The organism is Acinetobacter brisouioides, assembly GCF_004331075.1.
Lineage (GTDB): Bacteria > Pseudomonadota > Gammaproteobacteria > Pseudomonadales > Moraxellaceae > Acinetobacter.
On the sequence record NZ_SJNX01000002.1, the window covers coordinates 57,672 to 288,357 of the forward strand.

Consider the following 230,686-nt stretch of genomic DNA (forward strand, 5'->3'; position numbering starts at 1 on the left):
AAGTGCATATGTGTTTGAAGAGCATGCTCAAAAAATTGTGGCTGACTTAGTCTTGAGCGTAGAAAAAACCCGCGAAGCCGCAGGTTTTGCTGCCAAAGTATTGCGCTTGGGCTCACTGTACTCTCTCACGGTCAAAACCATTCCCTCACTGATCAGTGGTTTAAAACTACGGCGCAGTGAACTGGATATCCAGCTTTTACTGAGTTCCAATCAGGATTTAGTGACCAAGCTGAAACAGACTGAAATTGATGCGATTATTGTGGCGTTAAATGAAACGACAGCCAGCAATGATTTTGAAATTTTGCCGATGTTTCAGGATGATATTTTTCTGGCAGTCCCTACAGATTCTAAATATGCGCAGCTCAGTGAAATTGATCTCAGCTTACTCAAAGCAGAAACTTTTATTACTTTAAATAAGGGCTTTGCAACACATAGTGACAGTGAAGTGGTGTTTCAAAAAGCAGGTTTTGAACCGACAGTAGCTTTGCAGGTCAGTGATATTTTTACTTTAATTAGTATGGTCAGCTCAGGAGTCGGTTTTGCTTTGCTACCAGGGCGAATTTCGGCAGTCTATGAAAGTTCGGTCAAGTTAATTCCGCTACAAGCAAATTTTCGTATTCAGCAACATATTGGTTTGGTGTTCTTAAAAAGCAAAGAACGCGATCCAAATTTGCTCGCGTTAATTGCAGAATGTCGCATGTTTGCCAACAAATTTCAAAGTCATTCAACATCTGGGCAATAGTGTTATTGCCCAAAATGATGACCTCATGATTTAGCTGCCGACCAGCATTTTCACGATTAGAAATAATATCGATGGTCCCATCAAGCAACCCAAACCTGTGTGGAATGTTGCGGTCAATGCACCATACGGAACAAGACGACGATCTGTTGCTGCCAATCCCGCAGAAACTCCGCTCACTGTCCCTGCCAATCCACCAAAAATCATGGCTGAACGCGGGTTATCCAAGCCCATGAATTTGGCTGTCATCGGGGTTGTCACCATCACACAAATCGCTTTAACCAAACCTGTCGCAATCGACAATGCCATGACATCTGAAGATGCACCAATTGCAGCGCCTGTCACAGGCCCTACAATATAAGTCACTGCGCCTGCACCAATCGTGGTGATGCTGACTGCATCGCGATAACCAAAAATCCATGCAAAGCTGCAACCAACGATAAATGGCAAAACCGTGCCCAATAACAGCGAAAATGCACCAATAAACCCGGCTTTTTTCGCTTCGGTTGCTTGGACTTCAAATGCAGTTGCGACAATGCTAAAGTCACGCAACATTGCGCCGCCCATTAAGCCAACACCAGAAAACAGTGCAATATCAGTCAGCCCTTTTTCTCCGCCTGTCATGGTTCCACCGACCCATGCCAAGATTAAGCCAATCACAATTGCAATTGCAGAGCCATGTACACGACCTTTGGTCAAATATTTCGAGATTTTGGTAGACAGCCACATTACGAGGGCAACCAGTGCAAATGCTGTAATCAGCCCCAAATGTGTCAAATCTTTGAATAATAAATCAGCCATGTGCTTTACCTCCGATGCTAGTCAATGTCGCCTCTTGTTCATTTTCCTTTGGAAGAGGTTCGCCTTTTTTATAACGGCTCAGTGCCGCAATGGTGAAAGTACAGATCACAACTGATCCGACTGCGGCAAATAATGCCAAATGACCACTCGACAATGCAGATACCACATTTTGCTGTGCCGCCATTGCAACCACCACAGGAATATACATTGTTCCCCAAAAGGTCACGCCTTTTTCTGTTTCAGGAATCATTAAGCCACGTTTATGCATCCATAAACGAATGAAAATCAAAAGAATCATGGCAATACCAACACCACCAACATTTGATTTAACACCTAATAAAATACCCAAGAGGTCACCGAATACTGTACCGACCAGTGTGCAAAGTGCGAGTATTCCAACTCCATAAATAATCATTGTATTTTCCTCATATCCTTGGAAATTAATGTGTTTCGCGATCCAGATTTGTTATACACAATCCTTCTGCTGCTGCATTGCAATCATAATGTTGTCCATGCGCGTTCCTTGAAACGCCATGACCAACCCTTCTTTAAATATACGTCGGGCAAGCCCTGTCAATACCGTGCCAGGCAACAATTCCAGTTGTAACCGAACACCACGCTCCCACGCCGCTTGCAGGGTACTTTCCCATTCCACGACACATGCCATATTGCGAGCCAAATCTTGACGAATCTGTACGGCACTCAGCATCAAACGCGCGGTACTACTACTCAAATAACGAATTTTTGCTGTTTTGAACTCAACCTCTTGCATCGCTTGCGCCAGCGTGTGCGCTTGCTGTTCCAATAATTCACAGTGTGATGGCACACTGACCTGTAAGCGCTTTGCCATGACGCCTTGTTGTTGTGCCAGTGTGGCAACTTGCTGCATGGCGCTATCTGCCCCCGAAATTACAATCTGATTTGCCGCATTAATATTGGCAACATACACTTGACCTAGCTGCTGTTGTACTTCAGCAACCCAATGTTCTACCTGTGTCCGACTTGTTCCAATAATCGCAGTCATGCCATAACCTGTCGGATAAGCATTTTGCATCAGCTCACCACGCAGTGCCACCAGCCTGAGCGCATCTTCAAAACTCAACACCTCAGCAACTACAGCGGCTGCCCATGCACCAATCGACAGTCCCGCCACATAATCAGGTTTAAGCTGCTTCTGTAACAATTGCTGTGAACTCGCCACACCTGCAATCAATAAACACAGCTGTACTGCACGAGTTGATTGCAATGCTTCTGGTGTATCCAAAGTTAAAACATCCTGTCCCAATACAGCAGAGGCGCGTGCTAAATAATGTTGCACCACATCATCTTGCGGTAAGTCATGCAACATATTGGGCTTCTGTACGCCCTGTCCCGGATACACCCACAATGAACTCATGCGCCAACCTCCTGCATTGCCCACGGGTTATCGACCAACACCGCACCTTCTGCACGTTTCAAGAGCATCTGATGTCGGGCATTTGCCCAGTCTGCCAATGCCACACCACCGTATGGGGTTTGCAATTGCACATCGACTCGTACAGGTGACTGTCGCAAAGCCGCCAACAATACTTTTGCATCTGCTTTGGCTAACTCATTTGGCATACGAATCAGCACATCCAAATCACTGTTGGCATGCGTCACCTGTATGCCTGTTGCCAACTCAAAACCTGTACTACCCGTAATACCCCACGTCCAGCCTGTGGCCTGTAACACTTGATCAATCAGCTGGATTTTTTCCGCAATGATTGGAAATTGTTCAGCATTGACTTCAATCAACTGTTCAGGTTTCACAATACGTTGAATTGCAGCTTTCGGCATCATACACGCCAAGCGTTGCCAACGTTGTACACCACGAATACCCACTGCCACCTGATCAGGATCGGTCACAGCACGACGCACCACGACAGGTTGACCTGCTGCAATTGCCTGCCATGCCCAATCAGGAACTTGCTCAGGAAGCGCGCTGAGCGGCATTCCCCAAAGCAAATCGTGGGCTTGTGGTGCGCTGATCATACAGATTGCTCGCGTGACCATTGTTCACGCAGTAAAGCACGAACTTTTTGCGATGCCTGACGGTTTTCACCGTGAAAACGTGACGACAAACTTCGGTCTTGGCTTTGCAAAATATCCTGTAACGCGGCTGATACATGCTGCTGAATCAATAGCACATCTTCAGCTTGCGGATGCACAATATCCTGTACCTGTAAAATCTCGGCCAGCAATCCTAAGCTGTGGTAACTCTGAATGTCATACGCCATTGGTGCGACTTTTGCAGCTAACTGCTCCAGTTCTTCAACACTACGCAAAGTCACACGTGCAGCAGATTCCTTACCCATCGCATGTACCATAACGCCTGCATCATCCAGTGCGATTAAGCGATTGGCTTGGTAACCATGTGCCAGAAATGCACCCGACATTGCTTTACCCACCAACAGGCTGATCACTGGATGCCCTGCCAAACGTGCCGTAATATAACGATCTGCCGCCGCGGCCAATGCCTGATGAATACCCAAGACTTCTTCACGGCGACCATAAGCCTGACTTGGCACATCGACCACACATAAAATTGCACGTTTCTGTGACTGGCTGGCATCTGCCTGAATCGCTTGATCAACTGCTCTAGCAAGCGACCAGCCTTCAAGTAAACCCACTTCGCCTTGCTGCGCACGTGGAAACTGATTGTTGGCATCTACCACAACAGCAATCACCCGCACGGGATAACCGTTTAACTCACCATCAGCAACGCGTAATGATGCAGGAAAATCGGCGACGTTTTGAAAACTTGATTCTGCGGTCAAAGCATTGAACCAATTTAAGCCTCTAGCGGTGACACGCGTTGCATTAACATCCATATTCATGCCGATTCTCCTTGATATAACTGCTGTACCGCACTTGGACTGATCTGTTCACGGGTATCTACCTGTGCCATTTTTTCCAAGAACCAGGCATAACGTGAGCTGCGTGGCTGAGCTGGGCACCCTGCACTCAAGAACTGCTGCACTTGCTGGTGAATCTGCTCGATATCATCTTCAACAAAAGCATCGACCAAACCCGATGCAAAGCGTTGTGCGCCGCCTGTAATGCTCCAGATAAATGGGCGATCTTTGGCATCGTATTCTTGTACACCTGCTTCCTGCTCAATCACTTGCGGGCCATTCAACCCCAAACGCCCTTCTTGAGTCAAAATCAGATAACTACACAATCCAGCGGCAATCGACATACCACCGAAACAGCCCACACTCCCCGCAACAATTCCAATCACAGGCTGATACTGACGTAATTCCACAATCGCCGCATGAATCTCGGCAATCGCTGCCAAGCCCAAATTGGCTTCCTGTAACCGCACACCACCCGTTTCTAGCAATAACACTGCGGCGGTTGGAATGCCTTTAAGGTTATCTTCAATCGCCAGCTCTAAAGCTCCTGCAATTTTTGCACCGCCAACTTCACCAAGGCTTCCGCCCTGAAATGCACCTTCAATGGCAATCACCACGACAGGCTGCTTTTGTATAGTTCCTTTAATGACCACTACGCCATCATCGGCTTGCGGCACAATATTTTGCTTAGGCAACCACGGCGACGTGATCCGATCAAATGGATCAACCAGTTCACGGTAACGTAAATCAAGCAGGCTTTGTGCACGCTGACGTGCCGAGAGTTCAATAAAACTGCTGCGCTGTAATAAGTCTTGAATATCAGTCATGTTGTGCTTCCTCCAAAGCTTGCTCTAAACGTAAGCGCACCACGCCCGGGGTTGCACCAAAGTCATTAATTTCAATGTTGACTGCTGGTAATTCCTGCATAGCAAACACGCGTTCAAACAAATTTTTCCAGCGCACTTGGCTGCCATCGACTGATGTAGTCACCTGAATGCTTAAAGTGTCACCCTCTTTAGGTTCAACCAAAATTTCCAAATCGCCTGAACCGACACAACCGACCAGCGCACGTTGTTTAGCAACACGCTGGGCAGCAAATTTAAAATTCAATATTTCCATGTTCTTTATCCTTATGAGTTATTCGCCTTGAAAACGCTCTACCCGATCGACAAATAAAGTCGCTGCCAATAAATCCGCCGCACCGCCAGGTGAAGCATTCAGACGCAATAAATCAATTTCCAGCAAATACAGTTCACGACGTGCTGCCAGACTGGCATAACCACCGAGTGCCAAAACTTGTCCTGCACCTTGCTGCATGCGCTTTAAGCCATTTAATCCCGCCCGATACAGCACACAGGTATCATCCAGATGCTGCATAATCGCCAGCAAGGCATCTAAACGGGCAAATTCCTCACGCATCGAACGCTGTCGGGTGTGGCGAAGCTGTGGCAAGGCGTGCTGACAAATCGCAGGAAAACCTTGTTGTGCTTGCTGTTTTGCCCCTTGCTTGCCATGTTTGTGCAATACCATTTGCCCATGACTTAAGGTAGCTTTCGCTGTTACAGCTCGGTCTTCAAGTTGTGCGATTTGCCCTGCACAAAGACACACTTCCTCCGCAGATGTTCCCTGTGGCAACAACGTCGCAGCTGTCACCAGTAAACCGAGTGCCCAAATCGCCCCGCGATGGGTATTCACGCCGCCCGTCACCGCCAACATGGCTTGCTCACCTTCACGCCCAAGCTGTCCGATTTGTTCGCGTAATGCCCGTGAAACTTCGCCATGTTGTGTTGCTGCCAAACTCATGGCAGCAAACATATGTCTTAAACTTTCAGCCGACTGTTCCATCAAGTTCAGGGTCAAATCCTGATGTGCGCCTGAACTACGTGCATCGACCAGTGCAGGTTTGGGTGACAAACGCACTTCATCGAGTAGAGCTTGTACCGCAAAATCTGCGAAGGTATCGGCCAGATAGTGCTGCGGTTTGAGTTGAAAAAATGCATTCATTTACCAACTCCGAAATTTTGCAGGCGGTTCGTACAGACCATCTGACCATGTCACCAAGTCTGCAATATTTTTAGCCGCAAGCAGCTCACGGGTTGCATCGGTACGGCGAATGCCTAAATCTTCGGGAAATGCCACCAAACCTGCTTGGCGTAGACGTTCAGTATTTTTCGGGTCATGACGCAAACCAATATCGGTCACACCAGCCACTGCCGCGATCATTTCTTCACGTTGTTGCTGACTGTCGGCTTTATATAAATACGCAATGCCTTCTTCGGTAAGCAGATGAGTCACGTCATCGCCATAAATCATGATTGGCGCCAGTGGCATACCTGATTTTTTCGCAACATCGACTGCATCAAGTTGATCGACAAAAGTTGGCTTTCCACCTTCTTGGAAGGTTTCCACCATCTGTACCACCAGTTTTTTACCACGTGCCAGATAAGTGTCGGTATCATTCAACCCTTGAGGACGCATATCCAGCCATGCAGGCGTGCTATGTCGGCGACCACGTGGGTCATGTCCCATATTTGGCGCACCGCCAAAACCTGCCAAACGTCCTTTGGTGACGGTTGAAGAATGGCCTTGACCGTCAACCTGTAAAGTTGCGCCAATAAACAGATCCACCGCATATTGCCCTGCCAACTGACACATCATGCGGTTGGAACGCAGCGAACCATCACGCCCTGTAAAAAATACATCGGGGCGTGCCGCTACATATTTTTCCATGCCCAGTTCAGTTCCAAAGCAATGCACGCTTTCCACCCAACCCGATTCAATCGCAGGAATCAAAGTCGGATGCGGATTTAATGTCCAGTTACGGCAAATCTTGCCTTTTAAGCCAAGTGATTCGCCATAGGTTGGCAAGATCAATTCAATCGCTGCGGTATTAAAACCAATACCGTGATTGAGCGATTGCACCTGATGCTTTTCATAGATGCCGCGAATCGCCATCATTGCCATGAGGACATGTACAGGTTTGATGTGTTTCGGGTCACGAGTAAACAGCGGCTCAATATAAAATGGACGATCTGCTACCACCACAAAGTCCACCCAAGAGGCAGGAATATCGACACGTGGCAAATCGGTTACGTCATCAACTAATTTGTTGACCTGTACAATCACAATGCCATCGCTAAATGCTGCAGGTTCAATCAAGGCTGGCGAATCTTCGGTACTTGCACCTGTATAAATATTGCCGTGACGGTCTGCCATAAAGCCTGCGGACAACACGACATTCGGAATCAAGTCGACCAGTAAGCGCGAATACAGTTCGATGTAGGTATGAATCGCACCAATTTCCAGTAAGCCATCTTCAAGCAACTGGCTAATGCGTAGGCTTTGCGTGCCTGCAAAAGAAAAATCAAGTTTACGCGCAATGCCTTTTTCAAATAAATCCAGATGCTCTGGACGCCCAACACTTGGCATGATCATGTGCAGATCATGCAATACATCGGGGCTGGTCTGTGCCAATGCACGTGAAAGAAAATCGGCTTGTTTTTGGTTATTACCCTCAAGGATGACTTTATCGCCTGGGGTAATTAAGGTTTCGAGCGCCTGAACAATATTTTGGGTGGGAATCACTACACCGTCGGCAAACTTGCGTGCCAAGTCCAATTTAATCTGCTTGGCATAACGGCGTTTATTCCAAATTCGATCTTTATGCTGTACCGAGCCTTCCATGCGATGTCCTGTTCTGCAGTTCATGTTTTCATCTATAAAACCCTGTTCAGGGTTTTTGATCAATAAACTCGAAATGCAGAACATTAACCTGAAGTTAATAAACTCGGATTAAATCGCGGAAGAAGCACTCCGCTGTAACCGATTGACCGCATCATCCACACTTTGTGCCGCGTAGGTGGATTGGGGCAATAACGGACTGTTTACATACAATAAAGTTTCCGCCACGGAGCGGCGTACCCTCGCCAGTTGTAAATCAATCTGCTTGTCTTGTAACTGGGTGGCTAACTGTAGGAGTTCTTCGACACTGGTACTGTCAAGACTTGGGCATTCTTCCAGATTCAAAATTACATGTTGATAATTTTGCTCAGAAAGTTTGTGAATAATCGCATTAGAAATTTTTTCAGCATTGGCAAAAAACATGGGGTGATCAGGCCGTGCAATTAAAATACCATCAAGCGCCACGGCTTCAGGAAAGCGGTCAATATCGACAAAATCATGCCCGCCATCCATACGCCCAAGCCATGCAATTCGAGGAACCGAATAGCTTTTAAGCATCATCAAAATACTGACAATAATCGCAATGACTAAGCCGTTGAGCACCCCAAAAACAATCACTGCCCAAATCGCAACAATCGACAACAACCGATCTTTACGCCAAATAAAATACTGCTTAAACGGCGCAAAACGAATATGCCCACTCACCGCATACATCACAATGCTTGCCAGAATTGGCTCAGGAATATTGGCAATATACTGACGAAAACACAGCAGAAAAATCACCACTGCCAGTGCCGCCACCCATGCCGATTTTTTACTTTTTGCCCCTGCGGCTTCGTTGGCTGAAGTCGCCGAATAGCCTGCACCAACAGCCATGCCTTTTAGTAATCCTGAGCAGATATTCCCCATACCCAATGCAATCAGGTCACGGTTGGGTTCGCTTGGATCATTGTATTTCAGGGCAAAGGTACGAATCGAGGTATAAGATTCAGCATAAATAATCAGGGCAACCGCCAGCGAAATTTCCACCAGTTGTAGCCAGCTATTCATATTCAAATGAAGTAAGCTGGCACTCGGCAAAACAAACTCAAAATGTCCAACTGAACGAATTCCCCATTCTTGGGTATACCCCATCACATTTAGGCCAATGCCTAAAATAATCAGCAACAAAGCAACTGGAATGGTTTTATAGCGTTGGGTCAACTGTAAAGTTAAAAAGGCACTGAGTCCCATACTCAAAGCATGCCAGTTCCAGCTCGAATAGGCTTGCAGCATTTCCCACAATTGACGAAAAAAATCGCTATGTGCAGGATGCACCTGTAACACTGCGGGTAGCTGTTTGACCACAATGCTCAGTGCCAAGCCAAAGGAAAAGCCCTTCAGTACAGGTTTAGCAATAAAATGCGTGACCTCTCCGAGCTTAAACAGCCCCGCAATCACCAGCAAAATTCCCGACAAAAATACCAGTGCATACGCCAGACTTGCCCGCTCTGGCGAGGAAAACACCACAATGGTTGCCAAACCTGAACTCATGACTGCGGCAGAAGATGACGTCGAAGATACAATCGCAAAACGGCTATGCCCGATCAGACCATAAAGCACCAAACCGAGCACCAGCGCCACCAAACCACTTTGCGGTGATAGTCCTGCAATATTGGAATATGCCACTGCTTCAGGTAATAACAAGCCTGCGATGGACAAACCCGCAATCAGATCAAAAATCGGGACTTTTTTAGCCGTAGTCATAGACTCGCCAAATCTTGTGCAGTGAGTGAAACAATCTGGCAAGGAATCAAGGCATCTTCATCATGCAGATAGACTGCACATAAACGATGATAACCATCGGCAATAATCAAATGCCGCTGTCCCAAATCACGTACCAATAGCAAGGGAGAAAGTGCTTTTTCTTGTTCAATCTTGCTTAAATCCTTTGCCACGTGAAAATTGTGTTCATCCAGCAAAGGCAGTTGTGCTGCCCGAAAAATGTCTTTGGCTTTAAACTGGCTCACGTCTTCCGCTTGTAAACGGCTGACCAATTTTTCAACTTGTGAAGGGTGCAACAATAAACATAAATAAGAACTTGCCGCAGGATAATCATGCGCTTCGGGTTTATCGAGCCAGGCAATTGAATGTTTAGGTTTTTTATTATTGCTATCCATGATTTAAGACTCCTTATTATTGCTATAAATCATCTGACAGCATAACAAATCCGTTAGGTAAAAGTCTGCAAAAAAAAGCGAGCACATGGCTCGCTTTTTTGATCAGTATCAGGCTGGGTTAAAACTGGACTTGACCTGGTACCCAGTTGGTTCCTGCCAATGGCACACGTGCCATCGCTGCCGCTTCAACTGTCAGCGCCACCAAATCCTCTGGATCAAGGTTATGCAAGTGTGATTTACCACAAGCACGTGCCATAGTTTGAGCTTCAAGCACTAAAACGCGCAAGTAATTTGCCAAATGACGCCCCCCTTCAATCGGGTCAAGATTTTTTGACAATTCAGGGTTTTGAGTCGTGATTCCCGCAGGGTCTTGACCATTTTGCCAGTCATCGTAATAACCTGAGGCAGAACCGATTTTTTTCAATTCATCGTTTAGGCGCGGGTGATTATCGCCCAGTGCAATCAATGCTGCTGTGCCAATTGCGACAGCATCTGCACCGAGTGCCATGGCTTTTGCAACGTCCGCACCTGTACGAATCCCGCCTGAAACGATCAATTGAACCTTGCGGTGCATGCCCATTTCCTGAAGTGCCTGAATCGCTTGAGGAATGGCAGGTAAAATTGGAATCCCGACATGTTCAATAAACACTTCCTGAGTTGCCGCAGTACCGCCTTGCATCCCATCAAGCACAATCACATCTGCACCTGCTTTTACCGCAAGTTTAACGTCGTAGTATGGGCGGCTTGCCCCGATTTTCACATAAATCGGTTTTTCCCAGTCGGTGATTTCACGGATTTCAGCAATTTTAATCGCGAGGTCATCTGGGCCTGTCCAGTCTGGGTGACGACAGGCACTGCGTTGATCCACACCCACTGGTAATGTACGCATGCCTGCTACACGTTCAGTGACTTTCATGCCCAGTAACATACCGCCGCCGCCTGGTTTTGCGCCTTGACCGAGTACAATTTCAATCGCATCGGCTTTACGCAAGTCATCTGGGTTCATGCCATAGCGTGAAGGTAGGTATTGATATACCAAAGTTTGTGAGTGTCCACGTTCTTCAGGCGTCATACCACCGTCACCTGTTGTGGTTGATGTACCCACCATGGTTGCGCCACGCCCTAATGCTTCTTTGGCGTTGGCAGACAATGCACCAAAACTCATTCCCGCAATGGTCACAGGCACTTTCAGGTGAATCGGTTTTTTGGCAAACCGTGTACCAAGGACCACATCCGTTCCACATTTTTCACGGTAACCTTCGAGCGGATAACGCGACATGCTCGCACCGAGCAATAACAAATCATCGAAGTGTGGCAATTTGCGTTTTGTTCCACCACCACGGATACCATAAATCCCTGTAGAGGCAGCACGTTGAATTTCCTGAATCGTTAAACGGTCAAACGTCGCAGATTCACGTAATACTGGTTCAAATTGAGTAGTAGATTGAGTCATGATTAAAATCTCCGAGCCACGTTGGGTTTAGTAAGCAGATGCGTTGTCGACTTTAAAGTTGTACAGTTGGCGCGCCGAGCCATAGCGTTTAAATGTAGTTGGATCTTCATCAAATCCAGCCTGCTCTAACAGCTCTGCCAACTCGGCAATGTGTTCTGGACGCATTTCTTTTTCAATACAGTCTGAACCCAAAGATTTCACTGTGCCTTTGACATAAATACGCACTTCATAAAGTGAGTCGCCCAATGCATCACCTGCATCGCCACACACCACCAAACGTCCCGCTTGTCCCATAAAGCAGCTCATGTGTCCGATGCTGCCACCCACCACAATATCCACACCTTTCATTGAGATACCACAGCGTGCACCTGCATCACCATCGATCACTAATAAACCACCGTGTGCGGTTGCCCCTGCTGCTTGTGATGCATTGCCTTTGATGCGGACTGAACCCGACATCATGTTTTCAGCCACGCCAACACCAACATTTCCGTTCACGATCACATCGGCTTCTTGGTTCATGCCTGCACAGTAATAACCTGCGTGCCCGTCAATGGTGACTTGTACAGGAGCTTTCATACCCACTGCGATATTGTGCTGACCTGCTGGGTTCTGCACAGTCCATGCAGGAATCGCAGCAACTAATTCAGGGGTATGTAATGCCTGATTCAGTTCGCGAATGCTGTCCACGCTCAGGTCAAAAGTGTCTTTTAATTCGATTTTGTCTGCCAATACTGTGCTATTCATCGTGTTTGTTCCTCTAATTGTTTTAGTCTTTATGCTGCTTCGCCAGTATTGGCGGTTGAGCGTTCCCAGACATATAAAGTCGCTGGTTCTGGTTCCCAGACTCTGGCTTTGTCGATGTTTGGTAATGAAGCCAATGCCTGATATTCAGATGCCATTGCCACATAATCATCGGTTTCTGCCAAAACCGCAGGTTTGCAGGCAATCGGATCACGAATCACCGCAAAACCGTCACGTGTACCAATCGCAAAGGTAAAGAAACCGTCCAAGTCATCCAGTGCATGATTCAATGCTTGTGCTAGGTTGTCACCTTCTTGTAAGCGCCAAGTCAGGTAGCCCGCAGCCACTTCAGTGTCGTTATCGGTTTCAAAATGAATGCCTTGACGTTTCAGTTCCTGACGTAAACGCGCATGGTTGGACAATGAACCGTTGTGTACCAAACACAAATCCGCACCTGTTGAGAATGGGTGACTGCCTTCCATGGTCACCGCACTTTCGGTTGCCATACGGGTATGCCCGATAATGTGACTACCTTTCATATTCGCTAAGCCAAAGCGTTCAGAAATTTCGACAGGCAAGCCCATGCCTTTTAAAATTTCGATGCTTTGTCCGACACTCATGATTTTCAGTTCAGGCGCAAGTTCAGTGATTGCTGCACGAACAGTTGTTTCATCTGCTTCGACTTTAAGCACGGCCGCAGTTGCATTTTGGAACCATTCAAACCCTGTACCGAGTTTCGCTTCTAGTTTTTCTGCGAATGCTTGCCAGTTAAAGTTTTCGTCAGTAGTTTGCAAGGTCAGTTTGACCCAACCGTCTTGCACTTCATCGCCATAGATCGCAAAGCCTGCGCTGTCTGGGCCACGTCCAGTCATCGCTTCAAGCATCGGTTCAAACAGTTTTCCCAATTGAGATTCGAGGGCTGGATTTTTTAAGTAAAGTCCGACAATGCCACACATAATGCTTACTCCAATAGATTCAATTTTGTTGATTTATCTTTAATTTAGAAAAATTCGGTATAACGCTGGATTTCCCAATCAGACACATGTCGACTGTATTCCACCCATTCCATACTTTTTTGATTGATAAATTCATCCACGATTTCTGCACCCATTTTTTCTCTAAACAATAGATCGGCTTTGAGTGCTTCAACGGCTTCTTTAAGTGACTGTGGCAAAGTTTCGATACCACGTGCGGCAATCTCTTCCAGTCCGAGGCTGTACAGGTTTTCATTGCATGCCGCAGGTGGAGTCAGTTCGCGTTCAATGCCATCTAAGCCCGCAGCAATAATCGCGGCTGACACCAAATACGGATTGCAACCTGCATCCGGAAGGCGCAGCTCTATACGACCATAAGGAATACGCACCATGGCTGAACGGTTGTTGGAACCATAAGCAATAAACGCAGGTGCCCATGTCGAACCAGACAATGAACGACCCACCACAAGGCGTTTATAGGAGTTCACGGTTGGCGCACAGAAAGCACACAGTGCTGGGCCGTGTTCAAGCAACCCTGCGATAAAGTGATATGCCATTTTTGACAAGCCCATACCGCTTGGGTCACTTGGGTCATGGAACAGGTTGCTGGATTCTTCACTGCCAATCGACAAGTGAAAGTGCATGCCGTTACCCGCACGTTTTGGATCAGGTTTTGGCATAAACGAACAGATCATGCCCAAATCGTTGGCAATTTCACCTGCCGCCATACGGAAGAAAGTAAACATGTCTGCCGAATTCATGGCATCGCTGTAGGTATAGTTAATTTCAAACTGACCGTTAGCATCTTCATGGTCAATCTGGTAAATGTCGAAACCGACAGGAATCAAGGCTTCAGTTAAGCGCTCTAAAAATTCGCGTGAACGCGATAAGCCTTTATAGTCATAGCAAGGTTTGTCGAGGTTGTCGGAATCATCCACCATTTTCAGTGAACCGTTTTCCCCACGGCGAAACAGGCTAAACTCTGGCTCCAAACCTGTATTCAATGTCCAGCCTTTGGCACTTAAACGCTCGACTTGTTTACGGAGCACATAGCGTGAATCATAAGGGTGTGGCTGACCGTTGACATGACCTTCACAGACCACACGACCATAACCAGGTTGCCAAGGCACTGGCGTTAAGCTCGACAAATCGCCTTTGACCATGAAATCTGGACCATGAGGCTGCATCCCCATACCTGATATGGCAAAACCTGCGAAACCAACGCCATCTTTTTCAATTGCCTTTAGACCAGAAATGGGTACAGATTTGGTTTTTGCAGCACCATGAATATCGACAAACTGTGCCAATACATATTTTAATTGGTACTGATCAATCACCTGTTGAACCTCTGGACGATACATCGGTTTTTTGGTGAGTTGATGTTGATCAAACATCTCCGTTACGGCTTGCTGCAACATGATTGACATACTCCCATATGACAAAAACTAAATGTGGTGCAGAAAATGCATCTTTCTGTGCTTACATGGTTTTAAAAATTCCATTCAAGAAATTTTCTTTCCTAATAAGAAAGCAAATCCCTTGCCAACTTTGTGGTCATTAAAAAAAATTGTGATTTATGGGCAGAAATCGACTATATTTCCAACAAGAATATATATTTCGTAATAGGAATTTTATGTTTTGACAAAGTTCGTTTGTGCTTTGCAGTAAACTACAAGGCAATATCGGTATCGAAATAGTGCGGGATGAACCAGAATGAGACAAACTAAAAATAGTTTAAAACTTGAACAATATATTGGTATTCAAATCAAACGCCATCGTCAAGAACAAGGTTTGAAATTGTCTGAAGTGGCACAAATCGCAGGAATCAGTCAGGGCATGCTCAGCAAGATTGAAAATGCTCAAGTATCGACCAGTCTGGAAACTTTAAGCCGCCTGTGTGAAGTGCTTGGCATTCCCATGTCGACTTTATTTAGCCAGTACGACCAGCAAGAAAGTCACGCTATGCTAGTCAAGTCGGGCGATGGTATGGAAGTCGTTCGCCGTGGCACAGAAAAAGGTCATACCTATCGTTTAATCACCCATTCACGTGGTCCACGTAAAAACTTTGAGGCGTATCTGGTCAGTATGGATGATGCCAGCGAGGAATTCCCGACTTTTGCCCATCCAGGTACGGAAATGTTGTATTTAGTAGAAGGTGAATTGTTGTATCGTCATGGGCATGAAGTATTTCATATGCAGCCAGGCGACTGTCTGACCCTTGAAGGTGAAATTCCACATGGGCCAGAAAAACTGATTCAGGTGCCAATTCGCTTGCTGTCTGTGATGAACTACGCACAGCCACAAGAATAATTTTGAGATCACAGACAGGCATGATGTCTCTCCCAAATGCCTGTCTATAGACTTCTTTGATCAGTCCTTTGTTTTTCTCCCTATGGGATGAGGGTATTTATATTGTCATTTTTGTTAAAAAAATGACTTATGAAACAAGCCTAACGATCCCCTTTTATTAATCTTATTCCACACCGACAACATCCTCCCGCTCAGCAAACGCCTCGATCACTCCCGTCGCTTTAAGCTGTCGTAATTCGCTTTCACTGCGATATTGTTGGAGCACAGACCAAGTATGCTCCCCTAAACGAGGCGGTGCTTGACGGTATTCAACAGGTGTTTCGGACAATTTAATCGGCGATGCAATCATTTTAAAATCCGAATTTTGCGGATGCGGCACATTTACCAACATGTTGCGAGCCTGTATTTGCGGTTCTTGCAAAGCTTCCTCGATGGAATTAATCATGCCTACAGGCACTTGTTTTGCATGAATACAGTCCACCCAAAACTGGGCAGTTTGAGTTAAAAAGTGCTGCTGCAATTGCTGAATCAAGGCATGCCGATGTTTAACCCGATCCTGATTTGAACGAAAGTTAGTATGCTCCCAAAGGTCTGGTCGCTGAATCGCCATACACAGATCTTTAAACTGTTTATCGTTGCCACAGGCGATAATAAAGTCTTTGTCTTTTGCCTTAAATGTTTGATACGGCACAATATTGGGATGGGTATTGCCCATGCGTACAGGGGATTTTTCAGTCAGCAGATAGTTCATGCCCTGATTTGCCAGACCTGCAACCTGAACATCGAGCAGTGACAGATCAATATGCTGCCCTTTGCCTGTACTTAAGCGCGACCATAGCGCTGCCTGTATTGCAATCGTGGCATAAAGCCCCGTTTGCAAATCGGTCACTGCAACCCCGACTTTTTGCGGCACGTTTTCTGGCTCACCCGTAATACTCATCAACCCTGCCATGCCCTGAATAATAAAGTCATAACCGGGTTCTGCGGCACGCGGCCCTGTCTGTCCAAAACCAGTAATCGAACAATACACCAGTCTTGGGTTAATTTTACTCAGGCTGGCATAATCCAAACCATATTTGGTTAACGAGCCTGCCTTATAGTTTTCAATCAGCACATCAGCATTTTTAACCATGTCCTGAATCAGCAATTGTCCTTCATGTGATGCAATATCGACCGCCACCGAATATTTATTACGGTTTGCCGACTGATAATAACCCGCTTCTCGGGTGGCATCCCCCTGTTCATCTGGCATCCACGGCGGCCCCCACATACGGGTATCATCCCCAACTTTAGGACGTTCGATCTTGATCACCTCTGCACCTAAATCTGCCAGAATCTGACCACACCAAGGGCCAGCCAGCACCCGACTCAAATCCAGCACACGTAACCCTGTTAATGCACCCATACACTTATCCTTTTAATAATAAAGATGGCATCAGGTTTTTGAGCCATCTTTGACAGTTCTTATGATTTTTGCGGATCGTACTGACGATCACGAATAAACAGTCCTGGCAAAACACCTGCAATAAAATACGCTGCTCCCATCACCATAAACGCGTTGGCAAACGTTCCACCCGATGCCAAAAAGCCGATGGTTGCAGGTGCGATAGCTGCGCCGACACGCCCAATATTGTAAGCACCGCCAATTGCCGTTCCGCGCACATCAGTCGAGAAAGACTCCGCCATATAAGTTGCGTTGACTCCATATGGAATGCCATACAGAAAACCAAAGGTAATCAGCAAATATAAAATGTTATCTGGTGTATTAAAGAAGATAATCACAGGCAGAAAAATGGCACTGGCTAACGTTCCAAAGACAAACACTGCACGGCGATTGAACTTATCGGCAAGATAACCTGCCAGAATTTTGCCCAGAATCATGGCGGTATATGAACCGACCATATAACTGGTCAAGGATTTAAAGTTCATATGCAATTCGGTTTCCAGATAACTTGGCATCCAGTTGTTGATGCCGTAATAACCGAACTGTAGAAAAAAAGCGGTGGTCATCCAGAACAAAAACATTTTGCGGTGTTTTAAATTGCTAAAAATCTGCTGATAAATACTGCGATTATTGGCTTGCGGCATCTCTATTTGTGTGGCTGTTTTTTCTGTACTTAGCGACTGGATTTTGGTCAGTTGCCATGACTTCGGTTCAGGAACAAAACGTCGCAGAAAAATATTGATTGCAGCAGGAATAACCGTAATGAAAAACAGGGCGCGCCAACCATGTTCAGGAATAATCGCGCCTGCCAAAATCGTCGCAACGATATATCCTACTGTTTGTCCAGTCTGTAAAGTGCCCAGTACGGTTGTGCGGTAACTGGTTGGAACATATTCTGCCATTAGGGTATTACAGGCCATATATAGCGCTCCAATCCCCAATGCACCAATAAATCTGAGCGCCATAAACTGCTCAAAAGTTTGGGTAAAGCCCAGTAAACAGGTCGCCAACGAAAAAAACGTCACTGAATGAGCAATCGTTCTGACCCGACCAAATTTATCGCATGACCACCCACCCAAAATACCGCCAATGCCCATTCCTGCCAAAGACGCACTGCCGAGCGCACCTGCCTGAAGGGTCGATAAGCCAAATGCGGTTTTTAGACTGGTTAAACTATAGGACAGCAACATGATATCGACACCGTCCACCACCATGGCAAAATAGGCAAATAGCAACGCCCACTTCCATGTATTCGGGGTAATCCGTTCATATGTTCCGACATTTGTCGGTAACGAACGGGGTAAATCTGCAACAACCGCTTGAACATCATTGTTCATCTTGACACCTCATTTTCCCAAATGAGCCTCGGTCATTCATCTGCGAGTCATCAAAAAATCACTGTGCCTGTTTTTGTTGTATCCCTGTTGCTTTGGCAAAGCGCCTTTCTGCATGCTGCCTATCCATGATGAATCCCTGACTATGGTTTGCTTAGTTTTTTCAATCAAAGTTAGACCAAAGACGCTCATGACGAGCATCTTGGTTATATCAATAAAAATGTGGATGAAATGATTTTATTTAGTTGGCAAATGCAGCGATGCCTGTTTGTGCACGCCCCAAAATCAAGGCATGAATGTCATGTGTGCCTTCATAGGTATTTACCACTTCCAGATTGACCAAATGACGGGCAATCCCAAACTCATCGCTAATGCCATTGCCACCCAGCATGTCGCGGGCTAAACGTGCGATTTCTAATGCTTTACCGCAGTTGTTGCGTTTAATTAAAGATGTGCCTTCGACTGCGGCAAGACCTTCATCTTTCATACGCCCAAAACGCAAGGCAATCTGTAAACCGAGTGCAATTTCAGTTTGCATATCTGCCAGTTTTTTCTGAATCAGCTGATTGGCTGCCAAAGGACGACCAAATTGTTGACGGTCTAAAGTGTACTGACGCGCAGTATGCCAACAAAACTCCGCCGCACCCATCGCCCCCCATGCAATGCCGTAACGCGCACTATTTAAACAGGTAAATGGACCTTTTAAGCCACGCACTTCAGGAAAGGCATTTTCTTCAGGGACAAATACACCATCCATGACAATTTCGCCCGTAATGGAAGCACGCAAACCAACCTTGCCGTGAATTGCAGGAGCTGATAATCCCTCCCAACCTTTTTCCAGAATAAACCCGCGAATATCACCAACATGACCTTCTGTAGACACTTCCTTTGCCCAAACTACAAATACATCGGCAATCGGGCTATTGGTAATCCACATTTTTGTGCCTGTAAGGCGATAACCACCTGCCACTTTTTTGGCACGCGCCAACATACCTGCAGGGTCTGAACCATGGTCAGGTTCGGTTAAGCCAAAACAGCCAATGTATTCGCCTGTCGCCAGTTTTGGCAGATATTTTTGTTTTTGCTGCTCTGTACCAAATTCATTAATCGGTACCATCACCAATGAACTTTGTACGCTTGCCATAGAACGATAACCTGAATCGACACGCTCGATTTCACGGGCAACCAAGCCATAACTGACATAATTTAGGCCTGCACCGCCATATTGTTCAGGAATCGTTGGCCCAAGCAAACCCAGCTCACCCATTTCGCGAAAAATGCTGGGGTCGGTAGTTTCATGGCGGAATTGTTCAAGTACGCGTGGCATGAGTCTGTCTTGGCAATACGCCGCTGCTGCATCGCGAATCATGCGTTCTTCTTGTGTCAATTGTTGCTCAAGTAAAAAAGGGTCTTCCCAGTTAAATTGAACACGTGCAGATTTTTTTGTTGTTTCGACCATTTGATTCATCGCTTCCCTAGCCTTGTCTGGTTTGTCTTTTCCTTTATGCTACGACCAGTCAGCTTAGGTAGCAAACGATTATTTCTCATGCAGCCATGTGGTTTACGCATATCTTATTTAACCTGAGTTCGATCAAAACTCTTACTCAAAATATTGAATGTTATGACGAGGCCTTACAGTTTTGACTCATATTTCAGGTTGAACCAAAGGTGCATCTGCAAAATTTACCAAAAGCCATATCTTATAAAAAATATATCAAAAACATAATTTTAAAAATATTTTAATGACTCAAACAGTTACAAATGACATTTTTGTGTATCCATTTTTTGAGAACCATTCATCGAACTCAGATTATTCAAATCCAGTTACTTTTAAATTTTTATAAAGTAAAAATTTTATTTTTAACGCTAATCTATGTTATTTCTAAATATCTTAATCTAAAAATCCACCGATATGACAAGGATCGTGATATGCGTCGGATGATTCCCTCTTTACAATCACTGATTTGCTTTGAATCTGCTGCCAAACATAAAAGTTATACTTACGCGGCGCAAGAACTGTGCATTACCCAAAGTGCTGTTTCCAGACAAATCCAGCAATTAGAAGAATTTTTAAACCTCGCCTTGTTTCATCGTACCCGTCACGGCGTTGAATTAACCCTTGCAGGCGAGCAATATTTTAAAAGTATCAAGTCTTCTTTATTAGGAATTGAACAAAGCACCATCGACCTGATGTCGCATAAAGGGCTGGGAGGCACGCTCAAACTCGGCGTTGTTCCTACCTTTGCAACGCGTTGGCTACTCCCTCGGCTTTATCGTTTCAATGAGGTCTATCCTGAAATTACCATTCATCTGGAAACCAGCACCAAACCTTTTTTGTTTAGTGAGCATATTTTCGATGCGGCAATTTATGCAGGCACATCTGCTCAGGTCGAAAATTGGGCAGGTGCAAAAGTTCAATTTCTCATGCAAGAAGATGTGGTTCCCGTGTGTTCTGCACAGCTCATTCAAAAATATTGTCCAGAAATCCAGCTTGAATCGATCAAACAGCTAGACTTAAGTGCCGAACAGCTCAGCCGACTGCCACTTTTGCAGCAAACAACCCGACCTTATATTTGGAAAGAATGGTTCCATGCCGCAGGTTATGATCACCCTTATGCGACAGATGGTCAGCGGCACGAACTGTTTTCCATGTTGGCAGTTGCAGCCACCCATCACATGGGCGTTGCGCTGATTCCACAAATGCTGCTTGAAAAAGAATTGAATAATGGAGACTTGGTTATTGCCTCCAAGTTGAAACTCAAAGGTTCTCGTTCTTATTATTTTGTTTATTCGGAACAGCAAAACAGTGCGCTAATTTTAAAATTTATTGAATGGTTAGAGTATGAAATAAAAATTTATCAGAATAAAAATATAGCGCGTGCTGCCTCATCCCATATAGCAGAAACAGAGATATAAATAGAAGTACCTTATCTTTTTTCTCAATAAAAAAAGCCCTTAGATTCAATCTAAGGGCTTTTTTAAATTTTGGAGCGGGAAACGAGACTCGAACTCGCGACCCCAACCTTGGCAAGGTTATGCTCTACCAACTGAGCTATTCCCGCAATATGGACGCATTATAGAGTGTTTCAAAAAGCTGTCAACTCTTTCAGCATCCAACTGCCTAATTAATCAGCACGGCGCCAAACAGTACCTTGACGAGTATCTTCTAGTACAACCCCCTGATCGAGCAAGGAATGGCGGATTTCATCAGCTTTGGCGAAGTCTTTGGCTTTTTTAGCATCTTGACGTTGCTGAATCAAATCTTCGATTTGTTCTTCAGATAAACCTAAAGCATCCTGACCAATATCTGACTTTAAGAAGTCTTCAACATTATGCTGTACCAAACCTAAAATATTGGTCAAATGACGAAGTGTTGAATAATACACTGCCGCTTGCTCGGCGTTTTCTTCTTTCACCGCGCGATTCAACTCTTTATTGACTTCAAACAAAACTGCAATTGCTTCGGCAGTATTGAAGTCATCACGCATTGCACTATTGAAGCGTTCAACCAGTTCTTGATCTAAAGTTTCAACCGTTTTTTCACCATACACTTGTTGATAAGCTTTAAATGAATGATAGAAACGGCTTAACGTCGTTTTAGCTTCTTTTAGCGCGACGTCTGAGAAGTTCACTGGGCTACGGTAATGTGAAGACACGATAAAGTAACGGATCACTTCGGGATGGAATTTGTCCATCACATCACGAATAGTAAAGAAGTTGCCTAAAGATTTAGACATTTTCTCACCATCAACATTAATAAAGCCGACATGCATCCAGTAGTTGACATACTGTTCGCCTGTTGAAGCTTCGCTTTGTGCAATTTCATTTTCATGGTGCGGGAACATCAAGTCCGAACCACCACCATGAATGTCAAAATGGTTGCCCAAACAGCAGGTTGACATCGCTGAACATTCAATATGCCAGCCTGGACGACCCTGTCCCCAAGGTGAAGCCCAAGCAGGTTCATTGGCTTTGGCATGTTTCCAAAGTACAAAGTCAAACGGGTGTTTTTTCTCAACTTCGACATCGACACGGTCTGAAGCACCCGCTTGCATGTCATCCAGTTTACGACCCGACAAGCGACCATATTTGGCAAATTTTTCAACTTGGAAATATACGTCACCATTGCTTGCAGGATACGCTGCGCCTTTTTCAACCAAGTTGCCAATCATGTTTTGCATCTGGTCGATATACTCAGTCGCACGCGGTGCTTCGTCTGGGTGTAAACAACCCAAGTTTTCAGCATCTTCATTCATGGCCTGAATAAAACGGTCGGTCAATGCGGTGATGCTTTCACCATTCTCATTGGCACGTTTAATAATCTTGTCGTCAATATCGGTGATATTGCGCACGTATTTGACATTCCAACCCTGACTACGTAAAAAACGAATGATGTAATCAAATGCAACCATGACTCGAGCATGCCCAATATGACAATAATCATAGACGGTCATACCGCAAACATACATGTCGATATGCCCTGCTTTACGGGGTACAAATTCAACTTTTTTACGTTGCTCAGAGTTATATAAAACAAAGGGTTGCATATAAAGTCTTCAAATGTTCAAACTAAAGATGCCTCATCATAACTGATGCACAATATTTCACAAAGTTTTATCCCTAAAAAATATAAGATAAGCATCGACATGAGTAAGCTGAATTTGCAGTTAGATTAGGGCACTCAACAATGGGGTCTCCATTGCCTTCATTTCAGGTCTTGTTTAAGTCGTTTTCGCCAAAAATGCAGGCCATAGATGAAATGTCAACAGACCCTATTTATGTTAGAATCACGTCTATTGTTGAATCAAATCCTAAATATATTTTCCAACTGTATTTTGGTAAGGTAGCTAATATTGAACTCCCCACACATCATGAATCCTATTGATTTTAAAAAAGTCGCTCTAGAAACTTTAAAGATTGAACAGCAAGCGCTAGATGTTTTAGCCGCACAGATTGATGAGCATTTCGTCAAAGCTTGTGAAATTATTTTGCAATGCAAAGGTCGTGTAGTCGTTACAGGCATGGGGAAATCTGGACACATCGGACGCAAAATGGCAGCAACATTTGCCTCTACAGGTACTCCGTCTTTCTTCATGCATCCAGGCGAAGCAGGTCATGGCGATTTGGGTATGCTGGTCAAAGGTGATGTGCTGATTGCCATTTCCTACTCAGGAAAAAGTGATGAAATCATGATGCTGATGCCTCTGATTAAGCATGTTGGTGTACCTCTGATTACCATTAGTGGCAATAACAAAGGCCCAATGCCAAAAAATGCCGATGTTGCCTTGACATTAGGCGACATTCAGGAAGCGTGTCCTCTTGGTCTTGCACCAACTTCAAGTACCACAGCAACGCTCGCTTTAGGCGATGCCTTGGCTGTCGCTTTACTTGAAGCACGTGGTTTTACTTCTGATGATTTTGCCCGTTCACATCCTGCAGGTGCATTAGGCAAGCGTCTGCTCTTGCATGTCAAACACCTCATGCACACAGGCGAAGAACTACCTAAAGTTTCTCCAGATACCCCAATGAACCGCGTTTTGTATGAAATTTCAGACAAACGTTTAGGTTTAACCACCGTTGTTGATCAAAACGATACTTTACTGGGTATTTTTACTGACGGAGACTTGCGTCGTTTGATCGATAAACAGCAAGGCTTCGATGTAAACCTCCCTGTCGAAAATGTGATGATTAAAAAGCCTGCTACCATTTCTTCGGAAACTCGTGCAGTAGATGCGCTAGAGCAATTACGTGATCGAAAAATTAATCAATTTGTTGTCGTGGATGATCAAAATAAAGTGATTGGTGTAATTAGTATGCATGACCTGATTCAAGCTGGAGTAGCGTAACACATGGCATCTTATGTATTGTTAGAACAAGCCAGCCATATCAAAGCTTTGGTTTTAGATGTCGATGGTATTTTAAGTGATGGCTTTGTGACATTTACCAACACAGGTGATGAAATCAAATCTTTCGATATCCGTGATGGTTTGGGTATGAAACTGGCTCAGCAAGCTGGTTTAAAAGTGATTGTCATCACAGGGCGCAAAAGCCATATTGTTGAAAAACGCATGTCTGACCTGAAAGTCGACTTGGTTTTCCAAGGTCGTGAAGATAAAGGCGTTGCCCTACGTGAAGCTTGTGCGCAATTCAATCTGTTACCAGAAGATTGCTTATATATGGGCGATGACTGGCCTGATCTGTCAGCATTTGCGATTGCAGGTATGAAAGTGACTGTGCCAAATGGACATGTTGAAGTACGTCGCCGTGCAGATTTAGTGACCCAAGCCATGGGTGGACGTGGCGCTGTACGTGAAGTGTGCGATATGCTGTTACAGGCAAAAGGGGTTTATGAGGAATTACTTGAAAAATTCACTGCTGTCCCGCATTAACTGATAATTGTTTGATAAACTACGCTTATGGATACTAAAACTTTATATATCGCAGCGATTGTAATTGGAACCATAAGCGGTGGTTACTATTACTTTAGTGGCAAAAGTAAAAAACTGGACATCAATGCGGTACGCAATATGACCTATTCTGCCAAAGATGTTAAAATCACCCAAACTGATCAACAGGGGTATGTGTCTGCACGTGCTTCAGTTGACGAAATGGCACAAAACAAACAAAACAATACATCTCAGTTATATAACTTCAATGCGACAACATATAGTCATGGTAAAATTGATGCAACCTATACTGCATCTCGTGCCGATGGCTACGATGATAATCAGAAAGTAATATTATCTGGTAACGTGGTTGCCCACAAAAATACCGCTCACGGCGTGATGACGCTACGGACTGATCAATTGACTGGCTATCCAAAAAAACGACAGCTTGAAACCACACATATGGTGACTGTCGATTCTGCACAGAGTCAGTTTATAAGTCATGGCTTAAAAGCCGACTTAAACTCAGGACAATACGAGTTTTTCAATATTAGAGGAAACTATGCTCCTAAATCCTAAACATTCACATGTTAAAACGGTCTTCAATGTTGTCATTTTAGGAGCCCTGTCTTGCACGGCAATGTCAGCCTTTGCACTACCCACTGACCGTAACCAGCCCATTTCTCTTGTTGCCGATCGTGCAACTTATAATGATAAAACTGGTTATACTACCTATTCAGGTAATGTGGTCATTGAACAAGGCTCTATGAAGTTACAAGCCGATTCAGTCACAGCACAGTTCAACAAAAATCGTCAAATCAGCACAGTAACGGCCAATGGACACCCTGCTCGCTTCCAGCAAAAAACCGATCCAAACAAAGGCTTTTCTCGTGGTGAAGGACAAAAGATTATCTATAATGCAGACACAGGAATTTTAACCTTAAATGGTAATGCCTATGTCAATCAGGATGGTGCAAGTGTACGTGGTGCAACCCTACGTTACAGCATGAACAAAGGCGATATTGAAGCTGTAGGCAGTTCATCAGGTGGTGCTGCGACTTCAACTAGCCCAGGTCAAAATAAAGGTCGTGTTCAGATTGTGATTCCACCAAATTCTTCACAGTCTGCTCCAGGAGCAAAAAGTAAATGAGTGATGTCCTCATCAATCAGCCACAAATGCTCCGCATCCGTCACCTTGCCAAAAACTATAGTAAACGCTGGGTAGTCAAAGACGTTTCTTTTGAAATGCACAGTGGTCAGATTGTGGGATTACTTGGCCCAAACGGTGCAGGTAAAACCACCAGTTTTTATATGGTGGTCGGTTTGGTGCGTATGGATAAAGGCGAAATTTATCTGGATGACCAAGATCTGTCCCACTTTGCCATGCATGAACGTGCCTGTAAAGGCATTGGCTACTTGCCACAGGAAGCTTCGATTTTCAGAAAATTGACCATCGCTGAAAATATCATGGCGATTTTGGAAACGCGCAAGGATTTAAATAAAGCCCAGCGCGAACAACGCCTAAAAGAATTGCTGGAAGACTTTAAAATCAGCCATATTAAAGATTCTTTAGGCATGAGCGTGTCGGGTGGCGAACGTCGCCGTGCAGAAATTGCCCGTGCTTTGGCCGCCAATCCTAAATTCATGTTGCTCGATGAACCGTTTGCAGGGGTTGATCCGATTTCGGTAGGTGACATTAAAGAGATTATTCAGAACTTAAAAGATCGTGGCATCGGCGTGTTGATTACCGATCATAACGTGCGTGAAACGCTGGCGATTTGCGAAAAGGCTTATATTGTCAGTGAAGGTTCTGTGATTGCCGAAGGTACAGCACAAGAAATTCTGGAAAATGCTACAGTGCGTGAAGTTTATTTGGGTGAAGATTTTACCGTGTAAATTTTAGTTTGCTCAGCATTTTCAAAGCTGTATATTGCAAAATATACGGCTTTTTTTAGCATTCAATTTTAAGATAAGGCAAGACCAGTGGCGGATCAAATTAAGAAAAAAGGCTCATCCATTACACGCGTACTCGAAATCATCGAGGCAATTGCTATCGCACAGCATCCGCCCACTCCTCTCGATTTAGCCATTGCACTGGATATCCCAAAACCAAGTATTCATCGTTTATTGCAGACTTTAGAAAAAGAAGGTTTTATTAAGCTCGATACCTATGGCGGCTATATTGTGGGGCAACGGACTCATGCTCTATTGGTCAGTTCATGGAATCAGGAATCGAAAAAAATTGAACGGCTGGCAATTTTGCAAAAGCTGTCGGGTCAAATTGGTGAAACCTGTGGTATTGCGATTTTACAAGACAATGAAATGCTGTATACCGATCGGGTACAAACCAACTGGCCACTGCAAGTGTATTTGCCTATAGGCTCTAAAGTTCCACTATGGTGTACGTCGAGTGGTAAGTTGTATTTGAGTTATCTGGATAAAGAACGGCTTAACAATGTACTGAAACATCTGCCGATTCAACAAATGACCAAAAATACCATCATTGACAAAGTTGCACTTGAACAGAATTTACATACGATTTTTAAGCAGCAATTGGGTACAGATAACGAAGAGTTTATTGCAGGTATGGTGGCATGTTCTGTACCAATTTTAAATGCAGAACAGCAGATTGTGGCATGCTTATACACTCATGCACCGACCATTCGCAAGTCTTTACAGGATTTGATGGACTATGAACCCGTGCTACGTGAAGCAGCACAGGAACTTAGCCAACTCATTCAGCAAAGATAATCGAAGCAAACTCATTAAAATCTCCTACTCAAAATATTGAAAATCAATAAATTGTGATGGCAGACCCTTATCGTTTTAACTTATATTTCAATCTTGTTCAGACTCAACCTAAGAAGTATCACTTAACAAGGCTTTCGACAGGCGTGACATTGCCACGCAAGGGCAACCCACTTGCGTAGCTATGCTGTTCTAAGTTTCTATATAAAATGTAGATTAATTCAGCGTTGGCATTGAGAACTGTACGCCTTCACGGACATTGCTCGATGGCCAGCGTTGAGTAATCGTTTTACGACGAGTATAAAAACGTGCACCATCTGGCCCATAGGCAAATAGATCACCAAACAGTGAGCGCTTCCAGCCACCAAAGCTATGGTATGCCACTGGTACAGGTAACGGGACATTTACCCCCACCATTCCGACTTGGATATGGTCGGTAAAGTAACGTGCTGCCTCACCATCGCGGGTATAAATACAAGTGCCGTTGCCATATTCATGATCGTTGATCAATTGCATGGCTTCTTGCATGGTCGCAACACGAATCACTTGTAGCACAGGCCCAAAGATTTCCTGTTTATAGCTGAGCATGTCTGGGCTGACATGGTCAATTAAGGTTGCGCCCACAAAGTAACCGTTTTCATAACCTTCTGGCGCGGCATGGCGTCCATCGACCACCACGGTTGCGCCTTGTTGTTCGGCACTGTCAATATGCCCTATCACTTTGGCTTTATGTTCTGCGGTAATGACTGGGCCAAAGTCATTGTCTTTGTTGGCGAAGTGTCCATATTTCAGACCTTGCATGCGTTCACTCAGTTGTTGCACCAGTTTATCTGCCATTTCGTCACCCACCGCAACAGCAACTGACAGTGCCATACAGCGCTCACCCGATGAACCAAATGCGGCACCCAACAATGAACTCACCACATTTTCAAGGTCGGCATCTGGCATCACAATCGCGTGGTTTTTCGCACCACCCAATGCCTGACAGCGTTTACCTGTTGAAGTTGCAGTCTGATAAATATATTCAGCAATTGGGGTTGAACCCACAAAGCTCACAGCTTGAACACGGCGATCATGCAGCAAGGTATCTACCGCTACTTTGTCACCATTGACCACATTAAACACACCATCTGGTAAGCCTGCCTGTTTAAGCAATTCCGCAAGGAAAAGCGTTGCAGACGGATCTTTCTCAGAAGGTTTCAGGACAAAGCAGTTCCCGCAGACAATCGCCATCGGGAACATCCACAATGGCACCATCACAGGAAAGTTAAACGGGGTAATCCCTGCAACGACACCAAGTGGTTGAAACTCACTCCATGAATCAATTGATGGGCCTACATTTTTGCTAAATTCGCCCTTTAAAAACTCTGGTGCACCACAGGCATATTCAACATTTTCAATGCCGCGCTGCAACTCGCCTGCGGCATCATGCACGATCTTGCCGTGTTCAGCCCCGATTAATTCACAGATTTTATCGGCATGTTGTTCAAGTAATTCTTTAAATTTAAACATGACACGCGCGCGTTTAATTACTGGTGTATCACGCCATTCAGGAAAAGCGGCTTGAGCTGCGGCAATCGCCTGCCCAACAGTTTCTGCACTGGCAATCGCAACTTCCTTGCTTTGCTCACCCGTTGAAGGGTTATAAACGGCTTGAGTACGGTCATGCTCGTAACACAGTTTGCCTTGAATAAAATGACCAATCATGTCCATTGTGGGAGTTCCTCGTTGTGATTCTAAGATCAGACTTCTTTCATCAGTTCTTTTTATTTATCCCTCTGGAAGAAATAAAAAGAGGGTGTAAAAAATTATGAAAGTAGTCTAGTGTTGATTTAAAAATAAGCCATTCATCGCCATAATTTTTGATAAAGCTGTACCATTTCTTGAGTATTCGGTACAACAGGATTATTGCTCGGTGAACCCGATGCCAAGGCCTGTTCTGCCATCGTTTCAACCACCGCATCAAACTCGGTTTTGTTGACACCGAACTCCGCCAAAGTCGGCACTTTGAGTTCTCGATTAATCTGTTCCAGTGCCGCCACCAGTTTTTGGTTGGCAAGATCGGTGGCATCATCGGGTTCTGCAACGCCCATGGTTTTGGCACAGGTGGCATAACGCTCAGGTGAAGCATGAATCGAATAGGCGGTAATCATCGGTAATAACATGACATTCGACAGTCCATGCGGCACATGGAAAAATGCCCCGATTGGACGGCTCATGCCATGTACCAAAGCCACCGAAGCATTGGAAAATGCAATCCCTGCCAAGGTTGCGCCCAGCATCATCTGTTCACGTGCTGTCGCATTTTCAGGGTGTTGATAGACTTGAATCAGGTTTTGACCAATTAACTTCATGGCAGCCAATGCCTGCGAGTCACTGTATAAATTGGCTTTTTTACTGACATAAGCTTCAATGGCATGGGTGAGCGCATCAATGCCTGTATCGGCTGTGGTACGTGCAGGCAAACTTAGCGTCAGTTCATAATCGACAATTGCTGCAACAGGTAAAAAACCAATGCCCGTACACAGCATTTTTTCATGCGTGGCATCATCGGTAATAATGGTGAATTTGGTACATTCCGAACCTGTGCCTGCGGTAGTTGGCATTGCGATAATCGGTAATCCTGTTTCCGTGACCTGACGCGGAAATTTATAGTCGCGAACTTCACCACCAAATTTCCCTAAAATCCCAATCGCTTTAGCACTATCAATCACACTACCACCACCAATCGCAATAATTGCGTCATAAGCATGTGACTGAACTTTCGCCACGCCCGCAGCAATTGAGCTGGCAGTCGGCTCTGGAATGGTATCGGCAAAGTAATCGGTTAAGATGTTGGCTTGAGTTAAGATTTTTTGTAATTCATCCACATACCCCAGCGACAGCATCACTTGATCGGTAATAATTAAAGGTTTGCTTACCCCTAAAGCCGTTAAAACCTCAGGTAACTGACTGCGGGCATTGCGACCTATTTCTAAAATACGTGGTAAAACAATACGGTGTGACATAGTTTCCCTCTATTGCACCATCATAATCATTCAACTTATGAGCCTTTTATGAGATTCAAGCTGATTGGTTTGCATAATGATGAAGCTATCCCGAGCCTTTTAATTTTATAAAACGATACATATCGTATCATTATTAAATTAATATAAAATAACTTTAGAACACTCGCAAATGATTTCTGATCAATTTTAGTCAATCTTTCATTGTTTCTACTTTGGTGAGCAAACCTTACAAAATAAAAAAACCGCTCGGTTGAGCGGTTGGAGATCAAAACAAAATTAGGCTTTTTAAAACTAGCGATAAACCATTCCTCCATCGGTTAAAATCGACTGCCCTGTAATATAGTCTGAATCTTCACTGGCTAAGAATGCAACCAGAGCCGCCACATCATCTGGGGTTTCAGCGCGCCCTAAGGCAATCCCTTCAACATATTTCTTGTAGGTTTCACCAATCGCTGCACCTGTAATTTCAGAAAAGCGTTTATCAATTTCCACCCACATGTCTGTGCCGACTATTCCGGGACAGTAGCCATTTACGGTAATGCCCTGACTGGCGTATTCTTTAGCGGCTGCCTGAGTCAATGCTCGCACCGCAAATTTGGTTGCCGAATATACGCTCAATAAAGCAAAACCATCATGCCCTGCAATTGAGCAGGCATTGATAATTTTACCTTTTTGCTTGCGTTGCTGAAATTTTTTGGCAGCCGCCTGTATACCCCACAGCACCCCACCAATATTCACATCAACAATTTTATGAAACTCTGCGGGCGTAACATCGGCAATTGCCTGAACCTGTGCAATACCTGCGTTATTGATCATGATATCAAAACCGCCCAAACTGCTTTCGGCATGTTCAATCGCAAGTGCGACCTGTTCTAACTGACTGACATCCGCAATAAATGTACTCGCTTGCACACCGAGTGCCTGCACTTCCTGTTGCACATGCTGTAATTTTTCCTGATGCATGTCGACCAATGCCACATGCACGCCTTCTTGTGCCAGACGTAGCACAATCCCGCGCCCTATACCTTGTGCTGCACCTGTTACTAAGGCAACTTTATTGTGTAATCCTCTTGGCATCATTTTATCCTTTTTATCTAATTTTTCAGGACAATCCTGCTCCTGTATGACTTCTCTTTATTAAACATTGCTTTTCTCTACCAAGAGAGACAAAGGCATTTAAAAAAGAGAAGCCTGTGCTTCATCCATAAAAATCTTAAGGATGAACAATAATTTTTACTGCTGATTCATTGTTATGAATCAGGGTTTCAAAGCCTTGTGAAATCAGATCATCCAGTTGAATGCGCTGGGTAATAAACGGCTCAAGATTGATCTTGCCCTGCTCGACCAGTTTGATAGTTTCCTGATGATCATTGACATAGGCAATCGTGCCACGCACATCCAGCTCTTTCATCACCACGCTATGTACATTGATGCTGGCTGGATGACTCCAGATCGACACGATCACAATCACGCCTGTCGGTTTGGTTGCAGCCACCAATGTGTCTAAAACCTTGTTGACGCTACTGCATTCAAAGGCAACGTCGACACCACGATCTTGGGTAATTTTCATGACTTCGGCGACTACATCGACCTGTGAAGGGTCTAAAATATAATCAGCAACGCCCGATTCTTTGGCTTTTTCCTTACGCTTGCTGCTCAGTTCAGTCACGATCACGGTTAAGCCTTTGGCTTTGAGAATCGCAGACAGCAACAAACCAATCGGCCCTGCTCCTCCCACCAAAGCGATATCGCCTGCTTTAGCGCCACTACGCACATAAGCATGATGCCCCACTGAAAGCGGCTCAATTAACGCTGCCTGATCGAGTGGAATATGGTTAGAAATCGGATGTACCCAACGGCGTTTGACCGCAATTTTTTCCGATAACCCACCACCTCGACCACCCAAGCCAATAAAGTTCATATTCTTGGAGAGATGGTAGTTTTCCCCTGGCCCTGTCGGTACATCATCAGCAATGATATAAGGTTCAACCACCACATGTTGGCCCACCTGAATGTCCGTTACCCCTTCACCCACCGCATAAACCACACCTGAAAACTCATGCCCCATCGTGATCGGTGCAGATTCACCCGAAATCGGATGTGGATGCCCACACGGTGGAATAAAAATTGGCCCTTCCATAAATTCATGCAGGTCTGTTCCGCAAATTCCACACCATGCCACCTGAATGCCGACGGTGCCTGCACTCACTTCAGGTTCTGGAATATCTTCAATGCGGATATCCCCTTTATCATAAAAACGTGCTGCTTTCATTGTTTTGTATCCATAAAAAAGGCGTATGCCATACTGATTAGACTTCTTTTATAAGGCTCTTTTATTTCTCTTTCGCTACATTGAAATATATTGCAATTTGGCTCATGGAAAAAGAAAGAGGGTCTAAGCAGTTATGAAAGAAGTCTATTTCTTAAAAAGCTAAATATGAATCGCGCGTTGCATGGATGCCAAAATCGACTCATGCATCGCTTCCGACAAGGTCGGATGTGGAAAAATTACCTGCGCCAGTGTGGCATCGGTCGCTTCGAGATATTTAGCAATCGCAAAACCTTGGATATGCTCAGTGACTTCATGGCCTACCATGTGTGCACCAAGCAGTTCACCTGTTTCAGCATGGATGATGGTTTTGACAAAACCTGCACTATCTCCCAAAGCCAATGCTTTACCATTGGCAGACAGTGGAAACTTACCGATATGAATCGGCAAGTTTTGTGCTTTAGCCGCCGCTTCATGCAACCCGATACTCGCCACTTGCGGATGAGTAAAAATACAACCCGGAATCTGACTACGATCTAAGGCATGTACTCCCTGCACCCCTGCAATTTTCTCGGCACATAAAATTGCTTCATGGCTGGCTTTATGTGCCAAACACGGCGCACCCGCAACATCACCAATGGCATACAGCCCTACGACATTAGTTTTGCAGTAGGCATCGGTCTGGATAAAGCCTTGAGGATTCAGCTCAACACCTAAATCTTCCAAACCCAAATTGGCAGTGTTAGGCTGCACCCCAATCGCTGAAAGTACCCGATCAAACTCAAGTGTCTGTTCACCTTGTGGCGTAGTTATCATGCATTGCACTTGTTCATTCACAATACGGATGCTTTGAATCGCCGATTGGGGCAGCACCTGCATGCCTTTTTGCTGGAACTGTTTTTGCACATACTGGGCAACTTCAACATCTTCGGTCGGTAAAATTTGCTTGGCAATATCAATCAGCGTGACCTGACAACCCAAGTCCTGATACAAACTGGCAAATTCGCTGCCGATTGCGCCCGAACCCACCACCAGTAAACGCTTTGGCAATTGTTCAGGAACTAATGCTTCTTTATAACTCCAGACATATTTGCCATCGACAGGCAGTTGCGGCAAATGCCGTGCCTGTGCGCCTGTCGCCAAGATAATATGTGGTGCAGTTAAGGTTTGCTGTTGACCATCGGCATCGGTCAGTTGCAGGGTTTCTTTGCCGATCAGTTTGGCTTTGGCATCGAACACCGTGACCTGATTTTTTTTCAGCAAATGTGCAATGCCCTGTACCAGTTGCGCTGACACCTGACGGCTATGCTTGACCAGTTGTTGCAGGTCAAACTCAAGCTGTGACACCTGAAAGCCAAACTGTCCCGCATGTTTAAACTGAGTAGCCAGTTCTGCGCCTGCGAGTAAGGCTTTAGTCGGAATACAGCCCCAGTTCAGACAAATCCCACCCAAATGCTGTGCTTCAACAATTGCCGTGCTCAGCCCGAGCTGGGCTGCACGAATGGCAGCCACATATCCCCCTGGCCCTGCACCCACCACTACCACATCAAATTGTGTTTCTGACATGTGGCTTCTCCTAGACCAAAATCAGGGCGGGGTTTTCAACAAACTGCTTAAAGCTTGCTAAAAATTTTGCCCCAACTGCTCCATCAATCACACGGTGATCACAGGACAAGGTCGCTGTCACCATTTCTCGAACCACAATTTCACCTTGCTCAACTACAGCACGTGCTTCGGATGCGCCAAGTGCCATAATCGCGCCTTGTGGTGGGTTAATAATTGCATCGAACTGTTTAATCCCGAGCATACCCAAATTGGAAATACTAAAACTCCCCCCCTGAAACTCGTCAGGCTGTAATTTTCCAGTTTTGGCACGGGTTGCCAGATCGCGCATTTCCGTTGAGATTTCGGACAGTGACTTTTGATTGGCAGCTTTCACAATCGGCGTAATTAAACCGTTGGGGATCGCCACCGCCACCGAAATATCTGCCTGAGAAAATTGCAAAATCGACTGGGTCGCTTCGTCAAACTGGACATTGACCTCAGGCACTTTGAGCAATGCCGCGGCTGCGGCTTTGATCAGCATATCGTTAATCGACAGTTTCACCTGCGGAACGCTGTCATTGATTTGCTGACGCAGGTTTTGCATAGCCTCAACATTGAGATCTACCGTTAAACGGAAATGCGGGGCATTGCGTTTCGCAGCTTGCAGGCGCGAAGCAATCGCTTTACGCATAGCATTTAAGGCAATCGCAGTGACCTGATTTTTCGGTATCGCATCTGAACTGGTCGCAGAGGATGCAGCACAGCTTGTATTTGGGTTGTCTCGATAATACAGCACTTCAACATCTTCCTTGCACACTCGTCCACGCGAACCTGACACACGGCAATCGTTCAGGTTGATGCCCCACTGTTTTGCCAAACGGCGTGCCACAGGCGTTGCCAAAACATTGCTATCATCAGCAGTAGATTTAGCGACTTTTCCAGAGGACTGGGCTTGAGCTTTTACATCAGGCCATTGTCCGCCCGCAGCACGCACTGCAGTTTGAATATCCTGAACGCTGATACGCCCTTCACGCCCTGAACCAGAAACTTTTGCCAAATTCACATTGTGTTTTTCAGCCAGTTTAAGTGCATGTGGCGTCGTAAAAACCTCGGCATCGGCTTGAAAACCTTGCAATACCGCAGGCACAACATAACCTGTTTGCGTTGTTGCAGATGCTTTAGCAACTGGCGCAGTCGCACTTGCCACAGGTATAGGCTGTGCTGCGACTTCAGCTTGCGGTGCGGTTGCCGCGACAACAGTTTCAGCCTGAACCACAGGGGCGGCATTAGCTGTTGCAACGCCTAAAGACTGCACAAACTGTTCAATTTCAGCATCGGAAATATTGCTTTCCGCACAGATGGCAATTGATCCACCGACAGGTAAAGTATCGCCATCTTTGGCAATAATTTTACGCAAAGTTCCATCAAAGGGAGCTTCTAACACATTGACGATTTTAGTGGTTTCAATTTCACAAATTTCCTGACCTTTGGTGAAGCTGTCACCTTCCTGAATCAGCCATTGTGCAATCGTACCTTCTTCCATCGACAATCCCCATTTCGGGATTTCTAAGGTTCTGATTTCGCTCATCCTAAGCCTCCAATACTTTACGCACTGCCTGTTCAATTCGTTCTACGCTTGGCATCCATTCTTTTTCTAATACAGGTGAAAATGGCACAGGCGTATGCGGCGGGGTGACGAGTTCAATCGGCGCTTTTAAATAATAGAAACCTTTTTGTGCAATCAAGGCAGCAACATCGTGCCCGAAACCACAGCGTGCTGCCGATTCATCCACAATCACCACACGTCCTGTTGAGGCAACCGACTCCAAAATACCGTCTTCATCCAGCGGTGAAATGGTACGCGGATCAACCACTTCTACAGAAATGCCTTCTTTGGCCAGTTTGTCTGCAACTTCATTGGCGCGGTGTACCATCAAACTGAGTGCAATAATGGTGATGTCAGTGCCTTGACGGGTGTAATTCGCGACGCCAAATGGAATGGTATAGGCTTCATCTGGGACTTCGCCTTTAATGTCATACAGCATTTTGTGTTCACAAAATACTACAGGGTCGTCATCACGAATCGCTTGGATGAGTAAACCTTTCACATCATAAGGGCTTGATGGCACCACCACCTTTAACCCTGGCACAGAAGTAAAGACGTTATACGGTGATTGTGAATGTTGTGCAGCCGCCGAGAAACCAGCACCAATCATTCCGCGTACGACCATTGGAGCTTTGGCTTTACCACCAAACATATAGCGGAATTTTGCGGCTTGGTTATACAGCATGTCATGACACACACCGTAAAAATCCATAAACATCAAATCCACCACAGGACGCAAACCTGTTGCCGATGCCCCTGCTGCCATCCCCACCAATGCAGATTCGGTAATTGGCGTGTCAATCACACGTTCCGAGCCAAATTCTGTCCATAGCCCTTTGGTCACGCCCAATACGCCACCAAAACCTTCTAATTTATTTTCATCGGTATTTTTACCGCCATGTCCACCACGAACATCTTCACCCATCACCACCACAGTCGGGTCACGGCGCATTTCTAACTCAATGGCTTCTTTCACAGCATTACGATAACTTTTATTTGGCATCTTGCTATTCCCTTAACTCTTTTCCCTTAATAGGAAACGTAAACGTCGGTGAGTAATTGTTCTGGTTGTGGGTACGCGGCTGCACGAGCCTTTGCCACGGCATCATCTACATTGGCTTTCGCTGCAGCATCAATCACATCTAGCTTGGCAACATCGACTTTACCTTTGACTTTTTTACGGAAAATTTTCAGTGGATCTTTATGCTCTTTGACATAGTCCACTTCTTCTTTCGAGCGGATCAATCCTGGATCGCCTTCGAAGTGCCCATAAAAACGGTTGGTCACGGTTTCAATCACACTTGGGCCTTCACCACGGCGCGCACGCTCAATGGCTTTTTTCGCTGCCTCATACACTGCAAAAAAGTCTGTACCATCAACCTTGACCGCAGGCAGACCGAAACCTGCAGCACGTCCTGCAATATCTTTACTTCCCACAGCGTAGTCGTGTCCTGTACCTTCACCAAAACCATTGTTTTCAAATACAAAAACAACTGGAAGATTTAGCACCACAGCCATATTCATCGCTTCAAAGGTCAAACCTTGGTTGGAGCCACCATCGCCTGTAAACGACAAACCAATACCACCAGTTTTCAGGGTTTTCGCGGTCAATGCTGCACCAATTGCCAAAGGAGGGCCACCGCCCACAATCCCGTTTGCGCCGAGCATACCCTTGTCCAAATCGGCAATATGCATCGAACCGCCTTTACCACGGCACAAACCGTCATCTTTACCAAAAATTTCCAGCATCATGGCGTGAATATCACAGCCTTTGGCAATACAGTGCCCATGACCACGGTGCGTCGAGGTAATGTAGTCTTTATCGGTCAGATTTTCGCAGATACCCACCGCGACCGCTTCTTCACCGCTATATAAGTGAATGAACCCTGGAATATCACCATTGGTATTCTCTTCATGAAGTCGGTCTTCAAATTCACGAATATCCCGCATACGTTTATATGCGGCAAGTAATTGCTCTTCAGTAAGCTGCATGTCCATATCCTTTATATTCTAAAATTGTCTTTAAAATAAAATTAACTCAATGATTTTATTTAAATCATCAATATTAAACCTCTTTCACAAATCCATTTTATTTTCCCTTAAATTTAAAAATAAAGAGAATTAAACAATTATGAAAAGTCTATTTATATAAAATCAAATGCCTCATTTTTCATATTAGACTAAAAAAAATTTTAACTTATTTTTAAACAAAATATAAATAAAACAAAGATTTAAACAATTAAATATAAATGTAATTTTTTATTAACAATCAATTATTTACAAAAACAAACTTTCAACCAACCTTTGTCTGATAATCTAAAATGCTGCCATTTTAATAAATATGATATTTTATTTTAAAAATAGAATAATTTATATTTATTCCGAGCAAATCAATCAATTTAAATTACATAAGGATATGTTTTAAATGTCACAAAATATAAAACCAATACAGGGAGAGAAATTACGTGGTTCGGATAAACTGGCACGTATTCCCATTAAAATTATACCCAGTGATTACCTACCAGAAAAACCACGCTGGATTCGCAGTAAAATCAGTGATCCAGAAGAAATTAAGCGCATTCAGCGTTTATTACGTCAGCAAAAATTGCATACCGTGTGCGAAGAAGCCGCTTGCCCCAACCTGCCGCAATGCTTTGGCAGTGGTACAGCTACATTTATGATCATGGGTGATATTTGTACCCGTCGCTGCCCATTTTGCGATGTAGCACATGGTCGCCCGTTGGCACTCGATACAGATGAACCCGAGCACCTTGCCGAAACAGTGGCGCGTTTAAATCTGAATTATGTGGTGATTACTTCGGTGGATCGGGATGATCTGGTCGATGGTGGCGCTCAGCATTTTGTGGATTGTATTACTGCAATTCGCGTACACAGCCCAGATACGCGGATTGAAATTTTAGTGCCCGATTTTCGTGGGCGTATGCCGTTGGCACTGGATATTTTAAGTCGTTGTCCACCTGATGTGTTTAATCACAATATCGAAACCGTGCCACGTTTGTATAAAGCCATGCGCCCTGGTTCAGACTATCAGCACTCACTCAATCTGCTCCAACAGTTTAAGCAGCGCTGCCCAGAGGTTTTAACCAAATGTGGCTTGATGGTCGGTTTAGGTGAAATTGAAGCCGAGGTTTTGGCATTACTCAATGATTTGAAAGACTATGGTGCAGATTTGGTTACCATTGGGCAATATTTACAGCCTAGCCCTGCGCATGCTCCGATTCAACGCTTTGTCGACCCTGCCGAGTTTGGGCGTTATCAGACACATGGCAAACATTTGCAGTTTTTTAACCTATGGAGCGCCCCGTTGGTTCGTTCCAGTTACTTTGCCGACAAACAGTATCTGGGGGAAAGTCTGCCTATTCTTTAGGGTCTGCTGACATTTCATCTATGACCTGCGTTATCGGCGAAAATGATTTAAACAAGGCATGAAACGAAGGCATTTGTGAAACATCAATAGCCACTTATAAACCGAGAGAAAACAAGTGCTTCATTTTACAGTTCACAAAGCATCGAAAATTTTTAACATTTTTTGAGCAAATTCATGCCACGATCTGCTATAAATTGGTGTTGGAAGATAAACTGCACAAGATTTTAAAACAGTGAAAAATACCAAGGCAAAATTCTGTTTTAAATCACAACAAAGCTGTTTCTTTTCAGTGAAATTGAATGCACAAAACTGCGATGGGACATGCAAAATGCTCAACGGATACGAGCTAAGTGCCCCATCCTTTGAAGGATAACAACATGGATATGCAACACACGCGATTTTCTGGCACATCTGCTGATTCGATTCTTTCGTTAACTGCTGCTCCTTTGCTATGTTTGGAACAGAATTGGCAGTCTTCGTTATTTGGACGCAGTATTCAGCAAGGACAACGCGAGCTTGCCAGCATTGCAGATGAAGCAGGCATGGCCATTGGAGTCACAGACAGTTGTGGCACACTGCTATGGGCATGGAGTAGCAAAGTCATGCGTTCCTCTGCCGAGCAAGTGCATTTTGTTGAAGGTGGGCAATGGTCAACCCAGTCTGTCGGGACTAACGCGATTGGCATAGCGCTAAATACCCATCAAACCAGTTGTGTCTATTCGCATGAAAACAGTATGAATAGTGTGCGTGACTGGGTCTGTTATGCTACACCGATTATTGACCAAAAAACCAAACAATATTACGGCATTATGAATTTGTCTGCCAAATATAAAAGACATAGCACTTTGGGTAAATTGGCAGTGGAACGCTGTGCTGAGTTACTCAGCCAAGTGTTTCATGCACAGCAACAAGATTGCCTGTCGATGAATCTGTTTGGCACGCCACAAATCAGCTTCAACCAAACAGTTCTCACTGTGACCCAACGCCAAACTGAAATTTTATGTATTCTGGCACTATGCCCTGCGGGAATTCAGCTTGATGAGCTGCACTATGCCCTCTATGGCGACCGAGAAGTCAGTTTAACCACACTGAAAGCTGAAATTTCTCAGCTACGGCATTTACTCAAAGGCGGGATTCAGTCACGTTGTTACCGTCTGAACTGCGAACTCCAATGTGACTTTCTCATGGCAGAAAAAGCCTTGAATGCAGGCTATATGCAAACGGTGTTTAATTTATATAAAGGCGAGTTTTTACCGAAAACCGATAGCCCATTTTTACGGGCATGGCGCGATGCCTTCGATGCCCGTTTGAGTCATTATATTTATCACTGCCAGGATACAACTTTGCTGCTGAACCTTGTCAATCGTGCGCCTGAACGTCTGGATGCAATTGAACGTTTACTGGAAATTTTGCCTGAAGACAGCCCTTATTTAGACAAAGTACAAGCATTACTGAACCATAGCTAAACCGTCTAATATAGATGAATAGCCCGCCAATTTTTAGATTCAAATTGGCAGGCTTATTTTTATTCTGCCAATGTTTCTGATTTCCCCAAATTCAATAACCACAACATGATTTGAAGTGCCAACACACTCAGCACCCACACAGGCATCAGAAAATAGAGTATCGCCAAAATCACTAAGCTCGTACTACGCTGTACTGTATTTGCAGACTGCCATAAGCGTAAAACTTGACGGTTTAAATGCTGTAAGGTCGAACGGGTTTGTGCATAACTCCACCATGCCCGATAGGCAAACACCACCAAGACCAAAATCAATGTGGCACTTAGTATCAGTACCAGTTGATTCATTCCACCAAATAGCACCCCAATATGGGCATCAACGCCCCAACGGGTCAGCTTGGCAGACAGTGGAAACTTGGAAAATTCGATTTGATCGACCACTTTTTGCTGCTGCATATCCACAGCAATCGCATCGACCTGCACAGGCCAGCGATGGCGCATTTCCTCAATCGTCCACGCTTTGTCACTGCTATAACTCGGTTTAATTTGCAGATATTCGGAAGTTAGTCCATTTTGCTGCGCCAGTTTTTCAATCACATCAAAGTTTTTCAGTACTAAAGGCTGATGACGAGCTGACATTTGCATCGGCATATGATGCTCGGCATGTGCATCTATCGACATAGACATCGACATAGGACTGAGTTGCGTGTTCAGTGTCGGTGTATCACTGTTTGCCAAATGTCGCAGTTTGGCAATCTTTGCCCCTGACCAGTTTGACCACGTCAGCCCTGTTGCCGAGAAAAACAGTAGCATTGGAAATACACTTAACCCCACCCAAGCATGCCAGCGCAGATTTTTCTGCCGAGGGTGCTGTGTAGTCACCTTCATCTGTTGACGTTTCCGATACCATTGCCACAATCCTGTCAGCGCAAAAATTCCGAGCCAACTGGCTGCCAGCTCACTGTAGGCGCGCCCAAACGTACCAAGCAACAAGTTACGGTGCAGGTTATCTAAAAAAGTACGAATCGGCAGCACACCACTTGTTCCATAGACAGGTAGCTGCCCCTGAACAGCAAGCGTATACGGATTGATAAAAACCGCATGACTATGCTCAGAATCTTTCGGATCGAGATACAACACTCGTGTGGTCAGGTTAGGCTGCGGTGCTGGGCGAACAGCGGTAATCACAGCTTGTGCAGGCAAAACTGCTTGTGCCGCAGCAACTTGCAAACTCAAGACTTGTTCAGACTGAGACAGATCATGCACAGCAAATAACTGCTTTTGATACACCACATGCTCAAGCTGAGGGGTCAGTGCATATAGCAAACCTGTCAATGCAGCAATAAAAATAAACGGCGCAACCAGTACGCCAAGCTGAACATGCAACACATGTAACAACTGACTGGCAAAGCGCGTTTGCGATGAATTTTTCTGCATAAAACTGCCTGACACCCTGCAAAAAGATGCTGCATCTTATCAATCTCATGTTAGTCTGTGTACCTTTTTTGGGGAATGTCTAGGTTTTGACTCAGTCATGCGACGTTATGGTTTGTTTTTCGGCTTGATGGCACTTTTGCTACAAAACCTTGTGTTTTGGCAAGTGGCTATGCCGAAAACGATGCATGAGAACATGATTTGCGAACAGATTAGCGTTGCACTTGAACAAAGCAGCATGTCCATGTCACAGATGCACATGTCTGCGGCTGAGCATTCCCAAATGCAAAAACAACATGACAAGATGTTGCAGCATTGCCACTTCTGTGAGCTGTTCCACCATCTCTCGCCGATTACTGAACCAAGCCTTACGCTGATCGAAAACAAAATTCTGGTTCGTCTGATTGTCTTTGCAGCGTTCAGTTATGTGTTTTTCTATCTACGGCGTTTATTTCTCTGTCCTCAAGGACGTGCCCCACCTTTTGCCTTCAACTTTGCATAGTTTTGTTTAAGCGAAAAATTTTTCGCACATCGTTATTTTGCTTTTGTTGAAAGGCTTCGTTATGCCACGTATTTTTTTATTGCACCCTCTCACTTGGGGAATTGTTGCTGCGTCTATGTCTGCTACGGTGAATGCCGCTAATAGCGTTGATGACAATACTGTTTCAGACTTACCCATCATTACTGTCTCTGCCGAAAAACAGGATGAACGCCATTCATCCTCTCAAGCAATTACCCAGTTTAAACACAAGCTACTTGAAGTTCCATTTACCAAATCACATGTGTCCAAAGACGATATTCAGAACTACAACATTCAACGAGTCAGTGATGCACTGGTGCTAGTGAATGGTGTAATGTATCAGGACAGTTATGGTGGCGGATTTTGGGATAACTATTCATTTCGTGGCTTTAGCACCGACCCGAATATGGGCACGATTTACATGCGTAACGGTTTGAGTTCACTCAATGGAATTCATGCACCACGCGACATGGTCAACATCCAGTCGATTGATTTTCTCAAAGGCCCAATGGCTGCCATGTATGGACAAGGCGCAATCGGTGGAATTATGAACATCACCACCAAACAGCCCGAGTGGACACCGAAAACCAAAATTTCGGTCAGTGGCAGTACAGAAGAACAGTATCGCGGTTCGGTGGATACCACAGGGGCGATCAATGAAGCCCTTGCCTACCGTTTAGGTGTGGCGTATGAAAACAACCAAAGTTTTCGCGATCATGTTGATAATCAACACTATTACATTGCACCACAACTGGCATGGAAAATCTCGGATCAGACCCAGTTGGATCTAGACACTGAATTTGCAAATTACAGTGGTGTGTTTGACCGTGGTATTCCGATGGTCAACGGTCAGTTTGGCATCATTCACAGTTTCTACGGTGAACCGAGCGATGGCGATATCAAGATTAAAGATCAAATGGTTCAGCTACGCCTCAATCATCAGTTTAATGACAACTGGGACAGTACCACGGCGCTGAGCTATGAACATGGTGAACGTGAAGGTACATCAACCGAGATTTCATCCGTCAGCAGCGATGGGCAAACTGCCAACCGTTTCCGCCGTTATCGGCATTTTGAAACTGAAACCACCCAGTTCCAGCAAATTTTACGTGGCAAATTCTCTACAGGTTCGATTCGTCACGAAGTTGTTGCCAACGTTGAAGCAGGACATTACACCATCGACCAGTTACAACGAAGAAGTGCATCAGGCGCAAGCAGCCCTATTAGCATTAGCAACCCTGTTTATGGTCAGACGATTTTACCGCTAACCCGCACCACCAAATTTAGCCTAGAAACCCAAGATATGTTGGGACTGAACCTGCAAGATCAGATTTTCCTGAATGATCAATGGAATATTGTGCTGGGTGGGCGTTATAACCGCTTACAACAACAGATTGATGATTACCACACAGGGATTTCTGCCAAGCAGGCATTTACACCGTTTACGCCACGTGTAGCAATCAATTATCAACCGACAAAAAAATGGTCACTGTATAGCAACTGGGGCAAATCGTTTGAACTCAATACAGGGTTAGATAAAAACTATCAACTGTATGATCCTGAAAAAACTCAAAGCTGGGAAATCGGCAGTAAATATCAGTTCTTGCCCAAAAGCTGGTTGGGGCTGACTTATTTTGATATGGATAAGCACCATTTGCTGACTGAAGGCATTAGCGACAGTTATGTGGATAGCGGACATGTACAAAGTCACGGGCTTGAAGTCGAATTACAACATCAACTTACGCAAAATTTACGAGTGAGTGCCAACTATACCTTGACCCATGCTTCAGTGATTGAAAGTGAGGTCGATGTCAAAGGTGCACGCCTAAAAAATATTCCAAAACATATGGCAAACCTGTCAGCAGATTATCAATTCCATATAGCAGACTACCCTGCTGGATTGGTGGGTAATCTCAATTACTTTGGCAAGCGCAGTGCCAACTACATTGACAATGGCACGACCTTACCATCATTTACTGTGGTGAATATTGGTGGTTATATCTTGCCGCGTCCAGACGTGCGGGTGCAGCTCAATATCAGTAACCTGTTTAACCGTACCTATTATGTGTCGAGTTATACCAATTATTGGGTGCAACCAGGTGAGCCTCTGAAAGCCACACTGACCCTGAACTGGACGTTCTAAATTTTTTTATTTACACGCCATTCTAAGGATGGCGTGTATTGAATTCTGAACATCAGATGTAACAATCAGAAAGATTTACCCTAACTCATACAAGCTTTGAAACGTTCTTCATAAAAGTAGGATATGACCAAAATCCATGTGCAAGGATGGTTTGCTGTTTAAGTTTGGCTCGGTATTTTATGAGCAGTATATCTTCACAAATCAGTTGTTGCTGTGTTGGCAATAAACCCTGACAAATTTAAAATGCCTCACCCTGCAAAATGATAAAACCACAAAAAATCAACTTCTACTTAATCATGCAACTTTCCACCACAATGTGGGCAATATTTATAATGTTTTAATTCGCGCTCTTGTTCTTCAAGCACTTGTTCACGCATCAATTGCACTAAAATTTCATGAATTTGTTCCTTGCGCAGTCCAACAGCGCGCCCAATTTTTTCGACTTCTGTCTGATCATTGACCAAATCCAAGTCTTTTTCGATAATCAATTCCCGAAATTCTTGCTCAAGACGTTCCTTACGTACATTGAGTTCATTGGCTAAACCTGTTGCCAGAATACCTGCGGGTAAAGCGGCTAAACCAACCCCCAAAACCATAATCACTGAACCGAGGATCTTGCCTGCATTGGTGACAGGCGTTACATCCCCATAGCCAACCGTGGTTAATGTCACCACTGCCCACCACATGGCTTGTGGAATTGAGCCAAAAACATCAGGCTGTGCATTATGTTCAAAAGCGTAGACTCCACCTGCCGCCAGCACAATCATAATGATTAAAATAAAAATGACTGCCTGAAATGAACCTTTCTCACGCTCAATGACATTCAACAGAATTTGTAATGACACAAAATAACGAGTCAATTTCAGCAGTCGTAACAACCGAAGGATTCGTAAATAACTCAAATCCATATGAACAAAAAAGTTGAGATACGCAGGAAAAATTGCTAAAAAATCAACAATAGCAGCTCCACTTAAAAGCCAACGAGATCTTTGCTTCCATGCTGGAATTTCAAGGTCTTCTTCAACTACACTCCACAGTCGCAGCAAATATTCAATTGTGAACACTGCAATTGATATATGCTCAAAACGATCAAAATAAAACGCATGTGCTTGATAAACATGATCGACTGATTCAACCAAAACCGCTGAAACGTTTGCAATGATCATTATAATCAGCAAATAGTTGAAATAGCGGCTTGCAGGCGTATCGTAATCAGTATTATGCAGCACGTCATAACAAAAACGACGTGTGCGCCGATAATAGTCTAAAGCTGTCATGGCAGAGACGTGAAAAAGAAAAAATCGATATTAACAAATTCCTTATAGAATTTGAGGAATTTTTCGGCAACTTCTAACCTTATTTATCTGATTTTTTGCTACTTCTGCCTCAATTAAAAATCCTTTATGCTGACTCTCATAGCTTTACTGTTGAGCAGAAAAATGAATAACAATCACAAACAATTGGTCGTACTGGGCAGTATTAATGTTGATCATCTTTTAAATGTGCAGAAGTTTCCACAAGCTGGAGAAACTGTGACTGGCACCCACTACCAACTGGCATTTGGTGGCAAAGGTGCAAATCAAGCTGTTGCCGCAAGTCGTAGTGGTGCCAACACTCGATTTCTTGCGTGCTTAGGTAGTGATGCGATTGCTCAAGACATTTTGGCGCAGTTTGTCCAAGATGGTATGAATATAGAAGCAGTTTGTCAGATTCCTAAACAAAATACGGGTGTTGCCCTTATCTTTGTCAACAACCAAGCTGAAAACTGCATTGGCATTTACGCGGGGGCAAATGCAAGTTTAAGTCCGCAATATGTTGCTCAACACGCTGAAAAAATTCGCTGTACCGATGCCCTTCTACTACAATTGGAAACACCTCTTGAAAGCTTAATTGATGCCGTCAAGATTGCCAAAGCCGCCAATAGCATGGTGGTGCTTAACCCTGCACCAGCGCAGCCATTACCTGAAGATTTTTTGCAACACATTGATCTGATTACCCCCAATGAAACTGAAGCCTCTGCACTAACAGGGATTCAGGTCTATGACCTCCTAAGCGCAGAACAAGCCGCCCAGCATTTGCATCAGCAAGGCGTTGGTATGGTGATTATCACGCTAGGCGAACAAGGCATTTGGTTGAGTCAACAGGGTCAGGGACAACATATCCCTGCATTTAAAGTACATGCTGTTGATACTACAGGTGCAGGCGATACTTTTAATGGTGCCTTAATGACAGCACTTCTTGAAGGTCAGAACTTATTTGACGCCAGCTATTTTGCCAGTGCGGCAGCGGCGCTCGCAGTCACCCATGCAGGTGCGCAACCGTCTATTCCTTGGCGTGTACAAATTGATGAATTTTTAGAAGAGCTCAAAGAGCAAGATTGAGAACAAATAGCACCTTTTGAGGCACCCTTCCTGAAAAGGTGCTATTTGTAGAATCAAAGACATTACCCAAGTGACTTTGATCTTATAAATCAAGTCTATAGTGAATAAGTGACAAATGTTTCCCGATTTTTTAGCTTTTTCTTGATTTAACAAAATAAAAATGGAGTATATTTTTATTTTTCAGAAAATTCTTCCAAAGTTTAATTTATGAACAGCACAGAATACACATTAGATAAAATAGATCGGAAAATTTTATCGGCTTTACGCCATAATGGACGCTTAACAGTTGCCCAGTTATCTGAAGAGGTGGGTCTGTCATCTTCACCCTGCTGGACACGTTTAAAAAGACTCGAAACACTTAAAATTATTGATGGCTATACTGCCAACATTAATCCCAAAGCCATTGGTATTAACGAGTTGTTTTTTATTGAAATTACACTAGAACGTCATGATGATGAAATTTTAGAACAATTTAGCCAAGCACTTGCAGATATTCCCGAAGTCATCGAAGCGCATTTGGTCACAGGTGATTATGATTATTTAGTCAAAGTTGCCGTCAAAGATGCTGAACATTATGAAAAGTTCTTGCGTAAAAAGTTATACTCGATTCAAGGTATTCGTCATACACGTTCTATTTTTGCATTACGCCCTTTAAAACTGGAAAATACAGCGGATCTCATGCTGATTGATTAATATCCAACCCCAATGATGACTCAAGACTTTCATTTCAAATAAGCTAAGTCATGAGTCATTTTTCAGAAACCTCTTTCATCAAGAACATTCATCATTTATTGCTGCTCATAATTATATAAAAATAAGTTCATGTTTTTATAAAAAATTTCATTTCATCGCCGATTTTCATCCATTCATCGACTAAGTTTATTGCATCCCCCAACATAGAGATAAAATTCTAATAATAAGCTAAAAGCTAAAGTTATAGGGGAACAGCAGTGAAACGTCATACAACAGGTTTTACATTATTAGAACTCATGATCACCGTCGTCATCATTGCGATTTTAGCTGCAATTGCGATGCCACTTTACAATAAATACGTCATTAAATCTCATGTTCGTTCAGCAATGACTGACCTTACTTCTTTAAGTCTTGTTGTTGAAAATCTTTACCAACGCAACCTTAAATATGTTGCAACAACAGCCACAGATCAGGACGCACAAAATTACATTTCGACCAATAACGGAATCACTTGGACTCCTGCCGAGAGTGCCAATTTCACCTATACCCTCAATGCAAGTGCAACAGGTTCAGGCACACCTGTCGTGTATTACACACTTAAAGCTGTTGGGAAAACGGGTACGATCAATGCTGGATGTACCCTAACACTGAACAATACCAATACCAAAACTATTGCCGATACAAGTAAAGGCTGTGGCGGGCTAACATCATGGTAGGGCTATATCAAAAAGGCATAACGCTGATAGAGTTAATCATCACATTAGCTCTTGTAGCCGTTATTATTGCCTCAATCGCTCCTTTGGGGCGATCATGGATCGCAACTGCGCATGTGTCAAAAGCACAATCCGTTTTGACTCAAGCCTTTAATAAAGCAAGAACAGAAGCATTGAGAAATCCCAATAAAGTTTTAAGTGATGCAACTAACCCAACAGTTGCAACGATTACTATTGATAATACCGCCAAAACAGTCGCCATCACCAATAGTAGTAGTGCAACGATTTGGAGTGATTCATTTGATAAAGATACGAGCATTACGCTTCCAACAGCGTGTAGTTCAAAGATCTTACTCAACAATACTGTTCAATTTTTAAATTCCACTACCCCTACGACGATTGACAATACATGTTCTAGCTATACCATTTCTGCTAGTTCAGCTCAAAGCGTAACTGGCGTTTTAAGGTGATTGATCATGAAAAAAAATAATGGTTTCACTTTATTAGAAGTCCTCATTTCAATGCTTCTACTCATGGTGATCGGGCTAGGAAGTGCTTATCTTTTAGCACGTGCAAATGTCACTCAACGAGACATGAATATCCATTTACTCACCGTAAGTAAAATGCGTTACATTTTACAAAATGGTGGCTGCACGTCGTCATCAAGTATCAGCATTAACAGTACCACTGCCCTTACACCTTGTACGTCATCATCTGCAACTTATACAGTTTCAGCGAATGGTTTATCAGCATCTGATGTCGCTGTAACATCACCATCAATTTCGGTGTCATCTACAGACAGCACAACGACCAGCTTGATTCCTAACCCCATTACCATTAGCCCTTGAGGACATCACTATGAAAAATAAAATGTTTTCTCAAAAAGGGCTATCACTGATCGAAGTCTTAATTGTATTGCTCATTTTTACAGTTCTTGCGCTGGCGATTTTAAGAGCCTATGTATCTGTTGTGCACGTCGCAGGAGATTCATCAGCAGGTGCAAAAAGCGATAGTGGTGTCATGTTTGGGTTAGCAACAGCAGATAAAATTTTGCAAGGGATTGGGTATGGTGCAAACTCAAGCACAACATCCTCTTATGGAACAACAGTTGTCGCCTACGATAGTTCTGGTGCACAAGTTGCTGTCGGCACTGCAGGAAGCAGTTTGGTGTGGAAATCAGATACTTCAACCTGTCAGGCACTCATTATCAGCAATAAAGATAACCCTGTAAGTACAAGTTCGACTGCAACTACACATACTGGCAGTGGGTTATTTTATTATGGCGCGGGCTATAGCTGTAGTAGTTTGGCACTACCTGCAAGCACAACTACAGAAACACCGACTATTCTTGTTCCTGTCAGCGATACCAATCTTGCGATGGCGAGCTTAAAAGTGATTACGGTAACAAACTGTAATCCATATAGCGTAAGCAACTCACTGAACAATGGCGGTGCATACGCAGTGGTACTCACAGCAAATGTTTATGCAGGTAGTGGTACGACTCAAAATCAGGTGAATAATCAAACCTGCCTGTTTAACTTTAGATAAATGGTGGAAGTGATGAACAATCAAGTTAATCTTGTTTCTCAAAAACAAAAAGTACGCCACCAGCAAGGTTTTGCATCATTATTATTTGTTTTGCTGATTGGTCTTTCTCTCGTTATTATCGTCTTGGGTGTCTTTATTACCTTAAGAGGTTTGCAGGACTCTGCAATTACTTCACATGCACAAACTCAAGCTGAAGAAAGAAGTACCATTGGTGTCAAAGCTCTATCTAATTTTTTATATAGTAAAACTGATACTCAGATTTCCTCCATTACAAGTGGGACAATCACAGATAAAAATGGAACACTGACAGGGACAGCAAACTCGACTGTTGCAACCTATGTCAAGTCTGCAACTTGTCCAACTGGCGCAGTAACCCAGTACTGTTTTGATGTCACAGCCAGTAGTGGCGGTGCGTCTGCAACCATACGCACTGTTTACCAAAAAGCATCCATTGTAGGTTCAACCACGCTGACTGGATCAGTTTTTGCTGGTGGCCTTGTTGTTGGAGGGAATGCAACATTTACAGGGGATGTCGGTAATCCAATTTCTATCGCTGTCGGTGGTACAAGTGCAGGACAAATATGTACCAGTAATAACTGTTCAAGTAGCTATACAGCAGCTCAACTTCTAGCCTTAGGTCTCACTGTCACAACCTATCAGTCAATGACCTATATTTCTGCATCAGATTTAAAAGAATATGCGAATTATCAGTTTACTTCATCAGGTTGCTATAAACTAAACTTTTATACATCCACTGGTACAGTGATGAGTAAAACCTCAATCACATGTCCTATTACTCCAAATACTGATGGAACTTGGTCAATAACAGATCCTGCCAGTCTTCCAATTGGAGTATTATGGTTTGATAACAATCTAACAATACAACTTGTTCTTGACTCAACTCTCGTAAATACAATTATTACTACAGGCACACTTACTGTTAATGCACCTCAAGTGACAGGAAATACTACGAAAACTGTAAATAACTATGCACCGTATTGGTATTATTCTTCCGCTACAGGGAGTACAAGCGATGGTCGTGTATGTGGAGCTTATGCCAATACTGGTGTCACAACTATTCCATCGCAATATTGCAATTATAGTACGACGTCTCCAACTTTTAACACCAGTTCACTTACAGGAGCTGGCGGTATTGCAAATATTCTCTTTCTTACAAACTCAACCTTAACACTTGATGCGGGCAACAGTAGCAAACTTATTCTGAATTACTATGGTAATTTGATCGCATCCAATGGTGCTGGGGGAACAGGGAATGCTTCTGGTAAATTTACAGGATCGGGTAGTATTAATATTACAGGAAATCTAGTCATGGCAGGAACGACTGATACTACAACCATGACGGGTAATATTAAACTTGACTTAAGTCAAAGTACCGCAGCCAATTCTTCAGTGATTCCAACCGTTACTTATGCAAATGGTTTAAGGTTCATTAAATACATGTAACCTAAGCGCACAAAAAAGAGATCCTCATTTGAGGATCTCTTTTTATTTCACAGATTCGATTAGAATGAATATTTCATCCCCAAATTTACCCCAAGGTTATCTGATGAATGATTTGAAAATTCACCATTGGCACTTGCCCATGCAGAAAGATTTGGCGTGTATTGTGTAGTTAAACCAAGACTTGCACTACCCCATTTTTTGTCTGGTGTATAACCTGAAAGTACAAAACTGCCGCCCATGCTGTTTAAACCTGCACGAACACCATGACTGTTTGCTTGCGAATCGTAATTCCAAGCAACCTCAGCAAATGGCGAAACTTTCACATCTCGATACATCCAGTCGCCTTTTAAACGCCAGCCCACAGTAGAGACAAACGAATCGCGCTGTTGTTTCCCAAACCACATTGCTGTACTGTCCGTACCATGCTCAGCAAAATCATTTACTTTGATAGTTTGCCATTCTAAATGAACAAAAGGCCCTGTTTTTAAGTCATTTAGGTTTAGCCACCAACCTCCATCTAACCCACCACCAACATGGTAGCCTTGAGCATCAGCAGTTTCTGTGCGCACTGCCGTACCAAGTTGAATCTGACGTTTAATGTCGGTAAAGTGCAAGCTGCCTGCATTGGCAAAACCACCAATATAACCATTGCCTTTATGATAAATACCATAACCCAAACCACTGACATCAAATAATTTATAATCACCCCGACTGTTAGAGAAATTACCATTTTGCTGGTTTAAACTCATAGCAACCCCAGCCGAAAAATCGGGATTAATCTGAGCGTCTGAACCAAAGGTAAAATTGACATTATTGCTATTTAACTGGGGTGAGCTGTCTGAAGCTTTGAGTTTCTGGTGATTATAGTCTAGATTAAAAAATACCCGAGTTTCACCACCATTTACATCGGTGAGCATTTCATTTTTCACTGCACGATACTGAGCTTTTGTAATCGCGAGTGGAGCTTCTGATAATAAAGACATTTGCCCAGGCGCAGCTAACTCTGCCAAAACTGCCTGTGCCAGTAAACGATGGGTTGCCGTAGTTGGGTGTACTCCATCAGCAAACAAATAGCTTTGATTGGTTCCTGATGCATAAGTATAAGCTGCCCCTGAGCCAGCAGGGCCACATGCAACAGATGATGAGCCCACACCACAGGCTTCATTAGTGACATTACTAAAGCCATAGGCGGCTGGGTTGGCAACCACTTCATTGAGTAATCCATAAACATTGACAGGCACAATGTTTAATCCTGAAGCACTTAAACTGTCTAAACCGTTACTTAAATTATAATTATAAAGCTGTGCCAGTTGTGTTAAATAGCCTGCAACTGTAGGACCTGACTCTAACGCTGAAGGCGTCAGCCCCATATTGGGTAAGTTATACACCACGACATAATTGGCGCCTGCCTGTTTTAACGACGACAACAAGTTTAATTCGGTATTAGCTGCTGTTGTTGTTCCTGTAATCAATTGAGCTTGAGTAATACTCGGTGTCCCAAGTAAACCAAAAATATCATTAGCTCCACCCCACACTTCATATAAAGTATTCGGATTGGCTGTTCCACCCGTTGAACCTAGGTACTGCAATAACTGCTGCTGTAACGTCGGAATACCAGGATCCAAACTATTAACAACGCCTGCACCACCCCAAGCATAGTTACTTCCACCTAACCATGAAGGTGATGTGGTGGTACCTACACCTTCCGCCACAAGTTCTGCAGCTGTTAACCCTGGGTTAGTCGTAAAACGAGCTTGTGGATTCGAGCTTGACAATGCGATATTTCCCCCATCACTAAGACTATCTCCCAAAATCACAACATTGTTAAAACTGGTTGCTTGTGCTTGTGTTACCCCAAGCCACATCAGGCTTGTGGTGGCAAGCCATAATAATTTCCTTATCCGCATTGCCCTATCCTCTGAATGATATTTTTGTTTTTAAAATTGCCAGCATCATGCTTTTGCAATGCATTAATGTATAACATATTTAAATGTGTTCTTTTTAGTCTATTTATCGTTTTTTATAGTATGAGCAGTCAGTCAAATGTAACATCAAATCAAATTCAAGCGCGCCAACTAAAACCACTCTGATCTTATTTGTATTTAACAAATTAAAACAATCACTTACATCTTAATTCCATCAAATTAAATTGTATTATTTGGGAATAAATAAGGTTTAAACTGCTTACAACAACCGTCAGCGATCTACTGGCTTTTCTAATCTTATTTTGCCATATTGATGAATCTAAGCTTTCAAACATCGTATTGGTTCAACACTGTAAATGGCGTTGCCTAATTTGACTAATGTAAGTCACCTACTTTCCAAGCCATACGAACACACTCGTTTTATCAATCCACTTATTTGGCTGATTGATCTTTTTGTCCTGATTTCAGATGACTTACAAAACTGGATAAACCCCTATTGATTTTTCTGAGCTGAAGTTTGTTCTGCCTGCCAGCCACCACCCAGCGTTTTATAGACATTCAGCATATTTTCAGCTTCAGCCAAGCGTGCCTGTACCAAGCGATCCTGTATATCTTGTGCATTGATGCGTGCTAACAGAACTTTATCAAGTGTAATATTGCCGAATTTAAACAACTGGCTGGACTTGCTAATTTGAACATTGGCTTGCTGCGATGCTTGCGCCAAATACCGATTTTGCTGAGTTAAACTGCTTTGTAACTGATAGGCGCTATCGACTTCTGCCAAAGACTTCAATACCAGTTGATCATAATGTGCTAACGCTGCTTGAGCTTCGGCATCATGTACTTCTATGTTGCGTTGAATACGTCCTGAAGTAAAAATCGGCAAGCTGACACCTGCACTGATCAAACCGCCAAAACCTTTCAGTTCAGGTGTGCTGCTATCTAAACGTAGCTGTCCAGTTTGCCCAATAAACTGAATGTTAAAACGTGGCAATAAGTCAGCTTTGGCACTGGCAAGTTGCGCGCTGGATGCCTGAATCAGGGCATATTGCTGACGTACATCAGGACGGCGATTCAACACGGATAACGGTGTTTCACCACTGGGTAATGCAGGAATATGATTTAAAATATCCACCGATGCTGGCACATGGAACTGTTGTAGCGACTGCCCTGTCAACACAGCCAGATTACGCTGATAGATATCTGCCTGTGCCTGCAAGGTTGCCAACTGAGCTTTTAAGCTTTCCCGTTTAATTTCAACATCACGCACATCATAATCGGTGACTTGTCCTGCTTTAAAACGCCCGTCAATATAACGGCGAAGTTCTGTCAAGCTAGCAAGGGTATTTTGCCCAATCTGCATACGCTTTTGCAGGCTTCGCATTTTAAAATAATTGTCAGCAATATCACTAGCAAATAACATCTGCACAGCATACCACTGCTGGGTTACCGCCATACTGGCGTATCTGGCGGCATCGGCATCGCTACGTTTTCCACCAAAAATGTCAGGTTCCCAACTTGCAGCAAAGCTGGCATGTTCACTGTGCCCTGTAACATTCAAATCATCACGGTTTAAACTAGAAGCCCCTACACCCGATAGCATCTTGCGGGTTTGTGGACTGAGTGGGTTATGCACTTGGGCATGATGACCATCTACCCCTGCAGATAATCCAGCCGTTGGCCCCAGATCAGCCAATGCCAACGCTGCATTGGCACGTGCCGCCTGCAAGTTTGCCCGTGCAGCAGTCAAATCGTGATTATTTTGCAGACCTTGCTGAATCAACTGTGTCAGTACAGGATCATGCCATGTTAGCCACCACTGTGAGACATCGGTTGCATCGGGAGTCGCCGCAACTTGTTCAAACTGTAGAGGCACAGCGACTTTAGACTCAAGTTTGACTTGCAATGGGCTGCATGCAGCGAGCAATATACTCCCCATGGCAATTACCAAGAGCGATTTTTGCATTTTATTATTCTCCACAACCTTATCCCTGACTCGTCAACATGGAACGAAAGCGCTTAAGCGCAAACAGTAAAAATGCTGCACCGATTACACTCATAATCAGTAACTTTTTCCACACGATATCTAAACCTGCATCACGAAATAGCACTTCTTGCCCAAACTGCATATATAACGTCACAGGCGAATAAAAGGTAACCTGCTGAATCCACTCGGGCATGCTTTCGATCGGGGATTCAGAACCAGATAGCAAACGACTCACCATATAAATAGGCAAACATAACAAACCAAACTGAGGCATGGTTGGCGCAACTGTCGCCAGACAAATTCCCATAGACGAGACCGAAAATAAATAAATAGCTGTACCTAAAACATACAGACCAATCGAGCCGTTAATCGGGACTTGCAGCAACGTATGCACGACCAGCCATAAAGACAATAATGCTGCTAAGGTAATCACTAGACCATTGGTCAAAATTTTAGACATGGCAATTTCACTGGCATGTACAGGCATCACCAGTAAATGCTCAATGGTACCGTGTTCTTTTTCCCGAATGACTGCTGCCCCCACCAAAATCATGGCAAGTAAAGTAATATTGTTCAACACTTGCGCCACACCTGTATACCAGTGCGTTTGAGTATTGGGATTAAAAAACACCTGCACCATTGGCGTTAATGGCAACATATCTGCAGGAGACTGATGCTTAAACGCATTGACTTCATTTTGTATGATCTGATTTAAATAATTCGTTCCAACACCTGCTTGTGTCACTGCAGTCGCATCAGCCAGGACTTGTATGGACACTTCACGGTTTGCAGAAACATCTCGTTCAAAATTCGCAGGAATGGTGATCACAAAAACATAATCACTTTTGCCCATTGCCTGATCGACCTGATCGGGTGAAATACTGACAGGTTGTTTAAAATATGGTGCTTGCAGTGCATCCCGAATCCGAAAAGACAATTGCGAACGGTCTTCATCAATAATGGCAACAGACGCGTTACGCACTTCGGTGGTGATCCCTTTAGACACGGTATATACGGCAACCGACAAAAACACCACAATCAGCCCCAGTAAAATCACATCATTAAACAGGCTTTTGAGTTCTTTTAGACTGAGAATCCAGACATTTTTAAGCCAACGTAGCATGGTTATACCTCCTGCTTTTTCAGCACTAACCCTGCCAAAAACACATAGACCACGCCAAAACCAAACAGAATCAGGTAATACCCTATAAAGCTCTGAAAACTTAACCCTTTGGTAAAACCACCTAGGCTAATCAACTGAAACCATGCTGTTGGGAAACACCATCCCACCCAGTAACCGACACCTGTCAGCGTGGACAACGGGTAAAATAACCCCGAAAAATTCAGTGCAGGAATCATCGACAAAATCGCTGAACCAAAGATTGCCGCAACCTGAGATTTGACGAAACTGGAAATCAGTAACCCAAATGAGGTTGCCGCACAAATCAGGGCAAATGCACCCAATGCCATCGCAAAAAAGTTGCCCCGCACAGGCACACGCAGTACCACAACCGCAAGCCACACCAAAATCAAATAACTGCACATGGCAACAGCGATATACGGCAACTGCTTGCCAATCAAAAACTGCCGTACCGATGCCGGTGAAGTATACAAATTGGTAATCGAACCGATTTCCCGTTCACGCACCACACCCAGCGCGGTCATCATCACAGGAATCAGCATGGTTGCCAGCATGATCATGCCAGGAGCCATCGCATAAATACTTTTAAAATCCTGATTATAGACATAACGTGGCTGAAGCTGCACGGAGTCAGCAGTATTGAGTGAATAGCCCCTTTCCTGCAACTGGTCATTTAAGTAGCTGGTTAATATGCCTAAAACAAAACCTTTAATATTTTCAGCGATAAAAGGTAAAGACCCATCAATATAAAAACCGACTTCTGGCTTTTCTCCTCGCATTAACTGCTGCCCAAAATGCGGTGGAATATCAATCACCAAACGTGCTTGTGAACTTTTCAATGAGTAGTCAATCTGATCACTACTGTCCAGATATTGAGTCAACTTAAAATAGCTCGATGCGGAAAAGTTTTGGATCAACTCACGACTTTCAATGGTCTGATCACGATCCAGTACTGCAAACTTGATTTTTTTTACGTCAAACGATACGCCATAAGCCGCTGCCATCATTAAAATTACAGGGCCGATTAGGGCAAAAAACAGGCGAATCTTGTCACGGAATAATTCTTTGCCTTCACGGACTGCAAATGTCCAAACCGTTGCAAACCAGTACAATATTCCTTGTGCTTGCGCCGAATTAAAGGCTGCAAAATGACTTAAATCTGTAAATTCATGAGAGGTTTCCACAGGTTCTGCTGTGACTGCAACCGCTTGTTCCTGCTGAGAAGCCTCTTGCAAATAGGCAATAAAAGCTTCTTCCAGATCTGAAGTCTGTTGCTGTTGACACAACTGTTCAGGTGAGCCAACCGCCAGCACTTGCCCACGATGCATGAAGGAGATCCGATCACAACGTGCGGCTTCATTCATAAAATGGGTCGATACAAAAATGGTAATGCGGTCATCACGCGACAAACGCAATAAATGTCGCCAGAACATATCTCGTGCTGCAGGGTCAACCCCTGAAGTCGGTTCATCTAAAATCAGCACTTCAGGATGATGTAAACAGGCTGCCGCAAGTTGCAAACGCTGACGCATTCCCAAAGAAATTTCACTGGGCTTGGTAGACGCAATACTCTCCAAGTCAAATTCCTGTAAAGCGGCATCGACCCGTGCAGCAATCTTGGCTTCAGGCATCCGATAAAGCTGCGCATGCAAGACCAGATTTTGCCTGACTGTTAGCTCCTCATATAAAGAAAATGCCTGTGACATGTAACCGACCCGTAAGCGGGTCTGCATATCGGAAGTTTCAATTTGTGTTCCAAGTAATTTAGCACTGCCTTCGGTAGCTTCAAGCAGCCCTGTCAGCATTTTCATGGTGGTGGATTTGCCACAACCATTTGAACCCAAAAAGCCAAAAATTTCACCGCGTTCAATGGTGAAATTGACATGATCGACCGCAGTAAAATCACCGAAACTTTTGGTCAGGTTGACCGCCTCAATCGCTGGAGGTGAGTTTTCATCTTTAATAAAAGGCGTCAGTTGCAAACCATGCTCATCGGTTTTTTTATCATCAGGCAATAGCTTGATATAGGCTTGCTCCAAAGTCTGACTTTGAGTTTGTTGCAACACAGCTTGAGTTGGGGCACTGGCAAGCAACTTGCCATCATCCATTGCCAGCAAATATTCAAAACGCTCCGCTTCATCAATATAGGCTGTTGAAACCAGTACCGTCATACCCTGATTTTCGCTACGCAAGCTATCCACCAGACTCCAGAACTGGCGGCGGGACAATGGATCAACACCTGTGGTTGGCTCATCTAAAATGAGCAATTCAGGCTGATGTACCAGCGCACAGCACAAGCTTAGCTTCTGTTTCATGCCACCAGACAGTTTTCCCGCAGCACGCTCGGCAAATGGTGCGAGTCCTGTTGCCTCCAGCAAGCGCTGAATATGCGCATGACGCACCTGTCGCGGCAAACCAAACAGTCGTGCATGAAAATCGACATTTTCATACACTGATAATGTCGGATAAAGGTTATGCCCCAAACCCTGCGGCATAAATGCCACTTTGTGAGAAAGTGCCCGCTGCTGTTTTTTATTTGACAGGTCACAGCCTAAAACGTGTATGCTCCCCGTCTGAATCACTTTAATCCCAGCGATTAAACTCAATAGTGTTGATTTTCCCACACCATCTGGGCCAATCAGACCGACTGTAACCCCTTTAGGAATCGTTAAACTTACAACATCGAGCGCTTGTACCTGACCATAACGATGTGTGACCGCCTGCATCACTACAGCATTTTCTACAGTGACAGTGGCTTGTTGTTCTGACATTAGCGCGCCCTCGGGTTATGGCTGAGGCAGTTTAATTGCCCATTGCGGTGCCCAGTTCTTTTGCCGATCTAGCCGCACATAACCATTGCCCGTCATGCCACCTTTGAGTAACTGGTTATAACGTAAAGCAATCTCTGTCGGAATAGCGAGTTTGACTTTGTACATGAGTTTCTCGCGCTCATCGGCAGTTTCTACATATTTGGGTGTGAACTGTGCCTGATCAGCAATAAACTTGATTTTGGCAGGAAATACAGCATCTAGCCCGTCCAGTACAATACGAGCTTCATCACCTACTTTGAGTTTACCCACGGTATTGGTTGGTAGAAAAACGGTCATGGTGACATCGCTCGGATCCAGTAATGTCACTACTTTGCTACCTGCAGCGAGGACATTACCCACCTCAGCAATACGGTATTCAACACGTCCTGCTTTTGGCGCCCGAATCAGCATATCTTCATGGGTCGAATCGGCAGATTGGATCTGTGCCTGAGCCTGCCCCACGGTGGCAACAGCCTCGGCTTTCGCAGCTTGAGCAGCTTTGACTGCCGCAAGCTCAGCTTCATACGCTGCCTGACGACGGTCTAACTCAGCTTTAGACACCAAAGCTTGTTGATATAATTGGCGAGTATTATCTAAGTCCAGCTTGGCTACTTTTTCCTGTTGACGGCGTGCACTAATTTCAGCATCAGCACGACTAACCGTTTCCTTCGCACGATCTTTACCTGCCTGCGCGGCCATCACCTGACTATTACTTTGTTCGGAAGAAAGCTGCGCCAAGACTGCATTTTGCTGCACGCTGTCACCTTCATTGACCATAAGTTGTTTGACTCGCCCAGCATATAATGTTGCAACATCCAGACGCTGTAGTTCCAAGCGACCATTTGAAGTGGCAAAACCCTCAGGAAGATGATTTTTACTCTTATAATTCACCCAAACAGCAACACCAATCAGAGCAGCGATCACGACAACAACCAGCACCTTTTTCAGCATGATTTGTCACCCATTGTTAAATCATTTAAATTTATAAATATTTGTAATAATGCCGAGTTTAGCCCCTCTATTGGGCAATATTAAATCAGTAAAATTGATAAGGATAAGATAGTCAACGTCAAGATCATCATCTACCGTCATTTTTAGGCCATCTATTTCTACCGCATCAATTCAATACATGAAAATGAATCTGTAACTCTTAGGTCATATATTAATTACAACCGAATTACTTTTAATCTTAAAGATTATTTATTTGATTTTAATTATAATTTTTTAAAATTCGAGCAATATTCTCACAGGTACGTTCAAGGTTCTCCTGCCCATGCTGACAAGCAGTTGTCAAATCACAACAACGATCTAAAATACCAAAAATTGCAGTAAATCCTTCATGATACAGTTCATCAATCCCCTCACCGACATAGCCTGCACAGGCAAATAATGGCTTCTTGAACTGGTGAGTCACTTTGGCTACACCGAGTGGTGTTTTACCAAATTTGGTTTGAAAATCAATACCACCTTCACCTGTAAAGACATAATCTGCCTGTGCAATATGTTTCGCCAACTGGGTTTGCTCAATAACCAAATCAACGCCTGAATGTAAGTTTGCACCTGTAAATGCCATGAGCCCCGCTGCCAGACCACCTGCCGCGCCCGCTCCTGCAACATTAACAACCTGAATTTGGCAGCACTGTCTAATTTTCTCGACAAAATACTGCAAGTTGGCATCAAGCTGTTGCACCATATCTGCGTCTGCGCCTTTTTGTGAGGCAAATACAGCTGAAGCTCCGTTTATACCCGTTAAAGGATTCGTTACATCACTGGCGATCCAGATTTGAGTATGCTGTAAGCGTGGGTCTAGCTCAGTCAGGTCAATCCGTTGAATCTGCTGCAACTGCCCACCTGCCAATCCTATAGGCAGCTCTTGTTCTTGGGCATCATAAAAACGTACACCGAGTGCCTGAGCCATGCCTGCACCAGCGTCATTGGTTGCACTCCCTCCAAGCCCAATAATTATTTTTTCAACCTGATAGTCTAGCGCAGCACGAATCATTTCTCCCGTGCCTAAAGTGCTCGTCAGCAATGGGTTACGTAATTCAACAGGCAGTAAATCTAGTCCATTGGCTTTTGCCATTTCAATCACAGCGGTTTTCCCCTGATCAATCAACGCAAAATAGGTTGCTACTTTCTGTTCAGGTAAAGAACCTGACACTGTTACCTCAACACGTTGTCCACCACATGCCAACAGCAAAGCATCTACCGTACCTTCCCCACCATCTGCCATCGGAACATGAATAAAATGCGCATCAGGAAAAATTTTGATAATGCCCCTTTGCATCGCTTGGCAAGCCTGCTGTGCAGTCATACTTTCTTTAAAGGAGTCTGGGGCAAGTACAAAGGTTTTTGGCATTTTATTCTCTTATGATCTCAATATATTGTTAAAATCTAAGTGATTTAAAGTTACAGGTCACGCTGATTTTAATTTTTATTTAGATAGACCTCTTTCATGATTGTTTATAAACTTCTCTGTTTTTCTCCCTGAGCAAAATTGAAATATATTTCAGTGCAACACAACAGAAATAAAATAGGCTGATCCACGCCTGTTGTTTATACGGGATTACATCTCTTAAGCTTTCATCAGATATACTTAAGTTTTTTACATAACTTAATGAATCAATTAAATTTATGGTTAATTTCTATTGAAATGGTTTGCTTCAACTTTTTCTCAATTTGAGAAAAAAAATCTTGCGCTACTAATCATTGCAGCAGCAATCCTCTACTGTTTTTTTCCAGTGAAAGGCGCATTAGATCAAGCGCTCAGCCTACCGTGGGTTGATGCACAAGGACATTATTATTTAAGAGACAATTGGTGGTTAATCCATCTAGGGCATGATGGACTCAAACAAATCGTCTGGTTGATTGCATTTGGGCACTTGTATGTTCTCATCGCAGGATACTGGCAAGAAAAATGGCGTGCTTACCGCAGCTTATGTGCCTATGTATTAATTGCAATGATATTGAGTACCAGCACAATCGGTTTACTCAAATCCCAGTCCGAACACGCTTGCCCATGGAATATGGTCGAAATCCAGCATCAAACAGTGACTTGGAGCAAACATATTGTAGGTTTAGGGAAATGCTTTCCTGGTGGTCATGCCTCAGCAGGTTTTGCGCTGATTGCACTATATTTTGCACATCGCCAGTCACACCCCAAAATGGCACGTATATTTTATTGGTGATCGGGTTACTTTTCGGCGCGATAATGAGCGGCGTACAAATGCTGCGCGGTGCGCACTTCCTCAGTCATAACCTTTGGACACTGTGGTGGACATGGGCGATTGACCTTGTCATTTATAGCATTCAGGCACATTATTTTCATGTTGCTGTGGCTATGACTGACTCGTCCATCTCAAAAACTTCAAACTAACCTGCAATCCATTCAAATATGCAGAAGGCTGAAAATGCATTTCTGCATGAATCTGCTCAAGTGCAGTCTGCACAATCGACAACCCCAAACCACTGCCCATCGCTTGATGCTGAGTTTTCTCCAAACGTACAAAACGCTGCATGGCATTCTCATACTGACTTGGATCAATCCCCTCTCCGTCATCATGAATATCAACATACACATGTTTAGCATCAAAACTTATATTTAACAGTATCTTACCTCGCTCTGGATTATACTTGATTGCATTATCAAGCAAATTGAGCATAATCGTTTCGAGTGCAGTAGACAAAGCAATAACATAGATGGGCATCTGCTCATCCTGAACCTGCACCTGAATTTTAATCTGCCTTCTATCCGCACTAGCCAGCAGTTGTCCGACACAACGGCGGACACAATCGAGCATATTCACAGGCTGCAATGTCTGTTTTTCTTGTACATCCTGATGCGCCATGCTCATAAGCTGCTCAACCAAATGTGACATACGCTTTAAGCTCTGCTCTAAATCCTGCAAAGTTTCAGCATACACTTGGGTATCTTTTGCGGTCTTACTCAACAAGGAAACTTGCAAACGAATAGCCGTCAGTGGCGTACGTAGTTCATGTGCAGCATTGGCAATAAACATTTTTTGCTGTTGCTGCTCTTGTTCAATCCGATGAAATAAGTGATTCAGCTCATCAATTGCAGGCGTAATTTCCGCAGGTAAATGTGCAATATGAACTTCAGACAAATCCGAATAATCACGCAGTGCAAAAGTCTGTTTGAGTTCATCAAGTGGTTTAAGATGACGCCGAATCAGTTGATAAAAACCATAAATTGCAAATGGCATAAATAGCACATAGGGAATCAGCATTGTAAATGCCAATTGCTTGGCAAGATGCCGCCTTACTTTCACAAATTGGCTAATCTGGATCTGCCTGTCAGGCAATGGCAACACATAGATTTTTAATTCACCACGCGAAGAATGGATTTTTTGAAAATACGGTTCACTGGCATAACCCACCAAATAATCTGGATGCCTTTCCCTATTTTGCAGCTCTTGCCTCGGGACAATATCAATAAACAGATCTGTTTCATCATAAGGTCGACGCCTATCATAGGTCGATGTACGATAGGAAATATTATTTTTATCAAGGAAAGTTGCCATTTCCTGCATTTGCCGATCTAACACTTCTTCGGATTCTTGCAGAGAAATTTGATATGCAGACATCCCAATCATAAAAAACAATAGGATGCTAAAAATACAAACGCTCAAGGACATCCTTGAGCTGAGTGGAAGTTTGCCATAAAAATGCTGAATGCACCGCCCGTAAGCAGCACATTTAAGCAGATTATTTTGTATGTGTTTCAATACAGTAGCCCAATCCGCGTACCGTGCGAATCAAATTTTTGCCGAGTTTTTGCCGCAGATTATGCACATGCACTTCAATCGTGTTGCTATTGATGTCAGTCTGCCAATCATACAGTTTTTCTTCAAGTACCTGTTTGGAAAAAATCTGGTTCGGGTACATCATCATTGGTTCTAAAATTGCCCATTCTTTTTGGGAAAGTTCTACTGTTTTACCCGCTTTTAACACGCGATGGGTATTTGGAAAAAGTTGAATATTACCAACTTTAAAGCAGATTTCTTCATCTACACTAAAATGACTACGGCGCAGCACCGATTCAATCCGTGCCACCAGTTCTTCAAAGTCATACGGTTTCACCAGATAATCATCTGCACCAAGTTTTAACCCCAGAATTTTATCCTTACTCTGGTCACGGGCACTAATAATAATAATACCCATGCGGTTTAGATCGGCTTTCTTGCGTATATGCTTAAGAATTTCCAAGCCATCAATTTCAGGCAAGCCTAAATCCAGTAACGCAATGTGATAAACATTACGAAATAGAAAATCTAGAGCCTGTAAACCTGTTTGTGCCCAGTCCACATGGAATTTTTCATGTTGCAATAATTGGTAAGTACTCTTACCAATCATCACATCATCTTCAATATAGAGCACTCGAATCATGCTAAATTTGCCCTTTACAGCTCGATAACATATTTAATTTTGGATCAAGTTCCTGAGTCTGGATATTTAACAGCCCCAAGACTGTTGGGAACAGGTTATCCTGACTCCATGCACTGTCTTTATATTGTGACAAGCATTGATAAATCTTACTTTGATCAGACCATTGTGAGGAAAACCAGAATAACATCGGAATATGCGTTTGTTCTTTTGGTGCGACCATATATGGCGTACCGTGTAAATATAACTCACTTTCCCCTGTAGATTCACCATGATCTGATAAATACAGCATACTACTGGCCACAGACTGCTGTTTAAGCAACCCAATAGTTGATGCCAAGATATGATCCGTATACAAAATCGTATTATCATAAGTATTCAGCAAGGCTGAATAGTCACAGTTCTGAATGTTATTGGTTTCACATGTTGGTGTAAATTTTTTAAATTCAGCAGGGTAACGCTTGTAATAAGCTGGCCCATGACTCCCCATTTGATGTAGGACAATCAATTGGCTTTGTTTCAAATGCTCAACATCTAAAGTTTTTAAATAATCACTCAGCGCGTCAATCAGGATGCCATCACGACACTCATTCTTCTCACACCATTTTTGATAACGCGGATCATCTTTAGGTGAAATATAGTGTTTAATTCTGGCACATACACCTTTACAACCTGAGTTATTATCAATCCATGTGACCTGATAACCTGCTCGCTGAGCAATATCGAGCAGCCCTTCGCGGTGCGATGCTAAGCCATCGTCATAATTTTTACGTGGCATACCCGAGAACATACACGGAACTGCAACTGAAGTTTGTGTACCACAAGATTCAACATTAGTAAAATTAATAATATCGAGTTTCGATAGCTCAGGATTGGTTCTTTTACTGTAGCCATTTAAACTGAAATTTTGGGCACGGGCTGTTTCACCTACAACAAGCACTAAAATTTTAGGCTTAGTTTGTGCAGCCGTAGCAACAACATGTGCATCTAGCCCATATGGAACCAATGTTTTATCGCTGTGCTTAAACTGCTTGCTGATATAACTCGTACCGCTTGATAACACATTCAATGGTGAAATTTGTGCCTTGAGCTGACGGTGTTCACGGAAAATCGGAGCGTACTGACTATAAAATGAAAAAAGCCCGCCACCCATGACGGCTAAGGCGATGACTAAACTTGTAAGCTTGGTCATGACGACTTTTTTAAAAGAATCCTGACGAATCTGGATAAAATACACAACAATCATTGGCAATACAATTGTTGCCAAACACCACAATAAAAATGGAAAAGACAACAAATCTAAAGTTTCATGCAAATCAGTTTGTGCCACATTTTCAATTTGTGAAGTGCTAACATCCACACCAAGCTGATTGACAAAATATGAAGTCATACCTGTCAGAATAATCAGTACAATGCTTAGGGCCTTTGCCATTTTACGCCAGTTCAACAACTGCAACACAAAGAAATAAAAACTCCCAATTAATACAAATGTCACAAAAATAAATAAATAATTACTTATTCCCTGATATGAGCTGAGTTGGGAAATATTGCGATAAAAACTGAAGTTAGTAAATCCAGCCAACCAACATGCAACCAAACCATTAAACACTGCTAATGACAGGCTGATTTTATTTTTTGAAATAAACGTCAGCATAATAAAGATCATTGTCGATAGAAGATCGGCAATTAGACCTTGCGAACCTTAAGAGCTTCTTACAAATACTTACAATTAAAATCAACAACTTACACTAAAATGTAAAGTTATGTAGTTTTAAATCTTAATTCAAAGCGTATTTATTACAGAGAAAAACGTTATTTTATAATGTTTTAGAATGAACCTTGTTCAAAAAACATATTTCATTTTTATTACAATAAATAGTTTATTTTTTAGGCATTTGAAATTAAAAACACAATAAAATCATGTCATGAAGCATTTAAATGCTCTTTTGTATTTCATCCACAATACAAACTAAAATTAAAAAAACATCATATCCAAGATATTATTCGGTGAACCTATACATTACCGAACATATCAAAAAATTTAAAATTAAATACAGAGCGAATTAAAAATATTCAATGTTCTAACTCTCAAAATATCTTTCAATTCAGTGCTATCAAGAACAAGTTTCACCAAGGTCGGCTAACTAAATTGAGAGTGAGCTTATTTACGGAAACGAATGAACTTCGCAGGATTACCTGCAACCACCTGTTTGCTTGCAACATGTTTCGTGACCATGCTGTTCATCCCAACAATGACATGATCCTCGATTTGTACACCGTCTTTCACACCCACATGCGCACCAAGCCAAACATCACGTCCAACCTGAATACCTTGAGAACGTACAGGCTGCTGATAAATCGGTTCTGCCAAATCCATACCATGATCGAAAGCATACAAATGGCAATACGCTGCGAGGCGTGCTTGATCGCCTAAGGTAATTCCTGCCCGTCCACCATCCAAAATACAATGATGGTTGATCGCAACTTCATTACCAATCGTAAGCGGTCCATGTAACGTACTATCTGCTGCAATAAAGGTATTATCACCAATCGTAATTTTTCGCCCACGCTCAGCAAAAATATGCGCTAAAGGTGAAATAAAACAGTTTTGACCAATTTCAACAGTTTCCATTTCCATGAGATAGGCTTGGTACTCTTGTTGCCATTGCTCCGCCCATAACCGATGCTTTGGTTTTAAAGTCCAATATAACCAAGGCATATAATTTAGGCGCTGTTTATGCTGTTCACGATATTTCAATAATGGATCATCAACCTGCATCTGGCAATTCCTCATCTAAGATGTGTAGTTGTTCGCGCCCACGGGTAACATCCTGAATTTTTTTAGCAAGGGCTTCGATTTGATGAATCTGCAACTTAGCCAAAACTGTAACACCTTCGGCTGTATAGTCTTCTTGAAACTCAATGCCTTGCTGTTGCATTTCGTATTGAAAGATTGCCCATTCATTAAATAAGCACGAGAAAGAAACCTGCTTCTTTTCAATTAACTCAATTTTTTCAGCCAGTAATAAACATTGACCTGCGCAACCACCATAAGCACGAACTAAACCACCTATGCCTAATTTAATACCACCATACCAACGATTGACCAACACCAGAACATTCGTCAACTCATTGCCTTCGATGGTCGCTAAAATAGGACGCCCAGCCGTACCTGATGGTTCACCATCATCATTAAAGCGGACTTGATGACCGATTTTCCATGCCCAACATTGGTGGGTGGTGCTGGTGTCTTTATATAACGCCAAGAAATCTTTGACATCCTGTTCAGTTTCGACAGGAGTCGCAAATGCCTGAAAACGGCTTTTTTTGATCTCTTCTTCAAAACTCACCGATGTTGCAATGGTAAAAGGCATAACCCTGAATCAATCTAAAAATCTGGAGGCATATCATAAAAGGTCTGAGCACATAATCAAAAGAGCTTTTATGATTTTGCATGAGAAAATCACCTCAAATTAGGGAATATTGACAGCCTCGCCCATCACACCAATTTAGTACCCATTTATATCTTGGTCAGATCTTGTATATGGCCTTAAATTGTAAAAATATGAATTTCTTTCATAACTTGTATTTTTAAAAAAATTTGTCATAAAAAACTATAACTTTAAAGTTAAATTAAACAAATGGTGCAATAATCCAATGATTTGTATAACAGGATCCAAACTGTGAGTATATATACTCAAGCCATTGAATATCAGTATCAAAATCAACAACTAAAAGGTTATCTGGTTTACCCAACACCGTATATTCAGCCTTCGGCAGGATTACTGATGGCACCCAACTGGATGGGAATCAAGCCCAGCGATATCGACATCGCAAACGAAGTCGCAGCACAAGGCTATTGTGTATTTTTACTGGATTTATATGGTAAAAATCGCCGCCCTAAAGATGCCACTCAGGCAGGTGAATGGGTATCACACATTAAAAATACCGAACATGAAGTAGGTTTATTAGCAGCAGCACATCAAGCACTATTGCAACAAACTTACTGTAAGCTTGACCCACAGCATATAGCAGCCTTTGGTTTTTGTTTAGGCGGGCATAATGTACTGGAATACGCGCGTAGTGGTGCGGAAATTCAAGCTGCGATTTCGTTCCATGGCTCACTTGACTCATCAGGCTTATATCGCATGCAGCAGTTTAAAGGTTCTGTTTTAGTTCTAGACGGCGCTTGCGATCCGCTCGTTCCACGTGAACAGTTGCAAGAATTTAGTGAAGAAATGAAAGAAACTGAGTTAGATTGGCAATTGATCAGTTATGGCCAAACTTATCATTCTTTTACAGAAAAAACTGCCAATGAAGCAGGCATCAAACAATATAACGAAAAATCATCAAAACGTGCCTTCCAAAGCATGTATGAACTTTTAGAAGATGTTTTCCAATAACCCAAAACAGGATATTCATTTCATGTATACCTTATGGATTGGCAATAAAAATTACTCATCTTGGTCACTGCGTGCATGGCTCAGCCTGCGTGCACTTGACATTCCTTTCCAAGAACAGCTTAGCCCATTAAATTTGGGCAGTAGCAGCTACCAAAAATTCAAGGCATTTTCCCCATCTGGTAAAGTGCCTTGTTTAATTGATGGCGAGCAAGTGGTCTGGGATTCATTGGCAATTATTGAATATGTTGCTGAACAATATCCAAAACTCTTGCCGCAAGATAAAGTAGCGCGCGCATGGGCACGCTGTGCAATGGCAGAAATGCACTCGGGTTTTATGGAATTGCGTTCACGCTGTCCAATGAACTGTGCATTAACAGGGATTGAGATTGAACATACACCTGCACTCGATCACGACATTCAGCGTCTGGATGAACTATTGCAACAAGGTTTGACCCAATTTGGCGGTATATGGTTGGCAGGTAAAGACTTTGGTGCTGTCGATGCATTTTTTGCCCCCGTTGCGCTACGTGCAAAAAGCTACAGTCTCAAATTTTCTGAAACTACTCAGCAATGGATGCAGCGTATTTTGCAACACTCTGCTGTACAAGAGTGGTCTCAGCAAGGCAAACAAGAAGATTTTTAATGCATAAAAAAGCCTGTTTCTACAGGCTTTTTCTTACTCACAGATTTATGCTTCTGGTGCGGTTAACTCAGTCATTGGCCAGCGTGGTGTTGTAGTCACAGATAAACCATCACATGCACCTGACTTCAAACGCTGGTATCCAGCAAATGCAATCATTGCACCATTGTCTGTACAGAGTGCAGGCTCAGCATAGTAGACCTGTGCTTTAATTTTGGCGAGTTTTTGTTCCAGACTTTCACGTAACCGCAGATTGGCACTCACCCCACCAGCAATGACTAAGCGCTTTAAACCTGTCTGCTTTAAAGCTTTGACTGATTTTTTCACTAAAGTATCGACAATCGCTTCTTGGAATGACGCTGCAATATCCGCATCGCGGTTCTCATCACCCAGTTTTTTCATTTGTACTGACACCGCAGTTTTTAAACCACTAAATGAAAAATCCAGACCTTGATGCAACATCGGACGTGGGAATTCAAAGGCTTCGTGGCTACCACTCAATGCCAACTTGGCAATATTTGGCCCACCTGGATAAGGTAAGCCCATCATTTTCGCCACTTTATCGAAGGCTTCACCTGCCGCATCATCAATCGACTCGCCTAGTAATTCATACTGACCAATGCCATAAGCGGCCATCAACTGCGTATGTCCGCCAGACACCAACAAAGCGACAAATGGAAACTCTGGTGGGTTTTTGGAAAGTAGCGGTGCCAACATATGTCCTTCCATATGATGCACTCCGATCGCTGGCTTGTTTAATGCAAAAGCTAAAGTACGACCAAACAGTGCGCCTGTCATGAGCGCCCCCATCAAACCAGGGCCTCGGGTGTAGGCGATGGCATCAATCTGGCTTTTCTTGATACCGCTTTGCTGTAACAACTCATTGAGTAATGGAATTAATTTACGCACATGATCACGCGATGCCAACTCAGGCACCACACCACCATATTCGGCATGTAGCTTAATTTGACTGTATAGTACTTGACCTAAAAGCCCCTGCTCACTGTCGTAAAGTGCCAGTCCAGTTTCGTCACAAGATGTTTCCAAGCCTAAAACGATCATTTAAATGCCTATTTTCACTATCCAAATTACAGCCATCGCTATTATAGACTTGTGATATGAGATGTAAATGAGTAAAATACTGACCTTCACTTGTGATCGAAGGCAATTCAGCCTAGATCTTATCCATAACTTAATGAGGATTCTTCATGCCACAAGTTAAATTGAAAGAAGGCGAACCAGTAGACGTAGCTATCCGTCGTTTCAAGCGTTCATGCGAAAAAGCGGGTGTTTTAGCTGACGTTCGTAAACGTGAATTTTACGAAAAACCAACTCAAGAACGTAAACGTAAAAAAGCTGCTGCTGTTAAACGCTACCAAAAGAAATTGGCTCGCGAATCAGTACGTACTACTCGCCTTTACTAAGATTAATTTGTGATTGATTGACTCACCTGGACAAAATAAATGACTACTTTAAAAAACCAAATAACTGATGTTTTGAAAGCCGCAATGCGTGCTAAAGAAATGGACAAGTTAACGGTAATTCGTAGTCTACAGGCAGCAATCAAGCAAATCGAAGTCGATGAGCGCATAGAGCTTGACGATACTCAGGTTCTTGCGGTCATTGAAAAGCAAATAAAACAACGTAAAGAATCGGTTAAAGCCTTTGAAGGCGCTGGCCGAGAAGATTTAGCTAGTAAGGAACAAGCCGAAATTGAAGTTTTATCTCAATTTCTACCAGAAGCTATGACTGAGGAAGAGCTTGATTCCATCATTGCACAGACTATTACTGCGCAAGAAGCTACTAGCATGAAAGATATGGGTAAGGTGATGAACTCTCTACGTCCGCTCATAGCCGGGCGTGCTGATCCTGCACTTGCATCTGCAAAAGTTAAAGCACAACTTGCTTAAGACCTAAAGACCCAAGTAAAAAGACAGATCATCAAATATTCATTGCACAGCATTTAAATTATACTGTGCAATCAAGTTCTTATATAAAACACAATTCATTTTTTGCATTACTATATGATTAGATGCATAAATGCTCGAAATTTCCTGCCTCAATAATTCCCTATTCTAACTTACAGACATGATTCAAATCTATCTAGGTATCCTGTGACATAGATGCTTTCAGATCTTATAAGCTTTAACAACGCATTTTTCTTTGCATATATTGATTTGAAAAATCAGCCTTTTCGAGATTCATTTCCGCTACATTATGTATTTTCAACAAGCCTTATCTTGCAAAACTCGGCACACTAGATAACCCCAAAACTACAACTACGATTAACTTTTTCATAAAATGCTCAATTAAATAATTTTTATTTATATATTTTGATTGTTGATCAATCATTTTGAGTCATAAAAGATTTTTTAATAAATACCGCACAGCAGATCAAATGTTGATGCTGCGCAGTCATAGGCTCATTTTAAATTACACTTCACACCCATTTTCTGTAAGCTCTGATAATCTGGTGCTTCATAAACTGCCTGAGTAATAAACTCTTGCTTCGTCACTTTACGATCTTCCTCTACCAACAACTCACGATTCTGATCAAGTACCGCATACATATCGTTAATTAGACCTTGGGTAATCTTGCAAAAATTCTGAGATTGCTGTGCGGTAAATTGAGTTGCTTTGGGATCAATAGAATTTAAAAATGCCTGCATTTCAGCATCATGCTTTTGAGTGGACTGCTCTAGTTTTTGTTCTAGTTCTTGCTGGCTATGCGCTTTTAAAGCGGATTCCGAAGCAAAGCTCGATACACTACATAAACCTAAAGCCAGCACACAAATTAGTTTTTTCATAGAAATTCTCAAAATTTATTCTAAAGTAAATAATCGCTCTGCCTGCATTTGTTTTAAGCGATGCTCAATTGTAGCAGACAAAGATAAATTATCTTTGGCTAAACGCTGGGCATGTAGCAATGATTTGATGCCCTCTTCTTCCAAACCTGACCAAAATTCCATCTCGGCGCGGTAGCGTAACACCTGTATTGTCTGAACAGGCGAAGCTTGATCAATCACCGCCGCACGCTGCATCAAATCCCAGCCCTGCACATCATGCGGGTTATCCTTTAAAATTTTATTGACCAAATTAAATACAGCAGCAGGCTGTTTTTTTCGGATCAACACCTCAGCCAACTTATAAGTCAAGGCACGATTTTCAGGCATGATTTTCTGCTGTGACACAATGGTTTGATAAGCCTGATCAAACTGGTGCTGTGCCAAAAAAATATCGGTTTGCAACAGCACTGCCAATATATTTTTACGTATTTGTATTTGTGCTGTATTAAGGGCTACTTGAGCTTGGTCAGCATCGCCTTGTTGCAGATAAAATGCGGTGAGTGCCAAAGTAGCGGCCTGATTATGCTGTGCTTGCAAGGTTTTAAGTTGCAACTCAGTCACATCATTTGACAACACCGCAGCATACCATTTCATTAACTCATAATCTGGATCGCTAATATTGGATTTTACATTTGGAAATTGCTTTGCTCGCAATCGCGCTTCACTCATACGTGCAGAGGTGAGTGGATGCGTCATCCAAAACTCAGGCATAAAACTCAATTGCACCGAAGAGCGCTGCATCCGTTCAAAAAAATCTGCCATCGCATTTGGGTTATAGCCTGCTGCCACCATATATTGCATGCCAATACGATCCGCTTCTCGCTCCTGATCACGACTATAACTCAACTGTTGACTGGCCAATGCCGCCTGTGTTCCAAGCATCACCGCAGAACCTGCACCACTATTAGACTGTGTAGCAATTGCTGCACCAACCAAAATTCCTGCAAGTGCCAACAAACCCTGCCCCTTAAACGCTTCTTGCGATCGGCTATAGTGACGCTGCGTGACGTGCGCGACTTCATGTCCCATCACACTCGCAACTTCATCGCGATTTTTTGCCAATGCAATTAAACCTGTATTGATTGCAAATACACCACCTGGCACAGCAAAAGCATTGACTTGTTTGTCTTTAATAATCAACAAGCCAATCGGCGCACCCAAATTGGTTTGACTAACAATATTGCGAAAAATAGCATCTAGCTGATCTTGTAGCCAAGGATTTTGAATGACATCGAGATGCGAATGAATTTCTCGATAAACTTTTTCCCCTAAAATTTTCTCATTTTGCTGATCAATAATTCCGACACTCATGCCTCCAACACTAGGGACATCGAGCGATTCAGGGTTATAATGAGATGCAAAATCCTCAGCATAAACAGGCATTGAAATAGCACATGCCAAACAAATCAGTCGCTGCATCAGGGTTTTAGTCATATTCACCTTTCAGGCTCAGACAAAGTTTGGATTCACCAAATAACGCGGTGTTCGATCTTCAAGTGCATCTATCAGGTTTCGATAGGCAAGTTCTGCCATTTTTAATCGTGTGGCTGCGGTAGCTGAACCCAAATGCGGTAAAGTGACCACATTGTCGAGATTAAACAACTCCGACTGTTGTAAAGGTTCTTTGCAATAGACATCTAGGCCCGCTGCAAAGATTTTTTTAGCTTTTAGAGTTTCAATCAAAGCAGTTTCATCAAGCACTGAACCACGGGAAATATTAACCAATACCGCATGTGACTGCATTAAATCTAGTTCAGCCTGCCCGATCAATGCTTTTGAATCTGCATTTAAATCTACCGCCACCACCACAAAGTCCGAGCGTTTTAGTAACTCTGCCAGATTACAATATTGTGCATTAAAAGATTGAGAAACTTCGATTTTTTCACGGCGGTTATGATAAAGAATATTCATGTTAAAACCATAAAAACCACGCCGAGCAATGGCTGCACCAATATGTCCTAGCCCTATGATGCCCAAAGTTTTACCAAAGATATCCTGTCCAAATTGTGCTGCGCCAACAGTGCGTTGCCATTGCCCTTGTTTTGTCCAGCGATCCAGTTCAGGCACACGGCGTGCGGCACTCATGAGCAAAGTAAATGCCAAATCTGCGGTCGTTTCAGTCAGCACATGTGGCGTATGTCCTAGCCAGATTTTTTTCTGATTTAAATAATTTACATCGTAATTATCGTAACCGACACTGACACTCGAAATGACTTTCAGACGCTGTGCTGGTGCAAGGTTTGCTTCATTCAAAATTCGTCCTGCACCAATCATGCCATCAGCATCAACCACATGCTGGCGAATCTGTTCATTGACATCGCCTTGTTTGGGATTAATCTGCACCACAGCATAATTTTCTTGGAGTCGAGTGAGAATTTCTGGGGCGATTTGACTAAAAACCAGCACTTTTTTTAGCATAAAGCAATCCTAGAGTCTTAAGTGTTGAATCAATTTCCATAATTGTTGTTTTAACAATGGCTGCTGTAACATATCCTGCAAGCTTGCTACAGTTTGGCAAGAAAGCTTAAATGATACAGGCAGCTCCCCCAAACAAAAAATGCTTTTTTCGGCTGCCACAACATCCAAAAAACCTTGTAAATAATCTTGTAAACCACTTGGCTCTTGCAAATTAGCCAATGGAAACGGCCACTGCAAACTTGCATCCTGTAAATGTAATGCCTGCTGAATATTGCGCCATAAAGGTAATGTCTGGGCTGTGAGCTGCTGCTGATCGACGAGCAAAACAAATTGTTCAGTAAATAAAACCTGTAACTGAAAGGCTTGCTGCTCTATTTCTAGCGGTTCTAGATCTATCTTAGTGACCGCAGCAGCGTGTGCTGTTTCCTGTAAGTTTAATGGTGTTTCTACAGCTTTTATATTTAAACTAACATGCTGATCATCGGGCTTGATCACCGTTTCTTGTTTTATTTCTTTTTTTAGTACAACCTCAGGCTCAAGCTCAAGTAATTTCGGTACTGTTAATGTCCGACTCGGTTGTCCGATATCCGCATCACGCCATAATATCGTTGCAGTTGAGATAGAACGCACAGCAGCATGCCGAGGAATCCACAGATCAATTCCCATCATGGCGAGTTGTTGGCGCTGTTGCTCTATCATCATCTCATCATCTTTTCTAAAGTTAGCATAGTGTAGATTATTTCGCTGTGAAACCGAATGGTATTTGCCGATTTGCTACACGATCATGATACTGTTTTTCTTCATGACTTGATCCACGATTTCATCGGTTTCAAAACCTAAACGCCAATAAAGCAACTGTAGAACATCCAGTTCATCTTGGGTAATCACTCGATCATTCCACAAATATTCCTCAGCAATACTTAAAATACGCAAGCGATCACGCAGCAGCAACCCTGAAATGTCTTGCAGAATCTCGCCTAGATCAATCGGCTCATCGGATAAATCCTGATAATGCGCCCAATCTTCCGGTTTGATCAGTCTTTTGATCAGATTTTCACGTATTTCTAGCTGATTACTGGCGTTAAGTTGCTGTACATGCAAGAGCGCATCCATCAAACGCATCACTTCAGGCAATACATCATTAAATGCGGTTGGCATATGGGTCGGGAGCAAGTTGAGTTGATACTTCACTCGCTCAATCAGCAAGGCATCCAGCAAACCAATTTCACCATCCGCCTGCGCAATTAATGCCAGTTTGGTTAAAAACTGCCGTGATGAACTCAATGGCATACGCTGAATATTTTGACAAGCCAAATAGAAAACCTGTACATGCTGCCGCCCATCAATACTCAATAAAGCATCAACAATGGCACGACTCACTTCGGCATGTTTAGGAATAAATTCACGATACTGGCGAATCATTAAAATCGCCACAAGAACCTCCCTTGAACCTGATGCAGTTTGCAAAGCGCGATCAATTTGTTCAGGACGTGACATTTTTGCACGTATTTCTGGATTTAATGGCTTAATCGCATCTTTAAGGGTAAAACTAATTGGCGACAACCGTAGCAAAGGCAACGGTTGAGGTGCAGACCATGTAAATGCAACTTCATGCCCTTCATCACCAAAAGGATGAAACAAACTAAATAACGGCTGGGTTTTAAGTTTTTTCAAATTTTCCAGACGTAAATCTTCAAGTAAATTAGGGTTTAACTCGTAAATGCGTCGCTCAATGCTCGGATGAATATTCAACCAGCTCTGACTACTCAGTGAGTTGGCAAAACACATATGTGCTATCGATTCCGAATAAGCACTATGAATTTGAGAACCTGCGTGATGCACATAAATCCGTAATAGCGTCTGAATATTGGCATCATTGGCAATCAATTGTGTTGTATAAACATCATTTTTGAATGTCCGCCCGATTAACGTAATAAATTTAATTAAACGAGAAATCAACAACCCTAAGCTACCCATGAGCCAGATGATGCCACCCAAAGCGACTAAAATGGTTTCAAATTTATTTTGACGTTTTGCATGATACGGTTTAAAACCATACCGCGCCACCTTGCTCCCCAACTGACTAAAAGTCGTTAAGCTACTAAACATGATTTTCAGGCGAGTGTTTTGATAAGTTTCACCCGTCAAAATCTGGTTAAATGCGTAGCTAAACAGACCATATAACTCAATTTCATCTAGGTTTTGCAATGCTCCCCATGTAATCACAATCACGGTATCGTCAGGGTGTACTCCTGCCGTAAGTGCATTTACACCGACTTCATCTGGCAATACATATACAGCAGGAACACGCAACCGATATTGTTTGGCAAATTGCTGGGTAATTTTAATTGCAATCGTTTCTTCAGGTGTGCTTTCCATGGGATTTAAAAAGCGCGCACGTAACTGTTTTGCCAACGAGTGCCCACCTTCACGAAACACATAAACTTCGTACAGCACCGAACCGAGCATGATTGCCAAAATGACCAGTAGTACAATCGGGCTCAGGTTATACCAAAACACCGACTGTGTCGGGTCAATATAATGCATGACCAGACCAAAAGATAAATTAAGCACCACCAAGGTCAGTACAATCGCCAACGAACAAATAGTCGTCGACCAAAATAAGCTTTTCTGATGTCCTGAAGAAAGTGTTTCCATTGCCAAATAACTGCCTCAATGCATACCTGCCTATTCATCATAAAATAAAAAAGCGGGGAAATCCCGCTTTTTCACTATGATGAGTTAACAGGATTATTCTTCACGAATCCCTGTTAAATCTACAGAGGCTGCATCAATATTCACATCGATATAACCATCTTTTTTCTTTTTTGCAAGGTCGCTACGGCTACGTTGCAAATTGTCTAGATATGCTTGATCAATATCGCCAGTGACATAAACACCATCAAATACTGAACAGTCAAACTCGCTAACTTCTGGCACTTTTGGAATACGAATTGCATCCTTTAAATCTTCCAAGTCTTGGAAAATTAAGCGGTCAGCACCAATAATTTCACGAATTTCTTCAACAGTACGATCCGATGCAATCAGTTCAGTCTTGGCTGGCATATCAATACCGTACACGTTTGGATATTTCACCATAGGTGCAGCCGATGCAAAATAGACATTTTTTGCACCTGAATCACGTGCCATCTGAATAATTTCATTACAGGTTGTACCACGGACGATTGAGTCATCGACCAACAGAACATTTTTACCTTTAAATTCAAGCTCAACTGGGTTGAGTTTTTGGCGTACTGATTTTTTGCGTTGTTGCTGACCTGGCATAATAAAGGTGCGTCCCACGTAACGGTTTTTCATAAACCCTTCGCGGAATTTAATGCCCAAGATATTTGCAAGTTCAAGCGCAGAAGTACGGCTGGTATCTGGAATTGGAATGACCACATCAATATCGTGATCTTCGCCCCATTCTTTCAAAATGCGGTTTGCCAGTTTTTCACCCATTTTAAGGCGAGCTTTATACACAGAAATACCATCAATCGTCGCGTCTGGGCGAGCAAAATACACATACTCAAAAATACATGGGAAGTATTTTGGATCTGTTGCACATTGCTTAGTGAACAATTCACCATCCGCATTGATATAAACAGCTTCGCCTGGTGCAATATCACGCTCAACCTTAAAGCCAAGTGCAGTAATCGCAACCGATTCAGAAGCGATGATATATTCAATCTTGCCCGACTCGGTCACACGTGAACCATAAATTAATGGACGAATACCATTTGGATCACGGAAGCCCACCAAACCTTGTCCAGTCACCATTGCAACGACACCATACGCACCGCGGCAACGCTGATGTACACGATGTACGGCATAGAAAATATCTTCTGGTGTTGGATGTAAAGTTCTGAGTTTTTGCAATTCATGCGCAAACACATTCAGCAATACTTCCGAATCCGAATCCGTATTCATATGTCGTAGATCAGTTTCGAACAGATCTTGACGAATATCATCCGCATTGGTCAGATTACCATTATGTGCCAAGGTAATCCCGTAAGGCGAGTTTACATAAAATGGCTGCGCTTCTGCACTGCTTGATGAACCTGCGGTTGGGTAACGTACATGCCCAATACCATAGTTACCTTGTAAAGCACGCATATGGCGAGTGTGAAATACATCACGCACCAAACCGTTGTCTTTACGCAAAAATAAACGCCCATTGTGACAAGTGACAATACCTGCTGCATCTTGTCCACGATGCTGTAACATCGTTAAAGCATCAAACAACAATTGGTTAACTGGCGCATGCCCAGCAATCCCAACAACTCCACACATAGCAACCTCGCAGACAAGCTTGGATTAATTAAAAGGGTTTTTAGTCAAATGTTCTGAGCTGCTCCGTACAGGAGTTCCTTGCTCAGAAGAAGAATCATCTGAAGTTGCAACCTCAGCCTGATCCTGATGATTCATATGTTTTATGGCATCACTAGCAACATTTTTAGAAAACTCTGTTGCAAGAGGTGCGTATGGCAATAATGCCTGGACAAATAAGGAATGTTTCCATGATTGTGCAGTATGCAACCATGGCGCAAGGCTTTGCATCACAATCAGGACAATAAATAAACTCTTGAGTGTACCAAATAGTGCACCTGCAAGACGGTTTAATGGATCAAGTTTCAGTGTTTTCAAAACACTACTTAATAGAGAAGTTAGCAGCCATGTAACTACAATCACAGCCAATGCCACACAGGCAAACGCAGCAACCTTTTGCACCATAACATTATGGCTAAACACAGACATGAACGGTGCAAACGTACTCGCCAAACAGGTTGCCACAATCAGCGCAAAAATCCAGCCCAGCAAACTCGCTAAAGCACTTAACAATCCTCGTCGCAATCCGTTAATGCAGCTAAACACCAAGATTGCAAGGACAATAATGTCTATGGTATTCATAAATTTACGTCATAGCACGAATACAATCTTGCACCAAGTCTGGACCTGTATAAATCAGACCACTGTAGATTTGAACTAAACTTGCACCCACCTGTTGCTTAGCATGTGCTTGTTCACCTGTCAAAATTCCCCCCACACCAATGAGGGGAATCTGATTTTTTAACACAGCAGCAAAAGTTTTTAAACAGGCTGTACTTTTTTCAAACACAGGCGCACCAGACAAACCACCAGCCTCATCGCCAAATGGTAGATTTTCCACCCCTTCACGCGACAGTGTCGTATTGGTCACAATCAAACCATCGATTTTGTATGCCAAGAGTTGTTTAGCAATAAATGCAATATCATCTGTGCTTAAATCAGGCGCGACTTTCAAAACTAAAGGCACATAATGCCCATATTGTTCAGCCAGTTCAGCCTGACGATTTTTCAAAGTTTTAAGCAAATGCGTCAATGCTTCTCCACTTTGCAAGCTACGCAAATTTTTTGTATTCGGTGAAGAAATATTCACTGTTACATAAGACGCATAGTTATAAACTTTCTCTAAACAGATTAAATAATCATCAGCTGCTTTTTCGACAGGAGTATCGGCATTTTTACCAATATTGATTCCTAAAACCCCTTTATATTGTGCAGCCTTGACATTTTCTACAAGTTTATCCACACCGTCGTTATTAAATCCCATACGGTTAATAATTGCTTTGGCTTGTGGAAGACGAAATAATCGGGGTTGTGGATTGCCCACTTGTGGACGTGGCGTGATGGTTCCAATTTCGATAAAACCAAAACCTAGTGCAGCGAGTGCATCAATATAGTCGCCATTTTTGTCTAGACCTGCCGCCAATCCAACTGGATTTGGAAATTCAATTCCCATACAAGTGACAGGTTTTGCGATAAATTTAGAGTTTACTAGCCCCATTTTATGCGCAGTTTTCAGCCATGATAATGTAAGTTCATGCGCACGCTCTGGTGCTAACGAAAACAACAAAGGGCGAGCCAGTGAATACATCATAAAATCATCGAGTGGGTAGTTTGAAAACCGCCTTATTATAGGCATGCATACGCAAAAACACCATGCTTCACAACGCTTTATTTATAATATTCGTAACTAAGGTGTTGTGATTTTCATCACTAATTCCTGAAAAATCATTGAATTGCTCTACGACAGCGAACAATTCAATGACAATTTTATCTTAGGCAAGCGGAATAAAACTCGCCTTTTGCGTTGATAAGCCTTCTGCGATCACTGCCTGCTCATAAATTCTTGCCTCTGCCAGTGCAAATGGCTGAAATGCCAATTGAGTCAGACGCTCAGCAATATAGGCCACCACATTCATGTGACACACCACAACAATTGACTCATAAGGGAGCTTTGACAACCAGTCGACTGCCAAATCTGGATCATCATCAGGTTTAATGTGGTCACATAACATGACAGGTACATTGGAAAAATAATACTGAATATGTGCCAGAGTTTCCTGTGCCCGCAACAATGGGCTTACCACAAATAAATCTGGCTGAACTTTATGGCGCAAAAATTCTGCGGTTTGCTCAGCTTGCAAATGCCCACGTTTGGTTAGTGGACGTTTAATATCGTTACCATGAATAGGCGGAGCAGCTTCACCATGACGAACCAAAGTTAATTGCATAAAATTTCCTGATAAAGTGCAATTAGAATTGTTTATAACTCAACAATATGAAGATTGCTTTACACGTGCTGGTGTGGCAGAACAAATTCAACATCACTACGATGTCCATTTTTCATCAGCGACAAAGCAATCGATAATGGTGGTGCCTGTTCAAAAATCACATCATACAAGGCATTGGTAATCGGCATATAGACATCCAGTTCTTTGGCTCGAGTACGCACCTGCACAATGGTGTTAATCCCTTCGGCAGTTTGCCCAAGTTCTTCTGTCGCTTGTTGCAAGGTTTTACCTTGACCCAATGCAAAACCCACCTGATAGTTACGGCTGAGTGGGCTATTACAAGTGGCAAATAAATCCCCTACACCTGACAAACCCAAGAATGTTAAAGGGTTTGCGCCTAATTTTACGGCAAAACGACTCATTTCTGCCAATGCGCGAGTTAAAATCATACTACGAGTATTTTCACCGATTCCATGAGCAGCAGCCATTCCCATTGCAACTGCATAAATATTTTTTAATGCACCGCCCAACTCTACGCCATGCACATCATCACTGGCAAAGACGCGAAATAATGCACTATGCAAAGCTTGCTGCACTGCATAACGCACTTGTTCTGAATGGCTGGCAATCACAGTACCTGCAGGCATTCCCGCCATAATTTCTTTCGCCAAGTTTGGACCCGATAATACGCCATAAGGTACTTCAGGCAACTCTTCACGGATAATTTCACTCATAAAACTAAAGGTATTCGCCTCAATCCCTTTGGTCAATGAAATGATCGCCTGAGCGCTAATAAATGGCTTAATTTGCTGAATCACACTTCGGAAAGAATGACTTGGAATCGTCACCAAAATCAAATCACGATCACGTGCTGCATGTTCTAAATCTGCCGTAATTTGTAAACTATGTTCAAGTTCAAAATCAGGTAAATAGCGTTTATTGATATGCGTCTGGTTAATTTCCTGAGCGATATTGGCATCACGAATCCAAAGCATGGTATCACAGCCATTGCGAGCTGCAAGATTTGCCATTGCTGTTCCAAAACTACCACCACCCAGCACAGTAACGCGTAAAGCTGTTTTCTTATCCACGGGTACAGCTTCCACCAAATCGGTAAATTTCACTTCAGACATTGTATTTTCTCTATTTTTTTAAGGGGCTGACCAATAACTAACATAAGCTGCCAAATCGACTGTAGCACGAGTAGGCAAATTTTTATCGGCAGTGCCAACATAAATAATACCTGAAATTAAATCATGTGCTTGTAAACCAAGTGCAGCTTTTAACGTCACAGATTCAACCACTGCGCCTGTACGCCACATCGCGGCGAAACCTTGACTTTGCAAAGACAATAGAAAATTCTCAACTGCCGCACCAGAACTTAAAATTTGTTCATATTCAGGTACTTTAGGATGCTCAACAATCTGAGTCAGTGCCAATACCAGTATCGGCGCACGAAAAGGATGATTTTTGACACGCTCAATTTGTACTGGGTCAGTTTCAGGAAAATCCTGCTGCATCGCTTGTGCCAGTAATTCACCAAATGCTGCCCTTTGGTTATTTTCAATCACCACAAAACGAGTTGGCTTTAAACGATGATGATCAGGTGCAGTCAATGCTGCAGTAAATGCCAAATCAAGCTGCTGTTTATTTGGAGCAGGCTCAACCAGATGCCCAACAGATTGACGTTGTTGAATGTTATCATGAACCACTTTTACTATTGTATTTGCCATAAATACTGCAATCTTTTTTAATCTAAACAATGCGATTTAGATTAACACACTCTAAAAAATGAACTCTAGTTTTGCTGCAAGAAAAAACTAAGTGTTAAAGCTATCTGCAAAATAGCAGCAGAATCTGCATTTTTTATACAGATTATCACTATTGTTTCACCCTATTGTTGCTCAATATACCAACATATCAGTTTTTTGAGGTCACGCATGAAACTTTATTTACGTGTTGCCGCTTATATCGGATTGAGTACATTCTTCAGTGCATGTAACTCCAATCCACCTGCAACGCTTGCACTGCAAAAAGAAAATAATGAGTTTGAAGTGACTGGCTTAGGAAAGACCGCGGTGATTGCAAAAAATAATGCCATTATTGCTGCCAAGAAAACCTGCTCTCAACAAACTGCAATTATTCGCAGTGAAAACACCAGTTACCATGGTCTTTTCAAGAATGTAACCGATGAACAAACAGGGCAAAGTGTGGCTACTGCCGCCGAAATATTAGGTGGTATTTTAGGACATAGCTCAAACCTACAACGTGATGATGACTATCAAACCACCTTGACATTCTATTGCCAAGCCAAATAAAACATAAAAAAAGGATCACATCGGTGATCCTTTTTTTATAGATTAAGCAAAACTAGCAATAACCATCCATACGAGTCAATGGTAATTTTTGCCCAATCGCTTTTTCAATATCCGATAAATAAAATGCATCATCTTCCGACAAGAAACTGATACTCACACCTTGAGCACCCGCCCGACCTGTACGCCCAATACGATGCACATAATCGTCAGACTGTTCTGGTAGCGTAAAATTCACAACATGTGATACGCCATCAACATGAATCCCACGCCCTGCAACATCCGTCGCAATCATGATGTTATGCTGTCCATTTTTAAATTGGTCGAGCATTTTCAGGCGTTTATCCTGTGCGATTTCACCTGAAAGCATCACCACTTTATACCCATCTTTTTTCAGATGATCATATAAACGGCGCACCTGATCACGACGATTGGCGAAAATCATGACTTTTTCAATCGGCTCATGCTGCAAAACTTCCTGCAACAAACGATATTTATCCTGATTTGAAACGACGTAAACACGTTGCTCAACGTCAGCATTGGTTTTCTTTTCTGGTTCAATTTCAACGGTTACAGGATCAAATAACCATTGGCGCGCCAAATTCAACACATCATAACTAAATGTTGCAGAGAACATCAAAGTTTGACGCTGCTCTTTGCGTGGTGAATAGCGCACAATACGTTTGACAGCAGGAATAAAGCCCATATCGAGCAGGCGGTCAGCTTCATCGATCACCAAAAACTCAACCTGATCTAACCAGACTTCTTTTTGCTCTGTAAAGTCAATTAAACGTCCTGGTGTTGCCACCAAAATATCGACAAACCCTGCATCAAGCTGTTTCTTTTGTTTATCAAAATCAACGCCGCCTAGCAAAGTCACTACATTGAGTGTAGTAAATTTGATTAAATCTTTGGCATCTTGCTCAATTTGCAATGCCAGCTCACGCGTTGGCGCTAGAATCAGTGCACGTGGTTCACCACGGTAACGCTGCTCCTGAATTGGATTGTGCAACAAGTCATTAATAATACTGATTAAGAATGCTGCCGTTTTTCCTGTCCCCGTTTGCGCTCGACCAATCGCATCGTGACCTGCAAGCGTAAACTTTAAAACCTTTTCTTGAATAGGCGTCATGCTGGTAAAGCCCAACGCATCAATCGCCTGTTTTAACTGAGGATGTAAATTTAAGGTTTCGAAACCAGATGACATAAACCTGTTAATCCGTTATACGCGTAAAATAGGTGTTTATTATAAACAAAAAACGCCCCAAATGTTATGGAGCGTTTTCTTCGGCCAAGCCTAAAGAAAAATCAGTCTAATGGCTGAACTTCTTCTGCTTGAAAACCTTTTTGACCTTGTACAACGCTGAATTCAACGCGTTGACCGTCACGTAAAGAACGATGACCGTCACCCATGATTGCGCGGAAGTGAACGAATACGTCATCGCCGCTGCTACGTTGAATAAAGCCGAAACCTTTAGTGTCGTTGAACCATTTAACTACGCCTTGTTCACGTACTGTCATTAGTTAATCCTCTGTGATTAAAAAAAAGGATCACCCGGTGTTGCAAACAGTAGAGCGACAAGGTTTAAAAATAGTTATTATTTTTAAGCTTGTGATCATTCTGTAAAACTATTAACAAAATCCGGTTATATCCACATTGTCATAGGTTTCTTAGCAAAAAGCACCCTACATCCAGCCCTGAGATTAGCATGCCTTTACTAGAATTGATACAAAAATTTTTCATAAATATCGTATTTTGTCACTTCATTTTTTTTCTTACATTTAGATTGTTTTTTCCAGTGCATTTGGTCTTTTTTAGGCTTAAGCTTTTTGTTACTATTTAGGGCTTTATTGAGTTTAGAATCCAGTTTTATGACCGATCCTAATGCTACTTTCATTGAAATTGATGCGATAGGAAAACCATGCCCTATGCCATTATTGATGTTGAAACGCGCAATAAAGTCTGCACCAGCTCAACAAAAATTCTGCTTAAAAGCCTCTGACCCCAATAGTGAAATTGATATTTTACGCTATTGCCAATTACAGAAGCGACAATGCCAGATGATCAAGGTTTCAGAACACGAATTACATTACATTATTGAATAATAATGAATAATTTGTGTAAAAAATGAAAAACACTGGCATAAAAATTTACATTTTTCTACCCTTTCTACCTTAATTGTGCGCGTAAAGCAGATTAAGATGAACACATTGGTCTTTACTAGATATCCTTATAAGGAGTTTTCATGACTGACAGCAGCAATCAATTGATGCCCCTGTCATTGTCTGCACCAGGTGTAAACTTGGGTGCATACATCAGTACTGTCAATCAGATTCCTATTTTGACTGCCGAACAAGAAAAAGAGTTGGCAGAACGCTACTATTATGACCAAGATCTTGATGCAGCAAAAATGCTAGTGATGTCGCATTTGCGTTTTGTAGTCCATATTGCACGTACTTATGCAGGCTATGGTTTACCGCAAGGCGACCTGATTCAAGAAGGTAACCTTGGTTTAATGAAAGCTGTAAAACGTTTTGATCCGAATATGGGTGTGCGCTTGGTGTCTTTTGCAGTGCACTGGATCAAGGCTGAAATTCACGAATATGTGATTCGGAACTGGCGCATTGTGAAAATTGCGACCACCAAAGCGCAACGTAAATTATTCTTTAATTTACGTAGCTTAAAAAAATCCAGCAAAAAACTAACCCTTAAAGAAGCTCAAGCAATTGCTGATGACTTAAATGTCACACCAGAGCAAGTGCTAGAAATGGAAGGTCGTTTAACCGCTTATGACGCGGCTTTTGAAACGCAAAATGATGACGACGACGAAGGTTCAACTCACATTGCGCCTGCTTTGTATCTGGAAGATAGTCGTTACGACCCTGCGCGTTTGGTTGAAAATGAAGACTACGAAGAGCAAAGCACATCCGCACTACATGATGCCATGAATCAGCTGGATGACCGTTCTCGTAATATTTTACAGCGTCGCTGGCTGGATGATGATAAATCAACTTTACATGAGCTAGCTGCTGAATATAACGTATCCGCAGAACGTATTCGTCAGCTTGAAAAAAACGCCATGGAAAAAATCAAAGTTGCCATGTCATCAAACTAGCTTTTTTAAAGTAAAAACCTTATTAATCAGGCTGATTCATCAGCCTTTTTTATTGCCTGAGTTTTGGACAAATAATCGTAACCCACCTAAAAATCTATGTTATGGTATAGCGCAAAATCATGACGGAATAGCACAATGTGGCTTGCAATCTCTGCATTGAATCTTGCGATCGCAGTTCTACTCGGTGCTTTTGGTGCACATGGCTTAAAAGCTCGAGCAACCATTGACCAACTCTCTTGGTGGCATACTGCAACGGATTATTTTTTCTATCATGCTCTAGGTTTGCTGGCACTGGCTATTTTGGCAAAAGTGTCGCCGCAGTTTCCGATCAAACTGAGCTTTGTGTGCATCCAGATAGGGATTATATTCTTCTGTGGTTCGTTATATGTCATGGGTTTAGGTCTGCCACGTATTTTAGGGGCAATTACTCCAATTGGTGGAACCTTCATGATTATTGGATGGTCAGTCTTGGCATGGAATGCCATGAAATTTGCAAAATGAGGACAGCATGCAAATCTTTTTAAATGGCGTTGCAACTGAAACGTCCTGTGAAAATCTACTAGCATTGGTTCAATCTCTCACTTTAGAGAATAAACGCTTTGCAGTTGAACTCAATGAAATGATTGTGCCGAAATCAAAATTAGAGCAAACCCAAATTCAAGCACAAGACCATATTGAAATTATTCATGCCGTTGGTGGTGGTTAATAGGACATAATTATGCAAGATGCTCAATTTAAGGATTCTCCTTTAATTATTGGTTCACGTACTTTTCAGTCACGTTTATTGGTTGGCACAGGAAAGTATAAAGATCTTCATGAAACCGATTTGGCAATTCAAGCCAGTGGTGCAGAAATTGTCACGGTTGCGATTCGTCGTGTGAATATCGGTCAACATCCAGACCAACCGAATTTGCTTTCTGTGATTCCACCTGAGAAATACACGATTTTGCCGAATACCGCAGGTTGTTTCGATGCAAATAGTGCAGTCAGAACCTGTATGCTGGCACGTGAACTGCTCGACGGACACAACTTGGTTAAACTTGAAGTGTTGGGCGATGAGAAAACCTTATACCCAAATATCATGGAAACATTAAAAGCCGCACGCACTTTGATCGATGATGGCTTTGAAATCATGGTTTACACTTCAGATGACCCAATTGTAGCGCAAGAACTTGAAAGCATGGGCTGTGTCGCGATTATGCCACTAGGCAGTTTGATTGGTTCAGGTTTAGGGATTCTAAACCCACATACCATTTCAATTATTAAAGAAAATGCCAAAGTTCCAGTATTGGTCGATGCAGGTGTAGGTACTGCCAGCGATGCAGCGATTGCAATGGAATTGGGCTGCGATGGCGTGCTCATGAACACTGCGATTGCCAATGCACAACACCCGATTTTAATGGCATCTGCCATGAAAAAAGCAGTTGAAGCAGGTCGTGAAGCGTTCTTGGCTGGACGCATGCCATGCAAACGCATGGCAAATGCAAGCTCACCCGAAACAGGTTATTTCTTTAAATAACTAAATCGGTGCATGAAAAAAGCCAAGTTCAACTTGGCTTTTTTTATTACCAACGGAATTTGTCCCAGTTTTCTGGGTTCGCCCAAAACTTAGAGTTGAACCAGTCAGGAACATGCTTGTAAGTCAAAATATTAAATTGCCATAAGCTAACATTCCCCTGCTGCTGAGCTTTATCAAGCATTTGGGTTAAGCCTAAAGCACGCATCAGTTTGACATCTTGGCTTTGACACACAACCACCAAGCGCTTTGCCATGAGGTCACGCAACTTGACCAAAAGCTGTGACTTTTCAGGTTCGCCTAAATTTTGCATTTCTGGTGTATCCAGCAAAATAAAACCTAAATCGTAGCGGCGAGTAAATGGCAGACTTAAAAAATCAGATACGTTAAAATATTGCCAGTCAATTGAGTGTTGTAAGCCGTGTTGGCAAAGATCCTGTCCAATACATAATGCAGTTTCAATCGGCTGCTCCTGACATAAATCGTCTAGCATTGAAGTGATGACATTTTGTTCAGCCATAAACTGCACCTTTATCTGAGTTAGAGAGAAATTGATATGGAATTACAAGGCATTTGTCACAAAATGCATGCCGACTTAGCCAACCATAGTGTAACCGAACAGAACACTCAAAAAGCGCATGTTGAATACAGCTTTATTCTAGACCAATCTCAGATCAATTTACCCTTTACTTTAGGCCAAGAGCTTGAAATTGAATGGACTGGGCAAATTTTTTGTGTGTCTTGTGGTGCAAAAACTCCAAAATCCTACTCACAAGGTCATTGTTTTAAATGTTTTAAAACTAAAGCATCCTGTGACATGTGCATCATGAAGCCTGAAACTTGCCATTATCATCTCGGCACTTGTCGTGAAGATGAATTTGCGAAAAATGTCTGTTTTCAGCCGCATATTGTATATTTAGCCAATTCAAGTGCTTTAAAAGTCGGAATTACCCGTATTAGCCAAATGCCAACGCGCTGGCTCGATCAAGGAGCAACTCAGGCTTTACCGATTATGCAAGTCGGTTCACGACGTTTGTCAGGGCAACTTGAAATTATGTTTGGTGAGCAAGTGGCTGATAAAACCGACTGGCGTAAACTACTTAAAGGCGAAGCTGAACCGCTAGATTTAGTTGAGGTTCGCGAGCAACTGGTTGAAGAGTTTGCACCCAAAATTCAACGCATTCGTGATGAATTTAGCCAAAACTTACAATTTGATGAAGGTATTCAACTGCTTGAAAAAGAGCAAATGCGCGAATTTGTTTACCCTGTCGAGCAGTATCCCGAAAAAATCAAATCGCATAATCTCGACAAAACACCCACAATTCGCGGTGTGTTACAAGGCATCAAAGGTCAATACCTGATTTTAGATACGGGCGTGATTAACATTCGTAAATATACAGGCTACGAAATTATTATTCGAACTTAACAATTAAAATCATAAAAATAGGCAGGATTTTCCTGCCTATGCTTTAACTTTAACGCACTGCCAATAACTGCAAAATCGCATGTACAGGATCTTCAGTATCCCCTGAAATCAGTTGCTTATGCATACTTAAATGCTGCATGGCTTGTATTTGTGCCACTTCAACATTCATCAATTTTTCAATTTCGGCTGCCAGCGTTTCAGGAGTTGCCTGATCCTGCACCAATTCCTGGATGACTTTTTTTCCTGCAATAATATTGGGCAAAGAAAAATACGGAATCTTAATCATGAATTTCATGATGCGATACGTTAGCCAATGCAGCTTATAAAATGTCACCATTGGGCGGTGCAATAACATCGCTTCAAGTGTGGCGGTTCCCGAAGCCAAGGCCACAATATTACTAGCCCCCATGACCAAACGCCCAATTTTTGATTCCGTGTGCTGATTGTCGAGAACATGAATCTTGGCGCGGACAGTGTCAGGATAACTTGCCAAAATGTGCTGAATTTGTTCCAAACGCTGAGCATTAATCGCAGGAACTAAGTATTCATAATCGGGGTATTTAGCTTGCAAAATCTGTGCTGCACCAAAAATAAGTGGTGCAAGGCGCTCTACTTCTCCACGGCGACTCCCTGGCAGCAAGGCAATATATTTGGCTTGTTCAGGAAGATTAAGTGCTTGCTGAGCTTGCTGAATTGGGTTACTGAGTGGTAACTGTTTAGCAAGCGGGTGTCCCACAAAAATTGCAGGAACTTGATACTGTTGATAAAAGACTTTTTCGAATGGAAATAAACACATGACCAAATCAATATTTTGCTTAATACCAAATACACGCTTTTGTCGCCATGCCCATACAGAAGGGCTGACATATTGCACAGTTTTAATCGGAAGCTGTTTTTGTTTTAGGCGCTTAGACAAACGTAAATTAAAATCTGGGGCATCAATTCCAATAAAAATATCCACGGGATTGTTTTGCCAACGTTCAACCAAACCATCACGTACAGCAAATAATTGTTTTAGTTCTTTTAAGACTTCGACCAAACCCATGACCGCAAGGCTGTCCATCGGATAAAAACTCTGAAAGCCCTCAGCAATCATTTGTGGACCCCCAATACCCTCAAATTCGGCATCAACACCCTGCTCTTTGAAACAACGCATTAATTCAGCTCCAAGTGTATCCCCTGAAACCTCACCAACTACAATGCCGATTCTCAATTTACGTTTTTGCAAGAATGCTTTCCTTTTGGGTGTGTCATCGACAATATTATAAAAGATTTCTAGACGTTACTTCATGCTTGGTTTGAATATAAAACACTTGTTCTATGGTTATATTCCTCCAGATCACTTTCAATCATAATTTTGGCGCAAACTATACTCAAAATCGACAACAGCAAATCTAGTCCCAAAATATCGAAACTGACATCAACTCGCATCAGTATAACCTAACACGAACTTTCCATATTTTAACCATGTATACCACTCCACAATTACCAAAACTTAAAGTCGGAGCAAGCGTGCAGTGGCAAGAAAAATTAGCAATCCGATTACCAACAATGATTATGGCACGATTAAACAAGGTGCTTATGCTCTGCCGAACTTGATAGCAAGTTATAAGCTAAATGATCATGCCAGCTTCCAGTTCAATGGCAACAATCCAACAAACAAAAAGTACCTGGCAGGCCTATATCAAAGGCAAGGTTACTACGTCCCACCTGCCAATTTACGGGTGCAGTCAAGTTTAAATACCGACTCTTTTAGTCTGATTTTACCAGCATTTTAAACCCAATCAAAATGATTGGTTTTTAATTATTTTTAATTAAAAAACAATTAATTAAAAAAAAATTTTTGTTTTATACAATCTAATGCTTGACGAAAAATCCATATAAGATGTATTTTAAATACATCTTATAAAAACGTCCGAGCATTCGTTATGTTAAGCCAACATCAAATTGAACTAATTAAATCAACTGTTCCTGTTTTACGTGAAAATGGGGTTGCGCTGACCGATTATTTTTATAACCGCATGCTAACCAACAATCCGCAGTTAAAAGAAACTTTTAACATGGGACATCAACGTAGCGGCGCACAAGCAAAAGCTCTTGCTGGCGCGGTATTGGCGTATGCTGAAAACATCGAAGATCCAAGCGTCCTTGCACCTGTAGTTGAACTGATCTGTCACAAACATGTCAGTCTAAATATCCAAGCACCTGAATATGACATTGTTGGTGAAAACTTACTGCGTTCAATTAGTGAAGTGCTTAGTATTCCAATGGAACATGAACTGATTGAGGCATGGGGTCTGGCATACGGACAACTTGCAGATTTGTTTATTGCAACTGAACAGAAAATTTATCAAGAACATCAAGAAACCAAAGGTAGCTGGTTAGGCTGGCGTGATTTTGTTATCTCTAAAAAAGTCAAAGAAAGTGATGAAATTACCTCGTTCTATTTAGTTCCAAAAGATGGCGGTGCATTACCTGAATATAAAGCAGGTCAATATGTAACTGTGCGTGTACTTGTTCCTGAACTAGGCATTAAACAACCACGTCAATACAGCCTGTCAGACTGCGCTTCAGGCAACTATTTCCGTATTTCGGTGAAGCGTGAACAAGCAAAAGTTGAAGGACAAGATCCTGGTTATGTTTCTTCAACTTTACACCAGCATTTAAATGTTAATGATGTTGTGGAACTTTCTGCGCCAACAGGTAACTTCTTCTTGGTTAATCCTGAAAAAACCAATGTATTAATTAGTGCAGGTGTTGGCTTGACACCAATGGTTGCCATGTTGAATCAGTTGTTAACAGAAAATACTGATCCAAGTGCAAAAATATCATTCTGGCAAAAAATCAAAGCACAGTTTAGTCCGACAGAAGCTAAACCATCTGTTCATTTCATTCATGCAACACGTGGTTCACGAGTACATGCCATGAAAAATGCCATTCAAGGATTGGCAGAACAGCATGATAATTTAAACGTCTTTGTTGCTTATGAACATCCTGAACAACAAGATGTATTGGGACAAGACTACCATGCGAAAGGTCGCCTAGATTTATCGACACTAGACCGTAAATGGTTACCTGAAAATGCTGATTATTATTTATGTGGCCCAATGCCATTTATGCAAGTTCAAAATAAAGCATTGTTAGCACTCGGTATTCCACAGGCAAACATCCATAGTGAAGCCTTTGGTACAGGTGGCGTTGCTCTATAAATTACCTGCTATCACAAAAACCAAAAGCCATTTCTGTCTAGAGATGGCTTTTTTTATTGCAATTTTTCAAGCTGATTGATTTTGCACTCTTGAGCACAACACACAATCATATTGAGAATATTTTAATTTACTTGGTCAGATCGTATACCTTTTTGCTCGTATCGCTGGGTTGTAGTTTTCAAAAATATTTAAAACTTTCAAAAATTAATAAATTTTTTTTGGCTGAAGTATTTTAATTTATGAAGCTGCAATTGGATTTTCGAGGTAATAAATTTATATTTATGTTTGATTTTTATGATTATTTTATAAAAAAACATTTAAACGCACCTAAAAAATCATATTTTTTTGATTCAATATTTATTTATTCTTTTTTTGAATAAGCAAATCATTTTTTATGAGTACGTTTTTTCATAAAAACTCCTAATATATGCATAAATTTATATAATGGCACATGGTCATGGTTGATGCGGTTCAGTTTATTTTAGCAGGCATGCTGGTGGGTTTTTGTGTAGGGATCACAGGTGTTGGTGGTGGTTCACTCATGACTCCAATGCTGATCAGTTTATTTAAAATCGAACCACATATCGCAATTGGTACTGACCTGATCTATGCATCTATTTCCAAGTTTTGTGGTTCAATTGTCCATGCCAAAAAACTTAACGTCGTTTGGCCCATCGTTTCATGGCTGGCTCTCGGCAGTGTTCCCGCATCATTTGCCACTCATTGGGTACTTGAGCACTATTTAAGCCATTCTTCCGAATATAAAGCGGTATTAACGATGGTCTTGGGCTTTATGTTAACCCTAACTGGCATTTCCATTATTTTCCGTTCGAAAATTGAGAAATTCTTTAACCATTTCCGTAAAAAAGAAGTGCAATCTGAAGAATTAATTTTTACAGGCAAGCGCCGCATTTATGTGGTCTTTATGGGGATTGTACTGGGTGTATTCGTGACATTGTCCTCGGTTGGTGCGGGTGCATTTGGTGTTATGGCACTGATTCTGCTTTTCCCAAATCTACCTATGATTCGGATTATCGGCTCCGACGTTGCACATGCAGTATTACTGACTTTCGTTGCAGGGATTGCCCACATGAGTTCTGGCAACGTGGACTTTCATTTACTCGGCTGGTTACTAATTGGCTCAATTCCTGCAATTATTTTTGGTACGCTCATCAGCTCAAAATTGCCTGAAAAAATGATTCGTAAAATTTTAGGGATTACCCTATTCCTTCTCGGGATTAACTTTATTTTGCACCCTGTTAAAGAAAAGCCAAAAGCAAAAGCTGAAACCGCCATGTTAGTTCAGCCTGTAAGCAGCTCACAACAGCATGTCTAATGCTGTCGAGCATTAGACTAATAGACGTTTTTAATCCAAAGATTTAGCGCGACGATCATCTTTTGTTTCATAAAGCATGCTATAGTCAGACTCATCCAGATGATCCTATTTTTTAACCAGTGAAGGCAATGAATAGTTTACAGTCCCATTCTATTACCTCAGCCGATATTGATGATATCAATATCCAAAGCATCCAACCGCTTGTTACTCCAGCACAATTAAAAGAAGAACTTCCTCTTTCTGATAAAGCTTATCAGACTGTGCTCAACGGACGTGAAACGATTCGCAAGATTTTGGATGGTGAAGATAAACGCTTATTTGTCGTGATTGGCCCATGCTCAATTCACGACCCTAAAGCTGCACACGAATATGCTGAACGTCTTAAAGCACTCAGTGAAAAAGTCAAAGACACCCTATATTTGGTCATGCGTGTTTATTTTGAAAAACCGCGTACGACAATTGGCTGGAAAGGCCTGATCAATGACCCTGATATGAATGATTCATTCAATATTGAAAAAGGTCTGCGCATTGGTCGTAAACTGTTACTTGAACTCAATGAAGTCGGTTTACCATGTGCAACTGAAGCTCTTGATCCAAATTCACCACAGTATTTGCATGACCTAATTTCATGGTCAGCGATTGGTGCACGCACCACAGAAAGCCAAACTCACCGTGAAATGTCATCAGGTTTATCTTCTCCTGTCGGCTTTAAAAATGGTACTGACGGTGGCTTAACTGTAGCAACCAATGCTATGCAAGCCGTCAAACACGGACACAGCTTTCTCGGTTTAAATGAAAATGGTCAGGTTTCTGTGATTCGTACCAATGGTAACCCATATGCACACGTGGTATTGCGTGGTGGTAACGGCAAGCCAAACTACGATGCAACCTCTGTTGCAGAAGCAGAGCAGGCTTTGGCAAAAGCAAAAGTCAGCAACAAAATTATGATTGATGCTAGCCACGCCAACTCTAACAAAGACCCGTACTTACAGCCACTTGTCCTCAAAAATGTCACTGAGCAAATTATCAATGGCAACAAGTCAATTGTGGGTTTGATGGTGGAAAGCCACCTTAAAGGCGGACGTCAGGATATTCCAGAGAATCTTTGCGAGCTTGAATATGGTAAATCAGTTACCGATGGCTGTATTGATTGGGATACAACGGAAAAAACGCTGCTTGAAATGCACGATGCATTAAAAGACGTCTTACCAAACCGTTAATTGTTTTACAATACGCCATCATGATGATGGCGTTTTTTATGAATGATCACGTATGAACAGTTTAGAACAAGCGCTTAGCCAAACCACTAACTTTCAGTATATTCATGAACGCCTACTCAGTTCTGGGCAACCGACCGTTGAACAACTCAAACTGATTAAAGCGTACGGAATCAATACTGTCATTAATTTGGCTTTAAGCGATGCCAACAATGCACTTGAACATGAAGATAAGATTTGCCTTGAATTAGGGTTAAACTATATTCATCTACCGATTGACTGGGAACTGCCCGATCCTGAGCAAGCGCTTTTTGTGCTCGATACTTTAAATTTTCTATTGAAAGAACAAAATATCTGGATTCACTGCTCTAAAAATTATCGTGTTAGTGCCTTAATGTATTTATATCGTCAGTATTATATGAATGTCGATATTGAACAGGCACAGCAATGGATGCATCAAATCTGGGAACCAAATGATACTTGGACAGGTTTGATTCACAATGTTGCTTTACAGCTTCAGGGACGCAAAGCAACGCTTGAACTTCAACAAGCGCTTATGGGAACAAAAGCATTCTCGTGAATGCCCCAAGATCAGCTTGCTGCCACTAACAATACGGTGGCAGTCGCCAAAATTCCTTCCTGACGACCTGTAAAGCCCAATTTTTCAGTTGTTGTGGCTTTAATACTAATTTGCGAAACATCTACATCAAGCACATCTGCCACACTTTGACGCATATCTAGATTATATTTCGCCAATTTTGGACGTTCGCACGCAACGGTCATATCTGCATTACCCAACACATAACCACGATCTAAAATCAGTCGATAAACATGATGTAACAACTTACGGCTGTCTGCACCCTTAAACTCTGGGTCTGTATCTGGAAAATGCTGCCCAATATCACCCAGCGCCAATGCACCCAGTAAAGCATCACACAATGCATGCAACACTACATCGCCATCTGAATGTGCTTTTAAACCTTGTGTATGTGGAATCTGAATTCCTGCCAAGGTGACAAACTCACCTTCTTCAAAAGCATGTACATCCATGCCTTGTCCAATTCGAATTTTTGTAACCACTGTAAACATCCTTTATCAAGACTTGTGTTTGTTATTGCTGATTCGCTATAGTTAGCGCTAGCATCATCTCGTCAAAGTATAAGCGATCATGTCGTTGAATTTTTATCTTTATACCAATAAAGCATTTGGCTGTATGGTTTTGCTCAGCGTATTAGCATGCTCTTCGAGCTATGCCTATCAGCCCTTATGTAGCAATCAATCACATCCAAACTACTGTAAAACACAATATAAAACTCAAGTTGACCAGATCAATAAGCTGTACTTTACCTCAAATCTGGTCACCAATGCGCCATTACGCTTATTACAAGATACTCAGCATATGTGGCATTCCCGTTTAAAACAGTGCAAAAGTAAAAACTGTTTTGAACAGCAATTTAATCTACGCGCTGAAGACTTAAATGCCTATAGCGCCTTAAACCAAAGCCTCACTCAGCATTTTATTAAATACCATCATGGGAAAATTGCTCAGCCACAGACCTATTTGCAAATTCATCAACTTGATCAGAATAAAATGAAAATTGAAGGCTGGATGTATCGAAATCCCAATGCCAGCCTCGATAAGCTCAGTTTTGCTTTTCTCGCGTACTTAAACAATACAGACAAAACCAAAGTCACCAACAATGAAACCACCTGTCAGTATCAATTTAATTACCAGAAAACATTATTAGTGGTTACCAGTACCAATCATGTGGCAAAACAGAATTGCCAACGCTTTACTGGTATTTATCGCCTTTATGATTAATTCCGAGAATAGGAAAAGTATTTTTCTATTTTTGTTGAGCAGTCAATATGAGCTCAGCTAAGTGCAGATCTTCAGGATAAGTAATTTTAATATTATCAGAACGCCCTTGCACCACAATGACGGGCTGCCCAGCAAACTCAAGCGCGCTGGCTTCATCAGTAATACTAATTTCTGCTGCCAATGCCTGCTCTATAGCTGCTTTTAATACAGAAAACCGAGCAATCTGTGGTGTCTGTGCTTGCCAAAGTGCATCACGACTCACGGTGGTTTCAATCTGCTGCTGATCGGCAACACGCTTTAAGGTATCACGTACAGGGGTCGCTAAAATAGCACTACAAGCCTGTTGCTGCGCTTGTTCAACCAAATCCTGTAAAGACTCTAGTGTAATACACGGACGCGCTGCATCATGTACCAACACGTAGTCATCATCGGCTGCAAATGCTTGCAAATACTGTAAAGCATTCAGCACCGAATCAACACGTTCGCGCCCACCTTCACAAAAATGCGCACGTTCAGGACAAGCGAGCGGTAACTGTTTGGCAAATTGATCTTGTGGATTGATCGCAAGCACATAACCTGCTAAAGGAAGTTGATTCAACCGTGCCACACTATGTTCCAATACGGTCTGATCTAAAATTTTTTGATATTGTTTTAATTCGGTGGGTGAAAATCTGCGGCCTGAGCCCGCAGCGGGAATAATAGCCCAAAGTTTAGTGCATGTCTGGGCTGTCTTCATCTTCATTGGTACCTAAATCTTTCTGTTTATTTGGGTCAACATACGTCGATTGATACTGTGTGCTAATCGTGCTCATTTGTACAAAGGTTTCATGTGGTTTAATTAACCCCAAGTCCAAACGCGCATGTTCTTCTATGGCTTCCGCACCATTTTTCAAATCATAAACCTCTGCACCCAAGATACGATTACGTTCTTTGAGTTCTTGGTTCACTTCAGTCTGTTGCTGGATTTGTTGCATGAGTTTTTTATGATCATAATAACCATCCTCACCAAACCAGAACATATATTGACACCCTGCGACCAAAACGATCGCAAGGCACAATATGATACGACTTGAAAAAGAGTTAAAGGTCTCTTTCCAAAACATCAACATAAAGCTTAGTTCAAACCTTTAAATTCAGCTTTACCGCGATAAATCGCTTGAGTCAATTCTTCAATACGAAGTAATTGATTGTATTTTGACACACGGTCAGAACGGCAAAGTGAACCAGTTTTGATTTGACCTGCCGCAGTACCTACAGCCAAGTCAGCAATAGTCGAATCTTCTGTTTCACCTGAACGATGTGAAATAACAGTGCTGTAACCATTGGCTTTTGCAAGGTAAATTGCATCTAGAGTTTCAGTCAAAGTACCAATCTGGTTGTACTTGATCAAAATTGAGTTCGCAACGTGCTGGTCAATACCACGTTGTAAAATCTTCGGATTGGTTACGAACAAGTCATCACCAACCAACTGTATTTTGTCACCCAAGATAGAAGTCAAGTAAGCCCAACCTTCCCAGTCAGATTCGTCTAAACCATCTTCAATTGAGATAATTGGATATTGTTTAGCCAAGCCAGCAAGGTAATCGGCAAACTGGTTGCTTGTAAATGATTTGTTGCCTTCACCTGCAAGGATGTACTGGCCATCTTTGTAGAATTCTGAAGCTGCACAGTCCAACGCCAACATAATGTCAGAGCCAGCTTTATAACCTGTTTGTTCAATCGCTTGAAGAATCACAGTAATCGCTTCTTCGTTTGAACGAAGGTTTGGTGCAAAACCACCTTCATCACCTACAGCAGTGTTCAAGCCTTGCTTTTTCAATACAGATTTCAACGCATGAAAGATTTCTGCACCAGCACGCAAGCTTTCAGCAAATGATGTAAAGCCAACAGGCTCAATCATAAATTCTTGAATATCAACTGTATTATCTGCATGTGCGCCACCATTTAAGATGTTCATCATTGGCACAGGCATAGACAAAGTGGTTTGACCACGTAAGTTTGCGATATATTGGAACAATGGAAGTTTTTGTTCAGTTGCTGCTGCGCGTGCTGCTGCTAGAGATACAGCCAATGTTGCATTCGCACCCAATTTTGCTTTGTTTTCAGTGCCATCAAGCGTAATCATTTGCTCATCAAGTGATTTTTGCTCAAATGCGCTTTGACCAACAAGCAAATTACGAATATCGCTATTCACATTTTGTACTGCGGTACGTACACCTTTACCCAAGTAACGTGATTTATCGCCATCACGAAGTTCAAGCGCTTCACGAGAACCTGTTGAAGCACCTGATGGTGCACATGCACGACCCACAACCCCAGAGTCTAAAATAACATCTGCTTCGATGGTTGGGTTACCACGAGAGTCCAAAATTTCGCGTGCACGAATGTCAACGATTTGACTCATGAACAATTCCTCTGTTAATTAATAAGCTAATGCTATTCTTGGCATTAGTGTGTGTCTAATTTTTCAAATCCTTTGACCAACGTATCCAGTTCCTTGAGCTGAGCCAAGAACGGTTCGAGTTGGGACAAACGCAACGCACATGGGCCGTCACATTTTGCTTCATCTGGATTTGGATGAGCTTCTAAAAATAAACCTGCTAGCCCTGTTGCCATACCTGCACGTGCAAGTGTGGTAATTTGAGCACGGCGACCACCTGCTGAGTCTGCTCGCCCACCTGGTGTCTGTAATGCGTGAGTCACATCAAAGAACACAGGAACATTCATGGCTTTCATGGTATCGAAGCCAAGCATGTCAACCACAAGGTTGTTATAACCAAATGCAGAACCACGTTCACACAAAATCAATTTGTCATTGCCCGCTTCCAGACATTTATTCAAGATATGACGCATTTCATGTGGCGCTAAAAACTGTGCTTTTTTAATGTTAATAATGGCATTGGTTTTTGCCATTGCTTCAACAAGGTCAGTTTGACGGCTTAAAAAAGCAGGAAGCTGAATAATGTCCGCAACCTCAGCCACAGCTGCTGCCTGATATGGCTCATGCACATCGGTAATGATTGGCACATTAAACTGTTTCTTAATGTCAGCCAGCCATTCGAGGCCTTTTTCTAAACCAGGACCACGAAACGAATACAAACTCGAACGATTGGCTTTATCAAAACTGGCTTTAAAGACATATGGAATGTCTAAACGCTTACAAATATCGATATACGTTTCTGCGATCTCAAATGCAAGATCTTTAGACTCTAGTACATTCATGCCGCCGAATAGTACAAATGGCAAATGATTTGCCATTTGTATATCGCCTAAACGTACAATCTCTTGTGGTTTTAATTGTGACATTTAAACTTTCCAAAACTGGAGTAATTTAGTTTTTGCTTTTTTGATACTGTTGTTTCGCGGCATCAATAAAGCTGGCAAATAATGGATGTCCATCACGTGGCGAGCTGGTAAATTCTGGATGGAACTGCACCGCAATAAACCAAGGATGAGCAGGAATCTCTACCGTTTCAACCAAATGCTGTGCTGTTGAATAACCAGAAATTTTCATACCCGCTGTTTCAAGTGGTGCAATGAAACGGTCATTCATTTCGTAGCGGTGACGGTGGCGCTCAGTAATCTCAGCTTTACCATACACTTCACGAGTTTTAGTTCCAGCAACCAATTCAGATTTTTGCGCACCTAAACGCATCGTGCCGCCCAAATCAGACTCAACACTACGTTGTTGCAGCTCGCCGCGCTCATCTAACCATTCGGTAATTAAACCAATCAATGGATATTTTGTAGAACGATTGAATTCGGTTGAAGTTGCTTCAGGTAAACCTGCAACATGACGCGCATATTCGATCACAGCAAGCTGCATACCCAAGCAAATTCCCAAGAATGGAATTTGGTTTTCACGAGCATACTGAATCGCTTTCATTTTGCCTTCAGTACCACGTTCACCAAAACCACCAGGAACCAAAATGGCATCGGCATCTTTCAGTTCAGCAGCAACATCTTTCGATTCAAGTGCTTCTGCATCAACATAGTCGATTTGCACTTTCACGCGGTTTTGAATGCCTGCATGCAGCAATGCTTCATTGACAGATTTATAAGCATCTGGCAGTTCAACATATTTACCCACCATCGCGACACGTACAGTGTACTCTGGGTTAAACAATGCTTCACACACTTGATCCCAATCGGTCAAATCTGCTTCTGGCAAATCATTGTAACCAAAACGCTCACAAATCAAATCATCAACGTTTTGCTCATAGAAATTACGCGGAATCTGATAAATGGTTTTGGCGTCTTTACATACCACAACTGCACGTGCTTCTACATTGGTAAATAGCGCAATTTTGCGTTTGGTGTCTGCATCGACATCATGTTCAGTACGACAGATCAAAATGTCTGGCTGAATACCAATTGAAAGCAATTCTTTTACAGAGTGCTGAGTTGGTTTGGTTTTTAATTCAGCAGCAGATTTGATGTATGGCAACAACGTCAGATGCATGAGCATGCTGCGTTTGTGTCCTAGTTCAACCAACAACTGACGAACAGACTCCATAAATGGAAGTGACTCGATATCCCCAACTGTACCACCGATTTCAACGATAGCCACATCGTAGCCTTCGCCTGCACGAAGTACACGTTCTTTAATATTGTCCGTAATATGTGGGATAACCTGTACCGTACCGCCAAGATAATCACCACGACGTTCTTTGTTAAGGACGTCTTGATACACTCGACCACTGGTAAAGTTATTGAGTTTGGTCATTTTCGCACGACGTAAGAAACGTTCGTAATAACCCAAGTCTAAGTCTGTTTCGGCACCATCTTCAGTTACGAAGACTTCACCGTGTTGGAAAGGACTCATTGTCCCTGGATCGACATTAATATATGGATCCATTTTCACCATGGTTACTTTTAAACCACGAGCTTCTAAAAGTGCAGCAACTGAAGCGGCTGAAATACCTTTACCTAGTGATGATACCACACCACCAGTAACGAAAATAAAATGGGTCATTCGGTTTCTCGTACAATCAAGCCTAAATCGGCATGCAATGCTGGGCAATTTTACTTTACTCTGGCCCTATAAAGCAAAGTCATTCCACAGGTATTCACATAACAAATTACAATCGTCTATTTTACCATCAAATTCGATGCAATATGGTGACATATCTGTACATTTGCAATCGAATTTTTATTGCTATAATGTCGTATCTTTGTTTAAGCCAATTTTGTTACGTGATGAATAAGAAATTTATTATCTGTGGTGCAATCGCAGCGGGTTTACTCCTTGCGGCATGTTCGTCTAAAAAAGAAGAAGCACATTCAGATGAGCAGCAAGCTCAATCCGAGCAAGCGAACAATCCTGCTTCAGAGCAATTCCATTCAATTAATGAAAACAGCAATACGCCTGCTTCAGATGTTGCAACACCTGCACCGCCAGCCAAAAAAGTTGTGAAAATTCAGCGTGAAGAAACTGAAAACACATCAACAGAAATTCGTAGCGAAGTGAAAGATGCCGATACAGCAGCACCAGCAACAAATAGTTCAACCAGTTCAACAACTGGCGCTACGACAGGTTCAAGCAATAACTACAGCACAAGCAACAGCCAAGTTGTGACTGAGAAAAAACCAGAATCCAGCAAAAAAGCGCGTTTGAGCGAAGATGATGCTGTTGCCGCTGCAATTGCTGCAGCCAAACCTGCACTCAGTAACTAATTCATCTGAATCATAAAAAACCAGCATTCTTGCTGGTTTTTTATTACAGGGGCATTTAAATTGTGGCGGCTAATTCCGCACCTTGTCGAATCGCACGTTTGGCATCGAGTTCACCAGCCTCTTTTGCCCCACCAATCAAATGTACCGATTTACCTTGTACAAGCAATTCATCATACATTGCGGTATACGATTGCTGCCCTGCACAAATCACAACATGGTCAACTTCCAGTAATTTATGCTGTTCATTCACAATAATATGTAAACCTTGATCATCAATTTTTTCGTAACTGACTCCAGATAACATATGCACATTACGGTGTTTTAAACCCATACGGTGAATCCAGCCTGTGGTTTTCCCCAACTGTGCACCAACCACACTATTTTTTCGCTGCAACAAAAATACCTCTCGGGCAGCTGATTCAGGGCGAGCGGCTTTTAGACCACCTGTATGTTCATAGGTTGGATCAATGCCCCATTCATCATAAAATTTTTCGGGCACAATACTGGCACTGGTTCCTGACTGGGTTAAAAATTCTGCGGTATCGAAACCAATGCCCCCTGCGCCAATAATTGCAACACGCTGCCCAACAGGTTGACGTTGCTTTAACACTTGCAGATAACTCAGCACTTTAGGATGATCAATACCTTGTATATCAAGCTGTCTTGGTGTTACACCTGTCGCTACAACGATCTCATCATAATTTGCCTGTAACAGTGTTTCACTGCTCACCCGATGACTCAGATTTATATTAATCTGTGTGGCATATAGTTCAATTTGACGTTGAAAATAGCGCAGCGTTTCATAAAATTCTTCTTTACCTGGAATGGTTTTGGCAATATTAAACTGCCCACCAATTTTATCGTCGGCATCAAAAAGATCAATCTGATGCCCACGCTGCGCTGCATAAATAGCAAAACTTAAGCCCGCTGGTCCTGCTCCAATCACGGCGATCCGTTTTTTTTGAGTAGCTTCTTTAAAAATCAGTTCAGTTTCATAGCACGCGCGCGGATTGACCAAGCAAGACGCTATTTTCATAGAAAAAATTTGGTCTAGGCACGCCTGATTGCAGGCAATACAGGTATTGATTTCATCTGAACGACCTTCACTGGCTTTCAATACAAACTCAGGGTCAGCGAGCATCGGGCGCGCCATAGACACCATATCGGCATGTCCAGAAGCCAACACATGTTCTGCCATTTCAGGAGTATTGATACGGTTGGATGTAATCAGTGGAATATTCACCTGACCTTTGAGCTTTTGCGTTACCCAGGTAAATGCAGCACGCGGCACTTTGGTGGCAATAGTAGGAATTCGCGCTTCATGCCAGCCAATGCCTGTATTTAGAATAGTTGCACCTGCCTGCTCAATTTTTTTCGCAAGGTCAATCACTTCAGCGAGGTTCGAACCGCCTTCGACCAAATCCAGCATCGACAACCGATAAATAATAATAAATTGCTCGCCAACCGCCTCACGGGTACGGCGCACAATTTCTATCGCAAGGCGAATACGGTTTTCATAAGTGCCACCCCATTCATCATCGCGGTGGTTGGTACGCGCCGCAATAAACTCATTAATAAGATAGCCTTCCGAACCCATGATTTCCACACCGTCATAACCTGCATACTGTGCAAGCTCAGCACAATGTACAAAGTCTGTAATGGTCTGTTCAATTTCGTTTACACTTAATGCATGTGGTTTTACAGGGTTAATCGGGGCTTGTATGGGTGAAGGTGCGACAATATTGGGCTGATAAGAATAACGCCCCGTATGTAAAATCTGCATAGCAATTTTGCCACCTGCTTCATGCACCGCTTGGGTAATTTGCCGATGTTTCTCGGCTTCTTCACGCGTGTCGAGCTTTGAGCCATCTAAAAAGGTCACGCCTGCGGCATTGGGAGCAATACCACCTGTCACAATCAGCCCCACGCCGCCACGGGCACGCTCAGCATAAAAGGCGGCCATGCGGGCGTAGCCTTGTGGTGCTTCTTCTAATCCCACGTGCATTGAACCCATCAATACGCGGTTTTTTAATGTAGTAAAACCCAAATCTAAAGGGGCAAGTAAATGAGGATAAGTCGACATTTCGAACTCCTGCGAGCATCATGCTGGCGTTATTATGCAATTTGTTGCATTTAGTTATAGTCAAGTTTCTTTTTCAATGCAACTTGTTGCATAATCTATTCAGTCATTTTTTGTTTATCTTGTCACGATTATGTCACTTGCCCATGTTTTATTGACCAGTTTACTAGAAAAGCCCAGTACAGGTTTTGAATTGGCACGACGCTTTGATCGCTCCATGGGCTACTTTTGGAGTGCCACTCATCAACAGATTTATCGGGAACTGGGACACATGCTCAGTAAAGGCTGGATTTCGACCTTAGATGAAGCACATTCTTCCCGAAAAAAGATTTATCAAGTTGAACAACTTGGGCGAATGGAACTGGCAGAATGGTTAAGCAAGCAAAGCCCACCTGCCCAGCTCCGTGAAGATTTGATGGTGCGTCTACGTGCAGAAGCGCAGCTTGGGGGTAATTTGGTATTACCAGAATTGCAACGTCATTTACAGCTACATCAAGATACGTTGCAAACTTACCAAATGATTTATCAAAAAGATTTTGCAGATGAGCAGCCTTTACAACGTACCCTATATATTCACAAAATGATTCTAGAATTGGGCATACAACTTGAGCTGGAATGGATTAAATGGTTACAACAACTTATTCCAGTCTTAGAAACATTACAAGATTAAGGTGAACTATGCCGTTTTATGTCATGCGCGACCAGCAAGCGTTGTTTGTACGCGAGTTTGGGCAAGGGCAACAACCCGTTTTAGTGCTTTCAGGTTTAGGCATGAAGAGCTGGCAATGGCTACCTTTTTTGTATCCGCAGCGTAAAAACTTTCGGTTTATTATTCCTGACTGGCGTGGCTTTGGGCATTCTCGGCACTGTGAAATCCCTCAAGGCCTAGATGCGATTTCCAGTCACTGGCAAGATTTAAGTGACTTGATCCAGCACAAGCGCCTTGAAAAATTTATCGTGATTGCGTATTCGATGGGAGCAACCACAGCCATGCACGGTATGGCATATGGTGGATTGCAACAACATATTCAAGCCTATTTACATATTGATCAAAGCCCTAAAATTGCAGTCGATACCACATGGTCATACGGGCTATTTTCTGAGCAACAACAACAATTTAAACAACATTTACAACAATTATCGCAGTTACTGCAAACCTATCAGCCACATCGTTATATTCATGAACTGTCGAGCCATGAGCGCTTTCATCTGATTGATGTCTGGCATGAGTTACTGGAATTTCAGAACAGTAATGATCTGTTTCCCCTGCTTTTTAAAGCCGCCCAGCGTCATCATGTGTTGCAGCAAATTATTTTACCGATGCAACGCCTTGACTATTTGGCGTGGTATGCCAATACCTATTTGCAGCACGATCAGGACTATCGGCATGCTTTACAGCAACTGAGCTGCCCAAGTACATTTTTTATGGGGGTACAGTCAAAACTATACCCAATTGAGGGGCAGCGTCTGATTGCTGAAAACATGCAGCAAGCTCAATGCGTTGAATTTGCCAACTCTGGACATACCCCTCTGATTTCTGAACCCAAAAAATTTGTACAGGCATTAGGGCAGTTTTTACAGCAACATCATTCATCTTCAGGAAAATAACATGCAAAAACTGGTGGTGTTTTCAGGCGCAGGCATGAGTGCCGAAAGTGGTATTCATACCTTTCGCGATCATAACGGTTTATGGGAAAACCATGCGATTGAAGATGTTGCCACACCTGAAGCATGGGCACGACAGCCAGAACTGGTACAGCGCTTTTATAATGAACGGCGCAAACAAATTTTGGCGGCACAGCCTAACCTCGCGCATCAACTGATTGCACGCCTGCAAGACTATTTTGATGTGACCGTGATTACTCAAAATATTGATGATTTGCATGAACGAGCAGGCAACCTCAAGGTGACGCATTTACATGGCAATATTCGGTTTGCCAAAAGCTCTGCACCCAATCACGCTGCATATCCTGAAAAATATTATCCAATAGAAGGCTGGGAACTTTGCCTAGACCGAGATTTTGCAGAGGATGGTTCACTACTGCGTCCGCATGTGGTGTGGTTTGGTGAAGCTGTGCCTGAGTATACCGTTGCCCAGCAAATTGTGAGGCAAGCCGATATTTTTATTGTGATTGGTTCAACTTTAGTAGTTTACCCTGTGGCAGGTCTGGTTCATGAAATTCCAAAACATTGTCAGGCATTTTATATTGACCCTAAAGCCAATCATAATGCTGTTCCAGCACAATATACTTTACTCAATAGCACCGCGACTCAAGGCATGATGCAATTATTTACGCAGCTGATTGCTTCTTCATCAGATATTTAAGTGATTTAACAGCCCTACGATCATAAAATTGCTGCGCACGAATACAGCGTTCAATACAGTACAACTTGCGAAATAGTCAAAATGGAAATAAAAACGACCTCTCTGCCCTAATCATATTCAGTCACAAAACAACATTCATGGCAGTACTGGGATCACTCCTAAGCATCCTAAATAGAAAAAGCCATCCGAAGATGGCTCACATTTTTTCAATTCAATTTAACTGACTTGTATAAACTCTTCATCGGGTACAACCACAATTTCCGAGACTAAGTTTTCAAACTTAAAGATTTCATCTAACTGTTCTTGAGTCAATAAGCCACGTTCAAGCACCACTTCGGGAATCGTCTTGTTTTCAGCAATGCATTGTTTGCCAATTTCATCGCACAAACTATGCCCCAAAATCGGATCAAGCAAGGTCACAATTCCGACGCTACGCATGACCGAATCACGACAAATTTGTTCATTGGCTCGAATACCCTGAATACATTTTTCATCCAGTGTGCGTACTGCTTGGGTTAACAGTGAAATTGATTCCTGAATAGAATAGGCAATCACAGGTTCCATAGCATTGAGCTGTAACTGCCCTGCTTCTGCGGCAAAGGTAATGGTTAAATCATTCCCAATCACTTTAAAAGCAATCTGATTGACTACCTCAGGAATTACGGGGTTAATTTTGGCAGGCATAATCGATGAGCCCGCCTGCATCTCTGGAAGCTGAATTTCAGCAAAGCCAGCGCGTGGCCCAGAACTCAGTAACCGCAGGTCATTACAAATTTTGCTGAGCTTAACCGCCAAGCGTTTCAGTGTGCTCGACAACAAAATAAAGACACCACAATCACTGGTCGCCTCGACATAATCCTCACTGGTTTTGACGCTTAGACCTGTAACCTGTTGCAAATATCGAGTAACCCGTTTGGCATGCCCCGATGCGGTATTAATCCCTGTACCAATCGCAGTTGCGCCCAAATTAATTTCCAGCAACAATTCACGCGTGGTCTTAATCAGTCGTACATCTTCTTTTAATAACGTCGCAAATGCATGAAACTCTTGCCCCAAAGTCATCGGCACTGCGTCTTGCAATTGGGTACGCCCCATTTTCAAGACCGTTTTAAACTCGAGTGCTTTATTTTCCAAAGAAGCGATCAAGTGCTGCATCTGCTCAAAAAGCGGATCGAGCATACTATAAGTTGCCAAGCGTAGTGCGGTCGGATAAACGTCATTGGTCGACTGCGATTTATTGACATGATCATTGGGATTCAAAATATCGTATTGACCTTTACGATACCCCAGCATTTCCAGTGCAATATTGGCAATCACTTCATTCATGTTCATATTGATTGAAGTGCCAGCCCCACCCTGATACACATCCAACGGAAACTCTTTATGCCAGTGTTCTGGGTTTTGAATGATCAGGTCACATGCACCTTGTATCGCATGACTGATTTGCTCGCTGATTTTTCCCACTTCTAAATTGGCTTGAGCCGAGGCTTTTTTCACCTGTGCCAACGCACATAAAAAATAAGGCTGCTGCCCGATATTCAATGATGAAATCTTGAAATTTTCCAGTGCGCGCATGGTATGAATACCATAGTAACAATGAGTAGGTACTTCTTTGATTCCTAATAAATCTTTTTCTAATCGATTGGCTTGAACGCGATCCATGTTAAACCCTTAAACAAAATAATGCACTTCAACTGTGCAAAATCCAGCTTAATCAAAATTGTTAAATATCGCGTTAGCCAAACTGCTATTTCTTGGTATTTTTTATCTCAGGAATGTCACTTTTAGCCAATGAATCACAATACAATCTTATTTTCTAATCAGATAAGTCATCAGGCAAGATCATGGAAAAACCTGATAATTATCAAAATTTAATCAATTTATATTCAATTAGTCATAAAATATTTGGGCTTTATGCTTTTCACTTTGTACCAATAAGTCAAATTCATCTAAACTACGGCATCTTGCTTTGAACTCGATTACACCGTAATCCGAAGAGTTGATGTTTATGACTGTACACTTGCATCATAGAACACTCCCCAACTCGCGATATCAATAGCAAATGTAACCGCTTTTTATTCATTTTGATGAATCTTTAGTCTCTACTGTTTCATCATTATTTTTAAATTTCCCTCTAAAAAGCCTCCGATTACAGTGAATTATTCGGTAATTATTTTGTCATTACAGAATTCATTCACATGTTGGTTCACAACACTAGAACCGTTTTTTAGACAGGATGATCTATGAACTACACGAATCCGACCGTTATTACTTTTGTTTTATATATTGTCGCTATGGTTTGTATTGGCTTGTATGCTTACCGTGCGACACGCGACTTTTCTGACTATATTCTTGGAGGTCGTAGTTTAGGCAGTTTTGTGACTGCCTTATCTGCAGGTGCATCCGATATGAGTGGCTGGCTACTCATGGGATTGCCTGGCGCAATTTATGCAACAGGTCTATCTGAAGCATGGATTGCCATTGGTTTAACCCTTGGCGCTTGGCTCAACTGGCAGTTTGTCGCAGGCCGCTTACGGGTACATACTGAAATCCAAAATAATGCATTGACATTACCTGATTATTTCACCAACCGCTTCAATGATACAAAACGTGTACTGCGTATTGTCTCTGCGCTCACCATTTTGATCTTTTTCTCTATTTACTGTGCTTCAGGCATGGTGGCTGGTGCGCGTTTATTTGAAACGATTTTTCATATGGACTACAGCACTGCGCTTTGGGTGAGTGCGCTTGCAACGATTAGCTACGTATGTATTGGTGGTTTCTTGGCGATTAGCTGGACGGACACATTCCAAGCAACGATGATGCTATTTGCATTATTTTTGACGCCTGTATTTACCTATCTGGCGATTGGTGATGGTCAAGTACAATTCTCCCATCTCATTGAAACTGCTCGTCCACATGCTTACGACATGTTTTCCAATTTGTCTAAAATTGCCATTATTTCATCAATGGCATGGGGCTTAGGCTATTTTGGACAACCTCATATTTTAGTCCGCTTCATGGCTGCGGACTCAGTGAAATCAATCCCTGCTGCGCGCCGTATTGGCATGTCATGGATGATTTTATGCCTTTCTGGGGCAGTCGGTGCTGGCTTCTTTGGAATTGCATTTTTCCAAGCCCATCCTGATTTGTCAGGCAAAGTGAGTAGCAACTCTGAACTGGTATTTATGCAATTGACCCAAATTCTGTTTAACCCTTGGGTTGCTGGGATTGTCATGGCGGGGATTTTATCTGCGGTCATGAGTACGTTGAGTTGTCAGCTTTTGGTCTGTTCAACCACACTCACCGAAGACTTTTATAAAGCATTTATTCGTAAAAATGCTTCACAAAAAGAACTGGTTTGGGTTGGTCGTTTAATGGTACTTGCCATCGCCGTCTTTGCGATTGTGTTAGCAAGCAACCCTGACAGTAAAGTTTTAGGCTTAGTTGCTTACGCTTGGGCTGGTTTCGGAGCTGCATTCGGCCCATTAATTATTTTGTCGTTGCTGTGGAAACGCATGACTTTAAGTGGTGCTGTTGCAGGGATGGTGGTCGGCGCTGTGACTGTAATTCTCTGGAAAAACGTATTTGCCTCAACAGGCTTGTATGAAATTGTTCCAGGCTTTATTTTAGCAATGCTCACCATTATTGTGGTCAGTTTAATCAGTAAACCACCGACACGCGACATGCTTGAACGCTTTGAACAAGCTGACGAGATTTATCATCGCGAACATTAATTGATTTGTTTCAGTCCATCAAAAAGGCATGCTCAATCATGCCTTTTTTATTTCTTGCTTTGTAATTTAATTTGTGTGGTTTCCTTCACCACCTGCATGACAGGATAACTACGGGTTTCCTTCACACCTGGCAAATGCCAAAGTACCTGCCCCGCTATACGGCGAAATTCGTCCATGTTTTGACTGCGGATTTTCACGACAAAATCAAAGCCGCCACTGGTCATGTGACATTCTAGAATTTCAGGATACTGCTGCACCGCATCAATAAAATCTTCCAGCACATGCGGGGTAGTTTTATCCAATAAAATTTCAACAAACACCAAAAAGCCTGCATGTAATTTCTCAGGGTTGAGATGCGCGTAATAACCCGAAATAAAATTTTCTTTATTGAGTTTCTGTACGCGTGCCATCACTGCAGTTGGCGACAGGTTGACGGCTTCTGCCAATTTAATATTGGAAATTCGCCCATCTTTTTGCAACAAATCCAGAATTTTGAGGTCTGTACGGTCAAGGCTAAAAAAAGCATCAGACATATGAATTTTTCTCTAAAAATAACCAAAATTATAGTGAGTTATTCGGTAATTATTTTGTAATTATAGATTTAATCCACCCCTAGTTCAATTTTTTTAGCAACAGGACATGCGCCATGATGGAAACTGAAAAGGTCTCTGCAACTCAATCGACCACTGTTACCGATATTACTGTTTTCGATGAAAAAAATAATTTCGAAGACAAAATCAATCAAGCATGGCGCCGCCCTGAGCCTGAAGCGGTTCAACAACTTTTACAATTCGCCAAACTCCCAAGCGAACTAGACAAGAAAATTTATGAACTAGCATTTCGTTTGTCGAGTGGGTTACGTGAGCGCAAAGCTTCTGCGGGTAAGGCAGGCATTGTGCAGGGTTTATTGCAAGAGTTTTCATTGTCTTCTCACGAAGGCGTGGCATTGATGTGTCTGGCAGAAGCACTGCTTCGTATTCCAGATACAGCAACCCGTGATTTGCTGATTCGTGACAAGATTAATCAGGGCAACTGGAAAGAACATGTGGGGCAAAGCAGCCTGATGTTTGTCAATGCTGCGGCATGGGGTCTGATGTTGACTGGCAAAATCATGCAGCCACAAAGTGGAATGAGTTTATCTGGTGTTTTAACAGGTATTTTGGCACGCAGTGGTCGCGGCATTATTCGTAAAGCAGTTGATGTGGCGATGCGGATGATGGGCGAACAGTTTGTGACAGGTGAAACCATTGAAGCGGCGCTGAATCATGCCAAAACTTTAGAAGCTAAAGGCTTCCGCTATTCATACGACATGCTCGGTGAAGCAGCATTTACTGAGCGTGATGCTGACCGTTACATGCAGGATTATGTCTCTGCAATTCATGCCATTGGTAAAGCAACCGCAGATAAAGACGTGTACACAGGCGCAGGGATTTCCATCAAACTGTCTGCCATTCACCCACGCTACCAACGTGCGCAACATGATCGCGTTCATACAGAATTGTATAGCCGCGTTTTAGAATTGGCTCGCTTAGCCAAACAATACAATATCGGCTTAAATATTGATGCTGAAGAAACTGACCGCCTTGAACTGTCTTTAGAATTGCTTGAGCGTTTATGCTTTGAACCCGATTTGGCAGATTGGAAAGGTATTGGCTTTGTGATTCAGGCCTACCAGAAACGCTGCTTCTTCGTAGTGGACTACATTATTGATTTGGCAAAACGCAGCAAAAAACGCCTGATGATTCGTCTGGTAAAAGGTGCGTATTGGGACAGTGAAATCAAAAAAGCCCAAATTGATGGTATGAGCGACTACCCTGTCTACACCCGTAAAGTACATACCGATTTGTCTTATATTGCCTGTGCGAAAAAATTACTGGCTGAGCCTGATTTTATTTATCCGCAATTTGCCAGCCACAACGCGCAAACACTCGCAACCATTTACAACCTTGCCGATCTTGAAAAATATTATGCAGGTCAGTACGAATTCCAATGTCTGCACGGCATGGGCGAACCACTATATGAAAATGTTGTCGGTTCTAAAGCGGAAGGAAAACTGGGTGTGCCATGTCGTATTTATGCGCCTGTGGGTACGCATGAAACCCTGCTCGCATATTTGGTGCGTCGCTTACTGGAAAATGGTGCGAATACCTCATTCGTCAACCGTATTGCGGATCAAAATCTAAAAATTGATGACCTGATTCAATCTCCAATTGAAGAAATCGAACAAGATGCCAAACAGGATAAAATCGTTGGCTTAAAACACCCGTCTATTCCATTTCCAAAGAATTTGTATAGTTTAGACCGCGTCAATTCGAAAGGTTTTGACCTTGCCAATGACAGTTGTCTAGAAGAATTAAATGCAGTTGCCAAACAATTCGCTCAGCATCAATGGCGCAGTCAAGCACTGGTTGCAGGGCAACTGCTTGAAACTCAGGGCAACAATCAAGCCGTGATTAACCCTGCTAATCACCGAGATGTGGTCGGTCATGTCAATGAAGCAACCGTTGCACAAGTTGAACAGGCGTTACAACAAGCTCAAGCACAACATAGTACATGGCAAAACACACCTGTGGTCTTACGCGCGCAAGCGTTAGAACGCGCTGCCGACCTGATGGAAGAACGCCTGCTTGAACTGTTGGTCTTACTGTGCCGTGAAAGTGGTAAAACCTATGCCAACGCAATTGCAGAGGTGCGTGAAGCAGTTGATTTCTTGCGCTATTACGCTAAACAAGCACAGCATTTTCCAAATCAAAAAGCCTTGCAAAGTTTGGGAACCATCTTGTGTATTAGCCCATGGAACTTCCCATTGGCGATTTTCACAGGTCAAATTGCCGCAGCGTTAGTCACAGGCAACTGCGTGATTGCCAAACCTGCTGAACAAACCCCGTTGGTTGCCTTTCAAGCGGTGAAAATGTTGCATGAAGCTGGCATTCCTCAAGCGGTTTTACAGTTCATGCCAGGTCAAGGTGAAACCATCGGCGCGAAACTCAGCCAAGATGCGCGTATCAACGGCATTATGTTCACAGGTTCGACTGAAGTTGCGAAAATCCTGCAAAAAACTGTGGCTCAGCGTTTGACTCAATATGGTCAACCTGTAACTTTGATTGCTGAAACTGGCGGTCAAAATGCCATGATTGTGGACTCATCGGCATTGACTGAACAGGTGGTGTTCGATGCCGTCAGTTCGGCATTTGATAGCGCAGGTCAACGTTGTTCAGCACTGCGTATTTTGTGTGTGCAAGAAGACAACGCAAAAACCGTGTTGACCATGCTTAAAGGTGCGATGCAGCAACTTCGCGTAGGCAATCCATATCTGCTCAAAACCGATATTGGTCCAGTGATTGACAGCGAAGCTCAGCAAAATATTCAGCGTCATATCAGCAAAATGCAAGGCAAAGGCTACCCTGTGCATCAATTGATGTTTGACCAAACAGCGACTCAAGCCCAACTTAGACAAGGCACATTTGTACCACCAACCCTGATTGAGTTACCGAACCTGAATGATTTGGAACGCGAAGTTTTTGGTCCTGTTCTACACGTGGTGACTTATAAATACGGCGAACTCGATGCCTTGATACAGCACATCAATGCCAAAGGATATGGTTTGACTATGGGTTTACATACCCGTATTGATGAGACCATTCAGAAAGTAGTTGATTCTGCACACGTCGGTAACCTGTACATTAACCGCAACATTGTTGGTGCAGTGGTCGGTGTGCAACCGTTTGGTGGCGAAGGCTTATCAGGTACAGGACCAAAAGCAGGCGGCCCATTGTATTTGTATCGCCTCATGCAAAACCATGCGTCAGCAGGCTTAACCACGCCATTTGCCGTAAAAACTACTTTGATTGATCAAAATGCAGTAGCAACTCAAAACTACCTAGCATTTAAAGCATGGGCTACAAAAAATATCAGTGGCATCAACACCAATGCTGTTCCTAGCTTCGTGGTTGATAAACTCTATGAACTGCAAGGCCCGACAGGCGAAAGCAACCAGTACGTGATTTTGCCACGTGAACGCGTGTTGTCACTTGCGAGCACAGAACAGGAGCAAGTTTATCAACTGCTTGCCATTTTCGCAGTGAACTCAAAAGTGCTGTTAAAACGTGATAATGCCTTCTTTACCAAATATGCACAGTCATTGCCAAAATCAATTTTGGATACCATCAAACTCACCGATGACATTGCCAAAGCTGACTACGATGCGGTGTTACATCATGGTTCAAGCCAAGAACTTGAAGCCCTGCAAAAAGTCATAGCAAGCCGTACTGGGGCAATTGTGGGTATTACCCATATGGCGAGCAACAGCGCTGATATTCCACTAGAACGTCTGGTGATTGAACGTGCGATTAGCATTAACACCGCAGCCGCGGGCGGTAACGCCAGCCTCATGACCATGACTGACTAAACTTTTCCTTCCTTATTTCCTGGCTCTCCCTTAGCACCTCTGTAACTGTTTTGTTCGTTACAGAGGTTTTTTTATTTCATACAATTGCAGCACAAAACTAGGCTAAAGCAACCGAGTTTGTTAAGATGCCGTTTTCGTTTAACGTGTATTTTTTTGTTCATGACCTCTGCATATCAACAACAACTGCAAGCCAAAGTCGAGCGTATTCGCACCCAGTTTGCCGAATTCCAAACGCCAAATCTCGAAGTGTTCGATTCTCCCGAACAGCATTTTCGTATGCGCGCAGAATTTCGCATTTGGCATACCGACACGGATTTGTTTTATGCCATGTTTGAACGCAACACCGACAACAAAGAAAAACAAGTGTTACGTGTTGACAACTTCCCGATCGCAGCACAAAGCATTAATGATTTAATGCCTGTCTTGTTAGATGCACTCAAAGCACAGTCTGAACTGCATCGTCGTTTATTTGAAGTGGACTTCTTGGCAACGCTCAGTGGTGAAATGCTGGTGACACTGATCTATCACCGCAAACTGGACGAACAGTGGATTGCTGCGGCTAAAGCGCTTGAACAACAACTGAATATTAAAATTATTGGTCGTAGCCGTGGGCAAAAACTGGTACTAAGCGATGACTTCGTGGTTGAACAGCTTGAAAGCGATGGGCGTAACTATTTCTACAAGCAAATTGAAGGTGGCTTTACCCAGCCGAATGCCAAAGTCTGCGAAAAAATGCTGCACTGGGCATGCGATGTAGCAAATGATGCATCGGGACATTTGCTTGAGTTGTACTGTGGCAATGGTAACTTTACCCTACCGCTTTCACAAAAATTTGAGCGTGTACTGGCAACCGAACTAGCAAAATCGTCAGTCTATGCTGCCGAATGGAATATTGAAAAAAACCAGATTGAAAATATTCAGATTGCCCGTTTAGCGGCTGAAGAGTTTACCCAAGCCTTTCATGGCGAGCGTGAATTCCGTCGTTTACAGGAAGCACAAATCAACTTAAGCGAATATCAGTTTGATACCGTGTTTGTTGATCCACCACGTGCAGGCATTGATGATGCCACCTTACAGCTTTTACAGCAGTTTAAACGCATCATTTATATTTCATGTAACCCAGACACTTTACATGACAACTTGAAAACCTTGAGCCAAACTCATCGTATTCAGCGTTTTGCCTTGTTTGACCAATTCCCATACACCCACCATGTTGAAAGTGGTGTGTTACTGGAAAAGATCTAAACTTTTAAGATCAAGCCACACAAAAAATTAAAGCCGATCAATGATCGGCTTTTTTACGACAGAACATTATTTAGATACAATCTGCGATTCGCTTAATGCAGGCTCTTGAGTCAATTTGGGTTGCACCGATTTTCGGTTTAAGACCAGATTCAATAAAATCGCAGCAAAAGTTGCTGTCCCGATGCCGCCCAGATCAAACTGCCCGATATGCAATGAATAGTTGCCTGTCCCCATAATGATGGTGATTGCCGCCACCAGCATATTGCCATTTTGAGCAAAATCGACCTGATTGCTCATCCAGATCCGAGCACCTGCAATGGTAATTAGACCAAAGACCACGATTGATGCCCCACCCAAAATCGCCACGGGAATGGTACTGACCACAGCACCAAATTTTGGTGACAAGCCCAATAACATTGCAAAAACACCTGCAATCACAAACACCAAAGTAGAATAAATACGCGTCGCTGCCATCACCCCGATATTTTCGGCATACGTGGTCATGCCTGTACCACCAATTGATGCAGACAACATGGTACACAAGCCATCGGCAAAAAAGGCACTCCCCATATACGGCGAGATATTTTGCCCTGTCATGGCACTCACGGCTTTGAAATGTCCCAAGTTTTCAGCGATCAGAATAATCGCCACAGGTGCAATCAACAGCATGGCATTTAAGCTAAATTCAGGGTGATGAAAGGTTGGCAGACCAAACCATGCAGCATTGGCAATCGGCGCAAAATCAATTGGTTTACCCAGACCCAAGACATTCGCCAAGATAAAATACAGCGCATATGACAACAACAAGCCAACCAGTAACAGTAAACGGCGCAACATACCTTTGGTAAAGACCGCAATTCCGCCAATACATAACACAGTAACCAGTGCCATCCATGTATCAAAGCTATTGCCCGATACACCTTTAATGGTCACAGGTGCGAGGTTCAACCCGATGATCATCACGATTGAACCCGTCACCACAGGTGGCAGCAAGTTTTCAATCCATGCCGTGCCGATTTTCATCACCAGTAAACCAACCAGCATATAGACAATGCCGCAAGCAATAATTCCACCGAGTGCCAGTGCAATGTGTGGATTCGCACCGACTCCGTTATAACCTGTCACCGCAGCCACTGCACCAATAAACGCAAAACTTGAACCCAAATAACTTGGGACGCGTCCACCCGTGATCAGGAAGAAAATAATCGTGCCGATACCTGTAATCAGCATGGTCAGGCTTGGATCAAAACCCATCAACAACGGTGCGAGTACCGTCGCACCAAACATAGCGAAAGCATGCTGAACGCCCAACACAAGGGTTTGCCTTGCAGGTAGGTATTCATTAGTTGCAACAGGGGTTTGCTCTAGATTCCCTTGATAAGGTCGCCATTGATTAAACCAACTTTCTTTCATAGTAATACTCCCTTGTTCATCAAGGTGTTGTCATGATTGATGACGTGTCAAATGATGATAGGCACGATCAAAATAGATCAGCCCCTGCGCACCTTTATGATTGAGTTGTAAATCTTGCACTTCACAAAACAAAATGTCATGTGTGCCCATTGCCACGACTTGACTAATTTTACAGTCAAATGCCACCACTGCGTCAGTTAAAACAGGTGAACCTGTACTTAAAGATGTCCATCGTCCTTGGGCAAAGCGCTCTGGCATTGGAGTTTTGCCACCAAACACATTCGACAGTTGCGTATGCTGCTGTGCCAATGTATTCACACATAGTACTTGGTTTGACTGGAATACAGGATACACCGATGCATTGCGGTTTAGGCACACCAATAGCGTCGGTGGGCTATCGGTTACGCTACACACGGCTGAAGCAGTAAAACCTGCCCGCCCTGCTTCGCCATCGGTAGTGACAATATTTACGGCTGCCGCCAGATTACTCATGGCATTACGGAACTGTTGTTGGGCTGTATTTAACGCTGTCGCTGTTTTAAGAACATGATTTTCTGCTGCTTGTGTCATCATTTTATTCAATGCAGCAGCCGTTTGTGAACTCGGTTGTAAAATACTCATGGTTTGCTCCTTGCATACATCGCGGTTGCCCCCTTAAACAGGGTCAAATCACTGCCTGAAAAGTTGATTAAAGATGTGCAACTGAAGCAATTTCAACCAAGGCTTCAGCTTTGACCAAACCACATTGAATGCAATAACGTGCAGGCTTATCGTTCGGGAAAAATTCGGCATAGATCTGATTAATCGCGGCGTAGTCCGCCCAGTCTTTAATAAAAATCGAATTAAAGGTCACGTCATCCATGCTACCACCTGCGGTGGTGATCACCTTTTGAATGGTTTCCAGCACATAACGGGTTTGCCCTGCGGCATCACCCACATGCACCACATCGTTATTGGCATCGAGCGCTAACGTACCCGACACATAGACAATATTGTCGGCTTCGGTTGCAGGGACATACGGTGCAAGCGGTTTACCTGTTCCTTCTGGAATAATCACATTTTTTGGCATGACAAGATCTCCTTAAACCGCTTCAGCTTTGGGTTGAGTCACTGGGGCAAAACTTTCTGTAAAACTTTGAGTGTCAGATACCCAACCGAAGAAGGTTTTGACATTAAATAAAGTCGCTTCGTGCGCTTCGACTGGCCCTGCCTGATAGCAGGCATCATCGAGCAGCACACCGAAATATTCCAAGAAGAAACCATCACGCAAAGTTGATTCCACGCAGACGTTGGTGGCAATCCCTGTAAACACTAAATTACGAATGCCTTTAGCGCGTAAGATGCTGTCGAGTTGCGTATGGAAGAAACCACTATAACGAGGTTTTTCAATCACAATATCCTGCGGTGCAGGTTGCAGCTCATCAATCAGCTCATAGTCCCAACCGCCTTTTGCCAATAATTTGCCTTGTAGTTCGGGCTTTTTCTTCATGGTCTTAATGGCATTGGATTTATGAAAATTCGGAGAGCCTTCGCCACCTGCTTCGACATAGTCAGCATCCCAGCCATTTTTAAAGAAAATCACCTGAATGCCCGCAGCATGAGCAACATCAATCGCCTTTTGAATTTGTTGTACGACTGTCTGCGTTTTCGATACATCAAACCCTGCCAGATCCAGATAGCCACCTAAACTGGTATAAGCATTTTGCATATCCACCACGATGAGCGCAGTTTGTTTGGCATCAAGCTGAATCGACTCAGGTTCCGCTTTTAAAATCGGTGCAGTGGCTGGGGTAAAACTGGCACGGATCGTTGAATGGTTCATGCGCTTTTCTCCATAGCAAAATCAGTCACTTGGCTTGGGACAATACTGTCTGCCAAAGTACGGCTTTTCATGAGTGGTTGAATTTTTTCTCCAAAATCTTTAACGCCTTGCACAAAATCATCAAAAGTCAGCAAAATGCCCTCCGTACCTTTAACTTCAGAAATTTCATCGAGCATGGCAGCGACTTTGGCATACGACCCCACTAGGGTTCCCATGTTGATATTCACAGGCGAAACACTCGATGCCATGTGGCGAATATTGGTATCACTGCCTGAAATTTTGTCTTTTCCGCCTTGGTCTTGTAGCCACTGTATCGCTTGCATATCGGCACCGTCGTTATAGCTTTGCCATTTTGCAAAAGCCTGTTCATCGGTTTCATCCGCAATCACCATAAACAGCACAAAGGTACTGACATCGCGCCCAGTTTTATCGGTTTGTGCTTTCAGGCGGTCATTGATTGAGGCATAAGCGGTTGGCGTATTGACGCCCTTACCAAAGACAAAGTTATAGTCAGCATATTGTGCGGAAAATGCCAAACCATCATCGGACTGCCCTGCACAAATGATTTTTAAATCTTTCGATGGCTGAGGCTTCACCTGACAATCATCCATCTGAAAAAACTCGCCTTGAAAATCAGATTTCCCAGTCGCCCAGAGCTGTTTTAAAATTTGTACATATTCCGACAAATACTGATAACGCTTGCCAAAATACTCATCGCCTGGCCACATGCCCATTTGGCTGTATTCAGGACGTTGCCAGCCTGTGACAACATTTAAACCAAAGCGCCCATTGGAAATCGAATCTAGTGTTGCCGCCATACGCGCCACAATTGCCGGCGGCATGACCAATGTTGCTGCGGTTGCATAAATCTTGATTTTAGATGTGACGGCTGCCAAACCTGACATTAATGTGAAACTTTCAAGGTTATAGTCCCAAAACTCGGTTTCACCGCCAAAACCCCGTAGTTTGATCATCGATAAGGCAAAATCAAAACCATACTGCTCTGCGCTTTGTACAATTTCCTTGTTCAGCTCAAAGGTCGGTTTGTACTGTGGTGCATTTTTAGAAATGAGCCAACCATTGTTACCAATTGGACAGAAAACACCTACTTGCATACTGACACCTCGTTTATTCATAAGTGTAAAAATCAAGACTGTGGTGCACTCACAGAATTTGTATTATCAATTAAGCAATTTAAATGCCAATATTTTTTATCATTAAATTTCAATATATTGAGTTTATCTTATGGTTTTATTATTTAGACCACTTAGTCCAACTATCGTCTAATTTGAAACACACACGCACAAGTCTCGTGCATTTTTTGCGCACCAATCTTTCAGTGATACCTATTTCAGTACAAGGATTTGCTACAATTGCCTGAAAATAGAATCAGGTTAGACCCGATGCACAATGAGCCACTTATTTCTGTAAAAAAAAGTAGAAATGCACAACAAAAACAACAACTGATTTTGCAAGCAGCACTGGATGTTTTCTCGACTTATGGTCTACAAGGTGCAAGCATGGAACAGATTGCCGATGTGGCAGGTATTTCCAAATCAAATCTGTTTTATTATTTTGCAGGGAAAGATGATTTATATGTCGCGGTACTGTCACAAGTACTGACTGCATGGTTAATGCCGCTGAATCAAATGGAAAAACAGCAAGACCCTGCGCAGGCACTGGGCAATTATATTGAAGCGAAGTTTCAGCTTGCGAAAGATTCTCCACAAGCGTCGCGTTTATATGCGCTGGAAATGATGCAAGGCGCGCCGCATATCAGTACGATTTTAAAAAGTTCACTGAAAAAACTGATACAGCAAAAAACTGCGGTCATTAATGACTGGATTGAACAAGGTCGTTTAAAGCCTGTATCAGCGCTGCATTTAATTATTCATATTTGGGCAGTGACACAGCACTATTCGGATTTTGCAGTACAAACTCAAGCCATTTCAGGCAAAACCCTTAAAAATAAAAACTTCTATCAGGAAGCACTGGCAACTTCGAAGCAACTCTTGATTGAGAGTCTTATTCCTGCGGCGGCTGAAAGTTAAGATGACAGGCATCACTTGCCATCTTGGAAAAATTTAAATGATTTGACAGGCATCTTCAAAACTTAACCGTGGCAAACGCCCATAAAGCTTTTCTGGGTTGCCATAACCGATATTGATCAGCAGATTGCTTTTCCATGTGGTGCCTGACAAAAAGGTTTCATCGACCAGTGTTGGGTTAAAACCCGACATTGGGCCTGTGTCCAAACCCAAACTACGACATGCCAAAATTAAATATGCTGCCTGCATGGAGCTGTTACGAAAAGCGGTTTCATGTGCGAGTTCAGGGCTAGAAGTAAACCATGATTTGGCATTGCCATGTGGAAATAGCTCAGGTAGTTTTTCATAAAACTCGCTGTCATACGCCACCAAAACTGTCACAGGTGCAGTCATGGTTTTTTCTACATTTCCTGAAGATAACGCGGGTTTGAGTTTGGCTTTGGCTTCTGCGCTTTGAATAAACACAAAGCGCGCAGGTGAACAGTTGGCTGAAGTGGGCGCCATTTTCAACAAATCATACAACTCCTGAAGCAACTCAGGTGCAATGGTTTTGTCTTGCCATGCATTATGCGTCCGCGCTTCGCTAAACAATTTTTCTAAAGCATCATGTTCTAGCTTCAAATTGAGGTTATTCATACAGATTTTCCTTATTCAGAACATAAATATTGCAATACACACGAATTAAACCAATCGGGCTGAGTCACACTACTGGCATGCCCACCTATCGGGTACAGCTCAAAATCTGCATTTGGCAGTAAACGAGACAATGCCAGACCTCGCTGCCAAGGCACCAAAAAATCATCCTGATTGGCAATCACCAAAACTGGATGAGAGATCTCACGTGCAGTCTGTTCAGGTTGATATTGACGTAATGCTGTCAAACGCTTTTCTACATTTTCTAAAGGTGCAAAATGGGCAATCGCCTGTTGTTCTTGCTGACACAATTGTTGGTTATGCTGTGAAATCCATGCAGGTGGATATAAAAATAAGGCTTGCGCCTGCACATAAGCAGCTACGCCTGCTCGCCGCAACAAAGCCAAACGTGTAGCAAAACAACGGTTGGTATGTGCATCAAGCTGATCCCACGCATTGACCACGACCAGTTTCTCTACAAGTTGTGGTGCTTGACGCGCCAATTCCAGCCCAATAAAACCACCTAAAGCATGCCCAATAAAATGACACTGGCGAATTTTCTCGGCTTGTAAAATTTGCTGCAACTCATTTGCCATCATCGGCAAGCTATATTGCTCAGGTAAGATTTCACTCTCAGGTAAAACCCCAACCTGATCATAGGTCAGCACATGGAACTGTTGCTGCAAGTTCGTGATTTGTGCTTGCCAATACTGGGCATGCCCACCCAACCCCGAACTTAAAACCACCGTTTTGGCTTGAGAGCGTACTGACCGATAAAAATAAACTGTCATTTTTTAAACCAAATAGTCCAAATTTATTTATTCAGTAGCAATAAAAATGCCAGCTTTAAAATGACGAATTATTGTATTTACTTACAAGCATCTTATTTATAATAAAAAATACTATGCTTACCAGAAAATTTTAAATCTAATCAACACAGGCTTTTTTTAAATTTATATCAAATAATAAAATTTATAACGTATGCACCATCAAACAAAATTCAAATTCCAAAGCATAAACACTTCACTTTGTTATTTCATGGAAAAAATCACGACTATGGGTCGCACACATAAATTTGTAAATAAATATGACAACAATCATAAATTTATTTACTTGTTTTTGATTACAATTTCATGAAAACCACTGTTGCTTAACACAATCTCCATTTTTCCTATAACTTTCGCCAACTTGTTTTTTTATTTTTTTAAATTATATTCCGAATTATCTTAGGTTGCGTTACGAAGGCTTTATGAGTTTTTTGCAGAAATTTTTTGGTGCACAAGACAGCACAAATGACCGCAAAAATCATGTGGCATGGGTTGAAAATGATTGTGCATGTAAATCCAATCAACAGCTACTTCAAACTTTAGCTTTAACTCAGGATGAGGATGTAATTAAAGGTGTCAAGCGCATACTGCTTTCACGTGGTTTCAGCCGCAAAGAATTAAACCAACTGACTTGTCCAATTCAATAATTCTGACTTGCGAAATAGCCACCCACAACGCGGTGGCTATTTTATTTGAGGCAGATGAGTGTACAAACTCCCCAAGTGTGGTCGATTTCGTTACAATACTGCTTTGTTCAAAACATTTAGGTTATTTGCGTGAAGTGGTTACAAATACATATTACTGTTGATCAGGCACAAGTTGATTTTACTGAAACGCTGTTACTTTCTTTAGGTGCGGTTAGTGTCACGCTAGATGACGCTGAAGACCAAGCGCTGCTTGAACCACTTCCGGGCGAAACACCACTTTGGAACAAAGTGATTGTGACAGGCATCTACCAGCAAGATGATAATGAACAAATCGATGTCGATAGCCTCATCAAATTTGTTCAGGAACAGCTTCCTGAAGCACCTGTACGTTTTGACGAACTTGAAGATCAAGCTTGGGAACGTGCATGGATGGATTACTATGAACCAATCCAAATTGCTGAAAAATTCTGGATTGTTCCTGAATGGTTAGAAGCACCCGATGCAAATGCAACCAACATCAAGCTTGATCCAGGTCTAGCGTTTGGTACAGGTAATCACGCAAGTACCTTTTTATGTTTACAATGGCTCGGCAGCATCGATCTAAAAGATAAAATTGTAGTTGATTATGGTTGTGGTTCAGGCATTTTAGGTGTTGCAGCCCTTCTGTTGGGTGCAAAAAAAGTTTATGCAACGGACATTGACCCACAAGCCGTACTTGCAACCAAGCAAAATGCTGAGCTTAATGGTGTACTTGACCGTTTATTTGTTGGTTTACCTGAAGAATTTAACGCTGAGTTCAAGAGCCAACAGGCAGATGTTTTGGTCGCAAATATTTTAGCTGCCCCTCTCATGGCACTTGCACCAGAATTTGCTAAATTACTTAAAGCTGATGGTGAATTTGCTCTAGCAGGTGTAATTGAAGAACAAGTCGCAGACGTTTCAGAAGTTTATCAAGAGTTCTTTGATATTTTGAACATCGAAAAACGTGAAGAAAACTGGTGTCGGATTTCAGGTAAACGCCAAAGCTAATCTGTTTTAGGCAATCACTATGTGTGACATACAAACCCAATGCCCAAATTGCAAAACACAATATCTGATTTCCCCAACTCAGCTGTCGATTGCACAGGGTATGGTTTGTTGTGCCAAATGTGATCAGCATTTTAATGCCTATGAATTATTAAGCCATCCATCTTATATTGTCCAGTTAGACAGCCAGTTTCAAAATATTACATTACTCACCCATCATCAAATTCATGAACGTGGCGGTGCTGAGACCGTACTGGCTATTTTTGACCGTAAACTTGATTCATCAAATACTGATTTACTCAATTACTTAAATAGTCACCAGTTTAGTAAAGAGCATCAGTTCGATTTAAAAAAACCGGATTCTTTTTTTAATTTTTCCAAAAACACCTCAACTCGATTTTTTAACTTTAGTATTCATGTATTTTTATTTATTCTAAATCTGATCGTGTTTGGGTTTGTCGTGAGTCAAATTACCAATAACAATAATGACTTGAAACGTCAGTTCCCTTTACTGGCTATCTTTTCCAATCACACTTGTAGTATGGTCAGATGCAGCACTAAAACATTCAGTGCGCTACAAGTTGAAACAACGCATATTTATGAAGACTACCCAGGATTGACTACGATTACAGGAAAACTGATCAATAATAGTGATCATCCACAAAGTTTACCGAGCATACAGGTCATTACCGCTCAAAAAGTCTTCAGTTTTATCCCTAAGCATTACCTGCCACTTCAACAACAACATAAACAACACGTAGATGCACAACAAACCCAATATTTTCGTATCGATATTCCATCACGCGATGCTCATCAGCCATTTAAATTACAACTCAAAACATCTTCAAACTAGATCACACAAAAAAATACCTAAACACCAATCATCAATTAAATCTATAGCTTTGTACAAGTTTTCACTATTTCTGATATTTTTTATTCAGTGAAGAAATTTGTGTTTTTTAATAATCTAAAAAAGCAATTTTACAAATATTTTCAATTAAAAAAAACGATAAAAAATAGCAAATTTTTGCATTAATTTTACTCACTTTTTACATGACAGTGGTATGATACGCGCCACGAAAGCTTGACCACACAAACATCTCGTAGAAATTCCCATAATGAAATAAATTGCCAGATGTGCATTATCCCCATATTGCGCATGTAGCAGTTTTTTTATTTTAAAATTTGGGCTGTAACATTTCTTTAATAAAAGTTACGCTTATTTTTTAACCGATACAGACAATGTATGGCAAGCTAGTTACTTATTTTTAATATTCTCTTCACAAGCTGAATTGGGTATTTTTTAACCTTTTATAAACTCAACCACTTCTACCCTAGTGGTTATAGATTATTCGGATTAAAACGCATGAATAGCAAATCTCCTATTTTTACTGCACAATCTGATGTAGCGCTTCGCATCCATGTGGATCGCGCAGTTCGTCATTATTTTGCACAATTGCAAGGTGAGCAGCCTGCTCAGGTATATGACATGGTGCTAGCAGAAATGGAGAAACCTCTTTTATCTGTGGTTCTAGAATATACGCGCGGTAACCAGACTCGCGCAGCTGAGATTCTAGGACTTAACCGTGGCACTTTACGTAAAAAGTTAAAAGCTCACGGTTTAATGAGTGAATAAATGATAAAATGCTCACGTCGTCGTGGGCATTTTTTTTGCCTAAATGTTTAATCTGAAGACTTGAAAATCATGACTATTAAGCGCGCTTTAATCTCAGTTTCTGATAAGACTGGTATTGTTGAATTTGCTCAAGAACTTGCAAATTTGGGTATTGAAATTCTTTCAACTGGCGGTACATACAAGTTGCTCAAAGACAGCAACATCGCTGTTGTTGAAGTATCTGAACATACTGGCTTCCCTGAAATGATGGATGGTCGTGTTAAAACCCTACATCCAAAAATTCATGGTGGTATCCTTGCTCGCCGCGGTTTAGATGAAGCCGTAATGCAAGAACACAACATCGACCCGATTGATCTTGTGATTGTGAACCTTTATCCATTTGCAGCAACTGTTGCAAAACCAAACTGCTCCCTTGCAGATGCGATTGAAAATATCGACATCGGTGGTCCTACCATGGTTCGCGCTGCGGCAAAAAACCATGCATCTGTAGGCATCATCGTCAATGCTTCTGACTATGCAACTGTTGTCGCTGAAATCAAAGCCAATGGTGCATTGTCTTACGAAACCCGTTTCGACTTGGCTGTTAAAGCATTTGAACATACTGCTCAATACGACGGTATGATCGCATCTTACCTTGGCGCTCGCGTGGGCAAAGCTGAAGGTGAAGCAGATAAATTTGCCCGTACTTTCAATACACAATTGAATAAAGCACAAGATTTACGTTACGGTGAAAACCCGCATCAGTCTGCTGCATTCTATGTTGAAAGCACTGCAACTGAAGCCTCTGTTTCAACTGCGAAACAGCTTCAAGGTAAAGAGCTATCTTACAACAACATCGCAGATACAGATGCAGCACTTGAATGTGTGAAATCTTTTGCTAAGCCTGCATGTGTAATTGTAAAACACGCTAACCCTTGTGGCGTTGCAGTATCTCTAGATGGTATTAAAGTGGCTTATGACTTGGCATATGCAACTGACCCTGAATCTGCATTTGGTGGCATTATCGCATTTAACCGCGAGTTAGATGCTGAAACTGCAAAAGCAATTGTTGAACGTCAATTCGTTGAAGTGATCATTGCACCAAGCATTGCTGACGGCGTACTTGAAGTGACTGGCGCGAAGAAAAATGTTCGCGTATTGGTTTGCGGTGAACTTCCTGCAATTGATGCACGTGCCCCACAACTTGACTACAAACGCGTGAATGGCGGTTTGTTGGTTCAAGACCAAGACTTAGGCATGATCAAAGCTTCTGACTTGAAAGTTGTGACTAAAATTGCTCCGACTGAACAAGAAATTGATGACTTGATCTTTGCTTGGAAAGTTGCGAAATACGTGAAGTCAAACGCGATTGTTTATGCGAAAAACCGCCAAACAATTGGTGTAGGCGCAGGTCAAATGAGCCGCGTTAACTCTGCGCGTATTGCTGCAATTAAAGCAGAACATGCAGGTCTTGTCGTTGAAGGCGCTGTAATGGCATCTGACGCATTCTTCCCATTCCGTGATGGTATTGATAATGCTGCAAAAGCAGGGATCAAATGTATCATCCAACCGGGCGGCTCTATGCGCGACGAAGAAGTGATTGCTGCAGCAGATGAACACGGTATTGCAATGGTGTTCACAGGTATGCGTCATTTCCGTCACTAATTGAACAACAATTAAGACATTAATATATCTGCACAAAGTCCTCTCTATTTGATAGCTGAGGGCTTTGTGCCCTTTCGATTCATGGAGTATGAACCGATGAATATTCTCGTTTTGGGTAGCGGTGGTCGTGAACATGCTTTGGCATGGAAAATCGCGCAAGATGCAAAAGTCAGCAAAGTCTTTGTAGCACCAGGTAACGCAGGTACTGCAACGGAAGAAAAATGTGAAAATGTACAACTGGATATTCTCGACAATCCAGCGATCATTGAATTCGCAAAAAATAATGATGTGGCTTTAATTATTGTTGGACCAGAAGCACCGCTTGTGAATGGTGTGGTTGACGCTGGTCGTGCTGCGGGTCTAAAAATTTGGGGTCCAACTCAATACGCTGCGCAACTTGAAGGCTCAAAAGCTTTTGCCAAGCATTTCTTGAAACGCCATAACATTCCAACTGCATTTTATGATGTATTCACAGAAGTGGATGCAGCGAAAGCCTTTGTTGAACAGCATGGTGCACCAATCGTCATTAAAGCTGATGGTCTTGCGGCTGGTAAAGGCGTAATCGTTGCCATGAGCAAAGAAGAAGCTTTTGCAGCGATTGATGATATGTTGGCAGGCAACAAATTTGGCGATGCGGGTTCACGTGTCGTGATTGAGCAGTTCCTTGCAGGCGAAGAAGCCTCGTTCATTTGTATGATCGACGGTCAAAACATTTTGCCAATGGCAACTTCACAAGATCACAAACGTATCTTTGAAGGCGATCTAGGTCCAAATACGGGTGGTATGGGTGCGTACTCTCCTGCTCCTGTCGTGACTGCTGACGTGTTTGAACGTGTCATGACTCAAATCATGCGCCCAACTGTTAATGGTATGGCAGCAGATGGTCATGTCTATACAGGTTTCTTGTATGCAGGCTTAATGATTGATGAACAAGGTCAACCTCGTGTGATCGAGTTCAACTGCCGCTTTGGTGATCCAGAAACTCAACCTATTATGATGCGTTTACAATCGTCATTGGTTGACTTGGTTGAAGCAGGTCTTGAAGGCAACTTACCTGCCGAAGCACAGTGGGACGAACGTAAATCGATTGGTATCGTACTTGCGGCTGAAGGTTACCCTGAAAGCGTGCGCAAAGGCGATGTGATTTCTGGTTTAGGTCAATCTCCTGAAGGGACAAAAGTCTTTCATGCAGGCACAGCAACCAATGCCAAAGGCCAAGTCATCACTTCAGGTGGTCGTGTACTCTGCGTAACAGCATTGGGTGACAGCGTTCTTGAAGCACAAGTCAACGCGCTAGAAGTCTGTGGTCAGATTACCTTTGATGGCATGCAATACCGTAGTGACATTGGTTACCGTGCGATTGCCCGCGAACAAGCGTAAACTCCGATTTTTATCATAAAAACGCTCTTTCGAGGGCGTTTTTATTTTTGCAGTCTTAACCACAAATTTTCATATGATTTGTGTTTTTTATTGTTTTGACTTAAAAAGACAAAACTTTATACTGCCAGCTTTCTAGCTCAGATATACTTTTGTGAAAATATTTCGATGAAAATCAATCGTGCAGCATACAGATTCTATATGCTCCCCTATTGTGCATTTTATTTTCTTGGTATCATGAGCACAATTTTCACACTGATGTAACTGATCTATGACTTGTCTGTCTGCAACACATCAGTCTTGACAAGCATCAACATCATTTTCAACACACTCATCGATAATCGATTTCAGCATATTTGCTGCTATATAGTAGTGCGTAGAAATTATGGTCGGTCAGTGAATGTATTTGTCATGTTCTGAAGTTTCATCCAAACACTGAACATTATTGACTTAGGGACACACACCTCATGAAAAAATTATTGAGCGTTGTTTTAGGTACAAGCGTACTCCTTGCCGCTGGTTGCAGTAAAAATGCTCCAGAACAAAGCAACAACACGAAAGCTGCCGATGCAGGTCAACCACAAAAAATCGTATTGGCATCGACAGGTTCAGATGCTGATATCTGGCGTTATATTGCAACATTGCCTGAAACTAAAAAAGCAGGGATTGACCTCAAAGTCCAAAACTTCACTGACTATGTTGCCATGAACACTGCGATTGCCAACAAAGAAGTCGATGCAAATGCATTCCAGTCATATGCTTACTTGGTGGCATATAACGCAAGCAATGAGAAGAAAATTGCGCCTGTTTCGACAACTTACCTTGAACCAATGGGCATTTACTCAACCAAATACAAGAAAGTTGATCAGTTCCCACAAGGTGCAAGCGTTGCTATTCCTAACGATGCAGCCAATGAAGCACGCGCATTATTGTTATTACAAAGCGCAGGCTTAATCAAACTAAAAACTGGTTTTGATCCAGCCAAAGGCACGCCAAACGACATTACTGACAATGCCAAGAAAATTGATATTAAACCAATTCAAATGGCAACTGCAGTACGCGCAAAAAATGATGTTGACGCAATTGTTCTCGGCAATACCTTGGCAATGGAAGGTGGTTTGAATGTACTGAAAGACTCTATCTATTATGAGCCAGTCGATCAGTCAACCAAACTCAATGTCAACATTGTAGCCACTGCTGACTCACGTAAAAATGACCCTGCACTGAAAAAACTGGGTGAGCTTTACCACACTGAAGCCGTGAAGAAATATGTTCAAGAACATTTTGCGGGCACAAAAGTAGATGTAAATAAACCAATCAGCTACCTGACTGAAAGCAAATAGTCATATAATGTTGTCAACGAACAGGCAAAGCTTCTTTGCCTGTTTTTTCTTTTTCGCATAGTTTTTGACCACATGATTCAATTTAAAAACATTTCAAAACACTATCAGCTCAAAGGGCAGACACTGCGCGCGCTCGATCAGATCAATCTCGAGATTCCTGAAGGCAGTATCTTTGGCATTATTGGCTATAGTGGCGCAGGTAAAAGTACGTTAATTCGTTTGATCAACTTGTTGGAACGCCCAACTGAAGGTCAGGTTATTATTCATGACAAAGATTTTACTGCTTTAGATGCGCGTGCATTACGTCAAGAGCGTGCCAATATTGGCATGATTTTCCAGCATTTCAATTTGCTTGAAACCAAGACGGTAGCAGAAAACATTGAAATGCCAATGAAATTACTCGGCGTCAGTAAAGAAAAGCGTCAGGCTCGTTTAGATGAACTGCTGTCATTTATTGATCTGGGTCATAAGAAAAATGCCTATCCTGACGAACTTTCTGGTGGTCAAAAACAACGTGTCGGGATTGCCCGTGCGCTTGCCAATCATCCTAAAATTTTGCTGTGTGATGAAGCAACCTCTGCACTTGACCCACAGACCACGCAATCTGTCTTGGCTTTATTGAAAAAAATCAATAAAGAACAAAATATTACGATTGTCATGGTCACCCACGAAATGGATGTGATCGAAAGTGTCTGTGATTATGTTGCAGTCATGGAGTCTGGAAAAGTCATTGAAACTGGTAAAACGGTTGATATTTTCAGTAAGCCACAACAACCGACCACCAAAAACTTTATTCAGACTGTGCTACAGCAACAATTGCCACGCAATATTCTCAAGCAGCTTGAGCATCAGCATGAACACAGCATTTATTGCTTACAGTTTTTAGGTCACTCGGCACAGCAACCTGTGATTCAAGCCATGATCAAACAGTTTGATATTAGTTTGAATATTTTGTTTGCCAACATGACTGAAATTGACGGTACAGTGATTGGTCAGATGTTTGTACAAATTTTGGGAGATGTTGCCATCGTCACTCAAGCAACAGACTACCTCAAACAGCAAGGGGTTGAAGTTCGTCAGCAAGGAGAACAATCATGAGAGACTGGATTGTACAATGGTTGACTGAAGCAACTCAGCCATTCTGGCACAGTTCTTTAAGCATTGACCAATTCGTCACTGCTTTGCAAGAAACCTTTCAAATGGTGTTCTTCTCCCTGATTTTTGGTGGAATTTGGGGTTTGATTCAGGCGATTGTGCTCTTGGTTACGCGCCCAGCAGGCATTTTGCCAAACCCTGTGATTTTTCATGTACTCAACCCGATTGTAAATGCCTTGCGTTCATTACCATTTATTATTTTGCTGATCGCAGTGATTCCATTTACCCAGTGGCTGGTGGGAACATCCATTGGTACGTGGGCAGCGATTGTCCCCCTCACCATTTATGTGGGCCCATACATGGGACGCCTAATCGAAACTTCATTGCTTGAAGTCAATGAAGGAATTATCGAATCGGCACAATCAATGGGTGCAACACCTTGGCAAATCATTTTCAAGTTTATTTTACCTGAAGCACGTAGCTCCCTGATTTTAAACATGACCACTGCCACCATTAGCCTGATTGGTGCAACAGCGATGGCAGGTGCAGTTGGTGCAGGTGGAATTGGTGACTTAGCCATTTCTTATGGTTATCAGCGCTTTGACAGTAGTGTTGTGATTTTAACCGTGATTGTGTTGCTGATTTTGGTTCAAATTGTGCAAACACTCGGCACTTGGCTTGCCAAATTGCGTTAAATCCATGCTATAAATAAAAAATGCCATCCAATGATGGCATTTTTTATACGTGATGATTAGAAACGGTAAATCACACCCACTTTGGCGGAAGGCAACCATTTGTATTTATCTTCATTGGCGATTTGATTTTCCTGTGCTTTTAAATCATTCTGGAACTGTGCATTGGTTCCTCCTGAATTGACCGTTGCATTTGATGTCAACGTCACTGCTGGGTTATCGGTATAATAAGCACCAACCTCTCCAAACACTCCCCAATGTTCGTTCAACATCGGACGCATACCAATCCCGACATATGGGGCAATCTCGTTTTTGTATTTCATTTTGCCTGTAATATTGCCAGTAATGTTGTATTTGGTGTCATTCACCGTGACATTACCATTATTGGATTTTGAGGTCAGTTTGTAATCATCGTCTAAATAAGCGACTCCTGCTGCAACATAGACTGATTTAGCAAAGTGATTACTGCTTGCTCCCCAAGGGTGCATTTCGGCATTTAAATAGACGTTATTGTTGTTGTCCTGATTAAGATCATATTTAGTCCCATGACTCTTGATGTCATTACGCCAATTAATATGTCCACCGTTATATCCTAAGCTCACACCTACATAGGGGTTCACATCCCATGTCAATGCACCGCCATAACCTGTAGTGCCTGCTTCGGCACGAAACGAAGTCGGCAAATAAGTTTTATAGGTATTTCCTGGTTCAATAATCACTGGCTCATCTGCCATTGCAGTTCCTGCAATTGAAACCAGTGCTGAGGCAACTAGAATCTTCTGAACTTTCTTCATAAGGGTTCTCCTGACAAATCGTGAATTCACACGAGTTGTGTTGCTATTATGGCTGGACATATTAGGCTGAAAATGGATGATTTTTATGCCAAATTTGCTGACTTTATGTTATTTTTTAATCCATTTTTTCAAAAAATTCCAATAAAAATATTAAAAAATCATTTTAAATCAAAAAGATGTAATTTTATTTATATACATAAAATAACTAAATCACACAGATCGTATTTTCCCCAGCTGCACCATGATACCGTTTTTTCTGAAATCTTGGTTGTTTTGCTATTTTTTTCAAACGCAAATACTCATTTTTAGTGTAAAATCGTTGTAATTTTTTGAGCATAATTTTGGGATAAGCATATGTCTGAGCTTGCTACAATTATTGAACAAGCCTTTGAAAACCGTGCTAACTTTACCGCAGCAGACTGTCCTGCTGAAGTTCGCGCTGCTGTTGAGCAAGCGATTCAAGGTTTAGACAACGGTAGCCTTCGTGTTGCAGAAAAAATTGAGGGTGAATGGATTGTTCACCAATGGTTGAAAAAAGCAGTGCTTTTATCATTCAAATTGAATGATAACAAACCAATCGAATCTTGCGACCTTCGTTTCTACGACAAAGTTGACACTAAATTCAAAGGTTGGACTGAAGCGCAATTTAAAGAAGCTGGCGTACGTGTTGTACCACCAGCAGTTGCACGTCGTGGTAGCTTCCAAGCGAAAAACGTCGTGCTTATGCCGTCTTATGTGAACATCGGTGCATACGTTGACGAAGGTACAATGGTTGACACGTGGGCAACTGTCGGTTCATGTGCTCAAATCGGTAAAAACGTACACTTGTCTGGCGGCGTTGGTATCGGTGGCGTATTAGAGCCATTACAAGCAAACCCAACCATCATTGAAGATAACTGCTTCATTGGTGCGCGTTCTGAAATCGTTGAAGGCGTGATCGTTGAAGAAGGTTCTGTGATTTCAATGGGCGTATTCATTGGTCAATCGACTAAAATTTATGACCGTGCAACAGGCGAAGTTCATTACGGCCGCGTTCCAGCAGGTTCAGTGGTTGTAGCAGGTAGCCTTCCATCTAAATGCGGTACTTACAGCCTATATGCTGCAATTATCGTGAAAAAAGTTGATGCCAAAACTCGTGCAAAAACCAGCTTGAATGATTTGCTTCGCGACGAGTAATCTCTAAACTGTTGCGGAACTTAAATTGTTCCTCGGAGCTTTAGTCGCTCCCCGTCTCTACGGTTGTAAAATCGTAGAGATTTTTGTTTTTTTAAATACTGTGGTTATTTTGCTATGAATCCGCTTCGCTCCTCTCAGATTCCTGTTACAGATCCTGCTGCAGGCTTACGTATTACCGAGATTTTCTATTCACTGCAAGGTGAAGCGAATACCGCAGGATTGCCCACGGTTTTTATTCGTTTGACAGGCTGTCCGCTGCGCTGTACCTATTGTGACACCACCTATTCATTTGAAGGTGGCGATCGCTGGTCGCTAGACAAAATTATTGAAACTGCTCAAGCCTATCAAACCCCGTATATTTGTGTGACTGGTGGCGAGCCACTGGTACAGCCGAACTGCATTACCTTACTGGATCGCTTATGCGAATTGGGTTTTGAAGTGTCTTTAGAAACCAGTGGCGCGTTAGATGTCAGTAAAGTCGATCCGCGCGTATCTAAAGTCCTCGATTTAAAAACACCAACTTCAGGTGAGGCACACCGCAATTTGCTCAGTAACCTAGATTTGCTCACAGTCAAAGATCAGATCAAATTTGTGATTTGTAATCGTGAAGATTATGAATGGTCAAAACAACAGGTTGCAGAGTATCAACTCCAGCAGAAAGTCAGTACCATTTGGTTCTCCCCTGCTTTTGCTGTCGAAAAAGGCAATGCCAAATTGCCACGCTTTGCCCGTGATCTGGCACAGTGGATTTTAGATGATCACTTACCTGTACGCTTTCAGTTACAACTACATAAATTGTTGTGGCAGGATGAAACAGGTCGTTAAATAGACTTCTTTCATCATGGTTTACACCCTCTTTACTTTTATCCTTGAGCAAAATTGAAATATATTTCAATGCAGCGCAAGAGAAATAAAATGGGGTTATGAAAAAAGCCTAATCATTAATTTTTGGAGAATGAATATGCGCCCTCGCGCCATAGTTTTATTATCTGGTGGTTTAGACTCAACGACTTGTTTAGCTTGGGCGCAAGCACAATATGACTGTATTGCCCTGAGCTTTCAATATGGACAACGTTCAAGCACTGAACTTGACGCAGCTAAAGCTCTAGCACAACGTTCAAGCGTAGAACATCGCGTTATCAATATTGATTTGGGTAATCTTGGTGGCTCGGCACTGACCGACCATAACATTGCTGTTCCAGAACAGGCTCAGGAAGGTATTCCTGTGACTTATGTTCCAGCACGTAACACGATTTTCTTGTCTTATGCGCTTGCTGCTGCTGAAGTTTTCGGTGCCGAAGCCATTGTGATTGGGGTAAATGCTGTAGATTACTCAGGTTATCCTGACTGTCGCCCTGAGTTTATTGAAGCGTTTGCACAACTTGCAAGCCTCGCGACCAAAGCAGGGGTTGAAGGAAAACCACTTAAAATTGAAACACCTCTGTTACATTTATCTAAAGGGAATATAATACGTTTAGGTCTTGAACATGGTGTAGACTACAGTCAAACAGTGTCTTGCTATCAAGCGGACGACCAGGGGCGTGCTTGTGGTAAATGCGATAGCTGCCGCTTACGTAAAGAAGGTTTTGCTCAAGCAGGCGTTGAAGACCCAACACGTTACGTACCTCAATAAAAGGCAGGTTATATGAAATTATTGAATTCAAAACTGATTGTTTCTACTCTTTTTTCTGCATTGGCGTTTACAGCAACAATGTCTCATGCAGCACAAGATCCGTCAAAAAGCACCAATGTTCGTGCAACGCTAATCAGCAACTGTAAAGAAAGTGCAGGTAAAGGCGGTAAACTGACTGCAGCAGAAACCAATAAGTTTTGTACATGCCAAGTCGATGCTGAAGGTCGCTTGACCAAAGCCCAAGAATGGCAAATTATCAGCACAGTCAACCAGAAGAAAAGCCCAAGCTCACTTCCTTTTATTCAACAACAAAACAAAGCCGTTCAGTCTTGTTTTGGCCCACAGTTGACTACAAAGTTAAAATCTTTGTCTGAAGAAGCCATGAAAAATGCGCAACAAGCAGAACAAAAGAAATAAGACATCACAGTTAAGTGATTCAATCAACTAGCCACATCATGTGGCTAGTTTTTTATGGAATCACCGATTTTCAACGAAAAGATAGACCATAAATATGCAAGCGCTGCCATGGAATACCAACGCCCAGAACACAAAATTTGTCGCTTCTTATAGTGGAGGTAAAGACAGTAGCCTTGCTCTCTTTCAGGCCATGCAAATGGGTGAAGCGATAGGTTTAATTGTGATGCTAGAAGAACAAGGGCTTAAGTCACGTTCACATGGCATGTCATTCGACATTATCCATGCGCAAGCCGATGCCATCGGGCTGCCTATTTTTACCGCTTCAGCAACATGGCAAAGTTATGAAGCACAGTTTATTCAACTGCTTACTCAGCAAAAAGCATTGGGTGTAGATGTTTTAGTCACTGGTGATATTGACTTACTCGGTCATGCAGAATGGAATCAATCCGTCTGTGATAAAAGTCAGTTAAAGCTATGTATGCCGCTATGGCAAAAACCCCGCCTAGATATTATTCATGAATTTATAAACTTAGGTTTTCAAAGCGTTATTGTTACGGTGAACCTAGATTTAGGTATGACAGTTGAAGATCTTGGGCGAGTTTTGACTACCCAGTATGTAGAAGAACTTTGTGGGCGTGGCATTGATCCCTGTGGTGAAGCGGGTGAATTTCATACCACAGTCATTGATGGTCCAATCTTTAAAAAGCCACTTTCAATTCGCAAAGGTGATATTCTGTATCACAACAATTATGCGTTTTTGCCCCTTACATTAGAACATTATGAAATTTAAGGACAGATGATGACCGACAGCATTCAACTTCCAAATCAAGCCTTTCCTGCAACAACAGGTGAAATCAACTTAGCTGAAGTTGCATCAGAATGGTTGATTGTTTATTTTTATCCAAAAGATTCAACACCAGGCTGTACCACTCAAGCAGTTGATTTTTCTTGTATTCAAGATCAGTTTACTGAGCAAGGTGCAACGATTTTTGGGATTTCACGTGACTCAGTAAAATCTCACCAGAACTTCACTGAAAAGCAAGCACTCAAAATCAATCTGATTAGTGATAAAGAAGAAATTTTATGCCAACACTTCGATGTCATTAAAGAAAAAAATATGTATGGCAAAAAAGTCATGGGCATTGAACGCTCAACTTTTATTTTCCATAACGGCAAGTTAGTGAAAGAATACCGTAAGGTCAAAGCTGCAGGTCATGCCGAGCAAGTACTTGCCGATCTTAAGGCACTCAAAGCTGCATAAAAAATAATAGCTAGCGGTAATGCTAGCTATTTTTTAAAAACTGCTACTGTCTTGTCGTGTAAAACGCTGTTTTAGCTCACTATAAACAGGCGTTGTTTGAAATTGCTGTAAAAACTCAATCGTACCTTGCGGAAAATACTGGGTTTGAATTTCACCACGATAATAAGCTTCACGCATTGGTGTTGCAGAAATCGAATTTTTTAAACTTTCTAGCTCGACCAAGGTCCAGTCTGGAAATAGTTGTAAATAGTATGATGAATCATCTTTAAAGTGACCAATCAGTCCAATGCTTGCCTGCACTGGTGTATTGGCTGCGACAAGGTCTTTGACCAACTTCACCCATTTTTGATCATCATATACATCAACAACATGCACAAAAACAATACGCTGTTGATCTTCCTGAGAAAAATTCGACAAGATCATCTGTTCACGTTCTTGAGCAAGAAACGGGTTTTTGATACTGCGCTCGGCTTGAGCCGAACCTAAAGCAATAATCACCTTCTGACTTTGTTGTAGTGCAATCTGAATAGTCTGCATATGCGCCAGATGAAATGGTTGAAAACGCCCAATGAAAACAAGATAATCAAAACGATACATCATAGGATATCAATAATTAAACCAAAGGATGGTGAAGTGCAATGATAAAGAATCAGCGTGAAGCATAACAATTTACCCTGTAAAAATCACCAAATACTGCAAATAAAGGATATGAATAATGACACTCACTTGTTTAACACAACCCCATCAGCATTTACAGGCAAGCCTTGAACATGGCGTACTAACCATTGCCATTGACCGTGCAATTGCTAAAAATGCGATTTATAGTGGGCTATATTTATGGATTGCTCAAGCTTTAGACCAAGCCAATGCCAGTGATGAAGTTCGTGTAGTTGTTTTACGCGGCGCAGGCGATGACTTTACCGCAGGCAATGACATGCAGGATTTTTTAGATTCCCTGCAAAATCCAGCCAGCAGCAGTGCGGCAGAACAACCTCCTTTTGTCTTGCTCAAATCTGCAGCCAAACTCTCTAAACCGCTGATTGTTGCAGTAAAAGGTGTAGCGATTGGTATTGGCGTAACACTTCTGTTGCATGCAGACTTGGTCTATGCTGATGAATCTGCTGTGTTTCAATTGCCATTTGTCAGTCTTGGGCTATCACCAGAAGGTGGCGCAAGCAAACTTTTGCAACAACAAGTTGGCTATCATCATGCCGCAGAACTGTTGCTAACCGCACAAAAATTCAATGCACATACTGCTGAAAAATTTGGCTTAATCAATCAGGTTTTTTCTAATGAACATCTGCGCGCACCATTTCATTTAATGACCTTGATGGAACATCATGATGTTTATGATTTTGCGAATGAAACAGCGAAAAATATGGCAAAACTTCCAATTGCATCGCTTAAGCAAACCAAAGCACTCATGAAACAGAACCTGCCTGAAATTTTGACGTGGATCGATGAAGAAGCTGAAATTTTTATGCAACGGGTCAAATCACCTGAACTGCATGAAGCGGTCAATGCTTTTTTGGAAAAGCGCGAAGCTGATTTCTCAAAATTCAACTAAATAGCCTCTTTAGGTAGCTCTTTCCTGAGCTGCCTATTTATACAATACACAATCCTACATGCAACTGCGTGTAGAATAGCAGATAATATTTTCTGATTTTTTGTTGTGATATTTAAAATATGGACACTACGAAAACCACAGCCAAAGCTCGTTACCATGAGGCTGCACTTGATGATATTGACGTCAATCAATTTAAAAAAGTCATCGAAAGCCGCCGTTCAGTGCGTAAATTTACCGATACGCCTATTCCTGATGAAATTTTAGATGAATGTTTAGACCTTGCATTACTTGCACCTAATTCTTCAAATTTACAGCCGTGGATGTTTTATGTGGTGCAATCGGCTGAGAAAAAAACGCAACTGGTTAAAGCCTGTATGGGGCAACTGGCTGCTCGAACTGCGGCTGAATTAATTGTATGCGTGGCACGTACAGATCGTATTGATGAAATGGCAAAGAAAAATCTCAGTCAGTTTCCAATGCCTAAAACGCCAAAAGCAGTGCAGCAATACTATCGCTTTATTGCCTATAACTACAAAACAGGGCTGTTCAACAGTATTGGTAACGTCAAAAAACTGGCTTTTAGCGTTGTTCGCCAATTTATCCCTCTGCCTGTCACTGCATTTAGTCCTGAAGACCGTAAACTTTGGGCTGTTAAAAGCACTGCCCTTGCCTGTGAAAATTTAGTTTTAGCGCTCCGTGCTTATGGTTTTGACAGTTGTATGATGGAAGGTTTTGATGAACCTCGCGTACGTAAAATTTTACAACTGGGTGATGAAGAATATCCTGTGATGGTCATCGGTGCTGGGCAACGTGCCGAAGATGGTGTGTTCTTTCCACAATACCGTTTTGAACGCGAGTTATTTGTTCAGAAGGTTTAATACAGCTCTTGCCTATCGACTTTCCAATTATTCGATACACGCAAGGCGACATGGATGTCGCCGTTTGATTGTGGTACATGGATGTGCCATCAATCAAACAGAGGGCTTTTGTTACTTTTCGCCCATGAAAAGTAAAACCTTATCAATACAAAATCATTTCTAAAGTTCATTCGTGATCATAAAAGTGATTCAAATATCCAAAATTTGAATAAACTCAAAAGCAGGTTCTTCATACGGATGACTGGCTTGTAAAGCTTGAGCAACCTGCTTGGCCTGTGCTTCAGGAACGATAGTTTCTACACGCCATTCTTCAAGTTGTTCGAGCTGATCGAGTTGCCCTAAAAATGGGTCTGCACCTTTTACAGGTTTAAACTGCCCAATGCCTTTAACCTGCCATGCACACTGTTCATAGTTGCCTATTCCACCTGCACCTGCAGCAAAAATGGCTTGTTTGGTTGACTCAAGATGGCTTTCAGGAACGTAATAGATGAGTTTGAGCATAAAGTTTCCATTTTAAAATATTGAATATCTATCTGTTATAGAAATAACTTTTCAAAAACTGATCTGTATTATATGTAATATTCAATAAACTGTTCTTTTCATCACACCAAACTAAATGAGGGAAACAGTATCCATCGCGTTCTTGCTTATATTCTCGCCCGCGAATTGCAACCAACTTAACTTTGACACGATAATAATCTCCATACATAGCATGTCGTTGTGAGATTAAATGATGAAAGTCATATTGAATAATAATTTTTGCTGATTGTAGCTGCTCTAAATCTAGATTATTTTTATCTAGATAAAAATTTAAAAGCTCAGATAATTTCGACAATAATTGCCTCGATCTCTGATTTTTTATATTTGATGTTTGCTTGAGTATATCAAGCTCAATTTCGCACATGTCTTCTATTAAGCAATCTGTATATAGAACTCCTAGCCCCCAAAACCCATTATAATCATGATAACGATTTATTATTTTTTCAGCTAACACATACGCAATATCTTTAAATTTTTTCATTGTAATTTTATAAAAAACTTTTCATTAACTAATTTTACCACAAAGAAAAAGCCACCTTACGGTGGCTTTTTCAACTTGATTAAATCAATGATTAACCAATAAATTTACGTGCGTTACGGAACATACGTAACCATGCACCATCCTCAGTCCAGCCTTCTGGCGCCCAAGAATGCTGAATCGCACGGAAGTTACGCTCAGGGTGCGGCATCATAATTGTCGCACGACCATCTTTAGACGTTACGCCTGTAATCGCATCTGGCGAACCGTTCGGGTTCAATGGATAATGCTGAGTCGGCTGACCAAGGCTATCCACATAACGTAAAGTCACTTGATGCCCTGCTTGCAAGCTTGCCAAGTTTTCAGCACTTGCCACAACACGACCTTCACCATGCGCAACTGCGATTGGTAAAATCGAACCGTCCATATCTTGCAACAATACCGAAGCTGATTTTTCTACACGAACATTGACTGCACGTGCTTCAAACACTTCAGAAGTGTTACGGTGGAAACGAGGCCAAGCATCCGCACCCGGAATGAGTGGTGCAAGTTGTGAAATCATCTGACAGCCGTTACACACACCTAAAGTGAAGGTATCGTCACGGTGGAAGAATTTCTCAAACTGGTCACGCAATTTCGCATTGAACAAGACTGATTTTGCCCAGCCGCCACCAGCACCCAGTACGTCACCGTAAGAGAAGCCACCACAAGCCACTAAGCCTTCGAAGTCATTTAAGTCAACTCGACCCGCAAGCAAATCACTCATGTGAACATCGACTGTGTTAAAGCCAACTTTATCAAATGCAGCAGCCATTTCAGTTTGACCATTGACACCTTGTTCACGCAAAATCACCATGCTTGGACGGCGTAAATTAATGAACGGCGCTTCTACAGGTTCATTTAAGTCATATGTTGGCTGTGCAATCAAACCTTTGTGGTTTTTATCTGCAATCAATGCAAACTCTTGATCAGCAGTTTCAAAGTTGTCACGTAAACGCTGGATTTGATGTGAAACTTCTGCCCATGCCTGTTGCAATTCTGCACGGTCTAAATTTAAGCCATTGATGCTTAACTGGTCGCTGTTATTCACTTGACCGACCACAGTAATTGCATCTTTCAGGCTTGATGCTGTAACTTCAGCTTCAAGCGCTGCCCAGTCAGCCGCTTTGATTTGTACAACCGCACCAATTTCTTCAGCAAACAGGCTTTCGGTGCTTTGGTTTTCCAAAGCCACACCCAAGCGTGAAACAAACATCATTTCAGCTACAGTTGCCAACAAACCACCATCACCGATGTCATGGTAAGCCTGAAGTAAACCACGGTTGTTCCAGGCTTGAACTAATGCAAAGAATGCTTTGAAATCATCAAAACTGTCTACGTCAGGTGTCACTGAACCGATTGCTTTATAAACTTGAGCAAGGATCGAACCACCTAAACGGAACTGACCTTTTGACAAATCAATACGGACAAGCACTGAATCATCTAAGTTTTTCAATTCAGGAGTCAATGTTTTACGAACATCCAAGACTGGCGCAAATGCAGTAATAACACCTGTCATCGGTGAAGTCACAGCTTTATCAACGCCTTCATCTCTCCAAGTGGTACGCATTGAAAGTGAGTCTTTACCAACTGGAATCGCGATACCCAATGCAGGGCACATTTCCATCCCGATTGCTTTAACACCTTCAAACAAGGCTTGGTCTTCACCTTTTTGTCCAGCCGCAGCCATCCAGTTCGCAGACAACTTAATGTCGCTGATCTGTTCAATATTGGCACACATGATGTTTGAGATTGCTTCAGCCACTGCTAAACGTGCAGATGCCGCTGGGTTAAGTAATGCAACTGGTGGACGTTCGCCCATTGCCATCGCTTCGCCTGTATAACCTTCAAGGCTTGTGGTGGTGACTGCTGCATCAGCAACAGGAACCTGCCAGCGACCAACCATCTGGTCACGTGCAACCATACCTGTAATTGAGCGGTCACCGATGGTAATCAAGAATGATTTAGATGCAACAGTCGGGTTTTTCAAGACACGGAAAATCGCATCTTTCAAATCAACTTTAGATGCATCAAACTCGTTACCTTGACGTTCGATGGTTTCGTAAGAACGTTGCATACGTGGCGTGCCACCCAACATCACTTGCATTGGGATGTCGACTGCCTTGTTCTCAAACAATGGATCTTCAACCGTTAAGTGACGCGCTTCTGTCGCTTCACCCAGTACTGCAAACGGACAGCGTTCACGCGCACAAATTGATTCAAACTGTGCCAACGACTCTGGACGGATCGCCAAGACATAACGTTCTTGTGCTTCGTTTGACCAGATTTCCATTGGGCTCATGCCTGGCTCAAGTGATGGAATCTTACGTAAGTTCAACACTGCACCCAACTCATGATCATTCACCAGTTCAGGCATTGCATTGGATAAACCACCCGCACCTACGTCATGAACAGAAACGATTGGGTTAAAGTCTTCTAAGCGCCAGCATGTGTCAATCACTTCCTGACAACGGCGTTCCATTTCTGGGTTTTCACGTTGTACCGAAGCAAAGTCAAGGTTTTCACCCATCGTACCGCTATCTACAGAAGATGCTGCACCACCGCCAAGGCCGATCAACATGGCAGGACCACCAAGTACAATCAGTAAATCACCTGGTTGAATCGCATCTTTCTCGACATGGTCAGGACGAATGTTACCGTAACCACCTGCGATCATGATTGGTTTATGGAAACCTTTCACTTCACCATTAACATTTTGTTCAAATGTACGGAAGTAACCGTTCAGGTTTGGACGACCAAATTCGTTGTTAAACGCGGCGCCACCCAAAGGACCTTCGATCATGATTTGTAATGGCGATGCCATACGTGAAGGTTTGCCGTAGTTGTATTCCCAAGGCTGTTCAAAACCAGGAATGTTCAGGTTAGATACCGTAAAACCTGTTAAACCTGCTTTTGGCTTACCACCACGACCTGTCGCGCCTTCATCACGGATTTCACCACCTGAACCTGTTGCCGCACCTGCAAATGGAGAAATTGCAGTCGGGTGGTTGTGGGTTTCCACTTTCATGAGGATATGAGCAGCTTGGCTCTTGTATTTATAAATGTAATGACCTGTTGCTGCGTCTTGTTTTGGATAAAAACGCATCGTGTCATAACCAACAATCACCGAAGCATTGTCTTTATATGCTGACAACACATCATTTGGTGATTCTTTATAGGTATTTTTAATCATTTGGAACAAAGACAATGGTTGTTTTTCACCATCAATTGTCCATTCAGAACCAAAGATTTTATGGCGGCAATGCTCAGAGTTGGCTTGAGCAAACATCATCAGTTCGATGTCGTTCGGGTTACGACCCAATTTAGTGAAAGCTGCTGTCAAGTAATCAATTTCTTGATCTGACAATGCAAAACCAAATTCTTGGTTGGCTTGAACTAATGCTTCTTTACCTTGACCCAAAATATCAATTGCATTTAGTGGTTTTGGTGCAGTCTCTGAAAATAATGCTTGAGCATCCTCAATCTGCTCAAACACAGTCTCGGTCATGCGGTCGTGCAATACCAGCTTTACAGCTTTTGAAACATCACTTACGCCTTTTAAAGTAAATAAAAGACCACGTTCTAAGCGGTGTACAGGCGTATTACAGTTTTTGAAAATATCGGTAGCTTTAGATGACCACGGTGAAATTGTGCCAACCCGCGGAGTCACCAAAATTTGAACTTCATCGGCTGCAACTTGACGCAACTCGAAAGACTGACCATCATTTAAAAGTTGTAAAGCTGACTGATATTGCTGCTCGTTGAGCGCTTGATCAAACAGATAAACCCATTGGCTATCAAAAGACTGAACAGAACTAATTGACGTCAAACGTGATAATAGTTGAGTTTTCTTAAAAGAGGAATGCGCTGAGGCACCGGCCACGATAAACATGTTGATTTTAGCTCCACGGGCTTGTCTTTAATGACGTTACCGCAATGTGACTTAGAGAGAGCGCATATTCTACTGTGAAAAGCCAAAATCAGCTAGATCAAGAAATAAGATTCTGTAAACGATTTTTAAAGAAGTCTTTATTTTTACAAAATATTTTTTTTAGATTGCTTGTTTTAAATGCAATTTTTTTTTCAAATTAAACTCAGTGCACAACAATTAGACAACATAAAGGGCTTTTTCTGCGGTCTATGTTCAAATTGAAATAGAAAATAACCCTCTTTCGATGGTTTATGCTCTCTTTTTATCTTCAGCCATAACTGAAAGAAAAAGTGAAATAAAAATCTCAATATATCAGTGGCAAGTTAACGAATACACATTCAAAGCACGATCTCCACGCCTATATTAATGAACATCCACATCAAATAACGAACCAACCCAGAAACTAAACAGCATCGCCAAAATACCCCAAACCACAACCCGTAACGCACCTTTCCAAACGCTATTGCCTCCGACATAACTGGCGAGCGCACCTAAAATTCCCAAAGACACGATCCCCACACTCCCCACACCGATTTGAATCCAGTGCGCAGGAAAAATTAGAATGGCGAACAATGGACACACGGCACCTAAAGAAAAAGAAAAAGCTGAAGAAAAAGCTGCTTGTAAAGGTTGTGCCAGTGTTTGTTCAAAAATTCCGATTTCATCACGAGCGTGGGCTTGTAAAGCGTCATGTGCGGTCAACTGTTTAGCCACTTCAACAGCCAAATCAGCATCTAAACCACGGTGTATATAAATTCTAGTGAGCTCTTTAAGTTCCTGATCGGGGTTGTGATGCAATTCATGCGCTTCCATTTTCAGGTCAGCTTGCTCAATGTCTTGTTGTGACTTTACTGAAATGTATTCGCCTGCCGCCATAGATACAGCACCCGAAATCAAACCTGCAATACAACTCACCAACAGCGTTTGGGCTGTTGCGCCACTTGCTGCAATCCCAATCACCAAACTGGTCACTGAAATAATGCCATCATTTGCACCCAGCACAGCAGCACGCAACCAACCTGAGCGTTCGGTATAATGTTTTTCAGGATGAGAAGAATGTCGTGTCATTATTATCTGCTCTTGATCTTATGATTGTACTTAGCTTGTATATAGCAGAAATTAGTCATTGCTTCGACATTTATGCAAGATAAACTCCGCAACATCTGCAATTACGACAAGTCATGACGTTATACTCTAGAGTCTATAGCGCTTTTTTGGCATGATGTCTTTTTACAAGGAATAAAAACTGAATTCATGAGACAAATGCGTTGGTTAGAATTGCTATCAGCAATCCGTTTAGGTACAAAAAAAAGTCGCAACGAATTAGGACGCAGCCCATTTCATAAAGATTATGATCGCATTATTTTTTCACAAAGTTTCCGTCAATTAAATAGAAAAACTCAAGTACATCCCCTTACCCAACATGATGGCGTACATACACGTCTCACCCATTCACTCGAAGTTTCCTGTATTGGGCGTTCACTCGGCATGATGGCAGCCGAAAAAATCAAAGATGATTTGCCCATGTGGATTACCCCTGCCGATGTTGGAGCAATCATTCAGGCAGCCTGTTTAGCGCATGACATTGGCAATCCACCATTTGGACATGCAGGCGAATACGCGATTCGCGAATGGTTTGATGATGCTGCTCACACTGACTTTCTCACCGAACTAAGCCCAGAAGAACAAGCTGATGTACGCCAGTTTGAAGGCAATGCACAAGGTTTACGCTTATTGACCCGCGTTGACTACCATCCTGACAACGGTGGCATGCGTTTAACCTGCGCTACCATTGGCGCATATTTAAAGTATCCATGGTTGTCTAAAACCATTGAATCTCAAGGCGATCAACCTTCTCATCGCCGAGCAAAATTTGGTTGTTATCAGACAGAAAAAGAAATTTTAAAAGAAATTGCCGAACAACTTGGACTGATTCAACTGGGTGAATATCATTATTGCCGTCATCCACTCACTTACTTGCTCGAAGCTGCAGATGACATCTGTTATGCCCTGATTGATTTAGAAGATGGTATTAGCCTGAACATTCTCAGTTACCCAGAAGTTGAACCGATCTTTTTGAACTTAATTGCTGACTATGGCATCCCAAGTGAACTTTCAACACCGTGGAGCACATGGCAACAAAAAATTGCAGCTTTACGTGGACGCGTCATGAAACGTCTTGTCGATGAAGTCACGACAGCTTTTGCCAAGCATCAATACCAGATTTTAACAGGTCAACTCGAAGGAACGCTGCTGCAATACTGTTCTGCCGATATTTCAGAGGGGATTGAGCAAGCAAAAAATCTGGCACGTGAAAAAATCTTTAAGCACAGACAAAAACTAGATTTAGAAATTGTTGCACACATGAGTTTACAATCTATTCTCGATGCCTTTATTCCACTGACCGTTCCAAACAAGAAACTGAGCTTTAAAGATCAGCGTATGATGTCAATTTTGCAGCAATCTGGCGCAAATTTTGGGGAAAATCACTACCAAAACATCATGCAGGTACTCGATATTATCAGCAAGTTTTCAGACCATGAAGCCTATGACCTCGCGCAAGTTTTACAAGGTCGACCAACCTCTTTTATATAATTTCAGGAAATATTGACATGATCGGCTGCTTAATTGGCGAAATTATCTCCATCGAAACTGCACCAAGCGTTTTATTAAATGTAAATGGCGTCGGTTATGAAATTGATACGCCACTTTCAACTTTTTGCCAATTACAAAAGGGGCAAAAAGTGACACTATGGACTCACCTCGTTGTGCGTGAAGATGCACAGCAATTGTATGGTTTTTTAGATACCCAAGAAAAAAGTATTTTTAAAACTTTACTCAAGGTTAATGGTGTAGGTCCAAAAATGGCACTCGGGATTTTATCCACATTAAGTGTCGAACTACTCATTCAAACGATTGAACATGATGACGTAAACACTTTGGTCAAAGTACCTGGAGTGGGCAAGAAAACTGCTGAACGTTTATTAATTGAATTAAGAGATCGAGTTAAGGGGTTATCTGGTCATCTGACACAGAATCATCCAAATAGCACTTTACAACTTTCTGGCAATTCTGCAGTTGCAGAAGCCGAAGCAGCATTACAGTCTCTGGGCTATAAACCTGCTGAAGCGCAAAAAGCAATTGCTTTAGTCAAAGATCAATATACCGATGTCGCGGATCTGATTCGTGCGGCACTTAAATCTATGATGAAATGATAAGCACCATGCAAGATCGATTAATTAGTAGTGTAGAAAAAACCGAAGATCATATGGATCGAGCCATTCGCCCAGCAACACTTGCCGATTATGTCGGGCAACCTGTTGTGTGTGAGCAAATGGAAATTTTCATTGGTGCAGCACGCGGTCGCGGCGAAGCACTGGATCACACCTTAATTTTTGGTCCTCCAGGTTTGGGGAAAACCACACTTGCCAATATTATTGCCCGAGAAATGGGCGGTAATCTAAAGTCTACCTCTGGCCCAGTGCTTGAACGTGCAGGTGATTTGGCAGCATTGTTAACCAACCTCGAAGAAGGTGATGTGCTGTTTATTGATGAAATTCATCGCCTTTCTCCTGTGATTGAAGAAATTCTCTATCCTGCCATGGAAGATTATCAGCTCGACATCATGATTGGTGAGGGTCCTGCTGCGCGTTCGATTAAACTCGATCTACCGCCGTTTACTTTAGTCGCTGCAACAACACGCGCTGGCTTACTAACCTCACCGCTACGTGACCGTTTTGGCATTGTACAACGCCTTGAGTTTTACTCCGTAGAAGACCTTACCTCAATTGTCAGCCGCTCAGCCATGCTGATGGATGTCCCAATGACGCCTGAAGGTTCAGCAGAAATCGCTCGCCGTGCTCGCGGCACACCGCGTATTGCCAACCGTTTGTTACGTCGTGTACGAGATTATGCACAGGTCAAAGGCACTGGTGAAGTCACTCAAGATATGGCACAGCGCGCGTTAAATATGTTGAATGTCGACAAAGCAGGCTTAGACACCCTTGATCGCCGCTATTTAAGTATGTTGCTTGAACGCTTCGATGGTGGGCCAGCAGGAATTGAAGCTCTAGCCGCAGCTATGGCTGAGGATAGCGGCACACTTGAAGATGTAATTGAACCCTATTTGATTCAACAAGGTTTTGTCATGCGTACCGCGCGTGGCCGAATCGCGACCAATCAATCTTATTTACAATTTGGATTGACTCCACCTGAAACGTAATTATGGAAAACATTTATGACTAATCGTTTTGAGTTCAAAATACGTGTTTACATTGAAGATACCGATGCAGGAGGCATTGTTTATCATGCCAACCATATTCGTTATATGGAGCGTACTCGTACCGAATGGTTACGTGCTTCAGGCATTGATCATTACTGGCATCAAACCGATTACAACTTTGTTGTCCATAGAATTGATATCAAATATCACCGCCCTATTCTTATGGATAACCTGATCACCGTCACTGCGCGTGTTATTTCTTGTAAAACTGCATCATTTATATTGCAACAAGAAATTTATCGTGATGAAATCTTGCTGGCTTCTGGTGAAGTTGAACTCGCATGTTTAAGCAAAGAGATGCGTCCGCGTCGACTTCCCGATTATCTCCGTCAGTTGATTCAAGAACAATTGGATCAAGAAAAAGCATAAGTGACCTGTTGTACTATGGCAAATCAAGTAACTGCTACCCTGCATATTTCCGATTTAGTTTTGCAAGCAAGCCCAGTCGTTCAAGCTGTCATGCTGCTGCTGTTTTTGGCGTCATTGTATAGCTGGTACTTGATTGCCAGATTATATTTAGGCTTTAAAAAAGCTCAGCAACAAGATGAACATTTTCAGAAAATTTTTTGGTCAGGTGCTGAACTCAGTACGCTGTACAATAATGCACAGCTCAACTCAAAACGTCATGGTTTAGAAGATATTTTTTATCAAGGTTTTGGAGAATTTCTGAAACTTAAAAAACGCCATGTACCTTTGGTACAAACGATTGAAGGCACAGAACGTATTTTACGTGTTGGCTTAAGTCGCGATCAAAGCTATATGGAATCTGGACTCAGTGCCTTAGCGAGTATTGGTTCGGTTGCACCGTATATTGGTTTATTTGGCACAGTCTGGGGCATTATGAATGCTTTTATTGGTTTAGCTGCTGTCGAGCAAGTCACTTTGGCAACCGTTGCCCCTGGTATTGCAGAAGCCTTGGTTGCGACAGCAATTGGCTTATTTGCTGCGATTCCTGCTGTACTGTCATTTAACCATTTCACTGCAAAAAGTGAAGCGGTGTACTCAGACCGAGCGTTATTTTCAGAAGAAATGATTGCTTTATTGCAACGTCAATCTTTCAGTACCACACAGGATACTGAATAATGGCAATCCGACGTTCAGGACGCTTCGAGCGTATTAAAAAACCTCTAAAAAGTGACATGAATGTTGTGCCTTACATTGATGTCATGCTGGTTTTACTGGTGATTTTCATGGTGACTGCGCCAATGATTACCAGCAGTATAAAGGTAGATTTACCCCAAGCTAGCAGCACGCCATTTGAATCTAAAGATACCCCTGCTATTGTGAGTTTAAATAAAGATGGAAATTACTATTTAAACTATCAGGATCATCATAATGATCAGCCTCTTTCGCTCGATCAACTCAAAGATATTCTGAGCAAAGCCCAACAGCAAGCCAGCCAAAACCATACTCAACTAAACGTATTGGTCAATGGTGACAAATCACGCCCATATGGCGATGTGGTCACACTCATGGCAAACTTGCAACAAGCAGGATTAGAACAAGTTGGCTTACTCACTGAGCCAGTGAAGTAACTTATGAAACAGATTCAAAAACCACCTTTTCAGCAAAAAGCGATCGCCATCGGATTTACCCTTGGCGTACACGTGATTGCTGTTGTGGGATTATTGTATTTAGGCTTAAGCAAACCACCTGAACCTCCAAAAAAATTAAAAACTTATTTGGTTGATCCAAGTACTTTGCCACAAACAGAAAATACTGAAACTGCCACAGCGCCTGAACAAGATTCAACTCAAGCCACAGCCAAAGCTGCTGAAAATCCAGCGCCAACACCTGAACCACAAGCCAAATCAAGCGCTGCCGATGCTAAACAGCTTGCCGCACTTGCTGCAACAGTGGCGGCGGCCGAAGCCGCCAAGCATCAGGCAGCATTACATGCTCAGAAACAAGCAGATGCAAAAGCCGCTATAGAAGCAAAACATCAAGCGGCGTTAGAAGCTAAAAAACAGGCTGAGGTTGAGGCAAAACATCAGGCTGCCGAGGCACAAAAACAAGCAGCAGCCGAAGCCAAAAAACAGGCGGCAGCGGATGCTAAACATCAAGCCACTCTTGAAGCACAAAAACAAGCCGTTGCTGATGCACGACTTAAAGCGGCTGCAGAGGCAAAACGCCAAGCAGCATTACAAGCTAAAAAACAGGCTGATGCTGACGCAAAAGCCAAAACTGCTGATGAAAAACGCAAAGCCGATGCAGACGTAAAACATCAAGCTGCGTTAGAAGCCAAAAAACAGGCGGCAGCGGATGCTAAAGCCAAGGCTGCTGATGCAAAACATAAAGCCGATGCAGACGCAAAACATCAAGCTGCGTTAGAAGCCAAAAAACAGGCTGCGGCTGATGCGAAAGCCAAGGCTGCTGATGCAAAACATAAAGCCGATGCAGACGCTAAAAAACAGGCAGCGGCTGATGCGAAAGCCAAAGCTGCTGATGAAAAACGCAAAGCTGATGCTGACGCAAAACACCAAGCCGCGTTAGAAGCTAAAAAACAGGCTGCGGCTGATGCTAAAGCCAAAGCAGATGCAGATGCAAAAGCTCAATCCACTAAAGATGCTGCAAACAAAAAGGCTGAAGCTAAGCATATTGCTTCAACTGCAAAGCGTGATTTTCAAAACAAAATCAAAAGTGTTTGGGATGTTCCATCAGGTTCTACAGGAAAAACTGCAAATGTACGCGTGACCTTAACAGCCTCGGGTTCTGTGGCATCAGTTCTTGTCAGTTCAAGTGACCCAGATGTAAAAGCCAGTGTAGAAGCTGCTGTTCGCCGCGCTGCACCTTACCCGATGCCAAGTGACCCTGATGCGCGTCACCAAGCACAAATCTTTAGCGCCACATTTACAGCGAAATAAGCTCAAAACAAGTATGATCTTCTCAAGAAGATCATACTTAAACTTAAAATCATGTCTAATTTAAAAGCAACTTTCCAATATCTTTCAACCAGTGTAATTACACTTATCATTCTAAGTTCAGGTCATTCTGTATTTGCTCAACAAACAGCCCCCATACTGAATGAACTAAAACGACCTAACATTGGAGCCAAAACAAAAGCAACTCCAGAAGCAAAAAAACAAGCGGCTATTGATTCGGCATGTCGCCACATACTCAATATCACAAATACTTTCGAAGCAGATAAAACATTACCAACGCCGCAACTGGGTCGACTGTACGCATGTAAAATTAGATCTGCTTGGGAAGTTCCAAACCATGCTGCTGGACAAACCGCAAAAGTAAAAATCCAACTTGATTCAGACGGCAATGTGTTAAGTATAGAAATCCAAAGCAACTCAAAAGAAATGCAAGATAGTATTCGTCAGGCAATTTTACAATCAGCCCCTTATCCGCTCCCAGATGCTATTCAATATCGACAATTTTTTTATATAACTTTTACAGCAAAGTAATAGTTTATTTGACCCGCATAGTTTAGATTGTGTAAAACCTTTTCACCCTAAGATCTGCATAACAATGATGGAAATGAAACGTCAGCATCTTCTTGCCTTAGCCTTCGTTACAGGATTGGGTCTAACCCTCTCCACAACAGTATCAGCCCAACTGCATCTTGAAATTGCCAAAGCACCTGAACAAGCGCCTAAAATTGCAATTGTGCCATTTAGCAATGATCAAAGCATTTACCCAATCGTAGAGACTGATCTTAATCGTTCGGGACGCTTTAGCAGTGCATCACAAAACTTACCAACCAGTGCTAGCATTGATAATGTCAGCGCAGCAAATTGGAAAGCAGCAGGGATTCCTTATGTGGTGGTTGGTAAAATCACCCCGACTGATGCCAACAGCTATCAAATTCATTATCAGCTTTATGATGTTGATAAACAAAAATACTTACTCAATGAAGTCTTGACTGCACCCACTTCTCGGGTACGTCAAGCTGCCCATATGATGAGTGATGCCATTTATCAGGCACTCACAGGAATTCAAGGGGATTTTAGTGGACGTATTGCCTATGTCTTACGAGATCAAAGTAATTCAGACAAACGCTACACTTTGCAAATTGCAGATACAGATGGCGAACGACCATTTACGGTTTTGTCTTCACACTACCCTATTCTTTCGCCAGCTTGGACGCCAGATGGCAAACAAATTGCGTATGTCTCGTTTGAAACCAAACGCCCCGCCATTTATTTGCAAGATTTATCAACAGGGCAGCGTCAGGTTTTAACCAACTTTAAAGGTCTCAATGGTGCGCCAAGCTTCTCGCCAGATGGTAAATCAATGTTGTTTACATCGTCGATGGATGGAAACCCTGATATCTACCGTATGGATCTCGCGACTCACCAATATGAGCGTATTACCAATGATTCAGCAATTGACACTGAAGCGCGTTATGCACCAGATGGTAAATCGTTTATTTTCACCTCTGATCGAGGCGGCTCACCGCAGATCTATCGCTATACATTTGCCGATGGTTCAAGCAAACGCATCTCCTTCAGAGGGACGTTTAATGCACGCGGCACTCTCAGTGCTGACGGTCAAAAACTGGCGATGGTACATCGACCTACAGGCAGCAGTTTTAAAGTTGCAATTCAGGATCTCAATTCTGGCGTACTCAATGTACTCACTCCAACTGACCTAGATGAATCACCAAGTTTTTCACCAAACGGGCAAATGGTGGTATACGCCACCCATGAAGGCAATCGTGGTTTGCTGTCGATTATTTCGACCAATGGTCAATTCCGTATGAATCTTCCAAGTGAGCAAGGTGAAGTCCGTGAACCAGCATGGGCACCTAAATAATTTCAGTTTTTATTACATATCGTAATTGTGGAGTATCCATCGTGAAAACTTTAAAACTTCTTATCCTTCCAGTGTTGGCATCTACTGTAATTTTTACAGGATGTGCGAGTCGCAAGCCAACAACTCAAGTTAATCCTACAACCAATCCATCAGGTACAACAACAGTCAATACTGCAGGTTTAAGCGACGATGCAGCACTTGATGCTAAGAACTTAAAAGGTGCTTCAGCGAAAGGTGTTACCAATGCCAACCGCGCTTTCCTTGCGCAGCGTGTTGTTCATTTTGGTTATGACAGCAGTGACTTGTCATCTACTGACTATCAAACACTTCAAGCACATGCTGACTTTTTAAAAGCGAACTTAGGTTCTAAGATTGCATTAACAGGTCATACTGATGAACGTGGTACGCGTGAATACAATATGGCGCTTGGCGAACGCCGTGCAAAATCAGTATTCAACTATCTTGTTTCTTACGGTGTTAATCCGACTCAACTAGATACCGTAAGTTATGGTAAAGAGATGCCGATTAATCCAGGGCATGATGAAAACGCATGGAAAGAAAACCGCCGCGTAGAATTAAACTATGAATCAGTGCCTCCTTTACTAAAATAAGTAAATGTGGCAATAAAAAAAGCGCTCAAAATCAGAGCGCTTTTTTAATGATCGAGTATTTTTTTCGTAGTTTCGTCAATTTTGCACGATTGCATAGATTCAATCAGATCATGCTTATTAAATTCTTTGTATTCAGGTTTTGTCTCATAATTTGCCCAAGCCGACTTAACGTTTTCAGCAGTAATTTCATTAAAATCAATCGCTTCATTTGGAGTTGGCATGGCATCAAAAGTTTTTGTTGTCATAACGATATCCTCTTTCCTCTTGTTATGATTTTAAAATAGCATGTTCTACAAGACTTGCAAGCTGAAAAATAATGTCAATTGTGTCTATAAAATTTTTATTTTTTGCGGTTCTCATCTAAAATATCCCCCAGCCGTTCTAGCCAAGAACATATTGCGCAAAATTTGGAGCAACATCATTATGTCAACTGCCACATTATCCCAATATCTAAAACAACAACAGGGAAATCTTACACCAGAACTAGCTAGTGTCATTGAAACGATTGTTGAGAGCTGCAAAACGATTGATCAGGCATTACAAAAAGGTGCCATTGCGGGGATTTTAGGTAGTGCAGAACACGAAAATGTTCAAGGCGAAACGCAAAAGAAACTCGATGTAATTTCTAACCAGATTTTAATTGATGCTCTACAAGTTCATCCACACGTGGGTGGTTTAGCATCTGAAGAACTGGATACCTTTACTTCAGCACAGGAAAATGGTCAGTATCTCGTTTTGTTTGACCCTCTTGATGGCTCAAGCAATATTGACATTAATATGTGTGTTGGCACAATTTTCTCTATTTTGCCTGCAAAAAATGCTGTGACCCAAGCTGAAGATTTTATGCAAGCTGGTGTTGACCAAGTTGCTGCTGGCTATGTGATGTATGGCCCATCAACCATGTTGGCACTGTCTGTAGGCGTAGGTACTGTTTTCTTTACTTATGATATTGATAGTCAAGAGTTTATCTTAACAAAACAAGATATTAGCATTAACCCTACAACTCAGGAATTTGCAATTAATGCATCTAACCAGCGCCACTGGGAACAACCTGTACAACGTTATATTGGTGAATTGCTTGAAGGTAAAACAGGTATTCGCGGTAAAGACTTTAACATGCGCTGGGTCGCTTGTATGGTAGGTGATGTTCACCGTATTTTATGTCGTAGCGGTATTTTCATGTATCCGTATGACTTAAAAGACCCGAAAAAAGCAGGTCGTTTACGTTTAATGTATGAAGCAAACCCGATGAGCATGCTCGTTGAACAAGCTGGTGGTGTAGCAACGACTGGTCGTGTTCGTATTTTAGACATTCAACCAACTGAATTACACCAACGTGTACCTGTGATTTTGGGTAGTAAAGATGAAGTTGAACTTGTTACCAGCTACCATTAATTGATTTATCTTTTCTTGTTTTAGACTTAGATGTAAGCTAAGCCTTACATCTAAGCGGTTATTACTATGTCCATGACTTTTCTTGCTTCAAAAGACAACGCAAAAATTAAACATCTGCGTTCTTTGATTGAGCAAAACCAATATCGTAAAAAACATCTGCAAACCGTTCTTGAAGGCACACACTTGTGTCTAGCTTGGTTGCAAGCAAATAAAAATCTTGTTTCTCTTTTTACCACCGAAGCAGCTTTAGAACATCCTGATCTAGAAAAAATCCAAGAACAGTATCAAGGGCAGATTTTTATTATTAGTGAAAGCTTATATAAAGATCTCAGCACACTAGGAACTTCTTTAGCATGTCTTGCGATTATTGATATTCCAAAGCATGCACAAACTGTTGATTTAAAAGCAGACACCCTCATTCTTGATGACGTTCAAGATCCAGGAAATGTTGGCACTTTACTGCGTTCGGCGGCAGCAGCAAATGTCAAACAGATCATCTGCACCAAAGGCGTTGCTGCACTTTGGTCTCCTCGTGTTTTACGCGCAGGTATGGGTGCTCAATTCTCGCTATTATGTTTTGAAAATGCCGATCTCAGCTTATTATTACCTGATTTCAAAATTCCAGTTTATGTCACTAGTTCACATCGCTCTGAAAGCTTGTATGCTCAAAACCTCAGCACACCTTGTGTATGGATTTTAGGAAATGAAGGACAAGGTGCTTCTGAATATGCTTTAGCTCATGCCAAAGCAGTCGCAATTCCTCAGCCAGGTGGACAAGAGTCTTTAAATGTCGCGATTGCAGGTTCTATCTGTTTATTTGAAATGGTACGCCAACGCCAATAAATCGTTTCATTTATTTTACTGTAAGCCCTTTTTTACTCAAATTACTTTACACTGAAAAAATTTAGTAGAATTGTCAACCTTCCATGTTGTTTGAACGTTATTAGAGATAGATTGTTAAAACAACATGGTGGGTATCCAATGACAGGATTTTCCATCTCTATGGATCTAACACCAAAAGAGACCAAGTCTGAACTTAGTCAGTCAAAAACGACTGAACAACGTCTTAAATTTTTTATGCAAGACGTGACTGGTCGTGCCTTGGTTATGATGGAAAATGCCACACAGGGGCAACAAGGTATTGCAATGGATCTGGTACAGGAAGCATTTATTTCCTTACATAAATCTTATGCTGATAAAAAAATTGATGAATGGTATCCACTGTTCTACACTATTTTAAACAACAAATTACAAGATTGGCGCCGTAAAGAAGCACGAAGAGCTCAACCATTTTCACTGTTTAAGAAAGTCAGTCTCGATGATGATAGTGAAGAAATGCTTGAGATTGAAGATGATCAACAGCTCAACCCTTTTGATACACTAGACCAAGCAGTGACCATTGAAGAAATTCAAGAGGCAATTCGCAAGCTACCTATACGCCAACAGCAAGCTTTCATGTTGCGCGCTTGGGAAGGCTTTGACACCCAAACCACTGCTCAAATTATGAATTGTAGCGAAGGCAGTGTAAAAACTCACTATCACCGCGCTATACAAGGTTTAAGAACAGCATTAGCACACCTTAATCCACATATTGGAGGATCATCACATGAAGAATGATGATTTTGCAAAAAAAATTACGCAACGTCTTGACCACCTCGCAGAAACACATAAAGATAAAAATGTGTTGATGTATCAGGTCATTGAAAAAGTTCATGCAGAAAAAGCTCATCGCCACTCGATGTGGAAAATGACAGGCTTTGCACTTGCAGCGACTTTAACGGGGTTCTTGGTATTACCTACTGCGTTCAATTTCTCTGAGAAAAGCCATCCTCAGCATGCAATTGTCAATAACAATGCCAATAAGCTTTCACCACAAATGGTCGAAGATTTAGAAATGGTCATGGTATTTGGGGAGGATCATAATTCTCATGGCAGTTAAGAAAGTGACTTTGGCTTTTTGTGCGCTTGCCTTCTTGCAAACCAGTTTTGCTGGATTTGAACGCTTTTGGCCATTTAACACCAAAAGCACGACAACTGCTCAAGTCGATGATAACTGGGATGAATTGACGGTAGAACAGCAAAAACAACTGATTCAGCGTTATCAAAATCTTAAAGAGATGCCGAATCAACAGAGTAACAGCATTCAACAGCGAATGGACTGGTTTACGCAGCTACCAGAACAAGAGCAACAACGTATGCGCGATGTCTGGCAACAAATGAGTACACAACAACGTCAAACCATGCGGCTGCGCATGCAAAAAGCCAAAACAGTACAAGAGCGTAATTCGATTCGTCAGGAATATATGCAAAAATTCCAACAGATCAATCATGCAGCCTCAATACCCTCAAGTTAATGAGAGAAAGATGTTTGCTGATATTCATCAATCAGTGCATAAATTTGACGTAATGTTGCATTTGATAATTTGGTTTTTTCGCCTTTGAGTAATTTCTCTAAACGTTCAACCGCCTGCAATAATAAAGATGCCTGATGCGGTCCATTCAACAATAAATAATCAATGATTTGCTGGTCAAGGTGAACTCCCCGACGTCCTAGTACTGAAAGCACTAAAGCCTGTCGGTCAGCATACAAACTCCCATTTGGCAACTTAACACTCACAGCCTGAGTTAAACGCGACTGTAAATCAGGTAACTCTAGTTTGAGTTCTATAGGCGCATAACGTGATGAAAACACCAACTGCCGACCTTCCTGATCACTATTATTAATCAGATGAAATACGGCTTTCTGCCAGTGTTTTACACCACTAATTGCCTCGATATCATCTAAAGCAACCAAATCATATTGTTCTAATGAAGTAATTGCTTCAATTGGCGCATCGAGCAATTGCAATAATGAAACTTGTATTGCTGTTTTACCAATTTCACAATAAGAATCACAAATTGCCGATAGGAGATGACTTTTTCCTGTCCCTGCACCGCCATAAACATAAAAACGGTTGACTAAACCTGCATGTAGCTGGCGAATTGCATCAATGACATGCCCCCAACTTGGCCCTGAAAAGTCGCTAATTCGAGCATCAAGTTGAGGTTCTATGTCGAGTTGTAATTGACGCATAAATGCACATGTACCTAGAGTTTATTCTGAATCAATGTTACTTGATTTTTGGCTATCTTGCTGATTTTTTATTGTTATATCAACATTAATATTTTCAGCATCGACATGAAGGCTATTTCCATTTTTTCCATCAAGTATGACTTGTGTTGATTTTCCATACCACATGCTACCTTCATAAAACTCACGTGCATGTTTTAAGAGCACCACAATGATTGCAGCAACAGGCAATGCAATCAACATACCTAAGATACCACCTAAATGAGCCCCAGCCAAAACAGCAAAAACCACAGCAACTGGCGACAAACCGATTTTATCACCCAACAAAAATGGCTGTAGAATATACCCTTCTATCGCCTGCCCGATCATAAAAACAATACCCACAAGAAACAACTGCATCCAGTCAATGCCGAACTGAAATAAAGTTGCGATCACCGCTGAAATAATCCCAACCGCAAACCCTAAATACGGAATAATACTGGCTAGACCCGCCACCATGCCAATGATTAAGCCCACTTCCAAACCAATGATTTGTAGACCAACAGCATAAACCAGGCCTAACAAGAACATAACCAAAATTTGCCCTTTGACAAATGCCCCCAATACCATGTGACAATCACGTACAATCCGCATGGTATTTTTTTCATACGGACGTGGAATCAAGCGATGCATTTGCTTGAGCATACGCTCCCAATCCAATAAAAAGTAGAAAGTAATAATAGGCACCAAGACAACCGTACCGCCAATCTGAATAAAATTCAAACCTGATTGAGCAAGACGAAGTACCAAAGTCTGAATATTATCAATACTATAATTGGTCTTGATATATTGCATGATCGCATTTGACATCTGATCGGTGTCGACACGCATAGGCTCAAGGTTAAAAGTACGCTCAGCCCACGGTAAAAAATGATGATTCACCCAATGTACTCCTGCTGGAATACTATCACGGGCATAAATCACCTGTTTCCAAACCAAAGGAACTACATACCAAAGTGCAAAAGTCAAGGCAACGCTCATCCCCAAAAATACCACACAGGTTGACAGCCAACGTGGTAATCTCAGTCGCGACAAGCTTGCGACCAATGGGCTAAATAGATAAGCAATAAAAAATGCCCCGACAAACGGAATGACGACGGGTTTAAGTAAATAAATCAGCCATAGGAATAGCGCAATAATTACCAAAACAAAGATACGACGTAAGGGACGATCGATCATGTATTTGCCTACTTCAATTTATAAGATTATTTATTAAGGATAATTTAATAAGCAAAGATAACATTTTCATGCATAAATAGCGTAAGAATTTCGTATATTAGGTTATAATCTGCGGCCAAAGCGGAGACTTCTTCATATGAGCAACTCGACTTCCAATTCAAATACTGGCTTAAGCTACAAAGATGCAGGCGTAGACATCGAAGCAGGTGATGCACTTGTCGATCGCATCAAATCTGTCGCAAAACGCACAACTCGCCCTGAAGTCATGGGCGGACTAGGCGGCTTTGGTGCATTATGTAAAATCCCAAAAGGCTATGAAGAGCCTGTTTTGGTTTCAGGCACCGATGGCGTAGGCACAAAATTACGCCTTGCCCTTAACTTAAATCGTCATGACACTATTGGTCAAGACCTTGTTGCTATGTGCGTTAACGATCTTTTGGTTTGTGGCGCAGAACCACTTTTCTTCCTTGACTACTATGCAACTGGACACTTGAATGTTGAAGTGGCTGCAAATGTCGTTACTGGTATTGGTAAAGGCTGTGAGCTTGCAGGCTGTGCATTGGTCGGCGGTGAGACTGCTGAAATGCCTGGCATGTATGAAGGTGAAGATTATGACCTAGCAGGTTTTGCTGTTGGCGTAGTTGAACAAAGCAAAATCATTGATGGTTCAAAAGTCAAAGCTGGTGATATCTTAATCGGTGTTGCATCTTCTGGCGCACATTCAAACGGTTATTCATTACTCCGTAAAATTTTAGACGTTAAAAATGTTGATTTAACGCAAATCGTTGATGGTCGCCCACTTGCCGATGCTGCAATGGAACCAACACGTATCTATGTAAAACCAGTGCTTGAACTTTGCAAACAAGTTGACGTTCACGCGATGGCACACATTACAGGTGGCGGCTTACCAGGTAACCTTCCACGCGTATTGCCAAATGGTGCTCAAGCAGTCATTAACGAAAGCTCGTGGGAATGGTCAGAGTTGTTCCAGTTACTACAACGCGAGGGTAATGTTGAACGCTTTGAAATGTACCGTACATTTAACTGTGGCGTTGGCATGGTCATCGCTGTGGATGCAAGTGAAGCAGATAAAACTATCGACATTTTAAATGCTCAAGGCGAGAAAGCATGGAACATTGGTCATATCCAAGAAAATGCTGAATCGGTTGAAGGCGCAGACGAAAAAATTCGTGTGTTATTTGCATAAAGAAAATCGCATGATCAAGATTGCAGTACTGGTTTCGGGTAACGGAAGTAACTTACAAGCACTGATTGATGCCAATTTATCAGGCGAGATTGTGGGTGTTTTGTCAAATCGACCAGATGCCTACGCTTTGCAGCGTGCCCAGCAAGCAAATATTGCTACACAAGTAATTGAACACAAAAATTTCCCAAATCGTGAAGCTTTTGATGCTGCAATGCAGCAACAGCTTCAGGCTTGGGGTGTTGATTTGGTCATTCTTGCTGGCTTTATGCGCATTTTAACACCTAAATTTGTACAGGCTTGGGAAGGAAAGATGTTAAACATTCATCCTTCATTACTACCAGCCTACAAAGGTATGCACACCCATCAACGCGTACTCAATACTGGCGATCGCTGGCATGGTTGTACTGTGCACTTTGTCACAGATGAGTTAGATGCAGGTCAAGCGCTCGCACAAGGCGTGATCGCTGTTACTCAGCATGATGATGCGGAACGTTTGGCTGAGCGTGTGCATGTTTTAGAGCATGTGGTTTACCCACAAGTGGTTGAATGGATCTGTTCTGGACAACTTCAATATATATCAGCTCAACAAGTTGAGTACCAAGGTACACCACTGTCAAGCCCGATACAATTTTGTAAGCTCTAAAAACAGACAAAGCGCATCTTCATGATGCGCTTTTTTTTATCACTTGCTGAACTAGATGCGTAGTTTCTACAGGGTACTCCAATGGAAACATATGCCCACCCGTCATGACTGAAAAAGGAATACCCAAACGTTTTTGTGCCATTTCGGTAAACTTACGCTCATAAAACGGACTTTTATCCCCTACAATCATACGTGTTGTGACTGGCGGTTTTTCAGGCCAGACTCTCCACCAATTTGAGGGGTTTGTGCGAAAAATTGCCAGTTCATCAACTTTAGGAATCGTGAGGGTAAAACCACCCGTCATGCTATCTTCAGTGAGAGCATAACGAAGATAATCAGAAAAACAGTCCGAATCAAAATTACGATAAAAGGGTTTTGGACGAAACAATTGTGCTGCCTGCTCACGAGAATCCCACTGATCGCGACGACGTTTCGACAGTCCTGCAGGGCTAAGCTGATCGACCATTTTGGGGTAAAACAACTTTGCCATATCAAAAGCAAAAGAAGCCGCCCCCATAATCAAAGGTGGATCAAGCATCACCACTTGCTGAAAAAGTTCAGGACGTTTACGACTCGCCATATAGGTGAGTAAAGCACCTAAAGAATGCCCCAAACCGATGACTGTCTGCCCTTTTGCCTGCTGTACAATGCTGTCAATCACCTGATTCACTAAACTTTCCCAGTTATTATCTATAGGATAGCGTTTATCTGGCCCAAGTAGCGGTACAAAAATAACCTGATAATTTTCAGATAATAAGTCAAAAAGTTTTCGATAAACCAATGATGGAACACCATTGGCATGCGCAAAATGAATAATCGGTTTGGTTGTCATAATATCCTGTCTATTTTTTTCACATTTATTGCAAACTCACTTGTTTTTGACTTTGCAATTGTTGCGTTACAGTTTCGCTAAAACCTTGTCCAAATTCTGCCCCCATTTTGCCTAATACAGACTCTAGCGGGTTACGTTGAACAGTGTAATTGACAGTTTTATCAAGTTTTAGCTCTCTTTTTAAGCTTTCAATGCCACCTGTACGGTCAGCAATACCTATTTTTACAGCTTGTGTCCCACTCCAAAACAATCCAGAGAAAATGGCAGGATCATTGCTTTTTAGACGAGCGCCACGACCTTCTTTCACAGCATCAATAAAATGCTGATGCACATCATCGAGTACCGCTTGCACATGTGTACGCTGTGCTGGATTAATCGGCTTGGTCATACTCAGAATGTCCTTGTTCTCACCAGAGGTCATGGTACGATCTTCTACACCCAATTTTTGTGCCAACCCTGCTACACCATAGTTCGGCATAATGACCCCAATAGAGCCCACTAAGCTCGATGGGTTTACCCAAATTTCATTGGCAGCTGACGCAATATAATATGCACCCGATGCACCCATATCACCAATGACTGCGTAGACTTTTTTGTCTGGATGCTGTTTTTCCAAGTAACGGATTTCCTGCCAGATCTCATCGGATTGAACAGGTGATCCGCCTGGCGAATTGATATTTAAAGCAACGGCCTTACTACCACTTGCAGCAAATGCCTGACGCAATGCTTTAATCGTATCTACACTATCAACTGACTTCGAACCGCCTGACTGTATCGTTCCGACAATATCAACGACAGCCAGATGGTTGCTACTTGAAGATGTACTCACACCATCACTACCTGCATTGTTACAAGTACGTAAAATGCCTAAGATCACAATAAATAAATATAAGAAGGTTAATGCTTTAAAAAAAATGCCCCAACGGCGTGCACGACGCTGCTCTGAAACAGAAGCCATCACCACTTTTTCAAGCAGTTGCCATTCTTGTCCAGAAGGAGCTTGAGGCTCGTTATGTTGATTTGTATTTTGATTGAATGGTTTTGGTGGCCAATCGGACATAAATCACATCCTAGCGATAAAAAATTGTCTCATTATATACACTGAAAGCCTAGTCGCTGTCTAAAAGAAAAGTTTTCACTTATAATATTTCGCTGAATGATGATAAATTGTGTGTACGAATCTTTTCTAATGCTGAATTCAAGTTCAAATTCTTTTACCTATCGTGTTTTAACGTTTGTAAGTAAACAGCCTTTACATTTTGCACGTGCTTTTGCACGCGTATTGGCATCAATTGCCAATACCGTCAAAATTGCAAAAACAGCTCAAGTAGCCGACTTGAATATTCGGATTGCATTACCTGAGTTGAATGCGGAAACACGCCAATATATTGTCAAAGAAGCAATTAAAAATGAAATGACCTCTTACTTTGAGTTCTTCAATGTTTGGGGAGCAAGCAATGCTAAAAATATTGCGCGTATTCATCATATCCAGGGTGAAGAGCACTTTTATAATGCATTAGAGCAGAAGAAAGGTATCGTTCTGATTGTTCCTCATTTTGGCACATGGGAAGTGATGAATGCTTGGTTCGCACAGCATACCGCCATGACCATTATGTACAAACCAATTAAAAATGAAGTTGCCGATCGGTTTGTGCGTGAAGCTCGTAGTCGTGAAAATGCTCATCTTGTTCCCACCGATGAGTCTGGTGTTCGGCAAATTTTCAAAGATTTAAAACGTGGTGGTACAACCGTCATTTTGCCAGATCATACACCCAACATCGGTGGAACAATGGTCGATTACTTTGGGATTCCTCTTGCATCGAGTAACTTATCAGCAAAATTGATTCAAAAAACCAAAGCACGCGCCTTATTTTTGTATGCCATTCGTAATGACAATGCAGGGTACGATATGTTTATCGAACCTGTTGCTGAGCAAATTTACGCTGGATCAGATGAAGAAGGCACACATATCATTCACGAAATGATTGAAAATCTAATTCGTAAATACCCGCAGCATTATCATTGGAGTTACAAGCGCTTTAAAGCCAATCCTCAACTCAATAACATTTATAACTTACCTGAAGATGAAGCATTGGCTAAAGTTGATCTGGTGCGTACAGAACGACAATGCGCTAAGGATGCAGCCACAAACGAGCATTCCGAGCCATTACATAATTTAGAGATCCCTCATCCGTTACCGTAAAATACAATGAGCCTTGTTCCGCTGTATTAAGCAATGGAATCTGTGCTTGTTGTAAGCGTTGCTGCACTTCCCGACTTGGGTGCCCATAGCGGTTGTGAAAACCTGCCGAGGCAATCGCAATTTTAGGTTTTAACTGTTGTAAAAACTCAGGCGATGAACTAAAGTGACTACCATGATGCCCAAGCACTAAAACATCAACAGCTAAATTTGGGTATTGTTGCAATATAAACTGCTCCGTTTGCATGCCTGCATCTGCCATAATCAGAAAATGAGTCTTTGTCTGCCGATGTTGATAGCTCAGATAAATCACACAAGACAATTCATTTTGTTGATATTCAGCATTTACCAAGTCATCTTCTTGTGGCGATAACACTCGCATTTCGATATTTTTACTGACCCAACGCTGCCCTGCATGACAATAGTCAAAACTCGGTAAATTACCCTGCGGGCGCTGACTACTTAACAGTTGCTTGACGGGCATCTTTTCATTTAAACGAGGAAATGCACCGCTATGATCCTGATCAAGATGACTCAAAATCACTTGATCTAAACTTGAGATTCCACGACTGGAAAAATAAGGCAATAGCACCCGATCTGCCAGACTGAACTTTTGCTCATCATGCGTCCCACCTGTATCAATCAGAATATGCTTGTTTTGATCACGAATATGGACTGCCTGCCCTTGCCCAACATCGAGCACATTAAATTCAAATGATGGTGTTTCATGAACAGGAAGAACTACGGGCAAGCAACCCAAAACCACCCAAGCTTTAGGTACAGTACCTTTTGGCAAGAACATCATTACAATTGCCAATGTAAGTGCTGCAATCTGCAAGGGTGTAAAGTGTAGCTGCTGTACTTCAACAGGAATTGCGCTTTGTAAAGTTCCCAAACTGATGAGCAAGATCGAAATCGCTGCATCAGCCACATGGTACAGTGGTAATGCAAGACTTGGAGAAAGTAACCAAACGCAGGTCGCCAAGATATTTAAAGGTACAATCACCACACCAATCAGAGGAATGGCAATGATATTTGCCAGTGGTGCAAGCCAAGAAAGCTGCTGAAAAAACAACATCACTAATGGCAACAATGCAATAAAAATCTTACCCTGAGATTCAAACAGTAACCGTAAATAGTAACGACATTGCTGGAAATGACCAAGCAGCACTTGTTGTGGCTGCTGCTGTACGGTCTGATAAACCCGCAGCAAAATAAAACATGCACCATACGATAGCCAAAAACCTACCGATAACATGCTAAATGGATCAAACAGTAGCATTAATGCTGCACTTACTAACAAAGTCGTGAAAACAGAAAGCCTTCGCTGACACCACATAGCAAGTACAATCAGGCCACTCATGAGTAAAGTTCGTAATGCAGGAATCTCAAAACCAACAAAACCACAGTACACCCAAATGCCAATTAAAAAAGGTAGACTCAGCAGCAACTGTTTAGGCATACGTAAATATAATTCGGGGCAAAATCTTGCGATTAAATGATGTAGCACTAAACAAAGCAGCATCGCAAAAACCAAGACATGTGGCCCCGAAATGGCCAATAAATGCTGGATTCCCAAGTTCTGAAATTGTTGCTGCGTTATGTCATCAAGTAGGCTTTCATCTCCTGTCAACAATGCCAGCAATAACCCACGATGCCGTAGTGGCGATTGCATCAACCAGTTCCGACAATTCAGGCGCTTTTGCTCAATCCATAATCGTGATGCCTGCAAAAATCCCCGATGTCGCTGAACAAATGAAGTTGAACTTTGTGTTAGGGCTTGTGATTTGTTCAACAGTTCAAATTGTTTAACCTGAAAACTTGCCATCAGGTTTTGCTGAAGAAACCATTTTTCCTGATCAAATCCACCTTTAATCGCATAGCCGTGTGCAGGTCTTACTTGTCCAGTCACGCGATAATACTGTCCCAGTTGCAATTCAGGTTGTTTTGCTGGAACCCGAGCAAGCTAGTGCACCATCTGCTGATGTGAGGTATCCCAGACCTGAAGTATTTGCTGCTTATTATCTTTCTTTAATAAACTCATCCGATCAACATAAACCACCACCTCAGCCTGATGCACCTGTGTTTGTCGTAGACTTAGGCGCTGCTGAAGTTGATGATCAGCAAATGATATTGCTGCGAAAAAAACACCTATAGCGATGAGTAGATTCACCAAAATTTGACTGTTTTTAAGTTGTACAAAATGCTGTTTTGCATAGCCAATCAGCAAAGCTATTCCCAGTAGAACGCAACTACACAATACTGACCAACGACTTAAATAATGAGCTTGAGGCAAACCTAAAGTACAGATTCCAATTACCCATGCCAAAAAAATTAAGTTCCATTTCATTGTTTCTAATAAACTGTTTTTGTTATCTATAAAATGTATTAAAGCCCACATTGTGGGCTTTAACAAGAAATTTTAGAGGATGTAACCCAATAAATTATGGGTTTTTCCACAAACCATCCTGCATATGCATAATCTTGTCTGCGGTCTGTGCTAGCTGTTCATCATGTGTCACAATCAACATTGCCATATTGAACTCCTTTTTCAAATCATTCAGCAATTCAAAAATTGTCATTGCTGTTTGTCTATCCAGATTTCCTGTCGGCTCATCGGCTAACATTACTTTAGGATTGGTCACCAACGCACGTGCCAATGCAACACGTTGACGTTCCCCTCCAGAAAGTTCACCAGGTTTGTGAGTTAGGCGATGTGATAATCCAACCCGTTCCAGTAAATACTCAGCTTTTTTCTTGACCTCACTAAATTGACTGCCTTTACGTAACATAAGCGGCATAGCCACGTTTTCAAGCGCGCTAAATTCAGGTAATAAGTGGTGAAATTGGTAAACAAAACCCAAATGTAAGTTGCGTAACTCACCACGAGTGGTTTCACTCAATGTATCAAAACGCTTTCCATCTAAAAACACTTCACCGCTAGATGGTCGGTCTAAACCACCTAAAACATGCAACAAGGTACTTTTACCTGAACCACTCGCTCCGACAATCGAAATACACTGTCCTGCCTCAACTTGTAGAGATAAACCTTTAAGCACATCGACATCGGTCTTGCCATCAGTAAAGGTTTTTCTAATTTGCTTAGCTTCTAAAACCACATTACTCATAACGCAATGCCTCCGCAGGCTGGATTTTCGCAGCACGCAGCGCTGGATAAATAGTTGCCAAGAAACTTAAAACTAATGACACCACCACGATGACGGCGACATCTTGCCATCTTAAATAAGAAGGTAAATAGTTAATGAAATACGCATCAAACAAATGCCAGCCAAGGCGAGTATTAAGCCAGTCAATCACGGTACTAATGCTTGATGCCAAAATAACGCCCAACACTGCACCTGAGAATGTGCCAATGACACCAATAATCGTGCCCTGTACCATAAAAATACGGGTAATCGTGGCAGGTGAAGCACCCAGTGTCCGTAAAATGGCAATATCAGATTTTTTGTCAGTCACAACCATGACCAAGGAAGATACAATGTTAAACGCAGCAACCAGAACAATCAGAAACAATAGCAGGCTCACCATGGATTTTTCCATCTGAATGGCACTAAACAAATTACCATGCGTATATGTCCAGTCAGAGCTATAAAAGCCACTTGGCAACTGTTTCACAATATCTTGAGCAACTTGTGGTGCAAGGAAAATATTGTCTAGTTTTATCCGAATACCCTGTGCGCCATCAGGCAAGCGTAACAAGGTTGATGCATCGTTCAAGGCGATATAACCCATCATTGAGTCAACTTCAGCACCAATACTAAAAATTCCGACAATCTTAAAGCGCTTGAAACGTGGAACCACACCAGCAGGCGATGGTGTCGCTTCAGGCAAAACCAGAGTCACACTGTCATTTAAACCTAAGCCCAGAGCATCGGTCATCTGTTTGCCAAGAACAATCCCGAAACTACCTTTTTTCAGGTTATCAATGCTTCCTGCAACCATATGATCTTGAATAATGGAAACATTCTTTTCATACTGTGGTTCAATACCATTGACCATCAGACCTGACACCTGACCTTGCGCAGTCAACATCCCTTGTAACTGGGTAAAAGGAGCTACACCTTTAACATGCTCATGTTGAGCAATTTTTTTAGCTAAATCTGGCCAATCTGTAATGATTTCCGTTGAAGATACACTGGCTTGAGGTATCATACCTAAAACACGATTTTTTAATTCACGGTCAAAACCATTCATCACTGACAATACGGTAATCAGTACAGCGACTCCAAGCGTCAGACCGATCATGGAAACCAGTGCAATAAAAGAAATAAAATGATTACTGCGACGTGCGCGAGTATATCTCAGACCAATGTACAGCGAGATTGGTTTAAACATACGACCTAAATCCGAGGTATTTTATGGGAAAATTACAGCATCAATACGAACAAATTGAAAGGCGGGTCATGTCTCGTATGGACGCTGCCTTAAGATTTAACTATCAAGTCATTTCAGAAGAAATGGCTCTAAAAGACCCCTATGACCCTCACTTTGTTTTGCCACGCTATTTTCTACTACTTACTGAACTAGATCAATTTGATCAGGTTCTTCACAACGAATTAAAACAATTAAATGAAAAAGATCAACAAATTGCCAAAATCTTATCCTTATTCAACCAAAAATTAAACCTTATAACAGGCACAATGTATGATTCTATTGTACAAAGCATGTTACCAGCACCTGAACAGATTAACTTATCCGAAGCTGGATTGAGTTTTCTAACAGAACACACCATTGCTAAAGATAGCTATATTCATGTCACTTTAAGCCATCCAGATAACTTTTTTCATATTGCCGCGATTGTGCAGGTTGTCTACGAAAAATATGATGCAAAAAATAGTTATCGTATTGGTTGTTACTTTATTTCTTTGCACCCACATGACCGTGAAAAAATTTCAGAATGCCTTGAAAATCAGGCTGTAAACACACCATAAGCTTACATTTTTCGGAAACGCTTTTGCCATTTTTGCTGAAGTTGTAGATCGCGAAAAAAATAGATCAGCAGCCCAATAACCAGCACACAAGCACCCAAAATCACTTGTGTTCCCAAAGCTTCATGATTAAATACTGCACCAATCAACAATGCCAATAGAGGCGTCATGACATTGGTTAAAGACAACGTTGTGGGTTGAATATTCTGTACCAATTTAAAATAACAGAACATCGCCAGTAATGATGCCACCACGACCGTATAAGCAAGTGCCAGCAACGATTTCAGATTTGGCATATGCGTTGGGAAATGCGACCAGATAAAAGGTAGCATCAACACAGCCACCAAACTTGATATTAAAATTGAACCAGTCGCCTGTGCCATCGGGTTAAGTGGCGCTCGAATCTTCTTCACCCAAAAAATTGACAATGCATAGTTAAAAACACTCATGAGCATCAGGATAATCCCGAATGGCTGTATATGCTGTTCACCTGCAAAGCAAATCATGCCCAAACCAGACAATGCGACAAGCATGCCACACCACTGTGCAAAATGCAGATATTGCTTAAACCATGCCCAACCCATCAACCCAGCCATAATCGGTGTTAAGCCAAACATTAATGCAATAACTCCCGAACTCAAATACTGAGTGGCAACATAGGTAAAAATTTGTGAACCGATAAAACTAAATGAACCTGCAATATAGCTATGCACCGATTGCCAATTAAAGGGCAATCGTATTTTAAAAATCCAAAGCAAACTACAAGCAATCGGTAACGCCAAAAAGAAACGAAATGCCAATGCCCAAAACAGGTTGAGGTCTTTCACACTCCAGACAATCGCTAATGGCGTTGTTGCCCAGATCAAGATTAAAAGCACATAGATAAATGCCAATTGCGATTGTAGTTTTGGCATTTTTCAACTCATCTTGGTCACGCGAATCTGACGCTGAATGGTCTGATCTAACGCACTAGAAAATTCTCGTTTATCACGTTCATTCAGTGGTTTTGGGCCGCCTGTTTGCACACCTGCACCTCTCAAAGTATCCATATAATCGCGTAAATGTAGGCGCGCTTTAATATTGGCTGTGGTAAAAACCTCGCCACGTGGATGAATCGCAACGCCACCTTTTTCAATGACCTGAGCTGCTAGTGGAATATCTTGAGTAATCACAACATCATGCGCAGCCATTTGCTTAACGATTTCCTGATCGGCTTGATCGGCACCACTCAACACCTGTAAGGATTTAATACGTACCGATGGGCTGATTCCCAAAGGTTGGTTCGCAACAAAAATCACTTCCAGCAAATAGCGATCCGAAGCTCTAAAAATAATTTCACGCAAAATTTTAGGCAATGCATCTGCATCAACCCAAAGTTTAAAATTAGCCACAATAATTCACAATCTATTCAGTTCTACGATAGTTTAACAAATTACGCATGACGCTGCTGTGATGTGTTGACCTTTCGGTCTATTCCCTATTTTTTGTGCAAATATACACATAAATTTTATGCAATGAATAAAAATTCATGGCGATGACTTGAAAAATAATGAGTTACCCTCGATAAATAGAAACAGACCCACTGCAATTGTGCTTATGAATATGCAAAATAACCGACCAGATACAATTACTGTCGATGACCAAAACTTTGGAAGCCATATTGAGCATTGGAGTTTGCTCACAGATGACCCTGCTCAAACCGTTCCTCGGTGGTTAGGTCAAGCACTTGATGCACCTGTCATGCCAATGGGTTTATGTGCCAGTGAAGAAGATATGGATGCCAATACATGGCTGATTCAAGGGCCAAATCATGCGACAATTCAATTTTCTCAAGTGGTTGCCGTTGAAAATAACAAACCTAAATGTGTCAAAACTGCTTTCCCGATTTTTGAAAGTCCTTATAAAACCACGGCAAAAATTGAACGTATTATTTGCTGTAAATCTAACACACAGGCAGTATTACGTTTAAATATTGGGCAAAATGCAACCGTATATGCATTTGACAATCTTTATAGCGTCAACCATGGGCACTACGCAAAAGATCAAAACTATTGTGTTCAATTAAATGCATGGGCATACGAACTTGAACAAGTCAATGAACACGAACAAATTATTGTTGATGATCCTGCATCAATTAAGCATCATCGTGCCTTAAATGATATCTTGGCAGCGCATAATGGTATTGCTCCAAGCAATTTGCAGGAACTGATCGATGCATGGCAACCCAAAACTGAGGATGACCACGCGCCTGTCACCGTAGACTTTTCACAAATGGTGGCTTACCTATATGGTGAAACAGCTGGACAAGAAGATGAAGCATGGTTTCAAGGCAAGATTGTAGGTAAAACACATGCAAGTTGCATGGATGAAAACTATGTCCTGTATGATATCACTTTATTGCTTGAAGACAATGAAGAAGCCACATTAATTCGTATAGCAAGCCGTAATCCTGAATATATGAATTTTGAAATCGGGCAATATATTCGCGGTAATATATGGATTCAGGCGAATATTTATGCTAAAACTAAAAAATAATACACTATAGGGTATGGTCTAAAGTATTTTAGGCTACAGTCTTATGAAAATTACACAACAACAGACCTCAAATATGTTGCAACAACACAGCCAAGCCAGATTAAAAATAGATTTTGGTGCCATGTGTTTTTTTGTACTTGGTATGTTCTTGCTTGGTTTTTTTCTACACCAAATTACTTAAATAAAAAAACCTCATCATATTGATGAGGTTTTTTTATTTACAGTTCAACTTAACCGTGACGTTTTGCAAAGTCATCCATAAAGTTTACCAATGCTTGTACACCTTCAAATGGAACAGCATTATAAATACTGGCACGCATACCACCGACTGAACGGTGACCTGCCAAGTTTAACAAATGGTTAGCTTCAGCTTCTTGCAAGAACAATTTATCTAAATTGCTATCTGCCAAAGTAAATGGCACATTCATCAATGAACGGTTCGCTTTCACAATTGGGTTATTATAAAAATCGCTAGAATCAATGTAACCGTATAGCAACTCAGCTTTTTTCAAGTTAATTTGATGCATAGCATCTACACCGCCATGCTCAAGCAACCACTCAAACACTAAACCAGACAAATACCATGCATAAGTTGCAGGTGTATTCACCATAGACTCATTTTTTGCTTGAGCAGAATATTTTAATAAACTTGGAATTTCAGGTTTAGCTTGATCCAGCAAGTCATCACGTACAATCACGAGAGTTAGACCAGCAGGGCCAATATTTTTCTGTGCGCCCGCATAGATCAAACCAAATTTGCTGACATCAATCGGCGCAGACAAAATACTTGAAGACAAGTCAGCAACAAGTGGTGCTTGTGTTTCAGGAATATGATTGAACTGCAAACCGCCAATTGTTTCATTTTCACAATAGTGCACGTAAGCAGCATTGTCAGAAAACTGCCAAGTTGCAGGATCAGTAATCGCAGTTTTCCCATCAATTTGTGTGCCCGCTTCAATCACATGCACATTGCCATAACGCTGAGCTTCTTTAATGGCTTTTTCAGACCAGATGCCTGTGTGAATATAATCTGCTTGGCTATTTTTACCCAATAAATTCAGTGGAATTGCAGAAAACTGTAATGTTGCCCCACCTTGTAAAAATAGTACTTTGTAATTTTCAGGAATGTTCATGAGCTGACGCAAATCAGCTTCTGCTTTCTCCGCAACTGCCACATAATCTTTACTACGATGGCTCATTTCCATGATGGAAACGCCCTTACCATGCCAATCTAGGAGTTCGCTTTGAGCTTTTTCTAAAACGGCTGTTGGTAATGCTGCAGGACCAGCACAGAAATTGTACGCGCGCATGATTTCTTCCTTCATGAAGTAAATACAATAAAATGTGATGGCATTTAACCACAGAATGCCAAATGATGCAGTAATTTCCTGAGTTAATGTTTCTATTTAGAGCAAACATCTACTGTAATTTTTTAATGCTGAGAGACGTGAATATATGCAAGATTTAACTTATTTTTATGCATAAAAAAAGCCATACTCAAATGTATGGCTTTTGAATCTTGGCTCTCCCACCTGGGCTCGAACCAGGGACCTGCGGATTAACAGTCCGTCGCTCTACCGACTGAGCTATGGGAGAATCTGGAAAAGAATTTTAGGGATAAAGCGCTATACAGTCAAGATTTTTTATTTAAAAAATATATATAAATCAATTAAATGCTCTAAAAATAAGCAACTGATAATTTAAACATTAAAAAAAGCACCTTTACAAGAATAGCGATCCATAGATTGATGCAAATAAAAAAACCGAGCTGAAATAGAGAGTATTACTAGCAAAATGTTTTGGCATCAAAAATACATAAATTTTTATTTACTCAATGCCCTTCATTCATCTATTTTCTTTCACGCTATAAAACAAAAGTAATATAAAAAAGGTATGCATTCATTATACAAAAGAATAATAGCGAAAGAGACTGGAAAGATGGTTGCAGAATTAATACCGATTTCTCATTGTTAGGGATCACATTTATCTTAAAAAGATAAAGCGCCCAATGAAATTCATGAGGCGCTTGTTTGACATAAGTTTCAGCCTATTTTAGGAGAAACAACAACATCTATTGATCAAGAAGCTTCTTTATATAACCGCCCACCAGGAATCTGGCTAAAATACGCCTTCAATGCTTCAATGCAACGCTGGGTTTTTACTGAACGCTGCGCCATTGGTGCAGCGACTGCATACAAGGTATAACTTGGTAATTTCCAGTCAGGTAAAACCTCGATCAACTCACCATTCATCAGCTCTTTTTGCACGTCTAAATACAATACTCGCGCTAAACCCAAACCATTTTTACATAAGGCTTTGACTACACAAATATTATTACTACTCATCCGTGCTTTCATTTCCAGCTCAACGCGTTGGTCAGACAAATTATGCTGAAAGAAAAAACGATGCCAATGCTGCATGCTATATACAGGCAAAATATTATGTTGTTTTAAATCTTCTGGGACATTGATTGACGACGTTTGATTAAGATAATCTGCAGAAGCCACCAAAACTTGTTCAACTCGAGCCAGAGGGATAGTATCGAAAGTCGTTTCTTCAATTTTTGGTGCCATGCGCAAAGCGATATCAATATTATTTTTTTGTAAATCAATAAATTGTGTATCAACATCAAACTTAACACTCAAACCACGGTGTGCAAACAACCACTGAGATAGCGCTGGAATAATATGATTTGCGGCTAACTCAGGTGTTGTTGCAATGTGTAATTCACCAATCAGATCATCACGTAACTCATTCATACGAATCTTGCCACGTTCAGCTGCTGCGAGCATCTCTTTACAACTCTGATAAAATACTTGACCTTCTTCAGTCAAACTAAGTTTTCGAGTTGATCGATATAACAGGATTGCATCCATTTCCTGCTCTAAAGAGCGAATTTGCTGACTGACAGCACTCGTAGTAATTCCCAACACTCGGGCAGCACCACTAAAAGAGTTCTGTTTGACAACACAAGCAAACACTCCCATTGCTCGAAGTTGATCTAACATTACCTTCCCTCGGTATAAAAAAGCGTGATCTAATCATAATACGCCTGAATACCTGAAGAAAATTCAACTTTTGCATTACGCTCTATGAATTTTTTGCAATAAGCTGCATTGGGTCAATCGGTTTTCCATCTGAACGAATCTGGAATTCCAGCATCACACGATCTGTTCCAGTTGAACCCATTTCGGCAATTTTTTGTCCTGCAGATACAGTCTGACCACTCTTAACCAGCATTTTGCTATTATGTGCATAAGCACTAATATAGCCATTGCTATGTCGAATTAAAACCAGATTCCCAAATTCTTTCAATCCGTTATCAGCATAAACCACTTGCCCTGCTGCGGTTGCAACGACAGGATCACCTTGCTGTCCGCCAAAGCGCACACCTTTAACATTACTGGCAAGATTATAATTTTGAATAATTGGATTATTAGATGGGAGTATCCATTGCAAACCATTATTTACAGGTACTGGGGCAACCTGAGTTTGAGTACGTGTTGCAACTGGCGCCGCGACTAAAGTTGTAGTCGATGGCACAGGTAATTCACGGCGCTGAACTTTGGGTGCAGTTTGTTGTGATATTCGACTACTGGTATGTGCCATGACTGGTGATGTAGTTGAATGAGGTGCTGCTGAACCTTTTAATTTAAGTGACTGATGCACATAAATTGTATAAGGCGGTGCAATTCCATTCAAACGTGCAACTGCCACATAGTCTAATCCGTAGCGTGCTGCAATTCCACTTAGAGTATCCCCAGAGCGTACCGTATAGTAATTTGGGGCTGTATCATGACTATATCGTGTTGCCTGAACCTGTGGTTTAGAGGCACATCCTGTAAATGCAACCATTGAAAATGCAGCGACAGATAAAAATAGCGGCTTCAGCCACGTTGTTTGTTCTTGTTTTTTAACAAGATACTGTTGCAACATCTGCATCAACTTTCCTCTCTATCAAAGAAAATATTCTATTCATCGGCTAAGATTAACAAAAAAAAATTGTGACACACCGAATTGATCCGATTTGTCACAAAGTCTCAACACAGCAGCACAAAGAAACCACTTCACTTTAGACAAGCTGTTCGTGTAAATGCTGCAAGATTTGATAATTGGTTGCATCCATCTGAATCGGCGTGATGCTGACATAGCCATGATTCACTGCATAAAAATCTGACTGCAAATGATTTTCAGTTTTAGCAGGTTCAGCGACAGCTTCTCCCGAAAGGCCGATCCAGTACACCTGACGTCCACGCGGATCAACATGACTGCTAATCGGCTTAGATTGACGGCGACGCCCCTGATAAGTCACCAAAGCTCCTTTGAGTTCTGGTACATCAGGAATGTTAATATTTAAAATATGTCGCTCAGGTAACTGGGGCAACCCTTGAGCAATAAAATCATGCACCCATTGTGCAGCAACCCGATAATCTTCCGCAGACTGGTAATTACGTACATGCGCACCAGATAATGAGACTGCAATTGCAGGATGTGTCGTTAAGCGCCCCTCAAATGCAGCACCCACCGTACCAGAATACAACACATCATCACCCAGGTTAGCGCCACTGTTAATACCGCTCACCACCAAATCAAACTCAACATCAAATAAACCATTAATCGCCAAGTAAACACAGTCCGCAGGCGTGCCATTGACCGCCCAAACATCAGGCATAATTTCAATAGGGCGTAATGGGCGATCAAGCGTCAGTGCACTAGAAAATCCGCTACGTTCAGATTCTGGTGCAACCACCACGACCCGACCCAAAGGCTTTAACGCTTGTGCTAAAGCTTGTATTCCTGGCGCAAACACACCATCATCATTGGCAATTAAAATATTCACAAAAAAACTCTTAGAAAAAAACTACTTGCTGATTTAAGCCTAGAAGTATATATATTGGCGCAATCGAATCCACTAAAAATTTGTGTGCAATATGATCTATTTTGCAAAACGTTTTTTCTGTGCAACTTTTGCCTTAAGTATGATGTTGTCTGCATCAGCAAATTCTGACCTAACAATAGAAGAACAAAATAGTCTCACCAAAGGAGACCTCGCCTCTTTACAGGTTCTATCGGAGCTATGTCATCAGATCATTGACAAACGTCCACAATTTCAGCAGAACATGCAACGCCTGATTGACCAAAACCAACGTATTTTATCGCGCTCAACATCGGTTCAAGAATTACCACAAGATCATGAATATCAATCCTTGCTTGCTGAAAGCAAAAGTAATAGTCAGGAAATGAGCCAACCTGAATTAAAAGCAGCATGTGAAGAAGTACTTAACGCTCAGTAAGTACAAATTTTACCCATCTTTAAAGTTTACCTAACCTCCTGTTTTTATTTTAAAAAAATGAACAAAAATACAGCTTTAATACAGTTTACCTGCTGTTATTTTTGTTAAAAACAGGTAATCTTTGTGCACTGTTTTAGTAATGATATTTAGCTCATGATCAAGTCGATTACACATAAATTAACAATTGGTTTACTTTGTGGTTCAAGCTTAGGCATCTCACTGGCTTATGCTGAAACACCTACAGAAAATTTTGAAGTTACTTCTGAACACAACGAAACAACCCCTGAGGAACTGGCTGCGATTGTGGTTCTATCTCAGCTATGCACAAATTACGGTTTCAATAAAGATCCGAACTATCAGACAGGTTATGCAGCACTGGTCAAAGAAAACATGCCAGATGAAAAAGATCCCGTACAGGCATTAGAAAAACGTGCTAAACAGAAAGATTTCCAAAAATATATTACTGAAGCGCAAAACGATGCCAAGAAGGCTGGTGAGCAACAAAATAAAGATATTTGCAGTGAAATTTCGACATTAAATAAAGATTCTTAATTTCGTTACAATACTCATCGAAATAAGCCAAGCTCGTGTCTAGAAGTCCACTTGGCTTTATCCTAAAATGCTAGACTTTGTTTGCCGCTACAATCACTGGAATATACAGAATGAGCCGAAAAAGTGCCTTTGCTGCCCTACTACTTTTACCATCCTTCTCATATGCAGCAACAGTCTTATCTTCGCCACCAGATTTAAATAATAAATCATATGTGTTAATGGATTACGAAACGGGACAAGTGCTTGCTGCGAAGAATGAAAATGAAAAGCTAGCACCTGCTTCTATGACTAAAATGATGACCAGCTACATCATTGAACAAAAATTACTTAAAGGTCAGCTCACCGAAGGTGAAAAAGTTCGCATGAACGAATCAGCATGGTGTCGAGGCAGCAGCACCGAATCATGTATGTATGTTCCTTTAAATGGCACGGCAACTGTGCTTGAAATGTTACGCGGTATTATTATTCAGTCAGGTAATGATGCATCTAAAGCCATGGCTGAGCACATTGCGGGTAATGAAGGCACATTTGCCTATATGATGAACCAAGAATCCAAACGCATTGGCATGAACAATACTCACTTCATGAATGCCACGGGTCTTCCTGCAGATGGTCATTATTCTAGTGCGAAAGATATGGCTATATTGGCACAACACATTATTCATGATAGTGCCAAATATTATCCAATTTACTCAGAAAAAGCATTTGCGTTTAACGGTATCAAACAGGGTAACCGTAATCCATTGTTATATACCGATCCAAGTGTTGACGGTTTAAAAACAGGCCACACAGATGAAGCTGGTTACTGTTTAACAACATCAAGTAAACGTGGCCCAATGCGCCTAATCTCAGTGATTTTTGGCACACCAAGTGTCAATGAGCGTGCATCACAAACTCGTGAATTATTGTCTTGGGGCTTTGCAAACTACGAAACCGTAAAAGTAAAACCTGCCAATCAGCCTCTTAAAAATGTTCGCGTTTGGTATGGCACAGAAAATGAAGTACCCACTGGTTTAGCTGAAGACTTCAGTGTGACCATGCCAAAAGGTCAGGCAAGTGATATTAAAACCAGCTTGCAGATTTCTTCTGAAGTCAATGCACCTCTTAAACAAGGTCAAGCCATCGGGAAGTTGGTTGCGACTTTAAATGGCAAAGTGATTGCTGAAAAACCTGTTGTTGCACTTAAAGCAGTCAATGAAGCAGGTTTCTTCTCTCGTCTGGTTGACCATATCAAACAATTCTTTAGCAAATTGTTTTAATTAAAAATATACTGTCAACAAAAGCATTCATGACATCGTTATGGGTGCTTTTTTTATTTTATACTCAAGCCTATTTCAAACACACCCATTTTATATGATGAACAATATTCGCTCCTATTTAGAACATACACCTCAGATTGATGACAGTTGTTATATTGATGCTATGTCGGTTGTGATTGGCGATGTACAACTTGCAGAAAATGTTTCGGTTTGGCCATTTGCCGTCATTCGTGGCGATGTCAATTCCATTCAAATTGGTAAAAACAGTAATGTCCAAGACCACTGTATGCTACATGTTAGTCATAAAAACCCAAATAAACCAAATGGTTCCCCATTGATCATCGGTGAAGACGTCACCATTGGACACCATGTGACGTTACATGGTTGTACGATTGGAAATCGGGTTTTGGTCGGTATTAATACTGTAATTCTTGATGACGTGATGATTGAAGACGATGTGATGATTGGTGCGGGGAGTCTAGTACCACCACGCAAACGCTTGGAAAGTGGCTATTTATATGTGGGTAGCCCAATTCAAAAGGTTCGACCACTCACCGATCAAGAAAAAACGTTCTTAGCTTACTCCGCTCAGCATTATGTAAAAGTAGCTGGGAATCATAAACAGAATCAATAGAAGCTAGCGCGTGAGTTAGATCATCTTGAGTAAAAAACCAGGAGGATATAAATCACAATGTCCTCCTCTTATAACCAATAAGCTTCACTTAGAAAACTCTACCAGTTCAATTCAATTGTGATTTACCTTTTGCCGATTTTACAATTCAGTTCTTGTGGATACTGACTAAAGCGTTTGCCTCTAGGTTGCTTTAATTGAGACTCAACTTCGTTCAAAATATCCTTATTTAATCGTTGGGTTGCCTTAATCTATAAAACAATTTTTTAAGAAAAAAATCACTAGTTCATATTTTTTAATTTTTCAAAGATCCCTGATAATAAAAGTTGATTTAACACAAAATACATTGTATAAAAAACAAGCAACCCAAATTAAAATAATGTTACAAAGAGGTAGTAAAAATGAAAATATTTAAATCTACAACGGTGTCAGTATGTCTTGCAATTGTTGGTCTGACTTCATCAGCGACTACATTGGCAAATAACAATTTCAGTGGGCCTTATATTGGTGTTGAAAGCTCATATATCCAAAGTAAAGATAAAGCCACAATCTCTTCTAGTGGAATACTTTTGTCTCCCAAAACTTAAAACCAGATGGTATGGGCGTTGGCATATTGGGTGGCTATAATTGGGCTTTAGGTTCCAAAGCGATACTTGGTATAGAGGCAGGATATAATTATTACCGTAAAGCAGATGATTATAAGGACTTACTGGATTGCTCTGGTGCAGAATGCCAATTTAAAAGTGATGTCAAGCAATCTGTTTCTGCAGTAGGTCGCGTGGGCTATTTAGTAACTAACAACACATTACTATATGGATTATTTGGTTACTCTGGCGCTCAAATTAAACGATCCTTAAATGTTATTATTGAGGGAACAGACTCCGAAACCAATAAAAAATGGCAAGATGGTTGGGTTGCTGGTGCTGGTGTCGAATATCTAGCCTCTAAAAATGTTTCTGTAAAGTTAGAATATCGTTATAGTGACCTTGGTCACTCAGCATATAACCTTTCTGGCTTTCAAGGTATTAGAGAAAAATTTGATTACACCCAAGATCAAGTTTTACTCGGTGTAAACTACAGATTCTAACGATACAATTAGACTGTAATGCATTACTGATCTATAGGCACTTAAAAAATTGATTTAAGTGCCTATTGTTTATGCTAAACACAAATCCAGCATAGCAACTGATTAATCACCTGAAGATTATTTATGGCTAACTCAATAAATATTATAAAAACATTTTTGAAAATTAGATTTTACTCACTCTTTTTAGACAATTAAGTTCAAATCATTTCAAAAATTCGAATTGAAAATCATAGCCAGATGGATGAAGTATAAGAGGCTTCCAATCTAAAAAGTTTTTAAGAATTATCGCAAACTCGAAGTCATCTCGACATAGCCATTCTTCACTAAATTTTGTAGAATACACCTTTTAAATCATGGTGCTTTTTATGACAGCTTGGGCAGCACATGTCACGGTTGCAACCGTTGTTGAAAAAAACGGTAAATTTCTGTTTGTTGAAGAACATTCGGAAGGGTTTACGCATCCTGTGTTTAACCAACCTGCAGGGCATGTTGAAGCTGGTGAAACCTTAGTTGAAGCTGCCATTCGCGAAACGCGCGAAGAAACTGGACATGATATTCAAATCGATCATTTGTTAGGAATTTATACCTATACTCCCCCAATGTTCCCAGATCGTACTTATTTTCGTTTCTGTTTTTTGGCACATATCGTCGAAGAATATGCGCATGCCAAACTCGACACAGGCATTATTCAGGCGACATGGTTATCTTTTGATGAGTTGCAAAACTCTGGACGCGCACGCAGCCCTTTAGTCATTCAAGCGATTCAAGACAGTTTAACAGGCCAAAAATATCCTTTATCCATGATTCATGAACATCCCTTCTCTCCCAATCTAACTTCAAATTTGGATGCCTAGTCCTATGCAACAACGTGTCATCGTCGGTATGTCTGGTGGTGTAGATTCTTCTGTTTCTGCTGCTTTACTTCTTCAACAAGGTTATCAAGTCGAAGGCTTGTTTATGAAGAACTGGGAAGAAGATGACGGAACGGAATACTGTACAGCACTTGAAGATCTTGCAGATGCCCAAGCAGTTGCCGATAAACTTGGTATTAAGCTACACACAGCCAACTTTGCCATGGAATACTGGGATCGTGTATTTGAGCACTTTCTTGCCGAATATGCAGCAGGACGTACACCAAACCCTGATATTTTGTGCAACAAAGAAATTAAGTTCCGTGCATTTTTAGATCATGCAATTACTTTAGGCGCAGATTTTATTGCGACAGGTCATTATACTCGCCGTGGCGAAACTCAATACAACAGCAAAGGTGAAGCATACGCACAGTTGCTACGTGGAGTTGACCAAAATAAAGATCAAAGTTATTTCCTACATGCAGTTCATGGACGCGAAATTAATAAAACGTTGTTCCCTGTTGGTGAAATTGAGAAGCCTCAAGTTCGAAAAATTGCAGCTGAACTTGACTTGGCGACAGCCAAGAAAAAAGATTCTACAGGGATTTGCTTTATTGGTGAACGTCGTTTTAATGACTTCTTAAAACAATATTTACCTGCACAACCTGGAAAAATTGTGCTGGAAAGTGGTCAGGAAGTTGGTGAACATCACGGCTTAATGTACTATACACTGGGTCAGCGTGGTGGTATTGGTTTGGGTGGCATGAAAGATGCCGATGAAGGTGCATGGTTTGTTCTGCATAAAGATATAGACGGTAATCGTCTGGTCGTGGGTCAGGGACATGAAAACCCGCTCATGCAAAGTACCACGTTGTGGAGTGAAAAAATTGACTGGGTTGCAGGTGAACAAGAAATTCCTGCAACTGGCTTACGTTGCACAGCCAAAACCCGTTATCGCCAGTCTGATCAGGCATGTACGATTTTTTATGACTCAAAGCATGAAGGTGTACGCGTAGAGTTTGATCAGCCACAGCGCGCTGTAACGCCAGGTCAAAGTGTTGTGTTTTATATCAATGATAACTGTTTAGGCGGCGGCGTGATTCATCATACCAATGCACCTAAACCCGCTTTTCTTTAGGAATTCTTAGGCATGGTTGATCTTCCCTTTCAACAGCCTCAACAATTAACCGTCCGTCAAAATCGTGTCTTGGCGTTAGCAGCGGTTTTTCAAGCTGCCCAGCTAACCCACATGACCGCGATGATGGGACTGAATAATATAGGCGAAAGTGGCAATTTTTATTTTGAACAATTGATTAAAGCCAGTTTAAATATCAGACCAGCCGAAAGCAATTCTTCACAGACGCTCGATTTTTTTGCTCAGCTCACAGATTTATCGTTGGGTTTAAAAATTCTAGAGCAAAGTATCACCCAGCCTTTTACTCCTACGCCTAAAAGCAAGATTCCTAAACTTGCGACAGCCAAGCTACCGATGACCTACGCCATGTCACTGTTACAGCTTGAAAAGAAAGTCTACCGTAACCACAATTTTGTCCAGCAAATTGCCAAGTCTCAACAACAAATTCTTAAACAACTTTCCTTTTTCGACCAAAATTATTTACACCCCAGCATTTTAGCTAACCTTGCGCAAACCTATGTCGAAACCGCAGGGCAAATTAACCCACGCATTTTAGTTCGTGGCAATGCTGAAGCTTTTAAAGATACTCAACATACCAACCGAATTCGTGCTTCGTTATTCACAGGTCTGCAAATGGCGCACCTGTGGCGACAGCTCGGTGGTAGCTCATTGCAGCTAATATTCGGTAAACGTAAACTTTTGCAAGAGATCCAAGCACTTGCACAAATGCAATATGAGCTTGGTCAAATTTAATCCCGTTTTTTGTTTTAGGTGTTTTGCACCACATTGAAGGAAACTTTATGAACGCTTTAACTGCACTCTCACCTTTAGATGGACGTTATGCCAGTAAGTGTGATGCTTTACGTCCTTATTTATCTGAGTTTGGTTTAATTCATGCGCGTGTAACTGTTGAAGTCCGTTGGTTGCAAGCACTTGCAAAACACCCTGAAATTATTGAAGTGAATGAATTCAGTGCGGCAACCAATCAAGCTTTGGATGCGATTGTTACTGATTTTTCAGAAGCAGATGCTCTACGCATTAAAGAAATCGAACGTACCACCAATCACGATGTAAAAGCAGTTGAGTATTTCTTAAAAGAGAAAATTGCACACATCGATGAACTTAAAAATGCAGGCGAATTCATTCACTTTGCATGTACATCTGAAGACATCAACAACTTGTCGCATGCATTGATGTTGAAAAATGGCCGTGACGTTTTAGTTGCTGCCATGCAACAAATCATCGATTCAATCGTTGAATTGGCAGAACAACATGCAGAACAACCAATGTTGTCTCGTACACATGGTCAAACTGCAAGCCCAACGACTTTGGGTAAAGAAATGGCAAACGTGGCTTACCGTTTAGCGCGCCAAATCAAACAATTCAAACAAGTTGAATTGCTTGGCAAAATTAACGGTGCAGTTGGTAACTATAATGCTCACCTTTCTGCTTACCCAACAATTAACTGGCCTGCTCATTCTCAAGCCTTTGTTGAGTCTTTAGGTTTAACTTTTAACCCTTACACCACTCAAATCGAACCACATGACTACATGGCGGAACTTTTTGATGCACTACGTCGTTTCAATACTATCTTGATCGATTTTAACCGTGACGTATGGGGTTATATCTCTTTAGGTTTCTTCAAACAACGCTTAAAAGAAGGTGAAGTTGGTTCTTCAACTATGCCGCATAAAGTTAACCCTATTGACTTCGAAAACTCTGAAGGTAACTTGGGTATTGCAAATGCAGTATTGGCACACTTGGGCGAAAAATTACCAATCTCTCGTTGGCAGCGTGACTTAACTGACTCGACTGTACTTCGTAACATGGGTGTTGGTTTCGCACAAAGCTTAATCGCATTTGAAGCATGCTCTAAAGGTATTGGTAAACTTGAGTTAAATGCTGCACGTATTCTTGAAGACCTTGATCATGCTCAAGAAGTGCTTGCTGAACCAATTCAAACTGTAATGCGTCGTTACAACATTGAAAAACCTTACGAAAAATTGAAAGCATTAACTCGTGGTCAAGCAATGACTCGTGAAATGATGGTGAACTTCGTCAATGGTGATGAACTTGCACAAGTTCCAAGCGAAGAACGTGCTCGCCTTGCAGAATTAACGCCTGCAACTTATACAGGTAATGCTGCTGAACAGGCAAAACAAATCACTACTTTAATCAACAAACTTTAAGTTTCAAGATTTGAGTTTAGAAAAAGCGAAGCTTCGGCTTCGCTTTTTTTCCATTTATACCGCAAAAAACACAAAGAATATGCTCGAACAAAAATACACTTTTAAACACGCCATCATATTTACAATACTCGCAGACGCGCTGATTATTGCCAGTATTCATCCACTTCAATACCCTGATTATCTGCTGCATCAGGCGGGCACAGTGTTCATGTTGATTGCTCTGTGCTATTGCTTTCAAAAAATTGGGCTTAACTTTCTGAGTTTTAGTTTCTATATTGGTTTTCTGATTATTCATATAGTCGGAGCGCATTATTTATATTCCTATGTCCCCTACAATGACTGGATCAAACACCTACTAGGTTTCGACTTAAATGCCAGTATGCATTGGTCACGCAATATGTATGATCGTTTAGTCCATTTTGCTTATGGCTTTTTGCTATATCCCTTTTTTAAACGCCTATTTCAAGTCACATTTCCTCAAGCCAGCGCATATCAGCTATGTTTTTTAGTTATTCAATTGGTCATGGCGTCTAGCATGCTATATGAACTGATTGAATGGTGGATTGCCATTCATCTTTCTCCTGAAGCTGCCGAAAACTATAATGGTCAGCAAGGCGATGTTTGGGATGCTCATAAAGATATGCTGCTTGCTACGATTGGCAGCGTAGTGTTTGCAGGGATTGATTTAATGTTGACTAAATTAGGTCAACAGAAAACATAAGCTAAAAACAACCCCCATTCAGATGCGATAGATAAATAATACGATCCATAAAGCCATACATATCGCCTTGCTCCCTCATAATCTTAATCTCTGATCAAACTATCTTCTCAATGGCAACTTATTAAGTGCTGACTTAGATACGTCACCATTATTGTTTCATTTTTAGGATATTTAGTTGTATTTAACAGCATTTATCACATTTTATAAAACGCCTAAAATAAGCCATAGACAACATGAAATGTCATGTGGAGACAAAATTATGCAAAGTTATTTACATCGCAGTGAAGAACGTGGGCACGTCAAAGCAGGCTGGCTTGATACTTATCACAGTTTTTCGTTTGGTAGTTGGTACAATCCAGACTATATGGGCGTAAGCGTTTTGCGTGTCATTAATGATGATACGATTGCTGCTCACAATGGTTTTGGCACACACCCACACGACAACATGGAAATCTTAACTTGCGTGCTGAAAGGTACGATTAGCCATAAAGATACCATGGGTAATCAGACCCAGATTTCTGCGGGTGAATGGCAACTTATGAGTGCAGGTACAGGAATTCAACACAGTGAAATTAATCAGGGTGATGAAGCTGTACATATGCTGCAAATCTGGATTCATCCTAATGTACGAAATGCTGAGCCAAACTATCAGCAAATCCAGTGCGATCCACAGCAGCAACCCAATCAATGGCACTTGATTGTTGGAAGTCAAAATGCACCGATGGTGATTCGACAAGATGCGGAAGTTAAAGCGGCTTATTTGACAGAAAGCAATCAGCTTGAAATCCATGCTACACATGCACTGAATTATGTACATGTCATTTCTGGTCAGGTCATGATTGGTGAACAATTGGTTGGTGCTGGGGATGCTTTACTTTTTGCTGAAGATGTTCAAATGCAAGCCCTACAAGACACTCAAATAATTTGGTTTGACTTGCCTCAAGCTTAAAGACGCTTACTGGCGGAGTAATGATCAGTTAAGGAGATTTTCAATGATTTCCTTAACTTTTTATCTAATTCTAAGTAAAAATTATTATAATTCATATTCTTACAATAGAATCATAGAAACAGTTTTTGCAAAAGCCTTTTGCCTCAAACAGTTGTAGATAGCATTTATACAAAATATATAACATCTTAAATCTAAAAAAGAAAAGCCAGTCAATTACTTAACTGGCTGATAGTATCTTGATAAAAACTCTTTAATTATGGGCAGTTAAGCTGCTGCAAAGCTGTAACACGCTGCTCAATGCTTGGGTGAGTTTGGAATAAAGCAGCCAAACTGAAACCTTGTTCCTGACCTTCTGCAATTGCCAACGCTTTCATTTCTTTTGGCATTTGATCAGGCATTTCACTTTCAGCTTGTAAACGTAACAAAGCCGAAATCATGGCTTGTTTACCTGCTAGGCGCGCACCTGCTTCATCGGCACGATATTCACGGTAACGTGAGAACCACATGACAATTGCCGATGCCAAAATACCAAATACAATATCCAGTACCATGCTAATGACCATATAACCAATACCTGGTGCTTCGTCATCTTGACGACCAAATACATTACGGTCGATGAAGTCTCCGACTACACGAGCGAAGAACATGACAAAAGCATTCACGACCCCCTGAATCAGGGATAAAGTCACCATATCACCATTGGCAACGTGACCGATTTCATGCGCCAAAACTGCACGCAATTCATCTTTATTCATACGTTCAAGCAAACCAGTCGATACAGCAACAAGCGCGTCATTTTTGTTCCAACCCGTTGCAAAAGCATTCGATTGATAAGATGGGAAAATACCCACCTCAGGCATACTAATGCCTGAACGCTGTGCAAGGTCTGCGACCGTTTGTAATAACCAAACTTCCGCTTGGCTACGAGGAGCATTTGGATCGATCAATTCTGTACCTGTAGTCTTTTTCGCCATCCACTTCGACATGAAAAGTGAAATCAACGAACCGACCATACCGAATACAAAACAGATCACAAGCAGGTTGCCCAAGTTTAAACCACCCGCACCGTGGTAACTTCCGACACCCAAAACTGACAAAATAAGACCAGCGACAACCAGTACCGCGAGGTTGGTAAGCAAAAACAAACCAATCCGCATCATTAGGATAATCCTCTTATAATAAAAAAAACATGATTTATCTATTCAATAAATCATGTCGTTAATATGCGACCTTGTCAGGGAAAATTCAAGAATAAATCGGGAAAACACATCAAAATCATGTTTCCAAAATGTGTAAACTCTTAGTTCCTGACTGCAATATCAGTAAATGTTCCATTCGATAGTTGAACAATTTTTCGGTTGCTGGCAGCTTTATGAGAAGTAAATACAGGACTACTGTTTTTAGTTGATGTTGAGGTAATTGCAGAAGCAGGCTCACTATCTTTAGCAGAATCAATACGAATACCACTAGCATACAAGTTATTGTAGCGACTCATCACACGGCGTACATAATCCTGCGTTTCCCGAAAAGGAGGAATACCACCGTATTTATCCACATTACCTTCGCCAGCATTATAGGCTGCCAGTGCCAAATGCGTATTACCACTATAGCGCTTTAACAATAAACTCAGATATCTTGCCCCACCCAAAATATTCTGCTGCGGGTCGTAAGGGTTGTTGACATTAAAACGCTTTGCCGTTGCAGGCATAAGTTGCATTAAACCTTGTGCTCCAACAGGAGAGCGGGCATTGCTATTAAAACCTGACTCGGTATGCATGATGGCTTTGATTAAACCTTCAGATAAACCATGCTGCTGTGCGGCATGATGAATAATCGGATCGAAGGCATCTTTATTTCTACTATAACTCGGCAAAACCGCAGCCTCAGAACCACCCCAATTGTGGTAACTATGGATGTTACTGTCGGCATAATAAGTCACTTTGACTTTGGTCAAGTGTGAACCACTTTGCTTACGATTGGTGAGCAATGGCGTGCCGTTACGATCTTCATAGGTATAAATTTGCCCAGCATGTGTTACAGAAGCTATCCATAAGCAACTTCCGCAACAATAAATAGACAGCAGTGCAATTTTGTTTAATATTTTCATTGTTGTGTTTACCAGTGAATGCTCTGCGCAAACAATTGTATTTGATTGTAACAGTAAAACTGTACATGCCGAGCTTTTTAACAAGCTTGATTTAAAAAATCAAGTCAAATTGTTTCAGTAATTAGCAAAAAAAAATTAATTTTTTTTAAGCCACGGTCCCTTGACATAAATAACCCACTGATAAATAAGTAAAATTAAATAAGGTTAAAAAATAACCAATTTGTTTCTAAGCCTTAGTCAACGGACTATCCCCCCTGTCAAGGGTATAGTTATCCACAGCTTTATCCACATTTTTTGTGGAAAACTGTGGATTGATAAAAAATTCATCTATTTCAAAATCTGACTACTGATTTAAACAATTTAGGAAGCTTTGGAAACATTTTGATGACAATAAAAAATATGTGAATAAATTTGTATGTACAGATGCGAAGTACCCTCGAATCGGCTAAAATTGCGCGATATTTTTACCAAGAGTTTGCTGTCTATGTACTCTCCTGTTGAATCCAGTCAAGGATTTAATTTCAAACCTGAGCTTCCAACCAGTTCAGCTTATTATCGCCTTTTGAAAAAACTTCGTCGTCAAGTCGGCCACGCCATTCGTGACTTTAAAATGATCGAGGACGGCGATAAGGTCATGGTTTGTATTTCTGGAGGAAAGGACAGCTATACCCTGCTCGACATTTTGTTGCAGTTTAAACGTATTGCACCGATTAATTTTGATGTAGTGGCCGTCAACCTCGATCAGAAGCAGCCTGGTTTTCCAGAAGAAGTTTTACCTCGTTATTTAGAAGAAAATAACATTCCGTATTACATTCTTGAAAAAGACACTTATAGCATTACCAAACGCCTAACCCCTGAAGGCAAAACTTACTGTGCAGTTTGTTCACGCCTACGTCGTGGCTCGCTCTATGGTTTTGCACAAGAAATTGGGGCGACCAAGGTTGCACTGGGTCATCACCGCGATGATATTCTTGCGACATTCTTCCTAAATCTATTTCATGGCGGTAGCCTTAAAGCCATGCCACCAAAACTATTGTCTTCAGACAAAAAAAATATCCTGATTCGCCCACTGGCGTATGTGGAAGAGAAAGACATTATTAAATATGCAGAAATGCGTAAGTTTCCAATCATTCCATGTAATTTGTGTGGTTCGCAGGAAAATCTGCAACGTGCCATGTTGAATGAAATGTTACGTGAATGGGATGCCCAGTACCCGAAACGCTTACATAGCATTTTTGGTGCACTACAAAACGTGTCGCCATCTCAACTGGCTGACCGTGAACTGTTCGACTTTGAAGCGCTCGATTCACAACGCGAATTCGATTTTAAAGATCCAGAAGGCATGAAAAAGCGTCTGGATGTGGTCAATTTGAGCTTTGCAGCGGACTAAAATTAACAAAAATCGCATGAGAAGGCACAACCATAAAAAGGTTGTGCCTCTATTATACTTTATTACTATTTCTGTGTAATTTGCCGCACTCGTCTACAAAAAAACCATTTTTTTCGACAAGATCATGTTATAACAAGTCGGAGTACGGACAATGTGCAAAAAATGCATATACATCTAGAAATAAACAAATTAGAGGAATAACTATGCCTGCTTTTCTATCGGAAGATTGGTTTTCTACAGTAGAACAACTTACTGCTCAGGCAGGAGACTTGAATTTACCGCCAGCATTAGAAAATCTAGCGATTAATTTTGTCGTCAACCAAACCAGTGGAAATACTGAACTTTCTCTTCATGGTGGAAAAATTCAAAAAGGCTTAGCAGACAACGCTAAAACAACTTTAAATATGGATGCGGAGACCTTGCGTAAAGTATTTCTTGAATTTGACATGACTGCCGCTATGCAAGCATTTATGACAGGCAAAATAAAAGTTCAAGGTGATATGTCACAACTTATGGCTCTACAAACTGCGCGTCCAAGCCAAGAACAAAAAACGCTCTATAAAGAAATTCTTCAGCATACTGCATAATTCAATCTGCAATTGCTACAAAAAGGGAAGCTATTTATATAACTTCCCTTTTTTGTTAGATATTAATCAACTGCTGATTTTGAATATGCTCTAAATAAGCACGGATACGGGTTACATATTGCAACGCTTGAAGATACCGTGCATTACTGGCTTGATGTCGCTGCAAATAAGCATACATGTTCAACCAGTTATTTGGATCTTCTCCCTGTTTCTCCAATTGCTTCTGAATAAAAGTCACTGCACCCGGTCCCATATTATAGGCAATCAAGGCATACCAGTGGCGATCTGGATTGGGGATGTATTCATATTTGCTCAAAAGCAAATCATAATACTTTGCACCACCTTGAATACTTTGTTCAGGATCGGTACGGTTTTCAATTCCCATTGCCTTTGCCGTATCGCTGGTCAGCATCATTAAACCGCGCACACCTGTTGATGACACTGAGTTGGGTTTTAAATAAGACTCCTGATAGCCCATTGCAGCCAGCATGTGCCAATTCAAATTGTACTGCTCAGCTGCCCGCTCGAAACTGGCACGATAAATCGGCATACGTTGCTGCAAATCGCGCTCAATGGTATCCCAAGAGCCCTCATTCACCACATGATGATTGTAAAATGATGCCAAATGCTGAATTGCACCATTACTTTTGGACTGGCAAATAAAGCTACTTGCAGTTTGCGTTAAATGATCTTCTGCATCCTTAAAGACCAAATTTAACTGGGTATCTAGCCCATTTTTCTGTAAAACAGTTGCATCACCACAGCTTGCCGAAAATGACATTAAGCTCTTTTGGTCAATGCTCTGCATATCAGCATTCGTCAATGCAAGGTTGGCTTTGCCTTTAGCAACCCATTTTAAGGCTGTGGCATTACTATCAACAATTTGAAAATTAAGCTGCACATTTAAACTTTGTGCATAGTTACGCATTAAGTCATAGCCGAAACCATGAAAATACTGTCCGTCATTAAAAACAGTTGTTGGACTTTTTACTGCCACAACAGTCAGTGTATTGCTGCTGATGACCTGAGCATATTGGTTGCTTGCTTTACTGGCATTAATCGCATGTAAAGGTAACATAGCAAGCCCGAAAGCAAGGGCTTTGGTTGGCAAGGAAATTTTGAGATTGTGTAGGCGAAAACGCCTCCTATCTGCCAATGTTGTTGGATTGTGCATGGTGACTCCGCGACAGGGAATTAACTACCCAATGAAGTGAGCAAGCCCAGACTTCAATTAGTTGATCAACGTATGTTTAGGGGGCAGTCATGAGGTCATTTAAAATGACATAAATAGACAAATGAAAACTAAGTCACATAAAAATCAACGACCTAGATTAAAAAATAACCAAGAATAAATAAGAGTTGCGCATAATATCGACATAGAAATTAAAAGTCAAACTTTTAAATTGCTGGCAGGCCAAAATAAATTTACTCTCCTCTTTGAAAAACTGCTGAATGTTATACGCGAAACAGATGGTGAAACCATGAATAAAATGCTGCTATATGTAAGCAATTCAATATAGATTTTTAAAATAAGAGTTTTTATTTAATGGTTTATTTATCAATAAGATATTCCAATAATATACCAATTCTTCCGACCACTTGGCGTATATACCTGAACCTCATCATCGACAGACTTGCCTAGGCATGCTTTCGCCATCGGTGACTGCAAAGAAACATAGTCTTTATTGCCATAAATTTCTTCATCACCCACGATACGAAATTTGACCGTTTCTTGTTCATCATTCTCCAATTCTACCCAAGCACCAAAATAAACCTTGCCTTGCTGCTGAGGGTGATATTCAACTTTTTGCGCAACTTCAAAAAGCTTGGTGAGGTAACGAATTCTGCGGTCTATTTCCCGTAATTTTTTTTTGTTGTAATGATAATCAGCATTTTCTGAGCGATCGCCTAAACTAGCTGCCCATGACACGATTTTAGTAATTTCTGGTCGTTCCTGTCGTAGCAAATGATTTAATTCATCTTGCAAACGCTGATAACCTTCAGCAGTTAATAATTTCCGATCCATAACAAATTCCAACTTTCCGAGCATTCGCATTTGTCATGCTCTTTTGACCACAATAACAAACACAGCATAAGCGGGCATTGTAATCATTGATATATAAAAATTTAAGCTCAACTGAACATAAATTTAAATATTTACATAGCATCAGTAAGATATGTCTTCATTATGGATATTTTACACGCCCAAGATACCCATCTAAATTGCACTTATTTTAACCACTCAATTGTTTTTACACTAAAATCAGTTGTCAAAGCATATTTTTCCTTATATGATAGCGCACATTGGAAGCGTGGCAGAGCGGTTTAATGCACCGGTCTTGAAAACCGACGAGGGTGTGAGTCCTCCGTGAGTTCGAATCTCACCGCTTCCGCCAAATACTAAAAAGCCCTTACATATTTTGTAAGGGCTTTTTTATTTAAATCGAGAAAATAAAATTTCAAAAATATCAGTAAAAGCCAAATCTAAAAAACTGGGCATGACATAAAAAATATAATGTTTATCTTTTAAATTTTTTACTTTTCAATACATAAAAAACTGATTGATTTATTAGAAAATTAAATCAGCATAATATCTGTTTCTAGACTAGGGTTTTATTATCATCTATCACCTCTTTACTCCTCACTTCTTTTATTCAGCTATTTCTTTTATAGAAGGAGGCAAAAGATGATGACGCTTTAATAATGTCCGCACCACATTTCTAGATATTCCCAGTAATTCACTGGTTTTAGCCTGATTAGAAAATGATGATGAATATGCAGTCGCAATAATCATGCTTTCTAAAGTATTCCATAAATCACCAGAAGAAGATTGACTCGATGCGTAGATTTTCTTTAACTGCGACTCAATAATCTGATAGGGAGATAATGCCGTGTTGATTTCATCATCTGTATTCGTGACAGGTTGCGCTGAACGATACTCCATATTTTTGAATATCTGATTAAATTTTAAATGCTCAGCCTGAATTAACGTCCCTTCAGTTACAAGCACAGCATAATGTGCAATATTTTCTAGCTCCCTAATATTTCCAGGCCATAGATACGTCAGTAATTGCTGAATTGCAGACGCAGAAATCTGTAAGTTATCAGAACGTCTTACCTTGGTTAAATAATGCTGAACAAAATATTCAAACAGCGGTAAAATATCCCCCTTACGCTCCCGTAATGGTTTTAGCTCTAATTGGGCAATATTAATACGAAATAGTAAATCCTGCCGAAATTGCTCAGCTTGTACGGCCTGCTCCAAATCAATATTGGTTGCTGTGACCAATCGAATATCAACAGGAATAGCTTGTCTAGCACCTAATTTTGTGACTTCTTTTTCTTGTAATACTCTAAGTAATTTGACCTGCAAGCACAAAGATAAATCACCAATTTCATCCAAAAACAGTGTTCCGCCATGTGCAGCCTCAAACCATCCTTTGCGTTGCTTGATTGCGCCAGTAAATGCTCCTGCTTCATGACCAAATAATTCACTCTCAGCTAATTGCTCATTGATGGCACCACAATTCACCGCAAGAAATGGGCCTTTTCTCCCACTTAAACGATGAATATGCTGTGCAACCAGCTCCTTACCTGTTCCCGTTTCACCACGAATTAGAATAGGAGCATCACTTGGTGCAAGGCGTTCAATTAATTTTAATAATGACTGTGAAGCTGGGTCATGAAAGACCAGAGCTTTGGCTCGTACAGTCAAAGGCTGAGTGTGCTCACCCTCCAAAGTAAACACATTTGTGAAAGCAAAATTATTCATTAACCAAGTAAATCCATCGGCTTTATATATTGTGAGTATATTAATACGCTCTTTATTCTTGGCTTATACTTATTTCTACTGCATTTATTCAATATCTTGTTATGCTTCTGGGCAACACAAGTTTAATTTAGGCAGATCAAGTCAGATTGACCTACCTAAAGAGATTAAAACACTTTTAATAATCGAACATTAATACGATTATTTTCTTTAAAGCCATTTTCAACGGCAAGATCACGCCCATAAGCTAAAATCACATTGGTGCTTGCGGTTGGTGAATATGCCGTCCCAACCCAAAACTTTGTTTGCTGATAACTTTGTGTCTTAATGCCATTTTGCTTGGTATCACCTGCATCAGTATAAGACAGCCCTGCCCGTAGATCTAAGCGATCATTAATAAAATAACGAGTATTGGTTTGCAGCTGATACCCTGTATTCTGCTTTAAAGTTCCTCCACCAACGGCATCATTATTTTGACCATAAAAAATAATATCGGCGGCCGCATCCCATGCCCATTTATCTGTCAAGCGTTGACTATATGCCGCCTGAAGATCAAGTTTGTAACGGTTCTCACCGAAATTTAAAGAGTCATGTTTATCATAATTACCTGTTGGTAAATACAAATAAGGGGTAAGCCCAAAATAAGTCTTATGCTCTGGATTATTGAGCAACCACACAGGGGCAGCCAAAATAATATCTCCTAGTCCACTGGCTGAACCCAATGCAGAAATATCACCTTTCGCTTTTAATTCACCAAATGGCACTAAAATTTGTGGGGCAACACGTAAACCTGCAATATCTGTATAATGCACAAAACGAGCAATCCCAACATTTGAATCCAGTTTCGGGTCACCTGACAATTTGTCACTTCCTGCATACAGCGCATCGCGACTTGCAGATTGTAAATACAGCAAAGCTAGATTTGTCCCCGCTGGAGCAACATCATAATCACCCGCATCCAAATCTACTGCCTTCGCTTGTGATGCAAAAGCTGCTAATAATATTGCCGTTGTTATTTTCAAATTAAATTTCACTGTTAATAATCCTGAACCCAAAAGTTTATTGTTTAAAATAGTCAGTGACTATTTTGGGTAGTTAATCTATTGCAAAGTCGATGCCAAAAATTAAGTTATTGTTTTTTATTATTTTATTTTAAAAATAAAAATAAATGATGCAAACCAAACAATCCTAAAGCTAAGAATCAAACAATATGTTTATTTTTAAACATCGTATATTTATTCAAAAATAAAACCCTTCTCTTTTTAATAAAAAACCTTATAATATATACAGGGTTGAGTAACAAGATTTTTTCACAGAGAACATAAACACTAACAATGAGGATTTATAATACTTAGCATCCCAAGCATTATTTTTTAAAATACATTTATTATAAAAACTAAAATTAAATATGTTAAAAATAAAATAGAATTTCAAAAAAATAACAGTCGCGATAAAAATTTAAGCCTGATGATTAAAATAAAAATCTGATTATTTATTGATTAACTTATTAATTTTAATTCTAAGATAATGCTAAATCTAACCCATAAACAAAACATGCCCGATAAAAAATAGGTAATTTGAAATATTTAAAAAGTATATTTCGCCATTTTTTAGACAAAAAAAAGCCATACTCTGTCAGTAAGGAGTATGGCCAAAATAGGAAACTACAGCAGAATTCCCATATGCATTAGAATAACCATTTAATCTTAAAAAAATCTTAATTTTTAAAAGGTTTCCTAATGCTAGTTGTTTCATTTTTCATATCAATAACAAATTTTTAATTTTAAAACAAAGAGCCAGAAACCATAAAAATCAGATTAAAAAAAATCCCCGCATCATGCGGGGATTTTTTAGTAAGAACCGATGATGAATTACATCATACCGCCCATACCACCCATGCCGCCCATATCAGGCATAGCAGGTTTGTCTTCTGGAATGTCAGTAATCATACATTCTGTTGTCAACATTAGACCTGCTACAGATGCAGCATGCTCAAGTGCAGAACGTGTTACTTTAGCAGGGTCAAGAATACCCATTTCAAGCATATCGCCATATTCAGAAGTTGCAGCGTTGTAACCAAAGTTACCTTCACCATTTTTCACAGCATTGATTACAACTGAAGGCTCATCACCTGCGTTTGCAACGATTTGACGAAGTGGCGCTTCAATTGCACGGCGTAAAATGTTGATACCTACGTTTTGATCGTCATTCGCACCGTTTACGCCATCAAGCGCAGCAGCAGCACGTACGAGTGCAACACCACCACCAGCAACTACACCTTCTTCAACCGCAGCACGAGTTGCATGTAATGCATCGTCAACACGGTCTTTCTTCTCTTTCATTTCAACTTCAGTTGCAGCACCGATTTTAATCACTGCAACACCGCCTGCCAATTTAGCAACGCGTTCTTGAAGTTTTTCTTTGTCGTATTCAGACGTAGATTCTTCAATTTGTGCACGGATTTGTTGAACACGCTCAGCGATTTGAGCAGCATCACCAGCACCATCCACAATCACAGTATTTTCTTTAGAAACCGTGATTTTATGTGCAGTACCCAAGTCTTGAAGAGAAGCTTGTTCTAAAGACATGCCTACTTCTTCAGAAATCACTGTCGCACCTGTCAAAATCGCGATGTCTTGAAGCATTGCTTTACGACGGTCACCAAAGCCAGGCGCTTTCACTGCACATACTTTAATAATGCCGCGCATGTTGTTCACAACAAGTGTTGCTAACGCTTCACCTTCAACATCTTCAGCGATAATTAAAAGTGGCTTGCCTGTTTTAGCTACTGCTTCTAAAACAGTAATTAATTCACGGATGTTGCTGATTTTTTTGTCAACAAGCAAAATGAACGGGTTTTCTAATTCAGCTGTTAACGTATCTTGCTTGTTTGCAAAGTACGGGCTGATATAACCACGGTCAAACTGCATACCTTCAACAACGTCCAAAGCATCTTCGAAGCCTGAACCTTCTTCAACGGTAATTACGCCTTCTTTACCCACGCGTTCCATTGCTTGCGCAATTAATTTACCCACAGTTTCATCAGAGTTCGCAGAAATCGAACCCACTTGTTCAATCGCTTTAGTATCAGAAGCAGGTTTTGCTGTTGCTTTAATTTCAGCAACCAATGCTTTAACTGCAAGGTCGATACCACGTTTCAAGTCCATTGGGTTCATACCCGCAGTTACAGACTTGATTCCTTCATTTAAAATTGCTTGAGCAAGTACAGTTGCTGTTGTTGTACCGTCACCCGCGATGTCATTGGTTTTAGAAGATACTTCACGAACCAATTGAGCGCCCATGTTCTCAAATTTATCTTTAAGAGAAATTTCTTTCGCAACTGTTACACCATCTTTAGTGATGTGCGGTGCACCGAAAGAACGATCGATCACAACATTACGACCTTTAGGGCCTAAAGTGACTTTCACTGCGTCTGCAAGGATATTTACACCTGCAATCATTTTTGAACGCGCTGAATCACCAAATTTTACGTCTTTAGCTGACATTATTTATTTACTCCGAATTTCTTGCTTTTTACTTGATCTGATATGAATAGTTGAAAATTAGCCTTCTAGAACAGCTAAGATGTCAGACTCTTTCATAATAAGTAACTCTTCACCGCTTACTTTTACAGTTGTACCTGCATAAGTACCGAACAATACTTTGTCACCTACTTTTACATCTAATGCACGAACGCCATTATCTGTAATTTGACCGTTACCGACAGCAATCACCTCACCTTGAGCTGGTTTTTCTGCTGCTGAACCTGGTAATAAGATACCGCCTGCAGTTTTTGTTTCTTCTTCAACACGACGAATAACTACACGATCATGTAATGGGCGAATGTTGCTCATATAAAACTCCATCAGACTAAGTTTTGTTTCAATTAAAAACGGCACTTTTCATAATTTCTATGTGCCATCATCAATAACTGTTTGTGATGTCATTTTTTTGGGGATAGAAAACAAGGCTTCAAGGGGCATTTCAAAAAAAAATCCATTTTTTGCAGTTTTTTTGGTCTAAAACCCAATATTTTTTTATGGAGCAGATCATTTAAGAACAAATCGATGTTTTAAAGCATCAAAGAAATAGCTTTGCAACTCACCTTGCGATGTCAGCACATTAAAGCTATTCGGTTCACCTTTTCGTAACCGATGAGAGGTTGCAGTGCCTGCATGAATTTCAAAAACAGGGTGCTCAAGCTTCAAATCATAAATTTGGCTCAAATCATATTGCGCTGTCTGATGCAAATGCCCGTGCAACAGTGCAAATATTCCCCGCTTACCCCAAATCTCAAGTGCCATCCGCCCAAGCACAGGGCAATCCTTGACGGCATGACCATCTTCAGGAGACGTATAAAAAGGCTGATGTACCACCACGATTTTTAATTTATTCGTGGGTGCAGCCTGTAATTTGGCATCTATTTCCTGAATTTGCGCCAAAGAAATATGCCCTTTAGTATGATAACGTCGCCGAATACTGTTTACCCCAACCAAATAAAAATGTTCGGTTTCCAAGACACTTTCCAATGAACCAAAAAATGCCTGATAACGGGTAAATGGGCTAAATAACCGATTAAATACATGATATAGCGGAATATCGTGATTTCCAGGAACAACCAGATAAGGTAAGTTCAAATGATCCAAAAAATACTTGCAGCTCAGAAACTGAAAAAAACGCGCACGCTGAGTCAAATCGCCGCTTACAGCAATCACTTCTATCGAATGCTCACGACAAAACTGTTGTATTGCCAGCAAACACTCTGGTTTTTCTGTGCCAAAATGCAAATCAGACAGATGAAGTAACATCAGTAGGTACCATTACATTAAGTGCTTCGCGCATGACAGAAAATTGTAAAGGTGCAAATTCTTCAACAATTTCACCATCTATTGCGATATGTAGTTTTTTACCTTTTGCCGCATGAACGACAACTTTTTCAGCAGCAAAACTATAAATATCATTTGCCTGCTCAATATCTCCTTTTAATAGCTGAAAGAGCAACTTAAACAAGGTGAGCTTATCACTTTTGGCAACAATCACACCCGCAACCTTGCCTTGCTGTACCGACTGGGCAATTTTCAAATTCAGCTCTTTCAACTGTAGATGATTATTGCCAAAAAATATCAAGGGCGTTTTAACTGGATATTGATCGCCATCTACAACAACTTTTAATTTTAATTCACGATGCCGCCTAAGCAATACATCTAACGCTGAAGTATAAGCATGTAAAGGAAACCGACCAAATAACCGATTGTAATGCTCACGCGTTTCAATAAATAATGGATACAACCCAAGGCTGGCATTGTTTAAATAAATATGCTCATTCATTTTTGCGACATGAATTTTTTTTATTTTCCCAGTTGCAATGATTTTACTCGCTTCGCTCAAATCCAGCGGAACATTTAACACTCTGGCTACATAATTAAAGGTTCCCATAGGCAAGATACCCAAAGGAATTTCTGTATGTAATAAATAAGTTGCTACAGCATTTAAAGTACCATCTCCCCCTGCAACCACCACCACTCCAGAGCCTTCCGCATCACGATGGCGTTGCAAAATTTGTGGCATCAGAGTATCAACAGAATTCCTATCATTAAGTTCAAATATTTGAATTTCAAAGTTATATTTAGAAAAAATAGTCATAATTTCAGCATATACACTCTCTTGTTGTGCCGTATGGAAACCGGACTTTTGGTTATAAATAATAGAGAGTGGTTTTGGCATAGTATAATTATTATGACGTAAATTGATTTATCTTTAATTGTCTGGATTTCATTTAAAAGAAATAGTGTGTTTATGTAAAAAAACTACATAAACTTTTGCAATTTTTTAGTTTTTTATGCTTTTCCACACTCAATGTAAACCACTAATTTAAATACATATTTGTAAAATAAATGATTTTATTTTCATAATTTATTTTATGAATAGTTGCAAATAAAAAACATAAATTATTGTTTTATAATGTTTTTTAATGAAATTTAGTGGCAACTTCTAACAAGATCAGTTTTTAGACATCTTAAAATTTGAGAACTTTTGTGATTTAATACGCAAACTTTTTAACACACTCATGATCAAGGGTTGATCATATATTGAATGTGTGTTTTGTTTTTTTGTATCTCAAAGGCATCAACATGACCCAAGTGAATGCACCAGAATTCGTTCGTCACCCTAAGCTGATTGCGTGGGTGGAAGAAATTGCTAAATTAACCAAGCCAGCAAAAATCGAATGGTGTGACGGCAGCGAAGAAGAGTATCAACGTCTAATCGACTTGATGATTGCTAACGGCACCATGCAAAAGCTGAATGAAGAAAAACATCCTGGTTCTTATTTGGCGAATTCTGACCCTTCAGATGTTGCTCGTGTTGAAGATCGTACTTTTATTTGTTCTGCAAAAAAAGATGATGCTGGCGCAACTAACAACTGGGAAGAACCAGCAGTTATGCGTGAAAAATTAAATGGCCTGTTCGACGGTGCCATGGAAGGACGCACCATGTATGTGGTTCCTTTTTCAATGGGTCCACTAGGAAGCCACATTGCACACATCGGTATCGAACTGACTGACTCTCCTTACGTTGCTGTGAGCATGCGTAAAATGGCGCGTATGGGCAAAGCAGTTTATGATGTTTTAGGCACAGATGGCGAATTCGTTCCTTGTGTTCACACCGTAGGTGCGCCACTTGCTGAAGGTCAAAAAGACGTTGTTTGGCCTTGTAACAAAGAAAAATATATCGTTCATTACCCAGAAACTCGTGAAATCTGGTCTTTTGGTTCTGGTTACGGCGGCAATGCATTATTGGGTAAAAAATGCCTAGCATTACGTATTGCTTCTGTTATGGGTCGCGAACAAGGCTGGTTAGCTGAACACATGCTTATTTTGGGTATCACTAACCCACAAGGCGAAAAACACTACGTTGCTGCAGCATTCCCATCAGCTTGTGGTAAAACCAACTTTGCAATGTTGATTCCACCAGCAGGCTACGAAGGCTGGAAAATTGAAACTGTAGGTGATGACATCGCTTGGATCAAACCAGGTGAAGATGGTCGCTTATATGCAATCAACCCAGAAGCTGGTTTCTTTGGTGTTGCGCCAGGTACAAATACCAAAACCAACCCGAACTGCATGGCAACCATGCATAAAGATGTGATCTATACCAACGTTGCTGTGACTGAAGATGGTCAAGTATGGTGGGAAGGTCTATCTAAAGAAGTTCCAGCAAACTTAACTAACTGGAAAGGTCAGCCACACGTTGCTGGTGAAAAAGCTGCTCATCCAAATGCACGTTTCACAGTATCAGCAGGTCAATGCCCTTCTATCGATGCTGACTGGGAAAACCCAGCAGGCGTTCCAATTTCTGCGTTCATCTTCGGTGGTCGCCGTGCAGACACTGTTCCTTTAATTTCTGAAGCATTTGACTGGGTTGACGGTGTTTATAAAGCTGCAACTATGGGTTCAGAAACAACTGCTGCTGCAGTTGGTCAACAAGGTGTTGTACGCCGTGACCCATTTGCAATGCTTCCATTCACAGGTTACAACATGGCGGATTATTTCAGCCACTGGTTAGAGCTTGGTGAACAAGTTGCTGCAAAAGCGCAAGCTTCTGGTAACAAATTACCAAAAATCTTCAACGTAAACTGGTTCCGTCGTGACGAAAATGGCAACTTCGTATGGCCTGGTTTCGGTCAAAACATGCGTGTTCTTGAATGGATCATCAACCGTTGTGAAAACCGCGCTAACGCTGTTGAAACTCCAATCGGTTTCGTTCCAACATACGATGACTTGAACTGGACAGGTACAGATTTCTCTAAAGCTGACTTTGAGAAAGTAACTTCTCAAGACAAAGCTCTATGGATTAAAGAAATTGAAAGCCACACTGAGTTATTCAATAAACTTGGTGATCGCCTACCAAAAGCATTAAAATCTCGTCAAACTGAACTTTTAGAAGCGGTTAAAGCAACTGAAACAGCAAACGCGAATGCTTAATTGATTTTAAAAAGAAGACCACGCCATGTGGTCTTTTTTTATTCTAATATTTTTTAACACTTTACTTAAAATATAAATACGTTCAACTGAGTTAAATATGAAAAAATCCATCCCTTTTACTGCACTCGTTTTAGTGTGTGCAGCAACTGTACATGCAGAAACAACTCCCACTACCAATCCCAATATATCAGCACTACTCAGTACACCTGTAAAAGGTTCTCTCTGTGTCATTACCGATACACCACCGAGCGATTTACCTTATAAAGTTGTGAAGCGCATTAAAATTGCCAAAGGTACCTATGGCAGTGTTACAGATTTATATCCTCGATTACATGAAACCGCTAAAAATAATCATGCTGATGCCGTGATTCATTATCGTGCGAGCCAACGCTTCGGCTTCTGGCCATGGCGTTTTGTTCGACCTGTGATTGCAGGGACAGCCATTCAATGGAAATCTCCATCTGCTGAAAACTGTCGTTTGGCAAATGGTCGAGAACTCTAAGTTTATCGCCCCATACGATTCAAAAAATGCCAGTGCGATTTTCATCCACTGGCATTTTTTATGGTCTTATATCCTTGTTAATGATCATGCTGTAAATATTCAGGCTCTTTTGGCAATTTCCAACTACAGAAGAAACAAATAATCAGCATAACAATCACATAAATAAAGAATGTATATTCATGCCCTACTTCTTTAAATTGTAAAGCCACAGCAGGTGCTGATCCTCCAAAAATTGCATTGGCAACCGCATAAGAAAAACCAACCCCCAACGCACGCACATGTGGAGGGAACATTTCTGCCTTAATCAAACCACTAATAGACGTATAAAAACTCAATAGCAGCATAAGGAAAATCAGCATTAGCGTCACAATGACAGGTGAAGCACTAAACGCAGGCATTGCAATCACCATGACTGGATAAATACAAATTGCCAAAGAGGCGCTAAAAATCAACATTGCAGCACGACGTCCAATACGATCTGCAATTGCCCCAAATACAGGCTGTGCCGACATATACACAAACAGTGCAATTGTCATCATATAGCCCACTGTTTTCGCAGCAATCCCTAAACTGGTTAAGTAAGTTTTGGAATAAACCGTAAGGACATAAAAAGATAAAGAACCTGCAGAAGTGTAACCAACCACCAGTAAAAACGACTGCCAGTGATCTCTAAAAAGAGCCTTAAGTGTTCCAGATTCTTTACGGTGGCTGTCTTCATTCGACAATGTCTCGACCAAACGGCTACGCGCCAGTAACGACAAAAGTGCGGTAATCCCACCAACAACAAACGGAATCCGCCAACCTCCATTTTCCAACTGCTGCTCATTCATCAAGAAAAGTAAAATCACACCAAGTAGGCTGGCAAGAAGCTGTCCGCCTGAAAGCGTTACATACTGAAAGGAGGCATAAAAACCCCGATGTCCTTTTAACGCGATTTCACTCATATATGTCGCAACAGCGCCATATTCTCCACCTACTGACAACCCCTGCAATAGACGCACAAGAAGCAATAAAAATGGAGCAACCATCCCAACCTGACCATAGGTTGGCAGCATCGCAAATAAAAATGAGCTGAGTGCCATTAAACAAATCGAAATAACCATTGAACGTTTACGTCCATGCTTATCCGCAATTCGACCAAATAACCAACTTCCTATGGGTCGCTAAAGAAGCTCGCTGCAAACACACCCCAAATATAAATTTGCTTCGTAGCTGATGTCATATCAGGTGATGTCAGTGCCTGCTGAAAATAAACTGCAAAAACTGCATAAATATAAAAATCAAACCATTCAACCAAATTACCAGAGGCTGCGCCAACAATACCAAAAATACGTTTACGCTTTTCTTCTGTGGTATACACACCTTCGCTCATTACATCACACTCCCTCGTTATTTATGTTTAACCTTTTGCAGGCTAGCTTAATCTTTATTATTAGACTTCTTTGATTTTGATGATAATTTTATCTCTCTTTTCTCTCCATAAAGAGAAAGAAAACCCATTAATCAAAGAAGCCTGTTCTGCTAAATTTTGAATCATTTTTCCTTGATTAAATCATTGGTTTCTTTCAGCAGCGTGACTCAGCCTAACCAAATCGGATCACAAACCGATTAACTTAAAATAAAGACACCTTATGTGAAAAATCCAATTTTATTTTGTATAAATATGTATGAGGCCACCCAACACAGACTAGACAATATTTGTTTTATCTAATGAGTATTCAACCGAGCTATGGCATACTGTAGAGAAATGACAAAGGTTTAACCTCATGAAAATGACATTCAAATTATTGGGTCTGAGCGCTTTTGCTATTGGGCTAACAGCTTGCCAAAATATTCCACAAAGCTACAATGGTAACTCTGGCTATCAAGTTGAAAGTAAAACAGAAAATAGTGCCATTATTAGCTATACGCTTGCTGTTCATGCCAACCGTGTTGCTAATCAGAATAAGCTACAAAATGCTTGTAAGAAAGTTCTAGGTGCAAACCAAGACTATAAAATTGAAATTCTAAGTAGTAATGAGATTGCCAATCCTGCAAGCCTTCCAACAGCCAATGGTGTACAGATTGGTAAAACACATACCACATTTGGTCTAAGCAATACCAATACTAATGATGATGACTATGCTATGCAAACTCGTCCAAGTACATTAACTGTCATCCGTTACCGCTGTTCAATCTAAGTCATACATCACATCAATAAGGCGCTGATGATCACAGCGTCTTATAAAAACTTACATTACGAAACTCTTTGGCTTCATCTAAATCTGGCCAAGTCGTAGCACTGCGTTCACCTATTTTTTCATATTGTGGATGACTAAAATTTTTCACTCGACTATCTGCCACCCAGACCTCTGAGGCAAATTTCAAAAACTCATCCAAGAAAAAACGATTACATTGATCGTAGAGAACATCTGCCGCGAGTAGAATATCCACAGACTCAGCACGATACAAATCATCCAGATATTCAAGCTCAACCTGATTCAGCGCTGCATTTTCACGACAAGCTGCCAAACTTACCGCATCAATATCACAGCAGATTACGCGCTTTGCCCCTGCAAGTTTTGCAGCAATTGCCACCACTCCAGAACCCGCACCAAAATCTAGAACCACTTTATCTCTAACGTGCTCAGGTTCAGCCAAAAGCCACTGTGCCATTGCCAAACCCGAAGCCCAGCAAAAAATCCAGTAAGGCGTGTCATTCCAAATGCGCTGGATCACATCATCATCCAAACGCTCTGTCGGAAATACAGGTGGAATGAGCCATAATGAAATCGGTGTATTGGGCAACTGCTGTGGCTGTAAGTCACAATGAGGGATGACTTGATGTAAGGCTTGAAGTAAATGTTCAGGGGCTTTGGTAAGTTGAAAGGTGCAGCTCATAAATAAGCTCAACAATTTATAATTACTATTTGATACGCGTTAGCGTCATCCGCAATTGTTCGAGGCCGGACTACATGAGACCGAAATGTTTCTGCGACTCATCTAAAGCTAACCAGTAGCTGACGAGTTTTGCGGATGACAAATGGTTTTGGTTACTTTTCCCGAAAGAAAAGTAACATACGAACTCCTAACATTTGCATTAAACGATAGGATGCCGTCGTGAATAAATAAATTAACCTAAAGCTTTTTCAGCAGCTTCTACAGTTTGACGAATCAAAGTTGTAATCGTCATTGGGCCGACACCACCAGGAACTGGCGTATAAGCAGAAGCAATTTCTTCAATACCTTGCAACTGGATATCACCAACGCCGCCGCCATCACGTGGATGGAAACCAGCATCAACCACAACAGCGCCTTGCTTGATCCAGTCTTTTTGAATCAATTCAGCTTTACCAACTGCACCAACAACGATGTCTGCTTGTTTCACAAGATCAGCCAAGTTTTGGGTACGTGAATGGCAAATGGTCACGGTTGCATTGGCTTGAAGTAACATCATCGCCATTGGTTTACCCAAAATTGCAGAACGACCAACAACAACTGCATGTTTACCTGCAATTTCGATGTTGTTTTCTTGCAAAATGGTCATGATGCCCGCAGGTGTCGCTGAACCATAAGCCGCTTCGCCCATTGCCATACGACCAAAACCAAGACAAGTTACACCATCAACGTCTTTCGCGAGGCTAATCGCATCAAAACATGCACGTTCATCAATTTGTGCAGGCACAGGGTGTTGCAACAAAATACCATGTACATCAGGATTAGCATTTAATTTTTCAATTTCAGCCAACAACTGTTCAGTTGTAGTTTCTTGTGACAATTCAATTTTAATTGAATCCATACCTACGCGGCGGCAAGCATTACCTTTCATGCGGACATATGTTGCCGATGCACCATCATCCCCCACCAAAATTGTTGCCAAAATCGGAGTACGACCAGATTTTTGCTTCAATACTTCAACACGTGCAGATAAATCTGCCTCAATTTGCTTTGCTAACGCTTTACCATCTAATACCAATGCCACAATACGTCTCCACAGGCCGATATCAATCAATTCCGCAAATAATACATGATAATTTGCCCAATTTTATTTTAGATGTTGATTTTATGTGCATATCCTCTGAATTACCTATTGTTTTTTTTTCAAAGATTGCTAATATGTGCATCACCAAGACAAGGCGGGGTGGCAGAGTGGTCATGCAGCGGACTGCAACTCCGTGTACGCCGGTTCGATTCCGACCTCCGCCTCCAATCTTGGTAAAGCCCGGGTGGTGAAATAGGTAGACACAGGGGATTTAAAATCCCCCGCCCACAAAGCGTGCCGGTTCGAGTCCGGCCCCGGGCACCATTTTAAGACTGTTAAAATGGTGTCAGTAAAAAATCCAGCGTAAGCTGGTTTTTTTATGCCTAAAATTCAGCTTCGTGTATCCATATAAAAAAGCGACTTAAAGTCGCTCTACAAATAAGATTCCGTTCAGATGATCAATTTCATGCTGCACGATCCGTGCAGGAAAACCTTCATAAGATTGTTCAACCTGCTTACCTTGTACAGTGAAATAACGCACCTTAACCGCATAAGCACGCTCCACCTGCCCTCGCTGTTCAGGCACACTCAAGCAGCCCTCTTCACCCAAACAGGTTTCTGTTGAGTATTCAATAATCTCAGGGTTAATCATGGTGACTACTGGCATGTCTGGTGCATCTGGATAGCGCGGATTTGGGCGTGATGCCACAATAATCACACGCTTTGAGATATAGACTTGCGGTGCAGCAATTCCCACACCATTTCGTGCCAGCATGGTTGCCTGCATCGCAAGCGCTAATTGCTTAAGCCAGTCGCTATTTAATTCATCTTGTGCAACAGCAGCCGCTTCAAGCGTTAAAATAGCTTCTCCACGCTGCGCTACAGGTAAAATTGCAGACACGTTTTCTTCCTCAAAAATTAATTTTCACTTTATAAAATTCAGCATACTATAAGCAGAAATTTACAAACCAATAAATACCATGAATGCAACCCAGCTTTTTTTAGGCGTGATTTTCGGTTCAATCGGCTTAGGCTACTTTATTTATGGCAAAAAACAAAAGCGCAGCATGCCTTTCATCTGTGGCTTAAGCTTAATGGTTTATCCCTATTTTTTTGATAGCAACCTTGCCATTGTCAGTATCGGTTGCATCTTGACCGCCATTCCTTATTTTGTGCGTGTTTAAACAAACAGGTCACCAATCATATAGAGCTTGGCATATCCTGACACTTCCATACGCTCATCATTCAAGATTCGGCAGAATAACTCTCCCCCACGTGCCGATGCCTGATAGGCGACCAATTCAGTTTTACCCAGTTTTTCTGCCCATAACGGTACAATTGCGGTATGAATTGAACCTGTAACAGGGTCTTCATCAATCCCAATCTCTGGCGCAAAATAACGCGAAATACAGTCATAGGTAGATTCGCCCACATAACTTGCTGTCACCGCGACATCCAAACCTGGCGCTTCCATCACGGCATGTGCGTGACCTAATGCTTTGAGCTTTAAAAAATCCACCTCCAAGTCCAACACATCTTGTGCAGACTCCAACTCAATGACATATGCCTGTGGATTGACATAGACGGCTTGAATGGGCTTATTTAGGGCTTCATTTAAAATTTCTGGATATTCCTTCAAATATTCAGGTTTACGAATCGGGAAATTCATATTGATTTTACCATCTGCCGCCTGAGATACATAAAATGTTCCCAGATTTTTGACTTCAAATTCAATTTCAGTCGATTGGGTATATTCACGAAACAAGATAAAAGCACTTGCCAATGTTGCATGCCCACAAAATGCCACCTCAGCCGTAGGTGTAAACCAACGAATCGCATAATGAGTATCACCAATTCGTTTTACAAATGCCGTTTCAGATAAATTATTTTCAAGGGCAATATTTTGCATCAACGCATCTGATAGCCATTCATCTTGCACAATCACTGCCGCTGGGTTGCCTTGAAATAGTTTTTGACTAAAGGCATCCACTTGATAAATTTTCATTGTTTTACATTCTCTAGATAGAATTCATCTATTGATGAACCGCAGAATCTATTATTGTGATAAAGCTTTAATTCTTTTTAACCTAATCTCAAACGATTGTCACTTTATGAATCATTTTCCCAACTCACATTTTAAAAATGTTCCACTGGAAAAAGCATATCGCTTACTTACTCATGGTGCAACTGTCTTAGTGTCTGCACAGCATGAGCAACAACGCGATGTCATGGCGGCTGCATGGGCGTGTGCGCTAGAATTTAAACCCGCAAAAGTGACTGTGGTACTCGATAAAAGTACCATGACCCGTCAGATTATTGAGCAGTCGGGTTATTTTGTATTACAAATTCCCACTTACAAACAAATTGATTTGGTTTATCAACTGGGCACAACCAGTCTGCACGATCATCCAAACAAGCTCGAACAAAGTGGTGTTGAATTATTTTACTTAGAAGATTCAAATCAGCCTTTAGTTGCAGGCTGTTCAGCATGGTTAGTCTGTAAATTGATTCCTGAACCACACAATCAACAGGCACATGATTTATTTATTGGCGAGGTCATCAGTGCATGGGCAGATAACCGAATTTTCCGTGATGGGCATTGGCACTTTCAAGATACTGATCCAGAGTGGCGTAGCTTGCATCATGTTGCAGGTGGCAACTTCTATTTGATTGGAGAAGAAGTCAGCGTACAGGATCGATAAAATTGCCTTAAGACATAAAAAACCTCGCATATAGCGAGGTCTTTTTCCAGCAAATAATTAGCCATTATTCGCCCATATTTTCAATAATTGCCTGACCAAATTCAGAACAACTAAGAAGTGTAGCGCCTGGCATTAAACGTTCAAAGTCATAAGTGACCGTTTTAGCCTCAATCGCACCTGAAACACCTTTAATGATCAGGTCAGCAGCCTCAATCCAGCCCATATCACGCAGCATCATTTCCGCAGAAAGGATGATTGAACCTGGGTTAACTTTGTCCTGACCCGCATATTTAGGTGCAGTACCATGAGTCGCCTCATAAACTGAAATCGCGCCACCAATATTTGCACCAGGTGCGATCCCGATGCCGCCCACTTCAGCAGCAAGTGCATCAGAAATGTAATCACCGTTCAGGTTCAACGTTGCAATGACTGAGTATTCAGCAGGTCGCATCAAAATTTGTTGCAAAAATGCATCTGCAATCACATCTTTAATGATGATGTCTTTGCCATTTTTAGGGTTTTTAATTTTCACCCAAGGGCCGCCATCAATCAATTCACCACCAAAGCGCTCTACAGCAAGCTCATAGCCCCATTCTTTGAATGCGCCTTCAGTGTATTTCATGATATTGCCTTTATGCACCAAAGTTACACTTGGCTTATCATTGTCAATTGCAAACTGAATCGCTTTACGAACCAAACGCTGAGTCCCTTGTTTAGATACAGGTTTAATCCCAATACCACAATCTTCAGGAAAACGAATTTTCTTCACGCCCATTTCTTCTTGAAGAAATTTGATCACTTTTTTCGCTTCTTCAGAATCCGCTTTCCATTCAATCCCTGCGTAAATATCTTCTGAGTTTTCGCGGAAGATCACCATGTCGGTGAGTTCAGGATGCTGAACAGGTGAAGGAACACCTTCAAACCAACGCACTGGGCGTACACATACATAAAGGTCTAATTCTTGACGCAACGCAACATTTAATGACCGAATACCACCGCCGACGGGTGTTGTGAGTGGACCTTTGATAGAGATTACAAACTCACGAAGTGCTTCAAAAGTTTCTTCTGGCATATATGTGCCATAAATTTTATCTGCTTTTTCACCACAATAAACTTCCATCCATTCGATAGATCGTTTGCCACCATATGCTTTTTGTACTGCTGCATCTACAACAGCTCGCATCGCGGGTGTAATATCCACACCAATACCATCACCTTCAATAAATGGAATGATTGGTTGGTTGGGAACATTCAGTGACAAATCTGCGTTTACAGTAATTTTGCTGCCATCCGCAGGTACTACGATCTTCTGATAACCCATTGTATAGGCTCTCCCTTTTATTATAGTTAGCAAATTAAAAAAATAATTGCCGATAGACAATACTTTCCTGTTTTCTTATCGCATAATAGATTAATTGAATTAAATCATTTTTGAGATTTATATGAGAAATAACAATATTTCTCGCTCAAATAAAACTCAATGTTTCCTGTGGTTATCTGAAAGAAGAAGTCATTTTTTATGAAAATCGTCATCCTGAACAAGCCCTATGACGTCCTCTCCCAATTTCGTAAAGACGAAGCACACATGACGATGTCTGACTTTGTAGATGATCCAACTTTACGTTTGGCTGGTCGTCTTGATATGGACTCTGAAGGTTTGGTTTTTTTAACTGATCACGGTGGTCTCAATCAGTTCATCACCAACCCTGCAAATAAAAAATACAAAACGTATTTAGTTCAGGTAGATGGTGACATTTCTGAAGAAGCTCTTGAAAAATTACGTCAAGGAATTGAGCTCAATGATGGCATGACACTCCCTGCCAAAGCCATTAAAGTTTCAGAACCTGAATGGTTATGGGAACGTAACCCTCCTGTACGCTACCGTGCAAGTATTCCAACATCTTGGGTCGAAATCTCAATTTGTGAAGGCCGTAACCGTCAAGTTCGTCGTATGACCTCTGCAGTTGGTTTTCCTACTTTACGTCTAATTCGTACCAAAATCGGTTCAATCGACTTGGTTCAACTCGGTTTACAACCAGGTGAAACTAAAGAAATTGAACCGTTGCTGTATCCTGACTTTAAGGATGTTCCAGAAGAACGAGCATATCAGTCTCGCTCATATGTGAAAAAACCAGGTGGTACAGGTGGCAAGCCGATGCACCAGAAAAAGAAAGAAGGCGAAAAGAAAAAAACGGGAACCAAACGCATTTGGCAAATGGATGAAAGTGAAAAACCACGTCGTAAGACCAATGGTACAACTCGCCCAAATACCAAAGCACCGCGCGGTCGCAGCCGTAATGGTCGTTAAGATTTAAGTTTTTAGAGCTCACGTAAGTGGGCTTTTATATATCTAATTGATTATAAATTTGATCTATCTCGGCAAGTGAAAAATATCTTTTAATTTGTGACCAATCATTTTTAGCTTTGAAAAAGCCCGCAAAGATAATTGGTTCATTTCTCAAATTCGATTGTTCTTTTGAAACATGTATACTATTTATTTCATAAAAATATGGTTCACTACGAATTATTTCAGCAACTTTATCAAAATAGCTAGACTCAACCTTCCAACTATACCTACTATAATCAATACATGATTTATCTAAGGGTTTTACGGATGCTTTATATTTATCAGAATCTATAAACAAATCTTCGATTTCAGTATATTCAAACTCATAAGAGTTAGATTTTAATGCCATCTGATAATATTTAATATTTCGCCCTTTTAAGATTTCCATGACTTGCTCTTGACTCACTTTGGATAAATAATCAGGCAAGTCTTTATTCTCTTTATGCAAACCTTGCTGTGTTTTTGGCATATTTAAACCAAAATAAATTGCTTTTACTGCCCTAAAGTCATATTCGACTTTACCAAAATTATCCATAAGTACTCTTATTTCATTTTCATGCTGCCATCTTTTTGATTTTGTTCCAGATGTTAGCTTAAGAGTTTCAAGTACACTTTCAGTATCACCTCTAACAAGCATATCAAATTGAATTTTAGGAATGGAATCTTGGTATACAACATCAAAAGAGCTAGAAAATTTGGTCAGTTCACCTAATTTTTCTAAATCATATTCAATACAGAAACCTGCATGAGAATCTGCATAATATGCCCAAAGAAGCTCATCCAAGACTGTCTTACTTAATGAATAGATACCCACATTTTCTCGTACTCTCTCAAATAAACTAGAAAAACTATCAGAGAGTCCTTTTGTAGAGGCTGAACTAATACTAACCAACCCAGCTAAAATCTGTTCAACACTCATAGTGTCAAATAAATTTTCACACGGATCATTCAGTTTAGATGGATGCGGAGCATAAAAATAATCTTGTTTTAACGAATCTAAATCACGCTTTGAACCATATCTATATTTATAAACTTTCATCTATTTTTCTGATTTAAATCAATATTAAAAGATTTCTACATCAATTTTATATTTATTACAAAATAAAAAAGCCGATGCATTTGCATCGGCTTGTTTCACATCATCGACCTAATTGCCGACTTTGTATTTCACTTAAACAGCTGCAAGTACTGTGTTGAAAGTCGTACTTGGACGCATCACAGCATTTACCTTAGCTTGATCAATCACGTAGTAACCACCAATATCAGCAGGTTTACCTTGTACTTGAGCAAGTTCAGCAACAATCTTCTCTTCGTTTTCAGCTAGTGCCTTCGCAAGTGGAGCAAACTTAGCTTTCAACTCAGCATCTTCGTCTTGTGCAGCAAGAGCTTCAGCCCAATACAATGATAGATAGAAGTGGCTGCCACGGTTATCAAGCTCGCCTGTACGACGTGATGGTGACTTGTTATTGTCGAGCAATTTGCCAGTCGCTTGATCCAGTGTCTTGGCAAGCAACTTCGCGCGGTCATTGTTTTCCTTAATTCCCATCTCTTCCAACGAAACTGCAAGAGCTAGGAACTCACCCAATGAATCCCAACGCAAGTGGTTTTCTTCGACAAGTTGCTGAACGTGTTTAGGTGCTGAACCACCCGCACCAGTTTCATACATACCACCGCCAGCCATCAGCGGAACGATAGACAACATTTTCGCAGAAGTGCCAAGCTCCATAATCGGGAACAAGTCTGTTAGGTAATCACGTAAAATATTACCAGTCACAGAAATGGTATCTAGACCACGTGCCACGCGCTCAAGCGTATAACGCATTGCACGTACTTGAGACATAATTTGAATATTGAGGCCTGAAGTATCGTAATCTTTCAAGTACTCTTGTACTTTCTTGATCAATTCATTCTCATGTGGACGGTAAGGGTCAAGCCAGAAAATCGCTGGCATGCCTGAGTTACGAGCACGAGTTACCGCAAGTTTCACCCAATCACGAATCGGAGCGTCTTTTACCTGACACATACGCCAGATATCGCCTTCTTCAACATCTTGTGACATCAACACTTCACCTGTTTCAAGGTCAGTGATGTTGGCAATACCCGCTTCAGGGATTTCAAAAGTTTTATCATGAGAGCCGTATTCTTCGGCCTTCTGCGCCATCAAACCAACGTTTGGCACAGTACCCATGGTTTTTGGATCGAAATTACCATTCCACTTACAGAAATTGATCATTTCTTGATAGATGCGAGCGAATGTCGACTCTGGCATAACTGCTTTAGCATCATACTGCTTACCATCGGCACCCCACATTTTACCACCCGCACGAATCATCGCAGGCATAGATGCATCAACAATAATATCGTTAGGTGAATGGAAGTTTGTGATGCCTTTCGCTGAATCCACCATCGCTAAAGCAGGACGGTGTTCTTGACAAGCATGTAAGTCACGGATGATTTCATCACGTTGTGATTCTGGTAGACTCTCGATTTTCTCGTACAGCACTGACATACCGTTATTGACGTTAATACCTAACTCGTCAAATAGTTTGCCATGTTTCTCGAATGCATCTTTATAGTAGATCTTCACACAGTGACCAAATACGATCGGGTGTGAAACTTTCATCATGGTTGCTTTTACGTGCAACGAGAACAAGATGCCCGCTTCACGACAATCTTCGAGTTGTTCCTCGTAGAAGTCACAAAGTGCTTTTTTGCTCATAAACATTGAATCAATGATTTCGCCATCTTGAAGCGCAAGTTTTGGCTTAAGTACGATGGTTTCACCACTTTTTGTGATGAGTTCCATTTTCACATTACGCGCACGATCAAGAGTCATCGACTTTTCACCGTGGTAAAAATCACCATGTTCCATATGTGAAACGTGGGTTTGTGACCACTGTTTCCACTCGCTCATCGAATGTGGGTGCTTCTTGGCATAGTTCTTAACAGCAGCAGGCGCACGACGGTCAGAGTTACCTTCACGTAGCACAGGGTTTACAGCCGAACCAAGGCATTTACCATAGCGAGTCTTAATCGCTTTTTCATCTTCAGTAGTCGGGTTTTCAGGATAATCAGGAATTGGATAGCCGTTAGACTGAAGCTCTTTGATACATGAGATCAATTGACCAACTGAAGCACTGATATTAGGAAGTTTAATGATGTTTGTGTCTGGATCTTGAGTAAGACGACCTAGCTCTGCAAGGTTGTTAGGTGCCTTCTGTTCGTCGCTTAGGTAGTCCGAAAATTCTGCGAGCACACGCGAAGCAACAGAGATGTCACTTTTGACAATCTGAATACCTGCGGGCTTAGTAAAGGTTTCAATGATCGGCAGTAGCGAATAGGTCGCCAACAATGGCGCCTCGTCAGTCAGTGTGTAAATGATGTTTGACTTTCCACCAGCCATATATAGCCCCTTGTGTTAAATTGATTTTTCCAGAACCGAGCTTTTGGCCCTGTTCTACTCACTAATGTGCTTAAATAAAAACCTTGAGAGTATCGACCCTCATTACATTTCAGTCAACGATATATCTCGTGATAACGACATTTCGCTAAAAAATACCCAATCTTATTGTAGACTATCAGTGTTCACATTCAATAAGATTGTTTAGAAATTCAGATTGATAAGCGATATAACTATCAGATTTTTCACATATCTGCGTCTATTATTATGCAACTTTCTACTGAGTTCACACATAAATTGATTCACTCTAGCGCATTAATTTTAGTCTTTAAAGCACAAAATGCATCGCAATATTTTTTAATTTAATATTGGTCAGCGATGTAACCGCTTAAATTGGGTCATGCATTCGGCTATAAAAACCTCATTTTTACCCGCTTTAACCTACAAAAAACTCAAACGTAATGTGAGCTACTCTAGAAAAGAGTACAGGAACATCATTACATTTTTATATCTGTACAACTCATATTTAGCACTAAGGTATAAAAGTTTATCTAAATTATGTATGAAAAAATTTATTTTAAGCTCCTTGTTTCTTGGAACAACGACAACAGTTTTTACAGAAAACCCAATTCGAGTTCAAACACTAATGATCAATCAGCCTACAGCACATTGATATGTGGCTTTAGAAACACAGTAAAATAATCAATCAGTACAAATTGGTGAAGGTAACACCAATGAATAAGATCAAATTGACACCCCTACCCAAAAGATAAAATTCACCTAGATAAAAGTTATTATCGAGTGACATTTAAAATAGGCGGCTGGTTCCACAGTAAAAATCGGTGATCGTTTTATGGAGAAGTGTCCATCGTTTTTGTGATCAATCAATGGATCACTATGATATTCCGCTACAGATTAGCCCATATGGGGATGCAACTTATCGGGGTATCTAAATAAAAAACCGATGCCTAAGCATCGGTTTTTTATTGCAGACTTATAAGTTATTTAAGTCGATAGGTTTTGTTTTAGCACTAGTTGGCACTTGAAAATCAATTCCTGCTTTCTTAAACAACTGAGGCACTTCTACTAAAGCCATAGATGAGTTTTTTGCAATTCCCCCAACATCACTTACCAATCCTTGAGCGCTCGTTAAATTCATCCCTGTTGAGACCAATGATTGAGGATTGCTTGCGATTGTCATAGAAACTTGCTTAGAACCTTGTGCTAAATCTTTTGCCATAAGCGCAGCAATCGCATAGTTTTTTGCAGCGCCCAACAGATATTGTTTCTTTTGAGCACTCAATGTTTTTAATTGCTCTAATGTTTGATTTTCATCTTTTTTTGCTGCTGACAGAACAGTTTCAGAAAGTTTTGCTAATTCTTTAATTTGAGCATCTTTTTCTTGCAAATTAGATGTTTTACTCAAAGTAGCCAATTTAGTTTGAATTTCTTTGCTATCTGTACCTGTTGAAATGGCAGCAGCTAACGCAGCACGACTTTGCTGAAATAGGTAATTGGTTGCACGTGCCTGAGTTAAGAAATCTCCGACATTTACACTTGTTGCAGATGAAGTTCCAACAACACTTTGGGTGACATTAGAAGCAAGATTACTTAGTCCGAAGCCTGCATGGGCCATAGACACAGAAAATACAGTTAGAGAAATTGCTGCAATTTTTTTCATGATTTTTCCTTATTGCGCCAAATCGGCTTTTTGAACAACTTGTTTAAGTAACGGGGGAATGATTTCAAGTAATTGAAGATTATAAAGTTGGCCTCTATTGTCTAGTTGACTGTCAATTAAATTGAATTCTTGTTGAATGCCTTGAGCTGCAATCTTTTGCTGCTTTTGATCAAAGAAACGTACACCTAAGGTAAAATCTACCGCAACTTTGCAAGGATTATCTTGTGCATTACACTTGGGTGTATCCATTTTTAACTTAGATTTTAAAACAGGTTGAATACACTTTGCAGGGACAAAAGGCTTGAAATTTAACTGCTGCTTAAAACCTGCATTTTGTGTCATATAGGTAACCGATGCCTGAAACGGCATTTGCCCTGGCAATGCGCCACCTGTTGCATAAAATGGATACTTAGAATTTTTCGTAAAAGCATAGTAAGTCAATGTAGGAAAAGCCGATAATTGAAAATCACCAGATTGCTCAGATGTCACAAAAGAACACATTGCACGAGAATAAGTTGAATCCGTTGCCGTCTGTTGAGAATTGTTAATTAGAACAATATCTCCTTTTGTGACCGAGAGATTATCTCGACCACTAATGGCTGCATCCAATTGAGCAACTGCTTCATTTTGGTCACGCGAAATTACCGTTGCCTCCCATGTTGGGATAGATACCAATCTTCCAGAAACTTTCTGCTGATTGTAAATATAAATTTTCATCCCAACACTCAAGCGCAGACCTATATCAGAGACTTTTACCTGATTTCCATCTTTCGCACTGATTTTCAAATCAGATCGTGTAAATTTAATGCCTTTTTTAAATTCCTGACCTAATTTGATCAAAGCATTTTTCAATACAACTTCTTGACGATTTTCTAAAGAAAAACCCATACCATCAGAAATCACATCTTTGACTTCATCACTGGCATGTGCAACATGAATCACTCGACCTGAACGATCCAACATCTCGGCAAATACTTCACTATGTACAACTTGTTGCTGAGTAATTTTCCCTAGAGGTTTTTGATATGCCACAGTCGGCAAGATATTTAAACGAATAAATAAATCTGGTAACTCTCGATGATTAATATCTTCGGCTTGAGCCAATTGAGTTTGCTCAGAAACTGATTGCGCTAAACTACTATAGCGCTTATTAACAGGCACCAAACTGAATGCAGCACCATCCCCAATGGCATCAGAAAAGATTTGTTCTACAAGATCTTTTGATTCACCCTGTGTTGTTGCTACATCAACTAGCAAAGCTTTAGGTTTACTGACTGCTTGACGAACATGGGTCGTCAATTTTACAAAATTTTTAGAATGGTTATTGACTAGAATTGGCGTTGCTACAGCATAATCACTATCAGCATAGACAATATGGATCAAATCCCCTTCTGTAGATGATAATTCATCATTTTGTGCAATGCCGTGATTCAATCCTTTATCCAGAATTAAATAAGATTTCCATTGATCAAGAACTGAAGTTTTGATTTCAGACAACTGCAAATCATTTTTTGCTTTTTTTACCAACTGGCTCGACAGTGCAATCGCACTGGCTTGGTATTGCTGCATGATTTGCTGTTTTGTAGCTGGACTACGTAGGTCTGTGGTTAATACCTTAATCGGCTGTGTCGAGGTCAAGCTTTCGCTATATAGGACTTCTCCAGTTAAGATATTGGTCAGCTTCAGACTTAAGGTAACAGGTGTAAAAATTTCTGTTGTTGACTGTTTTTCAACAACATATTCACCTGCTCGCAAGACTTCTAATGATGCGACATAAGTTTTATGCTTTGTATTCTGTTGAATTTGCTGCGCAATCTGATTGGTAAATTCCTGATTCAATGCTCCTTCAAAACTCATTTGTAGCTGTGAGCGAATACTAGGTGTAATCGACTGAATAAAATCACATGCAATCGGTGAATTTTTTTCATCATGGACGAATGCCTGCTTACATTCCTGATCTAAACCAAATAAACCTTTTGAAGGATAAATTTGCAAATCAGCATACGCATCCGCACTCAGAAAAGGGAGTAACCATGCCAATTTTTTTATTTGCATTGGGTACCACCAATACATAACGTTAGCGTATTACCTTCTTGCTTACGTTCTGCCGCAGCCAACACGGAGCTACTACGCAATGCTTTCGCCAATTCAACTGTAATTGGCTTATTACCCTTATAGGTCATTGTAATTTCAACCAAATGACCATCCTGGGTACGAATATTGATATTATCTGCACCTTGAATATCCTCTAGCGCAACAAAGAGATCATCACCTAAACGTGTTGAAACATTATTTGAAATACTCTTCACAAAGATCGTCATGTCTTTACCATACATTGAACGATTTTTTGAATAATTCAAGATCTGCGGTCCAATCGTGCTCAGTGCTAATTGTCCAAGTTTTGCCGAAACATTTGCACGGCATGCTTCCGCAGTTGCGCCTGAAGCAGATTCAGTACGAGTTTCCCCAGTCATTAAAGTTGCATCATCAACTGAATAAACCTTAAAACTGACTGCTCCATCACAGGCATATTGTCCTGTTACTGGAGATCGCCCTCGATCAAAGATATTGCTACTGCCTGCCATAAACCAATCTGCTTTTTCTTGACGTGCAGCAGCAGCAAATTTTGCCAGTTCACTGTCACTCAGCAATTGCTGAACTGACATATGACGCCCTTTTAAATATTTACTTCTAAACAGATCTGAATCCATAAGCCGTAAATCGTATCTAGCAGCATTTTGTGCAATACTATTTAGAGTCTGATTAACACTTTCAGGTTTAGTACTTGGAGTTTGATATTCCACATATCGAACAAAACTTTGAATATCATTTTGCTGCTCATTTTGTGAATAACTTGCACTTTCTGAAGCATTATATTTTGAAGAAGATGCAGCAGCATATTTACTACTATTACTACGACTACTCCCGCCTGCATATGCACCTGCTCCATAATAATTATCATAAGCTCCAGCATAACCAGAGCTTGCGCGACTCCGTGAAGATGAACTTTCCCTTGAAGATACACTTGCACTCTCATTGCTTTTATATTTTGCATTTTCATTATATTTATAGCTTTGATCATTATAATAAGCCGTAAACTCTTTTACTGGCTTAGAGTTATCTCGTGGAACACCAAAATATTCATCCATAACCACCATAATTGGACTTGTACGGCTATTCTTTTTAGATAGGCCATAATCATTAAGAATTGAACGAAACTCTTGATCATCCATCTCCAAACTTATACGTGTAACCAAATTTTGTTCAGCATCCGTCTGGCTTCCCAAACTCACATAATAAGTTGGATCAACTTGCTTGACGATTTGAGTTAAAAATGGCTTGGCATCAGCAAGAGATTTTGGACCATTAATTTTAATAATCATGGCGGTCACTGCATCTTCACGCGCATTATTCAAAGCCTGATTACGGGTTAGGTTCTGATCTTTCTTTATAATTGGTGCTTTACCTTCACCAATTGTTTTAATGATTTCCGCATTTACAGCAGCAGACGACAATAGCAGAGAAACTGCTATGCAAAAGAAAGGCTTAATCATTATTATCTCACGTTTAATAAATGTATATATTTGTATGTTTGGCATAAAATATAGTTCAGATTTTTAAAAGTCAATTTTATAAGAACTAGGATATGTCACTTTTAGTGCTAATAACTATTAAATTCAATTTAATAATATATAAAAAAACAATCTACATATTAGAAAAATAAACTTATTATATTAATTTCATCAATACAAAAAACCTATTATTTATTCTTATAATTAAAAACCAACTATCAATTTATTAAAAATATCATAAAGAAATTATTCCAATATTTTCAAAATTAAAAAATCTTCTAATCTATTTCTTCAAATAGCTCATAAATAATATCAAACTATTAAAGTAAGAAAATGGTAAAAACTGGGTCACAATATTCACCATTTTCTAAAGTAAGTTTTATATTTTTAAAATATAAGTTATTTTATTAACCACCCATCTACTTTCTCTTGATCTGCCACGTTCAACTCAACTGTGGTCAATCCAGTTTCAACTGCATTTACCGTAAACTGAAGCAATTCATCACGACGGAAAGCATGCACCACAAATTCACCTTGCTGTTTGGCATATTTCGCCAACAGTTTTTCCGACGCTTTTAAGCCATCAATCGCCACAATCACATCATTGGCAGACAATCCTGCTTTTGCACCTGCACCATCACGGCGTGCCTGTTGAATCATCACACCCTCAGGTTTATCGGCAATTTTTAAACCAAATGGCTGGGTTTTGTCATTTTTGACTTGGTACTCAATGCCAAACTCAGGGAACAATTGATCCAGTGGCAATTCATCGGTAGTATAGATCAGATGGTTAATTTGCTCTAACCATGAGTGACCTGTTAATTCTTCACACAAATCAAAAATGCTACGTTCGCTGACTTGAATGCCTTTTTGTGCATTTTCATACAGTTTACGTACCAACGCATCAAGACTTGAGCCACGTAGACGCAAACCTAAATCCAGACACAATGCAACCAAGCAACCTTTATTGTAGTAGCTGGTTCCTGCATTATTGCTGTTTTCATTTGGACGATAGAATTTAATCCAAGTATCGAAACTCGATTCAGCCACAGACTGCACTTCACGACCCGGATTTTGTAAATAACGATCAATCTGTGTTTTGAGTAATTTCAAATAAGAGGCTTGTGAAATCACACCACTGCGCAGCAAAATCAAATCATCGTAATATGAAGTAAAGCCTTCAAAAATCCACAGCAACGAGGTGTAGCTTTCTTTGTGCAAATCATAATTAACAAAGTTTTCAGGGCGAATATATTTCACTAACCACGAATGGAAATATTCATGGCTACATAAACCCAAGAAACGTTGATAATCTTCCGAAGGCTCTTGTAGCTCATTGGCTTTTGGTAAATCATCACGTGGGGTAATCAGACTGGTACTGTTCGGATGCTCAAGACCACCATAACTGTTGCCTGTTGCCATGGTCATGAACACATAGTTTTTAAATGGCGCTGAACCAAAAAGTTGAATTTCGGTTTGGCAAATTTTTTGGACATCTGCTTGTAAGCGCTCAACGTTGGTCGAGTGTTTACCTGAAATCACAAACTCATGCTGGATGCCTTCAGCCTCAAAACTGAAACGGGTTTGATCTGCCAGTTCAAATGGACTGTCGATGAGCTGCATATAGTTGTCAGCTTTTAAGGTGTAGCGCCCTTTCACCAAGCTTTTTGATGCCAAGCCTGTCGCTACAGTAAAATGCTTAAACTCATCGGGTAAGAACACTTCCAATTCACATTCAGCTTCTTCTTGATCTTTGAGACTTAAGCACACACACGCTGGATTGACATAAAAACGGGTCTGGTCGACATAGCTACCACGTACAGAAAGATCATAAGCATAGACATCGTATTCAACCGTGATCAACTCATGATCGGTGTTAAATAAACGCCATTTATTTTTTTCAAATTTACTGATTTTAAGCTCACGCCCTGCCTCATCATAGGCTTTGACAGATTCAATGTGTTTTGCAAATTCACGAATCAGGTAACTGCCCGGAATCCATGTCGGCAACCACAATTCTTGTGTTGGATTGGCAACAAAACGTAAGGTCACATGAATGAGATGCTGTTGGTAATCGTCAAACTCTATTTGATAGTGCAACATAAGTCGGAATTCTAATCTTAATCAGGTTATGCAGGGCTTTAGCTTAGCATTTTTTTACTCTAATATGCGCTACTGCTGTTATTCCATACAGAAGATAAAGTAAATCAAGTTAGCTTTAATCTTTGTCATGGAAGATAGTTTTCTCTTTCTTTTGATCTCCTCAGGATTTGTCCTTTGAAACGTTTTATTTCTTGGTTTGCAGGGCTAGGTATATTGTGCTCAGGTTTTGCCCATGCAGCCATTTTGAATATTGATCCCGAATCTGTACCTGCCGCAGCATGGACAATTTATGATCCTCAATCTGGTCAAACTATTGCTGAATACAATAGCCATGCACAGCGTGCACCTGCATCATTAACCAAAATGATGGTGGCATACATTACGCTACAAGAAATTAAGGCGGGCAAACTCAAAAAGACCGATGTGCTTACTGCCAATGACGTGGTACATGTCGTTCAGCCTGATGAATCACAAATGTTTTTACGTCCAGGGCAAAAAATCACGATTGATCAATTGCTCACAGGTTTAGTGGTGATGTCTGCCAATGATGCTGCGGTGACGTTGGCACAGCGAATTGGTGGTGATCTTCCACATTTCGTGGCACGCATGAACCAGGAAGCGAAAGCATTGGGCATGACGGATACCCACTTTACCAATCCTGCTGGAATTACCATGGATGGGCATTATTCCTCTGCCGCAGATATGGCAAAACTGGGCAATGCCCTGATTCAACAGTTTCCTGATTATTTGGGTTATTCCAAGCAAACCAGCTATTCATGGAATGGGCATCCGCACCACGCCACCAATATTTTGCTGAAACAAGATCCAACTGTAGATGGTTTAAAAACAGGTTTTACCCGCGCAGCAGGGTTTAATCTTGCTTTAACTGCCAAACGCCCAACCATGAATCTAAACTTGCCAGAGCGCCGTTTAATTGTCGTGGTACTGGGGACAACCAGCCCAGTCATGCGTGCCGAAGTCGCACATCGCTTAATGAATCTAGCTTATAGTTACACCCGCGATGAAGTGATGGTCAAGGCACAACAGCCCATCGCAATTTTGCCTGTCATGAACGGAAAAATCCGCAGCTATCAGGTTGTACCACAAAGCACGCAATTTATGACGACTTCTTTGTACAACCAGCCGATCAATATTGATATGCGCAGCTTCAACAATAACAGTGGGCGTTTGATCTACAATGGGCAAAGCATTGAACCGATTGACCATACCAAAACCCAGATTCAGGTTAATCTGAATCAGAAACAATTGACTGCACCTTTAAATCAGAACTTGCATATCGCAACGCTCAAAGTGTACCAAAATGGTCAATGGATAGAAGATATTCCTGTGCTTTCACATGTCCAGCTTGAATATGCCAGCATTTTCCAGCGCTTATGGCATTGGTTATGTCAATTACTCCCTTTTCTTGCAGAAAAAGTGATTCCTGCGAAGATACTGTTGTAAGATCAAAAGAAAAATAGGCTTGAATTTTTAAAATCAGCCCCAAATTCGTTTAAAATAATGCACGTCATCAAAAATCCTGAATTTGCATTCCCCAAATTCAGGATTTCATTTTATGATGTGACTTTAAAACTCTGTATGGATTTCAAACATGACTGCTATTGCAAATAACCACGTGGTTTCATTCCACTACACATTAACAAACGCTGAGGGTGAAACACTTGACCAATCTCAAGGCGAACCACTTGCCTATTTGCACGGCGCAGGCAATATCATTCCTGGCTTAGAAAAAGCACTTGAAGGTAAAACTGTTGGCGAAAAATTGACTGTCAACGTTCCTGCTGCTGAAGGTTATGGCGAATACAACCCTGACCTAGTACAAGAAGTTCCTGCGCAAATGTTCCAAGGCGTTGAGAAAATCGAAGCAGGCATGCAATTCCAAGCTCAAACTGATGATGGCGTACAAATCGTAACCGTTAAATCTGTTGAAGGCGACACAATCATCGTTGATGCAAACTTCCCACTTGCTGGTCAAGACTTGACTTTCCAAGTTGAAATCGTTGAAGTGCGTGACGCGACTGCAGAAGAACTTGAGCATGGCCATGTTCACGGTGTAGGTGGTCACCACCACTAAGTTTTGCTTAACGCAAATCTTAAAAGCAAAGCCTAGCGCTTTGCTTTTTTTATGCTATTTTTGAGCCATCAAGTACTCAAGACTGATTTTATGTCTACCCTGATTTGGTTTCGTCAAGATTTACGGATTTCTGATCATGCTGCCCTGTGGCACGCCAGTCAAAATGGTTCATGTCTCGCACTCGCGATTTTGTCTCCCAAGCAGTGGCAACTGCACGATGACGCACCGATTAAACTGGATTTTTATTTGCGTCAATTGCGCCAGTTACAGCAACAATTGCAATACTACAATATCCCGCTGATCGTTAAAATTGTGCCCCTTTGGCAAGATATTGCTCCTGTGTTACTCAAGCTGTGTAAGCATTTTCAAGTTCAGCATGTGCATGCCAATGTCGAGCTTGGCGTACATGAGCTACAACGCGATAAAAGCTGTCAAGATCAGTTGGCGCGAGCAGATATTCAACTGAAGTTTTACCAAGACCGCACATTATTTCCTGTGGGCAGTATTCGTAATCAGTCAGGACAGCCCTATCAGGTGTTTACGCCATTTAAGAAAAACTGCTATGAGCGCCTCAATCAGCAATTACCTGCCTGCTATCCTGACATTGCCATTCAAACACCTCTGCAACTTGAACTGAGCGAACAAGAACAAAACATTCCTGAACTGCATGAACTGGGTTACGATGCGATTGCCGCTGAGCATCAACAACTTTGGCCAGTCGGCGAACTACATGCGCAGCAACAACTGGATAATTTTCTAAAAAATGCGCTGGCAGATTATCAATTACAACGCGACTTTCCTGCTCAAGCAGGCACCAGCCAACTGTCAACGTATTTAAATATTGGGATCTTGTCGATTCGCCAATGCGTACAGGCACTATTTCGTCCGCAGCAAGGGCAATTTTTACTGACCGATCAAGGACAGCAGACTTGGCTAGATGAATTACTCTGGCGCGAGTTTTATCAACATATTTTGTTTGATTACCCTCAGGTGTCTAAATATCTGCCCTTTCAGCATAAAACCCAGCAACTGCAATGGCGGGATGACCCTGAAGGTTTAACTGCATGGCAGCAAGGTCAAACAGGCATTCCGATTGTTGATGCAGGGATGCGACAACTGCTGGCGACAGGCTGGATGCACAATCGTGTCCGCATGATTTGCGCCATGTTTCTCACCAAAAATTTACTGATTGACTGGCGTAAAGGTGAACAGTGGTTTATGCAACATCTGATTGATGGGGATTTGGCAGCCAATAATGGTGGCTGGCAATGGAGCGCATCGACAGGCACAGATGCAGCACCGTATTTTCGGATTTTTAACCCGATTAGCCAGTCGGAAAAATTTGACCCAAATGGGGATTATATTCGGCGCTGGGTACCTGAACTGAAGTCTTTAGATGATAAAAGCATTCATGAGCCTTATGCCAAAGGCTACAAAGCTGGATTGGGCTATCCTAAAGCGATTGTTGATCTGAAAAGCAGTCGCGTACGTGCCATCGAAGCCTTTAAAGCACTGGACTAATCTGAATTAACCCAATGCTTGCAGCAAGTTGTTTTTAGCTTGCTGCTCATAGTGCTGCTGAAAATATCGGGTTTGATATAACGGTTGCGTCAGATAAAACTGGCGCAGTACCTGTTTGCGTTTTTCCTGATAAATCAGTTCATCGACCCAGATATATTCCTGCCGAATTTGCTGTTGATACTCGGCAAAACGCACAGCTGCGCTGCCTAAAATTGCCAGATCAATATCCAGTAAATAGGCTAAATCTGACTCAGAAGTTGTAGCATGTTGCTGTGTCGCCAAAATCCAACTCGCTATCTTGTCGAGCTGGGTTTCAGGCAATGCGCCTGCCAGTTGTTGCCGCATCAACAAAGCACTATCATGCTCATTGCTTGCAGAACGGGATTGATAGACTACATCGTGAAAGAAAATTGCCAGTTGCAGTGCAAAACCATCTTCAATTTGGCTTTGTACTTTTTCAAACAGCACCAGACATTCCACAATATGCTGCACCTGATGATACGCACGCTGTGGTTCTTGATAGGCTTGCAGCAGTTTTTCCAAGCACTGTTCATGCTGCTGCACAGACCAGTGCTCAGGCGAAAACTGCGCAAATAGTTTTCGCCATGCATGACTAAACTGCTGCAATGCCTGCATTATGCTGCCTGTTCATCACGCTTAAATACCAGTTCTTTGGCATTGGAATTTTCAGCATCGAAATAATAACCTTCGCTATTAAAGGCTTTTAAATCTTCAATCTGTTGAATTTGCTGTTCAATCACAAAACGTGCCATTAAACCACGGGCTTTTTTAGCATAGAAACTAATGACCTTGTATTTGCCATTTTTCTGGTCTAGAAACACAGGTTTAACGATTTGTGCATCCAATGCAGATTCTTTCACCACTTTATAATATTCATCTGAGGCAAGGTTCAGCAAAATATTACTATTGGCTTGCTGCAAATCCTGCTGAATCAGATCAGTAATGCGTTTACCCCAAAATTCATACAAGTTGCTGCCACGCGGATTGTGCAGTTTTGTGCCCATTTCCAAACGGTAAGGCATCATCAAGTCCAGTGGACGAAGCAAACCATACAAACCTGACAACATACGTAAATGCTGTTGGGCAAAATCCAGTTGCGGGTCGTTCAATGCATAGGCATCTAGACCTGTATAAACATCACCTTTAAACGCAAAAATGGCTTGGCGGGCATTGGCAAAATCAAACTCCGTTTGCCAATCCTGAAAACGTGCGACATTGAGCTGTGCAATTTTTTCACTGACGCTCATTAAACTTGCCAGTTGCGATGCTGACAATTCACGGCAAACCTCAATCAACTGCTCAGACTGGTCAAGCAACCGTGGCTGGGTAAAGTCGCTGCTTGGGAGTGCAGTTTCGTAATCCAGTGTTTTCGCAGGTGAAATTAAAGCCAGCATAGACATCCTCATTTTTGCTATATTCTGCCCACTATATCAGCCACCTATTTATAACGCCAATTTGTGTTTCTGATGGCATTTATCGGTACAATTATGACCCCTACTTTAAAATTAAGCTCATCGAGTCCTATGCCTGAAACGATTTTTTTACAAGGTCCTGCTGGGAAAATTGAGGTTTTTGTTGACCGCCCACAAGGAAAAATTCGCAGTTTTGCGATTATCTGTCATCCGCACCCGCTGCAAGGTGGTACAGCCCATCATAAAGTCCCGATGTTGCTGTCGAATATTTTAACCGAGCGCGGCTGTATCGTGTACCGCCCAAGTTTCCGTGGCGCAGGGCAAACCGAAGGCTTACATGAAGAAGGTTTTGGCGAAACCGACGATATTTTGGCAATCTTGCAACAATTGCGTGAGATGCATCCGAACCTTGATTTTTATGCAGGTGGATTTAGCTTTGGTGCGCATGTGTTAGCCAAATGTTATGCTGCACTCGATGTTGCACAGCGTCCAAAACAGTTGGTGTTGTGCGGTTTACCAACAGCGATGGTACGCGGTTTACGTGACTATCAAACACCTGAAATTCAAGGTGATATGTTATTTGTACATGGCGAAGAAGATGATATTACCTTGCTCAGTGACTTAATTGTTTGGACAAAACCACAAAAGCATCCCATCACGATTTTCCCAGGGGCAAACCACTTCTTTACAGGTTATTTAAAACCACTTCGCCAGGTGATTAGCCAATATCTTCGTCTGTAAATTTGTATTGTATGGCAAAACGTTTAATCCCAAATGTCTTGCGTCTAGGAAAATATTAAAACCATGCCCAATGCATTTGGAGCATGGGTTGAATAAAAAGAACGAATACAGCCTCCTGAT

223 protein-coding genes, 5 tRNA genes and 3 pseudogenes (1 of these 231 running past the window's edge) are annotated in these 230,686 nt (G+C 41.7%); 112 read left to right on the forward strand and 119 right to left on the reverse strand.

What is annotated here, in order from left to right:
• On the forward strand, positions 1-742 hold the 3' portion of the coding sequence (locus tag E0H77_RS03140; protein WP_131374926.1) for a LysR family transcriptional regulator. It extends 194 nt beyond the left edge of the window; the window shows 742 of its 936 coding nt (coding positions 195-936); its start codon lies beyond the left edge, outside the window; the stop codon is at positions 740-742.
• A 30-nt stretch (positions 743-772) separates the two neighbouring features.
• Here E0H77_RS03140 and madM read toward each other — a convergent pair whose 3' ends face one another.
• The 15 genes from madM to glnT form a co-directional block, all read right to left on the reverse strand.
• Positions 773-1,540 carry a malonate transporter subunit MadM gene (gene madM, locus E0H77_RS03145; RefSeq protein ID WP_131374928.1) on the reverse strand — a complete coding sequence of 256 codons (768 nt, stop codon included), beginning with the start codon at positions 1,538-1,540 and terminating at the stop codon, positions 773-775.
• Complete coding sequence (madL, locus tag E0H77_RS03150) at positions 1,533-1,955, reverse strand: malonate transporter subunit MadL (protein ID WP_131374930.1); 423 nt, start codon at positions 1,953-1,955, stop codon at positions 1,533-1,535. The genes madM and madL overlap by 8 nt, the downstream gene beginning before the upstream one ends.
• Positions 1,956-2,006: 51 nt before the next feature.
• A complete protein-coding gene (gene mdcH / locus E0H77_RS03155) occupies positions 2,007-2,936 on the reverse strand; it encodes a malonate decarboxylase subunit epsilon (protein WP_131374932.1) in 930 nt (309 codons plus the stop codon).
• Positions 2,933-3,553: a malonate decarboxylase holo-ACP synthase gene (locus E0H77_RS03160; RefSeq protein WP_131374934.1), complete on the reverse strand. Its 621-nt coding sequence runs from the start codon at positions 3,551-3,553 to the stop codon at positions 2,933-2,935. Before E0H77_RS03160 ends, mdcH begins: the two co-directional genes overlap by 4 nt.
• Complete coding sequence (gene mdcE / locus E0H77_RS03165) at positions 3,550-4,398, reverse strand: biotin-independent malonate decarboxylase subunit gamma (protein WP_131374936.1); 849 nt, start codon at positions 4,396-4,398, stop codon at positions 3,550-3,552. Before mdcE ends, E0H77_RS03160 begins: the two co-directional genes overlap by 4 nt.
• Positions 4,395-5,243, reverse strand: a complete 849-nt coding sequence (locus E0H77_RS03170) for a biotin-independent malonate decarboxylase subunit beta (protein WP_131374938.1) — start codon at positions 5,241-5,243, stop codon at positions 4,395-4,397. The genes mdcE and E0H77_RS03170 overlap by 4 nt, the downstream gene beginning before the upstream one ends.
• Complete coding sequence (locus E0H77_RS03175) at positions 5,236-5,535, reverse strand: malonate decarboxylase subunit delta (protein WP_131374940.1); 300 nt, start codon at positions 5,533-5,535, stop codon at positions 5,236-5,238. The genes E0H77_RS03170 and E0H77_RS03175 overlap by 8 nt, the downstream gene beginning before the upstream one ends.
• Before the next feature lie 18 nt (positions 5,536-5,553).
• Positions 5,554-6,420: a triphosphoribosyl-dephospho-CoA synthase gene (locus E0H77_RS03180; RefSeq protein ID WP_131374942.1), complete on the reverse strand. Its 867-nt coding sequence runs from the start codon at positions 6,418-6,420 to the stop codon at positions 5,554-5,556.
• Positions 6,421-8,100, reverse strand: coding sequence for a malonate decarboxylase subunit alpha (gene mdcA / locus E0H77_RS03185; protein WP_004900708.1), 1,680 nt, complete (start codon positions 8,098-8,100; stop codon positions 6,421-6,423).
• A 108-nt stretch (positions 8,101-8,208) separates the two neighbouring features.
• Positions 8,209-9,843 carry a SulP family inorganic anion transporter gene (locus E0H77_RS03190; protein ID WP_131374944.1) on the reverse strand — a complete coding sequence of 545 codons (1,635 nt, stop codon included), beginning with the start codon at positions 9,841-9,843 and terminating at the stop codon, positions 8,209-8,211.
• Positions 9,840-10,256, reverse strand: a complete 417-nt coding sequence (locus E0H77_RS03195) for a hypothetical protein (RefSeq protein WP_131374946.1) — start codon at positions 10,254-10,256, stop codon at positions 9,840-9,842. The genes E0H77_RS03190 and E0H77_RS03195 overlap by 4 nt, the downstream gene beginning before the upstream one ends.
• Before the next feature lie 118 nt (positions 10,257-10,374).
• On the reverse strand, positions 10,375-11,709 hold the full coding sequence (locus E0H77_RS03200; protein ID WP_131374948.1) for an FMN-binding glutamate synthase family protein: 1,335 nt from the start codon (positions 11,707-11,709) through the stop codon (positions 10,375-10,377).
• A 27-nt stretch (positions 11,710-11,736) separates the two neighbouring features.
• A complete protein-coding gene (locus tag E0H77_RS03205) occupies positions 11,737-12,456 on the reverse strand; it encodes a GltB/FmdC/FwdC-like GXGXG domain-containing protein (RefSeq protein WP_045792936.1) in 720 nt (239 codons plus the stop codon).
• A 29-nt stretch (positions 12,457-12,485) separates the two neighbouring features.
• Positions 12,486-13,409 carry a class II glutamine amidotransferase gene (locus E0H77_RS03210; protein WP_131374950.1) on the reverse strand — a complete coding sequence of 308 codons (924 nt, stop codon included), beginning with the start codon at positions 13,407-13,409 and terminating at the stop codon, positions 12,486-12,488.
• Between the two features lie 44 nt (positions 13,410-13,453).
• Entirely contained in the window at positions 13,454-14,845 is a 1,392-nt protein-coding gene (gene glnT / locus E0H77_RS03215) for a type III glutamate--ammonia ligase (RefSeq protein WP_228258285.1), read from the reverse strand.
• A gap of 295 nt (positions 14,846-15,140) precedes the next feature.
• On the opposite strand from glnT, the gene E0H77_RS03220 reads away from it, so the two are divergent.
• A complete protein-coding gene (locus tag E0H77_RS03220) occupies positions 15,141-15,737 on the forward strand; it encodes a helix-turn-helix domain-containing protein (RefSeq protein WP_004900692.1) in 597 nt (198 codons plus the stop codon).
• Between the two features lie 163 nt (positions 15,738-15,900).
• Here the strand turns inward: E0H77_RS03220 and E0H77_RS03225 are convergent, their stop codons facing one another.
• The 3 genes from E0H77_RS03225 to E0H77_RS03235 form a co-directional block, all read right to left on the reverse strand.
• Entirely contained in the window at positions 15,901-17,142 is a 1,242-nt protein-coding gene (locus E0H77_RS03225; RefSeq protein ID WP_131374952.1) for a CaiB/BaiF CoA transferase family protein, read from the reverse strand.
• A 59-nt stretch (positions 17,143-17,201) separates the two neighbouring features.
• Positions 17,202-18,518: an MFS transporter gene (locus E0H77_RS03230; protein WP_131374955.1), complete on the reverse strand. Its 1,317-nt coding sequence runs from the start codon at positions 18,516-18,518 to the stop codon at positions 17,202-17,204.
• Positions 18,519-18,756: 238 nt separating this feature from the next.
• Positions 18,757-19,983, reverse strand: coding sequence for an acyl-CoA dehydrogenase (locus E0H77_RS03235; protein ID WP_131374957.1), 1,227 nt, complete (start codon positions 19,981-19,983; stop codon positions 18,757-18,759).
• Between the two features lie 461 nt (positions 19,984-20,444).
• Between E0H77_RS03235 and E0H77_RS03240 the strand changes: the two genes are divergently transcribed.
• Positions 20,445-21,431, forward strand: coding sequence for a LysR substrate-binding domain-containing protein (locus E0H77_RS03240; RefSeq protein ID WP_131374958.1), 987 nt, complete (start codon positions 20,445-20,447; stop codon positions 21,429-21,431).
• A 70-nt stretch (positions 21,432-21,501) separates the two neighbouring features.
• On the opposite strand, the gene E0H77_RS03245 is transcribed toward E0H77_RS03240, so the two are convergent.
• Positions 21,502-21,577, reverse strand: a tRNA-Gly gene (locus E0H77_RS03245).
• Positions 21,578-21,640: 63 nt separating this feature from the next.
• Positions 21,641-23,062, reverse strand: coding sequence for a cysteine--tRNA ligase (gene cysS, locus E0H77_RS03250; protein WP_131374960.1), 1,422 nt, complete (start codon positions 23,060-23,062; stop codon positions 21,641-21,643).
• Positions 23,063-23,383: 321 nt separating this feature from the next.
• Between cysS and E0H77_RS03260 the strand changes: the two genes are divergently transcribed.
• From E0H77_RS03260 to E0H77_RS03285, 6 genes are all read left to right on the forward strand, one after another.
• The gene (locus E0H77_RS03260) at positions 23,384-24,361 is read left to right on the forward strand and encodes a KpsF/GutQ family sugar-phosphate isomerase (protein ID WP_131313580.1); all 978 of its coding nucleotides are present in this window, start codon (positions 23,384-23,386) and stop codon (positions 24,359-24,361) included.
• Between the two features lie 3 nt (positions 24,362-24,364).
• Positions 24,365-24,904, forward strand: coding sequence for a KdsC family phosphatase (locus E0H77_RS03265; protein ID WP_004900676.1), 540 nt, complete (start codon positions 24,365-24,367; stop codon positions 24,902-24,904).
• A gap of 27 nt (positions 24,905-24,931) precedes the next feature.
• Entirely contained in the window at positions 24,932-25,480 is a 549-nt protein-coding gene (gene lptC, locus E0H77_RS03270) for an LPS export ABC transporter periplasmic protein LptC (RefSeq protein ID WP_131374962.1), read from the forward strand.
• Entirely contained in the window at positions 25,464-26,051 is a 588-nt protein-coding gene (gene lptA, locus E0H77_RS03275; RefSeq protein WP_131374964.1) for a lipopolysaccharide transport periplasmic protein LptA, read from the forward strand. The genes lptC and lptA overlap by 17 nt, the downstream gene beginning before the upstream one ends.
• Positions 26,048-26,797: an LPS export ABC transporter ATP-binding protein gene (lptB, locus tag E0H77_RS03280; protein ID WP_131374966.1), complete on the forward strand. Its 750-nt coding sequence runs from the start codon at positions 26,048-26,050 to the stop codon at positions 26,795-26,797. The genes lptA and lptB overlap by 4 nt, the downstream gene beginning before the upstream one ends.
• A gap of 99 nt (positions 26,798-26,896) precedes the next feature.
• The gene (locus E0H77_RS03285; protein ID WP_131375489.1) at positions 26,897-27,652 is read left to right on the forward strand and encodes an IclR family transcriptional regulator; all 756 of its coding nucleotides are present in this window, start codon (positions 26,897-26,899) and stop codon (positions 27,650-27,652) included.
• A gap of 213 nt (positions 27,653-27,865) precedes the next feature.
• On the opposite strand, the gene E0H77_RS03290 is transcribed toward E0H77_RS03285, so the two are convergent.
• From E0H77_RS03290 to E0H77_RS03325, 8 genes are all read right to left on the reverse strand, one after another.
• On the reverse strand, positions 27,866-29,362 hold the full coding sequence (locus tag E0H77_RS03290) for a CoA-acylating methylmalonate-semialdehyde dehydrogenase (protein ID WP_131374968.1): 1,497 nt from the start codon (positions 29,360-29,362) through the stop codon (positions 27,866-27,868).
• A 134-nt stretch (positions 29,363-29,496) separates the two neighbouring features.
• Positions 29,497-30,657, reverse strand: a complete 1,161-nt coding sequence (locus tag E0H77_RS03295; protein ID WP_131374970.1) for an iron-containing alcohol dehydrogenase — start codon at positions 30,655-30,657, stop codon at positions 29,497-29,499.
• Positions 30,658-30,948: 291 nt separating this feature from the next.
• On the reverse strand, positions 30,949-31,734 hold the full coding sequence (locus E0H77_RS03300) for an acetoin reductase (RefSeq protein ID WP_131374972.1): 786 nt from the start codon (positions 31,732-31,734) through the stop codon (positions 30,949-30,951).
• A gap of 136 nt (positions 31,735-31,870) precedes the next feature.
• A complete protein-coding gene (locus E0H77_RS03305; protein ID WP_131374974.1) occupies positions 31,871-32,929 on the reverse strand; it encodes a 2,3-butanediol dehydrogenase in 1,059 nt (352 codons plus the stop codon).
• Between the two features lie 159 nt (positions 32,930-33,088).
• Entirely contained in the window at positions 33,089-34,492 is a 1,404-nt protein-coding gene (lpdA, locus tag E0H77_RS03310; protein WP_131374976.1) for a dihydrolipoyl dehydrogenase, read from the reverse strand.
• Between the two features lie 10 nt (positions 34,493-34,502).
• Positions 34,503-36,059, reverse strand: a complete 1,557-nt coding sequence (locus E0H77_RS03315) for a dihydrolipoamide acetyltransferase family protein (protein ID WP_131374978.1) — start codon at positions 36,057-36,059, stop codon at positions 34,503-34,505.
• Between the two features lies 1 nt (position 36,060).
• Positions 36,061-37,080: an alpha-ketoacid dehydrogenase subunit beta gene (locus tag E0H77_RS03320; RefSeq protein ID WP_131374980.1), complete on the reverse strand. Its 1,020-nt coding sequence runs from the start codon at positions 37,078-37,080 to the stop codon at positions 36,061-36,063.
• A 26-nt stretch (positions 37,081-37,106) separates the two neighbouring features.
• Positions 37,107-38,069 (reverse strand): thiamine pyrophosphate-dependent dehydrogenase E1 component subunit alpha, encoded by a 963-nt coding sequence (locus tag E0H77_RS03325; RefSeq protein ID WP_131374981.1) that lies wholly within the window; start codon positions 38,067-38,069, stop codon positions 37,107-37,109.
• Between the two features lie 433 nt (positions 38,070-38,502).
• On the opposite strand from E0H77_RS03325, the gene lipA reads away from it, so the two are divergent.
• Both lipA and E0H77_RS03335 read left to right on the forward strand, forming a co-directional pair.
• Positions 38,503-39,465 carry a lipoyl synthase gene (gene lipA, locus E0H77_RS03330; RefSeq protein ID WP_131374983.1) on the forward strand — a complete coding sequence of 321 codons (963 nt, stop codon included), beginning with the start codon at positions 38,503-38,505 and terminating at the stop codon, positions 39,463-39,465.
• A gap of 377 nt (positions 39,466-39,842) precedes the next feature.
• Complete coding sequence (locus E0H77_RS03335) at positions 39,843-40,931, forward strand: transcriptional regulator (RefSeq protein WP_131374985.1); 1,089 nt, start codon at positions 39,843-39,845, stop codon at positions 40,929-40,931.
• Between the two features lie 59 nt (positions 40,932-40,990).
• Here E0H77_RS03335 and E0H77_RS03340 read toward each other — a convergent pair whose 3' ends face one another.
• The gene (locus tag E0H77_RS03340) at positions 40,991-42,364 is read right to left on the reverse strand and encodes a PepSY-associated TM helix domain-containing protein (protein WP_131374987.1); all 1,374 of its coding nucleotides are present in this window, start codon (positions 42,362-42,364) and stop codon (positions 40,991-40,993) included.
• Between the two features lie 97 nt (positions 42,365-42,461).
• Here E0H77_RS03340 and E0H77_RS03345 point away from each other — a divergent pair, with 97 nt between their 5' ends.
• Both E0H77_RS03345 and E0H77_RS03350 read left to right on the forward strand, forming a co-directional pair.
• Positions 42,462-42,863, forward strand: coding sequence for a DUF2946 family protein (locus E0H77_RS03345; RefSeq protein ID WP_131374989.1), 402 nt, complete (start codon positions 42,462-42,464; stop codon positions 42,861-42,863).
• Between the two features lie 115 nt (positions 42,864-42,978).
• Positions 42,979-45,024 (forward strand): TonB-dependent receptor, encoded by a 2,046-nt coding sequence (locus tag E0H77_RS03350; protein ID WP_416240502.1) that lies wholly within the window; start codon positions 42,979-42,981, stop codon positions 45,022-45,024.
• Positions 45,025-45,314: 290 nt separating this feature from the next.
• Here the strand turns inward: E0H77_RS03350 and E0H77_RS03355 are convergent, their stop codons facing one another.
• Positions 45,315-46,301: an ion transporter gene (locus E0H77_RS03355; RefSeq protein WP_131374993.1), complete on the reverse strand. Its 987-nt coding sequence runs from the start codon at positions 46,299-46,301 to the stop codon at positions 45,315-45,317.
• 162 nt (positions 46,302-46,463) lie between these two features.
• Here E0H77_RS03355 and rbsK point away from each other — a divergent pair, with 162 nt between their 5' ends.
• From rbsK to E0H77_RS03390, 8 genes and pseudogenes are all read left to right on the forward strand, one after another.
• Positions 46,464-47,405 carry a ribokinase gene (gene rbsK / locus E0H77_RS03360; RefSeq protein ID WP_131374994.1) on the forward strand — a complete coding sequence of 314 codons (942 nt, stop codon included), beginning with the start codon at positions 46,464-46,466 and terminating at the stop codon, positions 47,403-47,405.
• Between the two features lie 207 nt (positions 47,406-47,612).
• Positions 47,613-48,098, forward strand: a complete 486-nt coding sequence (locus E0H77_RS03365; protein WP_131374996.1) for an Lrp/AsnC family transcriptional regulator — start codon at positions 47,613-47,615, stop codon at positions 48,096-48,098.
• A gap of 296 nt (positions 48,099-48,394) precedes the next feature.
• Positions 48,395-48,452, forward strand: a pseudogene (locus E0H77_RS14025) (hypothetical protein); the annotation flags it as partial.
• Complete coding sequence (locus E0H77_RS03370; protein ID WP_416240503.1) at positions 48,437-48,814, forward strand: type IV pilin protein; 378 nt, start codon at positions 48,437-48,439, stop codon at positions 48,812-48,814. The pseudogene E0H77_RS14025 and the gene E0H77_RS03370, both read left to right, overlap by 16 nt.
• A complete protein-coding gene (locus E0H77_RS03375) occupies positions 48,808-49,281 on the forward strand; it encodes a pilus assembly FimT family protein (RefSeq protein ID WP_131313270.1) in 474 nt (157 codons plus the stop codon). Before E0H77_RS03370 ends, E0H77_RS03375 begins: the two co-directional genes overlap by 7 nt.
• Before the next feature lie 6 nt (positions 49,282-49,287).
• Positions 49,288-49,659, forward strand: a complete 372-nt coding sequence (locus E0H77_RS03380; protein WP_131375000.1) for a type IV pilus modification PilV family protein — start codon at positions 49,288-49,290, stop codon at positions 49,657-49,659.
• Between the two features lie 10 nt (positions 49,660-49,669).
• Positions 49,670-50,359, forward strand: coding sequence for a prepilin-type N-terminal cleavage/methylation domain-containing protein (locus E0H77_RS03385; RefSeq protein WP_131375002.1), 690 nt, complete (start codon positions 49,670-49,672; stop codon positions 50,357-50,359).
• A 12-nt stretch (positions 50,360-50,371) separates the two neighbouring features.
• Positions 50,372-51,823, forward strand: coding sequence for a hypothetical protein (locus E0H77_RS03390; RefSeq protein ID WP_131375004.1), 1,452 nt, complete (start codon positions 50,372-50,374; stop codon positions 51,821-51,823).
• A 59-nt stretch (positions 51,824-51,882) separates the two neighbouring features.
• Here the strand turns inward: E0H77_RS03390 and E0H77_RS03395 are convergent, their stop codons facing one another.
• The 6 genes from E0H77_RS03395 to E0H77_RS03420 form a co-directional block, all read right to left on the reverse strand.
• Positions 51,883-53,730 (reverse strand): autotransporter domain-containing protein, encoded by a 1,848-nt coding sequence (locus tag E0H77_RS03395; protein WP_131375006.1) that lies wholly within the window; start codon positions 53,728-53,730, stop codon positions 51,883-51,885.
• A 511-nt stretch (positions 53,731-54,241) separates the two neighbouring features.
• Positions 54,242-55,714, reverse strand: a complete 1,473-nt coding sequence (locus tag E0H77_RS03400; RefSeq protein ID WP_131375008.1) for a TolC family protein — start codon at positions 55,712-55,714, stop codon at positions 54,242-54,244.
• Positions 55,715-55,733: 19 nt separating this feature from the next.
• A complete protein-coding gene (locus E0H77_RS03405) occupies positions 55,734-56,858 on the reverse strand; it encodes an ABC transporter permease (protein WP_131375010.1) in 1,125 nt (374 codons plus the stop codon).
• Between the two features lie 2 nt (positions 56,859-56,860).
• Positions 56,861-59,647: a ribosome-associated ATPase/putative transporter RbbA gene (gene rbbA, locus E0H77_RS03410; RefSeq protein ID WP_131375012.1), complete on the reverse strand. Its 2,787-nt coding sequence runs from the start codon at positions 59,645-59,647 to the stop codon at positions 56,861-56,863.
• A gap of 15 nt (positions 59,648-59,662) precedes the next feature.
• On the reverse strand, positions 59,663-60,637 hold the full coding sequence (locus tag E0H77_RS03415) for an HlyD family secretion protein (protein ID WP_131375014.1): 975 nt from the start codon (positions 60,635-60,637) through the stop codon (positions 59,663-59,665).
• A gap of 259 nt (positions 60,638-60,896) precedes the next feature.
• Positions 60,897-62,045, reverse strand: coding sequence for a glycerate kinase (locus E0H77_RS03420; protein WP_131375016.1), 1,149 nt, complete (start codon positions 62,043-62,045; stop codon positions 60,897-60,899).
• Between the two features lie 382 nt (positions 62,046-62,427).
• Between E0H77_RS03420 and E0H77_RS03425 the strand changes: the two genes are divergently transcribed.
• Together E0H77_RS03425 and E0H77_RS13730 are read left to right on the forward strand one after the other, a co-directional pair.
• Positions 62,428-62,874, forward strand: coding sequence for a hypothetical protein (locus tag E0H77_RS03425; RefSeq protein WP_131375018.1), 447 nt, complete (start codon positions 62,428-62,430; stop codon positions 62,872-62,874).
• Positions 62,875-62,897: 23 nt separating this feature from the next.
• On the forward strand, positions 62,898-63,062 hold the full coding sequence (locus E0H77_RS13730; RefSeq protein WP_165491486.1) for a hypothetical protein: 165 nt from the start codon (positions 62,898-62,900) through the stop codon (positions 63,060-63,062).
• Here the strand turns inward: E0H77_RS13730 and E0H77_RS03430 are convergent.
• The 5 genes from E0H77_RS03430 to E0H77_RS03450 form a co-directional block, all read right to left on the reverse strand.
• Positions 63,025-64,299, reverse strand: a complete 1,275-nt coding sequence (locus E0H77_RS03430; RefSeq protein WP_131375020.1) for a sensor histidine kinase — start codon at positions 64,297-64,299, stop codon at positions 63,025-63,027. The two genes, E0H77_RS13730 and E0H77_RS03430, sit on opposite strands and share 38 nt — an antisense overlap.
• Positions 64,300-64,411: 112 nt before the next feature.
• Entirely contained in the window at positions 64,412-65,092 is a 681-nt protein-coding gene (locus E0H77_RS03435; protein ID WP_131375022.1) for a response regulator transcription factor, read from the reverse strand.
• Position 65,093: 1 nt separating this feature from the next.
• Positions 65,094-66,743, reverse strand: coding sequence for a phosphoethanolamine transferase (locus E0H77_RS03440; protein ID WP_171478304.1), 1,650 nt, complete (start codon positions 66,741-66,743; stop codon positions 65,094-65,096).
• 507 nt (positions 66,744-67,250) lie between these two features.
• Complete coding sequence (locus E0H77_RS03445; RefSeq protein ID WP_131375024.1) at positions 67,251-67,868, reverse strand: acyltransferase; 618 nt, start codon at positions 67,866-67,868, stop codon at positions 67,251-67,253.
• Positions 67,858-68,463, reverse strand: coding sequence for an IMPACT family protein (locus E0H77_RS03450; RefSeq protein WP_131375025.1), 606 nt, complete (start codon positions 68,461-68,463; stop codon positions 67,858-67,860). The genes E0H77_RS03445 and E0H77_RS03450 overlap by 11 nt, the downstream gene beginning before the upstream one ends.
• A gap of 309 nt (positions 68,464-68,772) precedes the next feature.
• Between E0H77_RS03450 and E0H77_RS03455 the strand changes: the two genes are divergently transcribed.
• Positions 68,773-69,492, forward strand: a complete 720-nt coding sequence (locus E0H77_RS03455; protein ID WP_165491488.1) for a dienelactone hydrolase family protein — start codon at positions 68,773-68,775, stop codon at positions 69,490-69,492.
• A 22-nt stretch (positions 69,493-69,514) separates the two neighbouring features.
• Positions 69,515-70,135, forward strand: a complete 621-nt coding sequence (locus E0H77_RS03460) for a glutathione S-transferase family protein (RefSeq protein WP_131375028.1) — start codon at positions 69,515-69,517, stop codon at positions 70,133-70,135.
• Between the two features lie 45 nt (positions 70,136-70,180).
• Here E0H77_RS03460 and tsaD read toward each other — a convergent pair whose 3' ends face one another.
• Positions 70,181-71,194 (reverse strand): tRNA (adenosine(37)-N6)-threonylcarbamoyltransferase complex transferase subunit TsaD, encoded by a 1,014-nt coding sequence (tsaD, locus tag E0H77_RS03465; protein ID WP_131375030.1) that lies wholly within the window; start codon positions 71,192-71,194, stop codon positions 70,181-70,183.
• 146 nt (positions 71,195-71,340) lie between these two features.
• Between tsaD and rpsU the strand changes: the two genes are divergently transcribed.
• Both rpsU and E0H77_RS03475 read left to right on the forward strand, forming a co-directional pair.
• Complete coding sequence (gene rpsU / locus E0H77_RS03470; protein ID WP_001136722.1) at positions 71,341-71,556, forward strand: 30S ribosomal protein S21; 216 nt, start codon at positions 71,341-71,343, stop codon at positions 71,554-71,556.
• A 39-nt stretch (positions 71,557-71,595) separates the two neighbouring features.
• Entirely contained in the window at positions 71,596-72,042 is a 447-nt protein-coding gene (locus E0H77_RS03475) for a GatB/YqeY domain-containing protein (RefSeq protein ID WP_004751594.1), read from the forward strand.
• A gap of 513 nt (positions 72,043-72,555) precedes the next feature.
• Here E0H77_RS03475 and E0H77_RS03480 read toward each other — a convergent pair.
• From E0H77_RS03480 to E0H77_RS03530, 11 genes are all read right to left on the reverse strand, one after another.
• Entirely contained in the window at positions 72,556-72,939 is a 384-nt protein-coding gene (locus tag E0H77_RS03480; RefSeq protein ID WP_131375032.1) for a hypothetical protein, read from the reverse strand.
• A 15-nt stretch (positions 72,940-72,954) separates the two neighbouring features.
• The gene (locus E0H77_RS03485; RefSeq protein ID WP_131375034.1) at positions 72,955-74,412 is read right to left on the reverse strand and encodes a M48 family metalloprotease; all 1,458 of its coding nucleotides are present in this window, start codon (positions 74,410-74,412) and stop codon (positions 72,955-72,957) included.
• Positions 74,413-74,427: 15 nt separating this feature from the next.
• Positions 74,428-75,396 carry a 2-hydroxyacid dehydrogenase gene (locus E0H77_RS03490; protein ID WP_131375037.1) on the reverse strand — a complete coding sequence of 323 codons (969 nt, stop codon included), beginning with the start codon at positions 75,394-75,396 and terminating at the stop codon, positions 74,428-74,430.
• 9 nt (positions 75,397-75,405) lie between these two features.
• Positions 75,406-76,098 carry a hypothetical protein gene (locus tag E0H77_RS03495; RefSeq protein ID WP_131375039.1) on the reverse strand — a complete coding sequence of 231 codons (693 nt, stop codon included), beginning with the start codon at positions 76,096-76,098 and terminating at the stop codon, positions 75,406-75,408.
• A gap of 72 nt (positions 76,099-76,170) precedes the next feature.
• Entirely contained in the window at positions 76,171-78,054 is a 1,884-nt protein-coding gene (locus E0H77_RS03500; RefSeq protein WP_131375491.1) for a M48 family metalloprotease, read from the reverse strand.
• Between the two features lie 93 nt (positions 78,055-78,147).
• A complete protein-coding gene (purF, locus tag E0H77_RS03505) occupies positions 78,148-79,689 on the reverse strand; it encodes an amidophosphoribosyltransferase (protein WP_131375041.1) in 1,542 nt (513 codons plus the stop codon).
• Between the two features lie 24 nt (positions 79,690-79,713).
• Positions 79,714-80,307 (reverse strand): CvpA family protein, encoded by a 594-nt coding sequence (locus E0H77_RS03510; RefSeq protein WP_131375043.1) that lies wholly within the window; start codon positions 80,305-80,307, stop codon positions 79,714-79,716.
• 4 nt (positions 80,308-80,311) lie between these two features.
• Positions 80,312-81,316 carry a quinone-dependent dihydroorotate dehydrogenase gene (locus E0H77_RS03515; RefSeq protein WP_131375045.1) on the reverse strand — a complete coding sequence of 335 codons (1,005 nt, stop codon included), beginning with the start codon at positions 81,314-81,316 and terminating at the stop codon, positions 80,312-80,314.
• 181 nt (positions 81,317-81,497) lie between these two features.
• Positions 81,498-81,953 (reverse strand): SixA phosphatase family protein, encoded by a 456-nt coding sequence (locus E0H77_RS03520; protein ID WP_131313297.1) that lies wholly within the window; start codon positions 81,951-81,953, stop codon positions 81,498-81,500.
• A gap of 59 nt (positions 81,954-82,012) precedes the next feature.
• On the reverse strand, positions 82,013-83,086 hold the full coding sequence (locus E0H77_RS03525; RefSeq protein ID WP_131375047.1) for an NAD(P)H-dependent glycerol-3-phosphate dehydrogenase: 1,074 nt from the start codon (positions 83,084-83,086) through the stop codon (positions 82,013-82,015).
• A gap of 18 nt (positions 83,087-83,104) precedes the next feature.
• Positions 83,105-83,686, reverse strand: coding sequence for a nitroreductase family protein (locus E0H77_RS03530; RefSeq protein ID WP_131375049.1), 582 nt, complete (start codon positions 83,684-83,686; stop codon positions 83,105-83,107).
• A gap of 207 nt (positions 83,687-83,893) precedes the next feature.
• Here E0H77_RS03530 and E0H77_RS03535 point away from each other — a divergent pair, with 207 nt between their 5' ends.
• Positions 83,894-84,271 (forward strand): hypothetical protein, encoded by a 378-nt coding sequence (locus E0H77_RS03535; protein WP_131375051.1) that lies wholly within the window; start codon positions 83,894-83,896, stop codon positions 84,269-84,271.
• A gap of 52 nt (positions 84,272-84,323) precedes the next feature.
• Here E0H77_RS03535 and rhlB read toward each other — a convergent pair whose 3' ends face one another.
• A complete protein-coding gene (rhlB, locus tag E0H77_RS03540) occupies positions 84,324-85,475 on the reverse strand; it encodes an ATP-dependent RNA helicase RhlB (RefSeq protein ID WP_131313301.1) in 1,152 nt (383 codons plus the stop codon).
• A 101-nt stretch (positions 85,476-85,576) separates the two neighbouring features.
• Positions 85,577-85,789 (reverse strand): cold-shock protein, encoded by a 213-nt coding sequence (locus tag E0H77_RS03545; protein ID WP_004751565.1) that lies wholly within the window; start codon positions 85,787-85,789, stop codon positions 85,577-85,579.
• Between the two features lie 351 nt (positions 85,790-86,140).
• Here E0H77_RS03545 and E0H77_RS03550 point away from each other — a divergent pair, with 351 nt between their 5' ends.
• The 5 genes from E0H77_RS03550 to E0H77_RS03570 all read left to right on the forward strand — a co-directional run bounded on the left by E0H77_RS03550 (position 86,141) and on the right by E0H77_RS03570 (position 88,903).
• Complete coding sequence (locus tag E0H77_RS03550) at positions 86,141-86,374, forward strand: sulfurtransferase TusA family protein (protein ID WP_131375053.1); 234 nt, start codon at positions 86,141-86,143, stop codon at positions 86,372-86,374.
• 140 nt (positions 86,375-86,514) lie between these two features.
• On the forward strand, positions 86,515-87,384 hold the full coding sequence (rpoH, locus tag E0H77_RS03555) for an RNA polymerase sigma factor RpoH (protein WP_131375064.1): 870 nt from the start codon (positions 86,515-86,517) through the stop codon (positions 87,382-87,384).
• Positions 87,385-87,519: 135 nt separating this feature from the next.
• Entirely contained in the window at positions 87,520-87,885 is a 366-nt protein-coding gene (locus E0H77_RS03560; RefSeq protein ID WP_131375066.1) for a DUF423 domain-containing protein, read from the forward strand.
• A 7-nt stretch (positions 87,886-87,892) separates the two neighbouring features.
• Positions 87,893-88,090: a sulfur carrier protein ThiS gene (thiS, locus tag E0H77_RS03565; protein WP_131375068.1), complete on the forward strand. Its 198-nt coding sequence runs from the start codon at positions 87,893-87,895 to the stop codon at positions 88,088-88,090.
• A 12-nt stretch (positions 88,091-88,102) separates the two neighbouring features.
• Positions 88,103-88,903: a thiazole synthase gene (locus E0H77_RS03570; RefSeq protein ID WP_131375070.1), complete on the forward strand. Its 801-nt coding sequence runs from the start codon at positions 88,103-88,105 to the stop codon at positions 88,901-88,903.
• Positions 88,904-88,949: 46 nt separating this feature from the next.
• On the opposite strand, the gene E0H77_RS03575 is transcribed toward E0H77_RS03570, so the two are convergent.
• On the reverse strand, positions 88,950-89,420 hold the full coding sequence (locus E0H77_RS03575) for a DUF6231 family protein (protein WP_131375072.1): 471 nt from the start codon (positions 89,418-89,420) through the stop codon (positions 88,950-88,952).
• A gap of 36 nt (positions 89,421-89,456) precedes the next feature.
• Between E0H77_RS03575 and E0H77_RS03580 the strand changes: the two genes are divergently transcribed.
• Entirely contained in the window at positions 89,457-90,326 is an 870-nt protein-coding gene (locus tag E0H77_RS03580) for a DUF2797 domain-containing protein (RefSeq protein WP_131313305.1), read from the forward strand.
• 49 nt (positions 90,327-90,375) lie between these two features.
• Here the strand turns inward: E0H77_RS03580 and lpxB are convergent, their stop codons facing one another.
• The gene (gene lpxB / locus E0H77_RS03585) at positions 90,376-91,554 is read right to left on the reverse strand and encodes a lipid-A-disaccharide synthase (protein ID WP_131375074.1); all 1,179 of its coding nucleotides are present in this window, start codon (positions 91,552-91,554) and stop codon (positions 90,376-90,378) included.
• Between the two features lie 289 nt (positions 91,555-91,843).
• Here lpxB and E0H77_RS03590 point away from each other — a divergent pair, with 289 nt between their 5' ends.
• The 5 genes from E0H77_RS03590 (at position 91,844) to E0H77_RS03610 (ending at position 96,668) form a co-directional block, all read left to right on the forward strand.
• Entirely contained in the window at positions 91,844-92,104 is a 261-nt protein-coding gene (locus tag E0H77_RS03590) for a TonB-dependent receptor (protein ID WP_228258286.1), read from the forward strand.
• Between the two features lie 243 nt (positions 92,105-92,347).
• On the forward strand, positions 92,348-93,535 hold the full coding sequence (locus E0H77_RS03595; RefSeq protein ID WP_416240504.1) for a globin domain-containing protein: 1,188 nt from the start codon (positions 92,348-92,350) through the stop codon (positions 93,533-93,535).
• A gap of 457 nt (positions 93,536-93,992) precedes the next feature.
• Positions 93,993-94,871, forward strand: coding sequence for a sulfite exporter TauE/SafE family protein (locus E0H77_RS03600; RefSeq protein WP_131375082.1), 879 nt, complete (start codon positions 93,993-93,995; stop codon positions 94,869-94,871).
• Between the two features lie 128 nt (positions 94,872-94,999).
• Positions 95,000-96,091: a 3-deoxy-7-phosphoheptulonate synthase gene (locus E0H77_RS03605; protein WP_131375084.1), complete on the forward strand. Its 1,092-nt coding sequence runs from the start codon at positions 95,000-95,002 to the stop codon at positions 96,089-96,091.
• 52 nt (positions 96,092-96,143) lie between these two features.
• Entirely contained in the window at positions 96,144-96,668 is a 525-nt protein-coding gene (locus E0H77_RS03610; protein WP_131375087.1) for a protein tyrosine phosphatase family protein, read from the forward strand.
• An 11-nt stretch (positions 96,669-96,679) separates the two neighbouring features.
• On the opposite strand, the gene ispF is transcribed toward E0H77_RS03610, so the two are convergent.
• Positions 96,680-97,168, reverse strand: a complete 489-nt coding sequence (gene ispF, locus E0H77_RS03615) for a 2-C-methyl-D-erythritol 2,4-cyclodiphosphate synthase (RefSeq protein WP_131375089.1) — start codon at positions 97,166-97,168, stop codon at positions 96,680-96,682.
• Between the two features lie 88 nt (positions 97,169-97,256).
• On the opposite strand from ispF, the gene E0H77_RS03620 reads away from it, so the two are divergent.
• On the forward strand, positions 97,257-97,910 hold the full coding sequence (locus E0H77_RS03620) for an A1S_1983 family putative colistin resistance protein (protein WP_131375091.1): 654 nt from the start codon (positions 97,257-97,259) through the stop codon (positions 97,908-97,910).
• A 25-nt stretch (positions 97,911-97,935) separates the two neighbouring features.
• On the opposite strand, the gene ispD is transcribed toward E0H77_RS03620, so the two are convergent.
• Genes ispD through pyrG form a run of 5 tightly spaced genes read right to left on the reverse strand, consistent with a single transcriptional unit; the run spans position 97,936 to position 102,885 of the window.
• Entirely contained in the window at positions 97,936-98,652 is a 717-nt protein-coding gene (gene ispD / locus E0H77_RS03625) for a 2-C-methyl-D-erythritol 4-phosphate cytidylyltransferase (RefSeq protein WP_131375092.1), read from the reverse strand.
• Positions 98,621-99,013, reverse strand: coding sequence for a cell division protein FtsB (gene ftsB / locus E0H77_RS03630; protein WP_035365337.1), 393 nt, complete (start codon positions 99,011-99,013; stop codon positions 98,621-98,623). Before ftsB ends, ispD begins: the two co-directional genes overlap by 32 nt.
• An 11-nt stretch (positions 99,014-99,024) precedes the next feature.
• The gene (gene eno, locus E0H77_RS03635) at positions 99,025-100,314 is read right to left on the reverse strand and encodes a phosphopyruvate hydratase (protein ID WP_131375094.1); all 1,290 of its coding nucleotides are present in this window, start codon (positions 100,312-100,314) and stop codon (positions 99,025-99,027) included.
• A gap of 44 nt (positions 100,315-100,358) precedes the next feature.
• Positions 100,359-101,216 carry a 3-deoxy-8-phosphooctulonate synthase gene (gene kdsA / locus E0H77_RS03640; RefSeq protein ID WP_045792872.1) on the reverse strand — a complete coding sequence of 286 codons (858 nt, stop codon included), beginning with the start codon at positions 101,214-101,216 and terminating at the stop codon, positions 100,359-100,361.
• A 25-nt stretch (positions 101,217-101,241) separates the two neighbouring features.
• Positions 101,242-102,885, reverse strand: a complete 1,644-nt coding sequence (gene pyrG, locus E0H77_RS03645; protein WP_131313314.1) for a CTP synthase — start codon at positions 102,883-102,885, stop codon at positions 101,242-101,244.
• Between the two features lie 224 nt (positions 102,886-103,109).
• Here pyrG and E0H77_RS03650 point away from each other — a divergent pair, with 224 nt between their 5' ends.
• Positions 103,110-103,586 carry a hypothetical protein gene (locus E0H77_RS03650; protein ID WP_228258287.1) on the forward strand — a complete coding sequence of 159 codons (477 nt, stop codon included), beginning with the start codon at positions 103,110-103,112 and terminating at the stop codon, positions 103,584-103,586.
• A gap of 55 nt (positions 103,587-103,641) precedes the next feature.
• On the opposite strand, the gene E0H77_RS03655 is transcribed toward E0H77_RS03650, so the two are convergent.
• Entirely contained in the window at positions 103,642-105,669 is a 2,028-nt protein-coding gene (locus E0H77_RS03655) for an NADPH-dependent 2,4-dienoyl-CoA reductase (protein WP_131375098.1), read from the reverse strand.
• Positions 105,670-105,799: 130 nt separating this feature from the next.
• Between E0H77_RS03655 and E0H77_RS03660 the strand changes: the two genes are divergently transcribed.
• From E0H77_RS03660 to E0H77_RS03670, 3 genes are read left to right on the forward strand one after another with little or no spacing between them, the layout of a single operon-like run.
• Positions 105,800-106,336, forward strand: a complete 537-nt coding sequence (locus E0H77_RS03660) for a PadR family transcriptional regulator (protein ID WP_131375100.1) — start codon at positions 105,800-105,802, stop codon at positions 106,334-106,336.
• An 8-nt stretch (positions 106,337-106,344) separates the two neighbouring features.
• Positions 106,345-107,274, forward strand: a complete 930-nt coding sequence (locus E0H77_RS03665) for an alpha/beta fold hydrolase (protein WP_131375102.1) — start codon at positions 106,345-106,347, stop codon at positions 107,272-107,274.
• 1 nt (position 107,275) lies between these two features.
• Positions 107,276-107,992 carry an SIR2 family NAD-dependent protein deacylase gene (locus E0H77_RS03670; RefSeq protein WP_131375104.1) on the forward strand — a complete coding sequence of 239 codons (717 nt, stop codon included), beginning with the start codon at positions 107,276-107,278 and terminating at the stop codon, positions 107,990-107,992.
• Between the two features lie 216 nt (positions 107,993-108,208).
• On the opposite strand, the gene aspA is transcribed toward E0H77_RS03670, so the two are convergent.
• Positions 108,209-109,654, reverse strand: a complete 1,446-nt coding sequence (aspA, locus tag E0H77_RS03675) for an aspartate ammonia-lyase (protein WP_131375106.1) — start codon at positions 109,652-109,654, stop codon at positions 108,209-108,211.
• A 581-nt stretch (positions 109,655-110,235) separates the two neighbouring features.
• On the opposite strand from aspA, the gene putP reads away from it, so the two are divergent.
• On the forward strand, positions 110,236-111,729 hold the full coding sequence (putP, locus tag E0H77_RS03680) for a sodium/proline symporter PutP (protein WP_131375108.1): 1,494 nt from the start codon (positions 110,236-110,238) through the stop codon (positions 111,727-111,729).
• 47 nt (positions 111,730-111,776) lie between these two features.
• Here putP and E0H77_RS03685 read toward each other — a convergent pair whose 3' ends face one another.
• A complete protein-coding gene (locus E0H77_RS03685; protein ID WP_004751508.1) occupies positions 111,777-112,262 on the reverse strand; it encodes an Lrp/AsnC ligand binding domain-containing protein in 486 nt (161 codons plus the stop codon).
• Between the two features lie 116 nt (positions 112,263-112,378).
• Here E0H77_RS03685 and putA point away from each other — a divergent pair, with 116 nt between their 5' ends.
• On the forward strand, positions 112,379-116,137 hold the full coding sequence (gene putA / locus E0H77_RS03690) for a trifunctional transcriptional regulator/proline dehydrogenase/L-glutamate gamma-semialdehyde dehydrogenase (protein ID WP_416240505.1): 3,759 nt from the start codon (positions 112,379-112,381) through the stop codon (positions 116,135-116,137).
• Positions 116,138-116,296: 159 nt separating this feature from the next.
• Positions 116,297-117,382 carry a tRNA (uridine(54)-C5)-methyltransferase TrmA gene (trmA, locus tag E0H77_RS03695; protein ID WP_131375113.1) on the forward strand — a complete coding sequence of 362 codons (1,086 nt, stop codon included), beginning with the start codon at positions 116,297-116,299 and terminating at the stop codon, positions 117,380-117,382.
• Positions 117,383-117,448: 66 nt separating this feature from the next.
• On the opposite strand, the gene E0H77_RS03700 is transcribed toward trmA, so the two are convergent.
• The 5 genes from E0H77_RS03700 to rutA form a co-directional block, all read right to left on the reverse strand.
• Complete coding sequence (locus E0H77_RS03700; RefSeq protein WP_131375115.1) at positions 117,449-118,795, reverse strand: solute carrier family 23 protein; 1,347 nt, start codon at positions 118,793-118,795, stop codon at positions 117,449-117,451.
• A 30-nt stretch (positions 118,796-118,825) separates the two neighbouring features.
• A complete protein-coding gene (rutF, locus tag E0H77_RS03705) occupies positions 118,826-119,416 on the reverse strand; it encodes an NADH-dependent FMN reductase RutF (RefSeq protein ID WP_131375117.1) in 591 nt (196 codons plus the stop codon).
• A gap of 67 nt (positions 119,417-119,483) precedes the next feature.
• Positions 119,484-119,864, reverse strand: a complete 381-nt coding sequence (rutC, locus tag E0H77_RS03710) for a pyrimidine utilization protein C (RefSeq protein ID WP_131375119.1) — start codon at positions 119,862-119,864, stop codon at positions 119,484-119,486.
• 12 nt (positions 119,865-119,876) lie between these two features.
• A complete protein-coding gene (gene rutB, locus E0H77_RS03715) occupies positions 119,877-120,617 on the reverse strand; it encodes a pyrimidine utilization protein B (RefSeq protein ID WP_131375121.1) in 741 nt (246 codons plus the stop codon).
• A complete protein-coding gene (rutA, locus tag E0H77_RS03720) occupies positions 120,614-121,732 on the reverse strand; it encodes a pyrimidine utilization protein A (protein ID WP_131375123.1) in 1,119 nt (372 codons plus the stop codon). Before rutA ends, rutB begins: the two co-directional genes overlap by 4 nt.
• A 288-nt stretch (positions 121,733-122,020) precedes the next feature.
• Here rutA and E0H77_RS03725 point away from each other — a divergent pair, with 288 nt between their 5' ends.
• Positions 122,021-122,668 (forward strand): TetR family transcriptional regulator C-terminal domain-containing protein, encoded by a 648-nt coding sequence (locus E0H77_RS03725; RefSeq protein ID WP_004900451.1) that lies wholly within the window; start codon positions 122,021-122,023, stop codon positions 122,666-122,668.
• A 33-nt stretch (positions 122,669-122,701) separates the two neighbouring features.
• Here E0H77_RS03725 and E0H77_RS03730 read toward each other — a convergent pair whose 3' ends face one another.
• On the reverse strand, positions 122,702-123,301 hold the full coding sequence (locus E0H77_RS03730) for a malonic semialdehyde reductase (protein WP_131375125.1): 600 nt from the start codon (positions 123,299-123,301) through the stop codon (positions 122,702-122,704).
• An 11-nt stretch (positions 123,302-123,312) separates the two neighbouring features.
• A complete protein-coding gene (gene rutD / locus E0H77_RS03735; protein ID WP_131375127.1) occupies positions 123,313-124,089 on the reverse strand; it encodes a pyrimidine utilization protein D in 777 nt (258 codons plus the stop codon).
• 458 nt (positions 124,090-124,547) lie between these two features.
• Here rutD and E0H77_RS03740 point away from each other — a divergent pair, with 458 nt between their 5' ends.
• The 9 genes from E0H77_RS03740 to E0H77_RS03780 all read left to right on the forward strand — a co-directional run bounded on the left by E0H77_RS03740 (position 124,548) and on the right by E0H77_RS03780 (position 133,588).
• Entirely contained in the window at positions 124,548-124,772 is a 225-nt protein-coding gene (locus E0H77_RS03740; protein WP_171478305.1) for a hypothetical protein, read from the forward strand.
• A gap of 129 nt (positions 124,773-124,901) precedes the next feature.
• Entirely contained in the window at positions 124,902-125,801 is a 900-nt protein-coding gene (gene prmA, locus E0H77_RS03745) for a 50S ribosomal protein L11 methyltransferase (RefSeq protein ID WP_131375131.1), read from the forward strand.
• Between the two features lie 19 nt (positions 125,802-125,820).
• Positions 125,821-126,651: an MJ0042-type zinc finger domain-containing protein gene (locus E0H77_RS03750; protein ID WP_131375133.1), complete on the forward strand. Its 831-nt coding sequence runs from the start codon at positions 125,821-125,823 to the stop codon at positions 126,649-126,651.
• 513 nt (positions 126,652-127,164) lie between these two features.
• Complete coding sequence (gene fis / locus E0H77_RS03755; RefSeq protein WP_004751481.1) at positions 127,165-127,434, forward strand: DNA-binding transcriptional regulator Fis; 270 nt, start codon at positions 127,165-127,167, stop codon at positions 127,432-127,434.
• A gap of 69 nt (positions 127,435-127,503) precedes the next feature.
• Entirely contained in the window at positions 127,504-129,078 is a 1,575-nt protein-coding gene (gene purH / locus E0H77_RS03760; RefSeq protein ID WP_131375135.1) for a bifunctional phosphoribosylaminoimidazolecarboxamide formyltransferase/IMP cyclohydrolase, read from the forward strand.
• 96 nt (positions 129,079-129,174) lie between these two features.
• Positions 129,175-130,458: a phosphoribosylamine--glycine ligase gene (purD, locus tag E0H77_RS03765; protein WP_131375137.1), complete on the forward strand. Its 1,284-nt coding sequence runs from the start codon at positions 129,175-129,177 to the stop codon at positions 130,456-130,458.
• Between the two features lie 464 nt (positions 130,459-130,922).
• On the forward strand, positions 130,923-131,798 hold the full coding sequence (locus E0H77_RS03770) for a MetQ/NlpA family ABC transporter substrate-binding protein (protein WP_131313338.1): 876 nt from the start codon (positions 130,923-130,925) through the stop codon (positions 131,796-131,798).
• Between the two features lie 72 nt (positions 131,799-131,870).
• On the forward strand, positions 131,871-132,896 hold the full coding sequence (locus E0H77_RS03775; RefSeq protein WP_131375139.1) for a methionine ABC transporter ATP-binding protein: 1,026 nt from the start codon (positions 131,871-131,873) through the stop codon (positions 132,894-132,896).
• Entirely contained in the window at positions 132,893-133,588 is a 696-nt protein-coding gene (locus tag E0H77_RS03780; RefSeq protein ID WP_131375141.1) for a methionine ABC transporter permease, read from the forward strand. Before E0H77_RS03775 ends, E0H77_RS03780 begins: the two co-directional genes overlap by 4 nt.
• Before the next feature lie 56 nt (positions 133,589-133,644).
• On the opposite strand, the gene carO is transcribed toward E0H77_RS03780, so the two are convergent.
• Positions 133,645-134,379, reverse strand: coding sequence for an ornithine uptake porin CarO (gene carO / locus E0H77_RS03785; RefSeq protein WP_131375143.1), 735 nt, complete (start codon positions 134,377-134,379; stop codon positions 133,645-133,647).
• A 354-nt stretch (positions 134,380-134,733) separates the two neighbouring features.
• On the opposite strand from carO, the gene dapD reads away from it, so the two are divergent.
• The 6 genes from dapD (at position 134,734) to E0H77_RS03815 (ending at position 138,866) form a co-directional block, all read left to right on the forward strand.
• Positions 134,734-135,555, forward strand: a complete 822-nt coding sequence (gene dapD / locus E0H77_RS03790) for a 2,3,4,5-tetrahydropyridine-2,6-dicarboxylate N-succinyltransferase (RefSeq protein WP_131375145.1) — start codon at positions 134,734-134,736, stop codon at positions 135,553-135,555.
• A gap of 114 nt (positions 135,556-135,669) precedes the next feature.
• Positions 135,670-136,380, forward strand: a complete 711-nt coding sequence (gene queE, locus E0H77_RS03795) for a 7-carboxy-7-deazaguanine synthase QueE (protein WP_131375147.1) — start codon at positions 135,670-135,672, stop codon at positions 136,378-136,380.
• 136 nt (positions 136,381-136,516) lie between these two features.
• Complete coding sequence (gene queC, locus E0H77_RS03800) at positions 136,517-137,188, forward strand: 7-cyano-7-deazaguanine synthase QueC (RefSeq protein WP_131375149.1); 672 nt, start codon at positions 136,517-136,519, stop codon at positions 137,186-137,188.
• 12 nt (positions 137,189-137,200) lie between these two features.
• Complete coding sequence (locus E0H77_RS03805) at positions 137,201-137,605, forward strand: hypothetical protein (protein WP_131375151.1); 405 nt, start codon at positions 137,201-137,203, stop codon at positions 137,603-137,605.
• A gap of 94 nt (positions 137,606-137,699) precedes the next feature.
• Entirely contained in the window at positions 137,700-138,395 is a 696-nt protein-coding gene (locus tag E0H77_RS03810) for a Dph6-related ATP pyrophosphatase (RefSeq protein ID WP_131375153.1), read from the forward strand.
• 9 nt (positions 138,396-138,404) lie between these two features.
• Positions 138,405-138,866 (forward strand): peroxiredoxin, encoded by a 462-nt coding sequence (locus tag E0H77_RS03815; protein WP_131375155.1) that lies wholly within the window; start codon positions 138,405-138,407, stop codon positions 138,864-138,866.
• 33 nt (positions 138,867-138,899) lie between these two features.
• On the opposite strand, the gene E0H77_RS03820 is transcribed toward E0H77_RS03815, so the two are convergent.
• On the reverse strand, positions 138,900-139,463 hold the full coding sequence (locus E0H77_RS03820; protein ID WP_171478315.1) for a nicotinate-nicotinamide nucleotide adenylyltransferase: 564 nt from the start codon (positions 139,461-139,463) through the stop codon (positions 138,900-138,902).
• A 118-nt stretch (positions 139,464-139,581) separates the two neighbouring features.
• Here E0H77_RS03820 and E0H77_RS03825 point away from each other — a divergent pair, with 118 nt between their 5' ends.
• The gene (locus E0H77_RS03825; RefSeq protein ID WP_131375159.1) at positions 139,582-140,433 is read left to right on the forward strand and encodes an enoyl-CoA hydratase-related protein; all 852 of its coding nucleotides are present in this window, start codon (positions 139,582-139,584) and stop codon (positions 140,431-140,433) included.
• A 119-nt stretch (positions 140,434-140,552) separates the two neighbouring features.
• The gene (locus E0H77_RS03830; RefSeq protein WP_131375161.1) at positions 140,553-141,311 is read left to right on the forward strand and encodes a nitroreductase family protein; all 759 of its coding nucleotides are present in this window, start codon (positions 140,553-140,555) and stop codon (positions 141,309-141,311) included.
• 189 nt (positions 141,312-141,500) lie between these two features.
• Here E0H77_RS03830 and E0H77_RS03835 read toward each other — a convergent pair whose 3' ends face one another.
• The 4 genes from E0H77_RS03835 to E0H77_RS03850 form a co-directional block, all read right to left on the reverse strand.
• Positions 141,501-141,812 carry a YqfO family protein gene (locus E0H77_RS03835; RefSeq protein WP_131375163.1) on the reverse strand — a complete coding sequence of 104 codons (312 nt, stop codon included), beginning with the start codon at positions 141,810-141,812 and terminating at the stop codon, positions 141,501-141,503.
• 28 nt (positions 141,813-141,840) lie between these two features.
• A complete protein-coding gene (locus E0H77_RS03840) occupies positions 141,841-142,332 on the reverse strand; it encodes a hypothetical protein (protein WP_131375165.1) in 492 nt (163 codons plus the stop codon).
• A gap of 91 nt (positions 142,333-142,423) precedes the next feature.
• The gene (gene purL, locus E0H77_RS03845; RefSeq protein WP_131375167.1) at positions 142,424-146,260 is read right to left on the reverse strand and encodes a phosphoribosylformylglycinamidine synthase; all 3,837 of its coding nucleotides are present in this window, start codon (positions 146,258-146,260) and stop codon (positions 142,424-142,426) included.
• Between the two features lie 402 nt (positions 146,261-146,662).
• The gene (locus E0H77_RS03850) at positions 146,663-147,367 is read right to left on the reverse strand and encodes a VIT1/CCC1 transporter family protein (protein ID WP_131375169.1); all 705 of its coding nucleotides are present in this window, start codon (positions 147,365-147,367) and stop codon (positions 146,663-146,665) included.
• Positions 147,368-147,553: 186 nt separating this feature from the next.
• On the opposite strand from E0H77_RS03850, the gene E0H77_RS03855 reads away from it, so the two are divergent.
• The 10 genes from E0H77_RS03855 to pal all read left to right on the forward strand — a co-directional run bounded on the left by E0H77_RS03855 (position 147,554) and on the right by pal (position 155,956).
• Positions 147,554-148,894, forward strand: a complete 1,341-nt coding sequence (locus E0H77_RS03855) for a deoxyguanosinetriphosphate triphosphohydrolase (protein WP_131375171.1) — start codon at positions 147,554-147,556, stop codon at positions 148,892-148,894.
• A gap of 17 nt (positions 148,895-148,911) precedes the next feature.
• Positions 148,912-149,514, forward strand: coding sequence for a Holliday junction branch migration protein RuvA (gene ruvA / locus E0H77_RS03860; RefSeq protein WP_131375173.1), 603 nt, complete (start codon positions 148,912-148,914; stop codon positions 149,512-149,514).
• An 8-nt stretch (positions 149,515-149,522) separates the two neighbouring features.
• Positions 149,523-150,521, forward strand: coding sequence for a Holliday junction branch migration DNA helicase RuvB (gene ruvB / locus E0H77_RS03865; protein ID WP_034425812.1), 999 nt, complete (start codon positions 149,523-149,525; stop codon positions 150,519-150,521).
• A gap of 15 nt (positions 150,522-150,536) precedes the next feature.
• A complete protein-coding gene (gene ybgC, locus E0H77_RS03870) occupies positions 150,537-150,950 on the forward strand; it encodes a tol-pal system-associated acyl-CoA thioesterase (protein ID WP_131375175.1) in 414 nt (137 codons plus the stop codon).
• A gap of 15 nt (positions 150,951-150,965) precedes the next feature.
• Positions 150,966-151,664 (forward strand): protein TolQ, encoded by a 699-nt coding sequence (tolQ, locus tag E0H77_RS03875; protein WP_131375177.1) that lies wholly within the window; start codon positions 150,966-150,968, stop codon positions 151,662-151,664.
• The gene (gene tolR / locus E0H77_RS03880; RefSeq protein ID WP_131313359.1) at positions 151,664-152,116 is read left to right on the forward strand and encodes a protein TolR; all 453 of its coding nucleotides are present in this window, start codon (positions 151,664-151,666) and stop codon (positions 152,114-152,116) included. Before tolQ ends, tolR begins: the two co-directional genes overlap by 1 nt.
• Before the next feature lie 3 nt (positions 152,117-152,119).
• On the forward strand, positions 152,120-153,445 hold the full coding sequence (tolA, locus tag E0H77_RS03885; protein ID WP_131375179.1) for a cell envelope integrity protein TolA: 1,326 nt from the start codon (positions 152,120-152,122) through the stop codon (positions 153,443-153,445).
• A gap of 51 nt (positions 153,446-153,496) precedes the next feature.
• The gene (locus tag E0H77_RS03890) at positions 153,497-153,994 is read left to right on the forward strand and encodes a TonB C-terminal domain-containing protein (RefSeq protein ID WP_131375181.1); all 498 of its coding nucleotides are present in this window, start codon (positions 153,497-153,499) and stop codon (positions 153,992-153,994) included.
• Positions 153,995-154,061: 67 nt separating this feature from the next.
• Positions 154,062-155,345, forward strand: a complete 1,284-nt coding sequence (gene tolB, locus E0H77_RS03895) for a Tol-Pal system beta propeller repeat protein TolB (RefSeq protein WP_131375183.1) — start codon at positions 154,062-154,064, stop codon at positions 155,343-155,345.
• Between the two features lie 41 nt (positions 155,346-155,386).
• The gene (gene pal / locus E0H77_RS03900) at positions 155,387-155,956 is read left to right on the forward strand and encodes a peptidoglycan-associated lipoprotein Pal (protein ID WP_131375185.1); all 570 of its coding nucleotides are present in this window, start codon (positions 155,387-155,389) and stop codon (positions 155,954-155,956) included.
• A gap of 44 nt (positions 155,957-156,000) precedes the next feature.
• Here pal and E0H77_RS03905 read toward each other — a convergent pair whose 3' ends face one another.
• A complete protein-coding gene (locus tag E0H77_RS03905) occupies positions 156,001-156,201 on the reverse strand; it encodes an NF038105 family protein (RefSeq protein WP_131313363.1) in 201 nt (66 codons plus the stop codon).
• A gap of 178 nt (positions 156,202-156,379) precedes the next feature.
• On the opposite strand from E0H77_RS03905, the gene E0H77_RS03910 reads away from it, so the two are divergent.
• The 5 genes from E0H77_RS03910 to E0H77_RS03930 all read left to right on the forward strand — a co-directional run bounded on the left by E0H77_RS03910 (position 156,380) and on the right by E0H77_RS03930 (position 159,705).
• Complete coding sequence (locus E0H77_RS03910; RefSeq protein ID WP_131375186.1) at positions 156,380-157,351, forward strand: class 1 fructose-bisphosphatase; 972 nt, start codon at positions 156,380-156,382, stop codon at positions 157,349-157,351.
• Between the two features lie 66 nt (positions 157,352-157,417).
• Positions 157,418-158,194 carry a TrmH family RNA methyltransferase gene (locus tag E0H77_RS03915; RefSeq protein WP_131375188.1) on the forward strand — a complete coding sequence of 259 codons (777 nt, stop codon included), beginning with the start codon at positions 157,418-157,420 and terminating at the stop codon, positions 158,192-158,194.
• 159 nt (positions 158,195-158,353) lie between these two features.
• A complete protein-coding gene (locus E0H77_RS03920) occupies positions 158,354-158,968 on the forward strand; it encodes an RNA polymerase sigma factor (protein ID WP_165491489.1) in 615 nt (204 codons plus the stop codon).
• Entirely contained in the window at positions 158,958-159,290 is a 333-nt protein-coding gene (locus E0H77_RS03925; RefSeq protein ID WP_131375190.1) for a hypothetical protein, read from the forward strand. Before E0H77_RS03920 ends, E0H77_RS03925 begins: the two co-directional genes overlap by 11 nt.
• Positions 159,280-159,705: a DUF3106 domain-containing protein gene (locus E0H77_RS03930; protein ID WP_131375192.1), complete on the forward strand. Its 426-nt coding sequence runs from the start codon at positions 159,280-159,282 to the stop codon at positions 159,703-159,705. The genes E0H77_RS03925 and E0H77_RS03930 overlap by 11 nt, the downstream gene beginning before the upstream one ends.
• Here the strand turns inward: E0H77_RS03930 and hda are convergent.
• Both hda and cxpE read right to left on the reverse strand, forming a co-directional pair.
• Positions 159,702-160,424: a DnaA regulatory inactivator Hda gene (gene hda, locus E0H77_RS03935; protein ID WP_004751403.1), complete on the reverse strand. Its 723-nt coding sequence runs from the start codon at positions 160,422-160,424 to the stop codon at positions 159,702-159,704. The two genes, E0H77_RS03930 and hda, sit on opposite strands and share 4 nt — an antisense overlap.
• A 21-nt stretch (positions 160,425-160,445) precedes the next feature.
• Positions 160,446-161,639 (reverse strand): chloramphenicol efflux transporter CxpE, encoded by a 1,194-nt coding sequence (cxpE, locus tag E0H77_RS03940; RefSeq protein WP_131375194.1) that lies wholly within the window; start codon positions 161,637-161,639, stop codon positions 160,446-160,448.
• 136 nt (positions 161,640-161,775) lie between these two features.
• On the opposite strand from cxpE, the gene purM reads away from it, so the two are divergent.
• Positions 161,776-162,846 carry a phosphoribosylformylglycinamidine cyclo-ligase gene (purM, locus tag E0H77_RS03945; RefSeq protein WP_131375196.1) on the forward strand — a complete coding sequence of 357 codons (1,071 nt, stop codon included), beginning with the start codon at positions 161,776-161,778 and terminating at the stop codon, positions 162,844-162,846.
• 10 nt (positions 162,847-162,856) lie between these two features.
• Positions 162,857-163,489, forward strand: a complete 633-nt coding sequence (gene purN, locus E0H77_RS03950) for a phosphoribosylglycinamide formyltransferase (RefSeq protein WP_131313371.1) — start codon at positions 162,857-162,859, stop codon at positions 163,487-163,489.
• 19 nt (positions 163,490-163,508) lie between these two features.
• Here purN and E0H77_RS03955 read toward each other — a convergent pair whose 3' ends face one another.
• Both E0H77_RS03955 and sppA read right to left on the reverse strand, forming a co-directional pair.
• On the reverse strand, positions 163,509-164,321 hold the full coding sequence (locus tag E0H77_RS03955) for an alpha/beta fold hydrolase (protein WP_131375198.1): 813 nt from the start codon (positions 164,319-164,321) through the stop codon (positions 163,509-163,511).
• A 25-nt stretch (positions 164,322-164,346) separates the two neighbouring features.
• A complete protein-coding gene (gene sppA, locus E0H77_RS03960) occupies positions 164,347-165,381 on the reverse strand; it encodes a signal peptide peptidase SppA (RefSeq protein ID WP_131375200.1) in 1,035 nt (344 codons plus the stop codon).
• Between the two features lie 129 nt (positions 165,382-165,510).
• Between sppA and E0H77_RS03965 the strand changes: the two genes are divergently transcribed.
• Entirely contained in the window at positions 165,511-166,524 is a 1,014-nt protein-coding gene (locus tag E0H77_RS03965; protein ID WP_131375493.1) for a lysophospholipid acyltransferase family protein, read from the forward strand.
• On the opposite strand, the gene E0H77_RS03970 is transcribed toward E0H77_RS03965, so the two are convergent.
• The 4 genes from E0H77_RS03970 to E0H77_RS03980 form a co-directional block, all read right to left on the reverse strand.
• Entirely contained in the window at positions 166,454-168,457 is a 2,004-nt protein-coding gene (locus E0H77_RS03970; protein ID WP_228258288.1) for a DNA internalization-related competence protein ComEC/Rec2, read from the reverse strand. The two genes, E0H77_RS03965 and E0H77_RS03970, sit on opposite strands and share 71 nt — an antisense overlap.
• A 30-nt stretch (positions 168,458-168,487) precedes the next feature.
• Positions 168,488-168,850 carry a hypothetical protein gene (locus E0H77_RS13880; RefSeq protein ID WP_228258289.1) on the reverse strand — a complete coding sequence of 121 codons (363 nt, stop codon included), beginning with the start codon at positions 168,848-168,850 and terminating at the stop codon, positions 168,488-168,490.
• Between the two features lie 115 nt (positions 168,851-168,965).
• Entirely contained in the window at positions 168,966-169,649 is a 684-nt protein-coding gene (gene lolD / locus E0H77_RS03975) for a lipoprotein-releasing ABC transporter ATP-binding protein LolD (RefSeq protein WP_131375202.1), read from the reverse strand.
• Positions 169,642-170,877, reverse strand: coding sequence for a lipoprotein-releasing ABC transporter permease subunit (locus E0H77_RS03980; protein ID WP_131313376.1), 1,236 nt, complete (start codon positions 170,875-170,877; stop codon positions 169,642-169,644). The genes lolD and E0H77_RS03980 overlap by 8 nt, the downstream gene beginning before the upstream one ends.
• A 23-nt stretch (positions 170,878-170,900) precedes the next feature.
• Here E0H77_RS03980 and E0H77_RS03985 point away from each other — a divergent pair, with 23 nt between their 5' ends.
• Positions 170,901-171,473 carry a PilZ domain-containing protein gene (locus E0H77_RS03985; RefSeq protein WP_131375204.1) on the forward strand — a complete coding sequence of 191 codons (573 nt, stop codon included), beginning with the start codon at positions 170,901-170,903 and terminating at the stop codon, positions 171,471-171,473.
• A 2-nt stretch (positions 171,474-171,475) separates the two neighbouring features.
• On the opposite strand, the gene E0H77_RS03990 is transcribed toward E0H77_RS03985, so the two are convergent.
• Both E0H77_RS03990 and E0H77_RS03995 read right to left on the reverse strand, forming a co-directional pair.
• Positions 171,476-172,384 carry a DMT family transporter gene (locus tag E0H77_RS03990; RefSeq protein ID WP_131375206.1) on the reverse strand — a complete coding sequence of 303 codons (909 nt, stop codon included), beginning with the start codon at positions 172,382-172,384 and terminating at the stop codon, positions 171,476-171,478.
• Between the two features lie 3 nt (positions 172,385-172,387).
• Entirely contained in the window at positions 172,388-172,861 is a 474-nt protein-coding gene (locus tag E0H77_RS03995; RefSeq protein ID WP_131313379.1) for a YaiI/YqxD family protein, read from the reverse strand.
• 205 nt (positions 172,862-173,066) lie between these two features.
• On the opposite strand from E0H77_RS03995, the gene E0H77_RS04000 reads away from it, so the two are divergent.
• Positions 173,067-174,005, forward strand: coding sequence for a hypothetical protein (locus tag E0H77_RS04000; RefSeq protein WP_213073552.1), 939 nt, complete (start codon positions 173,067-173,069; stop codon positions 174,003-174,005).
• A gap of 43 nt (positions 174,006-174,048) precedes the next feature.
• Positions 174,049-174,186 carry a hypothetical protein gene (locus E0H77_RS13735; RefSeq protein ID WP_165491490.1) on the forward strand — a complete coding sequence of 46 codons (138 nt, stop codon included), beginning with the start codon at positions 174,049-174,051 and terminating at the stop codon, positions 174,184-174,186.
• A gap of 49 nt (positions 174,187-174,235) precedes the next feature.
• Here the strand turns inward: E0H77_RS13735 and serC are convergent, their stop codons facing one another.
• The 5 genes from serC to surE all read right to left on the reverse strand — a co-directional run bounded on the left by serC (position 174,236) and on the right by surE (position 178,845).
• Positions 174,236-175,315 (reverse strand): 3-phosphoserine/phosphohydroxythreonine transaminase, encoded by a 1,080-nt coding sequence (serC, locus tag E0H77_RS04005; RefSeq protein ID WP_131375208.1) that lies wholly within the window; start codon positions 175,313-175,315, stop codon positions 174,236-174,238.
• A gap of 210 nt (positions 175,316-175,525) precedes the next feature.
• Positions 175,526-175,601: transfer RNA gene (locus tag E0H77_RS04010), tRNA-Asn, on the reverse strand.
• Between the two features lie 482 nt (positions 175,602-176,083).
• Positions 176,084-177,013, reverse strand: coding sequence for a LysR family transcriptional regulator (locus tag E0H77_RS04015; protein WP_131375210.1), 930 nt, complete (start codon positions 177,011-177,013; stop codon positions 176,084-176,086).
• Positions 177,014-177,095: 82 nt separating this feature from the next.
• Entirely contained in the window at positions 177,096-177,947 is an 852-nt protein-coding gene (locus E0H77_RS04020) for a peptidoglycan DD-metalloendopeptidase family protein (RefSeq protein ID WP_131375212.1), read from the reverse strand.
• Between the two features lie 130 nt (positions 177,948-178,077).
• Entirely contained in the window at positions 178,078-178,845 is a 768-nt protein-coding gene (gene surE, locus E0H77_RS04025) for a 5'/3'-nucleotidase SurE (RefSeq protein ID WP_131375214.1), read from the reverse strand.
• A gap of 91 nt (positions 178,846-178,936) precedes the next feature.
• On the opposite strand from surE, the gene E0H77_RS04030 reads away from it, so the two are divergent.
• The 11 genes and pseudogenes from E0H77_RS04030 to E0H77_RS04080 all read left to right on the forward strand — a co-directional run bounded on the left by E0H77_RS04030 (position 178,937) and on the right by E0H77_RS04080 (position 188,673).
• Positions 178,937-179,299: an MCR_0457 family protein gene (locus tag E0H77_RS04030; RefSeq protein WP_131375216.1), complete on the forward strand. Its 363-nt coding sequence runs from the start codon at positions 178,937-178,939 to the stop codon at positions 179,297-179,299.
• Between the two features lie 153 nt (positions 179,300-179,452).
• Positions 179,453-179,851, forward strand: coding sequence for an MCR_0457 family protein (locus E0H77_RS04035; protein ID WP_131375218.1), 399 nt, complete (start codon positions 179,453-179,455; stop codon positions 179,849-179,851).
• A 110-nt stretch (positions 179,852-179,961) separates the two neighbouring features.
• Complete coding sequence (gene dacC / locus E0H77_RS04040; RefSeq protein ID WP_131315152.1) at positions 179,962-181,110, forward strand: D-alanyl-D-alanine carboxypeptidase PBP5/6; 1,149 nt, start codon at positions 179,962-179,964, stop codon at positions 181,108-181,110.
• Between the two features lie 94 nt (positions 181,111-181,204).
• Positions 181,205-181,744 carry a gamma carbonic anhydrase family protein gene (locus E0H77_RS04045; RefSeq protein WP_131375497.1) on the forward strand — a complete coding sequence of 180 codons (540 nt, stop codon included), beginning with the start codon at positions 181,205-181,207 and terminating at the stop codon, positions 181,742-181,744.
• A gap of 583 nt (positions 181,745-182,327) precedes the next feature.
• A pseudogene (locus E0H77_RS04050) lies at positions 182,328-182,828 on the forward strand (outer membrane protein); the annotation flags it as partial.
• Between the two features lie 365 nt (positions 182,829-183,193).
• Positions 183,194-183,682: an NUDIX hydrolase gene (locus E0H77_RS04055; RefSeq protein ID WP_171478307.1), complete on the forward strand. Its 489-nt coding sequence runs from the start codon at positions 183,194-183,196 to the stop codon at positions 183,680-183,682.
• Between the two features lie 4 nt (positions 183,683-183,686).
• Positions 183,687-184,817, forward strand: a complete 1,131-nt coding sequence (mnmA, locus tag E0H77_RS04060) for a tRNA 2-thiouridine(34) synthase MnmA (RefSeq protein ID WP_131315148.1) — start codon at positions 183,687-183,689, stop codon at positions 184,815-184,817.
• A 12-nt stretch (positions 184,818-184,829) separates the two neighbouring features.
• Complete coding sequence (gene hflD, locus E0H77_RS04065) at positions 184,830-185,567, forward strand: high frequency lysogenization protein HflD (protein ID WP_131375224.1); 738 nt, start codon at positions 184,830-184,832, stop codon at positions 185,565-185,567.
• 47 nt (positions 185,568-185,614) lie between these two features.
• Entirely contained in the window at positions 185,615-187,003 is a 1,389-nt protein-coding gene (gene purB, locus E0H77_RS04070; protein ID WP_131375226.1) for an adenylosuccinate lyase, read from the forward strand.
• Positions 187,004-187,082: 79 nt separating this feature from the next.
• Positions 187,083-187,724 carry a DUF2238 domain-containing protein gene (locus tag E0H77_RS04075; protein WP_131375228.1) on the forward strand — a complete coding sequence of 214 codons (642 nt, stop codon included), beginning with the start codon at positions 187,083-187,085 and terminating at the stop codon, positions 187,722-187,724.
• A gap of 259 nt (positions 187,725-187,983) precedes the next feature.
• On the forward strand, positions 187,984-188,673 hold the full coding sequence (locus tag E0H77_RS04080) for a pirin family protein (protein ID WP_131375230.1): 690 nt from the start codon (positions 187,984-187,986) through the stop codon (positions 188,671-188,673).
• Positions 188,674-188,927: 254 nt separating this feature from the next.
• On the opposite strand, the gene htpX is transcribed toward E0H77_RS04080, so the two are convergent.
• Together htpX and E0H77_RS04090 are read right to left on the reverse strand one after the other, a co-directional pair.
• Positions 188,928-189,833: a protease HtpX gene (htpX, locus tag E0H77_RS04085; RefSeq protein WP_131375232.1), complete on the reverse strand. Its 906-nt coding sequence runs from the start codon at positions 189,831-189,833 to the stop codon at positions 188,928-188,930.
• A 140-nt stretch (positions 189,834-189,973) separates the two neighbouring features.
• Positions 189,974-190,780 (reverse strand): lytic transglycosylase domain-containing protein, encoded by an 807-nt coding sequence (locus E0H77_RS04090; protein WP_131375233.1) that lies wholly within the window; start codon positions 190,778-190,780, stop codon positions 189,974-189,976.
• A gap of 484 nt (positions 190,781-191,264) precedes the next feature.
• Between E0H77_RS04090 and ttcA the strand changes: the two genes are divergently transcribed.
• Entirely contained in the window at positions 191,265-192,170 is a 906-nt protein-coding gene (gene ttcA, locus E0H77_RS04095; protein WP_131375235.1) for a tRNA 2-thiocytidine(32) synthetase TtcA, read from the forward strand.
• A 203-nt stretch (positions 192,171-192,373) separates the two neighbouring features.
• Positions 192,374-192,757: an SCP2 sterol-binding domain-containing protein gene (locus E0H77_RS04100; protein ID WP_131315140.1), complete on the forward strand. Its 384-nt coding sequence runs from the start codon at positions 192,374-192,376 to the stop codon at positions 192,755-192,757.
• A gap of 55 nt (positions 192,758-192,812) precedes the next feature.
• Here E0H77_RS04100 and E0H77_RS04105 read toward each other — a convergent pair whose 3' ends face one another.
• Both E0H77_RS04105 and greB read right to left on the reverse strand, forming a co-directional pair.
• Positions 192,813-193,931, reverse strand: a complete 1,119-nt coding sequence (locus E0H77_RS04105) for a transglycosylase SLT domain-containing protein (protein WP_131375237.1) — start codon at positions 193,929-193,931, stop codon at positions 192,813-192,815.
• A gap of 384 nt (positions 193,932-194,315) precedes the next feature.
• Complete coding sequence (gene greB, locus E0H77_RS04110) at positions 194,316-194,783, reverse strand: transcription elongation factor GreB (RefSeq protein WP_131375239.1); 468 nt, start codon at positions 194,781-194,783, stop codon at positions 194,316-194,318.
• Positions 194,784-195,063: 280 nt separating this feature from the next.
• On the opposite strand from greB, the gene E0H77_RS04115 reads away from it, so the two are divergent.
• Positions 195,064-195,153: transfer RNA gene (locus E0H77_RS04115), tRNA-Ser, on the forward strand.
• Positions 195,154-195,407: 254 nt separating this feature from the next.
• Here the strand turns inward: E0H77_RS04115 and E0H77_RS04120 are convergent.
• The 6 genes from E0H77_RS04120 to E0H77_RS04145 form a co-directional block, all read right to left on the reverse strand.
• A complete protein-coding gene (locus E0H77_RS04120; protein WP_131375241.1) occupies positions 195,408-196,529 on the reverse strand; it encodes a sigma-54 interaction domain-containing protein in 1,122 nt (373 codons plus the stop codon).
• A 164-nt stretch (positions 196,530-196,693) separates the two neighbouring features.
• Entirely contained in the window at positions 196,694-197,560 is an 867-nt protein-coding gene (locus E0H77_RS04125) for a transporter (protein WP_131375243.1), read from the reverse strand.
• Between the two features lie 837 nt (positions 197,561-198,397).
• Positions 198,398-200,032 carry a chaperonin GroEL gene (gene groL / locus E0H77_RS04130; RefSeq protein ID WP_131315130.1) on the reverse strand — a complete coding sequence of 545 codons (1,635 nt, stop codon included), beginning with the start codon at positions 200,030-200,032 and terminating at the stop codon, positions 198,398-198,400.
• A gap of 57 nt (positions 200,033-200,089) precedes the next feature.
• Positions 200,090-200,380 carry a co-chaperone GroES gene (locus E0H77_RS04135; protein ID WP_131315129.1) on the reverse strand — a complete coding sequence of 97 codons (291 nt, stop codon included), beginning with the start codon at positions 200,378-200,380 and terminating at the stop codon, positions 200,090-200,092.
• Positions 200,381-200,575: 195 nt separating this feature from the next.
• Entirely contained in the window at positions 200,576-201,334 is a 759-nt protein-coding gene (locus tag E0H77_RS04140; RefSeq protein WP_131375245.1) for a metallophosphoesterase family protein, read from the reverse strand.
• Positions 201,315-202,250, reverse strand: coding sequence for a diacylglycerol/lipid kinase family protein (locus E0H77_RS04145; RefSeq protein ID WP_131375247.1), 936 nt, complete (start codon positions 202,248-202,250; stop codon positions 201,315-201,317). The genes E0H77_RS04140 and E0H77_RS04145 overlap by 20 nt, the downstream gene beginning before the upstream one ends.
• A 407-nt stretch (positions 202,251-202,657) precedes the next feature.
• Between E0H77_RS04145 and E0H77_RS04150 the strand changes: the two genes are divergently transcribed.
• Both E0H77_RS04150 and E0H77_RS04155 read left to right on the forward strand, forming a co-directional pair.
• Positions 202,658-204,508 carry a phosphoenolpyruvate carboxykinase (GTP) gene (locus E0H77_RS04150; protein WP_131375249.1) on the forward strand — a complete coding sequence of 617 codons (1,851 nt, stop codon included), beginning with the start codon at positions 202,658-202,660 and terminating at the stop codon, positions 204,506-204,508.
• Positions 204,509-204,605: 97 nt separating this feature from the next.
• A complete protein-coding gene (locus tag E0H77_RS04155) occupies positions 204,606-205,010 on the forward strand; it encodes a hypothetical protein (protein WP_131375251.1) in 405 nt (134 codons plus the stop codon).
• Positions 205,011-205,087: 77 nt separating this feature from the next.
• Here E0H77_RS04155 and E0H77_RS04160 read toward each other — a convergent pair.
• A pseudogene (locus E0H77_RS04160) lies at positions 205,088-206,382 on the reverse strand (MFS transporter).
• Between the two features lie 394 nt (positions 206,383-206,776).
• On the opposite strand from E0H77_RS04160, the gene E0H77_RS04165 reads away from it, so the two are divergent.
• A complete protein-coding gene (locus tag E0H77_RS04165) occupies positions 206,777-207,190 on the forward strand; it encodes a hypothetical protein (RefSeq protein ID WP_131375253.1) in 414 nt (137 codons plus the stop codon).
• A gap of 31 nt (positions 207,191-207,221) precedes the next feature.
• On the opposite strand, the gene E0H77_RS04170 is transcribed toward E0H77_RS04165, so the two are convergent.
• Both E0H77_RS04170 and folD read right to left on the reverse strand, forming a co-directional pair.
• Positions 207,222-207,890, reverse strand: coding sequence for a class I SAM-dependent methyltransferase (locus E0H77_RS04170; protein WP_131375255.1), 669 nt, complete (start codon positions 207,888-207,890; stop codon positions 207,222-207,224).
• Positions 207,891-208,122: 232 nt separating this feature from the next.
• Positions 208,123-208,971, reverse strand: coding sequence for a bifunctional methylenetetrahydrofolate dehydrogenase/methenyltetrahydrofolate cyclohydrolase FolD (folD, locus tag E0H77_RS04175; RefSeq protein ID WP_131315121.1), 849 nt, complete (start codon positions 208,969-208,971; stop codon positions 208,123-208,125).
• 153 nt (positions 208,972-209,124) lie between these two features.
• On the opposite strand from folD, the gene E0H77_RS04180 reads away from it, so the two are divergent.
• Positions 209,125-209,198, forward strand: a tRNA-Cys gene (locus E0H77_RS04180).
• Positions 209,199-209,209: 11 nt separating this feature from the next.
• Positions 209,210-209,295 (forward strand) — tRNA-Leu (locus E0H77_RS04185).
• A 97-nt stretch (positions 209,296-209,392) separates the two neighbouring features.
• Here E0H77_RS04185 and def read toward each other — a convergent pair.
• Positions 209,393-209,872: a peptide deformylase gene (gene def / locus E0H77_RS04190; RefSeq protein WP_131375257.1), complete on the reverse strand. Its 480-nt coding sequence runs from the start codon at positions 209,870-209,872 to the stop codon at positions 209,393-209,395.
• A gap of 79 nt (positions 209,873-209,951) precedes the next feature.
• Between def and E0H77_RS04195 the strand changes: the two genes are divergently transcribed.
• Positions 209,952-210,155 (forward strand): amino acid transport protein, encoded by a 204-nt coding sequence (locus E0H77_RS04195; RefSeq protein WP_131375259.1) that lies wholly within the window; start codon positions 209,952-209,954, stop codon positions 210,153-210,155.
• Here the strand turns inward: E0H77_RS04195 and E0H77_RS04200 are convergent.
• Positions 210,152-210,976: a PhzF family phenazine biosynthesis protein gene (locus E0H77_RS04200; RefSeq protein WP_131375261.1), complete on the reverse strand. Its 825-nt coding sequence runs from the start codon at positions 210,974-210,976 to the stop codon at positions 210,152-210,154. The two genes, E0H77_RS04195 and E0H77_RS04200, sit on opposite strands and share 4 nt — an antisense overlap.
• 106 nt (positions 210,977-211,082) lie before the next feature.
• Between E0H77_RS04200 and E0H77_RS04205 the strand changes: the two genes are divergently transcribed.
• A complete protein-coding gene (locus E0H77_RS04205) occupies positions 211,083-211,673 on the forward strand; it encodes a flavin reductase family protein (RefSeq protein WP_131375263.1) in 591 nt (196 codons plus the stop codon).
• A gap of 64 nt (positions 211,674-211,737) precedes the next feature.
• Here E0H77_RS04205 and icd read toward each other — a convergent pair whose 3' ends face one another.
• Positions 211,738-212,994, reverse strand: coding sequence for an NADP-dependent isocitrate dehydrogenase (gene icd / locus E0H77_RS04210; RefSeq protein WP_131375265.1), 1,257 nt, complete (start codon positions 212,992-212,994; stop codon positions 211,738-211,740).
• 198 nt (positions 212,995-213,192) lie between these two features.
• Between icd and E0H77_RS04215 the strand changes: the two genes are divergently transcribed.
• Positions 213,193-213,981 carry a pseudouridine synthase gene (locus tag E0H77_RS04215; protein ID WP_131375267.1) on the forward strand — a complete coding sequence of 263 codons (789 nt, stop codon included), beginning with the start codon at positions 213,193-213,195 and terminating at the stop codon, positions 213,979-213,981.
• A 34-nt stretch (positions 213,982-214,015) separates the two neighbouring features.
• Here the strand turns inward: E0H77_RS04215 and E0H77_RS04220 are convergent, their stop codons facing one another.
• The 6 genes from E0H77_RS04220 to E0H77_RS04245 form a co-directional block, all read right to left on the reverse strand.
• On the reverse strand, positions 214,016-215,059 hold the full coding sequence (locus tag E0H77_RS04220) for a DUF2971 domain-containing protein (RefSeq protein WP_131375269.1): 1,044 nt from the start codon (positions 215,057-215,059) through the stop codon (positions 214,016-214,018).
• A 132-nt stretch (positions 215,060-215,191) separates the two neighbouring features.
• Entirely contained in the window at positions 215,192-217,423 is a 2,232-nt protein-coding gene (locus E0H77_RS04225; protein WP_131375271.1) for an NADP-dependent isocitrate dehydrogenase, read from the reverse strand.
• Between the two features lie 991 nt (positions 217,424-218,414).
• Positions 218,415-219,101, reverse strand: coding sequence for a hypothetical protein (locus E0H77_RS04230; protein WP_131375273.1), 687 nt, complete (start codon positions 219,099-219,101; stop codon positions 218,415-218,417).
• A 9-nt stretch (positions 219,102-219,110) separates the two neighbouring features.
• The gene (locus tag E0H77_RS04235; protein ID WP_131375275.1) at positions 219,111-221,156 is read right to left on the reverse strand and encodes a hypothetical protein; all 2,046 of its coding nucleotides are present in this window, start codon (positions 221,154-221,156) and stop codon (positions 219,111-219,113) included.
• A complete protein-coding gene (locus E0H77_RS04240; protein WP_131375277.1) occupies positions 221,147-222,655 on the reverse strand; it encodes a hypothetical protein in 1,509 nt (502 codons plus the stop codon). The genes E0H77_RS04235 and E0H77_RS04240 overlap by 10 nt, the downstream gene beginning before the upstream one ends.
• 417 nt (positions 222,656-223,072) lie before the next feature.
• Positions 223,073-224,776, reverse strand: a complete 1,704-nt coding sequence (locus E0H77_RS04245; protein WP_131375279.1) for a M61 family metallopeptidase — start codon at positions 224,774-224,776, stop codon at positions 223,073-223,075.
• A 174-nt stretch (positions 224,777-224,950) separates the two neighbouring features.
• Here E0H77_RS04245 and E0H77_RS04250 point away from each other — a divergent pair, with 174 nt between their 5' ends.
• The 3 genes from E0H77_RS04250 (at position 224,951) to phrB (ending at position 228,392) form a co-directional block, all read left to right on the forward strand.
• Positions 224,951-226,240, forward strand: coding sequence for a D-alanyl-D-alanine carboxypeptidase family protein (locus tag E0H77_RS04250; RefSeq protein ID WP_131375281.1), 1,290 nt, complete (start codon positions 224,951-224,953; stop codon positions 226,238-226,240).
• Between the two features lie 148 nt (positions 226,241-226,388).
• Complete coding sequence (locus tag E0H77_RS04255; RefSeq protein ID WP_131314304.1) at positions 226,389-226,871, forward strand: FKBP-type peptidyl-prolyl cis-trans isomerase; 483 nt, start codon at positions 226,389-226,391, stop codon at positions 226,869-226,871.
• Between the two features lie 90 nt (positions 226,872-226,961).
• Positions 226,962-228,392, forward strand: coding sequence for a deoxyribodipyrimidine photo-lyase (gene phrB, locus E0H77_RS04260; RefSeq protein ID WP_131375283.1), 1,431 nt, complete (start codon positions 226,962-226,964; stop codon positions 228,390-228,392).
• 6 nt (positions 228,393-228,398) lie between these two features.
• Here phrB and E0H77_RS04265 read toward each other — a convergent pair whose 3' ends face one another.
• Positions 228,399-229,028 carry an HD domain-containing protein gene (locus E0H77_RS04265; RefSeq protein WP_131375285.1) on the reverse strand — a complete coding sequence of 210 codons (630 nt, stop codon included), beginning with the start codon at positions 229,026-229,028 and terminating at the stop codon, positions 228,399-228,401.
• Positions 229,028-229,807: a peroxide stress protein YaaA gene (gene yaaA, locus E0H77_RS04270; protein WP_131375287.1), complete on the reverse strand. Its 780-nt coding sequence runs from the start codon at positions 229,805-229,807 to the stop codon at positions 229,028-229,030. The genes E0H77_RS04265 and yaaA overlap by 1 nt, the downstream gene beginning before the upstream one ends.
• Before the next feature lie 129 nt (positions 229,808-229,936).
• Here yaaA and E0H77_RS04275 point away from each other — a divergent pair, with 129 nt between their 5' ends.
• Positions 229,937-230,566: an alpha/beta hydrolase gene (locus tag E0H77_RS04275; protein ID WP_131375289.1), complete on the forward strand. Its 630-nt coding sequence runs from the start codon at positions 229,937-229,939 to the stop codon at positions 230,564-230,566.
• The last annotated feature ends 120 nt before the right edge of the window (positions 230,567-230,686 follow it).

Excerpts from the sequence above, each read along its gene's own strand:
- madM (WP_131374928.1), bottom strand. The coding sequence starts at position 1,540 with ATGGCTGATTTATTATTCAAAGATTTGACACATTTGGGGCTGATTACA.
- madL (WP_131374930.1), bottom strand. The coding sequence starts at position 1,955 with ATGATTATTTATGGAGTTGGAATACTCGCACTTTGCACACTGGTCGGT.
- mdcH (WP_131374932.1), bottom strand. The coding sequence starts at position 2,936 with ATGAGTTCATTGTGGGTGTATCCGGGACAGGGCGTACAGAAGCCCAAT.
- E0H77_RS03160 (WP_131374934.1), bottom strand. The coding sequence starts at position 3,553 with ATGATCAGCGCACCACAAGCCCACGATTTGCTTTGGGGAATGCCGCTC.
- mdcE (WP_131374936.1), bottom strand. The coding sequence starts at position 4,398 with ATGAATATGGATGTTAATGCAACGCGTGTCACCGCTAGAGGCTTAAAT.
- E0H77_RS03170 (WP_131374938.1), bottom strand. The coding sequence starts at position 5,243 with ATGACTGATATTCAAGACTTATTACAGCGCAGCAGTTTTATTGAACTC.
- E0H77_RS03175 (WP_131374940.1), bottom strand. The coding sequence starts at position 5,535 with ATGGAAATATTGAATTTTAAATTTGCTGCCCAGCGTGTTGCTAAACAA.
- E0H77_RS03180 (WP_131374942.1), bottom strand. The coding sequence starts at position 6,420 with ATGAATGCATTTTTTCAACTCAAACCGCAGCACTATCTGGCCGATACC.
- mdcA (WP_004900708.1), bottom strand. The coding sequence starts at position 8,100 with ATGGAAGGCTCGGTACAGCATAAAGATCGAATTTGGAATAAACGCCGT.
- E0H77_RS03190 (WP_131374944.1), bottom strand. The coding sequence starts at position 9,843 with ATGACTACGGCTAAAAAAGTCCCGATTTTTGATCTGATTGCGGGTTTG.
- E0H77_RS03195 (WP_131374946.1), bottom strand. The coding sequence starts at position 10,256 with ATGGATAGCAATAATAAAAAACCTAAACATTCAATTGCCTGGCTCGAT.
- E0H77_RS03200 (WP_131374948.1), bottom strand. The coding sequence starts at position 11,709 with ATGACTCAATCTACTACTCAATTTGAACCAGTATTACGTGAATCTGCG.
- E0H77_RS03205 (WP_045792936.1), bottom strand. The coding sequence starts at position 12,456 with ATGAATAGCACAGTATTGGCAGACAAAATCGAATTAAAAGACACTTTT.
- E0H77_RS03210 (WP_131374950.1), bottom strand. The coding sequence starts at position 13,409 with ATGTGTGGCATTGTCGGACTTTACTTAAAAAATCCAGCCCTCGAATCT.
- glnT (WP_228258285.1), bottom strand. The coding sequence starts at position 14,845 with ATGTTGCAGCAAGCCGTAACGGAGATGTTTGATCAACATCAACTCACC.
- E0H77_RS03220 (WP_004900692.1), top strand. The coding sequence starts at position 15,141 with ATGAGACAAACTAAAAATAGTTTAAAACTTGAACAATATATTGGTATT.
- E0H77_RS03225 (WP_131374952.1), bottom strand. The coding sequence starts at position 17,142 with ATGGGTGCATTAACAGGGTTACGTGTGCTGGATTTGAGTCGGGTGCTG.
- E0H77_RS03230 (WP_131374955.1), bottom strand. The coding sequence starts at position 18,518 with ATGAACAATGATGTTCAAGCGGTTGTTGCAGATTTACCCCGTTCGTTA.
- E0H77_RS03235 (WP_131374957.1), bottom strand. The coding sequence starts at position 19,983 with ATGAATCAAATGGTCGAAACAACAAAAAAATCTGCACGTGTTCAATTT.
- E0H77_RS03240 (WP_131374958.1), top strand. The coding sequence starts at position 20,445 with ATGCGTCGGATGATTCCCTCTTTACAATCACTGATTTGCTTTGAATCT.
- cysS (WP_131374960.1), bottom strand. The coding sequence starts at position 23,062 with ATGCAACCCTTTGTTTTATATAACTCTGAGCAACGTAAAAAAGTTGAA.
- E0H77_RS03265 (WP_004900676.1), top strand. The coding sequence starts at position 24,365 with ATGGCATCTTATGTATTGTTAGAACAAGCCAGCCATATCAAAGCTTTG.
- lptC (WP_131374962.1), top strand. The coding sequence starts at position 24,932 with ATGGATACTAAAACTTTATATATCGCAGCGATTGTAATTGGAACCATA.
- lptA (WP_131374964.1), top strand. The coding sequence starts at position 25,464 with ATGCTCCTAAATCCTAAACATTCACATGTTAAAACGGTCTTCAATGTT.
- lptB (WP_131374966.1), top strand. The coding sequence starts at position 26,048 with ATGAGTGATGTCCTCATCAATCAGCCACAAATGCTCCGCATCCGTCAC.
- E0H77_RS03290 (WP_131374968.1), bottom strand. The coding sequence starts at position 29,362 with ATGGACATGATTGGTCATTTTATTCAAGGCAAACTGTGTTACGAGCAT.
- E0H77_RS03295 (WP_131374970.1), bottom strand. The coding sequence starts at position 30,657 with ATGTCACACCGTATTGTTTTACCACGTATTTTAGAAATAGGTCGCAAT.
- E0H77_RS03300 (WP_131374972.1), bottom strand. The coding sequence starts at position 31,734 with ATGCCAAGAGGATTACACAATAAAGTTGCCTTAGTAACAGGTGCAGCA.
- E0H77_RS03305 (WP_131374974.1), bottom strand. The coding sequence starts at position 32,929 with ATGAAAGCAGCACGTTTTTATGATAAAGGGGATATCCGCATTGAAGAT.
- lpdA (WP_131374976.1), bottom strand. The coding sequence starts at position 34,492 with ATGTCAGAAACACAATTTGATGTGGTAGTGGTGGGTGCAGGGCCAGGG.
- E0H77_RS03315 (WP_131374978.1), bottom strand. The coding sequence starts at position 36,059 with ATGAGCGAAATCAGAACCTTAGAAATCCCGAAATGGGGATTGTCGATG.
- E0H77_RS03320 (WP_131374980.1), bottom strand. The coding sequence starts at position 37,080 with ATGCCAAATAAAAGTTATCGTAATGCTGTGAAAGAAGCCATTGAGTTA.
- E0H77_RS03325 (WP_131374981.1), bottom strand. The coding sequence starts at position 38,069 with ATGCAGCTTACTGAAGAGCAATTACTTGCCGCATATAAACGTATGCGG.
- lipA (WP_131374983.1), top strand. The coding sequence starts at position 38,503 with ATGTCACAAAATATAAAACCAATACAGGGAGAGAAATTACGTGGTTCG.
- E0H77_RS03335 (WP_131374985.1), top strand. The coding sequence starts at position 39,843 with ATGGATATGCAACACACGCGATTTTCTGGCACATCTGCTGATTCGATT.
- E0H77_RS03340 (WP_131374987.1), bottom strand. The coding sequence starts at position 42,364 with ATGCAGAAAAATTCATCGCAAACGCGCTTTGCCAGTCAGTTGTTACAT.
- E0H77_RS03345 (WP_131374989.1), top strand. The coding sequence starts at position 42,462 with ATGCGACGTTATGGTTTGTTTTTCGGCTTGATGGCACTTTTGCTACAA.
- E0H77_RS03350 (WP_416240502.1), top strand. The coding sequence starts at position 42,979 with ATGTCTGCTACGGTGAATGCCGCTAATAGCGTTGATGACAATACTGTT.
- E0H77_RS03355 (WP_131374993.1), bottom strand. The coding sequence starts at position 46,301 with ATGACAGCTTTAGACTATTATCGGCGCACACGTCGTTTTTGTTATGAC.
- rbsK (WP_131374994.1), top strand. The coding sequence starts at position 46,464 with ATGAATAACAATCACAAACAATTGGTCGTACTGGGCAGTATTAATGTT.
- E0H77_RS03365 (WP_131374996.1), top strand. The coding sequence starts at position 47,613 with ATGAACAGCACAGAATACACATTAGATAAAATAGATCGGAAAATTTTA.
- E0H77_RS03370 (WP_416240503.1), top strand. The coding sequence starts at position 48,437 with ATGCCACTTTACAATAAATACGTCATTAAATCTCATGTTCGTTCAGCA.
- E0H77_RS03375 (WP_131313270.1), top strand. The coding sequence starts at position 48,808 with ATGGTAGGGCTATATCAAAAAGGCATAACGCTGATAGAGTTAATCATC.
- E0H77_RS03380 (WP_131375000.1), top strand. The coding sequence starts at position 49,288 with ATGAAAAAAAATAATGGTTTCACTTTATTAGAAGTCCTCATTTCAATG.
- E0H77_RS03385 (WP_131375002.1), top strand. The coding sequence starts at position 49,670 with ATGAAAAATAAAATGTTTTCTCAAAAAGGGCTATCACTGATCGAAGTC.
- E0H77_RS03390 (WP_131375004.1), top strand. The coding sequence starts at position 50,372 with ATGAACAATCAAGTTAATCTTGTTTCTCAAAAACAAAAAGTACGCCAC.
- E0H77_RS03395 (WP_131375006.1), bottom strand. The coding sequence starts at position 53,730 with ATGCGGATAAGGAAATTATTATGGCTTGCCACCACAAGCCTGATGTGG.
- E0H77_RS03400 (WP_131375008.1), bottom strand. The coding sequence starts at position 55,714 with ATGCAAAAATCGCTCTTGGTAATTGCCATGGGGAGTATATTGCTCGCT.
- E0H77_RS03405 (WP_131375010.1), bottom strand. The coding sequence starts at position 56,858 with ATGCTACGTTGGCTTAAAAATGTCTGGATTCTCAGTCTAAAAGAACTC.
- rbbA (WP_131375012.1), bottom strand. The coding sequence starts at position 59,647 with ATGTCAGAACAACAAGCCACTGTCACTGTAGAAAATGCTGTAGTGATG.
- E0H77_RS03415 (WP_131375014.1), bottom strand. The coding sequence starts at position 60,637 with ATGCTGAAAAAGGTGCTGGTTGTTGTCGTGATCGCTGCTCTGATTGGT.
- E0H77_RS03420 (WP_131375016.1), bottom strand. The coding sequence starts at position 62,045 with ATGCCAAAAACCTTTGTACTTGCCCCAGACTCCTTTAAAGAAAGTATG.
- E0H77_RS13730 (WP_165491486.1), top strand. The coding sequence starts at position 62,898 with ATGAGCGGCGTACAAATGCTGCGCGGTGCGCACTTCCTCAGTCATAAC.
- E0H77_RS03430 (WP_131375020.1), bottom strand. The coding sequence starts at position 64,299 with ATGATTGGGATGTCTGCATATCAAATTTCTCTGCAAGAATCCGAAGAA.
- E0H77_RS03435 (WP_131375022.1), bottom strand. The coding sequence starts at position 65,092 with ATGATTCGAGTGCTCTATATTGAAGATGATGTGATGATTGGTAAGAGT.
- E0H77_RS03440 (WP_171478304.1), bottom strand. The coding sequence starts at position 66,743 with ATGCTGACGTTTATTTCAAAAAATAAAATCAGCCTGTCATTAGCAGTG.
- E0H77_RS03445 (WP_131375024.1), bottom strand. The coding sequence starts at position 67,868 with ATGCAGGTTGATGATCCATTATTGAAATATCGTGAACAGCATAAACAG.
- E0H77_RS03450 (WP_131375025.1), bottom strand. The coding sequence starts at position 68,463 with ATGCCTTTTACCATTGCAACATCGGTGAGTTTTGAAGAAGAGATCAAA.
- E0H77_RS03460 (WP_131375028.1), top strand. The coding sequence starts at position 69,515 with ATGTATACCTTATGGATTGGCAATAAAAATTACTCATCTTGGTCACTG.
- tsaD (WP_131375030.1), bottom strand. The coding sequence starts at position 71,194 with ATGATCGTTTTAGGCTTGGAAACATCTTGTGACGAAACTGGACTGGCA.
- rpsU (WP_001136722.1), top strand. The coding sequence starts at position 71,341 with ATGCCACAAGTTAAATTGAAAGAAGGCGAACCAGTAGACGTAGCTATC.
- E0H77_RS03475 (WP_004751594.1), top strand. The coding sequence starts at position 71,596 with ATGACTACTTTAAAAAACCAAATAACTGATGTTTTGAAAGCCGCAATG.
- E0H77_RS03480 (WP_131375032.1), bottom strand. The coding sequence starts at position 72,939 with ATGAAAAAACTAATTTGTGTGCTGGCTTTAGGTTTATGTAGTGTATCG.
- E0H77_RS03485 (WP_131375034.1), bottom strand. The coding sequence starts at position 74,412 with ATGACTAAAACCCTGATGCAGCGACTGATTTGTTTGGCATGTGCTATT.
- E0H77_RS03490 (WP_131375037.1), bottom strand. The coding sequence starts at position 75,396 with ATGCTAAAAAAAGTGCTGGTTTTTAGTCAAATCGCCCCAGAAATTCTC.
- E0H77_RS03495 (WP_131375039.1), bottom strand. The coding sequence starts at position 76,098 with ATGATGATAGAGCAACAGCGCCAACAACTCGCCATGATGGGAATTGAT.
- E0H77_RS03500 (WP_131375491.1), bottom strand. The coding sequence starts at position 78,054 with ATGGAAACACTTTCTTCAGGACATCAGAAAAGCTTATTTTGGTCGACG.
- purF (WP_131375041.1), bottom strand. The coding sequence starts at position 79,689 with ATGTGTGGAGTTGTTGGGATTGCTGGGCATGCGCCAGTTAACCAATTG.
- E0H77_RS03510 (WP_131375043.1), bottom strand. The coding sequence starts at position 80,307 with ATGAATACCATAGACATTATTGTCCTTGCAATCTTGGTGTTTAGCTGC.
- E0H77_RS03515 (WP_131375045.1), bottom strand. The coding sequence starts at position 81,316 with ATGATGTATTCACTGGCTCGCCCTTTGTTGTTTTCGTTAGCACCAGAG.
- E0H77_RS03520 (WP_131313297.1), bottom strand. The coding sequence starts at position 81,953 with ATGCAATTAACTTTGGTTCGTCATGGTGAAGCTGCTCCGCCTATTCAT.
- E0H77_RS03525 (WP_131375047.1), bottom strand. The coding sequence starts at position 83,086 with ATGTCTGAAGTGAAATTTACCGATTTGGTGGAAGCTGTACCCGTGGAT.
- E0H77_RS03530 (WP_131375049.1), bottom strand. The coding sequence starts at position 83,686 with ATGGCAAATACAATAGTAAAAGTGGTTCATGATAACATTCAACAACGT.
- E0H77_RS03535 (WP_131375051.1), top strand. The coding sequence starts at position 83,894 with ATGAAACTTTATTTACGTGTTGCCGCTTATATCGGATTGAGTACATTC.
- rhlB (WP_131313301.1), bottom strand. The coding sequence starts at position 85,475 with ATGTCATCTGGTTTCGAAACCTTAAATTTACATCCTCAGTTAAAACAG.
- E0H77_RS03545 (WP_004751565.1), bottom strand. The coding sequence starts at position 85,789 with ATGACAGTACGTGAACAAGGCGTAGTTAAATGGTTCAACGACACTAAA.
- E0H77_RS03550 (WP_131375053.1), top strand. The coding sequence starts at position 86,141 with ATGACCGATCCTAATGCTACTTTCATTGAAATTGATGCGATAGGAAAA.
- rpoH (WP_131375064.1), top strand. The coding sequence starts at position 86,515 with ATGACTGACAGCAGCAATCAATTGATGCCCCTGTCATTGTCTGCACCA.
- E0H77_RS03560 (WP_131375066.1), top strand. The coding sequence starts at position 87,520 with ATGTGGCTTGCAATCTCTGCATTGAATCTTGCGATCGCAGTTCTACTC.
- thiS (WP_131375068.1), top strand. The coding sequence starts at position 87,893 with ATGCAAATCTTTTTAAATGGCGTTGCAACTGAAACGTCCTGTGAAAAT.
- E0H77_RS03570 (WP_131375070.1), top strand. The coding sequence starts at position 88,103 with ATGCAAGATGCTCAATTTAAGGATTCTCCTTTAATTATTGGTTCACGT.
- E0H77_RS03575 (WP_131375072.1), bottom strand. The coding sequence starts at position 89,420 with ATGGCTGAACAAAATGTCATCACTTCAATGCTAGACGATTTATGTCAG.
- E0H77_RS03580 (WP_131313305.1), top strand. The coding sequence starts at position 89,457 with ATGGAATTACAAGGCATTTGTCACAAAATGCATGCCGACTTAGCCAAC.
- E0H77_RS03595 (WP_416240504.1), top strand. The coding sequence starts at position 92,348 with ATGCTAACCAACAATCCGCAGTTAAAAGAAACTTTTAACATGGGACAT.
- E0H77_RS03600 (WP_131375082.1), top strand. The coding sequence starts at position 93,993 with ATGGTTGATGCGGTTCAGTTTATTTTAGCAGGCATGCTGGTGGGTTTT.
- E0H77_RS03605 (WP_131375084.1), top strand. The coding sequence starts at position 95,000 with ATGAATAGTTTACAGTCCCATTCTATTACCTCAGCCGATATTGATGAT.
- E0H77_RS03610 (WP_131375087.1), top strand. The coding sequence starts at position 96,144 with ATGAACAGTTTAGAACAAGCGCTTAGCCAAACCACTAACTTTCAGTAT.
- E0H77_RS03620 (WP_131375091.1), top strand. The coding sequence starts at position 97,257 with ATGTCGTTGAATTTTTATCTTTATACCAATAAAGCATTTGGCTGTATG.
- ispD (WP_131375092.1), bottom strand. The coding sequence starts at position 98,652 with ATGAAGATGAAGACAGCCCAGACATGCACTAAACTTTGGGCTATTATT.
- ftsB (WP_035365337.1), bottom strand. The coding sequence starts at position 99,013 with ATGTTTTGGAAAGAGACCTTTAACTCTTTTTCAAGTCGTATCATATTG.
- eno (WP_131375094.1), bottom strand. The coding sequence starts at position 100,314 with ATGAGTCAAATCGTTGACATTCGTGCACGCGAAATTTTGGACTCTCGT.
- kdsA (WP_045792872.1), bottom strand. The coding sequence starts at position 101,216 with ATGTCACAATTAAAACCACAAGAGATTGTACGTTTAGGCGATATACAA.
- pyrG (WP_131313314.1), bottom strand. The coding sequence starts at position 102,885 with ATGACCCATTTTATTTTCGTTACTGGTGGTGTGGTATCATCACTAGGT.
- E0H77_RS03650 (WP_228258287.1), top strand. The coding sequence starts at position 103,110 with ATGAATAAGAAATTTATTATCTGTGGTGCAATCGCAGCGGGTTTACTC.
- E0H77_RS03655 (WP_131375098.1), bottom strand. The coding sequence starts at position 105,669 with ATGTCGACTTATCCTCATTTACTTGCCCCTTTAGATTTGGGTTTTACT.
- E0H77_RS03660 (WP_131375100.1), top strand. The coding sequence starts at position 105,800 with ATGTCACTTGCCCATGTTTTATTGACCAGTTTACTAGAAAAGCCCAGT.
- E0H77_RS03665 (WP_131375102.1), top strand. The coding sequence starts at position 106,345 with ATGCCGTTTTATGTCATGCGCGACCAGCAAGCGTTGTTTGTACGCGAG.
- E0H77_RS03670 (WP_131375104.1), top strand. The coding sequence starts at position 107,276 with ATGCAAAAACTGGTGGTGTTTTCAGGCGCAGGCATGAGTGCCGAAAGT.
- aspA (WP_131375106.1), bottom strand. The coding sequence starts at position 109,654 with ATGGATCGCGTTCAAGCCAATCGATTAGAAAAAGATTTATTAGGAATC.
- putP (WP_131375108.1), top strand. The coding sequence starts at position 110,236 with ATGAACTACACGAATCCGACCGTTATTACTTTTGTTTTATATATTGTC.
- E0H77_RS03685 (WP_004751508.1), bottom strand. The coding sequence starts at position 112,262 with ATGTCTGATGCTTTTTTTAGCCTTGACCGTACAGACCTCAAAATTCTG.
- putA (WP_416240505.1), top strand. The coding sequence starts at position 112,379 with ATGGAAACTGAAAAGGTCTCTGCAACTCAATCGACCACTGTTACCGAT.
- trmA (WP_131375113.1), top strand. The coding sequence starts at position 116,297 with ATGACCTCTGCATATCAACAACAACTGCAAGCCAAAGTCGAGCGTATT.
- E0H77_RS03700 (WP_131375115.1), bottom strand. The coding sequence starts at position 118,795 with ATGAAAGAAAGTTGGTTTAATCAATGGCGACCTTATCAAGGGAATCTA.
- rutF (WP_131375117.1), bottom strand. The coding sequence starts at position 119,416 with ATGAGTATTTTACAACCGAGTTCACAAACGGCTGCTGCATTGAATAAA.
- rutC (WP_131375119.1), bottom strand. The coding sequence starts at position 119,864 with ATGCCAAAAAATGTGATTATTCCAGAAGGAACAGGTAAACCGCTTGCA.
- rutB (WP_131375121.1), bottom strand. The coding sequence starts at position 120,617 with ATGAACCATTCAACGATCCGTGCCAGTTTTACCCCAGCCACTGCACCG.
- rutA (WP_131375123.1), bottom strand. The coding sequence starts at position 121,732 with ATGCAAGTAGGTGTTTTCTGTCCAATTGGTAACAATGGTTGGCTCATT.
- E0H77_RS03725 (WP_004900451.1), top strand. The coding sequence starts at position 122,021 with ATGCACAATGAGCCACTTATTTCTGTAAAAAAAAGTAGAAATGCACAA.
- E0H77_RS03730 (WP_131375125.1), bottom strand. The coding sequence starts at position 123,301 with ATGAATAACCTCAATTTGAAGCTAGAACATGATGCTTTAGAAAAATTG.
- rutD (WP_131375127.1), bottom strand. The coding sequence starts at position 124,089 with ATGACAGTTTATTTTTATCGGTCAGTACGCTCTCAAGCCAAAACGGTG.
- E0H77_RS03740 (WP_171478305.1), top strand. The coding sequence starts at position 124,548 with ATGAGTTTTTTGCAGAAATTTTTTGGTGCACAAGACAGCACAAATGAC.
- E0H77_RS03750 (WP_131375133.1), top strand. The coding sequence starts at position 125,821 with ATGTGTGACATACAAACCCAATGCCCAAATTGCAAAACACAATATCTG.
- fis (WP_004751481.1), top strand. The coding sequence starts at position 127,165 with ATGAATAGCAAATCTCCTATTTTTACTGCACAATCTGATGTAGCGCTT.
- purH (WP_131375135.1), top strand. The coding sequence starts at position 127,504 with ATGACTATTAAGCGCGCTTTAATCTCAGTTTCTGATAAGACTGGTATT.
- purD (WP_131375137.1), top strand. The coding sequence starts at position 129,175 with ATGAATATTCTCGTTTTGGGTAGCGGTGGTCGTGAACATGCTTTGGCA.
- E0H77_RS03770 (WP_131313338.1), top strand. The coding sequence starts at position 130,923 with ATGAAAAAATTATTGAGCGTTGTTTTAGGTACAAGCGTACTCCTTGCC.
- E0H77_RS03775 (WP_131375139.1), top strand. The coding sequence starts at position 131,871 with ATGATTCAATTTAAAAACATTTCAAAACACTATCAGCTCAAAGGGCAG.
- E0H77_RS03780 (WP_131375141.1), top strand. The coding sequence starts at position 132,893 with ATGAGAGACTGGATTGTACAATGGTTGACTGAAGCAACTCAGCCATTC.
- carO (WP_131375143.1), bottom strand. The coding sequence starts at position 134,379 with ATGAAGAAAGTTCAGAAGATTCTAGTTGCCTCAGCACTGGTTTCAATT.
- dapD (WP_131375145.1), top strand. The coding sequence starts at position 134,734 with ATGTCTGAGCTTGCTACAATTATTGAACAAGCCTTTGAAAACCGTGCT.
- queE (WP_131375147.1), top strand. The coding sequence starts at position 135,670 with ATGAATCCGCTTCGCTCCTCTCAGATTCCTGTTACAGATCCTGCTGCA.
- queC (WP_131375149.1), top strand. The coding sequence starts at position 136,517 with ATGCGCCCTCGCGCCATAGTTTTATTATCTGGTGGTTTAGACTCAACG.
- E0H77_RS03805 (WP_131375151.1), top strand. The coding sequence starts at position 137,201 with ATGAAATTATTGAATTCAAAACTGATTGTTTCTACTCTTTTTTCTGCA.
- E0H77_RS03810 (WP_131375153.1), top strand. The coding sequence starts at position 137,700 with ATGCAAGCGCTGCCATGGAATACCAACGCCCAGAACACAAAATTTGTC.
- E0H77_RS03815 (WP_131375155.1), top strand. The coding sequence starts at position 138,405 with ATGACCGACAGCATTCAACTTCCAAATCAAGCCTTTCCTGCAACAACA.
- E0H77_RS03820 (WP_171478315.1), bottom strand. The coding sequence starts at position 139,463 with ATGTATCGTTTTGATTATCTTGTTTTCATTGGGCGTTTTCAACCATTT.
- E0H77_RS03825 (WP_131375159.1), top strand. The coding sequence starts at position 139,582 with ATGACACTCACTTGTTTAACACAACCCCATCAGCATTTACAGGCAAGC.
- E0H77_RS03830 (WP_131375161.1), top strand. The coding sequence starts at position 140,553 with ATGGACACTACGAAAACCACAGCCAAAGCTCGTTACCATGAGGCTGCA.
- E0H77_RS03835 (WP_131375163.1), bottom strand. The coding sequence starts at position 141,812 with ATGCTCAAACTCATCTATTACGTTCCTGAAAGCCATCTTGAGTCAACC.
- E0H77_RS03840 (WP_131375165.1), bottom strand. The coding sequence starts at position 142,332 with ATGAAAAAATTTAAAGATATTGCGTATGTGTTAGCTGAAAAAATAATA.
- purL (WP_131375167.1), bottom strand. The coding sequence starts at position 146,260 with ATGTTTATCGTGGCCGGTGCCTCAGCGCATTCCTCTTTTAAGAAAACT.
- E0H77_RS03850 (WP_131375169.1), bottom strand. The coding sequence starts at position 147,367 with ATGACACGACATTCTTCTCATCCTGAAAAACATTATACCGAACGCTCA.
- E0H77_RS03855 (WP_131375171.1), top strand. The coding sequence starts at position 147,554 with ATGAGACAAATGCGTTGGTTAGAATTGCTATCAGCAATCCGTTTAGGT.
- ruvA (WP_131375173.1), top strand. The coding sequence starts at position 148,912 with ATGATCGGCTGCTTAATTGGCGAAATTATCTCCATCGAAACTGCACCA.
- ruvB (WP_034425812.1), top strand. The coding sequence starts at position 149,523 with ATGCAAGATCGATTAATTAGTAGTGTAGAAAAAACCGAAGATCATATG.
- ybgC (WP_131375175.1), top strand. The coding sequence starts at position 150,537 with ATGACTAATCGTTTTGAGTTCAAAATACGTGTTTACATTGAAGATACC.
- tolQ (WP_131375177.1), top strand. The coding sequence starts at position 150,966 with ATGGCAAATCAAGTAACTGCTACCCTGCATATTTCCGATTTAGTTTTG.
- tolR (WP_131313359.1), top strand. The coding sequence starts at position 151,664 with ATGGCAATCCGACGTTCAGGACGCTTCGAGCGTATTAAAAAACCTCTA.
- tolA (WP_131375179.1), top strand. The coding sequence starts at position 152,120 with ATGAAACAGATTCAAAAACCACCTTTTCAGCAAAAAGCGATCGCCATC.
- E0H77_RS03890 (WP_131375181.1), top strand. The coding sequence starts at position 153,497 with ATGTCTAATTTAAAAGCAACTTTCCAATATCTTTCAACCAGTGTAATT.
- tolB (WP_131375183.1), top strand. The coding sequence starts at position 154,062 with ATGGAAATGAAACGTCAGCATCTTCTTGCCTTAGCCTTCGTTACAGGA.
- E0H77_RS03905 (WP_131313363.1), bottom strand. The coding sequence starts at position 156,201 with ATGACAACAAAAACTTTTGATGCCATGCCAACTCCAAATGAAGCGATT.
- E0H77_RS03910 (WP_131375186.1), top strand. The coding sequence starts at position 156,380 with ATGTCAACTGCCACATTATCCCAATATCTAAAACAACAACAGGGAAAT.
- E0H77_RS03915 (WP_131375188.1), top strand. The coding sequence starts at position 157,418 with ATGTCCATGACTTTTCTTGCTTCAAAAGACAACGCAAAAATTAAACAT.
- E0H77_RS03920 (WP_165491489.1), top strand. The coding sequence starts at position 158,354 with ATGGATCTAACACCAAAAGAGACCAAGTCTGAACTTAGTCAGTCAAAA.
- E0H77_RS03925 (WP_131375190.1), top strand. The coding sequence starts at position 158,958 with ATGAAGAATGATGATTTTGCAAAAAAAATTACGCAACGTCTTGACCAC.
- E0H77_RS03930 (WP_131375192.1), top strand. The coding sequence starts at position 159,280 with ATGGCAGTTAAGAAAGTGACTTTGGCTTTTTGTGCGCTTGCCTTCTTG.
- hda (WP_004751403.1), bottom strand. The coding sequence starts at position 160,424 with ATGCGTCAATTACAACTCGACATAGAACCTCAACTTGATGCTCGAATT.
- cxpE (WP_131375194.1), bottom strand. The coding sequence starts at position 161,639 with ATGATCGATCGTCCCTTACGTCGTATCTTTGTTTTGGTAATTATTGCG.
- purM (WP_131375196.1), top strand. The coding sequence starts at position 161,776 with ATGAGCAACTCGACTTCCAATTCAAATACTGGCTTAAGCTACAAAGAT.
- purN (WP_131313371.1), top strand. The coding sequence starts at position 162,857 with ATGATCAAGATTGCAGTACTGGTTTCGGGTAACGGAAGTAACTTACAA.
- E0H77_RS03955 (WP_131375198.1), bottom strand. The coding sequence starts at position 164,321 with ATGACAACCAAACCGATTATTCATTTTGCGCATGCCAATGGTGTTCCA.
- sppA (WP_131375200.1), bottom strand. The coding sequence starts at position 165,381 with ATGTCCGATTGGCCACCAAAACCATTCAATCAAAATACAAATCAACAT.
- E0H77_RS03965 (WP_131375493.1), top strand. The coding sequence starts at position 165,511 with ATGCTGAATTCAAGTTCAAATTCTTTTACCTATCGTGTTTTAACGTTT.
- lolD (WP_131375202.1), bottom strand. The coding sequence starts at position 169,649 with ATGAGTAATGTGGTTTTAGAAGCTAAGCAAATTAGAAAAACCTTTACT.
- E0H77_RS03980 (WP_131313376.1), bottom strand. The coding sequence starts at position 170,877 with ATGTTTAAACCAATCTCGCTGTACATTGGTCTGAGATATACTCGCGCA.
- E0H77_RS03985 (WP_131375204.1), top strand. The coding sequence starts at position 170,901 with ATGGGAAAATTACAGCATCAATACGAACAAATTGAAAGGCGGGTCATG.
- E0H77_RS03990 (WP_131375206.1), bottom strand. The coding sequence starts at position 172,384 with ATGCCAAAACTACAATCGCAATTGGCATTTATCTATGTGCTTTTAATC.
- E0H77_RS04000 (WP_213073552.1), top strand. The coding sequence starts at position 173,067 with ATGAATATGCAAAATAACCGACCAGATACAATTACTGTCGATGACCAA.
- E0H77_RS13735 (WP_165491490.1), top strand. The coding sequence starts at position 174,049 with ATGAAAATTACACAACAACAGACCTCAAATATGTTGCAACAACACAGC.
- serC (WP_131375208.1), bottom strand. The coding sequence starts at position 175,315 with ATGCGCGCGTACAATTTCTGTGCTGGTCCTGCAGCATTACCAACAGCC.
- E0H77_RS04015 (WP_131375210.1), bottom strand. The coding sequence starts at position 177,013 with ATGTTAGATCAACTTCGAGCAATGGGAGTGTTTGCTTGTGTTGTCAAA.
- E0H77_RS04020 (WP_131375212.1), bottom strand. The coding sequence starts at position 177,947 with ATGCAGATGTTGCAACAGTATCTTGTTAAAAAACAAGAACAAACAACG.
- E0H77_RS04030 (WP_131375216.1), top strand. The coding sequence starts at position 178,937 with ATGATCTATTTTGCAAAACGTTTTTTCTGTGCAACTTTTGCCTTAAGT.
- E0H77_RS04035 (WP_131375218.1), top strand. The coding sequence starts at position 179,453 with ATGATCAAGTCGATTACACATAAATTAACAATTGGTTTACTTTGTGGT.
- dacC (WP_131315152.1), top strand. The coding sequence starts at position 179,962 with ATGAGCCGAAAAAGTGCCTTTGCTGCCCTACTACTTTTACCATCCTTC.
- E0H77_RS04045 (WP_131375497.1), top strand. The coding sequence starts at position 181,205 with ATGATGAACAATATTCGCTCCTATTTAGAACATACACCTCAGATTGAT.
- E0H77_RS04055 (WP_171478307.1), top strand. The coding sequence starts at position 183,194 with ATGACAGCTTGGGCAGCACATGTCACGGTTGCAACCGTTGTTGAAAAA.
- mnmA (WP_131315148.1), top strand. The coding sequence starts at position 183,687 with ATGCAACAACGTGTCATCGTCGGTATGTCTGGTGGTGTAGATTCTTCT.
- hflD (WP_131375224.1), top strand. The coding sequence starts at position 184,830 with ATGGTTGATCTTCCCTTTCAACAGCCTCAACAATTAACCGTCCGTCAA.
- purB (WP_131375226.1), top strand. The coding sequence starts at position 185,615 with ATGAACGCTTTAACTGCACTCTCACCTTTAGATGGACGTTATGCCAGT.
- E0H77_RS04075 (WP_131375228.1), top strand. The coding sequence starts at position 187,083 with ATGCTCGAACAAAAATACACTTTTAAACACGCCATCATATTTACAATA.
- E0H77_RS04080 (WP_131375230.1), top strand. The coding sequence starts at position 187,984 with ATGCAAAGTTATTTACATCGCAGTGAAGAACGTGGGCACGTCAAAGCA.
- htpX (WP_131375232.1), bottom strand. The coding sequence starts at position 189,833 with ATGATGCGGATTGGTTTGTTTTTGCTTACCAACCTCGCGGTACTGGTT.
- E0H77_RS04090 (WP_131375233.1), bottom strand. The coding sequence starts at position 190,780 with ATGAAAATATTAAACAAAATTGCACTGCTGTCTATTTATTGTTGCGGA.
- ttcA (WP_131375235.1), top strand. The coding sequence starts at position 191,265 with ATGTACTCTCCTGTTGAATCCAGTCAAGGATTTAATTTCAAACCTGAG.
- E0H77_RS04100 (WP_131315140.1), top strand. The coding sequence starts at position 192,374 with ATGCCTGCTTTTCTATCGGAAGATTGGTTTTCTACAGTAGAACAACTT.
- E0H77_RS04105 (WP_131375237.1), bottom strand. The coding sequence starts at position 193,931 with ATGCACAATCCAACAACATTGGCAGATAGGAGGCGTTTTCGCCTACAC.
- greB (WP_131375239.1), bottom strand. The coding sequence starts at position 194,783 with ATGGATCGGAAATTATTAACTGCTGAAGGTTATCAGCGTTTGCAAGAT.
- E0H77_RS04120 (WP_131375241.1), bottom strand. The coding sequence starts at position 196,529 with ATGAATAATTTTGCTTTCACAAATGTGTTTACTTTGGAGGGTGAGCAC.
- groL (WP_131315130.1), bottom strand. The coding sequence starts at position 200,032 with ATGTCAGCTAAAGACGTAAAATTTGGTGATTCAGCGCGTTCAAAAATG.
- E0H77_RS04135 (WP_131315129.1), bottom strand. The coding sequence starts at position 200,380 with ATGAGCAACATTCGCCCATTACATGATCGTGTAGTTATTCGTCGTGTT.
- E0H77_RS04140 (WP_131375245.1), bottom strand. The coding sequence starts at position 201,334 with ATGTTACTTCATCTGTCTGATTTGCATTTTGGCACAGAAAAACCAGAG.
- E0H77_RS04145 (WP_131375247.1), bottom strand. The coding sequence starts at position 202,250 with ATGCCAAAACCACTCTCTATTATTTATAACCAAAAGTCCGGTTTCCAT.
- E0H77_RS04150 (WP_131375249.1), top strand. The coding sequence starts at position 202,658 with ATGACCCAAGTGAATGCACCAGAATTCGTTCGTCACCCTAAGCTGATT.
- E0H77_RS04155 (WP_131375251.1), top strand. The coding sequence starts at position 204,606 with ATGAAAAAATCCATCCCTTTTACTGCACTCGTTTTAGTGTGTGCAGCA.
- E0H77_RS04165 (WP_131375253.1), top strand. The coding sequence starts at position 206,777 with ATGAAAATGACATTCAAATTATTGGGTCTGAGCGCTTTTGCTATTGGG.
- E0H77_RS04170 (WP_131375255.1), bottom strand. The coding sequence starts at position 207,890 with ATGAGCTGCACCTTTCAACTTACCAAAGCCCCTGAACATTTACTTCAA.
- E0H77_RS04195 (WP_131375259.1), top strand. The coding sequence starts at position 209,952 with ATGAATGCAACCCAGCTTTTTTTAGGCGTGATTTTCGGTTCAATCGGC.
- E0H77_RS04200 (WP_131375261.1), bottom strand. The coding sequence starts at position 210,976 with ATGAAAATTTATCAAGTGGATGCCTTTAGTCAAAAACTATTTCAAGGC.
- E0H77_RS04205 (WP_131375263.1), top strand. The coding sequence starts at position 211,083 with ATGAATCATTTTCCCAACTCACATTTTAAAAATGTTCCACTGGAAAAA.
- icd (WP_131375265.1), bottom strand. The coding sequence starts at position 212,994 with ATGGGTTATCAGAAGATCGTAGTACCTGCGGATGGCAGCAAAATTACT.
- E0H77_RS04215 (WP_131375267.1), top strand. The coding sequence starts at position 213,193 with ATGAAAATCGTCATCCTGAACAAGCCCTATGACGTCCTCTCCCAATTT.
- E0H77_RS04220 (WP_131375269.1), bottom strand. The coding sequence starts at position 215,059 with ATGAAAGTTTATAAATATAGATATGGTTCAAAGCGTGATTTAGATTCG.
- E0H77_RS04225 (WP_131375271.1), bottom strand. The coding sequence starts at position 217,423 with ATGGCTGGTGGAAAGTCAAACATCATTTACACACTGACTGACGAGGCG.
- E0H77_RS04230 (WP_131375273.1), bottom strand. The coding sequence starts at position 219,101 with ATGAAAAAAATTGCAGCAATTTCTCTAACTGTATTTTCTGTGTCTATG.
- E0H77_RS04235 (WP_131375275.1), bottom strand. The coding sequence starts at position 221,156 with ATGCAAATAAAAAAATTGGCATGGTTACTCCCTTTTCTGAGTGCGGAT.
- E0H77_RS04240 (WP_131375277.1), bottom strand. The coding sequence starts at position 222,655 with ATGATTAAGCCTTTCTTTTGCATAGCAGTTTCTCTGCTATTGTCGTCT.
- E0H77_RS04245 (WP_131375279.1), bottom strand. The coding sequence starts at position 224,776 with ATGTTGCACTATCAAATAGAGTTTGACGATTACCAACAGCATCTCATT.
- E0H77_RS04255 (WP_131314304.1), top strand. The coding sequence starts at position 226,389 with ATGACTGCTATTGCAAATAACCACGTGGTTTCATTCCACTACACATTA.
- phrB (WP_131375283.1), top strand. The coding sequence starts at position 226,962 with ATGTCTACCCTGATTTGGTTTCGTCAAGATTTACGGATTTCTGATCAT.
- E0H77_RS04265 (WP_131375285.1), bottom strand. The coding sequence starts at position 229,028 with ATGCAGGCATTGCAGCAGTTTAGTCATGCATGGCGAAAACTATTTGCG.
- yaaA (WP_131375287.1), bottom strand. The coding sequence starts at position 229,807 with ATGCTGGCTTTAATTTCACCTGCGAAAACACTGGATTACGAAACTGCA.
- E0H77_RS04275 (WP_131375289.1), top strand. The coding sequence starts at position 229,937 with ATGCCTGAAACGATTTTTTTACAAGGTCCTGCTGGGAAAATTGAGGTT.